At 66.5% G+C, this 203,082-nt stretch carries 220 protein-coding genes; 126 read left to right on the forward strand and 94 right to left on the reverse strand.

Annotated features, from left to right (window positions below):
- The coding region (locus Q0Q48_RS17880; protein WP_295140333.1) for a tripartite tricarboxylate transporter substrate-binding protein at positions 1-436 on the forward strand (436 nt) is incomplete at its 5' end.
- 114 nt (positions 437-550) lie between these two features.
- Entirely contained in the window at positions 551-1,054 is a 504-nt protein-coding gene (locus tag Q0Q48_RS17885) for a YbhB/YbcL family Raf kinase inhibitor-like protein (protein WP_295140336.1), read from the forward strand.
- A gap of 35 nt (positions 1,055-1,089) precedes the next feature.
- Here the strand turns inward: Q0Q48_RS17885 and Q0Q48_RS17890 are convergent, their stop codons facing one another.
- The 3 genes from Q0Q48_RS17890 to Q0Q48_RS17900 form a co-directional block, all read right to left on the reverse strand.
- Positions 1,090-2,847, reverse strand: coding sequence for a CocE/NonD family hydrolase (locus Q0Q48_RS17890; RefSeq protein WP_295140338.1), 1,758 nt, complete (start codon positions 2,845-2,847; stop codon positions 1,090-1,092).
- A gap of 11 nt (positions 2,848-2,858) precedes the next feature.
- On the reverse strand, positions 2,859-3,422 hold the full coding sequence (locus Q0Q48_RS17895; RefSeq protein ID WP_295140340.1) for a TetR/AcrR family transcriptional regulator: 564 nt from the start codon (positions 3,420-3,422) through the stop codon (positions 2,859-2,861).
- Positions 3,423-3,550: 128 nt separating this feature from the next.
- Entirely contained in the window at positions 3,551-5,332 is a 1,782-nt protein-coding gene (locus Q0Q48_RS17900; protein WP_295140343.1) for a sulfatase-like hydrolase/transferase, read from the reverse strand.
- Positions 5,333-5,454: 122 nt separating this feature from the next.
- On the opposite strand from Q0Q48_RS17900, the gene Q0Q48_RS17905 reads away from it, so the two are divergent.
- Entirely contained in the window at positions 5,455-6,471 is a 1,017-nt protein-coding gene (locus Q0Q48_RS17905) for an amidohydrolase family protein (RefSeq protein WP_295140346.1), read from the forward strand.
- On the opposite strand, the gene Q0Q48_RS17910 is transcribed toward Q0Q48_RS17905, so the two are convergent.
- Positions 6,465-7,862 carry an OprD family outer membrane porin gene (locus Q0Q48_RS17910; RefSeq protein ID WP_295140349.1) on the reverse strand — a complete coding sequence of 466 codons (1,398 nt, stop codon included), beginning with the start codon at positions 7,860-7,862 and terminating at the stop codon, positions 6,465-6,467. The two genes, Q0Q48_RS17905 and Q0Q48_RS17910, sit on opposite strands and share 7 nt — an antisense overlap.
- A 233-nt stretch (positions 7,863-8,095) precedes the next feature.
- Here Q0Q48_RS17910 and Q0Q48_RS17915 point away from each other — a divergent pair, with 233 nt between their 5' ends.
- Both Q0Q48_RS17915 and Q0Q48_RS17920 read left to right on the forward strand, forming a co-directional pair.
- On the forward strand, positions 8,096-8,863 hold the full coding sequence (locus tag Q0Q48_RS17915; RefSeq protein WP_295140351.1) for a hypothetical protein: 768 nt from the start codon (positions 8,096-8,098) through the stop codon (positions 8,861-8,863).
- Positions 8,864-8,903: 40 nt separating this feature from the next.
- Positions 8,904-9,884, forward strand: coding sequence for an SGNH/GDSL hydrolase family protein (locus tag Q0Q48_RS17920; RefSeq protein ID WP_295140354.1), 981 nt, complete (start codon positions 8,904-8,906; stop codon positions 9,882-9,884).
- A 70-nt stretch (positions 9,885-9,954) separates the two neighbouring features.
- Here the strand turns inward: Q0Q48_RS17920 and Q0Q48_RS17925 are convergent, their stop codons facing one another.
- The gene (locus Q0Q48_RS17925; RefSeq protein WP_295140357.1) at positions 9,955-10,689 is read right to left on the reverse strand and encodes an SDR family oxidoreductase; all 735 of its coding nucleotides are present in this window, start codon (positions 10,687-10,689) and stop codon (positions 9,955-9,957) included.
- An 85-nt stretch (positions 10,690-10,774) separates the two neighbouring features.
- Here Q0Q48_RS17925 and Q0Q48_RS17930 point away from each other — a divergent pair, with 85 nt between their 5' ends.
- A complete protein-coding gene (locus Q0Q48_RS17930; protein ID WP_295140359.1) occupies positions 10,775-11,194 on the forward strand; it encodes a helix-turn-helix domain-containing protein in 420 nt (139 codons plus the stop codon).
- Positions 11,191-12,273, forward strand: a complete 1,083-nt coding sequence (locus tag Q0Q48_RS17935) for a GDSL-type esterase/lipase family protein (protein WP_295140362.1) — start codon at positions 11,191-11,193, stop codon at positions 12,271-12,273. Before Q0Q48_RS17930 ends, Q0Q48_RS17935 begins: the two co-directional genes overlap by 4 nt.
- Before the next feature lie 6 nt (positions 12,274-12,279).
- Here the strand turns inward: Q0Q48_RS17935 and Q0Q48_RS17940 are convergent, their stop codons facing one another.
- On the reverse strand, positions 12,280-13,716 hold the full coding sequence (locus Q0Q48_RS17940) for a DUF1254 domain-containing protein (RefSeq protein WP_295140364.1): 1,437 nt from the start codon (positions 13,714-13,716) through the stop codon (positions 12,280-12,282).
- A 17-nt stretch (positions 13,717-13,733) separates the two neighbouring features.
- Entirely contained in the window at positions 13,734-14,627 is an 894-nt protein-coding gene (locus tag Q0Q48_RS17945) for a hypothetical protein (protein WP_295140366.1), read from the reverse strand.
- 110 nt (positions 14,628-14,737) lie between these two features.
- Between Q0Q48_RS17945 and Q0Q48_RS17950 the strand changes: the two genes are divergently transcribed.
- Positions 14,738-15,784 (forward strand): AraC family transcriptional regulator, encoded by a 1,047-nt coding sequence (locus tag Q0Q48_RS17950; RefSeq protein WP_295140368.1) that lies wholly within the window; start codon positions 14,738-14,740, stop codon positions 15,782-15,784.
- On the opposite strand, the gene Q0Q48_RS17955 is transcribed toward Q0Q48_RS17950, so the two are convergent.
- Both Q0Q48_RS17955 and Q0Q48_RS17960 read right to left on the reverse strand, forming a co-directional pair.
- On the reverse strand, positions 15,781-16,746 hold the full coding sequence (locus tag Q0Q48_RS17955) for a tripartite tricarboxylate transporter substrate binding protein (RefSeq protein ID WP_295140371.1): 966 nt from the start codon (positions 16,744-16,746) through the stop codon (positions 15,781-15,783). The two genes, Q0Q48_RS17950 and Q0Q48_RS17955, sit on opposite strands and share 4 nt — an antisense overlap.
- Positions 16,747-16,748: 2 nt before the next feature.
- A complete protein-coding gene (locus Q0Q48_RS17960) occupies positions 16,749-17,585 on the reverse strand; it encodes a TauD/TfdA family dioxygenase (RefSeq protein WP_295140373.1) in 837 nt (278 codons plus the stop codon).
- 133 nt (positions 17,586-17,718) lie between these two features.
- Between Q0Q48_RS17960 and Q0Q48_RS17965 the strand changes: the two genes are divergently transcribed.
- From Q0Q48_RS17965 to Q0Q48_RS17980, 4 genes are all read left to right on the forward strand, one after another.
- A complete protein-coding gene (locus Q0Q48_RS17965; RefSeq protein WP_295140376.1) occupies positions 17,719-18,744 on the forward strand; it encodes an AraC family transcriptional regulator in 1,026 nt (341 codons plus the stop codon).
- 86 nt (positions 18,745-18,830) lie between these two features.
- Positions 18,831-19,178 carry a hypothetical protein gene (locus Q0Q48_RS17970; protein WP_295140379.1) on the forward strand — a complete coding sequence of 116 codons (348 nt, stop codon included), beginning with the start codon at positions 18,831-18,833 and terminating at the stop codon, positions 19,176-19,178.
- A 267-nt stretch (positions 19,179-19,445) separates the two neighbouring features.
- Positions 19,446-19,583 carry a hypothetical protein gene (locus tag Q0Q48_RS17975; RefSeq protein ID WP_295140383.1) on the forward strand — a complete coding sequence of 46 codons (138 nt, stop codon included), beginning with the start codon at positions 19,446-19,448 and terminating at the stop codon, positions 19,581-19,583.
- 172 nt (positions 19,584-19,755) lie between these two features.
- On the forward strand, positions 19,756-20,721 hold the full coding sequence (locus Q0Q48_RS17980; RefSeq protein ID WP_295140385.1) for a hydroxyacid dehydrogenase: 966 nt from the start codon (positions 19,756-19,758) through the stop codon (positions 20,719-20,721).
- Positions 20,722-20,832: 111 nt separating this feature from the next.
- Here the strand turns inward: Q0Q48_RS17980 and paoC are convergent, their stop codons facing one another.
- Genes paoC through paoA form a run of 3 tightly spaced genes read right to left on the reverse strand, consistent with a single transcriptional unit; the run spans position 20,833 to position 24,656 of the window.
- On the reverse strand, positions 20,833-23,037 hold the full coding sequence (gene paoC / locus Q0Q48_RS17985) for an aldehyde oxidoreductase molybdenum-binding subunit PaoC (RefSeq protein WP_295140388.1): 2,205 nt from the start codon (positions 23,035-23,037) through the stop codon (positions 20,833-20,835).
- Positions 23,038-23,040: 3 nt separating this feature from the next.
- Positions 23,041-24,003, reverse strand: a complete 963-nt coding sequence (locus tag Q0Q48_RS17990; RefSeq protein ID WP_295140391.1) for a xanthine dehydrogenase family protein subunit M — start codon at positions 24,001-24,003, stop codon at positions 23,041-23,043.
- A complete protein-coding gene (paoA, locus tag Q0Q48_RS17995; protein ID WP_295140395.1) occupies positions 24,000-24,656 on the reverse strand; it encodes an aldehyde dehydrogenase iron-sulfur subunit PaoA in 657 nt (218 codons plus the stop codon). The genes Q0Q48_RS17990 and paoA overlap by 4 nt, the downstream gene beginning before the upstream one ends.
- A gap of 293 nt (positions 24,657-24,949) precedes the next feature.
- On the opposite strand from paoA, the gene Q0Q48_RS18000 reads away from it, so the two are divergent.
- A complete protein-coding gene (locus tag Q0Q48_RS18000) occupies positions 24,950-25,399 on the forward strand; it encodes a hypothetical protein (RefSeq protein ID WP_295140398.1) in 450 nt (149 codons plus the stop codon).
- A 156-nt stretch (positions 25,400-25,555) separates the two neighbouring features.
- Complete coding sequence (locus Q0Q48_RS18005) at positions 25,556-25,861, forward strand: cytochrome c (protein WP_295140401.1); 306 nt, start codon at positions 25,556-25,558, stop codon at positions 25,859-25,861.
- On the opposite strand, the gene Q0Q48_RS18010 is transcribed toward Q0Q48_RS18005, so the two are convergent.
- The 9 genes from Q0Q48_RS18010 to Q0Q48_RS18050 form a co-directional block, all read right to left on the reverse strand.
- Complete coding sequence (locus tag Q0Q48_RS18010; RefSeq protein ID WP_295140406.1) at positions 25,827-26,771, reverse strand: SAM-dependent methyltransferase; 945 nt, start codon at positions 26,769-26,771, stop codon at positions 25,827-25,829. The two genes, Q0Q48_RS18005 and Q0Q48_RS18010, sit on opposite strands and share 35 nt — an antisense overlap.
- A gap of 53 nt (positions 26,772-26,824) precedes the next feature.
- On the reverse strand, positions 26,825-27,256 hold the full coding sequence (locus tag Q0Q48_RS18015; RefSeq protein ID WP_295140408.1) for a hypothetical protein: 432 nt from the start codon (positions 27,254-27,256) through the stop codon (positions 26,825-26,827).
- Between the two features lie 10 nt (positions 27,257-27,266).
- A complete protein-coding gene (locus Q0Q48_RS18020; protein WP_295140411.1) occupies positions 27,267-27,902 on the reverse strand; it encodes a hypothetical protein in 636 nt (211 codons plus the stop codon).
- Between the two features lie 8 nt (positions 27,903-27,910).
- Positions 27,911-28,144, reverse strand: a complete 234-nt coding sequence (locus Q0Q48_RS18025; protein WP_295140415.1) for a hypothetical protein — start codon at positions 28,142-28,144, stop codon at positions 27,911-27,913.
- Positions 28,145-28,302: 158 nt separating this feature from the next.
- Positions 28,303-28,641: a hypothetical protein gene (locus Q0Q48_RS18030; RefSeq protein WP_295140418.1), complete on the reverse strand. Its 339-nt coding sequence runs from the start codon at positions 28,639-28,641 to the stop codon at positions 28,303-28,305.
- A gap of 33 nt (positions 28,642-28,674) precedes the next feature.
- A complete protein-coding gene (locus Q0Q48_RS18035) occupies positions 28,675-28,902 on the reverse strand; it encodes a hypothetical protein (protein ID WP_295140421.1) in 228 nt (75 codons plus the stop codon).
- Positions 28,903-28,945: 43 nt separating this feature from the next.
- Entirely contained in the window at positions 28,946-29,617 is a 672-nt protein-coding gene (locus tag Q0Q48_RS18040) for a hypothetical protein (RefSeq protein ID WP_295140424.1), read from the reverse strand.
- Positions 29,614-30,048, reverse strand: coding sequence for a hypothetical protein (locus Q0Q48_RS18045; RefSeq protein ID WP_295140428.1), 435 nt, complete (start codon positions 30,046-30,048; stop codon positions 29,614-29,616). The genes Q0Q48_RS18040 and Q0Q48_RS18045 overlap by 4 nt, the downstream gene beginning before the upstream one ends.
- 167 nt (positions 30,049-30,215) lie before the next feature.
- A complete protein-coding gene (locus tag Q0Q48_RS18050) occupies positions 30,216-31,115 on the reverse strand; it encodes a hypothetical protein (protein WP_295140431.1) in 900 nt (299 codons plus the stop codon).
- 175 nt (positions 31,116-31,290) lie between these two features.
- On the opposite strand from Q0Q48_RS18050, the gene Q0Q48_RS18055 reads away from it, so the two are divergent.
- The 3 genes from Q0Q48_RS18055 (at position 31,291) to Q0Q48_RS18065 (ending at position 34,160) form a co-directional block, all read left to right on the forward strand.
- Positions 31,291-32,694: a YcjX family protein gene (locus Q0Q48_RS18055; protein ID WP_295140435.1), complete on the forward strand. Its 1,404-nt coding sequence runs from the start codon at positions 31,291-31,293 to the stop codon at positions 32,692-32,694.
- Positions 32,695-32,702: 8 nt separating this feature from the next.
- A complete protein-coding gene (locus Q0Q48_RS18060) occupies positions 32,703-33,617 on the forward strand; it encodes a YcjF family protein (protein ID WP_295140439.1) in 915 nt (304 codons plus the stop codon).
- A 189-nt stretch (positions 33,618-33,806) separates the two neighbouring features.
- Positions 33,807-34,160, forward strand: a complete 354-nt coding sequence (locus Q0Q48_RS18065; RefSeq protein WP_295140442.1) for a helix-turn-helix transcriptional regulator — start codon at positions 33,807-33,809, stop codon at positions 34,158-34,160.
- Positions 34,161-34,171: 11 nt separating this feature from the next.
- Here Q0Q48_RS18065 and Q0Q48_RS18070 read toward each other — a convergent pair whose 3' ends face one another.
- From Q0Q48_RS18070 to Q0Q48_RS18085, 4 genes are all read right to left on the reverse strand, one after another.
- Complete coding sequence (locus Q0Q48_RS18070; protein ID WP_295140445.1) at positions 34,172-34,675, reverse strand: SRPBCC family protein; 504 nt, start codon at positions 34,673-34,675, stop codon at positions 34,172-34,174.
- A 3-nt stretch (positions 34,676-34,678) separates the two neighbouring features.
- Positions 34,679-35,014, reverse strand: a complete 336-nt coding sequence (locus Q0Q48_RS18075) for a metalloregulator ArsR/SmtB family transcription factor (protein ID WP_295140448.1) — start codon at positions 35,012-35,014, stop codon at positions 34,679-34,681.
- Between the two features lie 180 nt (positions 35,015-35,194).
- Positions 35,195-35,668, reverse strand: a complete 474-nt coding sequence (locus Q0Q48_RS18080; RefSeq protein ID WP_295140451.1) for a hypothetical protein — start codon at positions 35,666-35,668, stop codon at positions 35,195-35,197.
- A 126-nt stretch (positions 35,669-35,794) separates the two neighbouring features.
- Positions 35,795-36,550, reverse strand: coding sequence for a hypothetical protein (locus Q0Q48_RS18085; RefSeq protein ID WP_295140453.1), 756 nt, complete (start codon positions 36,548-36,550; stop codon positions 35,795-35,797).
- A 94-nt stretch (positions 36,551-36,644) separates the two neighbouring features.
- Between Q0Q48_RS18085 and Q0Q48_RS18090 the strand changes: the two genes are divergently transcribed.
- Complete coding sequence (locus Q0Q48_RS18090) at positions 36,645-36,866, forward strand: hypothetical protein (protein ID WP_295140457.1); 222 nt, start codon at positions 36,645-36,647, stop codon at positions 36,864-36,866.
- Positions 36,867-36,907: 41 nt separating this feature from the next.
- On the opposite strand, the gene Q0Q48_RS18095 is transcribed toward Q0Q48_RS18090, so the two are convergent.
- Positions 36,908-37,486 carry a thermonuclease family protein gene (locus Q0Q48_RS18095; RefSeq protein WP_295140461.1) on the reverse strand — a complete coding sequence of 193 codons (579 nt, stop codon included), beginning with the start codon at positions 37,484-37,486 and terminating at the stop codon, positions 36,908-36,910.
- A gap of 102 nt (positions 37,487-37,588) precedes the next feature.
- Here Q0Q48_RS18095 and Q0Q48_RS18100 point away from each other — a divergent pair, with 102 nt between their 5' ends.
- Positions 37,589-37,837, forward strand: a complete 249-nt coding sequence (locus tag Q0Q48_RS18100) for a hypothetical protein (protein WP_295140464.1) — start codon at positions 37,589-37,591, stop codon at positions 37,835-37,837.
- Positions 37,837-38,244 (forward strand): hypothetical protein, encoded by a 408-nt coding sequence (locus tag Q0Q48_RS18105; protein WP_295140467.1) that lies wholly within the window; start codon positions 37,837-37,839, stop codon positions 38,242-38,244. Before Q0Q48_RS18100 ends, Q0Q48_RS18105 begins: the two co-directional genes overlap by 1 nt.
- 74 nt (positions 38,245-38,318) lie before the next feature.
- Here the strand turns inward: Q0Q48_RS18105 and Q0Q48_RS18110 are convergent, their stop codons facing one another.
- The 3 genes from Q0Q48_RS18110 to Q0Q48_RS18120 all read right to left on the reverse strand — a co-directional run bounded on the left by Q0Q48_RS18110 (position 38,319) and on the right by Q0Q48_RS18120 (position 42,177).
- Positions 38,319-39,017 (reverse strand): hypothetical protein, encoded by a 699-nt coding sequence (locus tag Q0Q48_RS18110; protein WP_295140469.1) that lies wholly within the window; start codon positions 39,015-39,017, stop codon positions 38,319-38,321.
- A gap of 151 nt (positions 39,018-39,168) precedes the next feature.
- The gene (locus Q0Q48_RS18115; RefSeq protein ID WP_295140471.1) at positions 39,169-39,621 is read right to left on the reverse strand and encodes a helix-turn-helix domain-containing protein; all 453 of its coding nucleotides are present in this window, start codon (positions 39,619-39,621) and stop codon (positions 39,169-39,171) included.
- A gap of 171 nt (positions 39,622-39,792) precedes the next feature.
- Positions 39,793-42,177, reverse strand: coding sequence for a protein kinase (locus Q0Q48_RS18120; RefSeq protein ID WP_295140473.1), 2,385 nt, complete (start codon positions 42,175-42,177; stop codon positions 39,793-39,795).
- 170 nt (positions 42,178-42,347) lie between these two features.
- Here Q0Q48_RS18120 and Q0Q48_RS18125 point away from each other — a divergent pair, with 170 nt between their 5' ends.
- The 4 genes from Q0Q48_RS18125 (at position 42,348) to Q0Q48_RS18140 (ending at position 44,529) form a co-directional block, all read left to right on the forward strand.
- The gene (locus tag Q0Q48_RS18125; protein WP_295140475.1) at positions 42,348-42,941 is read left to right on the forward strand and encodes a hypothetical protein; all 594 of its coding nucleotides are present in this window, start codon (positions 42,348-42,350) and stop codon (positions 42,939-42,941) included.
- A gap of 31 nt (positions 42,942-42,972) precedes the next feature.
- A complete protein-coding gene (locus Q0Q48_RS18130) occupies positions 42,973-43,224 on the forward strand; it encodes an acyl carrier protein (RefSeq protein WP_295140477.1) in 252 nt (83 codons plus the stop codon).
- Positions 43,218-44,246 (forward strand): hypothetical protein, encoded by a 1,029-nt coding sequence (locus tag Q0Q48_RS18135; protein ID WP_295140480.1) that lies wholly within the window; start codon positions 43,218-43,220, stop codon positions 44,244-44,246. Before Q0Q48_RS18130 ends, Q0Q48_RS18135 begins: the two co-directional genes overlap by 7 nt.
- A gap of 82 nt (positions 44,247-44,328) precedes the next feature.
- Complete coding sequence (locus Q0Q48_RS18140; protein ID WP_295140483.1) at positions 44,329-44,529, forward strand: hypothetical protein; 201 nt, start codon at positions 44,329-44,331, stop codon at positions 44,527-44,529.
- 11 nt (positions 44,530-44,540) lie between these two features.
- Here Q0Q48_RS18140 and Q0Q48_RS18145 read toward each other — a convergent pair whose 3' ends face one another.
- Both Q0Q48_RS18145 and Q0Q48_RS18150 read right to left on the reverse strand, forming a co-directional pair.
- On the reverse strand, positions 44,541-45,314 hold the full coding sequence (locus Q0Q48_RS18145; RefSeq protein ID WP_295140486.1) for a hypothetical protein: 774 nt from the start codon (positions 45,312-45,314) through the stop codon (positions 44,541-44,543).
- Between the two features lie 19 nt (positions 45,315-45,333).
- Positions 45,334-45,828, reverse strand: coding sequence for a hypothetical protein (locus Q0Q48_RS18150; protein WP_295140488.1), 495 nt, complete (start codon positions 45,826-45,828; stop codon positions 45,334-45,336).
- A 171-nt stretch (positions 45,829-45,999) separates the two neighbouring features.
- On the opposite strand from Q0Q48_RS18150, the gene nhaA reads away from it, so the two are divergent.
- Positions 46,000-47,199, forward strand: a complete 1,200-nt coding sequence (nhaA, locus tag Q0Q48_RS18155; protein WP_295140491.1) for a Na+/H+ antiporter NhaA — start codon at positions 46,000-46,002, stop codon at positions 47,197-47,199.
- A gap of 67 nt (positions 47,200-47,266) precedes the next feature.
- Positions 47,267-47,662: a hypothetical protein gene (locus Q0Q48_RS18160; protein WP_295140493.1), complete on the forward strand. Its 396-nt coding sequence runs from the start codon at positions 47,267-47,269 to the stop codon at positions 47,660-47,662.
- On the opposite strand, the gene Q0Q48_RS18165 is transcribed toward Q0Q48_RS18160, so the two are convergent.
- Positions 47,640-47,942 (reverse strand): DUF1971 domain-containing protein, encoded by a 303-nt coding sequence (locus tag Q0Q48_RS18165; RefSeq protein ID WP_295140495.1) that lies wholly within the window; start codon positions 47,940-47,942, stop codon positions 47,640-47,642. The genes Q0Q48_RS18160 and Q0Q48_RS18165 overlap by 23 nt on opposite strands.
- A complete protein-coding gene (locus Q0Q48_RS18170) occupies positions 47,943-48,338 on the reverse strand; it encodes a group III truncated hemoglobin (RefSeq protein WP_295140498.1) in 396 nt (131 codons plus the stop codon).
- Between the two features lie 116 nt (positions 48,339-48,454).
- On the opposite strand from Q0Q48_RS18170, the gene Q0Q48_RS18175 reads away from it, so the two are divergent.
- Together Q0Q48_RS18175 and Q0Q48_RS18180 are read left to right on the forward strand one after the other, a co-directional pair.
- Positions 48,455-48,874, forward strand: coding sequence for an Rrf2 family transcriptional regulator (locus tag Q0Q48_RS18175; protein ID WP_295140501.1), 420 nt, complete (start codon positions 48,455-48,457; stop codon positions 48,872-48,874).
- Between the two features lie 201 nt (positions 48,875-49,075).
- Positions 49,076-49,267 carry a hypothetical protein gene (locus tag Q0Q48_RS18180; RefSeq protein WP_295140503.1) on the forward strand — a complete coding sequence of 64 codons (192 nt, stop codon included), beginning with the start codon at positions 49,076-49,078 and terminating at the stop codon, positions 49,265-49,267.
- A 13-nt stretch (positions 49,268-49,280) separates the two neighbouring features.
- On the opposite strand, the gene Q0Q48_RS18185 is transcribed toward Q0Q48_RS18180, so the two are convergent.
- From Q0Q48_RS18185 to Q0Q48_RS18195, 3 genes are all read right to left on the reverse strand, one after another.
- Positions 49,281-49,736 (reverse strand): YccF domain-containing protein, encoded by a 456-nt coding sequence (locus Q0Q48_RS18185; protein ID WP_295140505.1) that lies wholly within the window; start codon positions 49,734-49,736, stop codon positions 49,281-49,283.
- Between the two features lie 94 nt (positions 49,737-49,830).
- The gene (locus Q0Q48_RS18190; RefSeq protein WP_295140508.1) at positions 49,831-51,303 is read right to left on the reverse strand and encodes a hypothetical protein; all 1,473 of its coding nucleotides are present in this window, start codon (positions 51,301-51,303) and stop codon (positions 49,831-49,833) included.
- 79 nt (positions 51,304-51,382) lie between these two features.
- Positions 51,383-51,508, reverse strand: a complete 126-nt coding sequence (locus Q0Q48_RS18195; protein ID WP_295140511.1) for a hypothetical protein — start codon at positions 51,506-51,508, stop codon at positions 51,383-51,385.
- A gap of 20 nt (positions 51,509-51,528) precedes the next feature.
- On the opposite strand from Q0Q48_RS18195, the gene Q0Q48_RS18200 reads away from it, so the two are divergent.
- The 4 genes from Q0Q48_RS18200 (at position 51,529) to Q0Q48_RS18215 (ending at position 57,243) form a co-directional block, all read left to right on the forward strand.
- Positions 51,529-52,044: an RNA polymerase sigma factor gene (locus Q0Q48_RS18200; protein ID WP_295140514.1), complete on the forward strand. Its 516-nt coding sequence runs from the start codon at positions 51,529-51,531 to the stop codon at positions 52,042-52,044.
- Positions 52,045-52,146: 102 nt separating this feature from the next.
- On the forward strand, positions 52,147-53,121 hold the full coding sequence (locus tag Q0Q48_RS18205; RefSeq protein ID WP_295140517.1) for a FecR domain-containing protein: 975 nt from the start codon (positions 52,147-52,149) through the stop codon (positions 53,119-53,121).
- Between the two features lie 136 nt (positions 53,122-53,257).
- Positions 53,258-55,705, forward strand: a complete 2,448-nt coding sequence (locus Q0Q48_RS18210; RefSeq protein WP_295140519.1) for a TonB-dependent receptor — start codon at positions 53,258-53,260, stop codon at positions 55,703-55,705.
- A 26-nt stretch (positions 55,706-55,731) separates the two neighbouring features.
- A complete protein-coding gene (locus tag Q0Q48_RS18215; RefSeq protein ID WP_295140522.1) occupies positions 55,732-57,243 on the forward strand; it encodes a PepSY-associated TM helix domain-containing protein in 1,512 nt (503 codons plus the stop codon).
- Between the two features lie 16 nt (positions 57,244-57,259).
- Here the strand turns inward: Q0Q48_RS18215 and Q0Q48_RS18220 are convergent, their stop codons facing one another.
- Genes Q0Q48_RS18220 through nthA form a run of 4 tightly spaced genes read right to left on the reverse strand, consistent with a single transcriptional unit; the run spans position 57,260 to position 59,365 of the window.
- On the reverse strand, positions 57,260-57,682 hold the full coding sequence (locus Q0Q48_RS18220) for a GFA family protein (protein WP_295140525.1): 423 nt from the start codon (positions 57,680-57,682) through the stop codon (positions 57,260-57,262).
- The gene (locus tag Q0Q48_RS18225; protein WP_295140528.1) at positions 57,679-58,062 is read right to left on the reverse strand and encodes a nitrile hydratase accessory protein; all 384 of its coding nucleotides are present in this window, start codon (positions 58,060-58,062) and stop codon (positions 57,679-57,681) included. The genes Q0Q48_RS18220 and Q0Q48_RS18225 overlap by 4 nt, the downstream gene beginning before the upstream one ends.
- On the reverse strand, positions 58,062-58,721 hold the full coding sequence (nthB, locus tag Q0Q48_RS18230) for a nitrile hydratase subunit beta (RefSeq protein ID WP_295140531.1): 660 nt from the start codon (positions 58,719-58,721) through the stop codon (positions 58,062-58,064). Before nthB ends, Q0Q48_RS18225 begins: the two co-directional genes overlap by 1 nt.
- Entirely contained in the window at positions 58,718-59,365 is a 648-nt protein-coding gene (nthA, locus tag Q0Q48_RS18235) for a nitrile hydratase subunit alpha (RefSeq protein WP_295140534.1), read from the reverse strand. Before nthA ends, nthB begins: the two co-directional genes overlap by 4 nt.
- Before the next feature lie 283 nt (positions 59,366-59,648).
- On the opposite strand from nthA, the gene Q0Q48_RS18240 reads away from it, so the two are divergent.
- The 4 genes from Q0Q48_RS18240 to Q0Q48_RS18255 all read left to right on the forward strand — a co-directional run bounded on the left by Q0Q48_RS18240 (position 59,649) and on the right by Q0Q48_RS18255 (position 62,090).
- Positions 59,649-60,479 carry a FecR family protein gene (locus Q0Q48_RS18240; RefSeq protein WP_295140537.1) on the forward strand — a complete coding sequence of 277 codons (831 nt, stop codon included), beginning with the start codon at positions 59,649-59,651 and terminating at the stop codon, positions 60,477-60,479.
- A 164-nt stretch (positions 60,480-60,643) separates the two neighbouring features.
- Entirely contained in the window at positions 60,644-61,087 is a 444-nt protein-coding gene (locus Q0Q48_RS18245) for an Hsp20 family protein (protein ID WP_295140540.1), read from the forward strand.
- Positions 61,088-61,178: 91 nt separating this feature from the next.
- Complete coding sequence (locus Q0Q48_RS18250; RefSeq protein WP_295140542.1) at positions 61,179-61,697, forward strand: hypothetical protein; 519 nt, start codon at positions 61,179-61,181, stop codon at positions 61,695-61,697.
- Positions 61,698-61,841: 144 nt separating this feature from the next.
- Complete coding sequence (locus Q0Q48_RS18255) at positions 61,842-62,090, forward strand: hypothetical protein (protein WP_295140545.1); 249 nt, start codon at positions 61,842-61,844, stop codon at positions 62,088-62,090.
- Positions 62,091-62,096: 6 nt separating this feature from the next.
- Here the strand turns inward: Q0Q48_RS18255 and Q0Q48_RS18260 are convergent, their stop codons facing one another.
- Complete coding sequence (locus tag Q0Q48_RS18260; protein WP_295140548.1) at positions 62,097-62,906, reverse strand: M48 family metalloprotease; 810 nt, start codon at positions 62,904-62,906, stop codon at positions 62,097-62,099.
- A gap of 326 nt (positions 62,907-63,232) precedes the next feature.
- Here Q0Q48_RS18260 and Q0Q48_RS18265 point away from each other — a divergent pair, with 326 nt between their 5' ends.
- On the forward strand, positions 63,233-63,598 hold the full coding sequence (locus tag Q0Q48_RS18265; RefSeq protein WP_295140551.1) for a hypothetical protein: 366 nt from the start codon (positions 63,233-63,235) through the stop codon (positions 63,596-63,598).
- 123 nt (positions 63,599-63,721) lie between these two features.
- Positions 63,722-64,396, forward strand: a complete 675-nt coding sequence (locus Q0Q48_RS18270; protein ID WP_295140554.1) for a nitroreductase — start codon at positions 63,722-63,724, stop codon at positions 64,394-64,396.
- 24 nt (positions 64,397-64,420) lie between these two features.
- On the opposite strand, the gene Q0Q48_RS18275 is transcribed toward Q0Q48_RS18270, so the two are convergent.
- The 3 genes from Q0Q48_RS18275 to Q0Q48_RS18285 all read right to left on the reverse strand — a co-directional run bounded on the left by Q0Q48_RS18275 (position 64,421) and on the right by Q0Q48_RS18285 (position 68,129).
- Positions 64,421-65,281, reverse strand: coding sequence for a DJ-1/PfpI family protein (locus Q0Q48_RS18275; RefSeq protein ID WP_295140557.1), 861 nt, complete (start codon positions 65,279-65,281; stop codon positions 64,421-64,423).
- A gap of 13 nt (positions 65,282-65,294) precedes the next feature.
- Positions 65,295-67,421: a TonB-dependent siderophore receptor gene (locus Q0Q48_RS18280; protein WP_295140560.1), complete on the reverse strand. Its 2,127-nt coding sequence runs from the start codon at positions 67,419-67,421 to the stop codon at positions 65,295-65,297.
- 315 nt (positions 67,422-67,736) lie between these two features.
- A complete protein-coding gene (locus tag Q0Q48_RS18285) occupies positions 67,737-68,129 on the reverse strand; it encodes a DUF2946 family protein (RefSeq protein ID WP_295140563.1) in 393 nt (130 codons plus the stop codon).
- 157 nt (positions 68,130-68,286) lie between these two features.
- On the opposite strand from Q0Q48_RS18285, the gene Q0Q48_RS18290 reads away from it, so the two are divergent.
- Positions 68,287-69,003 carry a sulfite exporter TauE/SafE family protein gene (locus tag Q0Q48_RS18290; RefSeq protein ID WP_295140566.1) on the forward strand — a complete coding sequence of 239 codons (717 nt, stop codon included), beginning with the start codon at positions 68,287-68,289 and terminating at the stop codon, positions 69,001-69,003.
- A 15-nt stretch (positions 69,004-69,018) separates the two neighbouring features.
- Here the strand turns inward: Q0Q48_RS18290 and Q0Q48_RS18295 are convergent, their stop codons facing one another.
- The 3 genes from Q0Q48_RS18295 to Q0Q48_RS18305 all read right to left on the reverse strand — a co-directional run bounded on the left by Q0Q48_RS18295 (position 69,019) and on the right by Q0Q48_RS18305 (position 71,200).
- A complete protein-coding gene (locus Q0Q48_RS18295; RefSeq protein WP_295140569.1) occupies positions 69,019-69,597 on the reverse strand; it encodes a peroxidase-related enzyme in 579 nt (192 codons plus the stop codon).
- Between the two features lie 80 nt (positions 69,598-69,677).
- Complete coding sequence (locus Q0Q48_RS18300; protein ID WP_295140571.1) at positions 69,678-70,649, reverse strand: hypothetical protein; 972 nt, start codon at positions 70,647-70,649, stop codon at positions 69,678-69,680.
- A gap of 104 nt (positions 70,650-70,753) precedes the next feature.
- Positions 70,754-71,200 (reverse strand): thioesterase family protein, encoded by a 447-nt coding sequence (locus tag Q0Q48_RS18305; protein ID WP_295140573.1) that lies wholly within the window; start codon positions 71,198-71,200, stop codon positions 70,754-70,756.
- 283 nt (positions 71,201-71,483) lie between these two features.
- Between Q0Q48_RS18305 and Q0Q48_RS18310 the strand changes: the two genes are divergently transcribed.
- Positions 71,484-72,251, forward strand: coding sequence for an aldolase/citrate lyase family protein (locus Q0Q48_RS18310; RefSeq protein ID WP_295140575.1), 768 nt, complete (start codon positions 71,484-71,486; stop codon positions 72,249-72,251).
- A 270-nt stretch (positions 72,252-72,521) separates the two neighbouring features.
- Positions 72,522-72,791, forward strand: a complete 270-nt coding sequence (locus Q0Q48_RS18315) for a hypothetical protein (RefSeq protein WP_295140578.1) — start codon at positions 72,522-72,524, stop codon at positions 72,789-72,791.
- A gap of 16 nt (positions 72,792-72,807) precedes the next feature.
- Here the strand turns inward: Q0Q48_RS18315 and Q0Q48_RS18320 are convergent, their stop codons facing one another.
- Positions 72,808-72,984: a hypothetical protein gene (locus Q0Q48_RS18320; RefSeq protein ID WP_295140581.1), complete on the reverse strand. Its 177-nt coding sequence runs from the start codon at positions 72,982-72,984 to the stop codon at positions 72,808-72,810.
- 246 nt (positions 72,985-73,230) lie between these two features.
- Here Q0Q48_RS18320 and Q0Q48_RS18325 point away from each other — a divergent pair, with 246 nt between their 5' ends.
- From Q0Q48_RS18325 to Q0Q48_RS18360, 8 genes are all read left to right on the forward strand, one after another.
- Complete coding sequence (locus Q0Q48_RS18325; protein ID WP_295140584.1) at positions 73,231-73,563, forward strand: hypothetical protein; 333 nt, start codon at positions 73,231-73,233, stop codon at positions 73,561-73,563.
- 470 nt (positions 73,564-74,033) lie between these two features.
- The gene (locus tag Q0Q48_RS18330) at positions 74,034-74,489 is read left to right on the forward strand and encodes a hypothetical protein (protein ID WP_295140587.1); all 456 of its coding nucleotides are present in this window, start codon (positions 74,034-74,036) and stop codon (positions 74,487-74,489) included.
- A gap of 7 nt (positions 74,490-74,496) precedes the next feature.
- Complete coding sequence (locus Q0Q48_RS18335; protein ID WP_295140589.1) at positions 74,497-75,099, forward strand: cysteine hydrolase; 603 nt, start codon at positions 74,497-74,499, stop codon at positions 75,097-75,099.
- 336 nt (positions 75,100-75,435) lie between these two features.
- Positions 75,436-77,610 (forward strand): catalase, encoded by a 2,175-nt coding sequence (locus tag Q0Q48_RS18340; RefSeq protein ID WP_295140592.1) that lies wholly within the window; start codon positions 75,436-75,438, stop codon positions 77,608-77,610.
- Positions 77,611-77,666: 56 nt separating this feature from the next.
- The gene (locus Q0Q48_RS18345) at positions 77,667-78,203 is read left to right on the forward strand and encodes a hemerythrin domain-containing protein (RefSeq protein WP_295140594.1); all 537 of its coding nucleotides are present in this window, start codon (positions 77,667-77,669) and stop codon (positions 78,201-78,203) included.
- 77 nt (positions 78,204-78,280) lie between these two features.
- Positions 78,281-78,421, forward strand: coding sequence for a hypothetical protein (locus tag Q0Q48_RS18350; protein ID WP_295140597.1), 141 nt, complete (start codon positions 78,281-78,283; stop codon positions 78,419-78,421).
- Positions 78,422-78,511: 90 nt separating this feature from the next.
- Positions 78,512-78,661: a hypothetical protein gene (locus tag Q0Q48_RS18355; protein WP_295140600.1), complete on the forward strand. Its 150-nt coding sequence runs from the start codon at positions 78,512-78,514 to the stop codon at positions 78,659-78,661.
- Positions 78,662-79,104: 443 nt separating this feature from the next.
- Positions 79,105-79,893: an FkbM family methyltransferase gene (locus tag Q0Q48_RS18360; protein WP_295140603.1), complete on the forward strand. Its 789-nt coding sequence runs from the start codon at positions 79,105-79,107 to the stop codon at positions 79,891-79,893.
- 3 nt (positions 79,894-79,896) lie between these two features.
- Here Q0Q48_RS18360 and Q0Q48_RS18365 read toward each other — a convergent pair whose 3' ends face one another.
- A complete protein-coding gene (locus Q0Q48_RS18365) occupies positions 79,897-80,229 on the reverse strand; it encodes a hypothetical protein (protein ID WP_295140605.1) in 333 nt (110 codons plus the stop codon).
- Positions 80,230-80,390: 161 nt separating this feature from the next.
- Here Q0Q48_RS18365 and Q0Q48_RS18370 point away from each other — a divergent pair, with 161 nt between their 5' ends.
- The 3 genes from Q0Q48_RS18370 (at position 80,391) to Q0Q48_RS18380 (ending at position 81,865) form a co-directional block, all read left to right on the forward strand.
- Complete coding sequence (locus Q0Q48_RS18370; RefSeq protein WP_295140608.1) at positions 80,391-80,849, forward strand: hypothetical protein; 459 nt, start codon at positions 80,391-80,393, stop codon at positions 80,847-80,849.
- Positions 80,850-80,868: 19 nt separating this feature from the next.
- Positions 80,869-81,456, forward strand: a complete 588-nt coding sequence (locus Q0Q48_RS18375) for a hypothetical protein (RefSeq protein ID WP_295140612.1) — start codon at positions 80,869-80,871, stop codon at positions 81,454-81,456.
- 139 nt (positions 81,457-81,595) lie between these two features.
- Entirely contained in the window at positions 81,596-81,865 is a 270-nt protein-coding gene (locus tag Q0Q48_RS18380; RefSeq protein ID WP_295140615.1) for a hypothetical protein, read from the forward strand.
- 6 nt (positions 81,866-81,871) lie between these two features.
- Here Q0Q48_RS18380 and leuC read toward each other — a convergent pair whose 3' ends face one another.
- Positions 81,872-83,284 (reverse strand): 3-isopropylmalate dehydratase large subunit, encoded by a 1,413-nt coding sequence (gene leuC / locus Q0Q48_RS18385; protein ID WP_295140618.1) that lies wholly within the window; start codon positions 83,282-83,284, stop codon positions 81,872-81,874.
- 80 nt (positions 83,285-83,364) lie between these two features.
- Here leuC and Q0Q48_RS18390 point away from each other — a divergent pair, with 80 nt between their 5' ends.
- On the forward strand, positions 83,365-84,906 hold the full coding sequence (locus Q0Q48_RS18390; RefSeq protein WP_295140621.1) for a terminase: 1,542 nt from the start codon (positions 83,365-83,367) through the stop codon (positions 84,904-84,906).
- 278 nt (positions 84,907-85,184) lie between these two features.
- Here Q0Q48_RS18390 and Q0Q48_RS18395 read toward each other — a convergent pair whose 3' ends face one another.
- Positions 85,185-85,370 (reverse strand): hypothetical protein, encoded by a 186-nt coding sequence (locus Q0Q48_RS18395; protein ID WP_295140625.1) that lies wholly within the window; start codon positions 85,368-85,370, stop codon positions 85,185-85,187.
- A gap of 75 nt (positions 85,371-85,445) precedes the next feature.
- Between Q0Q48_RS18395 and Q0Q48_RS18400 the strand changes: the two genes are divergently transcribed.
- From Q0Q48_RS18400 to Q0Q48_RS18480, 17 genes are all read left to right on the forward strand, one after another.
- Positions 85,446-85,646, forward strand: a complete 201-nt coding sequence (locus Q0Q48_RS18400) for a hypothetical protein (RefSeq protein WP_295140628.1) — start codon at positions 85,446-85,448, stop codon at positions 85,644-85,646.
- A 3-nt stretch (positions 85,647-85,649) separates the two neighbouring features.
- Entirely contained in the window at positions 85,650-87,323 is a 1,674-nt protein-coding gene (locus Q0Q48_RS18405; protein ID WP_295140631.1) for a portal protein, read from the forward strand.
- Positions 87,324-87,325: 2 nt separating this feature from the next.
- A complete protein-coding gene (locus Q0Q48_RS18410; protein WP_295140634.1) occupies positions 87,326-87,682 on the forward strand; it encodes a hypothetical protein in 357 nt (118 codons plus the stop codon).
- Complete coding sequence (locus tag Q0Q48_RS18415; protein ID WP_295140636.1) at positions 87,675-88,283, forward strand: hypothetical protein; 609 nt, start codon at positions 87,675-87,677, stop codon at positions 88,281-88,283. Before Q0Q48_RS18410 ends, Q0Q48_RS18415 begins: the two co-directional genes overlap by 8 nt.
- A gap of 12 nt (positions 88,284-88,295) precedes the next feature.
- A complete protein-coding gene (locus tag Q0Q48_RS18420) occupies positions 88,296-89,315 on the forward strand; it encodes a major capsid protein (RefSeq protein WP_295140639.1) in 1,020 nt (339 codons plus the stop codon).
- Between the two features lie 29 nt (positions 89,316-89,344).
- Complete coding sequence (locus tag Q0Q48_RS18425) at positions 89,345-89,773, forward strand: Bbp16 family capsid cement protein (protein WP_295140642.1); 429 nt, start codon at positions 89,345-89,347, stop codon at positions 89,771-89,773.
- 14 nt (positions 89,774-89,787) lie between these two features.
- On the forward strand, positions 89,788-90,048 hold the full coding sequence (locus Q0Q48_RS18430) for a hypothetical protein (RefSeq protein ID WP_295140645.1): 261 nt from the start codon (positions 89,788-89,790) through the stop codon (positions 90,046-90,048).
- Between the two features lie 81 nt (positions 90,049-90,129).
- Positions 90,130-90,495, forward strand: coding sequence for a hypothetical protein (locus Q0Q48_RS18435; RefSeq protein ID WP_295140648.1), 366 nt, complete (start codon positions 90,130-90,132; stop codon positions 90,493-90,495).
- A 2-nt stretch (positions 90,496-90,497) separates the two neighbouring features.
- Positions 90,498-91,319 (forward strand): hypothetical protein, encoded by an 822-nt coding sequence (locus Q0Q48_RS18440; protein WP_295140651.1) that lies wholly within the window; start codon positions 90,498-90,500, stop codon positions 91,317-91,319.
- A gap of 5 nt (positions 91,320-91,324) precedes the next feature.
- Positions 91,325-91,555: a hypothetical protein gene (locus Q0Q48_RS18445; protein WP_295140654.1), complete on the forward strand. Its 231-nt coding sequence runs from the start codon at positions 91,325-91,327 to the stop codon at positions 91,553-91,555.
- On the forward strand, positions 91,552-91,878 hold the full coding sequence (locus tag Q0Q48_RS18450; RefSeq protein WP_295140656.1) for a hypothetical protein: 327 nt from the start codon (positions 91,552-91,554) through the stop codon (positions 91,876-91,878). Before Q0Q48_RS18445 ends, Q0Q48_RS18450 begins: the two co-directional genes overlap by 4 nt.
- A complete protein-coding gene (locus tag Q0Q48_RS18455; RefSeq protein WP_295140659.1) occupies positions 91,875-92,348 on the forward strand; it encodes a lysozyme in 474 nt (157 codons plus the stop codon). The genes Q0Q48_RS18450 and Q0Q48_RS18455 overlap by 4 nt, the downstream gene beginning before the upstream one ends.
- Positions 92,349-92,891 (forward strand): hypothetical protein, encoded by a 543-nt coding sequence (locus Q0Q48_RS18460; protein ID WP_295140662.1) that lies wholly within the window; start codon positions 92,349-92,351, stop codon positions 92,889-92,891.
- Complete coding sequence (locus Q0Q48_RS18465) at positions 92,892-93,512, forward strand: hypothetical protein (protein ID WP_295140665.1); 621 nt, start codon at positions 92,892-92,894, stop codon at positions 93,510-93,512.
- Positions 93,509-95,812 (forward strand): ubiquitin-activating E1 FCCH domain-containing protein, encoded by a 2,304-nt coding sequence (locus tag Q0Q48_RS18470; RefSeq protein ID WP_295140667.1) that lies wholly within the window; start codon positions 93,509-93,511, stop codon positions 95,810-95,812. The genes Q0Q48_RS18465 and Q0Q48_RS18470 overlap by 4 nt, the downstream gene beginning before the upstream one ends.
- Positions 95,809-96,258, forward strand: a complete 450-nt coding sequence (locus Q0Q48_RS18475) for a hypothetical protein (RefSeq protein WP_295140670.1) — start codon at positions 95,809-95,811, stop codon at positions 96,256-96,258. The genes Q0Q48_RS18470 and Q0Q48_RS18475 overlap by 4 nt, the downstream gene beginning before the upstream one ends.
- The gene (locus Q0Q48_RS18480) at positions 96,255-96,851 is read left to right on the forward strand and encodes a hypothetical protein (RefSeq protein WP_295140674.1); all 597 of its coding nucleotides are present in this window, start codon (positions 96,255-96,257) and stop codon (positions 96,849-96,851) included. The genes Q0Q48_RS18475 and Q0Q48_RS18480 overlap by 4 nt, the downstream gene beginning before the upstream one ends.
- Positions 96,852-96,884: 33 nt before the next feature.
- Here Q0Q48_RS18480 and Q0Q48_RS18485 read toward each other — a convergent pair whose 3' ends face one another.
- Positions 96,885-97,145 carry a hypothetical protein gene (locus tag Q0Q48_RS18485; RefSeq protein WP_295140677.1) on the reverse strand — a complete coding sequence of 87 codons (261 nt, stop codon included), beginning with the start codon at positions 97,143-97,145 and terminating at the stop codon, positions 96,885-96,887.
- A gap of 106 nt (positions 97,146-97,251) precedes the next feature.
- On the opposite strand from Q0Q48_RS18485, the gene Q0Q48_RS18490 reads away from it, so the two are divergent.
- Positions 97,252-98,346 carry an FkbM family methyltransferase gene (locus Q0Q48_RS18490; protein WP_295140680.1) on the forward strand — a complete coding sequence of 365 codons (1,095 nt, stop codon included), beginning with the start codon at positions 97,252-97,254 and terminating at the stop codon, positions 98,344-98,346.
- 328 nt (positions 98,347-98,674) lie between these two features.
- Here Q0Q48_RS18490 and Q0Q48_RS18495 read toward each other — a convergent pair whose 3' ends face one another.
- Genes Q0Q48_RS18495 through Q0Q48_RS18505 form a run of 3 tightly spaced genes read right to left on the reverse strand, consistent with a single transcriptional unit; the run spans position 98,675 to position 103,709 of the window.
- Positions 98,675-101,146, reverse strand: coding sequence for an FAD-dependent oxidoreductase (locus tag Q0Q48_RS18495; RefSeq protein ID WP_295140682.1), 2,472 nt, complete (start codon positions 101,144-101,146; stop codon positions 98,675-98,677).
- Positions 101,143-102,084 (reverse strand): GTP-binding protein, encoded by a 942-nt coding sequence (locus Q0Q48_RS18500; protein ID WP_295140685.1) that lies wholly within the window; start codon positions 102,082-102,084, stop codon positions 101,143-101,145. Before Q0Q48_RS18500 ends, Q0Q48_RS18495 begins: the two co-directional genes overlap by 4 nt.
- Positions 102,081-103,709 (reverse strand): amidohydrolase, encoded by a 1,629-nt coding sequence (locus tag Q0Q48_RS18505; protein ID WP_295140688.1) that lies wholly within the window; start codon positions 103,707-103,709, stop codon positions 102,081-102,083. The genes Q0Q48_RS18500 and Q0Q48_RS18505 overlap by 4 nt, the downstream gene beginning before the upstream one ends.
- A gap of 128 nt (positions 103,710-103,837) precedes the next feature.
- Here Q0Q48_RS18505 and Q0Q48_RS18510 point away from each other — a divergent pair, with 128 nt between their 5' ends.
- The 11 genes from Q0Q48_RS18510 to Q0Q48_RS18560 all read left to right on the forward strand — a co-directional run bounded on the left by Q0Q48_RS18510 (position 103,838) and on the right by Q0Q48_RS18560 (position 114,280).
- A complete protein-coding gene (locus tag Q0Q48_RS18510) occupies positions 103,838-104,818 on the forward strand; it encodes a GlxA family transcriptional regulator (protein WP_295140691.1) in 981 nt (326 codons plus the stop codon).
- A gap of 101 nt (positions 104,819-104,919) precedes the next feature.
- Positions 104,920-106,503, forward strand: a complete 1,584-nt coding sequence (locus tag Q0Q48_RS18515; RefSeq protein WP_295140693.1) for an ABC transporter substrate-binding protein — start codon at positions 104,920-104,922, stop codon at positions 106,501-106,503.
- A 7-nt stretch (positions 106,504-106,510) separates the two neighbouring features.
- Positions 106,511-107,485 carry an ABC transporter permease gene (locus tag Q0Q48_RS18520; protein WP_295140695.1) on the forward strand — a complete coding sequence of 325 codons (975 nt, stop codon included), beginning with the start codon at positions 106,511-106,513 and terminating at the stop codon, positions 107,483-107,485.
- Positions 107,482-108,351, forward strand: a complete 870-nt coding sequence (locus tag Q0Q48_RS18525; RefSeq protein ID WP_295140697.1) for an ABC transporter permease — start codon at positions 107,482-107,484, stop codon at positions 108,349-108,351. Before Q0Q48_RS18520 ends, Q0Q48_RS18525 begins: the two co-directional genes overlap by 4 nt.
- Complete coding sequence (locus Q0Q48_RS18530) at positions 108,351-109,349, forward strand: ABC transporter ATP-binding protein (protein WP_295140699.1); 999 nt, start codon at positions 108,351-108,353, stop codon at positions 109,347-109,349. Before Q0Q48_RS18525 ends, Q0Q48_RS18530 begins: the two co-directional genes overlap by 1 nt.
- Positions 109,346-110,353, forward strand: a complete 1,008-nt coding sequence (locus tag Q0Q48_RS18535) for an oligopeptide/dipeptide ABC transporter ATP-binding protein (protein WP_295140702.1) — start codon at positions 109,346-109,348, stop codon at positions 110,351-110,353. The genes Q0Q48_RS18530 and Q0Q48_RS18535 overlap by 4 nt, the downstream gene beginning before the upstream one ends.
- 79 nt (positions 110,354-110,432) lie before the next feature.
- The gene (locus Q0Q48_RS18540; RefSeq protein WP_295140704.1) at positions 110,433-111,806 is read left to right on the forward strand and encodes an aminotransferase; all 1,374 of its coding nucleotides are present in this window, start codon (positions 110,433-110,435) and stop codon (positions 111,804-111,806) included.
- Between the two features lie 247 nt (positions 111,807-112,053).
- Positions 112,054-112,485, forward strand: coding sequence for a peptide-methionine (R)-S-oxide reductase MsrB (gene msrB / locus Q0Q48_RS18545; protein ID WP_295140934.1), 432 nt, complete (start codon positions 112,054-112,056; stop codon positions 112,483-112,485).
- A 29-nt stretch (positions 112,486-112,514) separates the two neighbouring features.
- Positions 112,515-113,252, forward strand: a complete 738-nt coding sequence (gene msrA / locus Q0Q48_RS18550; RefSeq protein ID WP_295140707.1) for a peptide-methionine (S)-S-oxide reductase MsrA — start codon at positions 112,515-112,517, stop codon at positions 113,250-113,252.
- Between the two features lie 77 nt (positions 113,253-113,329).
- Complete coding sequence (locus Q0Q48_RS18555; protein ID WP_295140709.1) at positions 113,330-113,860, forward strand: cupin domain-containing protein; 531 nt, start codon at positions 113,330-113,332, stop codon at positions 113,858-113,860.
- A gap of 141 nt (positions 113,861-114,001) precedes the next feature.
- Positions 114,002-114,280 carry a hypothetical protein gene (locus Q0Q48_RS18560; RefSeq protein ID WP_295140712.1) on the forward strand — a complete coding sequence of 93 codons (279 nt, stop codon included), beginning with the start codon at positions 114,002-114,004 and terminating at the stop codon, positions 114,278-114,280.
- 11 nt (positions 114,281-114,291) lie between these two features.
- Here the strand turns inward: Q0Q48_RS18560 and Q0Q48_RS18565 are convergent, their stop codons facing one another.
- Positions 114,292-115,200, reverse strand: coding sequence for a LysR family transcriptional regulator (locus Q0Q48_RS18565; protein ID WP_295140714.1), 909 nt, complete (start codon positions 115,198-115,200; stop codon positions 114,292-114,294).
- Positions 115,201-115,459: 259 nt separating this feature from the next.
- Here Q0Q48_RS18565 and Q0Q48_RS18570 point away from each other — a divergent pair, with 259 nt between their 5' ends.
- Complete coding sequence (locus Q0Q48_RS18570; RefSeq protein WP_295140717.1) at positions 115,460-115,912, forward strand: helix-turn-helix transcriptional regulator; 453 nt, start codon at positions 115,460-115,462, stop codon at positions 115,910-115,912.
- A gap of 48 nt (positions 115,913-115,960) precedes the next feature.
- On the opposite strand, the gene Q0Q48_RS18575 is transcribed toward Q0Q48_RS18570, so the two are convergent.
- Together Q0Q48_RS18575 and Q0Q48_RS18580 are read right to left on the reverse strand one after the other, a co-directional pair.
- Positions 115,961-116,995, reverse strand: a complete 1,035-nt coding sequence (locus Q0Q48_RS18575; protein WP_295140720.1) for an aspartate-semialdehyde dehydrogenase — start codon at positions 116,993-116,995, stop codon at positions 115,961-115,963.
- Between the two features lie 236 nt (positions 116,996-117,231).
- Positions 117,232-118,071 (reverse strand): TauD/TfdA family dioxygenase, encoded by an 840-nt coding sequence (locus Q0Q48_RS18580; RefSeq protein WP_295140723.1) that lies wholly within the window; start codon positions 118,069-118,071, stop codon positions 117,232-117,234.
- Between the two features lie 117 nt (positions 118,072-118,188).
- Between Q0Q48_RS18580 and Q0Q48_RS18585 the strand changes: the two genes are divergently transcribed.
- Positions 118,189-119,226: a J domain-containing protein gene (locus Q0Q48_RS18585; protein ID WP_295140726.1), complete on the forward strand. Its 1,038-nt coding sequence runs from the start codon at positions 118,189-118,191 to the stop codon at positions 119,224-119,226.
- On the opposite strand, the gene Q0Q48_RS18590 is transcribed toward Q0Q48_RS18585, so the two are convergent.
- Both Q0Q48_RS18590 and Q0Q48_RS18595 read right to left on the reverse strand, forming a co-directional pair.
- A complete protein-coding gene (locus tag Q0Q48_RS18590; RefSeq protein WP_295140729.1) occupies positions 119,227-120,033 on the reverse strand; it encodes an enoyl-CoA hydratase-related protein in 807 nt (268 codons plus the stop codon).
- A 34-nt stretch (positions 120,034-120,067) separates the two neighbouring features.
- Positions 120,068-121,309, reverse strand: coding sequence for a CinA family nicotinamide mononucleotide deamidase-related protein (locus Q0Q48_RS18595; RefSeq protein ID WP_295140732.1), 1,242 nt, complete (start codon positions 121,307-121,309; stop codon positions 120,068-120,070).
- Between the two features lie 52 nt (positions 121,310-121,361).
- Here Q0Q48_RS18595 and Q0Q48_RS18600 point away from each other — a divergent pair, with 52 nt between their 5' ends.
- Positions 121,362-122,078 (forward strand): ribonuclease activity regulator RraA, encoded by a 717-nt coding sequence (locus Q0Q48_RS18600; RefSeq protein WP_295140734.1) that lies wholly within the window; start codon positions 121,362-121,364, stop codon positions 122,076-122,078.
- A gap of 16 nt (positions 122,079-122,094) precedes the next feature.
- Here the strand turns inward: Q0Q48_RS18600 and Q0Q48_RS18605 are convergent, their stop codons facing one another.
- The 3 genes from Q0Q48_RS18605 to selD are packed head-to-tail and all read right to left on the reverse strand — an operon-like array spanning position 122,095 to position 124,994.
- Complete coding sequence (locus Q0Q48_RS18605; protein ID WP_295140737.1) at positions 122,095-122,505, reverse strand: OsmC family protein; 411 nt, start codon at positions 122,503-122,505, stop codon at positions 122,095-122,097.
- A gap of 56 nt (positions 122,506-122,561) precedes the next feature.
- On the reverse strand, positions 122,562-122,711 hold the full coding sequence (locus tag Q0Q48_RS18610) for a hypothetical protein (protein ID WP_295140739.1): 150 nt from the start codon (positions 122,709-122,711) through the stop codon (positions 122,562-122,564).
- A gap of 57 nt (positions 122,712-122,768) precedes the next feature.
- Complete coding sequence (selD, locus tag Q0Q48_RS18615; protein WP_295140741.1) at positions 122,769-124,994, reverse strand: selenide, water dikinase SelD; 2,226 nt, start codon at positions 124,992-124,994, stop codon at positions 122,769-122,771.
- Between the two features lie 263 nt (positions 124,995-125,257).
- Between selD and Q0Q48_RS18620 the strand changes: the two genes are divergently transcribed.
- Entirely contained in the window at positions 125,258-126,790 is a 1,533-nt protein-coding gene (locus Q0Q48_RS18620; protein WP_295140743.1) for a hypothetical protein, read from the forward strand.
- Between the two features lie 37 nt (positions 126,791-126,827).
- On the opposite strand, the gene Q0Q48_RS18625 is transcribed toward Q0Q48_RS18620, so the two are convergent.
- On the reverse strand, positions 126,828-127,553 hold the full coding sequence (locus Q0Q48_RS18625; protein WP_295140746.1) for a hypothetical protein: 726 nt from the start codon (positions 127,551-127,553) through the stop codon (positions 126,828-126,830).
- 54 nt (positions 127,554-127,607) lie between these two features.
- On the opposite strand from Q0Q48_RS18625, the gene Q0Q48_RS18630 reads away from it, so the two are divergent.
- Positions 127,608-128,882 carry an MFS transporter gene (locus Q0Q48_RS18630; RefSeq protein ID WP_295140749.1) on the forward strand — a complete coding sequence of 425 codons (1,275 nt, stop codon included), beginning with the start codon at positions 127,608-127,610 and terminating at the stop codon, positions 128,880-128,882.
- 139 nt (positions 128,883-129,021) lie between these two features.
- Positions 129,022-129,585, forward strand: a complete 564-nt coding sequence (locus Q0Q48_RS18635) for an HNH endonuclease (protein WP_295140752.1) — start codon at positions 129,022-129,024, stop codon at positions 129,583-129,585.
- Between the two features lie 196 nt (positions 129,586-129,781).
- Here Q0Q48_RS18635 and Q0Q48_RS18640 read toward each other — a convergent pair whose 3' ends face one another.
- The 3 genes from Q0Q48_RS18640 to Q0Q48_RS18650 are packed head-to-tail and all read right to left on the reverse strand — an operon-like array spanning position 129,782 to position 131,436.
- On the reverse strand, positions 129,782-130,345 hold the full coding sequence (locus Q0Q48_RS18640; protein WP_295140757.1) for a demethoxyubiquinone hydroxylase family protein: 564 nt from the start codon (positions 130,343-130,345) through the stop codon (positions 129,782-129,784).
- Complete coding sequence (locus Q0Q48_RS18645; RefSeq protein WP_295140758.1) at positions 130,342-130,845, reverse strand: disulfide bond formation protein B; 504 nt, start codon at positions 130,843-130,845, stop codon at positions 130,342-130,344. Before Q0Q48_RS18645 ends, Q0Q48_RS18640 begins: the two co-directional genes overlap by 4 nt.
- A 9-nt stretch (positions 130,846-130,854) precedes the next feature.
- Positions 130,855-131,436 carry a YqaA family protein gene (locus tag Q0Q48_RS18650; protein WP_295140760.1) on the reverse strand — a complete coding sequence of 194 codons (582 nt, stop codon included), beginning with the start codon at positions 131,434-131,436 and terminating at the stop codon, positions 130,855-130,857.
- 242 nt (positions 131,437-131,678) lie between these two features.
- Here Q0Q48_RS18650 and Q0Q48_RS18655 point away from each other — a divergent pair, with 242 nt between their 5' ends.
- On the forward strand, positions 131,679-132,380 hold the full coding sequence (locus Q0Q48_RS18655; RefSeq protein ID WP_295140762.1) for a VIT family protein: 702 nt from the start codon (positions 131,679-131,681) through the stop codon (positions 132,378-132,380).
- Between the two features lie 59 nt (positions 132,381-132,439).
- On the opposite strand, the gene Q0Q48_RS18660 is transcribed toward Q0Q48_RS18655, so the two are convergent.
- Together Q0Q48_RS18660 and arsB are read right to left on the reverse strand one after the other, a co-directional pair.
- Positions 132,440-133,969 carry a serine protease gene (locus Q0Q48_RS18660; RefSeq protein ID WP_295140763.1) on the reverse strand — a complete coding sequence of 510 codons (1,530 nt, stop codon included), beginning with the start codon at positions 133,967-133,969 and terminating at the stop codon, positions 132,440-132,442.
- A gap of 64 nt (positions 133,970-134,033) precedes the next feature.
- The gene (gene arsB / locus Q0Q48_RS18665; RefSeq protein WP_295140767.1) at positions 134,034-135,089 is read right to left on the reverse strand and encodes an ACR3 family arsenite efflux transporter; all 1,056 of its coding nucleotides are present in this window, start codon (positions 135,087-135,089) and stop codon (positions 134,034-134,036) included.
- A 96-nt stretch (positions 135,090-135,185) separates the two neighbouring features.
- Here arsB and Q0Q48_RS18670 point away from each other — a divergent pair, with 96 nt between their 5' ends.
- The 8 genes from Q0Q48_RS18670 to Q0Q48_RS18705 all read left to right on the forward strand — a co-directional run bounded on the left by Q0Q48_RS18670 (position 135,186) and on the right by Q0Q48_RS18705 (position 144,388).
- Entirely contained in the window at positions 135,186-136,034 is an 849-nt protein-coding gene (locus tag Q0Q48_RS18670) for a metalloregulator ArsR/SmtB family transcription factor (RefSeq protein WP_295140769.1), read from the forward strand.
- Between the two features lie 16 nt (positions 136,035-136,050).
- Complete coding sequence (locus Q0Q48_RS18675; protein WP_295140772.1) at positions 136,051-137,094, forward strand: ArsJ-associated glyceraldehyde-3-phosphate dehydrogenase; 1,044 nt, start codon at positions 136,051-136,053, stop codon at positions 137,092-137,094.
- Positions 137,094-138,332, forward strand: a complete 1,239-nt coding sequence (arsJ, locus tag Q0Q48_RS18680; protein ID WP_295140773.1) for an organoarsenical effux MFS transporter ArsJ — start codon at positions 137,094-137,096, stop codon at positions 138,330-138,332. The genes Q0Q48_RS18675 and arsJ overlap by 1 nt, the downstream gene beginning before the upstream one ends.
- Positions 138,333-138,419: 87 nt before the next feature.
- Positions 138,420-140,189 carry an arsenical pump-driving ATPase gene (gene arsA / locus Q0Q48_RS18685; protein WP_295140776.1) on the forward strand — a complete coding sequence of 590 codons (1,770 nt, stop codon included), beginning with the start codon at positions 138,420-138,422 and terminating at the stop codon, positions 140,187-140,189.
- Between the two features lie 71 nt (positions 140,190-140,260).
- The gene (locus Q0Q48_RS18690) at positions 140,261-140,581 is read left to right on the forward strand and encodes a metalloregulator ArsR/SmtB family transcription factor (RefSeq protein WP_295140778.1); all 321 of its coding nucleotides are present in this window, start codon (positions 140,261-140,263) and stop codon (positions 140,579-140,581) included.
- 57 nt (positions 140,582-140,638) lie between these two features.
- A complete protein-coding gene (locus Q0Q48_RS18695) occupies positions 140,639-141,994 on the forward strand; it encodes an FAD-dependent oxidoreductase (protein WP_295140781.1) in 1,356 nt (451 codons plus the stop codon).
- A complete protein-coding gene (locus tag Q0Q48_RS18700) occupies positions 141,994-143,163 on the forward strand; it encodes an MFS transporter (protein WP_295140784.1) in 1,170 nt (389 codons plus the stop codon). Before Q0Q48_RS18695 ends, Q0Q48_RS18700 begins: the two co-directional genes overlap by 1 nt.
- Positions 143,153-144,388, forward strand: a complete 1,236-nt coding sequence (locus Q0Q48_RS18705; RefSeq protein WP_295140787.1) for an MFS transporter — start codon at positions 143,153-143,155, stop codon at positions 144,386-144,388. Before Q0Q48_RS18700 ends, Q0Q48_RS18705 begins: the two co-directional genes overlap by 11 nt.
- Positions 144,389-144,411: 23 nt before the next feature.
- Here the strand turns inward: Q0Q48_RS18705 and Q0Q48_RS18710 are convergent, their stop codons facing one another.
- From Q0Q48_RS18710 to Q0Q48_RS18730, 5 genes are all read right to left on the reverse strand, one after another.
- The gene (locus Q0Q48_RS18710) at positions 144,412-144,663 is read right to left on the reverse strand and encodes a hypothetical protein (RefSeq protein WP_295140790.1); all 252 of its coding nucleotides are present in this window, start codon (positions 144,661-144,663) and stop codon (positions 144,412-144,414) included.
- 25 nt (positions 144,664-144,688) lie between these two features.
- Positions 144,689-145,690 carry a nitronate monooxygenase family protein gene (locus tag Q0Q48_RS18715; protein ID WP_295140793.1) on the reverse strand — a complete coding sequence of 334 codons (1,002 nt, stop codon included), beginning with the start codon at positions 145,688-145,690 and terminating at the stop codon, positions 144,689-144,691.
- A 69-nt stretch (positions 145,691-145,759) separates the two neighbouring features.
- Positions 145,760-146,425 (reverse strand): glutathione S-transferase, encoded by a 666-nt coding sequence (locus Q0Q48_RS18720; protein ID WP_295140797.1) that lies wholly within the window; start codon positions 146,423-146,425, stop codon positions 145,760-145,762.
- Between the two features lie 2 nt (positions 146,426-146,427).
- Positions 146,428-147,861, reverse strand: coding sequence for a carotenoid oxygenase family protein (locus Q0Q48_RS18725; protein WP_295140800.1), 1,434 nt, complete (start codon positions 147,859-147,861; stop codon positions 146,428-146,430).
- 157 nt (positions 147,862-148,018) lie between these two features.
- On the reverse strand, positions 148,019-148,792 hold the full coding sequence (locus Q0Q48_RS18730) for a hypothetical protein (RefSeq protein WP_295140803.1): 774 nt from the start codon (positions 148,790-148,792) through the stop codon (positions 148,019-148,021).
- Positions 148,793-148,990: 198 nt separating this feature from the next.
- On the opposite strand from Q0Q48_RS18730, the gene Q0Q48_RS18735 reads away from it, so the two are divergent.
- A complete protein-coding gene (locus Q0Q48_RS18735; RefSeq protein ID WP_295140806.1) occupies positions 148,991-149,602 on the forward strand; it encodes a GNAT family N-acetyltransferase in 612 nt (203 codons plus the stop codon).
- On the opposite strand, the gene Q0Q48_RS18740 is transcribed toward Q0Q48_RS18735, so the two are convergent.
- The 4 genes from Q0Q48_RS18740 to Q0Q48_RS18755 are packed head-to-tail and all read right to left on the reverse strand — an operon-like array spanning position 149,576 to position 153,477.
- Positions 149,576-150,880, reverse strand: coding sequence for an MFS transporter (locus tag Q0Q48_RS18740; RefSeq protein ID WP_295140809.1), 1,305 nt, complete (start codon positions 150,878-150,880; stop codon positions 149,576-149,578). The genes Q0Q48_RS18735 and Q0Q48_RS18740 overlap by 27 nt on opposite strands.
- Positions 150,881-150,914: 34 nt before the next feature.
- Entirely contained in the window at positions 150,915-152,135 is a 1,221-nt protein-coding gene (locus Q0Q48_RS18745) for a serine hydrolase domain-containing protein (RefSeq protein WP_295140812.1), read from the reverse strand.
- 8 nt (positions 152,136-152,143) lie between these two features.
- Positions 152,144-152,815 (reverse strand): dienelactone hydrolase family protein, encoded by a 672-nt coding sequence (locus tag Q0Q48_RS18750; RefSeq protein WP_295140813.1) that lies wholly within the window; start codon positions 152,813-152,815, stop codon positions 152,144-152,146.
- On the reverse strand, positions 152,812-153,477 hold the full coding sequence (locus Q0Q48_RS18755; RefSeq protein ID WP_295140815.1) for a DNA-3-methyladenine glycosylase 2 family protein: 666 nt from the start codon (positions 153,475-153,477) through the stop codon (positions 152,812-152,814). Before Q0Q48_RS18755 ends, Q0Q48_RS18750 begins: the two co-directional genes overlap by 4 nt.
- A 48-nt stretch (positions 153,478-153,525) precedes the next feature.
- On the opposite strand from Q0Q48_RS18755, the gene gluQRS reads away from it, so the two are divergent.
- From gluQRS to Q0Q48_RS18770, 3 genes are read left to right on the forward strand one after another with little or no spacing between them, the layout of a single operon-like run.
- The gene (gene gluQRS / locus Q0Q48_RS18760; protein WP_366915294.1) at positions 153,526-154,389 is read left to right on the forward strand and encodes a tRNA glutamyl-Q(34) synthetase GluQRS; all 864 of its coding nucleotides are present in this window, start codon (positions 153,526-153,528) and stop codon (positions 154,387-154,389) included.
- Positions 154,390-154,399: 10 nt separating this feature from the next.
- Complete coding sequence (locus tag Q0Q48_RS18765; protein WP_295140817.1) at positions 154,400-155,557, forward strand: SRPBCC family protein; 1,158 nt, start codon at positions 154,400-154,402, stop codon at positions 155,555-155,557.
- 6 nt (positions 155,558-155,563) lie between these two features.
- Positions 155,564-155,971, forward strand: a complete 408-nt coding sequence (locus Q0Q48_RS18770; protein WP_295140820.1) for a hypothetical protein — start codon at positions 155,564-155,566, stop codon at positions 155,969-155,971.
- Between the two features lie 3 nt (positions 155,972-155,974).
- Here the strand turns inward: Q0Q48_RS18770 and Q0Q48_RS18775 are convergent, their stop codons facing one another.
- From Q0Q48_RS18775 to Q0Q48_RS18790, 4 genes are read right to left on the reverse strand one after another with little or no spacing between them, the layout of a single operon-like run.
- Positions 155,975-156,538: a hypothetical protein gene (locus tag Q0Q48_RS18775; protein WP_295140821.1), complete on the reverse strand. Its 564-nt coding sequence runs from the start codon at positions 156,536-156,538 to the stop codon at positions 155,975-155,977.
- A 21-nt stretch (positions 156,539-156,559) separates the two neighbouring features.
- Positions 156,560-157,981 (reverse strand): amidase, encoded by a 1,422-nt coding sequence (locus Q0Q48_RS18780; protein WP_295140823.1) that lies wholly within the window; start codon positions 157,979-157,981, stop codon positions 156,560-156,562.
- Positions 157,982-159,391 carry an amidase gene (locus tag Q0Q48_RS18785; RefSeq protein ID WP_295140825.1) on the reverse strand — a complete coding sequence of 470 codons (1,410 nt, stop codon included), beginning with the start codon at positions 159,389-159,391 and terminating at the stop codon, positions 157,982-157,984.
- A complete protein-coding gene (locus Q0Q48_RS18790; protein ID WP_295140828.1) occupies positions 159,388-160,815 on the reverse strand; it encodes a tetratricopeptide repeat protein in 1,428 nt (475 codons plus the stop codon). Before Q0Q48_RS18790 ends, Q0Q48_RS18785 begins: the two co-directional genes overlap by 4 nt.
- Positions 160,816-160,926: 111 nt before the next feature.
- Between Q0Q48_RS18790 and Q0Q48_RS18795 the strand changes: the two genes are divergently transcribed.
- Positions 160,927-161,910 carry a tripartite tricarboxylate transporter substrate binding protein gene (locus tag Q0Q48_RS18795; protein WP_295140831.1) on the forward strand — a complete coding sequence of 328 codons (984 nt, stop codon included), beginning with the start codon at positions 160,927-160,929 and terminating at the stop codon, positions 161,908-161,910.
- Between the two features lie 38 nt (positions 161,911-161,948).
- Here the strand turns inward: Q0Q48_RS18795 and Q0Q48_RS18800 are convergent, their stop codons facing one another.
- Both Q0Q48_RS18800 and Q0Q48_RS18805 read right to left on the reverse strand, forming a co-directional pair.
- Positions 161,949-162,326 carry a hypothetical protein gene (locus Q0Q48_RS18800; RefSeq protein ID WP_295140834.1) on the reverse strand — a complete coding sequence of 126 codons (378 nt, stop codon included), beginning with the start codon at positions 162,324-162,326 and terminating at the stop codon, positions 161,949-161,951.
- Between the two features lie 64 nt (positions 162,327-162,390).
- Complete coding sequence (locus Q0Q48_RS18805) at positions 162,391-163,266, reverse strand: DUF4743 domain-containing protein (RefSeq protein ID WP_295140836.1); 876 nt, start codon at positions 163,264-163,266, stop codon at positions 162,391-162,393.
- 30 nt (positions 163,267-163,296) lie between these two features.
- On the opposite strand from Q0Q48_RS18805, the gene Q0Q48_RS18810 reads away from it, so the two are divergent.
- The 5 genes from Q0Q48_RS18810 (at position 163,297) to Q0Q48_RS18830 (ending at position 167,471) form a co-directional block, all read left to right on the forward strand.
- Positions 163,297-163,683, forward strand: coding sequence for a hypothetical protein (locus Q0Q48_RS18810; protein ID WP_295140838.1), 387 nt, complete (start codon positions 163,297-163,299; stop codon positions 163,681-163,683).
- A gap of 1 nt (position 163,684) precedes the next feature.
- The gene (gene nikR, locus Q0Q48_RS18815) at positions 163,685-164,155 is read left to right on the forward strand and encodes a nickel-responsive transcriptional regulator NikR (protein ID WP_295140841.1); all 471 of its coding nucleotides are present in this window, start codon (positions 163,685-163,687) and stop codon (positions 164,153-164,155) included.
- A 69-nt stretch (positions 164,156-164,224) separates the two neighbouring features.
- Positions 164,225-165,769 (forward strand): ABC transporter substrate-binding protein, encoded by a 1,545-nt coding sequence (locus Q0Q48_RS18820; RefSeq protein ID WP_295140844.1) that lies wholly within the window; start codon positions 164,225-164,227, stop codon positions 165,767-165,769.
- A complete protein-coding gene (locus tag Q0Q48_RS18825) occupies positions 165,769-166,707 on the forward strand; it encodes an ABC transporter permease (protein WP_295140847.1) in 939 nt (312 codons plus the stop codon). Before Q0Q48_RS18820 ends, Q0Q48_RS18825 begins: the two co-directional genes overlap by 1 nt.
- Positions 166,708-166,802: 95 nt before the next feature.
- Positions 166,803-167,471, forward strand: coding sequence for an ABC transporter permease (locus tag Q0Q48_RS18830; RefSeq protein WP_295140849.1), 669 nt, complete (start codon positions 166,803-166,805; stop codon positions 167,469-167,471).
- Positions 167,472-167,477: 6 nt separating this feature from the next.
- Here the strand turns inward: Q0Q48_RS18830 and Q0Q48_RS18835 are convergent, their stop codons facing one another.
- On the reverse strand, positions 167,478-169,457 hold the full coding sequence (locus Q0Q48_RS18835) for a protein meaA (protein WP_295140852.1): 1,980 nt from the start codon (positions 169,455-169,457) through the stop codon (positions 167,478-167,480).
- A 104-nt stretch (positions 169,458-169,561) separates the two neighbouring features.
- Here Q0Q48_RS18835 and Q0Q48_RS18840 point away from each other — a divergent pair, with 104 nt between their 5' ends.
- From Q0Q48_RS18840 to Q0Q48_RS18860, 5 genes are all read left to right on the forward strand, one after another.
- Positions 169,562-170,776 carry a DUF898 family protein gene (locus Q0Q48_RS18840; protein WP_295140855.1) on the forward strand — a complete coding sequence of 405 codons (1,215 nt, stop codon included), beginning with the start codon at positions 169,562-169,564 and terminating at the stop codon, positions 170,774-170,776.
- Positions 170,777-170,778: 2 nt separating this feature from the next.
- A complete protein-coding gene (locus Q0Q48_RS18845) occupies positions 170,779-171,840 on the forward strand; it encodes a M48 family metallopeptidase (protein ID WP_295140858.1) in 1,062 nt (353 codons plus the stop codon).
- A 14-nt stretch (positions 171,841-171,854) separates the two neighbouring features.
- Positions 171,855-172,712 carry a hypothetical protein gene (locus Q0Q48_RS18850; RefSeq protein WP_295140860.1) on the forward strand — a complete coding sequence of 286 codons (858 nt, stop codon included), beginning with the start codon at positions 171,855-171,857 and terminating at the stop codon, positions 172,710-172,712.
- A 269-nt stretch (positions 172,713-172,981) separates the two neighbouring features.
- A complete protein-coding gene (locus tag Q0Q48_RS18855; RefSeq protein ID WP_295140862.1) occupies positions 172,982-174,352 on the forward strand; it encodes a peptidoglycan DD-metalloendopeptidase family protein in 1,371 nt (456 codons plus the stop codon).
- A 9-nt stretch (positions 174,353-174,361) separates the two neighbouring features.
- Positions 174,362-174,856 carry a hypothetical protein gene (locus Q0Q48_RS18860; RefSeq protein ID WP_295140864.1) on the forward strand — a complete coding sequence of 165 codons (495 nt, stop codon included), beginning with the start codon at positions 174,362-174,364 and terminating at the stop codon, positions 174,854-174,856.
- A gap of 15 nt (positions 174,857-174,871) precedes the next feature.
- Here the strand turns inward: Q0Q48_RS18860 and Q0Q48_RS18865 are convergent, their stop codons facing one another.
- The 5 genes from Q0Q48_RS18865 to Q0Q48_RS18885 form a co-directional block, all read right to left on the reverse strand.
- Complete coding sequence (locus Q0Q48_RS18865) at positions 174,872-176,179, reverse strand: TRAP transporter large permease subunit (RefSeq protein ID WP_295140866.1); 1,308 nt, start codon at positions 176,177-176,179, stop codon at positions 174,872-174,874.
- Positions 176,176-176,721, reverse strand: coding sequence for a TRAP transporter small permease (locus Q0Q48_RS18870; protein ID WP_295140868.1), 546 nt, complete (start codon positions 176,719-176,721; stop codon positions 176,176-176,178). The genes Q0Q48_RS18865 and Q0Q48_RS18870 overlap by 4 nt, the downstream gene beginning before the upstream one ends.
- A 90-nt stretch (positions 176,722-176,811) precedes the next feature.
- The gene (locus Q0Q48_RS18875) at positions 176,812-177,819 is read right to left on the reverse strand and encodes a TRAP transporter substrate-binding protein (RefSeq protein ID WP_295140871.1); all 1,008 of its coding nucleotides are present in this window, start codon (positions 177,817-177,819) and stop codon (positions 176,812-176,814) included.
- Positions 177,820-177,887: 68 nt separating this feature from the next.
- Entirely contained in the window at positions 177,888-179,489 is a 1,602-nt protein-coding gene (locus Q0Q48_RS18880) for an ABC-F family ATP-binding cassette domain-containing protein (protein ID WP_295140874.1), read from the reverse strand.
- Positions 179,490-179,622: 133 nt separating this feature from the next.
- On the reverse strand, positions 179,623-180,741 hold the full coding sequence (locus tag Q0Q48_RS18885; RefSeq protein ID WP_295140877.1) for a mandelate racemase/muconate lactonizing enzyme family protein: 1,119 nt from the start codon (positions 180,739-180,741) through the stop codon (positions 179,623-179,625).
- A 44-nt stretch (positions 180,742-180,785) separates the two neighbouring features.
- Between Q0Q48_RS18885 and cimA the strand changes: the two genes are divergently transcribed.
- The 12 genes from cimA (at position 180,786) to Q0Q48_RS18945 (ending at position 196,167) form a co-directional block, all read left to right on the forward strand.
- Positions 180,786-182,393 (forward strand): citramalate synthase, encoded by a 1,608-nt coding sequence (cimA, locus tag Q0Q48_RS18890; RefSeq protein ID WP_295140880.1) that lies wholly within the window; start codon positions 180,786-180,788, stop codon positions 182,391-182,393.
- Between the two features lie 181 nt (positions 182,394-182,574).
- Positions 182,575-183,633: an HlyD family secretion protein gene (locus tag Q0Q48_RS18895; protein WP_295140883.1), complete on the forward strand. Its 1,059-nt coding sequence runs from the start codon at positions 182,575-182,577 to the stop codon at positions 183,631-183,633.
- A gap of 4 nt (positions 183,634-183,637) precedes the next feature.
- The gene (locus tag Q0Q48_RS18900; RefSeq protein WP_295140885.1) at positions 183,638-185,146 is read left to right on the forward strand and encodes a DHA2 family efflux MFS transporter permease subunit; all 1,509 of its coding nucleotides are present in this window, start codon (positions 183,638-183,640) and stop codon (positions 185,144-185,146) included.
- Positions 185,147-185,164: 18 nt separating this feature from the next.
- The gene (locus tag Q0Q48_RS18905; RefSeq protein ID WP_295140888.1) at positions 185,165-185,929 is read left to right on the forward strand and encodes an RNA methyltransferase; all 765 of its coding nucleotides are present in this window, start codon (positions 185,165-185,167) and stop codon (positions 185,927-185,929) included.
- A 2-nt stretch (positions 185,930-185,931) separates the two neighbouring features.
- On the forward strand, positions 185,932-186,354 hold the full coding sequence (locus tag Q0Q48_RS18910; protein ID WP_295140891.1) for an OsmC family protein: 423 nt from the start codon (positions 185,932-185,934) through the stop codon (positions 186,352-186,354).
- A 211-nt stretch (positions 186,355-186,565) separates the two neighbouring features.
- The gene (rpsD, locus tag Q0Q48_RS18915; protein ID WP_295140894.1) at positions 186,566-187,180 is read left to right on the forward strand and encodes a 30S ribosomal protein S4; all 615 of its coding nucleotides are present in this window, start codon (positions 186,566-186,568) and stop codon (positions 187,178-187,180) included.
- A 146-nt stretch (positions 187,181-187,326) separates the two neighbouring features.
- Positions 187,327-188,568 (forward strand): efflux RND transporter periplasmic adaptor subunit, encoded by a 1,242-nt coding sequence (locus tag Q0Q48_RS18920; protein ID WP_295140897.1) that lies wholly within the window; start codon positions 187,327-187,329, stop codon positions 188,566-188,568.
- A gap of 22 nt (positions 188,569-188,590) precedes the next feature.
- Positions 188,591-191,716, forward strand: a complete 3,126-nt coding sequence (locus Q0Q48_RS18925; protein WP_295140900.1) for an efflux RND transporter permease subunit — start codon at positions 188,591-188,593, stop codon at positions 191,714-191,716.
- Between the two features lie 24 nt (positions 191,717-191,740).
- The gene (locus Q0Q48_RS18930; protein WP_295140903.1) at positions 191,741-192,922 is read left to right on the forward strand and encodes an amidase; all 1,182 of its coding nucleotides are present in this window, start codon (positions 191,741-191,743) and stop codon (positions 192,920-192,922) included.
- Positions 192,923-192,976: 54 nt separating this feature from the next.
- Positions 192,977-193,381, forward strand: coding sequence for an AtzH-like domain-containing protein (locus tag Q0Q48_RS18935; RefSeq protein ID WP_295140906.1), 405 nt, complete (start codon positions 192,977-192,979; stop codon positions 193,379-193,381).
- 23 nt (positions 193,382-193,404) lie between these two features.
- Entirely contained in the window at positions 193,405-194,445 is a 1,041-nt protein-coding gene (locus tag Q0Q48_RS18940; RefSeq protein ID WP_295140909.1) for an amidohydrolase family protein, read from the forward strand.
- Between the two features lie 156 nt (positions 194,446-194,601).
- Entirely contained in the window at positions 194,602-196,167 is a 1,566-nt protein-coding gene (locus Q0Q48_RS18945; protein WP_295140912.1) for an ABC transporter substrate-binding protein, read from the forward strand.
- Positions 196,168-196,290: 123 nt separating this feature from the next.
- On the opposite strand, the gene Q0Q48_RS18950 is transcribed toward Q0Q48_RS18945, so the two are convergent.
- The gene (locus Q0Q48_RS18950) at positions 196,291-196,713 is read right to left on the reverse strand and encodes a helix-turn-helix domain-containing protein (RefSeq protein ID WP_295140915.1); all 423 of its coding nucleotides are present in this window, start codon (positions 196,711-196,713) and stop codon (positions 196,291-196,293) included.
- A 146-nt stretch (positions 196,714-196,859) separates the two neighbouring features.
- Between Q0Q48_RS18950 and Q0Q48_RS18955 the strand changes: the two genes are divergently transcribed.
- Positions 196,860-197,444: an NAD(P)H-dependent oxidoreductase gene (locus Q0Q48_RS18955; RefSeq protein WP_295140919.1), complete on the forward strand. Its 585-nt coding sequence runs from the start codon at positions 196,860-196,862 to the stop codon at positions 197,442-197,444.
- A gap of 24 nt (positions 197,445-197,468) precedes the next feature.
- On the opposite strand, the gene Q0Q48_RS18960 is transcribed toward Q0Q48_RS18955, so the two are convergent.
- Both Q0Q48_RS18960 and Q0Q48_RS18965 read right to left on the reverse strand, forming a co-directional pair.
- Positions 197,469-198,452: a tripartite tricarboxylate transporter substrate binding protein gene (locus Q0Q48_RS18960; RefSeq protein ID WP_295140922.1), complete on the reverse strand. Its 984-nt coding sequence runs from the start codon at positions 198,450-198,452 to the stop codon at positions 197,469-197,471.
- A 29-nt stretch (positions 198,453-198,481) separates the two neighbouring features.
- Entirely contained in the window at positions 198,482-200,140 is a 1,659-nt protein-coding gene (locus tag Q0Q48_RS18965; RefSeq protein ID WP_295140925.1) for a rhodanese-like domain-containing protein, read from the reverse strand.
- Between the two features lie 99 nt (positions 200,141-200,239).
- Between Q0Q48_RS18965 and Q0Q48_RS18970 the strand changes: the two genes are divergently transcribed.
- Positions 200,240-201,157, forward strand: a complete 918-nt coding sequence (locus Q0Q48_RS18970; RefSeq protein WP_295140928.1) for a LysR family transcriptional regulator — start codon at positions 200,240-200,242, stop codon at positions 201,155-201,157.
- A 107-nt stretch (positions 201,158-201,264) separates the two neighbouring features.
- On the opposite strand, the gene Q0Q48_RS18975 is transcribed toward Q0Q48_RS18970, so the two are convergent.
- Positions 201,265-202,839: an ABC transporter substrate-binding protein gene (locus Q0Q48_RS18975; RefSeq protein WP_295140931.1), complete on the reverse strand. Its 1,575-nt coding sequence runs from the start codon at positions 202,837-202,839 to the stop codon at positions 201,265-201,267.
- Positions 202,840-203,082: the final 243 nt, after the last annotated feature.

The raw sequence follows: 203,082 nt of genomic DNA on the forward strand, positions 1-203,082 counted from the left end.
CGAGGTCGTGCAGTATCGCGGCGAGGCGGCGATGTTCGCCGACGTGGCGGCCCAGCAGCTCGACGGCGCGGCGGGCAGTCCCGCCGGTGCGGCGGCGGTGATCGCCTCCGGCAAGGGACGGGCCATCGCAATGATGGGCGACCGTCTGCCGGCCTTCCCCGGCGTCGCGACGATGGTCGAGCAGGGCGCCGTCGGCGGCTTCTACGAGACCCGCGCCTTCGCCGTCTTCGCCGTCCCGGCGGCGACGCCCAAGGACATCGTGAAGAAGCTGTCCGACACGCTGTTCGAAGCCGGCACCGACGAGAAGGTGAAGGCGCTGATGGCCAACTACCTGATCGTCGGGCCTCTCGATTTCGAAGCGACCAACAAGGTCTTCAAGCGCGACACCGAGATCATGCTGAAGGTGATGAAGGAGATCGGTATCAAGGCCGAGTGACGCGCGAGCTGCGCTCGCGCTTCACTCGGCCCATGAGCGTCAGGAGCTTGCCCACGGCAAGCTCCGGGAGCGACGCTCGCTGTTGCAACGATTCAACGTAAGGAAATCACGACCATGTCCTTCACCGTAACCAGCGACAGCTTCAAGGAAGGCGCGTCCCTCGGCATGGAGCACATCCTGTCGGCCGAGTATGGCTTCGGCTGCGGCGGCGGCAACAAGTCGCCGCACCTGCGCTGGTCCGGCGCGCCCGAGGGCACCAAGAGCTTCGCCGTGCACTGCTTCGATCCCGATGCGCCCACCGGCTCGGGTTTCTGGCACTGGGTGGTGGTCAACATCCCCGCCGGCACGACGGAACTCGCACTCGACGCCGGCAACCCTAAGGCCGGCCTTCTGCCGAAAGGCGCGCTGCAGACGCGCACCGACTTCGGCGCCCCGGGCTATGGCGGCCCGTGCCCGCCGCCGGGCCACGGCCCGCATCGCTACGTGTTCACGGTGTTCGCGGTGAAGGAAGAGACCCTGCCGGTGAATGCCGACACGTCGGCCGCGATCGTGGGCTTTCAGCTGCATTTCAATACGCTGGCGAAAGCCACGCTCACGGGCACCTTCGAAAGAAAGTAGCCAGCGCCGCGTTTACTGCCCGCGGCCCGTGGGGGTCACTGGAGGACGGTGAGTTCCAGGGCGGTCCTGGCACCGTGCAACAGGGTGTTGCGCGCAATGTATTGTGGCAGGCCATAGTTCTCGTAGCTGAGGAATCCCTCGCGGACTGAAGCGGCGAGAAGCGCCGGGCGACTGGCGACGGCAAGCTCCAGCGTGTCACGGGCATGCAGCACCGCGGCGGTCGGGGTCAGGTTGACCATGAGATCGACGGGCTCGCCCGGAACGAGCGGGGCCTTGATCCTGTCATCGATCGCCTGTTCGGCCCTGGTCGAGAATTCCGGCATGACCTGTCGCGTCGCGGCGCGCTGGTTTCCCATCGACAGGCATTGCCGCCTGCCCGCGCGATCGATGCGGTCGAGACGTACCGTTACGTGCGTGTCGATCTCGGTGCTGGCGAGGCCCAGGCGAAAACGAGCCGGCCCGACCAGTTCCATATCGGCCGGCACCTTCCAGGCGAAGCGCAGGACGTGAGGCATGACGCTGTCGGTGCCCGGCACGAGGCCTGGAACCTGGGGTGCGGCCAGCCAATGGCTCGCGGCCTCGGCGACCGGTTCGACCTCGAGGGTGCCTGTGGCGGCGGGATGGAGCGCCAGCGTGCGGGAGGCCGGAGGCGGGAAGTCCGCCGCTGTCCCCCAGGCGCTTTCGCCGTCGCCCGCGCCGTCACGCCACCAGCGCACGGCCGGCTGGCGATCGTAGCCGTTGTCGATACCCTTCACGACATGGTCGAAGAAGGCCAGTGCCTCGAGTTGCCAGGAGTAGGCGGGAAGTTCGTACTCGGCCGGCCCGATGATCAGCCATTTGCGGTCGGCCGGCGTACCGGCATTCTCGAAGAGGTCGTAGGCGCCGAACTGGTGCAGCGAGATGTTGCCGCGATTCTGCACGACGACGAAGGGCACGTCGATCTGCGACAGGCGGCGAAAGGAGCCTTCGTCGGACCGGTTGTTCGGATCGGTATCCGTATCGGCGAAGAAGGTGACCAGGTTTTCCAGCGCACGGGGGATCGGCCGGTTCTTCTTGAACCCCTGCATGATGGCATCGATGCGGGGACGCACCAGATTCCAGAGGTACGGTCGGTTGACGACGTGGCTCAGGAGGGCGCGCACCACCGGTGGAACGTAGAGCTTCACGCCCTTGGCCGTGAAATTGGCGCCAGTCCACAGGCCGAAGAATTCGATGTTCGGATAGCCGGCATAGCGGAAGACGTGGCGGCGATAGTCGGTGCAGATTTCGTTGCAGAAAAACGCCTTGAGCGCCGGCGGCCGATGGGCGGCGATCGTCGGCTGGTTCATGCCGTAGTAGGACGTGCCGAACAGGCAGACATCGCCGCTCGACCAGGGTTGCTCGCCCGCCCAGGCGACGCAGGCAAGATGATCCTGCACTTCGGATTCGGCGTGCCAGCGCCGCAACTCGCCTTCGGAGCGGCCGACGCCGCGCGCCGTCACGACGACCTGGGCATAGCCCCGGGCGGTGATGACCGGAGGCGACCCGATTTCGTTGGTGCCCTTGGGCACACCGATCGAATGCAGGTCCCGATTATAGGCCGAGAACTGCACGATCGCGGGATACCGGCCCGGCGCGCGCGGCAGATACACGTCGGCCGACAGCTTCGTTCCGTCCTTCATCGGGATCATGACATCGGCAAGCAACCGGCAGCCGAGATCCTCCGCGGCGACCTTGCCCGGCTTCCAGCCGGCGAGCTGCAGGTGGTTGAGACGGCCCTTGAGGGGAATCAGATTGTCCAGCCAGGCTGTCATGCGCTTGTCCGTCAGTTGCTGGAGTTGCTTTCCTCGGCGAGAAGCTTGAACAGCTTTGCCATTCCCGCAGCCGCTTTCGGTCGCAGCGGCGATCCGCCGAGCGCGAGATTGAGCACCGACAGGCCCACCCCGAGGGCGTGGACCAGCGCCACGGTGTTCGCGTCCGCCGGGATACCGATGCGATCGGCAGCTGTCGCAACCTCGCCGCGTATGCCGCGCGTCAGCCGCTCGAAGATCGCCCTGGCATCGGCGTCCTGACTGGCCGCCAGTGCAAATGAAATGAGAACGCGGCTGTTCTCCGCCTTCTCGAAGGCGGTGCCCATGGCATCCGCCAGCTTCCTGGGACTTGTGGATGCGGCACGCATCGCAAGCTCCACCCCCGCCAGCTGATCGGCCGCGGTGCGCTCCAGGACGGCGGCCAGCAGCGCCTGTCGCGTGGGAAAGTAATAGGTCAGATGGCTTTGGGAGATGCCGGCAGCCTTTGCCACGCGCGGCTGGGTCAGGCCGGCAAGCCCATGTTCGCGGATCAGCCCGACGGCCGCCACCAGCAGGCGCTCACGAACGGCAATCTCCACGGGTGACAAATCGGCGATCCCTGGTTGGTATACCTACCAATGTAGGGCGCGAGTGGTCTGGAACGCAAGTGCCCGGGCGCAAGCGGGGCCGGCGAAGCGGCTACGCTCGGAACTGGACTCCTGGCGGCCTACCGTTCATCCAGGGGCGGGAACTTCCACTTGCCGTTCCGGATCGGGAGGAATGAGCCGTCGTCGACGCCGACCTCCTCGGCGATGCGCCCGTTCATCACCTGGTTGAGCGCCAGGATCAGCTCGCCGTTCTTCTTCGGGTCGAGCGCCAGGTTCGCCATTTCGTCGGGATCGGCCTGCAGGTCGTAGACTTCGAGGTCGTTCTTCGCGAGCAGCTCTTCCAGCGTCTTCGGCGTGTTGAACAGGACAGGCGAGAAATAGCGCGAGAATCGGTAGCGGCCGTCGAAGATGCTGCGGATCGAGGTGCGGTTCGCGAAGTCCGGCGGATGGCCGGCCAGGATCGACTGCTGCTGCTCCGGCGGCTTGCTGCGGAAGGCGCGCATGTCGATCGTCATCGCCGCCCACTTGGGGTCCGAGTAGGACAGCATGTCGAAGTTGAACAGCGAGGCCGGTCGCACGGTCTTCGGCGCGGCGGCTTCCGGGTTGCGCAGCAGCGCGGAGAAATCCTTGCCGCGCAGTCCCTCGCTTGCCCGCGCGACGGCGGCGGCGTCCTTGCCCGTGAGCGCGAGGAGGGTGGGCGTGAGGTCTAGCTGCGAGGTGATCGCCTGGCATTCCTTGCCGCCCGGGAGAGCGGGATGGACGATCATCAGCGGCAGGTGATTCTGTTGGCGGTAGGCGTTGGTGCCTTTGCCGCGCATCTGGTGGCTGCCGCCCAGCTCGCCATGGTCGGCGGTGAAGACGACGATCGTGTTCCGGGCCATGCCGTTGTGCTCGAGCGCCGCCATCAGGCGCTCGACCTTGGCGTCGCAGTCGCGGATGGCGTTGAAGTAGTAGTTGCGCAGGTCGCGCCAGCGCCGGTCCTCGTCCGGCCAGGCGCCGACCAACAGGTCGATGGACTGCTGATAGTAGAGCTGCGCCTTCGGCCGGCCCGGCGTATCGAAGGGCTGGTGCCGGTTGGGCGGCAGGGGGACGTTGTCCCAGGTCGCGCGATAGAGCTCGTCGTCGGGCGCGCGGGCAATGGGGAGCGCATGCCGCTTGCCCTGGATGTTCTCGGTCCCGATATCGGAGTCGAAATACATCGTGTCGTGCGGGTTCACGAGATTCACGGCGAGGTACCAGGGCTGGCCCTTCGTGTGCAGCGTCTGGGCTTCGGTGCGTAGCCACGTGACCGCGGTCGCCAGCGTGCCGTCGTCGTACTTGTAGCCGCCCAGCGTGCCGTCGATCAGGTCGCCGACGCCGAAGAAATCCTGGAAGCCGTAGGACTGCATGGTCTTGCGATAGTCGAGCAGCGGTGCGTCGACCGGCCTGTCGTTGAGGTCCATCGTGGCCGACAGGTGCCACTTGCCCTGATAGGCGGCGTGGTAGCCCAGCTCGGTGAGCCGGTGGCCGATCGTCTTGATCTTCGTCGAGAGATCGCGCTGCCAGATGTAGTTGAGATTGTCGGCGATGCCGGTGTGCTGGATGTGCTGGCCGGTATAGACGACCGACCGCGCCGAGGAGCAGACGCAGGAGGCGGCCTGGTGGTTGAGGAAGGTTATGGCCTTCTTCTTGATCGCCTCGCGGGCCGGCACGGGAAACGGCCACTGCGGGAAGAAATGCTCCTGGTCGACCAGCACGAACAGGATGTTGTAGCCGGACGGCATCGTGGCTGTGGAAGGAGCGGCCTGCGCCTGGGCTTGGGAGATCCCGCCGGCCAGCAGGGTCGTGCCCAGCAGGGCGGCGCCGGAGGCCATCGCCGTGCGGCGGGAGGGGAGGGACGAATCGTCTTCGGGCGTCGTCATCCGGTGCTCCTGTGTAAGGCACCCCATGCTACGCGGAAGCGGAGTTCCATTGCATGCGAAATGAACTCGGCGTTTCGCGCGCGCTCGCGTAGGCTCGGCGCAACGGAGCAGGGAGCCAGGATATGACAATTCGGCGTATCGCGGTCGAGGAAGCCTTCGTGACGCCGGAAATCATGGCCGAGTGGCACAAGGTGCTGGCCGGACGGGATGTCGAGCCGGGCTTCGCGAAGATGGGCGAGTCGATTCTCGCGCAGACGCCGGCCAACAAGCCGCTGGACGATCGGCTGCTCGACATCGGCGCGGCGCGCATCGCCCACATGGATGCGATCGGCATCGACATGCAGGTCCTGTCGCTCACCTCACCGGGCGTGCAGGTGTTCGATGCCGCGCTGGCGACGCGCCTCGCAGCAGGCTCCAACGACGCGCTGGCCGCCGCCGTGCGCGCCCATCCGACACGGTTCGCGGGCCTCGCTGCCATCGCGCCGCAGGATCCCGCGGCGGCGGCGAAGGAGATCGATCGGGCCGCCGACACGCTGAAGCTCAACGGCCTGATCGTGAACTCCCACACCAGGGGCGAGTATCTCGACGCGCCGAAGTTCCGCCCGATCCTCGAGGCGGCCGAGGCGCACGACATGCCGATCTATCTCCATCCGCGCGAGCCCGCGGCCTCCTGGGTGGCGCCCTATCTCGACTATGCGCTGTGGTTTGCCGGCTGGGGCTTCGCCGCCGAGACCGGCCTGCATGCGATGCGCCTCATCATGTCGGGGACGTTCGATCGTTTCCCCAGGCTCAGGATCGTGCTCGGCCACATGGGGGAGGGCATTCCGTTCTGGCTGCAGCGCATCGACAACCGCTACCGGCTCGAAACGAAGATCGGGGCCTGTGAGAAGCTCGCGCGCCTGCCCAGCGAATACTTCCTCGACAACTTCGTCATCACGACCTCGGGCGTGACTTCGATGCCGGCGCTCCGCCTCTCGCTCGACGAGCTGGGCGTGGACCGCATCCTCTTCGCTGCCGACTTCCCCTACGAGGACGACGCCGAAGCGGTGCGCTTCATGGACGGCGCCGCCGTCACCGAGGAGGAGCGAAAGAAGATCTACGAGACGAATGCCTGCCGGGTTTTCGGGTTCTCTCAGTAGAGCTTGAGGTCGTAGTTCAGCACCACGCGCAGTTCTTCGGAGTCGGTGACCGTGCCGCCCTGCCACACGGTCGAGCGTCCATACTGCACGCGGAACCAGAGGCCCTCCAGGGGCTTGTGCTCGGGGCGCCAGTCGACGTGGAAGTCCCATTCGGTCTCGACCAGCGGCGCGCCCGCGGCGGGAGCGCTGGTCCAGCCGTTGAAGAAGTGCGCGGCCAGCGCGATGCCCGGCAGGCCGACCGGCGTCAGCGTATGCGACAGGCCGATCATCACCGCCTGTTCGCCGGCCCGCTGGAACCCCTGGATCAGCGCGTCGGTGTAGAAGGGGTTGGCGCTCCACGGCGTCAGGATGCCGAGGCCGGGATTGGCGACGGAATAGCCCAGGGTCAGGATGCCGGTCTGGTAGCCGAGATCGACCTTCATGCCGAGCTGGTTGGTGGCGAAGGCATTGCCGCCGTTGATCATCGTCTGGCCGGTGCTGTTCTGGGCGACGAACTGCGCCGCGGCGAGCACGGTGAAGCCGCCGCCGAAATCGTGGCCGAGCTTGCCCTCGGTATAGAAGATGTTGAGCAGGTCCTGGCTGTAATAGTTGATCGCACCGATCGAGGCCGGGCCCCAATTCATCAGGCCGCCGACCAGGCCGACGCCGGCATTCGAGGTGGGAGCCCCGGCGGCGCTGGCCATCGACTGGAAGGCGATCGCATCGCGCGGCTTCATGGCGTCGACATAGGCGGCACCATAGCGAAAGCTCGGCGCGCCCGCGTCGCCCTCGAATGTTCCGACCAGCCTGTAACCGGAGAAGGTGTTCGGCGTCATGCGATTGTCGTGCGCGCCGAGGAAGGGCGTGTTGTAGAGATGCCGGCCGAGCGTGATCTCGTACGCGTCGCCGAGATGGACCTGGGCATAGAGCTGGCCGAACACCGCATAGCCCTGCTGGTCCGGCAGCAGCAGCCCGGTGTTTCCGTATTGCGGTGGCGCGACGATCGGGAAGGAGGTGTAAAGCACCGCGCCCAGCGAGACGAGGTCGAACAGCTTGCCGGTCTCGGCCGAGATCGAGCCGCCGCCCGCCCAGGCTTCCTGGATGGTCGTGCTGCCCGGCGGGCGCACCGCGTCGCGATAGTAGCTGCGGGCGTCGATACTCACCTTGGAATCGCGCAGGAAGGCCGGCGTGTCCTGCCATCGCTCGCGCAACTCCGGGAATGCGGTGAGCGGCGGCGGCTTCGGCGGCCTGAAGATCCGCTCGATCGCGGTCAGATCCTCCGATGGAGTGCGCGGGATCGGATACTCCTGCTTGCTGGCCTGCGCGAGCGCGGTGCCGCCTGCCCCGAGAGAAGCAAATCCCACGGCCGCCGCCAGGGCCAGGGACCGGGTGCGCTTTCGGTCAGGGTTCATGTCTACGAACCGCGGTCGCATCGACAAATGTGAGGAAAGCCCCATTGCTGGAATTCTTGCATCTTCTCTCCGAGCCTTCACGTCCTGCATGAGGGACCATCCTGTGGCGGTACCTCCAGGGGCCGGGCGTGGTCCGGCCCTCAATTCCCCCCTTTCGTTCGGACCGGTCGCCCGCCATAAGACGGGGCGGGGGAAGGTCGATCGACGGCCTTCGGAGAGGACAGGAAACTGAGATGGCGGGGCTGTTGGGGGATCGCGGGACACAGGTCTTCAGGCTCGTCGTCGCAGGGGCGGCCGGCGCACTGCTCTCGGCCTGCGCCAGCGACAGCACCTCCTACCAGGAGCAGGCGCTGCGGGCGTCGGAGGGCGGCGACCTCAAGGCGGCGACCAGCCTGGCGCAGAAGGAGGTCGAGAAATACTCGGCCACCGACCAGTGCTCCTCCACCACCAACTACAATTGCGGAACCCTGGCGCTCGCCCTGAGCAGCCTGGCCGAATACCAGATCCTGAGCGGAAACCTGGCCGCCGGCGAGCGCAGCTTCGACCGCGCCAAGGGCGCCCTCCAGATGGTACCGAAGGACAACAAGCCCAGCGCCACCGGCATGGTCTATCGCGACGTGTCCGAAGCCTTCTGGAAGGCGGGCGACAAGAAGCGCGCCATCGCCGTTTTCAAGGAGGGCACGACCCGCGGCGCCGACGAGTGGCTCTACACCACCTCCGCCGCCAAGGCGGTCGCCCAGCAGGAGGGCCGGCCGGCAGCCCCGGCTGCCGCGACGGCGGTTCCTGGGGCGCCCACGGCCCTCGGGGCTCCGGTCCCGCTGGCACCCGGCGCCACGCCGGTGTCGGCGACCGAGTCCGACACCATGGTGAAGCCCAGCATGGTCAACGATCCGGCTATCAACGATCCGATGCGCGGACAGCCGCCCAGCTCGGCCGGCCCGGCGCCCGCACCGCTGGCGCCGAGTCCCCTTACGCCGACCCCGCTGCAGAGGTCGCGCTGAGGCAAGGGCGGGCTGCCATGGGAATGCGAGGGAACGAGCCATGAAGGACTGGCTGTGGGCGGGGGCGATCAGTCTCGTGGCGGCGATCGCAGCCGCCCTTGCCTACGGGGCGTGGAAGAACAGCGATTTCGTCGATGGCCAGAGTGACCGGCTGACGATGGAAGGTACGTTCACCAAGGGCTTCTACGACCAGGGCATGGACAAGGACGGCCAGAACAAGGGCATCCAGGATGTCGGCTTCATGGCGTTGCCCAACAAGCACGTAACGGCCGTGCGAAAGCTGGACCAGCGCGTGATCTTCGATGCGTCCTACACGACGGGGCCCGACGGTTTCCGGGTTGTTCCCAAGGTCGAGAATGCACAGCGCTGCGTTCTCCTGTTCGGCGATTCGTTCACCTTCGGCGAGGGCGTGAACGACGACGAGACCACGGCGGCCCAGATCGTCGCGAAAAGCAAGGGGCAGGTCGAGGTCAAGAGCCTCGGGATCGGCGGCTGGGGTCCGCACCAGTTCCTGGCGGGCCTGCAGTCCGGCCGCTTCCAGCGCGCGATAAGCTGCAAGCCGACCGATGCCGTCTATCTGATGATCGCGGCCCATACCGCCCGAGCGGCGGGACGGGGCAAGTGGGACCGCTTTGGTCCGCGCTTCGTCGTCGACGGCAACGGGCAGGCGGTGCGGGCGGGCAACTTCAACACCGTCGGCAAGAGCTGGCGTGAGCTGGTCGGGTTCAATCGCCTGACCGAGGACGAGGAAGAGGAACTGTCGGCGTCGATCCTCACCGCGGCCTCGCGCGAGCTGGCGCGCCTGTATCCCGGCATCCGCTTCCACGTCTTCCTCTGGGACGGAGTCCCCGCCGGCGTGGCGCGGCGCCTGGCCGGGAAAGGCGTGAGCGTACATACGATTCGCCAGATCATTCCCGACTACACCGACGAGGCCTATCTGATCGCCCCGCCTTTCGAATATCACCCCAAGCCGGTCGCCTACGGGAAGGTGGCGGACTACGTGCTGGGCCTGCTGAAGTAGGGGAACGCCGTAGCGCGCCCACCCTCGTCCTGGGAAGGCAGGGGCCAGGCATCGCCTGGCCCCCGTTGATTCAAACTTGGGCGAGCCCGCCGTCGACGAAGACCTCGCCGCCGGTCATGAAGCTCGAGTCGGAGGAGGCGAGGAACGCCGCCACCGCACCGGTTTCCGACGGCTCGCCGATGCGGCCGAGCGGCGTCGAGGCGCCGATCGCTTCGAAGGCTTCCTTGCCCACCACCTCGAGTGCCAGGTCGGTCCGGGTCGGTCCCGGCGAGAGGACGTTCACGCGAATGCCGGTGCCCTTCAGGTCCAGCGCCCAGCTGCGCGCCAGGTTGCGCACGGCCGCCTTGGTGGCGCTGTAGATGCTGAACTGCGCCGTGCCCATCTCGCCGGTGGTCGAGCCGGTGAGGATGATCGAGCCGCCGGCCTTCATCAGCGGCAGGCCCTTCTGCACGGTGAAGATCAGCCCCTTCACGTTGACGTCGAAGGTCTGTTCGTACTGCTCGAGCGTGATCTGGCCCAGCGGGGCGAAGGCGCCGGTACCGGCATTGGCGAACAGGATGTCGAGCCCGCCGCGCTCCGCCTTCACCGTCTCGTACAGCCGGTCGAGGTCGGCCGGTTCGGTGACCGAGCCGCGCACGGCCCGGGCCGAATTGCCGAGCTGCGCCAGGGCAGCGTCGAGTGGTTCCTGCCGTCGTCCGAAGAGATAGACGAAGGCGCCTTCGTCGACGAAGCGTTGCGCCGCGCCCAGCCCGATGCCGGTGCCGCCGCCCGTGATCACCGCTGTCTTGCCCTTGAGTCTGCTCATGATGTGCTCCTGCCTTTGAGGTTGCACAGAGCTGGAGGCGTACCCACCTAGAGACAAGTATGCACCTTTTGGTAAGTGCCTAAAAATGTCTGACACCTGCACCCCGACCCTGCCGGGCTTCACCTGCGGCCTCGACGCGACGCTGCGGGTGATTGCCGGCAAATGGAAGCCGCTGATCCTCTACTTCCTGGCCCAGGGCGGCGCGACCCGTTACGGCGAGCTGCGCCGGGCCATGCGCGACGTGAGCGACAAGATGCTGATCCAGCAGCTGAAGGAACTGACGGCCGACGGGCTCGTGCGCCGCACCGACTACAAGGAAGTCCCGCCGCGGGTCGACTATGCCCTGACCCCGCTGGGCGAGAGCCTCGCCCAGGCCCTGGTGCCACTCTGCGCCTGGGGCACCGAGAACCTGGCCGAAGTCACCCGTGTGTTCGCGCGGCGCGAAATGGCGAATGGCACCAGCCGGTCCCACGGGAAGGCGGATCTTCCGAGGACTCCCCCGTGACCGGTCCTGTTCCCCGGCGGACTCCCTCGCTGTGGAGCGGCGTGGTTCTCGGCGTCGCGACGGTAGTGGTCTGCCTCCTTGCGAGTGAAATTGCCTCCCGCCTTTGGGATCCGGCCGCCTCTCTGTGGCACTGGCCCAACTCCCTGGCCGAGGCGCCGGAGCCGGCACCGGGGGCGGCGCAATTTGCGTACGATCCAACGCTGGGGTGGGCGCCGGTCGCCGGTACTTCGGGAACGATGCTCGGCAAGCCTCTCTCGTTCACCGCCCAGGGCACGCGCGCGCATAATCGCGAGGCGCCCGCGGTGACCGGTCCGCTGATCCTGGCGTTCGGCGATTCCATGACCGAGGGCTATGCCGTCGGCGACGACGAGACCTGGCCGGCCGCGCTCGAGCGCCTCACCGGCCGCCCGGTGCTCAATGCCGGCGTGCGCGGTTACGGTCTCGACCAGATGGTGCTGCGGGCCGAGCGCCTGATTCCCGAACTCAGGCCGACGACGGTCGTCCTGGCCTTCATCGCCGACGATATTTCGCGCACCGCCCTCTCGGTCCGCGACTTCCGGGGCAAGCCCTACTTCGTGCCCGACGGGGAAGGGGGACTGGCGCTGCACAACGTACCGGTGCAGGGAGCGAGCCTGCCGTCCTGGATCGTGTCGGCGCGGGAGATGATGGGTCGTTCGCACCTGTTCGGTCGGATCGTGACGCGCCTCGGACAACGACCCTACTGGACGGGTCGCGAGATCGGCACGGAGGTCGATCCCTTCATCGTCTCCTGCCGGCTGATGGACCGGTTCGCGGCCCTGGCGAAGCGCGAGGGCGCCGCTGCCCTCGTGGTGGCATTGCCGGAGCAGGGCGTGTTCTTCGATGCCAAGGCCGCCGCGGGGCAGCGCGAAGCGCTGACGCGGGTGCTCGGCTGCGCGGCGCGAGCCGGCCTCGCCACGCTCGACACGAGTCCGGCCTTCGTGAAGGCGGACGTCGGCCGCGACATCGACGCCTACTACACGATGATGCACTTCACCGGCCGGGGCGCCGACCTCGCCGCGCGCGAGATCGCTGGGGCGCTTCGCGGCGGCGCGGAGTAGCGGGCTCTACCCCGCCTTCTTCGCCGGCGGCGGGGACCAGGTGCCGTTGATGATCGAGGGCGGTGTTTCGCTGGGCCAGTAGAGGCGCAGCATCAGCTGGAACTTGCCCTTGGGGGCGGGCAGCCAGTTCGACTCCTTGTCGGCGCCGGGCGACTCGTTCTGGATGTAGAGGTCGGTCGAACCGTCGGCGTTCGCCTTCAGCTTCTGCCGCGCGCTGATCGAGTAGCGGTTGATCGGATTGGCGACGAAGAAGAAGTCGGCATCGTACATGGTGAGCGACCAGAAGCCCTTGACCGGCGGCAGCTGGCCCTTGGGAAAGCGCATCACGTACTTGTTCTTGCCGTCATAGTCGCTGCCGTTGGCGTCCTTCATCGACATCGGATAGATCGCGTCCTGCGGCCGGTTGGCGCCCAGCCCGATCGCCGTGACCAGCGCGCGGTTCAGGTAATCGGTGCCGTAGAGGCCGGTGACGGTGTCGTAGAGCCAGCCGTTCACGTTCTTCACCGACTTGCCGACCTTGAGCTGCAGCATGATGCGGTCGAAGGCGATGTGCGGGATGCGCGCCACGAAGTCGGCGTTGAGCTTGCTCTTGTCGAAATCCTGGCCCGGCACGAGCCCGATGCGGGCGAAGCGCGCGACGGCAGCGGCATCGGCGGCGACCGGCGGGTTGGTCTTCATCAGCTCGGCCAGCAGGGTAAAGTAGGAGACGGCGTCGAGCGCGTTCACCTGCTCGCGCACCGCCGTCTTCATGTCGACCTTGGGATCGACCGTGGCGGCGGGCGGCGTGTAGTCCTTGCCCCAGGCGCTGAGCGGCACCAGCTTGCACTGGTCCTGGAGCGCATGGACGGCGGCGTAGTCCTCCGGCGTGCCGGTGCAGTAGATGCGGCCCAGCATCCACACGAGGCTGGTCGGCGACTTGTATTCCTTCACGCCGGCGGGAAGCGTTCCCTTCCAGCCGGGGCCGGTGATGGCGTAGGTCTGCGCGCCCGTCCCGGTGGTGCGCGCGCCGGGCACCTGGAAGACACTCGTCCAGCCGTCGAGCATCGGGAACAGGTAGTAGCGGCCCTTCATGTCGGGCAGGCTGAGCACCCACGGTTCCTTGCCGACATCGGCCCAGGCGATCGTGTAGAGCGTGTCGGCGTTGGGCGCGGTGACGTCGCGGAAAGCGGCGCTGGGATATTCGCGAATGCGCGCGAACTGGCCCATCGGCGCGCGCGTGCCGGCCGGGGCCGCGACGTTGGTCATGATCCGCCGCGTCATCTCCATGGTGACCAGCGGATAGCCGTAGATGTAGGCGTCGGTCGCCAGCCAGAACTCCTCCAGCCCGCCGAGGATCGGCACGCCTTCCTGGGCGTGCGCGCCCGTGGAGGGAAGGAGGCCGCCCAGGGCCGAGAGCGTGCCGGCGAGGCCGCCCAGGGTGGCGTTGCGACGGTTGATGGCCATGATCGAACCTCTCTCTTTCAGAACCGGAAACTCGCGCCCAGGACCGGGCCGTAGAAGACCTCGTTGAGGCCGAAGGCGGTGGCGCCGCTGCCACTGTTGTAGTTGACGCCCAGTGCGCGGAAGCCCGCCAGCGCGGCGATCTGGTAGCCGCTCATCTGCCAGTCGTAGGAATAGACGGCGATCGCCTGCCAGCTCAGCGAGTTCTGCAGGTTGAAGCCGCCGATGTCGCCGCGCACCGTGATCGTCTGGTTGGGCGCGAGCTGATGGCGCAGGCGCAGTCCCACCAGCGGATCGACCCAGGCCGTGGTGCCGCTGTCGGCAAGCGCGAAGCCGCCGCTTCGGCTCAGGTTGAAGCGCGTCATGTCGGCGGTGAGCAGCGCGTCGAAGGTGCCCACGAGATTGACGTTCCAGTAGCGGAGCCCGCCCACCGCCTCGAGCCTCGTCGAGCCGCTGCCGTCACCGCCCCAGTGCGCGAGTTCGTAGACGCCGCCCAGTTCGACGATGAACATCTGCATCGTGAGCGCCGCATTGGCCGTGCCGCTCAGCTTCAGGCCGGGAAGGGGATTGCGATAGGCGGCCTGGCTGGTGGTGAAGCCCATCTTCGTGAACACGAAGTCGGCATAGACGCCGACCGGTCCCTTGTCGGCCTCGAGATACCCCATGTAGCCGATCAGCGAATCGCTCTTCTGCAAGAGGTCGATGAAGCTCGCGTTGGTGTCGACCGTCTGGCCGTGCGAGGTGGTGCTGCCGCTCACGCTGATCAGCCAGCCGTAGGTCGCGGCCTGGAAGCGCCAGGCGTCGGGATCGACTGTCACGGCGGTGTTGGCGGCCGCCGGCTCGGCCATCGCCACGCCCGTGCAGGCGAGGACACCCCCGACGACGAGCACAGCAGCCGCCAACTTCCGATTCACGAGGGCTTCTCCGGCCATTTCGAGGGGGACTATTTCTCTCCGGCGGTGTGCCAAAGCGCCTTGCCGGAGGCCATGACAGTTTGCGCCAAAAGTGCAATCGTCTACGCAACGTGACCGTCCTCGCGACCTCCGATGAACTCGGCTCGCCCGCCCGCCGCAGCGACCCTGCAGCGCGCACCATGCGTGTAGGGCCGATGTTCGGTCTGGAAGCGCTGCTGGGGCGGTTCGGGGTCCCGCTGGCACCGCTGATCGCCGAGGCCGGCCTGCCGCCCGACTGCTTCAGTGCCCCCGACAATCGTTGGCCCGTCGACCGGCTGCTCGATCTCGTGGCGCGTTGCGGAGAGGCCGCGAACTGTCCGTGTCTCGGGCTGCTGCTCGCGGAGCCGGTGGGACCCGCCGCGCTCGGCGCTCCGCTCGCCCGCCTGCTGGGCGGCGCCCTCACGATCGAGCGGGCGCTGCGCGGCCTCACGATGAACCTGCACCTGAACGGCGAGGCGCTGGTACCGGCCCTCTCGGTGGGTGCAGGCGACGCCTGCTTCAGCATCACGCCCTACGACTATCACCGGCGTGGGACGGAGCATCTCGAAGACTTCTCGCTGGCCGCGCTGGTCAACATCCTGCGCTTCCTCGGCGGTCCGAAATGGACACCGCTGCACGTAACCTTCGCCCATCGCGCGCCGGCCAACCGCCGGCCCTACGACTCCTTCTTCAGGGCACCGCTTTCCTTCGGTGCGGCGCAGAGCGCCGTGCACTTCGATGCGTCCTGGTTGCCGCGGCGGCCCGAACCCACGCCGCCGGGACTGGCCGCACCACCGCCGCCGCCCGTGGCCGGCGAGGAGCTCGACATCGCGGTTCTCGCCCGCCGGGCGATCATCCGCGGGATGGCGCAGGGCGTGGTCGGCGTCGATGTCGTCGCCTCCGTCCTGGGACTGAGCCGGCGCACGCTGAACCGCCGCCTCGCCGAACGCGGCACCTCGATCCGCGATCTGATCGCCGAGGTCCGTCTCCAGGTCGCACAGCAGTTGTTGCGCGATACCGATCTCACCATCGCCGACATCGCCGTCACCACCTGCTATTCCGACGTTGCCGCCTTCTCGCGCGCCTTCAGTGCGAGAACGGGCGTCTCGCCGGCGGCATGGCGGAGCGCCCAGGCCTAGACCCCGTCGGCCGTGATGCCGAGCTGGCGGATGAGCTTGCCGAGGCGCACATGCTCGCGGCGCATTGCCTCGTCGAGTTCTCCGGGCGTCATCGGCATCGGCTCGATGCTGGCATTGGCCAGGCGGGCGCGGACCTCGGGATCGGCCAGGGCCCGGTTCACCGCCCTGTTCAGCCGGTCGACGATCGCATCGGGCAGGCCCTTCTGCCCCAGGATCGGGATCGACGACTGGACCTGCAGGTCGCCCTCGCCTTGCTCCTCCATGGTCGCGACGCCCGGCAGATCCGGGGCGCGCTTCAGCCCCACGACTCCGATCGCCTTGAGCCGGCCCGCCTTGACGTGCGGCCCCGCCAGCGTGGTGCTGACGATCGCGAGATCGAGACGGTTGCCCAGGAGGTCCTGAACGCCGGGCGGCAGGCCCTTGTAGGAGATCGACGTGATGTCGATGCCGTACTTCATCCGGAGCTGCTCGGGGATGAGGTGCGAGGAGGTGCCGTTGCCCGGGTTGAGATAGTTGAGCTTGCCTGGATTGGCCCGCGCCAACGCGACGAACTCCGCGATCGTGTTGGCGGGCGAGGCGGGCGGCACGCAGATCAGGGCGCTGCTCACGCCGACCATGGCGATCGGCCTGAAGTCGGTCATGGCATCGAACGGCGCCCGCATCAGCAGGTTCAGCACGACGTGGCCCGACACGGTGAGATAGAGCGTGTAGCCGTCGGCCGGGGCGCCGAGCACCAGTTGCGCCGCCAGGATGCCGTTGGCGCCGGGCCGCGGATCGATCAGCCAGGTCTGGCCGAGCTCGCGCTGCATGGCCTCCGACAGGGAGCGCGCGGCGACGTCGAGCAGGCCGCCGGGCGGCCCCGGCAGCACCACGCGGATGGTCTTCGACGGATAGGCCTCGGCATGGACCGCGGTCGCGGGAACCATCGCGGCCGCGGCGGCGAGGAACAGGCGGCGCTTCATGGTCAGGCCCGGTGGAACGGTTTGTCGCCGCAGATGGTGACCCGGTGGCCGTAGCGGCGATTCGGGAAGTAGTCGAACAGCGCATGGTGCTGGGTGCAGCGATTGTCCCAGAAGGCCACCGAGTTCGCCCGCCAGTCGAAGCGGCACTGCAGTTCAGGCGTCTCGATGTGGCGATAGAGCATCTCGAGCACCGCGTCGCTCTCATGCTTCTTCAGCTGCGGGATGCGGACCGTGAAGCCGCGGCTGACATAGAGCGCCTGCCGGCCGGTCTCGGGATGGGTGCGCACGATCGGATGCTCGCTGGCGGGAAATGCCATGTCGGCGCGGTCGTTCGCCTTGTTGCGGAAACTGTGCGCCTTGGCGCTGTCATGGATGGCGGTGAGGCCGTCCAGCATCTTCCGCACCGGCGCCGACAGCGTCTCGTAGGCGCGGTACATGTTGGCGAACAGCGTGGCGCCGCCGCCATCGGGCGGCACCTCCGTCAGGTACAGGATCGAGCCCATCGGCGGCTCGGCATCGCAGGACACGTCGCTGTGCCATTCCTCGCCGGCGACGCGCTTGGAGTTCTCGTCCGCTTTGATCACCAGGATCTCGCGATGCTCGGGCACGCCGATCGGCGCGTTGGGATGGACATGCAGGCGGCCGAAGCGCTGGCCGAATGCCTTGTGGCTCTCGATGTTCATCTTCTGGTCGCGGAAGAAGATCACGAGATTGTCCATCAGCGCCCGGTGGACCTCGTCGAACTGCTGGTTGCCCAGCGGCTTCGAGAGATCGACGCCGGATATCTCGGCGCCGATCGTGGGGGTGAGTTTCCTGACCTCGATCGATTGATAGCCCATGGTTTCCTCCTGAAATTTTCCCGAGGGTAAATCACGGTCGGTCCGGGCATTTGACATTCTGGGACATGGATTTGACAGTTCGGGCGAGACGCCTGACCCCGCCTGCCGCGCCCCGAGCCGTGACCACCGAGCCGTGACCGACTTCATCCGCAGCGCCTGCCTCACCTCCTATCCGGAACTCGCCCGGTCGCTGGGGCTCGACCCGCTGCGCCTGCTGAAGGAGGCCGGCATCGACCGGCGCTGTCTCGACGATCCCGACGTGAAGGTGCCGGCCGGCGGGCTGCGCCGGTTGCTGGAGAACTCGGCGCGCGCCGCGGCCGCCGAGGATTTCGGCCTGCGTCTCGCCGAGACGCGCTCGCTGTCGATCCTGGGGCCGATCGGGCTTCTGGTGCGCGAGGAGCCGACGGTACGTGACGCGCTCCTGTCGCTGATGCGCTACATCCCGCTGCACAACGAATCGCTCGATCTGCGTCTGGAGGAGAGCGGTGGGCTCGCGCTGGCGATCGTCGAGATCCGCGTGCCGCGGCCGGTGCCGCTGCGCCAGGGCACGGAACTGGCGGTCGGCGTCCTGCATCGCGTGCTGCAGTCGCTGATCGGTCCGCAGTGGCGGCCGTCCCTTGCCTTCATCCACGAGGCACCGGCCCGCCGCGACACGCACCGTCGGCTGTTCGGCGGCCGGGTCGAGTTCGGGCGCGACTTCAACGGCATCGTCTGCGAGAGCCGCGACTTCGACCGCCGCATCCCCGCCGCCGACCCGGCGCTCGCGCGCTATGCGCGGCAGCATCTCGAGGCGCTGCTGGCGCGGCCCAACTCGCTTCTCTCCGACAAGACCCGCGAGTTGGTCTCGCTGCAACTCGCGACCGGGCGCTGCACCGCCGACCTCGTGGCGGGGCAGTTGAACATGAACCGCCGCCTGCTGCACCGGCGACTGGCGGAGGAGGGGCTGACCTTCACCGGGATCCTGGAGGACGTGCGCAGCGGGATCGTCACCCGCGCCTTGTCGAACACCGACCGGCCGCTGAGCGCGCTGGCCGACATGGCGGGCTTCTCCTCGCTCAGCGCCTTCTCCCGCTGGTTCCGCGACCGTTTCGGCGCCGCGCCGTCGGCCTGGCGCAGCAACGCACGGGCGCAACTCCAGGACAGCGTCGGGCGTTATTAGTCGCAGGAATTGGCCAATTCCGCCTTGGTTTGGCCCGCAGCGCTGCCGATGATGATCGTGTGCCCGTGTGGGCTGGAGGGAGAGAAATGCTGACGACCTTTGCGAGGCTTGTGCTTGTTGCGGGCATCGGCATGGCCGCCGCAGCGTGTCAGGGCGATGGCTACGGTCCGCCGACCGGCTATCAGCCCGCATACAACAACGGCTATTACGCGCCGCCGCCGCCGCGCTACGCCTATTCGCAGCCCGCGCCGGCCTACTACGGCAACCCGGGCTACGGCTACAACAACGGCTACTACAATCAGGGTCCCCGAATGACGACCGTGACCGTCACGAACCGCGGCCAGAACGGCTACGCGGACCAAGTCGTGCAGCAGCAGGTCGCCTGCGGCAGCCAGTATTACGACGGCTACCGCCAACGCTATGCGCGCTGCTGACCGGCTCGCTCAAGGCTGCAGCGAGGCGAGCAATCCCTTGAAGGCGAACGACGCTTCGCTACGACGTCGATCTGGTGCTTCGTGATCCTGCGGGCCTGCTGATCGCTATCGCCCGGTGGCGCATGTGATCCGTGAACGGATCGTGCCATTGCATTCATTGCCGCGTGGGCGTTCTTCTTCTCGCGGGTGTCCACTCTCGATCGCGTACCGCCCGACTCCATCGACAAGGGTATGTATTGCCTCCACGCCTTGGGCCAGACTGTGACCATGGTGATGTTCAGAAGCCTGTTCCCTGGGCTGGTCGCCGCGCAGATCGTCGGCATCATGCTGATCGCGCTACGCGTTGTGCCGATCGTATGGTTACCCTTCGCGCTGGTCCCTGCCCGTAGGAACAGCTGCGGCTGAGAAGCGAACATCAGGGTTACTTGCCGGGAGCAGACAATCCATATCATTTGGATGGCATGGCAGATGAACGGCTGGCGTTGGCGACGGAAGCGACACGCCCAACCACTCGCCCCGATCACTCAATCCCGCTAAACACCACTCCCTGTCCTTTGCGCCGGGAGGGGGTGCCTCAATGAAAAACAGCCCACGAATCATCATCAACTCCGACGTGCTCGCCCCAGCGGCGCTGGCGTTGCTCGAGGAGCGGGGGGCGGAGGTGCGGATGTTGCCGACGCGGGCCACCGAGGCCGAGATGATCGCGGCGGTGGCGGAGGCGCCGACGCATGCGATCATGGTGCGTACCACGAAGATCACGCCGGCCGTCTATGACGCCGCGCCGGACTTGCGGGTCGTGTCCAAGCACGGGGTCGGCTACGACAATATCGATGTCGAGGCGGCCAGCGCGCGGGGCATCGCAGTGCTGCGAACGCACGGCGCCAATGCCCGCTCGGTGGCCGAGCTGGCGCTGGGCATGATGATCTCCGTGCTGCGCTACATGGTGCCGTTCGACACGGCGCTGAAGCAGGGCACCTGGCCGCAATCCGCTTTCATGGGCCGCGAACTGTCGGGCTCGAAGCTCGGCATCGTCGGCTGCGGCGCCGTCGGCTCCTCGCTGGTCGCGCTGTGCCGGCCGTTCGATCTCGAGATCCGGATCTACGATCCATACATCGCGCCCGACGCGGTGCCGGAGGGCGTTGGGCGTGTCCATGTCCTCGACGAGCTCCTGGAATGGGCGGACATCGTCAGCCTGCATTGTCCGCTGACCGAGGAAACCGACCGCATGATCGATGCGGCGGCGCTCGCCCGCATGCGCAAGGGCACGTTCCTGGTGAATGCCGGCCGCGGCCCGCTGGTCGACGACGTCGCCCTCGTGGCGGCGCTGGAGAGCGGCCATCTCGCCGGCGCCGCGCTCGACACCTTCGTCGTCGAGCCGCCCGATCCGAACCATCCGCTGTGGAAGCAGAAGAACGTGGTCTTCACGCCGCATGTCGGCGGCTCGACGAGGCAATCGCTGGAGCGGGTCGCCGTGCAGGCGATCGAGAACATCTTCTACGTGCTCGACGACGTGCCCCCGCCGGCGAAGTGCGTGGTGGGGTGATACAGTAAAGGTCCCTCGCTGGCGCTCGGGATGACGATTGGGGTGATTGTAGCGCAGTGCGTCACCACGAAAATCCTGTCATCCGGAGCGCCAGCGAGGGACCCTTGAAGGTCACCCCACATCCGGCATCTTCTCCAAAAGCTTGTCGAGGGTGATCGGATAGTCACGGACGCGGATGCCGGTGGCGTTGTAGATCGCGTTGGCGACGGCGGCGGCGACGCCGCAGATGCCGAGTTCGCCGACACCCTTGGCCTTCATCGGCGAGGACATCGGATCGGTCTCATCGAGGAAGATCACCTCCTGGTGTGGGATGTCGGCATGCACCGGCACCTCGTAGCCCGCGAGATCGTGGTTGACGAAGAAGCCTTGGCGCTTGTCGACCACCAGATCCTCCATCAGCGCCGCGCCCGCGCCCATGGTCATGGCGCCGATCACCTGGCTGCGCGCCGATTTCGGATTGAGGATGCGGCCCGAGGCGCAGACTGCCAGCATGCGCCGGATGCGCACTTCGGCAGTGGCGGCATCGACGGCGACCTCGACGAAATGCCCGCCGAAGGTCGACAGCTGCGCCTTCTTGTTGAGGCCGCCGAACTCGATCTCGTCCTCGGCCACCAGCTCAGCCCCCTTGGCCGCCTCGGCCAGCGCGATGGCGCGGTCGCCCGAGCGGACCTGGCCGTCGGCGAACTCGGCCGCGGCGGCGTTGAGGCCGAGCTTCGCCGTGACCGCCTCGCGCAGCTTCACACAGGCGGCGTAGACGCCGGCGGTCGAGGAGTTGCCGCCGAACTGTCCGCCCGAGCCCGACGATACCGGGAAGGCCGAATCGCCCAGCCGCACCACGACCCTGTCCAGCGGTACGCCCATCATCTCGGCCGCGGTCTGGGCGATGATCGTGTAGCTGCCGGTGCCGATGTCGGTCATGTCGGTCTCGACGGTGACGATGCCCTTCCCATCGAGCCGCACGCGCGCGCCCGACTTGATGACCGGCGATCCGCGATAGGCGGCCGCCATGCCGAGCCCGACCAGCCAGCGCCCGTCGCGCACTTGCCGGGGCTCGGGCTTGCGCCGGGCCCAGCCGAAGCGCTCGGCGCCGGTGCGCAGGCATTCGGTGAGCTGGCGCTGGGAGAACCTGCGCTTCGGCTGTTCGGGATCGACCTGGGTGTCGTTGCGGATGCGAAACTCCACCGGATCGAGGCCGAGCTTTTCGGCCATCTCGTCCATGGCGATCTCGAGCGCCATCATGCCGGGTGCTTCGCCGGGCGCGCGCATCGAATTGCCTTCCGGCAGATCGAGTTCGGCCAGGCGCTGGCGCGTCAGCCGGTTGGCGCCGGCATAGAGCAGCCGCGTCTGCATGATTGCCGTCTCCGGCTTGCCGCCGGGCAGGTCGCCCGACCAGCTGTCATGGCCGATCGCGGTCAGCCTGCCGTCCTTGCCGGCGCCGAGGCGAATGCGCTGGATCGTGGCCGGCCGGTGCGTGGTATTGTTGATCATCAGCGGCCGCTGCAGCGCCACCTTGACCGGCCGCTTCGCCGCGCGCGCGCCCAGCGCCGCCAGCAGCGCGTCGGCACGCACCCACAGCTTGCCGCCGAAGCCGCCGCCGATATAGGGCGACATCAGGTGGACCTTCTCCTTCGGGATGCCCAGTGTCTTCGCCACGTCGCCGACGCTCCAGGCGATCATCTGGTTCGAGGTCCAGAGCGAAAGCCGGTCGCCCTCCCAGGCGGCGATGCTGGCGTGCGGCTCCATCATCGCGTGCGACTGGTCGGGCGTGGTGTAGGTGGCGTCGAGCTGGACGGGGGCGGCGGCGAAGGCTGAGTCGAAATTTCCAACCCGGCTGTCGGCCGGTTCCTCGTCCTTGCCCGAGGGCTTGGCGGAGTCGCGGGCCGCCGCAAGGTCGTAGGCACCCTTGGCCGGCGCATACTCGACCTCGATCATTTCGGCGGCGTCGCGAGCCTGCTCGAAGGTCTCGGCGACAACCAGCGCGACGGCCTGGTGGTAGTGCTCGATCTCGGGGCCGCCCAGCAGCTTCGCGGTATTGTACTCGCCCTTGCCGAGCTTGCCGGCGTTCTCCGCCGTGACGATCGCCAGCACGCCGGGGGCGGCCTTTGCAGCGGCGAGATCCATCGACGCGATGTGGCCCTTGGCGATGGCCGAACCCAGCACATGGCCATAGGCCGCGTCGGGCGCCACGTCGTGGCGTTCGTAGGCATAGGGCGCGGTGCCCGTGGTCTTCAACGGCCCGTCGATGCGGTCGGTCGGACGGCCGACGATCTTCAGCCGGTCGATGGGATTGGTGGTGGCGGGCGTGTCGAATTTCATGGCTCAGCCCTTCGCTTCGGCCAGCACGGCGGCGAGCGCGCGCTCGGCCAGCGGCAGTTTGAACTTGTTCTCTTCGGTGGGCTTCGCGCCGGCGAGCAGCTTCGCCATCACAGGCTTGGCGCCGCGCGACATCTCCGCCTCCGCGTCCTCGCGCCGCCATGGCTTGGGCGCGACGCCGCCCAACGCCACGCGGCCGCTGCCGTCCGGCTGGACGATGGCGGCGACCGAGACCAGGGCGAAGGCATAGGAGGCGCGGTCGCGCACCTTGAGATAGTGATGCGTGCCGCCGGCCGGCTTCGGCAAGGTCACCGCGGTGATCAGCTCGCCGGGCTCGAGCACCGTCTCGATCTCGGGCGTGTCGCCCGGCAGGCGGTGGAAGTCGGCGATCGGGATGGTGCGCCTCGCACCCTCAGGTTTCACGGTGGGCTTCACGGTTTCCACCGTGGCGTCGAGGACGCGCATCGCCACCGCCATGTCGGAGGGATGTGTGGCGATGCAGGCCTCGCTGCCGCCCACCACCGCGAGCTGTCGGCTGTAACCGCCCAGCGCCGAGCAGCCACTGCCGGGGCGGCGTTTGTTGCAGGCCATGTTGGTATCGTAGAAATAGGGGCAGCGCGTGCGCTGGAGGAGATTGCCCGCCGTCGTTGCACGATTGCGCAGCTGGCCGGAGGCGCCGGCCAGCAGCGCGCGCGACAGGACCGCATGGTCGCGCCGCACCCGCGCATCGGCCGCAAGATCGGTGTTGCGCACCAGGGCGCCGATGCGCAGGCCGCCGTCCGGTGTCTCTTCGATCCTGTCGAGGCCGAGGCCGTTCACGTCGATCAGATGGTCCGGCGTCTCGATCTGCAGCTTCATGAGGTCGAGCAGGTTGGTGCCGCCGGCGATGAAGCGGGCGTCCGGCCGGTCCGCGGCCGCGCGGGCGGCTTCGGCGGGTGAGGCGGCGCGCTCGTAGGTGAAGGGCTTCATGCCTTCCTCCCGGCGACTTCGCCGATCGCCTCGACGATGTTGGAATAGGCGCCGCAGCGGCAGATGTTGCCGCTCATGCGCTCGCGCAGTTCGGCATCGTCGAGCGGGGGCTTCCCATTGAGGTCGGCGGTGACGTGGCTCGGGATGCCGGCCTCGATTTCCGCGAGCACCGCGACCGCCGAGCAGATCTGCCCCGGTGTGCAGTAGCCGCACTGATAGCCGTCATGCTTCACGAAGGCGGCCTGCATCGGATGCAGCTTGTCCGGCGTGCCCAGCCCCTCGATGGTGGTGATCTTGCTACCCTCGTGCATGACCGCGAGGGTGAGGCAGGAATTGATGCGGCGACCGTCGAGGATCACCGTGCAGGCGCCACACTGGCCGTGATCGCAGCCCTTCTTGGTGCCGCCGAGATGCAGCCCCTCGCGCAGCGCGTCGAGCAGTGTGGTGCGCGTATCGAGCGCGAGATCGCGTGCCTTGCCATTTACGATGAAGGATACTTTCGTGGTCGGCGCCGCGGCATTGGAGGATGCCGGTGGGCCAGCCGCGGGCACCTGAGCCCCGGCTCGCGAGGCCACGGCCCCGACTGCGGCCGTGGCGACGGTTGCCGCCATCAGGGTGCGTCTTTTCACATCGATTTCGCGGGGAGTGGCCATGGCGGGCTCCTGCTCGGGCTGGGGGCGGGCTCGGTGGCGAACAACGCCCCCTTTACCGCCTCGTTGCCCTGCCAAATTCCGCCCCACGTCAGCCGAGAAGAAGAACTGCCTACAGTGACTCTGAAAATTGCGCTTATGCAGAAATAATAAATTTATAGAGAATATTGATATTCAGAGCCGATTTTTTGCCAATACGCGAAACATGATGACTATTCGTGCCAACTAATTGCAGTATGTCGCCGGGGAGAGGGTTCAACCGACTACAGGGGCATCTCAGTCAAGGAGTAAGCGTCATGGGTAAGTTGGGTTGGACGATCGATAGGGAGGAAGGGTTGGTCACCGTGCGCGGCGCGGGCGTTTACGATCTGGCTTTCGCGACTTCCTTGCGGCTGGCCATGTGGGCGGAAGGCACTGTCGGCTATCGCAAGCTGCTGGATCTGAGCAGAGCCGACATCCGGCTCACCAGCGAAGACCTCGAGACCATGGTCGCCAGTACGCGTTCGGCCGGCGCAACGATCGCGGGACCCATCGCGATCGTGCTGGGACAGGATCCTGACCCGCTGTTGCTCGACATGGCGGTTCTGCTCAAGAGCCGTATCGGCAACCGCCGCCGTTTGCGGGTTTTCACAGAAGAGGCGGCGGCCCGACACTGGCTTTCCTCCGAGGCCGGAATTGCCGAGTTATCGGGCGCGCTTTCCCGCCGCCCGCACCTCGGCGTCGCGAACTTCGCCAGGGTGCGCTGACCCTGTCTGTCGGCCGCAGGTGAGTCTCCATACTCACCCGGTATGATTCGCCGGCCTGATCTGGATCAAGGAAACATCCGGTCGCGGACATGCAGGATGCGGCGTGTGAAAATGCTTCTCGGCGTACGATCGATGCAGCCGAGCGGGTGGGAAGCCATGAAAAGAGCCCTCGTCCTGGCGTCGCTGCTGATACCGCTCCCGGCGGCTGCCCAGACTGTCCAGACCGGGGGCGCGCTCGCTGTTCGGTGGTGCACCGCCTGTCACGTCGTGGAGGCCAGCCAGCGCCTGGCCTCCGACAGTGCGCCGAGCTTCCGCACCATTGTCGCGCGGACGGACACGACGGCAGCGACGCTCGACCGTTACCTCTCCACCGGGCACACGCTCATGCCCGATTTCTCGCTGAGCACCCAGGAGCGGGATGCGCTGGTCAGCTATATCCTGAGCCTTCGCCAGAAGCCGTGACGCGCGGCGACGCGCTGAGCGCGCCCGCGGCACGCGAGTCCATCACATCGAGCAGGCCCGGCCGCACGCCGAGCTGCTCGACGAACTGGTCGAGCTTGCGGCGGGCGAGCGGGTTGGACTGCTGGTGGCGGGTCGCGAGGATCAGCTCGTTCTTCAGCGTGTGTTCAAGGCCGGTGAACTCGGTCACCCGCACCTTGTAGCCCCGGGCTTCGAGCACCAGGCCACGCAGCACGTTGGTGGCGTGTGCGCCGAACTCGCGGCGATGCAGCGGGTGGCGCCACAGCTGGTCGATCGGCCCGGGCTTCGCATGCTCGAGCAGCGCCGCGACCTCGGCCTGGCAGCACGGGATCAGCGCGATGACCTTCGCCTCGTGGCGCAGCGCGAAGCGGATCGCATCGTCGGTGGCGGTGTCGCAGGCATGCAGCGCCGTCACCATGTCGGCGCGGCCGTTCGGCAGCACGGTGTCGGCGATGCCGCCGGCGACGAACGACATGCGATCGAAGCCGCAGTCTTTCGCAAGCTGCTGCGAACGCTCGACCAGTTCGGCGCGCACGTCGACACCGACGATCGATCCGCGGCCGGCCGGGCCCACGACGAGGTCATAGAGGATGAAGCCGAGATAGGATTTGCCGGCGCCGAGATCGGCGATCACCGGATCGTTTTCGTCAGCCAGCAGCGCGTCGAGCGAGGGCCGCAGCAGCTGCACCAGATGCAGCACCTGCTTCAGCTTGCGCCGCGTGTCGAGGTTCAGCCCGCCGTCGCGCGTCAGCACGTGCAGCGCCTTCAGCAGGGTGACGGAACTCTCGCGCGCCGGCCCCGGCCACATCTCCGCCAGCACTTTGCGCGCCGCGATCACGTCGGGCCGTTCGCGGGAGGAGGGCGGGGGCTTGCGGGATGGTTGCCGGCTCATGGGGGGAGCTTGTGGGCGAGACCGCAGGCCGCCGCAAGCTCCCCGCCTGGTTTCTAGTGCCGCGCCGGCAGCGGCAGGATCACGGGCGCGGGGGGCGGCGGGATCAGGGGCAGGCCGAGCGTGTGGTTGAGTTCGGCCACGTCGTCGATCCAGGGCGAAAGGCCACCCGAGGCCCGGAGCGAGGGGAACGGCTCGTGCGTCATGAGCTGCGTGACCGTGACGGAGTCCGGCCGCTGCGGGCGTGCGACATGGACGAGGTGGAAGCGGCGGCCATCCGTGAGGCTGGCGACGCAGTCCAGCGACGCGGCGTCGGCCGCACACTGCGTGCGATAGGCCTCGACATGTTCCAGGTCATCGAAGGTGAACCCGTAAGGCTGACGGGCCGCGAGCTCGAAAGCGCGCCGGATCAGGCCGGCTTCCCGGTCGAGCGGATCCCGTGCCCCGGAATCCATGGCATTGGGCAGGCAATCGAAGACGGTGGACATGGGCACTCCCTTACAGATGGTGCAGGCCGCGGCAGCAACGCCAGAACCACGACCGATGTTCCCGCTCCGCCCATTCGATCATCACCCCGGCGTAATGGCAGGGATCCGTGACGGTGGGATGAGCCTTTTCGATCAGCCGCGCGGCGGCGAGATGCGCGGGCCAGGACCAGGCGCCGACATGCCGTTCGGCGCGATAGTGCGCGACCACCTGGCGGGTCATGCCGGTCAGGCGGCCCCAGGCGAGGATCTCCTCGCGCTCGGCGGCCCGGCGCTCCCATTCCAGCGCCACCTCCTCGCGCGTGGCGCCGTGGGTGCTGTTGGCCTTGAGGCGATGCAGCCGCTTGTCGAAGGCATATTCGGCGAAGGCGGCGGCGTGCTCGGGCTGGGTGAAGCGGAAGGTGCCGATGCCATTGAAGCAACCGCTGCGATGCTCGCCGAGCCCGCCCAGCATCGCATTCATCTCGGCCTGCTCGTAGACCATCCAGAGGCCGCGCCGGATGACCTGCGTGGCATGGGGGAAGGCCCGCTCGACCTCTTCCGAGGTGTCGTAGCGCGGCGGGCTGCGATAGGGGATTCGCGCCGGCCCGGGCGGACGACGGGTCGAGGGGGTGGCGTCGGCGGCAGGGGCGGAAGAGGTGTCGGTCATGGCGTGCCTCACCGCGCCCGCACGAAGGAGCGCAGCTCGGCCTGCGACAGGAACCGGGTGACGCCGAAGACGCGCGAGCCGCACCGGCTGCAGACCAGGCCCGCCTCCTGGAGCGTGCACCGGTCGCCCGGCTGGGCCTTCAGCGCGGACGCGGTGACGACGACGCGCCGGATGCAGCGTTCGCATTCGATGCCGATGGGATGCGGGGCCGTGGCGACGTCGTGAAGCGTTAAACCGAACATCCAGCACCTCCTCTGCTGGACGGACTCGTATTCGAACAAAACAGGAACAACAAGCCCCTTAATACAGGGGCTCGCGTCCCGAAAAACCCGCTAGATATGGGCTGAAAGCGGTGCTGGCAGCGTCTTTCCGGAGAGTCCCGTCGCGACGTTGGCGGGGGTCAGTAGACCTCTTCCAGCGGAATCCACGCGAACCTGTCCTCGTCGCGGGGCATCGAGCCGCAGCTGCCGCGCCAAGTCGAACCGCGCGAGACCCCGACCTTCACGTTCTGGCCGGGCGACAGCATCATGATGATGTCGCGGTCCGTCGTGTTGCCGCCGGCGCGCAGGGCGATGAAACGAGTCTGGCCGTTACAGTTGGTGTTGCTGAAGTGCAGCACGCCGTTGTCGGTCTGGGTCGTGCGCTTCTGGTTCTGCGCATCGGCCTCCGCCGCGAAGCCGATGCACAGGGCGATGGCGGCGACACCGGCGCGGGTGCCGAAGGATCGGGAACGGTTCACGTGGGTCTCCGGTAGGGACGGGCGATCGACGCGTTACTGCTTCGGCAGCTTGCGCGGGCAGGATTGCGGCATGCCCTCGACGGTGTAGCCCCAGGCATAGTCGCCGCTGGTGCCCTTGACGACCTTGCCGACCGGGAAGCCGGGCTGCGCTTCATCGGCGCCGGTATAGTCGCCCTGGGGATTGTACCAGCAGGTGATGGCGGCCATTGCCGAAGACGTGCCGAGGCCCAACAGGGCGGCGGCGATCAACAGGGTTTTCATGGTCAGTCTCCACTCCAGGGTTGGGAACAGGAAAGATCGGGGATCACGGCGACATCCACGGATCCCACGAGCGCCGTCCGCTGACGGCTGGTGTGGACGCGGTCGCGGGCTTCGCCGCCGCCAGCTTGTCGCCACCCATGCGCCGGTCCGCGGCGGCGCCCGCCGCATCGCCGCGGGCCTCACGCACGGCGGCACGGTTCTCGTATGGGTTGTAGAGCGGGTGGACATAGGATGGCGCCAGCCGGATGGCCTCGTCGAGGTCGCGCATCGCCTCGTCGAGCCGGCGCTCGGCCAGCAACAGCTCGCCGCGTCGCGCATAGGCCACGGCGAATTGCGGATCGAGCCGGATCGCCATGCCGAAGTCGGCGAGGGCTCCCGCCGTGTCGCCCGCAGCGGCACGCAGTGTGCCGCGCGTGTTGTAGAGCCGGGCGGTATCGGGCAGCAGGACGATGGCCCGGTCAAGATCGCGCAGCGCCTGATCCGGCGCGGTGCCGCGGAAGCCGAGCTCGGCGCCGCGATTGTTCAGGGCGGCGGCGCGCTCGGCCGGCGTTGCGCGATCGGACTCGATCACCACCGTGCAATCGGCCACGACGTCGGTGGCCTTGGCCGGGCTGCGCAGGCAGGAGGTCCAGGCCACGGCGTTCGACTGCGCACTGGCCGGCGCCGGCATCGCGGCGGCCACCGCGAGCAGCAGAAGAGTGCCGGAATGCCTCATTTCAGGGGCTCCCAGACGTACCGGCATTCCATGTTGTTGCTGGTCACGTAGAGCAGGCGCGGGCCATCGCCGCGGGCGAAGTCGAAGGACCAGAGCACACCGTCGGGGCGCGTGAGTTGAACCCGGCCCGAGCCGTCGGCCTTCAGTCTCGAGAGATCGAAGGAGAGCGGGCCGAGCCACGGGCCGCCGTCGGGTGTGGCGGTGAACCGGCGGTCGCGGATCTCGATGCGATAGCGGGGCAAGTCGGTTGTCCGGCAGCGCGCGCCCGGCGTGCCGTCGACCGCGACGGTGCTGATCCAGCTCGCATCCGCGGCCAGCGCGCTTGCGGCACACAGGCCGACGCCAGCCACGATGCTAGCGATGCCGCCGGCGATCTTCTGCAGGCACGCCGGCACCGAATGCCATCCGTGCATTGTCCTGGACATTGTCACGCAAGTCCCTCTCCCCGCGGCGATGCTAGGCGGCTGCGCAAGCGGACGCCATCGGGAAAATTGCAGGGACCGCGGTGACGAAACATCGCGCATGAGTTGCGCATCGAATGAAGTAGACATTCGATGTGAAGTGATGAAGGCGATCCCCGCAGGGCGACCTCATTCGGTCATTCGTCCGTCACGCCGATGTAGGGAATGATCTGCCGGTCGGGCTGGTCGAAGTCGATCAGGATGCGGCCGGGAATCGTCGCGATCTCGAGGTTCTTCGTGAAGAAGGCGCGGCTGCCGAAACGCGGCAGCAACTCGGCCCGCGCCGTCGACCAGTCGGCGAAGGCGCAGTATTGCGCGGCCGGCAGGGTGCAGGGATCGCGGGCCGGCTCGATCTGGGAAAAGCCCAGCGGGTGCCAGTCGTGATAGAGGCTGCCGATGAAGCGGCTGGCCGGATAGGGGGCCGGGCCGCAATTGAACCGGCGCGCCAGCTCGCAATAGCGCGGATACAGGTCGCGGAAATCGCCCACGCGATACGAGGCGTCGTCGGTCGATTGCAGCTTCTTCACCTCGGCCCCGGTGAGCGCGTTCGCGCCGTCGAGGAACCGCTCGCGGATCGCCGCGCCCTTCTCCTGCTCCACCGCACGGATGATCTGCAGCAGGCCGCGGGCATTGGCGGGATAAAGCTCGGTGCGCCGCGGGAAGATGATGGCCGACACGTGCTGGCCCTCGCGCAGGCTGAGGCCGTTCTTCTCCAGCGCCTGCTTCGCCGTGTAGCCGGCCATCTCCTCGTAGCTTGCGACGAACGAATAGAGCTGGTCCGGCGGCCCGAGCCGCTCCAGCCGGTCGATCGCCAGTCCCGGTTCCGTCTGCGGATCGTAGGCGACCATGCGGATGAGATGGCCGGCCGGGCGGTTGCTCTCCAGATCGGCCCAGGCCTGCGCGGTGCTCCTGCGCTCGAAAGACGATGGGGCGGAACGAGGCGGGGCGAGGCCGACCGCGACGGCGGCGAGGATCGCGCCGGCCGCCAGGCTCGCGAACAGGGCGCTGCGGAGGAGCCGCTTCGGATGGAACTTCATTCAGCCTTCTCTCTGAGCCAAAGGTCCCTCACTGCGTTCGGGATGACAGCTTTTTTTGCAGAGGCGCACAGCGCAACGATCAACAAAATTGTCATCCCGAGCGGAGCGAGGGACCGTTCTCATTCTCTCTCCGCCTTGCCATCTTTCGGACGTGGTGACACCCCACATCAAAGATATGCCTTTCTCCCGTCTCAGAACCGCGGCCGGCTCCACGCTCGAGGGGCTGGCGGCGGCGTTCGATGCCTCGCCGCTCTCGCAGCGGCGGCATCGCATCGCCGTGACCGGGCTGCAGCGCTCGGGCAAGACCGTGTTCATCACCGCCTTCGCCCATGCGCTGCGCACGGCCGCGCAGGCGCCGATGGCGTCCTTCCCGTTCTTTCCCTGGCGCGAGCATGTGCGCGACGTCGAGCTGCTGCCGATCCCCGGCGTGCCGCGCTTTCCCTTCGAGGAGCGCCTCGATCAGCTGCTCGCCGAGCCGCCGGCCTGGCCGGCGCCGACCACCGGCTTGAGCGGCCTGCGCGTGCGCATCCGGCATGGCGATGTCGGGCTGCTGCGCTCCGTCGTCTCGTCCGAGGCCACGACCGATCTCGATCTCATCGACTATCCCGGCGAATGGCTTTTGGACCTGCCGATGCTGACCCAGTCGTTCCGCGACTGGTCGCGGCAGATGGAGGAGCTGGCCAACAGCGCCGGCCGGAACGATCTCGCGGCGCCCTGGCTCGATGCCGTGCGCGCGCTTGATCCCGCCGCGCCGGAGAACCCGGCGGAGCTGGCCCGGATCGGGCTGCTCTACCGCGACTATCTCCTGCGCTGCCGCGAGGAGCGCAGCCTGTGCTTCGTGCAGCCCGGCCGCTTTGCGCTCAGCGATCAAGCCGCCGATCCCGCCGCGCTGTTCTTCCCGCTCTCCTCTGTACGCTCCGGCGTGCGCGCGCCCCGCAGCGGCACGATGGGCGCCGCCCTGCTGCAACGCCACGCCGCCTACCTCAGGCAGGTGCGCCAGTTCTACGGCGAGGTCTTCGGCCGCATGGGCAAGCAGGTGCTGCTGGTCGATCTGCTCTCGGCGCTGCAGCAGGGGCGCGACGCCTTCACCGATCTCGGCCTCGCCATCCGCAGCATCAGCGACGCCTTCGACGATCTGCGCAATCCGCTGCTGCGCCTGCTGCCGCTGGCGAGGGTCGACCGGCTGGCGCTGGCCGCCACCAAGGCCGACCATGTCACCGCCGACCAGCATGCCAACCTGGTCAACCTGCTGCGCGACCTGATCGGCGAGCCGTTCCTGCAGGCGACGGCGCGGCAGTCGGGCCTGCTGGCCGTCTCCTCGGTGCGCGCGACGACCGACCTCAAGCTCAAGGTGAACGGGCTCGCCACGCCCTTCCTGCGCGGCATTCCTGCGGGCCGAGCTGAGGTGCTGGACATCCAGCCCGGCGTGATCCCCGGCACCATCCCCGCCGCCGACCAGTGGGCAGAGCAGGGTTTCAACATCCGCCGCTTCGAGCCGCCACGGCTGGGGCCCGCCTTCAGGGAACGGCCGCTGCCGCACGTCAATCTCGACAAGGTCCTCCAGTTCCTTCTCGCGTGAGCATCCTCATGAGCACCACCAACGCCGAGACACCCCGCCGCCTGGTCGACATGGAGTTCCGGCCGGGCGACCTGCCACCGGCCGACGCGCCCCCGCTCGACGAGTCGCTGCCGGTGACGACGCGCCCGCCGGCGATCCGCTGGCCCGCCAAGCTGGCGCTGGGCTCGGCCGGCCTGCTGCTGGTGCTGTTCGTCGTCGACGGCGCCGTCTCGCTGCTGCAGCGCGCGATCGAACGCGGCAGCCTGCTCGACCTCGCGCAGTTCGGCTTGCTGGTGGCGCTGCTGGTCTCGACCCTGTGGCTGGTCGCTGGCCAGGCCCGGGCCTATGCGCGGCTGAAGTCGGCCGAGCGGGCGAGGGAACTCGCCGAGCATCTGGTGCGGCTGGGCGGTGTCGGCAGCGGCAGCCGTCTGGTCGGCGTGCTCGATGCGCTCTACGCCGGCAACCCCGAGGTGCGCGGCAAGCTCGGCGCCGTCTCGGCCGCGCTGCAGCCGCAGCACACCGACGCCGACGTGATCGATCTCCTGAACCGCGAGATCTTCGTGCCGATGGATCGCGCGGCCGACGAGCGCATCCAGCGCGCCGCGCTGCGCGCCAGCCTGGGCGTCGCCGCCTGTCCGCACCCCGCGCTCGACGCGCTGGTCGTGCTGGGCATCGGCGTCGCGCTGGTCAAGGACCTGATGCAGATCTACGGCCTGCGCCACAGCGCCCGGGCCGTGTGGCGCATAATCTCGCACGTGTTCTTCTCGGCCTCCTCGACCGCCGTCATGAGCAGCGTCGTGGAGTTCGCGATGAAGGCCACCCACGACCGCATCGCCGCCGCCGTCGTCGGCACCGCCGGCGAAGCCCTCGTCGTCGCCCGCCGCATCTTCGCGCTCGGCATGCTGGCCAAGGAGGAGATTCGGCCGCTGCCGGCGCCGCGGTGAGGTGGTGTTAGTCTCTTCAAGTATGTGACTGAGTAAGTGATAGATATAGGCAAGGACTGGGAACGCTATCGGGCTAGCTGATTGCTGCTTGTCGGCCATCAAAATGGCCAGCTCAATTGCCTGAAGGCTTTGGCGTTGTCGCCCTACATCCGCTCTCTCGTCGGCGACATCTATAAGTAGGAGGCGAGCATGCAGATCATCACCACCCCGAATGGCGAGCGCCTCGTCATCCTGCCGCTCGCCGATTACGAACGCCTCGTCGACGAGGCCGACATCGCCCGGGCGAACAAGGTCAAGCGCGACATCGCGGCGGGTGACGACGAGGTCGTGCCGGCTGACATCGTGCGCAGTCTCATCGCCGGCGAGAACAAGGTCAGGGTCTGGCGCAGCCATCGCGGACTGTCGGGGCGTGAGCTCGCGGCGGCTGCCGGAGTCAGCGCGCCTTTCATCTCCGAGATCGAAAGCGGCAAGAAGGACGGAAGCGTGTCGGTCATGAAGAAGATCGCCGACGTGCTGAAGGTCGATCTCGACGACCTCGTGTGATCCGGTGGCGCTCAGGCGCCGCGGATCCTCGCTACGTGGCGCGCCAGCTTGGCGAGCGTCTGGCCGCCATATTCGACGGCGCCGAAGCCGATCGCGCCCTCGCGCTGCGCCTTCGTGGGATGCATCTGGCGCAGGGTGAGCACGGTCTTGCCGTCGCTCTGCTCGTCGAAGGTGACGAGCATGCGGAAGCGGCCGGGATCGTCGTCGCGGTCCGACCCGTGCTCGACCTCGATCAGCGACGGCGCCTCGAGCCGCAGGAAGCGCATGCGGTTGTCGTAGCGCGTGCCGTCGGGCGCCACCATGTCGAAGCGCCACAGTCCGCCCGGCCGCAGGTCGATCTCGTGGCTCCTGACCTCGAAGCCCTCGGGCCCGAACCAGACCTGGATCTGCTCCGGGTCGGTCCAGGCGGCATAGACGAGGGCGCGCGGCGCATCGATCACGCGGGTCAGCACGATCTCGCGATCGAGGGGCCAGTCCTGCCACGCGGACGGCGGCGGTGTGTAGGTCTCGCTCATTTCCTAGTGCTTCCTCTTCATGCGTTGAACGTGGGTCTCCAGCCGGTCGAGGCGCTGCTCCCAGGCGGCGACGTGCCGGTGGATCCAGGCCTCGGTCTCCCGCAGCGCGCGCCGCTCGATCCGGCAGGTCCGCACACGCCCGGTCTTCTCCGAACTGATCAACCCGCTCTCCTCGAGCACCCGCACATGCTTCAGCAGCGACGGCAGGGCGATCTCGAACGGCGCCGACAGCTCGCTGACCGACTTCGGCCCCTCGCACAACCGGGTGACGATCGCCCGCCGGATCGGATCGGAGAGTGCGGCGAAGGTTCGGTCGAGGTCGGTCGAATGGTTAGCCATGTCGGAAACTATTGTCCGGTACGAAGACGCGGTCAAGGGAAAGTTTCACGAATGGCTAAGTGTTGGATCCTACCCACGCCCTCATCCTGAGGAGCGCCGCGAAGCGGCGCGTCTCGAAGGATGGGCAGCGGGCGAGGTGCGCGTACTCACCTTTCGAGACGCACTCCTGCGGAGTGCTCCTCAAGGTGAGGTGTTGGTGGGAGTGCCGATATGGACCTGGACCTTTCGAGCCGCGTGATACCGCTCGACCTGTCTCATGAAGCCGCTCCACAATGCGCGGCGCTTGGCGAACCAGGCCGTGCGCTCGTCTTCACCCCAGGATCTGAACGGAACACCGCTCCACGGTGTGCGCTTCTGGCTCTCGTGGGTCTGCAGGTGGGAGAGCCAGAGGAGGGCGGTGGCGGCGTGGGCTTCGTGGGGGAACTGGCCGAGCTGTTCGCAGCCAGGTTCGAGCCAGCGGTCGAAGGCGAGGCCGAGGATGCGCTCCACCCGCTGGAAGTCGCGGCTGCGGTGGGCGACCTCGGCGCTGCAGATCGCGACGGCGCGGGCGCGGAAGTTCTCGATGTCGATGACGGGCGTGGGGAGCGGGCGGCGGTTGCGGCGGATCAGGTCGGCGACGGTCTCTTTCGGGCGAAGGGAGAGACTGTCGGGCATGGAGACAGTATCGGATCAGGGTCCGGAATTTTCAAGCGAGAATCCGGATAATAATCCTGATATGAATCTGTCGTCCTGAGCAGAGCGAAGGACCTGACGCTCCTCCGTTAGCCGAGCTTCGCTCGGCTAACGACCGCCTTTCATGAGCTCGTCCCACTCCAGCACGCGATAGACGCGGAACACCGTCCTGCGGTCGACGTCGAATTCCTTGGCCGGTCGGTACTGCGCGAGCTTCAGCGTCTTCGCGGAGATGCCGACCAGCAGCTTCACCACGGTCTGGCGCACGCTGGAGCCGGCGATCGGCCTGAACTCGACCACGACATGGTCGTTGACGCTGGGGGCGCGATCGCGCTCGACGTAGATCAGGCTGTTGGGCTTGCGCCACGGCCACATCGAATCGCCCACCACGTTCAGCGCGAACACGTCGCCGCGGCCCAGGATGCCCGGCGGGCGCGCGACATGGTCGATCACCGTGCCGTTCATCTCGAACTCGCCGTTGCCGTCGCCGCCCATCGCCGTGCCATAGAGCGGCACGTCGTTGGCCATGTGGCCGAGCATCGGGCGGCCGGGCGCGTCGAAGGCGGGCGTGACGTTGCCGGCGAGATCGGTCGCGAAGGCGCCCATACCGTCGACCGTCGCCGCGGGCAGCTCGCCCTGCAGCTCGGCGACGCCGACCGGACGGCCGGTCTTCTTCGCCGCGCCGGCCGCCAGGCGCGCATAGGTCTTGTCGGTCAGCGTCTTGGCGCCGGTCGGGTCGTCCAGGAACTTGCGCAGCGTGCCGTCTCCCAGTCCGGAGAGGCTTTCCCACTGGGCGACGTTGAGGCCGGCCCCGGCCATGAAGGCGCGGAGGGCCTGGCGGCGCTGGTTGGCGTCGAAGGCCATGCCGTCAGTCTGGCATTTTCCGGAATGAATTCCGAGAGGAGAATGTTCCGGAATCTGTCTTGAAGTCGGATAATAATCCGGATATCTTTCCGGGATGGCCGCCTCTTCCAGACCTTCCCCGCCCGTTCCCCACCCCTGGCTGGTCGAGGACGCCGCCGACTGTCTCGGCTTCGAACGGGACGGCGGCTACTCGGCCCGCGCCGCCCGCCTCGCGACCCGCGACATGCTGGCCGACCGCGCCCGCGCACTGGGCTATCCCGAGCGCGAGATAGAGCGCGTGGTCGATGCGGCGCTGGCGGCGGCGGCGCTGCAATGAGCCGCTTCCGCCGTCGCGATGGTGAGGAGCAGGGCGGGGCGCTACTTCTCGCCCAGCCAGTGCGGCCAGGTGCCCTTGCGTGCCTTGCGGGCCTCGTACTCGGCGTCGGCGTAGCGCTGGGCGGCGCGCGGTTCCCACGACAGCGGCTCGTCGAGCTCATGGCCATAGACGACGCCCGACGCCAGCATCGCGCCGCCGAGGTCGATCGGCTGCGCCTCGTCGAGCGCGCATTGCGCGACCAGCCGGCATTCCGAATCGTAGCGCGCGATCCGGCACTTCACCTTGTGGTCGGCACGCGACAGCAGATCCTCGAGCGTCGCCCGCGCGAGCATGCCGGGCACGGTCTCCACACGCGAGGCGTCCCGCAGGGCCGGTGCCTGTACACCCCAGATGCGCAGCGGCGTCTTGAGGCCGCTGCCGCCCAGCGTCTCGCCGTCGAGGGCGAAGGCCTGGCCGGACCAGTTCTGCGGCAGGGCGCCGTGGCTGGCGGTGCAGCCCGAAGGCTTTGCCGGAGCGGTGGCCGGGGCCGCGGGGGCGGCGCCCGACGGCTTGGCGTTCTGCGCGAGAGCGGCGGGCGCCAGCAGCGCAACTGAGAGGGCGGCGAGGGCAAGTCTCTTCATGCGCCGACCGTGACTTCCGTTTGAGGCGAGGTAAAGGCCGATGGCACGTAACAGAACGATCATGCGTGGACGAACGCCCTCCAGCCACGAAGGAGAGACGCCATGAGCCGCGGCCGTCCCTGGAGCGCCGACGACGCGGCGCAGCTGCGCCGGCTGGTCGCCGCCGGCGAGACCGATGCGCGCATCGGCGAGGCGATGGGCCGGCATCCCGACATGATCCGCAAGCGCCGCCGCGCCGAGAACCTGGCGCCCGGTCAGTCGCGCGCCGCGACGGTCATGCTGATGCGCGTGAACCGGCGACGGCTGGGCAAGAAGGTCGCCGGCAAGTACGAGAAGGAGGGGCCGCAATGATGACCGAGCGTCCCACGCTCTTCAGCGAGGCGCTGGCCGCCGAGATCTGCCGTCGCCTCGCCGACGGCGAGCTGCTGGGCGACATCTGCGGCCCGGCCCGCATGCCCAGCCGCGATACCGTGCGCCGCTGGCAAAGCGAGAACGGCCCGTTCCGCGAGCGCTACGCCATCGCCCGCGACCAGCAGGCCGACGCGCTGGCCGAAGAAGCGATCCACATCGCCCGCAACGCCGAAGCCGACAGCGTGACCGTGTGCCGGCTCCAGATCGACACGATCAAATGGCTCATCGCCAAGATCGCCCCGAGGCGCTACGGCGACAAGGTGGTGCCCGCCGCGGCCGTGAACGTCTCGATCGGCGACGCGATCGAGAAGGGGCGGGAGCGGGTGGCGCGGTTGCGGGAAGGGTGAGGGGGCGATTGGAGCCGTTGTTTGCAAATGGCCAGCAGGCTCGCGCTTCGTTCCTGCGCATTGGGGGGCGACGATCATTGTGCGCACTTCGTCTGATCCACCAACATCTCCAGAACGTCCAGGAAGCCGGGATCGTAAGTTTCCTCGACGTGATTGTTGTTCCAGAGGCCCGAGTCGCGAACCCGAGGTCGGTTACAGTGATGGCCGAGCCAACTCGAGGAGGGGGCGTCGAGCGGTTCCTTTCCCAAATTGCTCAAGAGCGCAATCGAATTGCGCTCGATGAGACCGCGTAAGCTGGTCGGCCCTGCTTCGTCGTCAATTTCGAGCCAGAGGAATGGCATCAAGCCAATCACGCGGCTCACCTCGCACTCCAATGGAGTTTCGCTCACGCGAGTATCCTTCGGAGGATTGCTGCCCACGCCCCACGTCGGATGCTCGTATCCGTGGCGCGCGATGAGAGATTGGCCGACGATCAATCGAAAGATCGAACCGCGATGATTCCCGCTCCCGCTTCCGGATTGGCCTCGATGTTGGGAAAGGCGATTCCAAAGGCTGGTCTTGCTACGATCCTTCAATGCATGCGTGCCGATACGCACCACTCGCAGACCGTTGCCGCTGTCACTGCGTTCTTCGCCGGGCTCGCTAAAAAAATAGACGCCACGTCGAGGCCACTTCATTCGCCCCGAACACAATCCAAGCGTCCGTGGCCCACCTGACTTGTGCTGCAACGTCGAAAGCGCCGCGTAAAACCTTCGCAAATCTTCAGCGCGCATGTTGTTTACAAAGCGCCATATCTTGGACCCAGACCTATGTGCGAATGCGTCGCGCGCCGCCCTGAATGGCGGCCGCCCATAACGTGACCGTCATCCTGTTCGGCAAATCGAGCGGGGCACAGCCGTGAAGCGACCCAAGACACGCCTTCCTTCAGTCATCGCTCTCCTGCGTCAGCCGGGCGAGCCGGGTCCGCGCGGCGGTGCGCGTTCTGTCGCGACGATGCTTGTAGGCGAGCAGGTCTTCCGCCCGGATGCGGCGATGGGTGCCGATCTTGTGGTGCGGGATGGCCTTGGTCTCGAGCAGCTTCACGAGAAAGGGCCGCGAGACCTCGAGCATGTCGGCGGCCTGCTGGGTGGAGAGATCCGCGCCGGACGCCACGAGCGTGACCGCGTCGCCCTTGCCGATGGCTTCCAGGAGATCGAGCATCAGACGGGCGACCGCCGGCGGAAGGTTCACGTCGGCGCTTTTGGCGCCCTTCCTGACGTGAAGCGTCAGGCCGCCGCGCCTGTCCCTGTGGCTCGCCAGGACCGTGCCGGCCTTCGCGGCTTTCTCGGCTTCGGCGGGCGTCGGGAGGCGTTGGGAAAGCGAGTCATCGGGGGGCATTCGGGGGCTCCATCGGGGTGGGACGGACACCATAAACGAAATATGTGAAATAGTCGAAACATTCGAAATGAATGTCGCAGGGAGGGCAGGAGGCCAAAATCGGCGTCCCGGCCGCGAGATTGCGGTTGACAGGCAAAGGCCGGGAATGGGCGCGTCCGCGGCGCGGTGATCCTAGCCCGCTCGGTCCAGCTCTACGGTACAGGCAGAGACATTCGGTCCCATCGGGCTCGCGAAGTCGGCCCGAACTGTCGTCTGAGTCCTGATTTGAGAGCCCGACAGGGCACCCGAGAACGAACCCACCAGGACTTTCGGGTTTCCGCTCCGGAGGCGCGCGTTTATCGAGCCGGAATAGCTGTTCCCGGAAATGTTGACCGTCACCGTCGTGCCGGTGGCGCGGCCGATGCCGGTGCCTGACCCTTTGCCGCCCGTCACCGTGACCGATACCGGAATGGGGCCGGGCCAGAAGTCGCACATTGCTTTGCCAGTCCACTGCACCGTCCCGGCAGGTGCCGCAGGCGGTGCGATCGCGGCGGCGGGCGCCGATGCGGCCGCTGGCGGCAAGGGGACGGCCGGGCCGGCAGCCGCTGCTGCCTTCGCCTTTGCGTCCTCGTCGGCCTTCTTCTTTTCGTCCTCGATCTTCTTCTGATCGTCGTTGAACCGGGCAATCGCCGGTGCCGCCTCGCGCAGCAGGGCCTGCTGCTGGGGACCGGTGAGGAAACCCGTCGCCGGCAGGTCGCGCGCCTTCTGCCAGTTGGCGATCATGTCGCGCGAGCGCGGTCCCAGGGCACCGTCGCTGCCACGGGTATCGAAGCCCAGCGACGTCAGCGCGACCTGGATCCGCTGGCGGTCGGACGGCGTCAGTCGCAAGGCCTGCTCGGCGGCTTCGGCCGCCTTCCTGTCATTGGCGGCTGCTGCTGCGGCCGCGGCTTCGGCATCGGCCTTCTGCTTGGCGTCAGCCTCGGCCTTCTGGCGGTCCGCCTGGGCCTTGGCCAGAGCCTCGTCGGCCAGGCGCTTGGCATCGGCGTCGGCTGCGGCCTTCTTCTGCGCATCGGCTTCGGCCTGACGCAGGGCCGCCATCTCGGCCTCGGCCTTGCGTTGAGCCGCCTCGGCTTCGGCCCGCATGGCGGCCGTCTGCTCTTCCTGGCGCCGCGCCTCGATTTCGGCCTTCAGCTTCGCCAGTTCCTCTTCTGCGTTCCGGCGCAGCTGCTGGGCCTTTTCGAGTTCCGCATCGGCCGTCTGTTTCGCGGCTTCCTCGTCCGCCGCCTTCTTCTGGGCCGCTTCTTCCTGGCGTTTCTTGTCGGCGGCCGCCGCATCGGCCGCGCGGCGCTCCGCCAGGGCGCGCTCGAGGTCCTCCACTTTCAGATCCTGGACGGCCACGGTCGCGGGCGCGAGGGCGCCTTGCGATGGCGGCTTCGGGGCGAGCATCAAGTAGCCGCCGCCCGCCAGGATCAGGGCGGCGACCGCGGTCCCGGCATAGAGCGCCCTGCGGCTCTTCGGGTTTGCTGCCGGCAGGGCAGCGCCGGAAACCACCGGTTCGACGCTGGCGGACACTGGCGGCTGCGCCGCAGCGGCTCTCGGGGCCGGCGCCACGATGGTCGCGGCCGGATCGGGGCGGCCCCGCGCCGCGACCGTCAACGCATCGTCGGGGGACGCGGTCATCGACAGGATCGGACGCCAGCCTGCAATCGACTGCGGTCGGTCGGCGGCGCGGACCACGAGGCCTGCATCGATGCCGGCCAGCAGGCCGGCGGCAAAGCCCGGCGGCGCCGTTGCTGCGATGGGCTCGTAGGCATCGTCGAGCATGCGATCGAAGGCCGACGGCGGCGCGTGCCCGGTGATGGCATGATAGAGCGTGGCCGAGACGCCGTAGATGTCGGTCCAGGGGCCCTGCTTGGCGGAGGTGAATTGCTCGGGAGCCGCATATCCGGGAGTGAATATCGCCGTCATCGCCACGGTCCGGCCGACCATGGCGGCGCGCGAGGCGCCGAAGTCGATCAGGGTCGGGTTGCCGGCGGCATCGAGCAGGATGTTGGCGGGCTTGATGTCGCGATGCAGGAAGCCCGCATCGTGGACCTGCTCGAGACCGTCGAGCAGCGGCCACAGGATGCGGTCGATCGCCGATGCATCCAGCCGGCCGTGCTTCTTTATGTGGCCTTCGAGCGTATCGCCGTGGAGCATCTCCATGACGATGTAGGCGGTGCCGTTGATCTCGAGGAAGTCGTAGACGCGGACGATGCCCGGCGCGCGATGCAGCGTCGCCATGACCCGGCCCTCGGCGACGAACCGGTCGCGGCCCCACGTGAAGTCCTCCGCCGCCTTGGTCGAGCGCGGCATCACGGTGACGCCGTTCTGGCGTACCGCCAGTGCGGTCGGCAGATACTCCTTGATGGCGACTTCGCGACCGAGCTGGACGTCGCGCGCCCGATAGGTGATGCCGAAGCCGCCCTGGCCCAGCACGGACAGGACTTCATAGCGCCCGATCGGCGTGCCCGGCGGCAAGGCGACGAAATCGACCTCCGGATCAGTCACCGTCGTTTCCGAATTCATGTCGACCATGAAGGCCGCTCCCCCGCGGATCCATGCCGGCCCAGGCATTCACGCATATCACAAGAACCCAATACTCTTCTCAACCCCGGCAACTCAACTTTACTATCGGGGGCTTTACGGGAGATCGAACCCCAGCGTGCGTACTTCCTTGCAGCACATCGTCGCGACCTAGGCATCGCATGGCGTTCCGTTCCTTCATCCTCGCGCCGCCGTTCACGGGCGACCGGACCTATCTCCACGGGGCCGACATCTTCGACGGTATCGTCCGTCACATCGGCGGGGCGGCGGCCGACGTGAGGCTCACCCTGACCGTGGCCAGCGACTGCGCCATCGAAGTCTCCGAGGACGAGGTGGCGCCCCGCGTGCCCGCGGAGAGTTGCGGATCCGTCAGCTATCTCGACGGGGGCATTCGCCGGCAGCTTCGGCTGCGGCAGCGCCGCGACCTGCCGATATGCCAGCGGATCCCGCTCGAAGAGGGCTCGTTGATCGAGGGGGCGGTCTTCGACCGCGACAGCGCCGCAATACCGGCAGGCGACGCACCGCTGATGCGGCGCGTGACCGCCGCCAGCCTGCATCTCCTGAAGACCCTCAGTCCCGGCAGCTACTGGTCGATCGCGGAGATCGCCTGCAGCCGTATTCCGCCCTGCCGGTCTGCCGCTTCGGTGACGCTCCGGCGACTGCTGGGCGGACGCTGTTGGAAGGCGATTGCCTTGGCGCCGGACGGTATCGCCGGTGGCACGATACTTCTTGCACGGGGCCAGCCGCGTCGTTGAGAATGATTATCTCACCCAGGGAGATCAGTGAGTGCCTGTGAAATTGACCGAACAGGGTGTGCGGGACGTCATTTCGAGCGTCGTCGAGCGCGTCATGGCGGACGATCTGGGCACCTCCGAGGATTTCTACGACTTCGGATTCGACTCGCTCGATCATGTGCAGATCCTGATGGGCATCGAAGAGGCCTTCGGCCTGCCGATCGGCGAGGACGATGTCGACGCGTGCCGCTCGATCCAGGCGATCCTCGACCATGCGGCGAGGCCGGTCGAGCCGGCATGCTGACCTACCAGAACCGCATCCTCTTCAGGCGCTGGGCCGCCGGCGACCGCGAGGCGGTCGAGGCTGAGGTGAGGGGGCAGGCGGGGCTGGGCGAAAAGTCCCTGATCCTCGAAACCCTGGACTTCCTGCGCAGCTTCGAGCGCGGCGAGACCGCGAAGCCGGCGGCGATCACGTACCGGCACCGGATCGTGCTGTGGACCATCCTCGAATGCGGTTCGCTCGCGGCGGCGAGGCACTATGTCTCGACCGTTCTCGGCGATTCCTCTGTGCGCATCGGCAGCCTGCCGGCCCTCGTGCTCGCGGCGCCGCCGACGCCGCCCGGTCAGCATGAGACGGAGTTCGCCGACGATCCGGCGGCCGACGTCCAGGTCGTGCCGCGCGCCGGATCGCGCACCGTGCTGTTCGTCTTCACCGGCGGGGCCAGGCGCTTCTGCGGTCCGCTGGTGCTGATGCATCAGTGGTTCCGCCGGCTCGACGCCAGCATCGTCTACCTGCGCGATCACAGCTCGATGTTCTACGCCGGCGGCATCGCTTCGCTGGGGAAGGGCTACGACGAGTCGGTCGGGCGCCTGTGGGACATCGCGTGGTCGCTGGGGGCGGAGCGCGTCCTCTGCACCGGAAGTTCCGCCGGAACGTTCGGCGCCCTTCGCTACGGGCTCGACCTGTCGGCGGAGAAGGTGCTCGGCCTGTCGGGCCCCTCCCGCCTGGACGACAGCGCGCAACGGGTCCTCGAGCGGCTGCAGCGGCGCCGGCCGTCGGCCACCCCCTTCGATCCCGGGCACCTCGACATGGCCGCGCTCTATGGCCGGACGCCGCGGCGGCCCGCGGTTCGCCTGACCTTCGGACAGCAGAACGCGATCGACCGGGCCGAAGCGGAGAACATGCAGCCGATCGGCGGCGTCGAACTCGACCCGGTGCCGGGTGTGGAGGAGCACGACATCGTGTCGGCCCTCGGAAGTCGGGGCTTCGAGGCGCGGCTGCGCTGGCTCACCGCCCCGTCGCCGTTACGGCCTTCGTACCATTGATACAAAAGGGCCGCACCGTCGCCCCGCCGGCGCCACGGTGCCTCGTGATATGCTGCATCCGGCGGTTTTTGCGAGGGTACCGGTGCGCAGGGACGACAGGAAGCTTGCCGAGCTCGAAACCAATCTCAATCGGCTTCGCGACGATCTCAACGATCTGTCGAAGGCGCTGAACGTCAATCCGCGCAACACCAGCCTGGTGATCCGCAGGGTCAACCTCATGGGCCGGATCGTGGCGGCCCAGTCGACCGTCGAGCAGTTGCGCGGCACCCTGCGCCACGCCTGAGGCAGGGCGGATCAGCCGCCCAGGCCGCGCTTACTGCGGCAGTCTTCGAGCTGGCGGATCGCCGCGCCGACGTCGGCCAGCGGGAATTCGTAATCCTGCGTCTCCACGCCCACCAGGCCCTCGCGTCCGCCCTTCTTGAGTCCATCGACCTCGGCCTGGCCCAGCCAGGCGATGCTCCAGCCGCCCACACCGACGCCGCTCATCTGGTTGCCGCCGCCATTGCCGAAGCCCTTGCCGTCGACCTGGAAGGAGCCCTGCCAGTCCTTCGGCCCCTTCATCGGCACCGCGACCTGCCACTGCCGCGAATCGCCCGGCTGCACGAGGTCGACGCCGATGCGGACCCGGCGGCCGCCGGCATTCGAATCGGCCACGCAGTACATGAAGGTCCGGCCGCTGCGTGCCGCGCGGATCTTCCAGGGACCGGCCTCGCCCCAGGGCTTCTCGAACTTGTCGTTGGCGACGATGTCGTAGCCGCCATAGCCGTTGGGGGCCGCCAACGCGCCATTGGTGCAGCGGCTGGCGAGCCTGCGGATGTGGGTCGAGGCGCCCTCGACCTCGGTACGGTCGGTCTTCAGGCACCAGTCGACATGCGCCTTGGCGACGGCATGCACGCCCTTGCTGAAATCCTGGCAGGCCGGATTGATTGCGATGGCGTCCTTCGCCGCGGTCGCCGCTGCCGCCGCATATTGCTGGCAGAAGGCGGCATCGCCCGGCTCGGCCCGCGCGGCGGCGGGAAGGGCGAGGGCGAGCATCGTCGCCGCGGAAAGAAGGTCTTTGCGCATCATCGGTCGGTTCCGTCGTCGCTTACTGTTGGGAGGTCATGCAGCCGTCGATCCGCGCGCTCATCGCGTCGGGATCGCCGAGGTCGAAGCTGCGCGTCACGTTGCGCGCGGGAAGCTGAACTTCCATGCGCTTCGATTCGAAGAACACGTCGGTGAAGCTGTTCTCGAGCGCCGGGCTCCACAGCCGGTCGGGCGATCGTTGGGCCATCGGGAAGGTGAATCGCTTGCCGCTGGGCCTGAACACGATCACGGCCTCGTCCTTGGCGGAGGCCGTGCCGGGACCCGGCAGGATGAACTGCCGTCGACCATCGTCGCCGAAGCTCATCCGCAATCCCTCATTGTCCGGACCCTTCGTATCGGCGACGCAGCGCACGAACTTGCCCTTGTCGTACACCATGCTGATTTCCCAGCCACCGAAGATGCCGAGCTTCTTCGTCTGCGCCGTCGCGGACGCCGCCAGCCCGAATGCCGCCGCCATCGATCCCAGGACCAGAAAGCCCCACCAACGCCCGATCATCGCGAACTCCCCAAATGCATTCGTATTGCACGAATCTGCACGCCGCTGTAGCCGGATCCTGTTGCCCTCCCGCGTCACATCGGCCACAAGAAACGCGGGTGTCCGCACATCGGCGCGGGCAGGAAATAGCGCTGGTCGGGCCGCCAGCGGCTCTCTCCTTATGTGGCGCCCATGACCCGTAATCCTCGCGCGACTCCCAGCCTGTTTCGCCGCTTCGTCGACAGCGAAGCCTCGGGCGGCATCGTCCTCATGGTCGCCGCGGCGCTGGCGCTGATCGTCGCCAATTCGGGTCTTGCCGCAACGTACTTCGCCGCGCTCAAGGCCTATGTCGGTCCGCTGAGCGTCTCGCACTGGATCAACGATGCGCTGATGGCGGTGTTCTTCCTGCTGGTCGGGCTGGAGATCAAGCGCGAGATCGTCGACGGCCAGCTCTCGACCTGGCCGCGCCGCATCCTGCCCGGCCTCTGCGCCGCCGGCGGCATGGCGGTGCCGGCGCTGATCTTCGCCGGGCTCAACTGGAACAACGGCGAGGTGATCCGCGGCTGGGCGATTCCCACCGCGACCGACATCGCCTTTGCGCTCGGCGTGCTGTCGCTGTTCGGCAACCGGGTGCCGGCCTCGATGAAGGTGTTCCTGACGGCGCTCGCCATCATCGACGATCTCGGCGCGGTGCTGATCATCGCCGTCTTCTACACCGGCAATCTCGACCTCGCGGCGCTGGGCGGCGCGGCCGCCGTGCTGGTCGCTCTGCTCGCGCTCAACCGGCTAGGGGTGAAGGCGCTTTGGCCCTATCTCGTCCTGGGCGCGATCCTGTGGCTGCTGGTGCTGCTGTCAGGTGTCCACGCGACGGTCGCGGGCGTGGCGCTCGCCTTCACCATCCCGCTCACGCGCGCCTTGGGAGGCGCTCACGAGCGCGGGGTCGATTCCCCGCTGCACCGGCTGGAGCACGCGCTGGCCAAGGTCGTGCCGTTCGTCATCATTCCCATTTTCGGCTTCGCCAACGCGGGCGTTTCGCTGGCCGGCTTCGGCGCGAGCGCGCTGGTCGATCCGCTGACGCTGGGCGTCGCAGGCGGGCTCGTGCTGGGAAAGGTGATCGGCGTCTACGGCACCGCGCGTGCGACCGTGAAGCTCGGCTGGGCCGCCGCACCGGTCGGCGCCGCGCCCCTGCACGTGCTGGGCGTGGCGCTGCTCTGCGGCGTCGGCTTCACCATGAGCCTGTTCATCGGCTTGCTGGCCTTCCCCGACAATGCGGCGCTGCAGGATGGCGTGAAGATCGGCATCCTGCTCGGCTCGCTCGTCTCGGCGGTCCTGGGCGCGATGGTGCTCCTGCTCAGCCCGAAGCCGGGCGGCGCCGAGGCGAGCACCTTCTGAAGATCCGTTGCGCGCTCCGCAGGGTGGGCGCTAAGAGTTCTTGTCTCCCGACCGGATCCTCGAAAACATGGCGCTCCACTGGACGATCGACTCGCGGGCGAAGCTCCTGGTGGCCCTCGCGGAGGGCCCGATCCAGCCCGCCGACCTCGATAAACTGCTGGACGTCGTTACCGGTTCGAACATCCTGGGCTATCGCAAGCTGTTCGACGGCTGCCTGGGGGAGACGCAAATGAGTCCGGCGGATCTGCTCGCAGTCGGCGTTCGTCTTCGATCGCTTCATGCCGCTGCCGGCCCCGCACTCGGCCCGCTCGCCTTCGTCGTGCGCGACGAGAATTACTGGCAGGTGGCGCGGGTCCTGGGCATCCTCGCTGTCCCCAAACGCCCGATGCGTGTGTTCAGGCAGGTGGACAAGGCCCGCACTTGGCTCGACTCGCCTGCCGTCATGGCGAGCGTGCCGGGCTGAAGCCATCCGGCGCATGGTCGTGGAAATCGACTTGCATCCGCATCCGGCCGAGCGGCTCGACATGGTGCGTCTGCTGCGGTCGGATGAGACCGGGACGGCCGGGAGTCAGGATCGTCCCGTCGCCGCCGGCGCCCGGGCCATCGACGAGGATGAGCCGCAACTCGCCCTCCAGGACGCGGATCACGCCCCACACGCCATCCTTCGTGCGGTGCTCGCGCCGCAGCGCGTCGGGCAGCGTCGTCTCGTCGAACACCGGCGTGGATTTGTAGGGGGCGCCCATCTAGATGCCTGCGGGCAGCCGGGCGAGGGCCAGCTTGAAGTTCTCCGCGATGCGCTCGGCCTTGGCCTGCATCGAGCGGGCGGCGGCGGGCGGCATCTCTGCCTCGGTGGCCGCGCGCCACAGGACGAGCCAGCGGTCGAACATCGCGGGCGTGATCCGCGCGCGGTGCTTGAAATGGGCTGCCATCGGCGTGCCCTTGTAGCGGCCGGTGGTTAGCATCAGGGAGGACCAGAAGGCGGTGAGCTTGTCGAGGTGGTAGGGCCAGTCGTCGATCGCGTCGTTGAAGACCGGGCCGATCAGCGCGTCGGCGCGGACGGCGGCATAGAAGCGATCCACCAGCCGGGCCAGGCTGTCCTCGTCGACACCTTCGGTCTCACCAAACGCCAGGCCGTTCATCGCCCTGCTCCAATCGAGTATCTACGATACATGTATGGCGGCGAGCTAAACATGTAAAGAAGACACATGTATTGTGAACGCCCGCTCGCCACCGTGTCGCAGGGACCCCCGACCAGATGCGCCTGACCCGTTATACCGACTACGCGCTGCGCGTGCTCACCTATCTTGGCACCCGGCCCGACAGGGTCTGCTCGATCGCCGAGATCGCGCGCGGCTACGGAATCTCGCAGAACCACCTGATGAAGGTGGCGCACGACCTGGGCAAGGCGGGCTACGTCGAGGGCGTGCGCGGCCGCACCGGCGGCATCCGCCTCGCGCGGCCGCCCGAGAAGATCAACGTCGGCGCGGTGGTGCGCCGGATGGAGGAAGGCTTCGACCTGGTCGATTGCGACACCTGCGCCATCGCCCCGGCCTGCGAACTCACCCGCATCCTCGACGAGGCGCTGGCCGCCTTCATGAAGGTCCTCGACCGCTACACGCTGGCGGACCTGCTGAAGCGGCAGACGAAGTTGTTGCGGTTGCTGGGGGTGGGATAGGTCGAGGCCAACCACCTCTCAAACCGTCGGGATCGTTCCGCCGCCGATGACGCACTCAGCGCCAGTACTGCTCGTGGCCCAGTCGGACGCGGACGTGTACCCGGTCCTTGCAGGCCTGCATATCTGGCTGTCTTGGCTGGGAGTTGAAATGCAGTCGATACGAGTGTCCTATGGCGATGGCAATGCAGCGCGGAGGGGCGCATGGCAATGCAGGATTTCATTCGCCGCAAGAACATTGAAAACCTGACGAAGCAGCTGGCCGGAGGCCGGCTCGACGAGGCGCAGCGCGCCTTTGCCGAGGCGCGTCTTGCCGAGGAGCTGGCCGACCAGAAGGCCGAGGAGCGGACGAACGGGCGGGCGCAGGAGCCCCTGCCGGATTCCGCTTCCCGCTGAACGCGACGACGGCTCAGCCGCGCCGCCGGTCGATCTCGGCGCGGGCGTTGCGGCGCGCCATCTCTTCGGCGACCGCCGACGGAACGCAGACCTTGTTCACGGGGTTGAGCACGGTGCCCAGCGACTTGGCGATCACCAGAGCGACCGGGATGCCGACGATCGACAGGCACAGCGCGAACACCTGGATCGCGTTCAGGATCACGAACACCACGCCGAACGGCAGGTAGAGGATCATCACCAAGGTCGAGTAGGCGCGCCACACCGGGTTCTGCGGCATGTCGAGGTCGGACTTGCTCACCATCTCGTTGCCGAACGGCGCCAGCAGGAACTTGCCGAACTCCATCAGCCCGAGCCCGAGCGGTGCGGTGACGACCAGCAGGGTGAGCAGCAGGCCGAGCAGCCAGTAGAAGGCCGCGGTGAGGAACCCGAGGAACGGGATGTGCCACACAATGTTGCCCAAGGTCGTCACGTGTCTCTCCCCATCGCCGCTCGTAGTGTGACGGCCACCATGCCCTTCCCGTCGGGCGCGTGGCAATCGCCGCCCGTCGCGGCCGCTGCCCACGCTACTTGCAGTTGACCTCGATGCGGCGCGGCGGCGTCTTGAACCAGGGCGGTGCCTTGTCCATCGCCGGCTGGGGCCTGGGCCAGGCGCCCGACTTCAGGCGCGCCTCGATCAGCGGGACGAGCTGTTGCAGGATCACCCAGCCCTTCATGCGCGTGCCGGGATAGGTCGTGTGGACGCCGTCGGCATAGAGGTCGGGATCGAACGGCATCCTGGCGGCGACGTCGATGAAGTCGATGCCGCGCTCCTGCGTGTACTTCTTCAGCACCTGGTTCTGGAAGTTCGCCAGCCGCTCGAGGTCGCGATAGCGCCATGGGTACATGTAGAGGTTCAGATAGTCCCAGATCATGCGGTTGCGGACCGGGTCGAGCTTCAGCCCATCCTTCACCATCCACAGGAACGAGGTAACTGCGAGTTCGGCATCGATCGGCTTCAGGTCGGCCTGGATTTTGTCGAGATCGCCCAGAATCTGGGTGAGTGATACCGGCAAGTCCTTGCGTGCGAGGTCGGGGTCGGTCTCGGAGAGATCCTTCGGCCAGGTGAGCTGGTAGTCGGGCTTCGGTGCCTCCAGCCCGGTGGAGGGCAGCTCTTCGGAGGCGCGCAGGACCTGGATGCGGCGCACGATGTCGGAGTAGCGCGCCAGCGTGTTGAGCCACGCAGGTCCCGGCGGCTCTCGCGGCTTCATCGGCTGAGGCTTCTCGCCCTGGGGCATCGACGCCACCAGGCTTTCCAGCCTGAACTGGTTGCCGCCCTCGTGATAGATCACGAGATCGGGCCGCGCCGGCACGATCTCGGTGCGGACGATCGATTCGATTCCTTCGGAGTTGATGGATTCGCGGGCCGCGCTGGCGACCTCGATCTTGAGGTCGGGCCGGTTCTTCGCGGCCCACAGGTTCAGCCAGTGCGCGATGAACTCTGGATAGGAATAGGGCATCTGGTGCGTGTCGGCCGTCGTCGAGGCGCCGGCGAACACGATACGGATGGTCTTCGGTGCGCGCGCAAAGTCCAGAGGCGCCCCACGCCAGCCCAGTTCGTTGGTCACCAGCCCGATCGGCGAGGTGGTGTCCGGGCGGAAGCGGAAGGGCGGGCTGGGCTTGCCGTCTTCGGGATCGAAGACTTCGAGCGAACCCGGCGCCTTGGAGAAGAACGGGCTCTGGCAGGGATCGCCCACCAGCACCGAGTTCCAGATCTTGAAGACCTCGGGGGATTGGAAGGAAGTGCCGGCCTTCTGAAGCGTGCGATCGAGTTCCATCGCCTCGGTCGGCACCGGTTTGCGGTTGGGCAGGGGCGGCGGATCGCTGAAGAACCAGGCGCGTTCGACCGAGGCTGCGCGCGGTACGTCGTCGAGGCGCTCGGCCGTCGTGTCGTTGCCGATGTTCACCAGACGGGCGGGGAGTTCGAGCTGGGTGAGGGGCAGTCCTGCCAGGACGCGCGCAGCGCCTTCGGCGAAGATCAACCCAATCAGAATGGTCACGGACACCATGATGGCATTCGTCAACGTTCGACCGTTCAAGGGCTTGTCCTCTGCTGCTGATGCTCCCCGGGAAGCCGTTCTAGGGGGGCCGGCGGGCGAGGAAAAGGGCGACGTTGTCGCCCGCATCCGTGGCCGGCGGCGGTGTCGACGCGATGCGGAGCATTTGATTTCGGACGACGATCTGCGTATAGATGTTGCGAATCATTCGCATTTTTGGATCGGCCTTTGGCACCGTCGTCCACGTCCCTGTCCGTCTACATCGAGCATCGCGACGACCTGTTGAACTATGCCAACAAGTTCCTGGGCGACCGGGCGGTCGCCGAGGATGTCGTGCAGGAAGCCTGGCTGCGCCTCTCCTCGAGGGACGCCAAGGGACAGGAGATCGGCCATCCGCTGAGCTACCTTTATTCCATCGTCCGGAACCTGGCGCTCGATTGGTCGAAACGGCGAGTGAGGGAAGTGCCGCAGCCGCCGGAGAGCGTGACCTGGCAGGTGCTGCCCGCGGCAAGCCCGACGGCCGAGGATGTCGTGTTGCAGCGCGACGAGTTCCGGGCGCTGCTCGACGCGATCCAGGAACTGCCCGAACGGACCCAACTCGCCTTTCGCCTGTACAAGCTGGAGGAACGGCCGCTTCAGGAAGTGGCGGACCGTCTAAGACTCTCGGTCCCGCGCACGCACCAGATCGTGGCCGAGGCGCTGGTGCATGCCATGCAGCGCCTGCTCGGCGACGAGGACCGGTAGCGCAACAATTTTTACCGGCCGTTCTTAAGTCGGCGCCGCGAAAACCGTCTAATTGTCGGAGAGGAGGGGCAGCTTCCGCTGCCTCGCACCGGGGAAACCTTCGTGAGCGGAACCAACGGCAAGAACGACCCGGTCCGGCTTCAGGCGGCGCATTGGCTCCTGCGGCTCGAAGCGTCCCCCGGTGACGGCGCGTTGCGGCAGGAGTTCGAGAGCTGGTTGCAGCAGAACGAAGCCCATCGTGCCGCATTCCGTTCGGCCGAGCACACATGGGCGCGCCTGGGCAAGCTCCCGCCGGAATTGATCGCGGCGCCGGCCGCGGCCGCCAACATCCTGCCGCTGAAGTCGCGCAGGCGACCGCGCGTCTTCTGGGCGAGCGCCGGCGCGCTGCTGGCCGTCGCCTGCCTGTTGCTGGTCGCGGTGCCCGTAATCCAGCGTCATCTCGAGGCCGATCACGTCACGGGCGTTGCCGAGTTGCGCGACGTCGTCCTTCCCGACGGCAGCCTGGCAAGCCTCGATGCCGACAGCGCGATCGCCGTCGACTATTCCGGAGCCGAGCGGAAAGTGAGGCTTCTCGCCGGGCAGGCCTTCTTCCAGGTCCATCCCAATCCGGATCGACCTTTCCGGGTGAACGCAGCCGACGTATCGGTGCGCGTCACCGGCACCGCGTTCAGCGTCGACAAGCTGGCGAGCACGGTGACGGTCGCCGTCCAGTCCGGCACGGTCGAGGTGGCGTCTCCGGGGCTGGCCGATGTCAGTCGCCTCGGTATGGGCGACCGTCTCGTCTTCGACCGTCAGGCGAGGTCCGCGCGACAGGAACAGGTCGTGCCGTCCACGGTTGCTTCGTGGCGCTCGCGCCGCCTGGTGGTGCACGACGCCACCGTGGGCGACATGGTGGAGATCCTCGGGCGCTATCTGCCGGGCATGATCGTCGTGCGCGACGGTTCGATGAACGGCCGGTCGATCTCGGGCGTCATCGATCTCACCCAGCCACGCGAAGCATTGAACGCTCTGGCCGAATCCCAGCACGGCAAGCTCAGCCAGGTCACGCCCTACCTGTCGGTCATTTCGAAGCGTTAGGTCGCGGCGTGAACTTTTTTGCGATTTCCGCTTAAGTCGAACCGCCCCCATCCGTCTTGTTCCGCAAGTGCGGGCGTGTTGCCCGCGGCGTCGAGTTCCGTGACCCGCCGGCAACGGACTTTCGGGGGAGAAGTCTGTGTTTGCGAGGATCACGGTTGCCGCCGTAGCGGCAGGTTCCTTGATGGCCGGCGAGGTGTTCGCTCAGGGCATCGCGGGTGGCGAAGCGCAACAGGCGCAGGCCGTCCGCCTGGCGACCTTCAATGTGCCGTCACAGCCACTGGCGCAGGCCCTGACCGCCTTCGGCCAGCAGGCAGGCGTGCAGATCGTCGTCAACAACTCAGCCGTCGCCGGCAAGACGAGCACCTCAATCGGCGGCAGCATGACGGCCGAGCATGCCCTGCAACTGCTGCTGGCGGGAACCGGCGTGACCTTCCGCTTCACCTCGGCCAACACGGTAACGATCTCCGGTGCGCCGGACGCCGGCGGCGCCCTGCAGCTCGATCCCGTGCAGGTACAAGGGGCCTTCCTCGTGCCGCCGCAGGCGATGATCGACAACGCGCCCCCGGTCTATGCGGGCGGGCAGGTCGCCACCGGCGGCCAGCTCGGCCTGCTCGGAAATCGTGCCGTGATGGACACGCCGTTCAACCAGTCGAACTACACGGCGAAGAAGGCACAGGACCAGCAGGCCAAGACGGTCCGCGACGTGCTGATCGACGACCCGTCGGTCCGGATCACCCGGGGCGACAACAGTCCTGGCACCGATCAGGTCAAGATCCGCGGCTTCCCCGTCGACAATTCGGACACCTCGTATGGCGGCCTCTATGGAATGCTGCCCAACTCGTCGGTCATGGCGGAGATGGCCGAGCGGGTGGAGGTACTGAAGGGACCGAGCGCGCTGCTGAACGGCATCCCGCCCTTCGGGTCGATCGGCGGCAACATCAACGTCGTTCCGAAGCGGGCGCCCAACGAGGATTTGACCCAGGCGACGGCGAGCTACATCTCCGGCAGCCAGTTTGGCGGGCACATCGATTTCGGACGCCGCTTCGGCGAGGACAAGGAATTCGGTGTGCGCTTCAACGGCGTGTTCCGGGGGGGCCAGACCGACATCCAGTACAATGCCGACCAGAGGGCGCTGGCAGTCCTCGGCTTCGATGTCCGCGGAGAGCGCGTGCGACTCTCGGCCGATCTGGGATACCAGAACCAGTACATCTCCGGCATCACACCCTACCTGACCCTGGCGCCGGGCGTGCAGCTCCCGTATGCGCCGAGTGCTCGCAGTAATCCCACCGCGCAGCCCTGGGGTTTCCAGGGCCGCAAGGACGCGTTCGGTGTCCTGCGGTTGGAGATGGACATCACCGACAATGTCACGCTCTACGCCTCGGCGGGCGCGCACGACTACCGGATGGGCGGTCTCTATTCGGCGGCCACGACGATCACGAACTTCAATGGTGCGGGCACGGCACTGGCGCCGCTCAATTTCAGCCAGTACACGACGAGCCTGACCGCCCAGGGTGGTCTGCGCGCCCTGTTCAGCACGGCGGATGTCAACCACGAGCTCGCACTCACGGCGTCGACGCTCCAGCAGGACAACGGCCAGGTCAACGTCTCGCAGCCGGGCGGCGCCTTCGCGACCAACATCTACAATTCGACGTTGATCGCACGGCCGAACATCCCGACGCCGGCGGCGAACAAGACGTCGTCGTCGGGCTTCAACAGCATCGGCGTCGCCGACACGATCTCCTCGCTGAACAACCGGGTCCAGCTCACGGCCGGCCTGCGCGCCCAGAACGTCCAGTCCGCCAACTTCAACGCTGTGACCGGCGTCCTTACATCGAGCTACGACCAGACCGTTGTCAGCCCCGCCGTGGCACTGATCGTGAAGCCACTGGAGAACGTCTCGCTCTACGGCAACTACATCCAGGGACTGCAGCAGGGCACCGTGGTGCAGGCGCCGTTCGCCAATGCCGGCACGATCCTGCCGCCTTTCGTCTCCAACCAGATCGAAGTGGGCGTCAAGGTCGACTGGGGCACCTTCACGACCACCGCAGCGCTGTTCCAGATCACGCAGCCCAGTGTCATCACGAACACTACGACCAATACCCAGGGCGTGAACGGGCAGCAGGTCAATCAGGGTCTGGAGCTGAACGTCTTCGGCGAACCGATGAAGGGTATCCGCCTTCTCGGCGGGGCCATGTTTCTGAACCCGGTGCTCGCCAAGACGCAGGGCGGGCTGACCGACGGCTGGATTGCGCCCTTCACGCCGCAGTTCACGCTGAATCTGTCGGGCGAGGTCGACCTCCCATTCGTGCCGGGCCTTACTCTCACGAGTCGTGCCATCTACACCGGCCCACAATACATCGACGCGACCTATCCGCGGCGCATGATGCCGCAATGGACCCGCTTCGATCTAGGCGCACGCTACACATTTGAAAATCCGGGGGCGAAGGGGAAGATGCTGGTGGCCCGTTTCGACGTCGACAACGTCCTCGATGCCAACTACTGGGCGGGCAGCAACCAGACGGCGACGTTCATGTTCCTCGGCGCGCCGCGCACCTTCCGCCTGTCGCTGACGGCGGATTTCTAGGCAGCGCCCGGGCGCGCGGGCTCGACATGGAGCGGACGTTCCGCGCCTCCATGAACTGGCTGCACACGTGGGCGGGCGTGGGTGTTGGCGCGGTGCTGTTCGCGGTCTTCTGGATGGGCACCCTGTCGGTGTTCGACCGCGAGATCGATCGCTGGATGATGCCTGCGACCCGGCTGAAGCCGGCCGTGCTGAAATCGGTCGATGCGCTCGCCCGCGAACTGCAGCCCGTGATCGGTGCCTCGCCGCAATGGCTCGTTCTCTTTCCAGACGATCGTGAACCCGTCGCCCGGGTTGGCTACCTGGAAGGCGCGGGCCGGCTGCGGTACCGCCACGCCGATCCCTCGACATCGGCCCTTCTTCCGGACGCCGGCACGTGGGGGGGATCGGGATTCATCTATCCGTTCCACGTCAATCTGCATATCAAAGCCTGGTCTTTGGGCCTCTGGATCGTCGGCTTTGCAGGCATGGCAATGCTGGCGCTCTGTGTGTCCGGCGTGGTCATCCATCGCAAGATCTTCGCCGACTTCTTCACCTTCCGGTCCGATCGGAAGCCGCGGCGGGTCGTGCTGGACCTGCACAACGTCACGGGCGTGCTCGGGCTGCCGTTCCACTTCTTCATCACCCTGTCGGGCCTCGTCATCTTCTTCACGGTGTACTTCTCGGGTGCCTGGGAGATGTCCTATCGTGGCGACCGGGCGGCCTTCGTGCGGGAGTCCTACGGTATCTACGGGCGGCCGCGGCTCAACCGCCCGGGGCTGCCCCCGGCATCGCTGGATGCCATGGTCGCGGAGGCATCCCGCCAGTGGGCAAGGGGGACGCCGCAATTGTTCCGCGTGTTCCATCCCGGCGACGCCAATGCCTATGTCGAGATCCGCCGCTCGTTTGTCGACGATCGCGTGACGATGCCGGTCGACGCGCTCTATTTCGACTTGGGCACCAGCGCCGTCCTGTCGAGCAATGCGGCGAAGCCTGTGATGAACGTCCACCGCTTCATCACCGGCTTTCACTTCATCCAGTTCGATCACTGGAGCCTGCGCTGGCTCTACTTCGTGCTGGGGCTTACCGGCTGCGTCCTGATCGCCACGGGATTCCTCTTCTGGCTGGACTCGCGCCGCAAGCGCCATGCCCAGCTCGGTCTGCGCGGCGTGCGTATCGTCGAAGGTCTGACGATCGGCTCGGTCAGCGGGATCGTTGCCGCCACGCTCGCCTTCTTCGTCGCCAACAGGCTGTTGCCGCACGGCGCCTCAGCCTGGGGCCTCGAACGCCGCGAGCTAGAGATCTGGGCCTTCTACCTGGTCTGGCTGCTGACGTTCGTTCACGCCTGGGTTCGTCCGCGCATGGCTTGGCGGGAACAGTGCATCGCCCTCGCGGTGCTGGCGACCGCAGCCGTGCTTCTCAACGGACTCACGACGGACGATCCCCTGTGGCGCAGCCTCTCGCAGCGCCACCTCTGGCCCGTCGCCGGCATGGATCTGCTGCTTCTGGCGGGCGCGGTCGTCGCGGGATGGGCCGCCGTCAGATTGCGCAGGGCTCAATGAGTCGTGCTTCCGACAATCAGCCGGACGGAACGAATCGTAGCGTGCCAGCCCGTCGCGTGGGCTGGCCGGTGTCGTTGGTGTGGTTGACGCCGTCCATGACGGGCACCTCGTGGAAGTCGAACGGACTCACTCCGTCGAGACAGGCCACGTTGACGGCATAGAGACTGGTGTCGGACCGCCGCTGGTGATGCGTGTAGATTCCGCAGCGAGAACAGAAGAAGTGCTGTGCCGTCCCGGTATGGAAGCGGTAGCTGGTCAGTGCCTCCTCGCCCTGAAGGAGTTTGATCCCGCCCATCTCCGCCATGGTCACGACGGCACCGCGCATGCGGCAGAAGGAACAAGTGCAGCGGCGGATCGAGTTGAAGCCGTCGCTGAGCCTCACCTCGAAACGCACCGCACCGCAATGGCATCCGCCGGTCCGGACCTTTGCGTCGTTCATCGAAAGTCGTCAGCCCGGAGCTCGATCGTCTGACCGTGGGGCGTGCGGTCCGCCGCATGATCCCAGGCGTTGTAATAGCGGTCGAGCGTCTCTGCCGACGCAATGCCCTTGCGCGCGACGAGGCGCTCCAGCGTCGCGAGCCAGTGGCGGTAGTAGGTCGTGCCGTCGTCGGGATCGCCGCCCGCGATGGCGGCCTTGATCTGGGCGCCAAGTTCGTCGGCCCATTCGTTCCACGAGAACACGCCGCGTTGCTGCAGGGTCAGCGCCATGGCGAAAGCCTGGGCCTGCCACGGCTCCGCGAAGACCGGCGCCTCGCCTTCGCATGGGATGCCGGGCACGGTCTCCAGCGCCGTGCGGACCGAAGCGGGATCCGACGTCATCACGCTGGCTCCAGATAGGGCTCGAACGCCTCGATGGAAACCGTGGCGCCGTCTTCCGCATCGGGCCCCCACAGTTCCCGTCCGTCGAACACTACGGTGTAGAGCCATTCACCCTGCTCGATGCCCTTCCCGACCATCGCGTCGGGAAAGGTGTGGCAACCCTGGATGCGCTCGATGGTGCCGAAGTGGCCGCGGGCAAAGCGCGGCAGGCGCGTGTGGGAGCGGGGATGGATGTTGCGGGCACGCACCTTCTGGCCGACCTCGAAGGCGGCGGGGGCGCGGGGCGGCTGGTCGTGGTTGGCCCTGGTCAGGCCAACGCCGGCCTGCGGGCCCGACAGAGGCTTGCGCTTCAGCGGCCGGCCCGGTCCGCTCGAGTGGCCGCTCGCCAGCTCGGCCTCCGACACGAGTCCGCGGTCGAGGCAGAGCCGCTCGAGGCGCAGGAACCATTTCTTGTAGTAGGAAGAGGAGAGATAGACCGCCGGCGGCAGGGTCTCGATCCAGTAGCGGCCGACGTCGATGTTCCATTCGCCGGCCGAGCCCATGATCCTGTTGAGGGCGAAGGAGTGCGCCTGCCACTCGTCATGGAAGGAGACTTCGTGCGGATCGGGCGCGACCTTGCCGAAGCCGTCCATGCCGCCCATGTCGTGCACACCGTTCATGCCTGCACCTCGTTCGCTGCCTTCGGCAAGCCGGTGCCGATCATCGAATCGCGAGTGACCAGTTCGGCGAGCTTCTCCTCCGACCAGCCTTCGGTCGCGGCAGGGCGCATCGGCAGTACGATGAACCGTGTCTCGGCCGTGGAGTCCCACACGCGGACCTTTGTCTCGTCAGGCAGTGTCACGCCGAAATCGGCGAGCACCTTGCGCGGCTCCTTGACGGTGCGGGCGCGGTAGGGCGCCGACTTGTACCAGGCCGGTGGCAGGCCCAGCAGGTCCCACGGGTAGCAGGAGCACAGGGTGCAGACGATCATGTTGTGCGTGGTGGGTGTGTTCTCCACGGCGACCAGGTGATCGCCGACCTTCTGCTGCAGGCCGAGTTGCGCGATCGCCTTGCTCGCGTCGGCGAGCAGCGCCTCGCGGAACCCGGAATCGGCCCAGGCTCGCGCCACCACCTGCGCGCCGATATGCGGCCCGACCTTCGTTTCGTAGGTTTCGATGATCGAGTCGAGCGCCGCGGGATCCACGTAGCCTTTCTCGGTCAGGATGGTTTCGAGCGCCCGCACCCGGAGCTGCATCTCCGACAGTTCGGACCCGTGCTCGTGGTCGTGATTGTGGCCATGATCGTGGTCGTGATTGCTCGACATCGCATCCCCTGGTCCTCGTAGGGCAAGACTAGTGCATTCCGCCGCGTCGAAACAGGCTGCGATGGAATCTCCATCCATGCAGGAATGCGCGGTCCGCCGGGGTGAGCGCCGCAGGAGACGGCACGAAGGTGTGACGGCCGGCCGCACTGCTGGCATGGGACGCGAACAGGGAGAAGTGCAGGCGTCGACCGGCGCCTGATCGTGGCATAAGGTAAGAGAGGGAACGTTGCCCGGCGGTCGTCCATGGTGGGACATGGCCCGATATCGATGCCGGCGTGGATGAATGAAGATGACGACAGATACGCCGGACAGGGACCTCATTCGGCAAGCGAAGGTGCGGAAGCGCCTGTCGCACGATCCGTCGCGACCTGCCCGCCGATGGCGCTGGATGTTGGTGGGCGTATCGCTGCTCGCGGTGCTGGCGCTTTCCTTCTATGCGCCTGCACTCGTGAAGAATCTGGGCGTGGATCATGTCACGACGACCGCCGAGCATCGCAACGTCGACCTGCCGGACGGATCGCTGGTGGAGCTGGGAGCCGCCAGCGCCCTCGACGTGAAATTCAGCGAGACGAGCCGGCTGGTGAAGCTTCGCTCGGGAGAAGCGTTCTTCAACGTGAAGTCCGGTGACGCACGCCCTTTCACGGTGAAGGCCGGCGGCGTGTCGGTCGTCGTCACGGGCACGGCGTTCAACGTCCGGCTCGCCGACGAGGCCGTCACCGTTGCGGTCGAGAGCGGCTCGGTCGAGGTCAAGATGCCCCCCCTGGAAACGGAACAGGCCGTCATGGAACCCGTGCTGCGGCGGTTGCAGGCCGGCGAGCAGCTCGTGGCCCGGGCTGACGGAACGATCGAACAGGGCCCGGTCGCCCCTGACGAGGCGGGAGCCTGGCGGCGCCACAGGCTGAACGCCAGTGGGACGACGGTGGGCGAGGCGATCGACCAGCTGCGCCGCTACCATGGCGGCTGGATCGTTGTGACCGACGGCAATCTGCTGCGTCAGCGCTTCGCCGGCTTCTACGACCTGCGCGATCCGGTGGCGTCGCTGCGCGCGGTGGTAGGGCCGTTCGGTGCGCAGGTGCACCCCGTCTCCGGATTCATCGTCGTCTCGGCACCCTGATCGCCGGTCTTTCCACTCCGCCCGGCGGGAGTGCAGGCGAGCCCGCCCCGCAAAAAAATCTGCGGGCGACGGCTTGAAGGCTGTCGGGCCGAACCTAGATCGTCTGCCGGTCGCCCCTCGGGGGACCGCTTCGCAAACCCATCGCTCAGGAGTGGAGGATGAACATGCGTACGACTTTCGATTTTTCGCCGTTCTATCGTGATACGGTTGGCTTCGACCGGGTGTTCCATATGCTCGACACCGCGGTCAGCCAAGGCTCTCAGGGTTATCCCCCGTACAACATCGAGAAGGCCGGCGACGATACCTACCGTATCGTCATGGCGGTGGCGGGATTCTCCGAGGCCGAGCTCAGCATCACCCAGAAGGAGGAGGAGCTCCTCGTGACTGGAAAGGCACAGCCGGGTGCAGAGGAGAAGGAGTATCTCTATCGCGGTATCGCCGCGCGGGAGTTCGAGCGCCGCTTCCAGCTCGCGGACCACGTGAAGGTGGTCGGGGCCGGCCTGGCGAACGGCCTTCTGACGATCGAGCTGAAGCGCGAGATTCCGGAAGAGAAGAAGGCCCGCGCCATCCGGATTGAGTCGGGCATACCACGCCTTTCGAAGCAGTAAGGGCGGCGTCCGACAGGGGGAGAGGAGCGTTCGCCGACCTCGCGGCGGGCGCTTCCCTTCCGTCAATTCCACAACATTTAGGAGGTTCGTCATGATCGCAAGGTCGGCAGCCTACCGGCCTGAATGGTCTTCAGATCCGGACGCCCTACCGGGCACGCCTGAAGTTTTGCCCCCTCACGGATATGCCGGAACGATCGACCGGCCCCCACGTGGCCGCATCCTGATCGTTGAGGACCAGCCTTTGTTGGCGCTCGAAATGCAGGGGCACTTGATGGATGCCGGTTACCGGATCGTCGGCCCGGCCGGAAGCCAGAGCGAAGTGGAGCGTCTCGTAAAGAGCGGGCGCCTCGATGCGGCGGTGATCGACGTCGACTCGCGGCGCAGCGCTCCCTTCGCGGTCGCCGACTGGCTGGCCGCGGAGCAGGTGCCATTCGCCGTCATCGCCGACGACGCGACCCGCCTGCCGCACGAACTGGCTCTGCGCCCGGTGATCACCAAGCCGGTATCGCCGGCCGCCCTGGTGGAGACGGTTGATCAGATGGTCAACGGAAGCCAGGGGGCCATCGTGATTCCGTACACGCGCGGGCCGCGGCTTTTCCCGCAGCTCTAGCGTCGACCCGCCGCGACGGAGAAGCGGCAGACTCCCCCGTGGCCTCGTCCCGCTCGCCCTCAGCGGCTTGCGGCCGTTCGATGTGACGGGTGGATGGCAACTTCGCCGGCCGGCCGCCGTTGACGCGGGCGGCGGGAGGAACTCATGAGTAGTCTGGAAGATGCCATCAGGGTGTCTGCCGCCCTGCGCGGACAAAAGAAGTACGCTGAGGCCATCGACCTCATCCAGCGGGCCCTGGCTGCCGCAGCGCCGGAAGATTTCGCACGCCTCGACGCCAACCGCGAGGGATTGCGGGCCGCCGAGGAGGCCGGGCTTCCCGCCGTCGCGAAGCGCTTCGCCGACGCGATTGCGATTCGGGGCGCCGGGAGTGATGAAGACGAGGAAAACGCCTGAGGCCTGCTATGCCCGCGCCGGCAAGGCACCCTTCGACGCGCGTATCTCTGCAACGGCGCGGTCCCAGCTCGCGAGGCGGTCGGGGCCGGCGGGATGGGTGTCGAGCATGCCGGTGTCACGGCGTCCCGTCGAGCGGGCGAGGGTGACCAGCATGCCGCGTGCCTTGTCGAGGTCGACGTCAGAGCGAAACAGGATCACCGCGGCGAGGTAGTCGGCTTCGCGTTCCTGCTCCTTGGAGAAGGAGATGCGGCCGACCGCGCCGCCGAGGTTGGCGCCGGTATCCATCGCCGAGCGCGTTATCTGGCCAGCGTAGGGGCTGCGATAGGACGCAGCCGCGCCGGCCGCGCCCAGCAGGATCGCGCCGATCAGCGCACCCGTCATCTGGTTGCGCTGGCTGGTGGCGATGTGATTTGCCGCCTGGTGGCCGATCTCGTGTGCAAACACGAGGCAGACTTCCTCCTCGTTCGAGGCGTATTCGACCACGCCGCGATTGACGAAAATCAGGCCGTTGGCGCCCGCACCGGCGTTCATCGAGCGGTTCGCCGACCCCATGATGCGCCAGTCGCATACGCCGACGTTCATCTCGCGGCACATCCGGTCGGCCGGTGGCCGGATGCGGGCGAGGGCGGAGCGCATGATTTCGTCCACCTGTTCGTCCGTCAGCACCCGACGCTGGGGCGGGCCGCCGGCGCCCTGCACTTCGCTCTGAGCGAGGCTGAGATGGCTGTCACTGACCTGCGGTAGCTGATGCACCGCGCCCGCGCAGCCGCACAGCGCGCAGGCGCCCCCAAACGCCAGAAACGATCGCCTTTTCATTCGCTTCCCCCAACGCTGCTAGAGGTTGCAGCCCCGATAAGGACGCTACCCACGGGTATGTGCACGAGTCAACGGGCCATGAATTCATTCGAGCGGGATTCGCGTTGCCGTTCCGCGCGGAGCCGGAGTGGACGCGGGCAAAAGACATCGCGGCGGGGGCAAGCGTCTCGATGGCGCTGAAGGCGGCCGGAAGAGGCGTCCCTGGCGGAAAAGTTCGTCCAGCGTCAAGTTGTGGGAGGACATGGCACCCGTGCGGCATTCTTCTGCCATCATCGACGGCGAGTCGTCGCACTTCACAGACGCGCTCGAATGAGTATAACCCGTCGATGTCCGATATCGAATCGCTCCGCAAATCGCTCGCCCTCTCGTCTGAGGGCCTGTCTTCCGAAGACAAGAAGAAGATGGCTGTTTCGGCCATCACCACGATTCTCGCCGCACTGGGTCGTGGCGTTGGCACGTTCGGCGAATGGGAACAGCGCTGCCTCGCGGCGTCGATCATCGCCCTGCGTGCCAGCAAGTACGACGATTCCCGCTCGCTGGCGCGGCGCGCCCTGTGGCCCGAGGAAAACCGCCGCAATTCCGGCGTCGCCCGCCTGCTGCTGCGGCCGGGAATGCTGACGATTCCCGAACTCACCCGCGAGCTGAAGATCGCCCAGGCCATGCCGTCCCGCCGCTTACAGGCCGCCGCCTAGCTCAAATTCCGCTCGAACCCGCCTATTCGTGCAGGCACCCGGCATACGGAACCCGCGGCGCAGCCTGGGTTCCCGGATAGGAAGCACCTGTTATCCTGTTTCCAGCACAGGGTATGGGGAAACATGGACTTCCGGGAACTGGTACATAGCCGTCGCAGCACCCGCGGCTTCGCGAAGAAGGCGATCTCGAAGTCGGTGATCGCCGAGGTCATCGAGGACGCCAAGCGTGCGCCGTCGTCGATGAACAGCCAGCCGTGGCATGTCCATGTCCTCACCGGCGCGCCGCTCGACGAAGTGCGCCGGCGCAACATGGAGGAAATGGCGGCGGGCAAGCCCTCGAAGCGGGACATCTTCACCCACGGCCCCTACGAGGGTGCCCATCGCCAGCGTCAGGTCGATATCGCCAAGCAGCTGTTCGCCGCCATGGGCATCGCGCGCGACGACAAGGCAATGCGCCAGGACTGGGTGATGCGCGGCTTCCGCCAGTTCGATGCGCCGGTCTCTCTGGTGCTCACGTACGACCGCGTGCTCGATCCCGGCGCCACCTGCCACTTCGATCTCGGGGCGCTGTGCTACGGCATCGTGCTGGCTGCGTGGGATCGCGGCATCGGCGCCGTGGTGAACGGGCAGGGCATTGCCCGGTCCGACATCGTGCGCGAGGTGGCGAACATCCCCGACGACGAGGCGATCATGACCTGCATCGCCCTGGGCTATCCCGACCAATCCTTCGCCGCCAACGCCGTCCGCTCCGAGCGGACGCCCACGGAGCAGTTCGTGCGCTATGTCGGGTTCGACTGAGATTGACCATTGGCACGGCTGCGATCACGTCCGCCCAAATTTGGCGAAGGCCGCGCGGCCGACGTTTCCGGCTTGAGTGACGAAGTCGGTGAACATGCCATCGACTAGGGTCCTCACCCCGGCCGGCGCCTGCGCCGGCGAACCCGCCGAGTAGGGAGGCTTGGGGTCGTATTCGGCAATGAGCTGAACGCTTTCCGCATACAGGCGGTCCCGGAGGCGACCGACGAGGGCCAGGCCGAAATCGATTCCCGCCGTCACGCCGCCCCCCGTGATCCTGTTGCGATCGTCGACGACCCTGCCATCGACGGGCGTGGCGCCGAAGATCGGCAGCAGCGATCTCGTGGCCCAGTGAGATGTCGCCCTGTAGCCGGCGAGCAACCCCGCCGCGCCGAGAAGCAGCGAACCGGTGCATACCGACGTGACGTGCTTCGCGCGGCTGCCGCGATCCTTCAGGAAGCGCATCGTCTCATCGTCTTCCATGGCCGCGAGCGTGCCGCGCGTACCTCCGGGTACGCAGATGAGGTCGAGATCCCGGGGACACTCGTCGAGTGTCAGGGACGGCACGATCACGAGGCCGGTGTCGCTCCGCACCGGGTCCCGGGTCTTCGCCACCAGATGAACCGTCGCCCCCATCAAGCCTGTCAGCATGTGATGCGGGCCGACCATGTCGAGCGCGGTGAACTGCGGATAGATCAGGAACGCGATCTGCTCCGCTCCCATCCAATGCGCAGGCATGGAGGACATGTCATGCACCGGTACGTCCGGTGCGGCGCCGGCGGAGGGAGCCTCGCCTCCGGCCGGCTGGGCTACCGCATCCCGGGTTGAATGCGCGACGGCCGCGGCCGTGGCGGCCGCGGCGGAGAATTGACGTCGTGTAAGGGACATGGTGGCGCTCCCGTCAGAATTTGAACGCCAGCTGGCCATAGACCGACAGCGGCGCGCCCGGTGCGACCTGTCCGCCGAGCCAGCTGTACGGCACGAAGTACTGGTTGTTCGTCAGGTTCTTGGCCGAAACGACGGCCCTGATCTTCTCGGTCTCGTATCCGATCTTCGCATCGATCGTATAGTAGCCGGCGGTCTGCCAGAGATTGGTCGCATCTACATATTGGTTGGAAGCCGCGTAGATGCCGGCGCCCAGGCTGAACCCCGGCGCCACGCTCTCGTCGAACTGGTAGTTCAGCCAGAAGCGGCCAGAATGTTCGGGAACGAAGGGCAGCCGGTAGCCCGCCGGGATGCCGGCTCCGGCGGGATCGGCGAAGAAGGCACTCGTGTAGCCGTAACTCGCCAGCACGCTCCAGTTGCGATTGGGCTGGTAGAGGAAGTCGGCTTCGAAGCCGCGCGATGTCTGCTGGGTGAGAATGCCGGACACGGCGGTCAGCCGGACCGGTACGTTCGTGCGCTCGATCTGGAAGAGCGCCATGGTCCCGGTGAAGGTATCGTTGATGTTGAGTTTCACACCGGCCTCGTACTGCGTGGAAAACTCGGGCGCCGGCTGGGCGAATGTCTGCGAGAACGGCACCCACTTCATTCCCTGGGAGTAGCTGCCGTACAGCGACAACCCCTTGATCAGATCGACGACGACGCCGGCGCGGGGAAGCAGCCGGGTCGCTTGGGTCACGCGCGTCACCATCGCGCCGGTGGCGAACTCATTGTAGGTGATGTCGATCGACGCCACGCGGGCCCCGGCGAGCACATGGAAGCGCTCGTTGATCGTCGACTGCAGCTGCGTATAGAAGCCCGTCGTCAGGTACGTGTTGTTGAAGTTGAAGAACGAAACACCTTCCCCGCGTCCCGGCACAGGGAAGGTATAGGGTGTCGTGAACGACGGATTCTGCAGGTTCACGAGGGAGGGCGTGCAGCCGAACCCGATGAGAAAACAGAAGTTGCCGTTGGTGTCGACGTTCATGAAACCCCAGTCGGTGACGCGGCTGAAATCGCCACCGATCAGCAGCGTATTCTTGGTCGACTCCGTCGAGAACTTCGCCTGCACCGTCGGGTTGATACTGAACTCCTGCTGCTGGTCGTACACCTCGATGTTGTTGACGTCGAATGTCGATGGCGGAAACAGCGGCGTGCCCCCGGTGCCTGTGGCATCGAGGAAGGCGCTTTGGGAGTTCTGCTGCATCTCCGACCGGCTCCACCGCGCCTTGACGTTGACCGACCAGACATCGTCGATGCGATGGTCCAGCGTTCCGGTCACGCCATACACCTTCGAGTAGCTCGGCATGATGTTGGGATCGCCGAAGTACAGGCTTCGGTCGACGGTATAGGCGCCGGTGACCGTGCCGCTGACCGGCAGGCCGGGATATGCCTGTTGGTAGGCCTGCGACACAAAACCCTGGAGCGTCAGGGTCGTGTCAACGCGGTTGGTTAGTGTGAGCGTCGGATTGACGCTGAAGCGGCGGGAATTCAAGACGTCGATGAAACTGGCGGCCCCGGTGTACTCGGAGGTGAGGCGAAAGAGCACCGTCTTCTCCTCGTTCAGGGGCTGGTTCACGTCGATGTAGGGATTGGCGTACCAGTAGCTGCCGAAGGTCGTGCCGAACTGATACTTCGCCGTGTCGGTCGGCATCTTCGAGACGACGTTGAGCACGCCGCCGACCGGCGCGCCGGCGCCGCCGCCATAGACGACCGCGCTGGGACCCTTCAGGACCTCGACCCGCTCGACATTCACCAGACCGTCGCGGTCGCCCGCGATGAACAGGTTGCCGGCAAAGCCGTCGGTCCAGAGTTCCGCGCCGAACCCCCTGATCTTCACCGGTGTCTGCTCGACGTTGCCGATCATCCGTGTGTCGACGGGCTGCACGTTGCTGGCGTTCCTGACTGCATCGCTGAGTGTTATCGAGAGCTGGCTGTCGATCAGGGAACGTGTGATGACGTTGATGTTCTGGGGCAGCTGCTCGATGGGCGTGGAGGTCCTGGTGGAAGACTTCGCCGTGAGCGCCCGGAATCCCTGGACCGGACCGGCTGTCGTATTCTCCACCGGCACGCCTGTTCCCTGGACGACAACCGGAGGGAATTCCACGGAAGCAGGAGAGGGCTGGCCGGTGGTCTGACCGAACGCCGGCATGGTCAGAAGTGCCAGGCCAGAACCGAGTAGAAGCCTGGCGGCGCCGGACTTCACGCAAAAGTCCGCTGTGATGTGCTTAAAGTGCATGAGTGCCTCCGGCCCCGTTGGAGAGGACAGCAGAGGCTGGAGGTAGAGCGAGTGCAGGCACGAAAGACAGGCCCGCAAAGGCGACGGAAGTCGCCCAGGGAATCGAGAACATTTATTGCTTCCTTGATTGGCTGACGCAGGGCATCGCGCGCGTCACGGACGCGCGCGTTGCACGATGAATTGTCAGTCGTTCGGAAGCGGCGGGGCGCGAGGCTGTTGTGGACCGTCGCGGATGGCGCCGGTCGTCGGGTCATGAAGTCGAGACGGGACTGGATCCGAAGCCGGAACCTGATCGACGAGGACGGCTGCAACCGACGGGCTCAGCAGTATCGGCGCATGGGCGAGGCCGAAGCAGCAGTCGTGGACCTTCGCAGAGGACGGGCCCGATCCCTGATCCGCCTCGCTGTCCGATGTGGATTGGCAAAGCGCACCCCATAGGGCTGCCACCGCGTCCGGTCCGCCCGTACGGAGCATGACCGCGTGCGCCAGCGGCTGCAGGATTGCCAACGTCACGGCAAACAGCGCCGTCACCAGCACGAAGGCGCGCATCTGGGACGGGAGCAGCCGAGCAGACATTGGCATAATTATGACGATGCAACCGATCCTTACAATGGACATTTTGATACACGCTGCGAAGGGCACGGCCAGGACGCGGAGCATTTTCGCCGCGGGCATCCCCACCGCCGGTCGCTACGAGCGGACAAGGCAGCGGACTGGTCATAGACTACGGACCATGCTCGTTGCGCTGGCTCTGTTCGTCATTTCGGTCGTCTACGCCACGGTCGGCCAGGCTGGCGGGACGGGCTTCCTTGCGGTCATGGCCGTGGCTGGAGTGCCGGTCGACCAGCTTCGACCGACGGCGCTCGCCATGAACGTCGTTGCCGCGTCCTATTCGAGCTGGCGGCTCCAGGCGGCCGGGCTGATCGACTGGCGCATGTTGATGCCCTTGGCCGTCCCTGCACTTGCCGCCGCGTTCGTCGGCGGCGTGATCGCCCTGCCGTCGGGACTTTATGCGTCCGTCACCGGCGCTCTGCTGCTCGCGGCGGCTTCGCTGATGGTCGCGAGGCCTGCCACCGCTCTCCTGCCGGGCATCGCCGCCTCGCGGGCGGGCCTGGTAGCCATCGGGACGGCGGCCGGCTTTCTCTCCGGACTCTCCGGCATCGGCGGCGGCGTCTTCATCGCGCCCGCACTGATCGTGCTCGGCTGGGCCCGGCCCAAGCAAGCCGCCGGCCTGTCGGCGCCGTTCATCCTCGGCAATTCGTTGACGGGGCTGGCGGGCACTCTGCTGGCCGGCCAGCAGTTCGCACCCGGCCTTCCGCTCTTCGCCTGTGTCGCCCTCCTGGGCGCAGCCGTAGGCAGTGCCGCGATCCTCCACGTCTCGGAGCGCATGGTGCGTTTCGTTCTGGCGGCCGTCATCGCCGTTGCCGGCCTGCGGCTCGCGGCGAGGTGAGGGCGGGCTTCGCCCTCAGCCGCGCCCCATCGCATAGAACTCGGGGTTCGGGCGCATGCTGGTGACGTTGGCCATACGGTTCGAAAGGCCGAAGAAGGCGGCGATGGCGGCGATGTCCCAGACATCTTCCTCGTCGAAACCGTGCTCCTTCAGCGTCTGCATGTCGTCGTCGCCCACGAGATGCGCGGATTGGCTTACCTTCACGGCGAAGTCGAGCATGGCCTTCTGGCGTGGCGAGATGTCGGCCTTGCGGTAGTTGATGGCGATCTGGTCGGCGATCAGCGGATCCTTGGCGCGAATGCGCAGGATCGCACCGTGCGCGATGACGCAATACTGGCACTGGTTGAGATTCGAGGTCGCCACGACGATCATTTCTCGCTCGGCCTTGCTGAGGTTGCCGGGCTTGTCCATCAGCGCATCGTGATAAGCGAAGAAGGCGCGGAATTCCTCCGGCCGATGGGCGAGGACGAGGAACACATTGGGGATGAAGCCGGACTTTTCCTGCACCTTCTCGATGCGCTCGCGGATGTCGGCGGGCATATCGGCCAGGGCGGGGACGGGGAAGCGGCTGACGGTAAGATTCTTGGTGGACATGGGCGTGTTCTCCCGAAGACTGTGAAGGGCGATATGGTGATCTCTCGACGCGCGAGTGCGCCGTGGCACGTTCGTCCGAATCACCGCACGGAATAGACGAAGTTGGCACCTCCCGAAGACTTGCCGCTCCCCGAACCGCCGGCCGGCACGGCCATGGCTTCGTAGACGAACAGCACGAAATCGCTGAAGGCCTTGCGCCCGTCGAATGGCTCCTGTTGGGGAACACGCCTGCAATCGCTCTTTCGGGAGGCGCAGACATAGAATGAAGTGAAGTTGTGCTCGCCGACCTTGACCATGTCGGCCGTCTTGTCCTTGTCGCTGTGGATGAACCGGTACTTCAGGTGGGGATTGACATAGAGGCGAGGGAACTTCGACTTCAGGTCGTCCACGCAGATCACGCAGTTGGGGCCCTGTGTGAAGGTCGGGTCGGCATACATCAACCGTGAACGCGGGCCGTGCCCATTTTCCGGGCAACCTTCGAGGCGATACGCGATGTTATCGCCGGGAGGCGATGACGGTACTGCCAATGCCTGCAAGGGATACTCGCAGAGGAAAAATTTCTCCGCCTCGTCCTCGCTGATCTCTCGGCCCGGCTCGTGATGCGCGAAGGAACCGGTCGCATATTGATAGAGCGCGCGGAGACGCCTGAGCTGATTGGATCCATTGGCAGGAACCATGGTCCAGCTCTGGTTCCACGAATCGACGAGTTGAATGCCGAGCGCGGGGGCGGCCGTCGTGAGCGTTCCCGTAAACTGATTGCCCGCGTTCCTTCCCCCTTCGGTGATTCTGGCTGCAGTGGCATAACTCGAGCCCAGGGGAAGGCTGAGGTTCGGATTGACCGCGTTGGCTGTCTGGGCGGTACCAATCGAAATTGTCACCTGAGAGGGTACGAAATCCGGGTCATCGAGGGACTGCGCCAGGTTGTAAAATATCTGCCGCTTCTGCAGCGAACCGAGGGACGAGGCGAGATCTGCGGTGTTGTAGTTGAGTTGGGCGCTCGCGCAGCCCGTCAGGACTGCTCCCAATCCCAGACAAACCAGAAGCCAACGCATGCATCCCCCAAGTTTCGCGGCAGCAGGCTAGGCGATGTCCACCTGACAATTCAACGCATTTGCACGTGTCGCCTTCATTTGTCAGGTGTCTCCCCGGCCGGACTTTACGCCGCCAGCAGGTCCGCTACTGCGGCCTTCTGCGACTCGGCGAGCGATACGCTCCTGCGGGTGGCGGCGTCGACATAGACATGGACGAAATGGCCGACGGCCGCAGGCGTCTCGCTGGCCGGGATGAAGATCGCGAGTTCGTAGCGTAGAGAGCTGTTGCCGATGCGGCCGAGGCGGATCCCGACGTCCACCGTCGCGGGAAAGTCGACCGGCGCAAGGAATTCGCAGCCGCTGGCAATGCACAGTCCGATCGAGGTCTGGCCCGGCGCCCGCAGGATGCCCCGCTCGATGGCGAGCGTGGTGAGCGCCGTGTCGAACCAATTATAGTAGACGGCATTGTTGACGTGGCCGTAGGCATCGCAGTCTGACCACCGGCTCGCCACCGGCATCCACCACTTGTAATCCCTGCGCCGCTCGTCCTTCGCCGCCTTCGCGCTCGTCATCACGATCTCCCCGCCCAATGACGGGCGTCATCTACAGGCGACCTCACGCTCGTTGCAACGAAGGAAAATGTGCCCCCGGTGGTGCGGAGATAACGCGCGATCCACGCCGGGCTGTTGTGCATTCGCAGCATGCACCGCTCACCGACTTCCCGGCAGCGGGACCCTACGCGGATCGCGATTACGGCGGTGATCGCGCAGCGATTTTCGACCCTTGATGCAGCGCACCGGATCGTGCCCAATTCCGCCTCTCTCGAGACTCTTTGGACGAATGAAAGGTCCGGCCATGCGAAAGAACAAGATCAAGGAGATTTGGGCAGCGGGGAAGTGCGCGACACTGGGCTGGCTCTCGGTGCCAAACACCTTCACTGCTGAGGTCATGGCCCGGCAGGGCTTCGACGCGCTGTGCGTCGACCTGCAGCACGGCCTGTCGGAGATGAAGGACGTGGCGCCGATGCTTCAGGCGATCTCCCAGACCGACACCGTTCCCGTCGTGCGCGTCGCCTGGAACGAGCCGGCCGCCATCATGAAGGCGCTCGATCTCGGCGCCTACGGCATCATCGTGCCGCTGGTGAACAACGCCGAGGAGGCGGCCAAGGCGGTGGCTGCCTGCCGCTATCCGCCGGTGGGCATGCGCTCGTCCGGTCCGGTGCGCGCCGTACACTATGGTGGTGCCGACTACGTCGCCAATGCCAATGACGAAATCATCGTCATGGCGATGATCGAGACCAAGGAAGGCATCGCTAACCTTGAAGCCATCTGCGCGACGCCGGGCCTCGATGCCGTCTATATCGGTCCGGCCGATCTTTCGTTTGCGCTCGGCCTGCCGCCACGTGGCGACAATCCCGATCCGCTCCACATCGCGACCTGCGACAAGATCCGTGATGCGGCGCACAAGGCCGGCATAAAGTGCGTGATGCATTGCGCCGCGGCCCCCTTCGCGGCGGGCGCCGTGAAGCGTGGCTTCGACATGGTGATGCTCACCGCCGATCTCTCCTGCATGATCGCGGGTGCGCGCCAGCAGCTCGAGGAACTGAAGGCCAAGTCAGCCTGACGCAAACGCAGGCGTGACTGTAGCAGCCGATGATGGTGCCACAGTCACGCTAAAGCTCTGCCCTTGCTCAATTGTGGCGAGGGACAGAATTCGTGACGGATGCGCCATCTACGATGCAATTATATAGGATTTCGCGGGAATAAACACAGATTATTCGCCAAAAAGTGGTGCCTGCTCAGGATAGGGGGTGGCGAGAGCAATCGCCGTTGTCTACGGTAACGCCAGCCGGTCGAGATAGCGTAAGTTTCGATATGGGGCAGAGGGGTGGAAATGGCAGATGAGCGCACACGAAGCTTGCAGCTTTCCAAATATTACTGCACCGAGAGAACTCTCGAAATAAAGGCCGAACTCGAGCGTCTCGCGGGGGAAAGCGCAGAACTCAAGGCCGAGCTCGACGCCACGGTCGAGCCCGGGCGGCAAGGCGTGATCCGTCGCCGCCGTGCCTACCTCAATCGTCGCAACGACGAACTGAAGACAGAGCGAGCCGCTCTCGCGGCAGAGTTGCGTGTCGCGTCGGATGGTCTCAAGTCACTGTCGTAGTCGGTCCGCATTCAAGTCAATCGAGTGCATCGAGTGCTTGACGAATCTGTCTTTCTGCTGCGGGCCAGCGTTCGATCGCTTGGCCTGGCTTCAGCACCTCTGTCTGCAGATCCGATTTCGTATAGACCAGTTCGCCATCGTCATTGACCCGAAGCGACCCTTCGATGCCGGTGATTGCGATTTCCCTGGCCATGGCTTCCCTCCGGACCTGTCACCTGACGAACTACGCGCGTCAGCATGTTCCGTTGCATCGAGCCCAAGACAGCCAGCACCGCCGAAAGTCGAATGCAATTTCCAACGGGAATGTGGGCATTCGTGAACAAATATCCGTGAGGAATTTGCATAGTTCCAGCGTCCCGTTCAGAATTTGCTGCCTCGCATATCTTCGCGCTGAATCGAATGCTTGGATGCTCATCAATGTTGCGATAGTGGTGAGGTCATGACGGATTTGGCGGACGCGACACGTCACTTACTTTGCCAGCGTATCCATCGGTTCGTGCTCGTGCTGGAACGTTTCAGGCGTAATCCGAACCGTCGAGAGGCTTATCATATCCTCTCGGCCATAGAGTCGGTTCGTGAGGGTCGGTATGAGGCGGGTTTGGAGGCTGTCCGCGCCGCCGAACACGTGGATCCGATCCCCGATGGCCTTGCCTTACTACCGGGACTCCACGACGACATGACCGCGGCCGAATTGCGCCAGGCCTTGCGTGCGGTCGTGCGGCCTGCCTCCGGCGGCGCACCCGCCGATACGGCACCCGAGTTAGGCAAGTAGGCGTGCCGCCGGCCGCAGGGGCGGCATAGTCCTATTGGATGGTAGGCTTGGGCGAGACCTGACGCGGCCGCGACCGAGACGCGCAGCGGGCAGCTTGTATAGAAGCTCCCTCCAGCTTCGGGCCGTTCTTCCCAAGGGCAAGCACGCTTGTCCCGATGCGAATTACAAAGCGCTTGCAACCACCGTGAAGGAGGCCCGTTGGCATGGCGGCCCGAAGGTCCGGCCGCGGGCCACAAGCGTGAGGAACAGAGGATGCCACTCGACGCCACCGATACGGGACTGGGATTCAAACTTGCTCCACCCCGTGGCTTGCGTGAAGGCCGCCACCGCTCGCTAGCAGGCTGGATGCTGCGCGAGCAGCGGTGGGTCATATCGACCGAGTACGACGCGCAGGTGGCGCGGAGAATTCTGCCAACTCCTCGATTCCAACGTTGCAACCCGACTCCTAGACGATGCGGGGAAGATCTCTGATGCCACGCATCGCATGGGCCGACTTGGCCGGTTCTCCTGATACCGCCTTTCTCCTGACAGGCGAAATCGCGCCTTGTTTTGCCGGGGGCCAGCGCGACGATGATCCCTTCGATAGCGCGCGGCTGCGGTTTGCCGCCAATCTGATCGTACGTACCTGCAGCCACCTCAAATTGGAGGGGCCGTTCGCGGTTCAGCCCTCCCGCGATGCGAGCCCGCTGATCCTTTGCGCAGTCACCGAGCCGGTTGATTTCGCGCGTCTGAGCGAGGTCACAGGTGGCGTCGATATCGACGCATTGCCGTGGCGCGCTCGCCTCCATTTCCAGCTCGATGAGGCCCGTCACGAGGCGTTGCTGGCTGTTGCGGGCCCGCCCGATGGACGCGGTGCCGGGCGCCGTGCCCGGGCAGTTGCCCGCGAGGCGGAAGAACACGCGCGCTATCGCTGGGGGCAGGACTGAGGAACGCATGGTGAGGAACGGGGGCTTCCGACTGGAGGCCGACACCATGCTCCACCTCTGCGTTGACATGCAGCGTCTCTTTGCCGAGGAGACGGCGTGGCAGGTGCCGTGGCTGACGCGGGTATTGCCGGCCGTCGTCGAGATCGCGAGCCGGCACACACGGCGCAGCGTGTTCAGCCTGTTCGCGCCGCCTGCAACGGCCGATGCGGCGGAGGGTGCATGGCGTGCCTATTATGAGCGCTGGCCGCAGATGACGCGCGAGGCCCTCGATCCCCGCCTGCTCGAGCTCGTCGAGCCGCTCGCTCGCCTGGTGCCGCCCGCCCGGACCATCGACAAGCCGGCCAATTCCGTGTTCAGCCGCGCCGGTTTTGCAGCGGCCCTCAAGCGGCGTGGCATCACCACCCTGGTCGTGACCGGCGGGGAGACGGACGTCTGTGTACTCGCGACGGTGATGCAGGCGATCGACCTCGGCTTCCGGGTAGTGCTGCCCATCGACGCGCTGTGTAGCACCAGCGACGGCGCACACGATGCGCTGATCGACCTGTTCCGAACGCGCTTCGCCACGCAGGTGGAGTCGACGACGACCGGGGAACTCCTGAACCGCTGGTAGGCCCGCAGCCGCCGCGGGAAGGGTTCTGGGCGGCTGAGTTGCGGCGTCATTCCGTCGGCCGCTGCCGAGAAAGACACCGAGGGCTGGGCGAGTCGTCGTGCCTTCGCACTCTGTTCGACGGTGCGTGAATGCCTCGTGGCTGTGGGCAGGGAGACAGACCATCGCGACGCGGGTCGCCGTCGCCGAGAGCGCGGGCGCGCCGGCCTCGCGCGCAGAGCTTGCGTTGGGATGACGCGTAGTGTCGCGATCCGACCCACATAATGGAGAGAAGGGGCAACCGCCTTGAGGGCAGGCCGTTGGCAGCGTTCCTCACGCACAACTGAACGGATTCTATCCATGGCCAAGAAGCCCGCACCGCCGACGATGGCTCCTCCTCCGCCCCGCACGGCAGGGCAGGATACGCCCCTCGACAAGGACATTGTTGCGCGGCAGGAAACGGCCAAGACGACCGAGCTTCGATCGGTTACGGCTCCGCCGGGCAACGTGTTGACGACCAACCAGGGTGTCGGCGTCAGCGACGACCAGAATTCCTTGAAGGCCGGGGTGCGCGGGCCGACGCTGCTCGAAGATATATTGATGCGCGAGAAGATCACGCACTTCGACCATGAGCGCATCCCCGAGCGCGTGGTTCATGCGCGGGGCGCTGCTGCGCACGGCGTGTTCCAGGTCTACGAAGACCTGTCCGACCTCACTTGCGCGCAGCTCTTCCGGGACCCCAAGGTCCAGACTCCGGTCTTCGTCCGCTTCTCGACGGTCGCTGGCTCGCGCGGTTCGGCGGATACGCCGCGCGACGTTCGTGGCTTTGCGGTGAAATTCTACACCCAGGAAGGAGTGTGGGATCTTGTCGGCAATAATATGCCAGTCTTCTTCATCCAGGACGCCAACAAATTTCCCGACTTGATCCACGCGGTGAAGCCCGAGCCTCACAACGAGATTCCGCAGGCCCAGTCGGCCCACGACACTTTCTGGGATTTCGTTTCGTTGACGCCGGAGAGCGCCCACATGCTGATGTGGGCCATGAGCGACCGCGCGCTCCCGCGCAGCTATGCGACGATGGAAGGTTTCGGCGTTCATACCTTTCGCCTGGTCGATGCCGAAGGCGGCTGGCGGTTTGTGAAATTTCACTGGAAGCCGCTCAAGGGCGTGTGCTCACTGGTGTGGGACGAGGCCAACCTTCTGATGGGCCGTGATCCGGACTTCAATCGCCGCGATCTCTGGGAAGCCATCGAGCGCGGCGACTTCCCTGAATGGGAGCTCGGCCTGCAGATCGTCGAACCGGCCGATGAGCACAAGTTCGACTTCGACCTGCTCGATGCGACCAAGATCGTCCCGGAGGAGTTGGTCCCCGTCCGGAAGGTCGGCAAGCTTACTCTGAATCGCAATCCGGACAATTTCTTCGCGGAGACGGAGCAGGTCGCTTTTCACACCGGTCACGTCGTGCCGGGCATCGACTTCACCAACGACCCGCTGCTGCAGGGGCGGCTCTTCTCCTACATCGACACCCAGCTGCGTCGCGTGGGGCCCAATTTTCACGAGCTGCCGATCAATCGCTCGCTGCGGCCCGTCGACAACAACCAGCGCGACGGCTTCGGCCGCCATACCATCAACCCTGGCAAAGTCTCCTATTTCCCCAACAGCCTGGGCGGCGGCTGCCCGATGCATTCGCCCGCGGCCGCGGCGGCCTTCCGCTCGGTGGCGTTCCAGGAGGCCGGCGCGAAACTGCGCCAGCGCAGTGACAGTTTCAGTGACCATTTCAGCCAGGCGAGCATGTTCTGGAACAGCATGAGCGACTGGGAGAAGGACCATATTGCGGCGGCCTTCGCCTTTGAGTTGAACATGGTCGTCGACGAGGGCGTGCGAAACCGCGTGATGAACGAGTTGTTGTGCAATATCTCGCCGCAACTCGCCCAAATGGTTTCGGGCCAGACCGGCATCGAAGTGGCGCCAGCCGGCTCGCCGCAGGCGCCAACCCCGTCCGCTCCGAGTCCGTCGGGGCCCCTCAATCTCAACGCCGGGGAGCTGCGCTCGCCCGCGCTCTCGATGGACAGGCCGCCGCCAATGGTACGGGGCCGCAAGATCGCGGTCCTCGTGGGCAACGGTGTGGATGCTGGCGTCGTCAGGTCCATGGCAGGCGATATCGCGAAGGCGGGTCAACTGACGGAGCTGATCGGTCCCAATGCTGGCGCCGTGATCGACGCCACTGGCAAGCCGCTGCCCGTGAACCGAGCGGCGCCCAACGCACCGTCTGTGATCTATGACGCCGTGCTCGTTCCGCCCGGCGTAGCGGAGGGCCTGGCCACCATGCCGATCGCCCAGCGCTTCATCGACGAGGCCTTTCGTCACGGCAAGCCGATTGCGGCGGCATCGGATGCGCGTGGACTGCTCGAGCGACTCGGTCTCGCAGACGCAGAAGGGGTTGTGATTGACGACGGCAAGGTGGTGGCGCTGCTGCTCGACAATCTCGCGCAGCATCGCTTCCCTCGCCGCGTGTCGAACCTTGCTTCCAATTGATTGCAACTTGCCGGCGAAAAGCCCGTTTCGCGGATGATATAATTCAAGGAGGTTTTATGGCTACGAATGAGAACGCGGTCGCTTTGCTGAAGGCGGACCATCGTAAGGTTGAGGAGCTCTTTGAATCCTTCGAGAAGGCCCGTTCGGAAGAGCGGAAGGTCGCATTGGTGAAAGAGATCTGCACTGAGTTGATGGTGCACGCCACGATCGAGGAGGAAATCTTCTATCCGGCCTGCAAGGGGAAGATCGAGGACGGAGAACTGCTCGACGAAGCCTATGTCGAACATGACGGCGCCAAGGTGCTGATTGCCGAATTGCTGCAGGGCTCACCGTCGGATGAGTTCTACGACGCCAAGGTCAAGGTCCTTTCCGAGATGATCAAGCATCACGTGAAGGAAGAGGAAATGCGCTCCGAAGGTCTTTTCGCCGAGGCACGCGACGCCGGCATGGACCTGAACGATCTCGGGGACCGGTTGAAGGCCCGCAAGGCACAGCTGCTTGCCAAGTTCAAGGAGGCAGGACTGCCACCACCCCAGACTCGCTCCTTCACGGGCCACAAGCTCGCCCAGAGCGAGCCGGTGCATATGCGGTAGCCTGTAGACACCATGGATGACCGGCGGGACCATCGCGACAGCCTCGAAGACGAAGCACCCACGCGACGGAGGCCCGCGTGATCCTGCCCGGCATCCAGGCGATCATGGGCATTCAGCTTATCGCTGTAATCAATTGGAGCTTCGAGACGCTGACTCCCGGCCACCAGCGGATTCACCCGGTGGCCTTTTCCTGGTCCTGCTTGCCATTGGCCGGCTGATGGCGCCCGCCGCGAACCATCGCCAATGTGAGCGTGGCCGCCTCACTTGACGCTTCGTGGATCACGCTTCAAGTCTCATGACCATTGGCAATGGTGTCTCTGTTGATCGGACTCGCCTATGACGCCTTTATCTTCGTCTTCATGGTGATGGCCGACACGGCGACCGCCGTCGCCGGCGGATTGGTAGTCGTATTGGTGCTGACGTCGTTGCAGTTTGCCCTACCGCGTCTCGTGAAGTAGCCGCCGATTGCATCCCGGCCGCAGGCGACCGGGGCAACGACGTGACGTCGGGAGGCACGCCGTCGAGCAGTCCAGCAGTTCGCGACGGGACTGATGCCCATTCTCGAGAAGCACCCCAATCACGCCCGGAAGTTCAAGGCTTGACCGGCCCCGCCAGGGTGGGCGGTGGTGTCAGGCCCCCTGGGCATCGACAGTATGGTGAGGGGCCGAGGCCGCGCCTTTGCCCTAGCCGTGGTTGATGTTATTCAGTCGGGGAGGGAGCGGAACGGCGGTTGATCAATTCCATAGCAAGAACCGTCCATGGCTGGCTGGTGAGGGGGCCGCGCCCTCTCGCTTTTGCCTATGTTTCATTCTGGTCTTGGGTCAGTCGCGGGCTTCTGCCCGTGTCGCTGCAGCGCAGGGTCCGCAACTCGATATGTAGTCGCGGCCATGAATGGCCCGACATGGATTTTGCTGCTCGAAGGGTGCGGCTGGGCGTCCAGACAGAGGTATCCCTGATCCCGCACTGGAAGGAGTTCGACCAGGAAGCTCTGTTCCTCAATGCCCTTGAGTATGAAGCGCCGGTCTTCCGTTGGCTGGAGGACAACGTTGCAGAGAACTACGACCTGATTCTGGAGATCGGTGCCAACGCCGGTCTTTACTCCATATTCTTTGATGCCCTCTTCAGGAAAGCACCGGGTGGTGGCAAACGGCGCATAGTGTCCTTCGAACCGGCTCCCGAAGCCTATCGGCGTTTGATCGCGAACCTCACTGTCAACGAGGCCGAGAGTGTGGTCGCCTATCAGGCGGCCATCGGCGAGGCGTCGGGCTTGCAGGTGTTCTACGAGCCGGTCGGACACCTTACAAATGGATCGCTGCTGCGAGATTTTTCCTCAATCTTTACGCCGCAGGTCGACGAATCGGTTGTAGTGGTTGTTGCCGCGCCCGAACTCGAGCGGTGGCTGGCAACGGCCGACCATGCATTGATCAAGATCGATGTGGAAGGGTTCGAGCCGGAGCTGCTGGCTGCTCTTGGTCCGCTGCTGCAGCGCTACCGTCCGGATTTGCTGATCGAGGTCCTTCCATTCGCACTCGAGAAGCTGAATGCCGATCCGGTGCTGATGGCGTACGAGAAATTTCTCGTGCTACCCGACGGCCTCGAGAAGGCTGACACTTTCCGCACGTCCGAACAGCACAGAGATTGGCTGCTCAGACGAGTTTCACCCGCCGGTTCGATTTTCTCCGGCGTGTAGGTCTCAGCGCTTCCCCACCTTCACCGCCGTAAGCGACTCGTCGCCGGGCTGTACGGGGGTCGCTTCGATGAACGATACGGGATCGGAACCCGGGAAGCTGTCTTTGAGTGCGGCGTCGAGTTTCTTGTCCATTTTCTCGCTTAGCGAAGTCGGCTTTGTGCCAGCGGTATCCGCCGTCTTTTCGCGCCCAATGCGTTGTTCCAGCGCCAGCAACTCCTGCTCCATCATCTTGAGATCCGACACTTCGCGTTGCGATGTCCCACTGACCTTGCTTGCACTTGCGATCTTTGCCTTGAGGTCGTCGCGCTCCTGCATGAGCTGTTCGGTCTTTGTCATGGAATTCTCCGGGCTGATGTTTCGGTCCTGAGCCCAACGCGCTGCGTCCGGTCGAAGTTCCAATCGAAGCCGAACGTTCGCTGGCGCACCGGAACCATTTGCGTACGGCCCGTTGAAGCGCCGGCTGGCTTGATCAGCTCCCAATCAAAGGAACTAGGAAAATGAAGAAGATGTTTGCCCTCGCGGCAATCGCCGTTTGTGTTGCCGGCACTCCTGCCTTCGCCGCCACGGACGCTGAGTGCCAGGACATGTGGAAGAAGGCGGATGCCAACAGCGACGGCAACGTTTCCGGCGGTGAGGCCATCCGCTACATGTCGTTCATGCGGGTCGCCGGCATGACGGTCGCAACGGAAGGTACGATCACACGGGCCGAGTTCATGAATGCCTGCAAGGCGGACGCCTACAAAGCGAAGAAGGCTGATGTCGGTGCGCCCCTGAAGGGCTCCAATTCCTTCACAGAAGCCCAAGCCAAAGATCGCATCATCGCACAGGGCATGGACGGCGTGAGCGAGCTCAAGAAGGACGACGACGGGATTTGGCGGGGCACGGCCCAGCACGGTGGCAAGCCGGTCCAGGTCGCCGTGGACTACAAGGGCAATGTCGTCACGGCCAACCAGTAACCGCAAGGAGAACAGGAACATGAAGACCGTGAGCCGAGCCTACGACAGCTACGCCCAGGCCCGTGCGGCCGTCGACGCCGTGGAGCGTGCGGGCGTGCCCAGCAGCGACGTCAGCATCGTCGCCAACAAGTATGTCAGCGCCGAATACGCCGATGTGGACGACGTGAACAAGACCGCGGCCGGAGCCGGCATCGGCGGCGCGGTCGGAGCGGGCGCCGGATTGCTGGCGGGTCTCGGCCTTTTGGCGATTCCGGGACTCGGCCCGGTGGTGGCAGCGGGATGGCTTGCGTCGACGGCCGCCGTTGCCGCGGGCGGTGCGGCTGCGGGTGGAATCGTGGGAGCGCTCGCCGATGCCGGTACCGACCGCGAGCATGCGGAGGTCTATTCGGAAGCCGTGCGGCGTGGCGGAACACTCGTCACCGCGCGTGTGCCTGACAAGGATGCGGCGCATATCGAGGCAATCCTTGCCGCATCGAGGCCCATCGATCCGGTGGCGCGCGGCGCGGAGTATCGCGCTGCGGGCTGGAAGAGCTTCGATCCCAAGGCCCCTCCATATCGTCCGAGCCAGGCTGAGATCGACCGCATGCGTGCGAACTGGCCGGGCTGAGCCGGCGCCAAAGCCTGAAGAAGAAAGGGGCCCCTCATAGGGCCCCTTTTTCTGTTACATTTTTGCCACCGGTAGGGTGCGGTCACGCAACAACCACAGCTCCCGGGAGTTGACTCTCCAAGAGGAAGGAGAGTGAAGCATGGAAACGGCACGCACACTTCTCGACGATCTCACCAAGTATTTCGTGGGCCCGACAGATCCACGCGAACGTCTGGATGTTCTGGACCGCGACCGGCTGGGCGCCGAAGCCGAGATTCGCGCGGTTCTGGATAAGCTTGCGGCCAAGTACGCCGTCGCCGACGACGATGTCGATGACGCGATGGTCAGCGTCGGTCTCGCCATCGGTGATATGACTTACGAGCGCGAGATCGAATATCTCGAGGAGATCGACGTCACGCCGCCGGTCTAGACATGTTCACGCCAGCTCCCGCACATCAACCAAGGCGCCCATTACCGCAGCGGCCGACGCCATGGCGGGAGAGACGAGGTGGGTACGGGCCGCCGCTCCTTGGCGTCCCTCGAAGTTTCGGTTCGCCGTGCTGGCGCAGCGTTGTCCTGGCAACAGCCGGTCCGGGTTCATGGCAAGGCACATCGAGCAGCCAGGCTCGCGCCATTCAAAGCCCGCTTCGATGAGCACGCGGTCGAGCCCCTCTTCTTCCGCCTGCCGTTTCACGAGCCCGGATCCAGGAACGACAAGCGCCCGCACGCCGGGCGCCACCTTGCGGCCGCGTAGCACGCTGGCGGCGGCGCGGATGTCCTCCAGGCGGCCGTTGCTGCAGGAGCCGATGAAGACGGCATCGACCTTCAAGCCGGCGAGCTTCTGCCCCGATATCAGTCCCATGCAGTCGAGCATGTGCCGGCGTTGGGCCCGGCGCTGGAGATCGGGCTCGTCGTTCGGATTGGGCACGACGCCGGTGATCGCCAGCGCTGTCTCGGGGTTGGTCCCCCAAGTCACCATCGGGGCGATTTGTGTCGCGTCGATCATCGTTACCCGGTCCCACGATACGCCGGCATCGGAGGGCAGCGTACGCCACCATTGGATGGCCTGGTCGAGCGCGTCCCCTTCGGGCGCCCGCTCGCGGCCCCGCACATAGGCGAAGGTCGCTTCGTCGGGCGCGATCAGGCTCGCGCGAGCCCCCATCTCGACCGCCATGTTGCTCACCGTCATACGGCCGGCCATGTCGAGCGACGCAATCGTGTCTCCGCAGAATTCGATCGTGTGGCCGTTACCGCCTGCCGCGCCGACCTGTCCGACGATCGCGAGCGCCAGGTCCTTGGCCGAGGTGCCGAAGGGAAGGCCGCCCGTCGCCTCGACCTTCATGTTGCGCGCCTTCTCTTGCACGAGCGTCTGCGTAGCCAGTACCTGTTCGACCTCCGATGCGCCAACGCCGAAGGCGAGCGCGCCCAAGGCCCCGTGCGTGGAGGCATGAGAATCGCCACTCACGATGGTCTGTCCCGGCAATGAGAAGCCGAGCTCGGGCCCGATCACGTGGACGATGCCCTGGCGTTCGTCGAGCAACGGTATGTAGGGCACGCCGAACGACGCGACATTGGCTTCCAGCGCGGCGACCTGCGCCCGCGAGTTCGGCTCCGTGATACCGTTGCGTCGGCCTTCGGTGGGGACATTGTGATCGACGACGGCAAGCGTCGCGGCGGGCCGCCGCACCGGACGCCCGGCGCGCCGCAACCCGTCGAAGGCCTGCGGGCTGTGCACCTCGTCGAGCAGGTGTCGGTCTACATAGAGCACGCATGTCCGCCCGCCCAGCCGCTCGACGACATGTGCGTCCCAAATCTTGTCGTAGAGGGTGCGTGGATACGGCGCCGTCATGATCTGTCCTGCGATGGGGGAACTTGGAGGATGTGCTTTCTCCTTGCAAACGCAGAGTCCGGTCCATCAGGACCCAAATCGTGGCCAACGTTCCGGACTCCCCATCCTTCTCGCAGGCCACCGCCCTCGATCCCCTGGCTGTCGAGATCGGGACCTATGCGCACGATCCGCTTGGTTTCGTGCTGTTCGCCTTCCCGTGGGGCGAGGCGGGGACGGTGCTGGCGAAGGACGCGGGCCCCGAGCTGTGGCAGCGCGAGGTGCTTCAGGAGATCGGGCGGTCCCTCGATAGCGCCTCCGCCGCGATCCGCGTCGCCGTGGCCTCGGGCCATGGCGTCGGCAAGTCGGCACTGGTCGCGTGGATCATCGTCTGGGCGCTCGCAACCTTCCGTGACACGCGTGGGGTCGTGACGGCCAATACGGCGACGCAGCTCAAGACCAAGACCTGGCCCGAACTCACCAAGTGGCTGCGGCTCGCCGTTTGCGCTGACTGGTTCGAGATCGCGGCCACATCCATCGCCAGCGTCGAGCCGGCGCACGAGCGGACCTGGCGCATCGACGCGGTGCCCTGGAGCCTGCGCAGCACTGAGGCCTTCGCCGGCCTGCACAATCAGGGCCGGCGCCTGTTCGTCGCCTTCGACGAGGCCTCGGCCATTCCCGATCCGGTCTGGGAAACGATAGAGGGGGCGCTGACCGACCGTGGCACCGAGATCCTGTGGCTGGCAACCGGCAATCCGACGCGCAACACCGGGCGTTTCCGTGAATGTTTCGGCCGCTTCCGGCATCGCTGGCAGCGCCATCAGGTCGACGGCCGTAGGGTATCGCTCACCGACAAGAACGAGATCGCCCGCTGGGCCGCCGATTATGGGGATGACAGCGACTTCTTTCGCGTCCGCGTGAAGGGCGAGTTCCCGAGGGGAGGGGCCATGCAGTTCATCGACGGCGAGACGGTGGAGGAGGCGGTCCGCCGCCCGGCCGAGAGCCATCTACGCCAGCCGCTGGTGATGGGCGTCGATTGCGCTCGGGGCGGCGACGACCAGAGCACGATCTGGTTCCGTCGTGGCCACGACGCGCGCTCGGTACCCGCGATCAAGCTGCGCGTGGGAGACCTAATGGTCCTGTCGGGCAAGGTGGCGGAGCTGGCGCTGCGGTATCGCGCGGCCGCCGTGTTCATAGACGAGGGCGGTATCGGCGCCGGTGTCGTCGACCGCGTGCGCCAGATGCTGGCGGGCCATCTCGTCGTCGGCGTCAATTTCGGTGGTCGCGCCGATCGCTATACCCTGGGCGACGGCATGCCACTCACTGCCAACAAGGCCGCCGAAATGTGGGCGTCGATGCGGGCGTGGCTGAAGACCGGTGCCATCCCCGACGATCCCGAACTGCTGGCCGAACTCACGGGGCGCGAATATGGCTTCAACCTGCACAACGCGATCCGGCTCGAGAAGAAGGAAGACATGAAAAAGCGCGGCCTGGCCTCGCCCGACAATGCCGACGGCCTGGCGCTCACCTTCGCCTATCCAGTCGCCGACCTGCCGGGAGAGACGAAATTCGAGTCGGGCGGGGCGCTGCCGGCACTTCGCGCCGTGTCGGTCGAATCCGACTACGATCCGCTTGTGGGGGCTTGAGTGCTGGACTCAGCGTCACTGCATTGTCATGGTCGCTGCAATCGCCCGCAGAGGCGATCTGGGAGGCATCCTGGGTGACGGCTGACCAGCCGGCTCGATGTCTGGAGGCCCGCCCTCTCCCGTTCCGGGGAGAGGGTGGGCCTTTTCACATGGGCGAGCCGCAGGCGTCGGCGATGGCCGGGGCGATCATCGTCGCGAAGGTCTGGGATACGCGGGCCACGGGGCGCAGGCGATGCCGAGCGCCAGCAGCGCGCCGATGTGGCGGGCGAGCCAGGCTTTCATGCGGTGCGGAGGATGGAGGCGCCGGGCTCTTCCGGCACGCTGCCGCCGCCGGTGCGTGCCCACGTACGCCACTGGGGCTGCGACGAGCGCGTACGGCCGTCGCCCGAAGCCGCTTCGTCTGACGCTCCTTCAAGAAGCAGCCAGCCGAAAATTGCCGCTTGCATCTTGGAAATCCGGTTCATCAGTAACTCAAGGGCTCGCTCACAGGAGAGATGCCCTTGGGAATTTTTGCTGGCGGACAGGCCGCTTATCCTCCGATGTCGCCGCCGGCCCTGCCGCCGGCACCGGATCCCGTCCCGTCGCTGGCCGATCCGTCGGTGCGCGAGGCGCGGGAGGCGCAGAAGAAGCGTGCGGCCGCCATGGCGGGCTACGCCTCCACGATCACCACCGGCGGGCTCGGTCTCACCGGTGCCGCGTCGACCACCGCCTCGCGCGGCAAGACGATACTGGGGGCCTGAGCGATGGCCCACGATCCTGCCCTTCGCCGCCATCTCGACGCCCGCCTCAGCGTCCTGAAGCGCCAGCGCCAGTCCTGGGAGCCGGGCTGGCGCGAGCTATCGCGTTTCGTCAATCCGCGGCGTGGCCAGTTCTTCACGTCGCCCAACCAGGGCGGCCGCGGCGCGCAGGCCAATGCCGCCATCCTCGATCCCACGGCGCTCTTTGCGTTGCGCACCCTGGTGGCCGGGCTGATGTCGGGCGTCACCTCGCCGGCGCGCCCGTGGTTCCGCCTCTCGATTCCCGACCGTCGTGTGGCGTCACTCGCCCCGGTGAAGGTGTGGCTCGACGAGTGCGCCGAGCGCATGCGCATGGTGTTCAACGCCGGCAATCTCTATTCGGCCTTGCCGTCGATGTACGAGGAGCTTGGCCAGTTCGGTACCGGCTGTGCGATCGTCGAGTTCGACCGCGAGGACGTGATCCGCCTCTACACGCTGTCGACAGGCGAATACTGGCTGGGCCTCGACTGGCGCGGCCGGGTCGACACGCTGGCGCGCCGCTTCATGTACTCGTATCGCCAGATCGAGGAGCGCTGGCCTGGCCACGGCATTGCCGAGATCGCCGAGCGGGCGCGCGGCGACGAAGCCGATACCGAAATCGCGATCCTGCACATGATCGAGCCCAACACCGGCTTCGAGAAGGGCCGGCTCGACTCCGCGGGCAAGAAGTTCCGCTCGGTCTACTGGCGAGAGGGCGGTGGCCAGGCTGAAGGCGAGTTCATCCATTGCGGAGGCTATTCGCAATTCCCGGCGCTGACGCCCCGCTGGTCGCCGATCGGCAACGACGCCTACTCGAAGGGGCCTGGCCACGACGCGCTGCCCGACGTGAAGTCGCTGCAGATCCTGAAGAAGCGCGAGCACAACGCCGTCGACAAGCACGTGAACCCGCCGATGGGCGCGCATGTCAGCCTGCGCGGCTCGGCCTCGTCGGTGCTGCCCGGCGCCATCAACTACTTCACCACCCAGGAGAGGGGAGCGGGGATGTGGCCGCTCTACCAGACGGCTCCCGGCGCCATCGCCGAGGTCGAGCGTCTCGTTGCGCGGACCCAGGCCACAATCAAGTCGGCCTTCTTCGCGGACCTCTTCCTGATGCTCTCGGACATGGAAGGCGTGCAGCCGCGCAACCAGCTTGAGATCAGCGCGCGCCGCGAGGAGAAGATGCAGATGCTCGGGCCAGTGCTGGAGAACCTGCACGACGACCTGCTGCAGCCGCTGGTCCAGCGCACCTTCACGATCATGGCCGAAAACGGTCTCTTCACGAAGCCGCCGTCGGAGCTGCACGGCTATCCGCTCGATGTCGAGCTGATCTCGATCCTGGCGCAGGCGCAGAAGGCGGCTGACCTCGGCACGGTCGAGCGGCTCTGGGCCTTCGCCGGCAGTATCGCCGCCACCCGGCCCGAGGTGCTCGACAAGCTGAACGCCGACGAGAGCATCGACGTCTACGCCGACAAGCTCGGCGCGCCGGCCGCCATCACCCTGGCCGACGACGTGGTGGCAGAGGGTCGGGCCGCGCGAGCGCTGCAGGCCCAGGCGGCGCAGGCGTTGCAGATGGCAGGCGCCGTCGCCAAGGGCGCCAAGACCTTGAGTGAGACCGAGGTCGGCGGTGGCCGCAATGCCCTTCAAACCGTACTGGGAGTCTAGCGATGCACGATCCAAACGATGCGCGACAGGTCCGCGAAGCCGAGCGCCGGGATAAGCAGGCGCAGGAGCGCGTCGCCGACGATCTCTGCGCGGTCATGGCGACCGAGTTCGGCCGCCGCTTCGTGCACGGGCTGCTTGGCCTCTGTGACATCCGCAGCGACGGCTACGTGCCGGGCGGTCTCGAGGCCCAGCGTCACCAGGACTACCGGGCCGGGCGCCGCAGCATCGGCATCGAGCTGCTGGGCGAGCTCGAACGGCACGCGCCGGACATGACCGAGCTGATGAGTGCGGAAGCCCGCTTCAACGAGATCGAAACCGAATGGGCGGCCTGGGCCGCGGAGGAGCAGAACGATGGCTGACGCATTCGACCCGACGTCCCCAAAGCATGTCGTCGACGCGGAGGGATCTGGTCCCGCAAACTGGGCGGAGGCGCCGAGGACCGGGCCCGACAGCGTGCCGGCGGCGCCCGAAGACGGGGCGGAAGCGGCTGCCGACGCGCCGGCCGACTATTCCGGCCTTCGCCTTCCCGAAGGCTACCGCGCCGACGATCCGGTTTTCGGCGAAGCGATGAAGTTGTTCGGCGGTGAGAAGATCGCGCCGGAGACGGCGCAGAAGCTGATCGACTTCACCGTCGAGCGCGACAGGGAGATCGCGCGGGCGGTCAACGACCATGCCGCGTCTTCGTGGACGAAGCAGACGACCGAATGGCGCGCGACGTCCGAGAAGGAGTTCTCGCCCGAGGCGCTGGGCAATGCCCGCACCGCACTCGCCAAGGTCTTCGACCGCCAGACCATCGCCTACCTCGAAGGGCTGGGCTTCACCAACCATCCGGGGCTCATCCGCGGGATGGTGAAGGTTTCCCAGGCGATCAAGGACGACTCGTTCGTGGGCGGCAATGCCGGCCGCGGGACCGGCGCGATGGATCCCAAGGCTCTCTATCCCAACTCCCAGCACAACTAGGAACCAAGCTCTATGGCAACGCTCTCCGTGACCAATCCGACCCTGGCCGACTGGTCCAAGGTCATCGATCCCGACGGCAGCATCGCGCAGGTCATCCAGCTCCTGTCGCAGATGAACGAGATCACCGACGACATGGTGTGGAACGAAGGCAACCTGCCCACCGGCCATCGCACCAGCGTGCAGACCTCGCTGCCGAGCGGCACCTGGCGCCGTTTCAACGAGGGCATCGTGCCAACCAAGAGTACGAGCACGCAGATAACCGACTCCTGCGGCATGCTCGAGACCTATTCGGAGATCGACAAGGCGCTGGCCGACCTCAACGGCAACACGGCGGCCTATCGGCTGAGCGAGGATCGCGCTTTCCTCGAGGGCCTGACGCAGCAGCTCGCCGGCGTGCTGTTCTACGGCAACACGGCGACCAATCCCGAGCGCTTCATGGGGCTCGCGCCGCGCTACAACACGACCTCTACCTCGACGTCGCAGACGGCCAATAACTTCATTTCCGGCGGCGGCTCGGGCTCCGACAACACGTCGATCTGGCTGGTCGGCTGGGGCGACCTCACGGTGCACGGCATCTTCCCCAAGGGCAGCAAGGCCGGCCTGTCGATGAAGGATCTGGGCGAGCAGACGCTGCTCGATGCCGCCGGCAATCGCTACCAGGGCTATCGCACGCACTACAAGTGGGATGCAGGCCTGACCGTGCGCGATTGGCGCTACGTCGTGCGCATCGGCAACATCGACGTGTCGGACCTTGCGGGCTCGACCCCGGCTGACCTGGTCAAGCTGATGATGCGGGCGATGAACAAGATCCCCAACATCAAGATGTGCCGGCCGGCCTGGTACATGAACCGCACCACGAAGCAGTGGCTGGACATCCAGCGCAACCTCGGCGCCTCGGTCGCGGCCACCACCAACAACACTAATATCCGCCGCACGCTCGACGAGAGCGACGGCCGAATCTTCGACAGCTTCGGCGGCATCCCGATCCGCAAGTGCGATCAGATCACGCTGGCCGAAGCGACCGTGTCGTAAGCGGCGCTCAAGAAAAGGAACCCGTCATCATGATGTACGACAAGCTCAATACCTTCGGGACCGATCAGGCGGTCACTACAACGGCCGCCTCGACCGACATCATCGATCTCGGCGCGGCACGCGACATGGGCAACGGCGAGCCGCTCGAGTTGGTGGTCCTGGTCACGCAGAGCGTGACGGCAGCCGGCGCTGCGACGGTCACGTTCACGCTGGAGACCGACGACAATGCGGGCTTCTCCTCGCCTGTCGTGCTCGCGAGTTCAGGCACGATCGGCAAGGCCGCGCTCGCGGCCGGCACCGAGGTGCTGCGCGTGAAGCTGCCGCTCGATGCCGAACGCTACCTGCGCATCAACTACACGGTGGCGACCGGTCCGCTGACCGCGGGCACGTTCACCGCCTTCCTCGCCCACGACCGTCAGGCCAGCAGGGCCTACGCGTCGGGCTTCACCGTGAGCTGAACGGAGGCATCGTCATGGCCAAGAGTGAAAAGAGCGACAAGTCCGCCGAGTACGTCGTCGTCGACAATCCCTTCTACGACGGCGTCCAGCTCCATCCGATCGGCGCGCGCATCCTGTGGTCCGGCGCGCCGGGCCTCTCGCTGGTGCCGGTCGACGCCCCGCGCCGGCGCAGCGCGGGCGAGGCGCCGATCTTCGGCGATCCGCTGGCCGGTCGTGGCGACGGCACGCCGGTCAAAGCCGCCAAGCCGGGCGACCAGGTCGTCCTCGTCCAATGATCGTCGAGCGGTGATCGACGGGCAGTAAGCACGAAGGGGCCGGTCTCCCGGGCCGGCCCCGGCACCGCGAGGAGAAGTGTCATGGCACAAGATATCGCCTATCAGTCCGCCGCCCAGCGCGGCGCCGTCCCGGTCTCGGAGGCACGACCGCTCCCTGTCGTGCTGACCACCCTCACGGGGGCGGCACTCACCAGGTCGAGCGTCACAATGACCGGTGCCTCGGCGGAGCTGGTGCCGGCCGACGCCGCACGGCGCGTCGTCATCGTGAGTAGCGCGAAGGCCAACGGGGATGCCGCGTTCGATCCGACCGGCGGCACCTGCGCGCTCGACGCCGGCATTCCTCTTTCAGGCGGCGACACAGTGCAGATCACGGGCAAGGAGGCGCAAAGCGCCATGACCCAGATCGGCACCAACGGCCAGAAGCTCACCGTCTACGTCGGGACCTGAACATGACCATCGCCTTTCTCAACAGGGCGCGCGGCGGCAGCGCGAGAGCCTTCGATGCCGACGTGCTGGCGTGGCGCGACAAGGTCGTGACGAACGGTGGCTCCGTCTCCCTCGCGCGCCTGATCGTCGTCGACCAGTTCGTCTTCAGCGAGAAGACCGCGGGCCTCTGGGGGCTGACCGACGATTACCTGGGCTTCTGGGCGGAGAACGCGCTTCAGGCGCTAACGAGCCTGAAACAGCGTCGGCTGGCGACGGCGGTGAACTCCCCGTCCTTCACCGTGGACCGCGATTATACCTTCAACGGATCGACCAGCTATGCTGACACGGGCTTCGTGCCGGGCACCCATGCGCTGGCCATGAATACCAGCTCCGTGCATGCCGAGGTCTACGAACGCACGAACGTCAGTTCCGTGGCGTCCTCCCTTGGCGTCAACTCGGGATCCAACCAGGCGATCAGCGTCTTCCCGAGGAATGCCAGCTCCGTCCAGGTGGCGGCCAACGGCGTTGGCGCGATTTACACACTGAGCCCCCTGACGAGTGCGGGACTGACCCAGTTCGGCCGCAACGGCGGAACGGTGAACGACGTGTATGGCGCCAAGAACGGTGTCGACCTCGTGCAGACGTCTCCGCATACGGCGCTCGGTGCGTCCCTCCCGTCGCACAGTTTCTTCGTGGGTGGCGCCAACGCTTCCGGCGTCCTGTCGCAGCCCCGCGCTGCCTCTGTCGGATACGTCGCCTGGGGCGCGGCGCTCACCAGCGGCCAGCGACTCGTGCGCTACAACAACGTCCTGGCCTGGGCCACTTCCATAGGAGCGCAGGTCTGATGCCCATGTTCATTCTGCTCGGGCAGGAGGATCGCGACGCCGTCGCCGGTCCTTCCAGCCTCACGCCAGGCAGGGCCCTCGTGCCGGTCGAGCGCATGGCGGGCGTGTTCATCCTCGGCGCCGAGGTGTTAGACGATCCGGCGCACGCGCCGCATCGGACGTACCTCTCCATTTTGCCGCAGGTCGATGGCGAGGATCCGTCGTTTCCCGCGGCGATACCGCCGGTCGACGCATGAGCGGTACCGAGCACCCGAATGGCAATGATGCCAACGGCAAGAGCGGCCTTGGCGTCCAGGCCTATCGCTGGATCGTGGCGGGCGGTATGGCGCTGCTCGTCCTGCTCTCGCAGCGCACGCTTGCCACGCTCGACGACACGACCGCTGCCGTTCGCAGCCTGCAGGCCCAGGTCGCCGCCATGCAGGGCGCGACCGAGAGCCGGCTCAACGCCCATAGCCAGCGGCTCGACACGGCGGACCGTCGCAACGACGCGCAGGACGTGAAGATCGACGGCCTGTGGCAGCGGCTGTGGTCGCCCATTCCCACGACGAGGACGCCATGAGCCACGCTGCCAATTCCCTGCTGGTCACCTCGGAAAAGGGCCTCGACCTGATCAAGGTCTCGGAAGGGCTCGAAGCCGAGGCCTATCCCGACCCGGGCAACCGCGTGACCGGCGAGCCCTGGACGATCGGCTACGGCCACACGCGCGACGTCCGCCGCGGCGACACCTGCACCGAAGCGCAGGCCACCGACTGGCTGCGCGAGGATCTGCGGGCGGCCGAGCGCGCGGTGCGCCATCTTGTCGATGTTCCGCTGACGCAGATGCAGTTCGATGCGCTGGCGAGCTTCGTCTTCAACGTCGGGCCGGCGGCATTCGGCAACTCGACCTTGCTTCGGCTCATCAACGCCGGTGACGCGGCCGGCGCGGCCGGGCAGTTCAAGCGCTGGAACCGCGGCGCCGACGGCGTCCTGCCGGGCCTCGTCACCCGCCGCGCGGCCGAGCGAGATCTGTTCCTTTCACAGGAGGCCTAGATGCCCTTTCTTCCTCTGCTGCTCGGTCTGGCGCCGACCGTCGCCTCGTGGATCATGGGGGACAAGACCGGCGCCGCCGTCTCGAAGGTGACAGGCATCGCGCAGGAGATCCTGGGGACGTCCGACGCCGGCAGCATCGAGCGCGCGATTGCCGCCGATCCCAATCTGGCGCTGCAGTTCAGGATGGCGGTGATCCAGGCCGAGGCGGATGCCCGCCGGCAGGCGTTCGACACGCTGCAGGCCGAGCTTGCCGATGTGGCGAGCGCGCGCAGCCAGACGGTCGAACTCGCGAAGGCGGGCTCCGCCATCGCCTGGGGCGCCGTCGCCGTCAGCATGCTGGTGACCGCGGCGTTCATGGCCGCGCTGTGGTTCGTCGTCCGCCAGGAGATTCCGGCCGCCTCGCGCGAAATCGCCTACATCCTGCTGGGTACCCTGGGCGCCAAGTTCGGTGACATCGTCGCCTACTGGGTCGGCTCGAGCTCGGGCTCGGCGCAGAAGTCCGCGGCGCTCGAAAAAGCCGTCGTAGCGGGGGGAGGGCGCTAGATGCCGGGCGACACCGATATCGCCAACATGGCGCTGAGCCGGCTCGGCACGCGTGCCACCATCGCCGACCTTGCCGAGAGCAGCACCGAGGCCCGGCAAATCAATCTGTGGTACGCGACCGTGCGCGACGAGCTCCAGTCGCTGGTCGACTGGAATTTCAACCGTGTCTCGCAGGCGCTTGCCGCCTCGGGTACGCCGCCGGCGCGCTGGACGTCGAGCTACGCCTATCCGTCCGACTGCCTCAGGATGCGGCGGCTCGATTTCGGCGGTGCGAGCTGGGTCGCCGGCACGCCGGCGGCCGGCTTCGAGATCGCCTCCAGCGGCAGCGGGACCTTCCTCTACTGCAATGAGGACCAGGTATCGGCGGTCTATGCCCAGAGGGTGACCGACCCGGCGCGCTTCACGCCGGGCTTCATCCTGGCCTTCGTCGACTGCCTCGCGGCGTCGGTTGCGCACGCCATCACGCAGAAGGCGGATCTCGCCGAGCGACTCGCGCGCCGGGCGCAGGAACGCATCGAGCGTGCCATGGCCGACAGCGCCAACGAAGGCCTGGCGCCGGACGAGTTGGGGGCGTTGCCGCAAAGCCTCGTGGTACGCGGACTCGACGGGAACACGCCATGACCGCGCCGCTCGTCCTTCCGAGCTTCGCCGCCGGAGAGCTTTCGCCGGCGCTGCACGGTCGCGTCGATCTGGCGAAATACCAGGTCGGCCTCGCGACGTGCCTCAACTGGGCCATCCACCCGTTCGGCGGGGCCAGCACGCGGGCGGGCACGGCCTTCGTCGGGGCCGTCGTGGACGCGGCCAGCCGGTCGCGGCTCATCCCCTTCGCCTTCAACACCGAACAGACCTACGTGCTGGAGTTCGGCGACCAAAAGATGAGGGTCGTCAAGGAGGGTGGCTACGTCCTGGAAGGGGCGGTGATGATCACCGGCATCAGCCTGGCCAATCCGGGCGTCGTCACGACCTCCGGCGCGCATGGATACTCGACCGGCGACCGGGTGTTCCTCGACGGCATCGCCGGCAGGACGGCGCTCAACCGCCGCACCGTGACCGTGACCGCGATCGGCGCCAGTACCTTCTCGATCGGGATCGACACGTCGGGCTACGGCGCCTGGACCTCGGGAGGGACTGCGGCGCGGCTCTACACGCTGGCCACGCCCTATGCGACGGCAGACCTGCCGCAGCTGAAGTTTGTGCAGAGCGCCGACACGATGACGCTCACGCATCCGTCCCACGCCCCACGCAACCTGACCCGCACCGGCCATGCGGCGTGGTCGCTGACGACGATCACCTATGCGCCGACCCAGCAGCCGCCGACGGCGCTGGCCTCCACCTCGGCCGGGGCGGGCTTCGATTATGTCGTGACGGCGGTGTCGGAGGAGACCGGCGAGGAGAGTGTGGCGTCGGCCTCGGTGAGCGCCACGACGCAGACCTCGAAGATCACCTGGACCGATGCCGCCGGCGCCAACTCCTACAACGTCTACAAGGGCAAGAACGGCGTCTATGGCTTCATCGGCCGCTCGGGCGACGGTACGACGGGTTTCACCGACACGACGGTGGCGCCCGATACATCCGACACGCCGCCCGAGGACAAGAACCCGTTCGACGCGACGGACAAGTATCCCGGCTGCTCGACCTATCACGAGGGGCGGCAATGGTACGCCCGCACCAACCAGAAGCCGCAGACCCTGTGGTCGTCGGCCTCGGCTGCCTTCAACAACATGAACACCAGCTCGCCGTCCAAGGACAGCGACGCCATCACCCGTACCATCGCCAGCCGCGAGGTGAACGAGATCCGGCATCTGCTCAGCCTCAACGTGCTGCTGGTCTGGACCTCGGGCGCGGTGTGGAAGGCCTGGGCCGGCGCGCAGGCCGATGTGATGACGCCGGCCAATTGCGCGGTGAAGCCGCAGAGCTATGAGGGCGTGTCCGACGTGCCGCCGATCGGCACCGAGAGCAGCGCACTCTATGTGACGGCCTCGGGCAAGAAGGTGCGGGACGTGGCCTATGAGTTCACGTCCGACAGCTTCCAGGGGCGCAACCTCTCGATCCTGGCCGGGCACCTGTTCGAGGGGCTGACGATCGAGGAATGGGCCTATGCGCGCGATCCCGACGGCATCGTGTGGTGCGTCCGCTCCGACGGCGTCCTGCTGGGCTTCACCTACCTGAAGGAGCATGACGTCTACGCATGGTCCCGCCACGTGACCGATGGCTTCGTCGAGAGCGTTGCCACCGTGCAGGAGGGCAATGAGAGCATCCTGTACCTGTCGGTGCGGCGGACGGTGGGCGGGCAGACGGTGCGCTATGTCGAGCGCATGGCCAGCCGGGCCGCGGCGACGCCGAACTTCCTCTACGTCACGATCGCCAATGGCCTCATGACGACCGGCAGCACGCTCCTTGCGCCGGTCTACCAATGGGGCGGCACGCCCGGCGTCACCGCCGGCCAGTTTACCTTCAACATCGGCGAGATGCGTGGCTACCTCGGCAACGGCACGACCGCGCCGCAGATCAACCTGGTGATGGTGGGCGAGGCCGCAACCGACGGGACGGGCGTCATCAGCACGGTCGCGTATGCCTACAACGGCAAGTTTGCATCGGCCTTCACGGCGACGCTCCCTTCGACCGCAACATTCACCTCTGCCAGCCACAACATCGGGGTGAAGCCGAGGGTGGCGAAGTTCGTCATCGAGAACACGACAGCGCAGTATGGTTACGCGGTCGGCGATCAGATCACGGAAGGACATGTGTCGGTCTATTCGACGTCCTACGTGCCAGTGCCTGTTACCGCGACCACCAAGACGATTGGCATTCAGACCGGCGTCACCGCCGCATTCGCTATCATCGAGAGGACGAGTGGCAATATGCAGACGCTGACGAATTCCAGTTGGAAGTCCGCCTTCATCGCGGAGCGCGGCTGGTGATTGCCATGGTTGCCGCCACAGAGGTCGATGCGCGCGAGTTGGCGCCCTTGTTGCGAGAGGAGGACCGGCTGGAGGTGCTGGCCCTCGGGCTCGATCCGTTCCAAGGTCTGCTTCAGAGTCTTGCCGGCGCGCGGGAGGCCTGGACCTATCGTGCTGACGGGCAATTGGTCTGTATGGCCGGAATTTCGCCCCGTAGCCTGATTGGCCGGGCCGGCGTGCCTTGGCTGCTGGGTTCCGAGCTCGTGGTCCGGCATCGTCGGTTTTTCATGGTCGAGACACGCCGGGTGGTCGCCCATTGGCTGACTCAGTTCGACTCCCTGACCAACATCGTGGATGCCCGTTACGAGGCGGCAGTCCGCTGGCTCGGATGGCTTGGCTTCGAGGTCGGTGAGCCGTTCCCGCTGGCCAATGGCACGTTCCGTATCGTTCACAAGGAGGCAGCATGAAAGGCTTCTATCACCGCAACAGCTTCGCGGCCCTGAAGGTTCCGCAGCCCGTATGGGGCCCCGCGGCACTCGCCCTAACCGCGCTCAGCACGATCATGGGGGTGGTCGGCCAAGTCGGACAGCAGAATGCGCAGGCGCAGGCCGCCAGCGTCAACGCCGCGCAGGCCCGCTATCAAGCGCAGGTCACTGCCCAGAACCAGGCGCTGATGGAGCGGCAGGCGGCTGATGCGATGCAGCGCGGGTGGATCGCGGAAGAGAACCGGCGACGCCTGACGACCCACCAGATCGGCCAGCAGCAGGCCGGGCTCGCGGCGCAAGGCACCGACCTCGCAGGTAGTCCGACCGATATCCTGGGCGACACCGCCGCGGCCGGTGAGGTGGAGGCCCGGGCCGTGCGCTCGCAGGCGGAGCGGCAGGCCTACGAACATCAGATCGCCGGTGTTGGCTACGGCAATTCGGGTATCCTCTTAAGCAGCCGTGCGCTCAACTCAACGTACCAGCCAAACTATCTGGGCGCTGGCGCGTCTCTTCTGTCGGGCGCGTCGACCCTCGCCGAGAAGTGGCGGAACTTTCAGTTGAACAGCAGTCCGTAACGATCGTCGCCGGAACCGCCGGTCGAGGGCAAATCAAAGAATGCGCTCCGGGGATCGCCGCCCAGTCCCTTGGCATAGGGGAATGGCAAGAATATTGACCGGTATGGGCTGCGGTTGCTCGGGGTCGAATACGTAGTTCTGACAAACGAGGGGATCGCGGCCTGAGTTGTGAAGATAGGGGCGTTGGCTTTCGTGCAGTTCTTCGGAATCATTTTTGTCAAGCGCTCTGCGTGCGATTTCATCCATTTTGCATTCTAATAAGAGCGCCGGCGCGGACGCCTGAATATCCAGCATGGGCGAACAGTTTGGAAAAACTTAGCGAAGGCCATATCGTTCACTTCGGTTTAGACAAGGCCTGAAGCCTCTATCAACGCTTTGGCCGCACTGCTAGTTTCGCGCTATGTCTGGTCTTCACATCAACTACTCGCCAAGAATGACAGCAGCCCTCGTCGAGGCTGGCGCATTCAAGGAGCAGCCGTTTACGGTCGTGGATGTCGGCGCGCGTGGAGGGGTCGCCTCGTACTGGTCAGTCTTCGGGGATCGTTTACGCATCATAGGTTTCGATCTGGACCCTGAGGAATGCACGCGTCTCAATGCGATAGATCCCCGGACGCAGTACCTCCCCTACGCACTTGATCGACAGAGTGGTCGCCGAACCGTTTATGTCGCCAACTATGCTGCTTCGAGTTCCTTTTACCGCACCAATGCCACCTATTTCGATCGCTATACGGCAGGTCAGAATGCGGCCGTGTTGTCCGAGCCGACGCTGGAGACGACTACGCTTTCTGGAGCGCTGACATCCATCGGGCTTCACTCTGCGGACTTCATAAAGGTTGACGCCGAAGGTGCCGAACTCGAGATCCTGCAGGGGGCGCAAGATCTGCTGCCGAGTTTGCAGGGCATCCTATCCGAAGTGCGCTTTACAAAGAGATTTTGCGGCTGCCCTGAATTCTGGGAGGTCGAGAAGTATCTGCGGGACCAGTCATTTGAGCTCTACGATCTGGACGTCTATCGGCTGAGTAAGAAGGCCCTACCGTATCCATATCTGTACTCCAACTACTTCGATGACGGTCGCCCTGCTGCCGGTCCGTCAACGCAGGGACAAGTGCTTTGGGCCGATGCGCTCTACATGAGAGACCTGCTGGGCACGAAGCCGAACGGGCGGAGCCTGATCGTCGCTGCGTGTCTCTTTGAGATATTCGGGTTGAGCGATTGTGCCGCCGAATTAATCCTCGCGCATCGCGATACTTTCGCAGCATTGGTGTCGCCGGACGAACTGCTCGATCTCCTGGTGCCGGAGGTCAAGGGGCAACGCCTAACCTATAAACAATACATGGACCGCGATCTGGTGGGTGATCCCTTGCTGCGGCCTGCCGATGGCAGGCGTTTCCCAGAATCGGTGATTCCGCAATTTGATGGCGAGTTTCTCGCGCCCTGGGAGCCGCGGCCGCAGTCCATCTGGCAGCGCATACTTTCAGGATTCCGCAAGGGATAGCTGCTCTCGAGAACGGCGATGCCGTGGCCTGGCAGACCGTTGAAGAAGTCAGAGACAGGGCGGATAAACGAAACAAACGAAATAAACGAATGGAATGAAACGAATGTCTCACCCCCCCTGAATTCCGGGGCGTGGTGGCCGTTGGCGCACTAATATTGCTCGGTGGCGCTTCCGAAAGACCTATTCGAACCGCCTGCTGCGACTGCTTACTCTGGTTTGCCTAACCGTCATCCTGTGGATGACAGCATTGGTCAACTCGACATCGGGCGAACCAAGGTGCTGCTGCACTTGGAAAACCTCGGCATCGAGAAACAGTTCTACGCTGCCATCACTGCCGGATGCGCGTGCTCGCTGGATCGTAGAGCGGCTTCAGGCTGGCGGTCGCCGGTATCCTCTGGCCCGCAACCTCGATCTCGTAGCGCGAGGCCAGGAGATCGGCGTCCGTCGCCCCGGGCGCACGGGGCACGTATCCCAGGCCGATGGCAGCGCCGAGATGATGGCCGTAGCCGCCGGACGCCAGATAGCCCACGACCTCGCCGTCCTTCAGGATGGGCTCGGCATGATAGAGCAGGGGCTGCGGATCCAGGAGCTGAAACTGCAGCAGCCTGCGGCTGAGGCCTGCCTGCCGTTTCTGTATGACGGCGGTGCGGCCGAGGAAGTCGCCGAACCGGCCGGGCCGTTTGTCGACCTTCACCGCAAACCCCAGGCCCGCCTCCAGCACGTGGTCCTCGTCGCTGATGTCGTGGCCGAAGTCGCGATAGGCCTTCTCCAGCCGCAGCGAGTTCATGGCGTGCACGCCGGCCAGGCGGAGCCCGTAAGTCTCGCCGGCTCCGGCCAGGAGATCGAAGATCTGCCGCGCGAACTCGGTGGGCATGTAGAGCTCCCAGCCGAGCTCACCCACGTAGGTGATGCGGTGCGCGCGCACCAGCGCCATGCCGAGCTCGATCGTGCGGGCGGTCCCGAAGGGGAAGGCCGCATTCGACAGGTCCGTCGTCGTCAGCGATTGCAGGAACTCGCGCGAGCGCGGCCCCATCACGGCGAGGCAAGCCTCGCCGCTCGTGACGTCCAGGGCGGTACAGTGAGCGTCCGCCGGGATGTGCCGCCTGAGCCATGCGAGGTCGCGGGTCACTGCCGCTGCAGCTGTGATCACGAGGAACGAGTGCTCGCCCAGGCGCGTGACGGTGAGGTCGGCTTCGATCCCGCCACGCTCGTTCAGCCACTGCGTGTAGACGATGCGCCCCGGCTCGACGGCGACGTCATTGGCCGAGACGCGCTGCAGCACGGACTCGGCGTCGCGGCCCTCGACGCGGAACTTGCCGAAGGCGCTCATGTCCAGCATGCCGAGGCCGGTGCGGACGGCGCGATGTTCCTCGGCCGAATATTCGAACCAGTTCTGCCGCTGCCAGGAATAGCGATAGGCTGGGGCCACGCCGGGCTCGCGCCGGTCGGCCGGCTGGAACCAATGCGCGCGCTCCCAGCCCGCCGTCTCGCCGAAGCAGGCGCCGCGTTCCTTCAGGCGCTCGTAGAAGGGCGTGTGGCGCACGCCGCGTGCCGAGGTGAACTGCCGGTACGGAAAATGGTCAGCATAAAGCAGCCCCAGCGTCTCCGTCACCCGCGCTTCGATGAAGGATTTCGTGGACTGGTAGGGGAAGGTCCGCCGCACGTCGACGTCCCACAGGTCGAAGGGCGGGGCGCCGCCCACGATCCATTCGGCCAAGGCCTTGCCGGCGCCGCCGGCCGACTGGATGCCGACGGAATTGAAGCCGCAGGCGACGAAGAAGTTGCGGACGTCCGGAGCTTCGCCCAGCAGGTAACGGTCGTCGTGGGTGAAGCTCTCCGGCCCATTGAAGAAGGTATGGATGCCGGTCTTCTCCAGGATGGGCATGCGCCGGGTCGCCGTCTCCAGGATCGGCGCGAAGTGGTCGAAGTCTTCCGGCAGCTGGTCGAAGCAGAAGTCTTCGGGAATGCCGTTCGTCGCCCAGGGCTTCGCGACCGGTTCGAAGGCGCCCAGCAGGATCTTGCCGGCATCTTCCTTGTAGTAGGCGCATTCGTCCGGCACGCGTAGCACCGGCAGGGTACGCGACAGGCCAGGAACCTGCTCCGTGACGATGTAGAAATGCTCGCAGGCCTGGAGCGGCAGCGGAACGCCCGCCATCCTGCCCACGGCGCTGCCCCACATGCCGGCGCAGTTGACGACGAACTCCGCCTCGATCGAGCCCTTGTCCGTGGCGACCCCGGTCACGCGGTCTCGGTCCTTCGTGATACCGGTGACCCGCGTGTGCTCGAAAATCTTAACACCAAGCTGGCGCGCGCCCTTGGCGAGGGCGAGCGCGATGTTGGTCGGATCGCCCTGGCCGTCCTTCGGCAAGGTCACTGCGCCGACCACGCCCTCGACGTTTAGGAGGGGGTGGAGCGCGGCGGCCTCCGCGGCCGAGATGGTTTCGATCTCGACGCCGAAGGAACGCGCCATGGAGGCGCCGCGCTTGAGCTCCTCCAGGCGCTCGTCGGTGAGGGCGACGGTGAGTGAGCCGTTGCGCTTGAAGCCGGTCGCCAGGCCGGTTTCCTCTTCCAGCCGGCCGTAGAGTTCCTGGCTGTACTTGGCGAGCTTCGTCATGTTGGCGGTCGCGCGAAGCTGCGCAATCAGTCCCGCCGCGTGCCAGGTCGTGCCCGAGGTGAGCTGCTTGCGTTCCAGCAGGACGATGTCGGTCCAGCCGAGCTTCGCGAGATGATAGGCGACCGAACATCCGATGACGCCGCCACCGATGATGACGACGCGGGCATGGCTTGGCAGTGCGTTCACGAATCTGTCCTGATCTTGAGGAGGCATGCGCCGAAGGCGCCGTCGAGTTGGGCTTCGTCGAGGCTGCCCAATCGTCCGATCACGACGATTTCGGCGCCCATCGTATCCGGCGCACCGTCCAGTGGATCGATGCCGACGACCTCGCCGGCGCGGTGCAGTGCGACCCGGCGGCCGGCACCCGTGGCGACGATGCCCTTCACGCGCACGACGCTGTCGGGCAGGCCGGCGACGACGATGCGCAAGGCCTCGATGTCGACCGGCGCGTCGGTCCGCCAGACATGGCTTGCGAAGAGGGAAGTGGCGGCGTCGACACCGGCCGATGCGCAGGCGGGCAGGCGTCCGCGCCGAGGCGTGCCGTGGGCGAACAGATCCGCGGCGTCCACGCGCCCTTGCAGGACTTCGATCATGCGCGCGCCCGGGGCCTGTGCCGTCGCGAGCGAGCGGGCGTCTTTCACGCCCGCCGGGCCGGCGAGATCGATCTTCGTCAGGACGACGAGGTCCGCCGCGGCGAGCTGCCGGCGGACCAGGCTGCCCACGAACTTGTCGCGGGCGCGGGCGCGGACCGTGGCGGCGTCTGCGACCACGACGATGGCGCCAGGGGACAGGCCGGGCGATTTCGCCAGCGCCGCGATACGGGCCGGCTCGGCGACACCGCTCGCCTCGATCACGATCTGCTCGTATCGGTCGGCGCGGCCGGCGAAGCGATCCAGCGCCATCGCGAGATCGCCGGCGACCGAACAACAGGCGCAACCGTTCGCCAGGGTCACCACGTCATCGTCGCGCGAGACGATCAGCTGCTCGTCGATCGAGGTTGCACCGAAATCGTTGACCAGCACGCCGATCCTGAGCCCGTGGTCGCCCGCCAGCAGGCCGTTCACGACGGTCGTCTTGCCGGCGCCGAGATAGCCGCCGATCGTGGTGACGGGAACAGGGGTCATCTCTTGCCCAGCGGATAGGGCTGTCCCTCGAACACCGTGCCCCAGATGGGAATGTCGCGCAGCGCCAGCGGTGCCACCTCGTAGGGATCGGCCTCCAGCACGGTGAAGTCGGCCTTCTTGCCGCTGCTGATGCTGCCGATCTCGTGTTCGAGGCCCATCACGTAGGCGGCATTGATGGTGATTGCCCGCAGCGCTTCGTCCAGCGAGACCCGTTCCTGCGGGCACAGAACGTCGCCGGCGGCATTCACGCGGTTGAGGGCGATCCAGGCATTCTGCAGCGGCCGGGCGGGCGCCATTGTAAAATCAGAATGGAGTGCGAACGGCACCCGGTTGCGCGACAGCGATCCCAGCCGGACCATCTGGCTCGTCCGTTCATGGCCCACGCCGCGGCGCGCGTAGATGTCGCTCAGCTCGTACACATAGTAGGGATTGGCCGAGACGAGGGCGCCGAGATCGGCGATGCGCCTCGCCTGGGCGGAAGTCGAAATGCCGAAATGCTCGATCGTGAAGCGATGGTTGATGCGCGGGCGTTCCCATTGCAGCTTCTCCAGCACGTCGAGCGCCAGTTCGACGCCGAGATCGCCCGTGCAATGGACGTGGATGACGTAGCCGTCGTTCCACAGCGCGCGGGCCGCCTTTTCGAAGGCCTCCGGCGCCATCAGCCATTCGCCGTCATGGCCGTCGATGTAGCCGGGACCGCCGAGCTGCATGAGTTGCGAGAAGAAGGCGCCGTCGGTGAACAGCTTGACGTGCTTGCCGAAGCGCAGCCGGCGCCTGTTGCGTTCCGGAAGCGCGGCGAGTTGTTCCAGCCGCAGGCCTGTGCCCGCGAAGGCCACGTGCGGAACGAACTCGACCCGGAAGGGCGTGTCGTCGTTGTCGAAGGCCGCGACCGAGCCGGCCCACTCGGCCTCGGGGTCGAAGATGCCGAACGCCATGTCGCCGACCGTCGTATGACCGCCCAGATGGATGACCTCGGCGGTGCGCTTCATCGCCGGGCCCCGGCGCTGCGCGGAAAGGAGGTAGGCGGAGAGCTTCGCGCGCACGAAGCGGTTGCCGGCCTCGTAGAAATGGCCACGGGCGATATCGACCTGGTGGGCGCCCCGCAGCTTTTCCCGGTCGAGCTCGAAATAGTCGAGGGCGGCGCCGTTCATGTTCGTCTCGTGGAACGACCGGTGGACGACGATCAGGGGACGCGTCCTCGAGATGGCGTCGAGGTCCTGGAGCCAGATCTCGCCGTGCCAGTCGCGATGATAGCCCCAGGTGAAGAGCGGCTCCCTGGGATCAGGATTGGCCTCATGCAGCTCCTTCAGGCGCGCGAGGAACGCATCGCGCGTGCGTACCGGCGCGACCGTCCGGTCGGGCAGCTGCCACTCCATCGCCGTGACGAACTCGCACTGGAGCAGATAGGCCGCCATCGATGGATGGAGGTGCGGGTCGATGAGGCCCGGCATCAGCACGTGCTTCTCGAAGGTCCGATCGATCGTGTGGGGATGGGCCTCGAGCCACGGCCGCAGTGTTTCGAGCGTGCCGACCTCGACGATCGAGCCGTCGCGCACGGCGACGGCCGTGGCCTCAGGCAGCGACGGCTCCATGGTCCGGATCTTGCGGGCAACAAAGACGGTCATTCTCGACATGAGCTGCACCCCCAGCGGGCGGCCAAGCCGGCCTCCGCGAAGATAGTCTAGGGCAGCGTCGATCCGGCTATGTATACTTTTGGGTCAAATCCGTGTCTGATTTGGCCGGAGCCTTCTCGATGACCTCCCTCCCTCCCAAGCGTACCACCACACAAGCCGCCGAGTTGCTGCCGAGCCCGATCGCGGTCCTGCTGATCCCGCAGTTCACCTCGATCGCGCTGTCGTCGATCATCGAGCCGCTGCGCATTGCCAACCGCTACATCGCGCGGCCCTATCGCTGGGCGCTGGTATCGGCCGACGGTGAGCCGGTGCCCGATCGCAACGGGGTGAAGGTGGCGGTCGACAGTGCTTTGGGCGATGTCGGCAACATCGGCACCCTGCTGGTGGTAGCCGATGCCCAGCCAACGCGGCGCCTGGAGCGGGCGATCCTGCCGACCCTGCGAAGGCTGGCCCGGGCCGGTGCGACGGTCGGCGGCGTCGATACGGGGCCGCTCGTCCTGGCGCGCGGCGGGCTGCTCGACGGTCTCTCGGCGACGGCCCATTGGGAGGTGCTGCAGACCTTTCGCGAGCAGTTCCCGCGGGTGAACGTGACGGAGCGTCTGTTCGAGGTCGGCAGCCGGCGCTGCACCTGCGCCGGCGGTTCGGCGGCACTCGATCTCGTCCTCAAGGAGATCGAGGTCCGGTTCGGCAGCCAGCTCGCCTTGAGAGTGTCGGAGCATTGCATGCATGGGCTGCCGCGACCGGCCGGAGCGGCGCAACGCGATCTGCCCGGTGCGGTCGGAGCCCGGCAGGGGCGCAAGCTGGCGCGCGCCATGCAGATGCTGGAGGAGGACGGCACGAGGCTCACGCGCATGGACACGGTCGCGCAAGTGATCGGGGTTTCGCGGCGCCAGCTCCAGCGCATCTTCGCTGACAAACTCGCGACCAGCCCGGCGCGCTTCCGCCGCAAGGTCAGGCTCGACCGGGCGCACCAGATGCTCGCCAATGCGGAGGCCTCGGTAACCGAAGTCGCGATGGCGACCGGCTTCAAGTCGCGATCCTACTTCTGGCGCTGCTATCGAAAGGAGTTCGGCCGCCCGCCCAGCAGCGACAAGCGCTGACAAGTTTTGGCGCAAAAGGAGACATTCCAGGCCGAGACGTGCACGTTTGCGGGAGGTGTGAAGCTATCGTTTCAGCCTGGGTACAGGATGGGGGATCGGCCATGCGGCGAGCGATAGCGGCTTTCATCACGACACTCGCCATCGCGTCGGCGGTCGCAGTGCCGTCTACGGCGCAGGAACCTCGGCGCGGCGGCACCCTTGTCATGGGGCAGTCGACCGGCACCACCAGCTTCAACAACGCCGTCGGGTCGGGAACCGGCATCATGGTACCGGGCGCGCAGATCTTCGCCAGCCCGGTCATGCACGACGACAAGTGGAACCCCAAGCCGTACCTCGCCGAGTCGTGGGAACTCTCGGCCGATTCCCTCTCGATGACGCTGCACCTGCGCAAGGACGCCTTGTTCCACGACGGCAAGCCGGTGACTTCAGAGGACGTCGCCTTCTCGATCCTGACGATCCGCGACAACCATCCCTTCAACACGATGTTGGCGCCGGTCGACCGCGTCGACACGCCCGATGCCGCCACCGCCATCATCCGCCTCAAGCATCCGCATCCCGCGCTGCTCTATGCGATGGGCCCGCCGCTGATGCCGATCCTGCCCAAGCACATCTACGGCGACGGCCGGCCGATCAAGACCCATCCGAACAACAGCAAGGATGTCGTGGGCTCCGGCCCGTTCAAGCTGGTGGAATTCAAGCCGGGCGACCAGATCGTCCTGGAGCGTTTCGACAGGTTCTTCATCAAGGACCGGCCCTATCTCGACCGCATCATCCTGAAGACCTATCCCGATTCGCAGACCTCGATCCTCGAACTCGAGGCGGGCCGGCTGCTGCTGCAACCCTTCTTCAATCGCGTGCTCGAACTCGACCGCGCCAAGGCCAATCCGCAGCTCGTCATCACCAACGAGGGCTACGCGGCGGTGGGCGGCATCAACTGGCTGCTCTTCAACAACAAGCGCAAGCCGTTCGACGACGTGCGGGTGCGCCAGGCCTTCGCCTATGCCATCGACCGCGACTTCATCGTCAAGGCGCTGCACAAGGGCCTGTCGAAGGTGGCGACCGGTCCGATCCACAGCGGCTTCCCGCAGTACTCGCCGGATGTCACCAAATACAGCCTCAATCTCAAGAAGGCCGAGGAACTGCTCGATGCCGCGGGCCTCAAGAAGGGACCGGACGGCATCCGTCTCAAGGTGACGTGCGACTACTATCCGGGCGACGAGGACGGCCAGAAGCGACTCGCCGAGTACATGAGGCCGGCGCTCAAGAAGATCGGCATCGAAGTCGAAGTGCGTGCGCCTGCCGACTTCGCGGCCTGGGCCAAGCGCATGGCGACCAAGGACTTCGACATCAGCATGGATGCAGCCTTCGCCTGGGGCGATCCGGTGATCGGTGTCAACCGCACCTATCTCTCGAGCAACATCCGGCCGCTGGTCTTCACCAACAACGCCCAGTACGAGAACCCCAAGGTCGACGAGCTGCTCGATGCCGCCGGCCGCGAGCCCGACGCCGCCAAGCGCAAGGCCCTCTATGGTGAGTTCCAGAAGATCGTCACGGCCGATCTTCCGCTCTTCTGGCTGACCGAGTTGCCCTACCACACGATCTACAACAAGCGGGTCCACAGTCCGCCGACGACCATCTGGGGAACGGCGTCGCCGATGCTGGACGTCTGGCTCTCCGAGAAGTAGGCACGGCGTGGCGCTGATCCTCTTCGTGGCGCGGCGCCTGTTCTATGCAGCGATCCTCGTGATCGGAGTGCTGGTCCTGAGCTTCCTGCTGATCCGGCTGGCGCCGGGCGATCCCGTCGACACGCTGGCGGGCCAGATGGGGGGGATGACGGAGGAAATCCGGGCCGGCCTGCGCAGCGAATACGGGCTGGACAAACCCACGCTCGTCCAGCTCGGCATCTATCTCGAGCGCTTCGCGTCGGGAAACCTCGGCTACTCGTATTTCTTCAACCTGCCGGTCCTGTCGCTGATCCTTCAGCGGCTGCCCGCGACCCTGCTTCTGGTGCTGACGGCGCTGGTGGTGGCGGTCCTCAGTGGTACGACACTCGGCGTGCTGGCCTCGCGGCGGCCCAACGGTCTTCTTTCGCAGTTCATCACCGTCGTCTCGGTGATCGGCTACTCCGCGCCGGTCTTCTGGACCGGCATGCTGCTGATCATCCTGTTCGCGTCAGTCCTTCCCATCCTGCCGGTCTCGGGCATGAACGCCGCGGCGGTCAGTAGTGGGTGGCTGCTCGATTCGGTCGACGTCGCGCACCATCTCGTGCTGCCGGCCGTATCGCTGGCGGTGGTCTATCTCGCCCAGTACAGCCGGCTCACCCGGGCGAGCATGCTCGATGTGCTGGGCTCGGACTATGTCCGTACGGCGCGGGCCAAGGGCCTGGAGGAGCGGAAGGTCTTCTTCAAGCATGCCTTCCGCAACGCCGTATTGCCGATCATCACCATCGTCGGTCTCCAGTTCGGAAATCTGCTGGCGGGGGCCATCGTGGTCGAGACCGTGTTCAACTGGCCGGGACTGGGCCGCCTCGCCTTCGATTCGGTGCTGCGCCGCGATTATCCCACCTTGCTCGGCCTGCTGTTCTTCTCCTCGCTTCTGGTGATCGTGGCCAACCAGCTCGTCGACGTCTGCTATCGCCTCGCTGACCCGCGGATCAAGGCGTCATGAGCATCGCCGGCGTTCCGAGGACGGAGCATCCGTCGCTGGAGGCGATGCGAATGTTTGCCCGCAGCCCGGTCGCCGTGGGCGGCCTGGTGTTGCTGATGTCCATCCTGCTGGTGAGCCTGGTCGGTCCGCTGGTCTATGTCGCCGATCCCTTCGACATCGTGGCCGCGCCGCTGTCGCCGCCATTCAGCGAGGGCGCCTTGCTGGGCTCGGACCAGCAGGGCAGGGACGTGCTGACTGGCCTGATCTACGGCGGGCGGGCGACCCTCACGGTGGGCGCCGCCGCCGCGCTGATCTCCGTCGTGATCGGCATCACGATCGGCGCGGCTGCGGGCTATTTCGGCGGTACGATCGACGAGGCGCTGATGCGCTTCACCGAGTTCTTCCAGGTCCTGCCGTCGCTGCTCTTCGCGATGGTCCTGGTGACGCTCTTTTCGCCGACCCTGACGACCGTCGTGGTGGCGATCGGCGTGGTGAGCTGGCCCGGTACGGCCCGCCTCACCCGCGCGGAATTCCTCAAGATCAAGCAGTACGATTTCGTCGCCGCCGAACTGGCGATCGGGGCGCGGCGAGGACGCATCATGTGGAAGGTGATCCTGCCCAACGCCCTGCCGCCGCTGGTCGTGTCAGCCACCCTGGCCGTCGGCGCGGCGATCCTGTTCGAAGCCAGCCTGTCGTTCCTGGGGCTCGGCGATCCCAACCGGATGAGCTGGGGGCTGATGATCGGATCGAGCCGGTCCTACATGCTGTCGAGCTGGTGGGCCGTGACTTTTCCCGGCCTGATGATCTTCCTCACCGTGCTGGCCGTCAGCCTGATCGGCGACGGGCTGAACGACGCGCTCAATCCGAAGCTTCGGGAGCGCCGCTGATGGCGGGGGATGCGACGAGCCTTCTCGACATCTCGGGCCTGTCCGTCGAGTTCCGCGGTGGCGGCCGCACGGCGCGCGTGCTGAACGATGTGGCGCTCACGCTCGCGGCCAACGAGACCCTGGGCATCGTAGGTGAATCGGGTTGCGGCAAGAGCATGACCGCGCTCGCCATCCTGCGGCTCGTGCCATCGCCGCCGGGCCGCATCACCGGCGGCCGGATCGTGTTCGAGGGCGAGGATCTCCTGCAGGCCTCCGGGCAGCGCCTGCGCGACGTTCGGGGCCATCGCATCGGCATGATCTTCCAGGAGCCGATGACTTCGCTCAACCCCGTGCTGACGATCGGCGACCAGCTCTCCGAGACCCTGGTCAAGCACCTGAAGCTCGATGCCCGCGCGGCGCGCGCCCGGTCGATCGAGCTCCTGAAGGCGGTCGGCATTCCCGCGCCCGAGCGCCGGGTCGACGAATATCCGCACCAGCTCTCGGGCGGCATGCGTCAGCGGGTCATGATCGCCATGGCGATCGGCTGCGAGCCGCGGCTCCTGATCGCCGACGAGCCCACCACCGCGCTCGACGTCACGGTCCAGGCGCAGATATTCGAGCTGCTGCGCGAATTGCGTGCCCGCAGCGGCATGGGATTGATCCTCATCACCCACGACATGGGGGTGATCGCGGAGATGACCGATCGCGTGGCCGTCATGTATGGCGGCCGGGTCGTCGAGGAGGCTCCGACCGCGGATATCCTGTCGGCACCGGCCCATCCCTATACGCGCGGCCTGATCGCCTGCGTGCCCGACCTCGATGCCGAGGATGCACCGGGGGCCGACCTGCTGGAGATCGCCGGCATGGTGCCGTCGGTCTGGGACCTGCCGAAGGGCTGTCCCTTCGCCGACCGTTGCGCCGAGGCCATGCCGCGCTGCCTCGCCGAGATGCCGCCCACGACCGTCCTGGCCGCCGGGCACAAAGTGGCCTGCTGGCTGCACGCGGGAGCGGCGTCGTGAGCGCGCCCCTGGTGTCCGTTCGCGATCTAAAAGTCCACTTCGCGCGGCCGAATTTCAATCCGCTGAAACCTCGTGAGACCGTGCGCGCCGTGGACGGCGTCTCGTTCGATGTCGAGAGGGGCACGACCCTGGGCATCGTCGGCGAATCGGGCTCGGGGAAGACGACGGTGGCGCGTGGCCTCCTGCGCCTGGTGCCGATCACGTCGGGCCACATCACTATTGGCGGAACCGATGTCACGGCGCTGGGCGGCGAGGAGATGCGCCGCATGCGCCGGCACATGCAATACGTCTTCCAGGACCCGTACTCTTCCCTCAATCCGCGGGTAAGGGCCGGCGCCATCGTGCGCTCGCCGCTCGACGTGCTGGGGATCGGCACGCCCGCCGAGCGCGAGGCGCGGGTGACCGAGCTGTTCGCGGCGGTGGGCCTGCGGCCCGAGAGCCAGGAGCTCTTCCCGCACCAGTTCTCCGGCGGCCAGCGCCAGCGCATCAACATCGCCCGCGCCCTTGCGCCGGCGCCGGACCTGCTGGTCTGCGACGAGCCGGTATCGGCCCTCGACGTGGCGATCCGCGCGCAGATCCTCAACCTGCTGCAGCAGCTCAAGCGCCGGCTCGGCATCACATACATCTTCATTTCCCACGACATGGCCGTGGTGAAGCATGTCGCCGACGAGGTCGCGGTCATGTATCTCGGGCAGATCGTCGAACGCGCCCCGCGCACGGCGTTCTTCGCGCGGCCGCTCCATCCCTACAGCGTGGCACTGATGTCGGCGGTGCCGACCGTGCGCGGCGGCCGCCAGCGCGCGGCCAGGCGCATCCGCCTGACCGGCGATCCGCCCAGTCCCATCGATCCGCCACCCGGCTGTCGCTTCGCGGCGCGATGTCCGGCGGCGGAACCGGCTTGCCGGCAGATTATGCCCAAGCTGCGCGAGGTGGCACCCGCGCAATGGGTGCGCTGCCATCGGGTCGAGGCGGTGGGGGAGGCGATCCGGCAGCCCCTCGAATGAGGCCGGGACTGGTGGAATAGTATTTGCTGATGGCTGCGCGAGCTACCGCGCAATCAATTTACATCGAGAGAGGATGATCATGGACGGACTGCACGCCAACTCGCTCCATGCGCGGGACCAGCGCTACCTGGTGCACCAGCAGACGGAGCTGAAGACCTATCGCGAGCAGGGCGGCACGCTCATGGCTCGCGGCAACGGCATTCATGTGATCGACGAGTCGGGCAAGGAGTATATCGAGGCGATGGCGGGCCTTTGGTGCGCCTCGCTGGGTTTCAGCGAGAAGCGGCTGGCCGAGGCCGGCTACAAGCAGCTGCTCGATCTGCCCTATTACCATACGTTCTTCGACAAGGGGCATCTGGCCAGCGTCGACCTCGCCGAGAAGCTGCTGTCGATCGCGCCCAAGCCCATGAGCCGCGTGCTCTTCCAGTGCTCGGGCTCGGAGGCCAACGACGCGGCCATCAAGCTCGTCTGGTACTATCACAACGCCATCGGCAAGCCGGAGAAGAAGAAGATCATCGGCCGCGAGCGCGGCTATCACGGCAATACGGTGGCCTCGGTCAGCGTCTCGGGCCAGCCGCACATGCGGGCGGGCTTCGACATCCCGCTGCCGATGTTCAAGCACACCGACAATCCGCACTACTACCGCTTCCACAATGAGGGCGAGACCGAGGAGCAGTTCGCCGACCGCATGGCCGCCAACCTCGAGGCGCTGATCCTCGCGGAGGGGCCCGACACTGTCGCGGCCTTCTTCGGCGAGCCGGTGCAGGGCGGCGGCGGCGCCATCACCCCGCCGCGCACCTACTGGGAGAAGATCCAGAAGGTGCTCCGCAAGTACGACGTGCTGCTGATCGCCGACGAGGTGATCGCGGGCTTCGGCCGCACCGGCAACATGTGGGGTTGCGAGACCTACGGCATCCAGCCCGACATGATCTCGTGCGCCAAGGCGCTGTCGGCGGCCTACCAGCCGATCTCGGCGCTGATGATCTCCGACAAAGTCTACGATGCCGTCGAGAGCCTCAGCGCCACCAACGGCACGTTCGGCCACGGCTTCACCTATGGCGCCCATCCGGTCGCCTGCGCGGTTGCGCTGGAGACGCTCAAGATCTACGAGGAGCGCGACATCGTGGGCCAGGTCCGCAAGGTGGGACCGGTCATGCAGGCGGGGCTGGAGAAGTTTCGGGACCATCCGCTGGTGGGCGATGTGCGGGGCGTGGGCCTGTTCACCGGTGTCGAGCTGATGAAGGACGCTCTCGCGCGCACGCCGTGGGCGCCCGAGCAGAAGGTGGGCACGATGGTGATGGACCATGCGCTGCGTCATGGGCTGATCGTCCGTGCCATCGGCGACCGCATCGCCTTCACGCCACCCCTCATCATCACCGAGGAGCAGATCGGCGAGATGTGCAAGCGCTTCAGGCTGGCGCTCGACGACGCGAAGAAGGACCTCGGGCTGTAGGGGCAATCCCAAGACCGCCCGGCGGATGTAACGTTTTCGGACATCCGCACGAATACAAGGGCGAGGGACGGTCACGCCGGCCTCTCGATATCTTTAGTTGGATATGGAGATGGCCGGGCCCACATGTCGGCAGACCCTCACGGTTTGAGAGGAGGTCGTCATGTCGGATTCCGTCCTGCCGAACAGAAGGAACGTCCTGACGCTGGGGGCCGGCGTCGGACTTGCCGCCGCGGTACTATTCGGGGCCATGCCGTGGCGCGCGCGGCCCGCCGCTGCCGAAGCTTCCTTCAAGGTGACCCGCCCCGACGCCGAATGGAGGAAGCTCCTGGCGGCGCCGCAATACGCAGTACTGAGGGGCAATGGCACCGAGCGGCCCTATTCGAGCCCGCTGAACGACGAGCACCGCAGGGGCACTTTTTCCTGCGCCGGATGCCAGCTCGCTCTGTTTTCGTCGGCCACCAAGTTCGACAGCCGAACCGGCTGGCCGAGTTTCTGGGCACCACTCGACGGGGCGGTTGGCACCGAAACCGACACCACGTTCTTCATGAAGCGCACTTCGGTGCATTGCGCCCAGTGCGGCGGTCATCTCGGGCATGTCTTCGACGACGGGCCGAAGCCGACCGGCCTGCGCTACTGCATGAACGGCGTGGCCATGACCTTCGCCGTCGCGGCCACCTAGCGTCACGTCTGCAACATCAAGAGGAATCCATGGCCGGTATCCGCTTCGATAGAGGCCGCCGCGCGGCACTCCGCCTTTCGGGATTGGCGCTCGCGGGCGCGACGCTTTACGGCATCTGGCCCGCCGGGGCGCAGGAGGCGATGGTCGTGGTGCCCGCGCCAGCGCTCGACGAGCGCAAGCCCGGGGCCACGACGGAGACCGCGGTGCTGGCGGGCGGCTGCTTCTGGGGCGTGCAGGCCGTGTACCAGCATGTGAAGGGCGTAAGCCGCGCCGTTTCTGGTTACGCCGGCGGCCCCAAGGACAAGGCGTTCTACGATATGGTCACGTCAGGCCGCACCGGACATGCCGAGGCCGTCGAAGTGACGTTCGATCCGAGCATCGTCAGCTACGGCCAAATCCTGCAGATCTTCTTCTCGGTGGCCCACGACCCGACGCAGCTCAATCGCCAGGGTCCCGATGTCGGCACGCAATACCGCTCGGCCCTGTTCTTCGCCGATCCGGCGCAGCGCCGGATAGCCGAGGCCTACATCGCCCAGCTCGACCAGGCCCGCGTCTTCCCGAAGAAGATCGTGACGCAGCTCAACGACGCCATGCCCTTCTTCGCCGCCGAAACCTACCACCAGGACTACGCCACGCTGAATCCGAACAGCCCCTACATCCGTCGCTTCGACCTGCCCAAGATCGAAGGGCTGAAGCGCCTGTTTCCGGCGGCATGGCGCGCCGATCCAGTGCTGCTGCGCGTGGCCGGCGGCAAGGTCAGCCAGTGAATCCGGCCTGCGACGCGCCGCGGTGAAAGCCGCCGCCCGGTGAGGCATAGTGCGTCGAAATCTCAGGGAGACGACGCATGGTCAAGCCGGTTCGCAGGATCGTGACAGGCCACGACGAGGCGGGGCGCTCGGTGTTTCTCGAGGATGGGGCGGCGCCGCATCCTTTCTCGCCGTCGCACTCGCCCAATGTCGGGTTGACCAATCTCTGGCTGCTCGACGCGATCCCTGCGTCGAACGGGGAAGGGGAGCCGGATCCGACAGCCCGGCCCTTCAAGCTGGAGCCGCCGCCTGCCGGCAATGTCGTGCGCGTCGTTGAATTCCCGCCCGACAGGGAGCGCAACTACGGCAACCAGGCTGAGGTCTTCCGCCAGTACGGCGCGGTGCAGGCGCATGACAAGGCCGCTCGCCATCCCGGCTTCCACAAGACCCACAGCGTCGACTACGCCATCGTGATCGAGGGGGAGATCTGGGCGCTGATGGATGTCGGCGAGACCCTGATGAGAGTTGGCGACGTGCTGATCCAGCGCGGGACCAACCACGCCTGGGCCAACCGCACCGACCGCATCGCCCGCGTCCTGTTCGTTCTGAACGGTGCCGCGCCGACCTGATCAGCCGCCCGGCGTCCTCGCGTCGGCCGCTGCGACCGCGAAGCCCCTGATCGGATCTCCGCATGTCAGCCCCTCGCCCGTGCCGGCGGGAACCTGTGCCACTCAATTGCATTGTCTCTGAAATGCCACCCGGAGGTTCATATGCGCTCGGTCATCGCTCCCGCCGTTCTTCTCGTCGCGGCCGGGCTCGCTTTCCCGGCACTCGGTAAGGACCGGCCTGTCACGGATCAGGAACGGGTGACGCTCCAGGCGGCCGTGAAAGCCGCGGGCTGCACGGGCGGCGAGATGGAGTTCGACGACGACAAGGCGACGGCGCATCCCGCCGGCAAGTTCGAGGTCGACGACGCGATGTGCGGCAACCAGAAGCACGATCTCGTCTTCGATACCGACTTCAAGATGCTATCCAAAAAACCCGACTGACCACGCGGACCTCAGCCCGGCAACTCCTGTGGCTGCCAGCTGGACGCGGCCTCTCGCGCGATGCGGGTGAAGTTGCGCAGCAGAACCGACGAATTTCCGGTGCGCCATACGGCAACGACCGGCAGCGGTGCAGGCTTGTCTGCGACCGCCAGGCAGCGGAGCCCCGGCATACTGAAGCTGGTCACCGTGGATGGCGAAAGGGCGACGCCCAGGCCTGCCCCGACGAAGCTCGCGACGGTATGAATCTGGTCGGCGTACTGAGCGATGCGGGGCTCAAATCCCGCGCGCCGGCACATCTCCATCACCCGGGCGTGAATCAGCGGCGAACCGGCGCGGGAGTACATGACGAAAGGCTCGGCGGCGAGTTGCCGGATGGTGGTCGTTCGGCGCGCCGCGAGGGCGTGATCAGCCGGGACGAGAGCAAGGAATGGCTCGCGTATCAACGTCACCATCTGCAACGCCCGACTGCTGATCGGTGGACGCAGCAGGCCGACATCGATGATGCCGTTCTCGAGGCATTTCACCTGGTCGGGATTGCGCATTTCGCGCAGCTCGAGTTCGACGTCGGGAAAGGCAGCGCGAAACCGGACGACGATGCCCGGGAGGATCGTGAAAGGGGTCGAGCGCACGAAGCCGATGACGAGGCGGCCGGTCTCTCCGGTTCCGAGTCGACGTACGTCGGCTTCGGCCTGTTCGGCGCCGTCCAGAAGGCGCCGCGCGCGCTCGTAGAGCAGCAGTCCCGCCTCGGTAACTTCAAATTTCTTCTGGCCCCTGTGGAGCAACACGACGCCCAGTTCGCGTTCCAGCTTCTGGATCTGACGGGTGAGGGGAGGTTGGGCGATGCCCAGCGAAACGGCGGCTCGCCCGAAGTGGCCCTCGCGCACCACGGCGCTGAAATAACGAAGTGTTCTCAAGTCCATCGATTGATACCATAATGGTATCGGCGCGAGCCGCCAACGATATTGGACGTACTGTCCGAAAGGGGGCAACGTCGAGTTGCAGGGTGCCTGTGTCTGGGGAGGCTGGCCCGATCCATCGAGGAAGGGCCGGAGTCCGACGGGCCGGTCGCGTCGGCGTGGTCCGGAAAGCGTTTCCAAGCGTACGAACTATCTCGGCGGGAGTTCGTCGAAGGCACACCGACCCGCCTCGCGGGCTCAAGACTATTGTGAAGAGAGATAAATGGCTAAATCACATCCTGTCGACGCGCATGTCGGTATCCGCATGCGTCAGAGGCGCACCCTGCTCGGCATGAGTCAGACCAAGCTGGGCGACGCCGTCGGCCTCACCTTCCAGCAGGTCCAGAAGTACGAGCGCGGCTCGAACCGTGTCGGCTCGAGCCGGCTCTACGAGTTCGCCAAGGCGCTCGACGTGCCGGTTTCCTATTTCTTCGACGAGATGCCGGGCAACGTGCTGTCCGGCCGGCCGATGGCGGCGAAGGTGAAGAAAGGAAGCGGCTTCGGTGAAGCCGGAACGCCCTTCGCCTCGGAAAAGGACCCGCTGATCAAGCGCGAGACGCTGCAGCTCGTACGCGCCTACTACAAGATCCGTGAAGGCGCGGTGCGCAAGCGCATCTACGAGCTGGTCAAGACCATGGGCGCGGCCAGCAACATCGAGCGCGCAAAGAAGAAATAGATGTTCATGTTCCCCTCCCCCTATCGGAGGAGAGGAACATGAGGGGAATCACGCCGCCAGCAGATGCTCCGCGATCTGCACGGCGTTGAGGGCGGCGCCCTTCAGCAACTGATCCCCTGCGACGAACAGCGAGATCGAATGGCCGCTCGGGTCGCCAAGGTCCTGGCGGATGCGGCCGACCAGGATGTCGTCCTGCTGGCTGGCGTCGCGCGGCATTGGGAAGATGTTGCGCTCGCGGTCGTCGACGACCCGCACGCCGGGCGCGTCGGCGAGCAGCGCACGGACGCGGGCCTCGTCGATCGGGTTCTCGCACTCGAAGGCGACGGCGGCGGCGTGGGCGCGCAGCACCGGCACGCGCACGCAGGTCGCAGACAGCCGCAATTCCTCGTCGCCATAGATCTTGCGGGTCTCGCGCATGACCTTGGTCTCTTCGTCGTTGTAGCCGGTCGCGGGATCGATCGCGGTATTGTGGCTGAACAGGTTGAAGGCATAGGGGTGTGGCAGAACCCTTGGCTGGAAGCTGCGGCCGTCGAGGTAGGCGCGCGTTGAATCGGCCAGCTCATCCATCGCCGCGGCGCCGGCGCCCGAGGCCGCCTGGTATGTCGCGATGGTCATGCGCCGGATGCGGTTGTGCCGGTGGATCGGCCACAGTGGCGTGATCGCGATGATGGCTGCGCAATTGGGATTGGCGACGATACCCTTGTGGTCCGCGATGGCGTTCGCATTGATCTCGGGAATCACCAGCGGCACCTGGGGGTCCATCCGGAAGGCCGAGGAATTGTCGACCACGATGGCGCCGGCTGCGACGGCGACGGGGGCGTAGCGCTTCGAGATGCTGCCGCCGGCCGAGAACAGGGCAATGTCGACGCCCTCGAAGCTCTTCTCGGTCAGCTCCTGGACCACCAGGGCCTTTCCGTCGAACGACAGCTCGCGGCCAGCCGAGCGGGCGGAAGCCAGCAGGCGCAGCTCCTTCACCGGGAAGCGACGCTGGGCCAGGCAGCGCAGGAACTCGACACCGACGGCGCCGGTCGCGCCGACGATTGCCACCGTGAGGGGTGCCACTGTGAGAGGTCTCGAAGCCATGTCTGTCTCCTTCGTTGAAGCCGGGGAGACGGACACCTGGAAAGACAAAGGCCCCGTCCGAAACCGGCGGGGCCTGTGAGGTTGTCCTATGTCACGTTCGACTTTACGCGCACATCCTCGCCGGCCCACCGAAGGTGGTCGTTTTGGCGGTCGTGGTCGCTTTGGTCGCGAAACGCATCATGGTGCCGAGGATATAGGGCAGGGACCGGCCGGGTGTAAAGGCCCGGCCGTACCACCTAGCCTGCGCGCAGGAACGGCTTGTCGCCGCAAATGGTGATGCGGTGGCCGTACCGACGGTGCGGGAAGTAGTCGAACATGGCGTGGTGCTGGACGCAGCGATTGTCCCAGAAGGCCACCGAGTTGGGCTGCCACTTGAAGCGGCACTGGAACTCGGGCGTCTCGATGTGGCGGTAGAGCATCTCCAGCAGCGCATCGCTCTCGTGGCGCTTGAGCTGCGGGATGCGCAGGGTGAAGCCGCGGTTGACGTAGAGGCTCTGCTTGCCGGTCACCGGATGGGTGCGCACGATCGGATGCTCGGCGTTGGGGAACTTGATGTCGTCGCGGTCCGTCGCCTTCACGCGGTAGTAGTGCGCCTTGGAACTGTCGTGCAGCGCGGTCAGCCCCTGCAGCATTTGCTTCATCGGCTCGGAGAGCGTTTCGTAGGCGCGGTACATGTTGGCGAACAGCGTGTCGCCGCCGCCCTCGGGCGGGACTTCGGTGAGGTAGAGGATCGATCCCATCGGCGGTTCGAGGTCGCACGACACGTCGGAATGCCATTCCTCGCCCGCGACATGCTTCGAGTGCTCGTCGGCCTTGATCACCAGGATCTCGGGATGCTCGGGGAAGGTGATGGGGGCATTGGGATGGACGTGCAGTTGCCCGAAGCGCCGGCCGAATTCCTTGTGCTGGTCGATCGACATCTTCTGATCGCGGAAGAAGATCACCAGATTCTCCATCAGCGCGTCGTGCACTTCCTGGAACTGCTGGTTGCCGAGCGGCGTGCCGAGGTCCACTCCGAATACCTCCGCCCCGATGGAGGGGGTCAGCTTGCGCACTTCGATCGACTGATAGGCCATTGGTGTTTCCTCCTTTTCCGGGAGGATAGGCTGGGGGACGTTGCCCGTCCCCCGCAAAAACATTCGATGCGGGAAATCCGGGCCGCCGGCGGCGGAATCCGCTAAACTGTGCCGGCGATGAGGATCGACGTCGACCATTACCTCGTGCTGGGCGTGTCGCGGACGGCGGATGCGGCGATGATCCGTGCCGCCTATGTGGCATTGGCCAAGCGCTATCATCCCGATGTGGCGGCTGGGAATCCGGAGCTTGCGGCGTTCAATTTCCGCCAGATTACCGACGCCTACCAGACGCTCTCCGATCCGGACGCGCGTGCACACTACGATGCAAGGGTTCGAGCGGCGCTCGATGCCGAGCGGATCCGGCGCGAGCAGGTGGCGCAGGCCGCTGCGGCGGCGTGGGCGGAGAAATCGGCGGCGAAAGGGACAATCGCAGAGAGACTGTTCGGCGGTTCCGCGTTCAAGGCGGCCACGAAACCTGCCGTCAAATCGGTGGCCGAGCGGCCAGCCGGCTCGTTGCTTCAGCTCAGGCCCACGCCGGCGCCGGCCGATCTGCCGCACGCCGATGCGATGGCGCGGCGTCGTTCGATCCTGGTCGTCGCCGTCGTGCTGCTGACCTTCATCGGGGTCGGCGGCTATCTTGCGACGCGCGCGGTGAAGGGGCCGGGACTGCAGGTCATGGCGGCCGAAACCGCGCGGCCGGCCGAGACGGGGCCAGCGGTCGAGCCGATGCCGCAAGCCAAGCCGAAGCCCAAGCCGGTCCCGCCGGTCAACCAGCCGAGCCAGCTCGCGCCCTGGGGCTTGCCGCCCTCGGCACCGCTGCCCGGCCCTATGGCAGGCCGTTCGGCAGTGCTGGCGCCCGTGCCGCCCCTGAACGTCGATGGCCAGTCGGTCTGTGTCGCCGACGACGGCGCAAAGTTCGCCATCGTCAATCGAGGCGGCGAGCCGACCGTTATCTACAATGGCGCGCCACCGGTGCGCGCCTCGGTCCAGCTGGCAGACCGCTATCTCGTCGTGCTGAACAACATCGTGCCGAGCGATACGATCATCATCGGCATCAAGCGCGGGCTGGAGACCGGGACCTACATCTATTACGCCGATACAAGAGGTGCGATCATCCAGACCGTCACCGCCCGATGCGTCGGGCAGGCGTACTAGCTACTTCTTTTTCATACTCTCGAGAGTCGGCAGCCGGTACCGATCTTCCGGATCGTTCCAGCCCTTGTAGTTGGGTTTGCGCTTCTCCGCGAAGGCGGCGCGGGATTCCATCAGATCGCTCTTGGCGCCATGCTCGTGCAGCGCGGCGGCCAGTTGCTGCATGTCGGGGCCGGGAGCGGGGCGCATCTGGCGCATCATATGCACGGTGTTGACGCGAGACGCTGGTGGCAGGGTCAGCAGGTGCTCGGCCATCGACATCGCCGTCGGCATCAGTTCGGTGGCGTCGACCAGGCGGTTGAGGAAGCCGATCTCGTAGAAGCGTTGCGCGGTGAAGCGGAAGCCCAGTGCCATCTCCATCGCCACCGGATAGGGCAGGTTGGCGATGTGGCCGTGATTATAGCCGCCCAGCAGCCAGCGCTTGGCCTCGGAGACCTCGAACACCGCCTCGCGCACGGCGACGCGCAGGTCGGTGCGCTCGACCAGCATGAAGCCGCCGCCCATGGCGAAGCCGTTGATCGCAGCGATCACCGGCTTCTCGAGCTTGCCGGACATGAACGGGTCCTCGATCTCGGGCCGGCGTCCGCCCGGCGTGCCGTCCTTGAGCGACTCCTTCATGTCCTCGCCGGCGCAGAAGCCGCGACCGGCGCCGGTGAAGATCGCGACTTCCAGCTCCCTGGACGTGCGGAACGCGTTCCACGCTGCCGACAGCTCCGTCCGCATCTCGTGATTGAGCGCATTCAGCCGGTCCGGCCGGTTCATGCGCACGACGAAAATCTGCCCGTGCTTCTCGGTTTCGACGACAGCCATCTGTTGCTCCTATCCGTCCAGTGAGGCGGCTCGTTCAACGTCGCTCGAAGTCGATCCGTTCGTCGACCGGCAGGCCCAGCAGGTGGCGGCGCAGGCAGTCGAGGCTGAGCTCGGTCGCGCCGATGCGCACCCAGTCACGGCCGCCGACCAGGCGAGCCTGGCGCGTGACGGCGCCGCTGGCGTCGGCGAGCCCGATGCAGATCGTGCCGCCCATGTCCGGTCGGTCGGCGCCCTCGTCGAGTTCGAGCAGGACGACCAGCGCATGGCTGGCGCCGCTCGAAGTGCGCAATGCCTTGGCGATGCTTGCCGCCTGATCGGGGGTGACCGACGTGGCGCCGAGTTCCGACAGATCGCGCGCGATGGTGCCACGACGGAAGGCGCGTTCGGCGCCGGCCAGCGGCGCGAGTCGCGCGGCGAGATGGCCGCCGGTAACCGTTTCGGCGATGGCGAGCGTAAACCCGCTCTCCAGCAGCTTGCCCAGGATCACGCCTTCGATCGTCTGTTCGTCCTCGGCGACGATAAAGTTGCCCAGCCGTTTGCGCACCTCGGCCTCGACCGGGGCGAGCAGGGCGGCGAGGGCCGCCGCGTTGTCGGCGCGGAGCGCGAGCTTGGTCTCGAGCTGCGGGTAATGCGCCTGGAAACCGAGCTTGATGCCGCCTTCTTCCTTCAAGGCCTCGATATCGCCCAGCATCTGGTCGGCACGCGATTCGCCGATGCCGAAGGTGTGGAAACGCTTCAGCCTCGTGACGCCCTGCAGGCCACTCATCGCCAGGATGCGCGGCAGCACCTGCTCGTCGATCATGCGCCGCATCTCGCGCGGCACGCCGGGAGTAAAGAAGAAGCGCGCCTTGCCGATGGTGACGGCGAAGCCGCAGGCCGTACCGATCGGATTGTCGATGAACTCGGCATTGGCCGGCAGCATCGCCTGCTTCACGTTGTTGGGGGGCATGACCCGGCCGCGCCGCGCATAGGATTCCTCCATGCGCTTCATCCAGTTGTCGCTCAGCACCAGATCAACGCCGCAGGCCTGGGCCGCGATCTCCTGCGAGAGATCGTCGACCGTCGGTCCCAATCCGCCGTTCACGATTACCGCGTCGGCCCGTTCGCCGGCCTGGTGGAAGGCTTTCAGCAGGCTCTCCCGGTCGTCGCCGACGGTGGTGCCCCAGTGCACACCCAGCCCGACCTCGACGAGGCGGCGGGCGATGTGGCTATAGTTGGTGTTGATGGTCTTGCCGGTGAGGATCTCGTCGCCGGTACAGAGGATTTCCACGCGCATGCGCGGGAGTATCGGCTAAGGTCTTGCCAAAATCGAGAGGGAGAGAAATGCCATGACCATCCTGACATCCGATCTGCGGGAGGCGCTCGCCAAGGTCGGCACCTCGACCTTGACCGGCGTGCTGAACAAGCGCGGTCTGCGCAGCATGACCTTGTACGACGTGTGGCCGATCCGGCCGGAGCAGCCGCGCATGGTGGGCCTCGCCTTCACGATGCGATTCATCCCGTCGCGCGAGGACAAGGACGGACCGACCTCGACCAACCGCTCGATGGTGCAGCCGCAGGCGATGGAGGAGTGCCCACCAGGTCACGTGCTGATGATCGACTCGCGCGGTGATTCGCGGGCGGCGTCGGCGGGCGATCTCTATGTCGGGCGGCTGAAGGCGCGCGGCGCCTCCGGCATCGTCACCGACGGCGGCTTCCGGGACACCGACGGCGTGCACAAGACGGGCCTGCCGGCCTATCACCGCCGCCCTTCCTCGCCGCCCAGCCCGATCGCGCACCGTCCGGTGGACCTCAACTTGCCGATCGCCTGTGGCGGCGTCGCCGTATATCCCGGCGACGTCATCGTCGGCGACCGTGACGCGGTGCTCGTGATCCCGCCCGACATCGTCGAGGCCGTGGCCCAGGAAGCCCTCGACACCTATCAATACGAGGAATTTGCCGAAGCCGAGGTGGCGCGCGGCCGGTCGCTCAAGGGCCTGTTCCCCGTGGCGGGCGAAGAGGCGAAGCGCGACTTCGAGGCGTGGAAGGCGCGGGCGAAGACGTAACGCTCAGCCGCTTTTGCTAAGATGAGGACGACGGGGCTAGCGAGGTCCTGATTTCGAGGCCGTTCTTCAGGGTGAGCGTCACCGGTGTGCGCTCCGCGATGTCGGCCATGCGCTTCTTCTGCTCATCGTCCACGGCGCCCTCGATGGTGAGGATGCGGTCGATGCGCTGCTTGTCGCCGTCGCGACTGAAATGGATGTCGGCATGAACCGCCGTCACCGGCCACTGCTTGCGCTCGGCATACATGCGGAGCGTGATAACCGTGCAGGCGCCCAGCGCCGATGTGAGGAGATCGTAGGGAGCGGGACCGGCATCCGTGCCGCCCAGCTCCAGGCCTTCATCGGCTGTGAGCCTGTGATGTCCACCATGGCCTGTCGCGATGGCCGTCACGTAGTTGGTCGTGCCGATGCTTGCCTTTGCGTGTGCCATTGTGCCGTCGTCGCCTCCCGATGCTGGAGGGCCCGTTGCCGGGCCCTCGCATCAGTCTAACGGCGCTTGCGACGCGAAGCTGCCTTCTTCGCGACCTTCTTCACAGCCTTCTTGGCGGCGGTCTTGGTCTTGGTCACGGCGGGCTTCGCCTTCGCAACGGCCTTCTTCACCGCCTTCTTCTTCGCAACCTTCTTCTTCGCAGCCATCTCAATCTCCCTGTCTAAGTCAAGGAGCGGCACGGGGCGCACCGCTCCTGATTGCATCTAGATCACGATTCTTATCTCTGTCACGCATTCTTCGCGTGATTTTATCGTGCCGATGTGAGTCATGTGGTCGCTGAGCGACGCTTCGGCGGGCAGTGACGCAAGCAATCCACCCGCGGTTTGCGGATCGAACAGCAGTGGAATCTTCGCATGACCGGACGCGCGGTCCATACCGTCGATGAGATGACGCGTGCGTAGATTCGCAGGCTGCAACGAACTCGCGAAGCCCTGTGCGAACAGTTCGATCGCACCAGGCAGCACCGGCAGTGCATCGAGATGCAGGTCGACCATCACGTTGCCGCTGGCGCGTATCATCTCGATGAGATGGCCAGCCAGGCCGAAGCCTGTCACGTCGGTGCAGGCATGTGCGCCCGCCGCCACCAATGCACGTGCAGCGTCGCCCGAGGGCGTCCGCATCGAGGCGAGCGCGCTTTCGATCCAGCGCGCCTTCGCCATGCCGCGCATTGCAGCAGCGAAGATCACGCCAGTGCCGAGTGGCTTGGTCAGCACCAGCCTGTCGCCCGGCTTCAGTCCGCCCTTGCGCAAGGCCTGGGAGGCGACGACGAGACCGTTCACCGAGAAGCCCAGCGCCGCCTCCGGGCCCTCGCCGGAATGGCCGCCGATCAGTGCACAGCCGGCATTGTCGAGGATTCGCCGCGCGCCAGACAGCATCTGGAATAGGTCTTCCTCCATCAGCCGCTCCGCCGCCGCCGGCACGACCGCCAATGCGAGCGCGCTGTGCGGCTTTGCTCCCATCGCCCAGACGTCGCCCAGCGCATGAACGGCGGCGATCTCGCCGAAGGCAAAGGGATCGCCGATGAAGGTACGGAAGAAGTCGACCGATTGCACCAGAGCCTGGCCCGGCGGCACCTCGATCATCGCCGCGTCGTCGAGGGCGTCGAGGCCGATCGTGACGTTGGCGGCGGGCGAGGGGCCGAGGCGCGCCAGCACGCGATCGAGCACACCGGCACCGACTTTGGCGCCGCAACCGCCGCAACGCATACCGATGTCGGCCAGCAGGCGTCTCGCCTCGGCATCGGCCAGCGCCGGATCAGGCGGCGCGGCCCGTGCGGCCGTGTCCATCGGCGTCGCCGGGGGATCGCGATACATGCGCATCCACTTGCGATCGATATGGTCCTTCCAACGCCAAACCCAGCCGCCTTCAAGGGCCCACGCGCCGCGCGTCGCTACCGCATTGCCGTCGCCGGTACCGAGAATCGAGAGATAGCGGCGCTGCGGCGCAAAGGGCTGCGGCGGCTGGCCCAGCAAGGCACGGCGCAGGTTGGCGGCGAGCGGTGGGCCGTGGCGCACCGCGAAGACGCCGGCCTTGGGACGCGGATGTTCGGTCACGCTCGCGCAGTCGCCGGCGGCGAATACCAGTGGATCGCCGCTCGAGGCCAGGGTCGGTTCGACCGCGAAGAAGCCGCGCCGGTCGAGCGGCAGGCCGGTCCCGCCGAACCAAGCGGCGGCGCTGGCCTGCGTCACCACGAACACATCGTCGACCGGCAGGCACTCGCCGGTCTCGAGATGGACGGCGTCGGCATCGATGCGTGTCGCGGCCGTGTTCTCCAGAAGTCGCACGCCGCGGCGCGCGAAGTTGGCACGCATGCGCTGCCGCGCCGCCGCTGCCTGGCCCGACAGGATCTCGCCCTTGGTGACGAGCGTGACGGAGACCTCGGCGTTGCGGGCAACGGCGCGCAGCCGATGATCCATGGCCAGTGCCAGTTCGACACCGCCCGCGCCACCGCCGATCACGGCGATGCGCAGTGCGCCCTGCCAGTCCTTCGCCCGTTCGAGGAAGCCCAGCCAGCGGCGGCCGAACTCGGCGATGGGCTTCACCGGCGTCGCATGCTCGGCCGCGCCGGGGATCGCCTCCATGCTGGGCGAGGAGCCGACGTCGAGCGACGCGAGATCGTAGGAGATGGGCGGCCGGTCCTTCAGCAGAACCTGCCGGTTCGCGCGATCGAGACCGATCGCTTCGGCATGGATCAGGCGCGCGCCGGTCCAGGCGCAGAGCCGCGCGAGGTCGATGTGGCACTCGTCGAAGGAATAGGCGCCGGCCACGAAGCCCGGGATCATGCCGGAATAGGGCGTCTCGATGTCCCGTCCGATCACGGTGAGCCGCACACCCGGCATCGGCTTCATGCCGAAGCTCATGGCGACATGGACATGCGAATGGCCGCCGCCCACGAGCACGAGATCCTTGAGGAGGGGCGCGGGTTGCATCGTCTCTTTCCCTTGGCAGGCTGTTGAAACAGGCCTTTCAGAAGTACCGGCGAGCAACATTATTGCGCCGGCGGTCACCACTACACAGAATTCGGGGGCTGTGACACTCGTTTCATTTGTTTCGTTTATTTCATTTGTTGCGTTTATTCGCCGTGAGTCCGACTTTTCCCGCGCTGCAATCTATTAGTGGTACTCGAATAAATTGTAATGTATATCAATTGATTAGGGGAGTTCCTTCCCCTGATTTCGGAGCTACCCCCTGCATGGCCGTCACTTCCGGCCTCACGGTTTCCCCTGATGTTCCCGAGGACGAGTCCGCGCGCGCCGCACAACCGCGTTCGGCTTGGTCGCTGTCCTGGCCGCTGGTGCTGGGACTGCTCCTCTTCATCTGTCTCGCCAACGGCAGCGGCCTGCCGCTCCTGGCCGATCCCGACACGCACTGGCACATCGCGGTCGGAAACTGGATGCTGGCCAAGGGCGCGGTGCCGACGGTCGATCCGTTCTCCTTTTCCTTCGCGGGCCAGCCGTGGATTGCCAAGGAGTGGCTGTCGCAGCTCCTGATGGCGGTCGCATTCAAGCTCGGCGGTTGGGGCGGCGTCACCGTGCTGGCCGCGGGCGCGCTCGCCGTCTCGTTCGCGATGATGCTGCGGTTCCTGTTGCGGGATCTGCGACCCTTGCCGGCCGCGGTGTTCGTGCTGGCCGCCATTGCGATGACCCTGCCGCACTTCCTCGCGCGCCCGGCCGTGCTCGCCTTTCCGTTCATGCTGCTCTGGATGGCGGGCCTCGTACGCGCCGTCGAGGAGCGCCGGGCGCCTGCGCCGGCGCTGCTGCTCGTCATGCTGCTCTGGGTCAACCTGCACGGCAGCTTCATCATGGGCCTGCTGCTGGGCGTCGCCTTCGCGGTCGAGGCGGTAACCGGGGCGCGCGACACCGCGGAGCGCAAGGCCCTGTTGTCCGGCTGGGCAAAGTTCGGCGCGGCCTCGTTCCTCGCGGCCTGCATCACGCCCTACGGACCCGAATCGATCTGGGTGACGCTGCGCATCTTCGCCCTCGACGACACGCTGGCCTTCATCGCGGAGTGGAAGTCGCCCGACTTCCAGAAGGCGCCGCTGCAGGAGCTGGTGCTCCTGATCGCCCTCTATGCCGCCCTGTCGCGCGGGCTGAAGCTGCCGTTGCTGCGCCTGCTGATCGTGCTCGGCCTGCTGCACCTCTATCTGCGCTACGCCTTCAATGCCGAGCTGCTGGCCATGCTGGCACCGCTGGCGCTGGCACCACTCCTGACACGTCAGTGGCCGGCGCTGCGGCCCGATCCTGCTGCCGGCCGCGACGGCTCGCTCCCCGGCCAGGCCGCCGCGCTGGCGCTGCCGGCCGGCCGCGCCGCCGCCGTCGTGAGCGTCGGCTGCTGCGCGCTGATCGCGCTCGGCCTCGTGCGCTACGCCGGCATCGTGCCGCCGCTCTCGACCATGCCCTCGACCGCGATGGCCTATGTGAAGCAGGCCGGGATCGGCGGCCGCGTGCTCAACCACTATGTCTTCGGCGGCTATCTCATCCATGCTGGCGTGCCGACCTTCATCGACGGCCGTGGCGAGCTCTACGGCCGCGATTTCATCCGGCGCTATGCCGACACGATCGGCCTGCGCGGCGGCGAACCGCTGGAACAACTGCTCGAGCGCAACCGCATCGACTGGACCTTCATGCCGCCCGACCAGCCAGCCAACCGCCTGCTCGCCCGCCTGCCGGGCTGGCGCCAGGCCTATGCCGACGAGGCGGCGGTGATCTTCGTGCGGGAGCGCTGATCGCGCCTATAGACTGACGAGCCGCGAGCCGCCGTCGCTACACCTTCAGCACGATCCAGGTGCAATGCCCGATCGCGCACAGGCGGCCCGACTCGGTGTAGAGCGCGGTGCCTGAGTAGAGCTTCCGACCCTCGGCGCCGATGCGCCAGCCGACGACGGCGCAGCGTTCGCCGACCTTCGGGCGGTCGAGCACTTTCGCGGTCATGCGGCCGGTGAGGGCGGGGCGCATGTCGTCGGGATCCTGGACGGCCCAGGCGCCCGGGCAGTCGAGCGTTCCCCAGAGGAATTCCGGCCTGATGCGACCATCGTCGTCGGCATGGTTGGCGTGCGGCACGTAGCAGGAGAGGGAGGTGCCGTTCCCCGAGTGGCTGCCGAACACGCGCAGGCCGTCGCCGGCGCCGCGACTGCGACCGCAGACGAGGCACCACTGGAAGTCGCTGCCCTCGCCGCAGCCGCCGGCCGCGTCCTGGCGCATCACCTCGTTCCAGTCCGAGGGCGGCTTCGGCGGATCGAGGTGGTCGACCTTTCCGGTACGCGCCTCGCAGATCAGCGTGTCGCCGTCGCGCATCGTCATTGCCGCGTCCTCGCGCACGAGGTTCATCGGCGTCTCGATGGGAATCGGCGCGCGCAGGGTGATCTCGACGGTGCCATCACCGCCGAAGGCCCTGGTGTAGCGCTCGGCCAGCAGGCCGGAGACATAGCCGCCATTGCCCGAGAGGCGCGGGCCGTTGAAGCCGGCCTTGATGATGAGTGTGTCGTCCACCGTGGTCTCGCGATGTGAAAGCCGGGCGCCGAAGCTGCCGCGCGCATGCGGAGAATGCAAGCCTGCCGGGCCGTCTATCGGCTTGCATCGGATGCCGTGCTCGTCGAGGTTGAGGCGATGGGATCGGCTTTGCCGTGGGCGCTCGTGGCGCTGTGTTTTGCGCTCGGCGTGGCCAGTCGCTCGATCAGCGACACCTTCCTCGTCTTCGTGCCGGCGCTCCAGCACGCCTTCGACGCCAATCGCGGCTCGGTCACGCTGATCTACAGTTTCGCGCTACTGGTCGGCGGCACCGCGGCGCCGATCACCGGCTGGATCCTCGACCGTTTCGGCCTGCGCGCCCTCACCGTGACAGGCGTGATCGCGGCCGCTGCCAGTACGGCCGTCGCCTCGCAGGCCAGCCATCTCTGGCATCTCTATCTCTCGCTGGGACTCATGATGGGATTCGGGGCGGCCTCCCTGTCGGGCATCCTGTCCTCGTCGCTGATCGGCCGCTGGTTCCCCGCCAATCGGCTCGGTGTGCCGCTCGCCGTTTCCTGGTCGGCCTCGGGCGTCGGTGCGATGGCGACATTTCCGGCGGCGCAGTATCTCATCGCGACCGACGGCTGGCGCCATGCCTATCTCGTCTTCTCCGGCGTGAGCGCGGTGTTCATCCCGCTGCTGCTGGTCCTGCCGTGGAAGACGATCGAGCGCGGGGCGCCGGGCCTCGCGCGCTTGCGTGAGACGGCGGCGCCCGGTGTCACGGTGCGCGAGGCGCTGCGCGACTGGCCGTTCTGGGCGCTCACCTCGTCGTTCGCGCTGACCTCGATCGGTATCTTCGCGCTGATGCCGCAGACGATGGTCTATCTGCTGGAGCGCGGCATGGAGGGACCCTATGCGGCACGAGCCATGGCGGTCGCGGGTTTCCTGACGCCGCTCGGCATGATCGGCTTCTCGTGGCTGGCCGACCGCGGTGGCCGCCGGCTGGCGGCGATCCTGGCCTATGCCTGCTCGATCGCCGGCGTCGGCGCGCTCGCCATGGTGCGCGGGCCAGCCGACGATTTCTGGCTGTGGACCTTCGTGCTGCTGTTCGGCGGCAGCATGGGCTCGCGCGGGCCGATGATCTCGACCCTCGCGACCTTGCGCTATCGCGGCGCCCATTTCGGCCGCATCTACGGGCTGATCGCCATCGGCATGGGGCTGGGCGGCTTTCTCGGCGCCTGGATCGGCGGCGTGCTGCATGATCTCACGGGAGGCTATGCCGCAGTCATGGTGCTGTCGGTGGCGGCGCTGGCGACCGCCGCTGCCACCTTGGGGACCGAAGCCGGCGCCCGGGAGCGTCTCAGCCGATAGGATGCCGTGCCCCATGACATGTCGGTGACGGTCGCTCCCGCATATTGTGTTTTGTGGGGAGTCCAGCCACTATGACCGGCATGTTGGACCGCATCGATTTTCCGAGTAGTCCCATCCTGCGGCGGCGGCGGGCCTAGCCGTGACGCCCGGCCTTGAGTCCTGCCACGCGCTGGTGCTCAACGCCGATTTTCGGCCCCTGTCGTATTTCCCCCTGTCCGTCTGGTCCTGGCAGGATGCCGTCAAGGCGGTGTTCCTCGACCGCGTCAGTGTCGTCTCCCAGTACGAGCGCACGATCCACAGCCCGACCTTCGAGATGCGGCTGCCCAGCGTGATCGCGCTCAAGGAATACGTCCCGGCGGCGCGCCGGCCGGCCTTCACACGCTTCAACGTCTTCCTGCGCGACCGCTTCTGCTGCCAGTACTGCAATGGCGATTTCGCGACCAACGAACTCACCTTCGACCATGTGGTCCCCAAGTCGCGGGGCGGGCGCACGAGCTGGCAGAACGTCGTCACCGCCTGCAGCCCCTGCAACCTGCAGAAGGGCAATATGCTGCTGCGGGAGAGCGGACTGGTCCTGCGCTGCACACCCGTCGAGCCGTCGACGCAGATGCTCCAGGAACATGGACGCGCCTTCCCGCCGGGCTACCTGCACGAGAGCTGGCGCGACTTTCTGTATTGGGATTCGGAGCTGGATCAGGGCTAGGGCTTTCGCGCGCGAAAGCTTAGCCCTGATCCAGCTAAGGCGGGCGGCAGCGCCTTCCGAGACGCGGGAGCCTGCACGGTTCAGAAAAGATCGTGGTGTTGTACCCTTCCCCGCCTTCCCGTCGTCCTGCGCGAGGATAAGAGATCTCTCCACTCCGCCTCGCTACGCGAGGCTCCGGTCGAGATGACGGTGCGTGCTAGATCCGCGTCGACAGCCAGATCGCGAGACGCGAACCGGTCTTGATCACGGCCGACAACGCCTCGTAGCCCACCGCCTGTTCGGCGCCGGCTGCCACCGCGGTGTCGCGATGCTCGATCTCCTCGGCGCGGAACTTCTCGACCGTCGTACGCAGCCCCGCCTCGTCGTCGCCGAGCCTGGCGGCCTGGTTCGCGTAATGCTCCTCGATCGTCTCCTCGACGGCCACGGTGCAGGCCATTGCCGCCTTGTCGCCCATTAGGGCCGTGGCGGCGCCCAGCGCGAAACCCGCGACGTTCCAGAGCGGCGAAAGAACCGTCGGCCGCACGCGGCGCTCCACCAGCAGGCGGTCGAACACCTTGTTGTGCTCGCGTTCCTGGGCGGCCATGTGCTGGATGCGGCGGCCCGTCTCACTATTGGAGCGGCCGGTCCAGCGCAGCGCCGCCAGTTGGCCCTCGTAGATGCGCACGGCGCCGAACTCGCCGGCCTGGTCGACGCGGATCGTGCGCTCGACCACCTCGCGGGCGTCGGGATCGCCGGGGTTGCGGTTGTCGCCGGTCTTCATCGCTTTGCCATCCGGGAGAGGGACGAGGCGAGGCCGCCCGCCAGGATCGCCGACAGGATCGCGTTCCAGCCGGCCATCGAGATGCCGAACAGTGACCATACGATCGCGTCGCAGCGAACCATCTTGGCGCCGAACAGGTATTTCTTCAGCTCTTCCGGCGAGAGGCCGGTCGGCACGGTGCCGGTGCAGGATTGCGGGCCCGCCCACCAGCGATACTCGACACCGGCATGGAAGATCCCGATCGCCGAGGTGACGGCGATGGCGGCGATGGCGATGACCACGAACGTCGTGGCGAGACGGGGCCGGCTCGACGAGGCGAAGGCAGCGAGTCCCGCGACCATGGCCACGATATGCGGCCAGCGCTGCCAGTGGCACATCTCGCAGGGTGGGAAGCCCATCGCATACTGGAAGAAGAGGGCGCCGCCGATCATGACGCCGCTGCCGAGCAGGGCGATGAGGCCGAGTTGGCTGGGGAGAGGGAGGCGCTGCGAGGCAGCCATGGAGCGATCCTAGAAGAGATAGCGGACGACGACGAAGCCGCCGATCAGGGCGAACAGGAAGATCCAGGTGAGCAGGGTCAGGCGCTTCTCGATGAAGGCCCGGATCGGCTCGCCAAACTTCCAGAGCAAGGCTGCCACGAGGAAGAAGCGCACGCCACGCGTCAAGATGGACGCCCACACGAATGTGAAGAGGTCGAAATGCGCGGCGCCTGAAGCGATCGTCACCAGCTTGTAGGGGATCGGCGTCAGGCCCTTGATCAGGATGATCCAGGTCCCGTACTGCTCGAAGCCGGCCCGGAAGGCCGCGAGGCCGGCCTGCAGCCCGTAGGTCTTCACCACCCAGGCGCCCAGCGTCTCGAAAAAGTAGTAGCCGATGGCGTAGCCGAGCAGGCCGCCCAGCACCGAGCAGACGGTGCAGACCAGCGCGATCCTGAAAGCCTTGTCCCGATTGGCCAGCACCATCGGCACCAGCATCACGTCCGGCGGGATAGGGAAGAATGAGCTCTCCATGAAGGAGATCACACCCAAGGCGGGGATGGCGTTCCTGTGTTGGGCGAGGCGGATCACCCAGTCGTAGAGGCGGCGGATCATGTGGCACGCTCTTAGCGTGTTGCGACTCGCGAAGCGAGGGAGCTTTCCCGTGGCTGTCGGCAGCCTTGGTCGGAGCAACCTCCACTGCCTCGAGCTGTTCCATTGCCGTCTGGTTCCTGGCCCCGGGATGCTCCGAGGCGATGCCGCTTCTGGATCATACGGACCGTCGTCATGGTGCTGACGGATCATCGTCATGGTGCTGACGTTGACGGGAGGTCTGTGTGCAGTGGACAGTCCGGCGCATGACCAGACTGCGACTGCACCGGGAAAACCACCTCGTCGAGCGGATCGGCTGGCTGCGGGCCGCCGTGCTGGGCGCAAACGACGGCATCGTCTCGACGGCGAGCCTGATCGTGGGCGTGGCGGCCGCTTCGACCGCGCCTGGCGACGTGCTGATTGCGGGTGTGGCGGGCCTCGTGGCCGGCGCCATGTCGATGGCGGCCGGGGAATATGTTTCGGTGAGTTCGCAAGCCGATACGGAGAAGGCCGACCTGGCGCGCGAGCGCGCCGAACTCGCGGCCAGTCCCGAGTTCGAACGCGACGAGTTGACCGAGATCTACGTCGGGCGCGGCGTCGAGCCGGAACTGGCCCGCCGGGTGGCCGAGCAGTTGATGGCCAAGGGTGCCCTGGCGGCCCATGCGCGCGACGAACTCGGAATATCCGACACAACCACGGCCCGCCCGCTGCAGGCAGCTTTGACCTCGGCCGCGACGTTCGCGGTCGGTGCGGCCATGCCGCTGCTCATGGTCGTGGTGGCGCCGGCGGAGTGGCTGGTGGTCGCGGTCAGCGTCGCCTCGCTGGTCTTCCTTGCCCTTCTGGGCGCCATCGGCGCGCGCGCCGGCGGCGCCGGCATCTGGCGCGCCACGGTTCGCGTCACTTTCTGGGGCGCGTTCGCCATGGCGCTGACCGCCGGCATCGGCCGACTGTTCGGCACGGTTGTCTGACTTAGACTGCGCACGCGGAGATGAGTCCGGCCTTTTCAAAGGCCTGCTGGAGGTATCGCCTATCTGGCGAATTCCTCGGCCGCGATGGCGAAGTTCAGGTTCTGGGCATCCTTGCGCATCCAGGTCGTGACCCCCATGAGCTGGCCCTGCGCATCGAACAGGCCGCCGCCGGAGGATCCATGCGAGATAGGGGCGGACGTCTGCAGCAGGCGTTCGCCGTCAATCACACGCTTGGCCGAGACGATGCCTTCGGCAATGGTCAGCTCCAGCCCCTGAGGCGCGCCGATGGAGAAGGCTCTCTCGCCGACCTTGATGTCGGCAAAGGGACGAACCCGGACCCACTTGGGAAGGGTAGCTTCGCTGGTGAGGATGCAGCGATCCGCCTTCGGGTTCGCCGACGTCAGGGTCGCGTTCTGCTTTCGGCCGTCCCGTTCCAGGGTCGCGCGCAGGTTCGAGTCCAGCACGTGACAGTTCGTCACCACCTCGCGGTCGCTGATCGCCACGGCCGAGCCCTGTTTCTGCCCGGTGCGCACGATGTACACCGTCCCGGAAGCGCGCTCGAAGACTTCGCGGGGCTTCAGTTCGGTGCCGTCGAAGTTCGTCACTCGGATCGAGGCCGTCTTGCCGGTCTGATCGTGCGCAACGGTTGGTGGGCGCGTCGGTGCCGGCTCAGGCTCGGGGACTTGCGGCGTCAAAGGCGGCGGGGGGAACGGCTGTGGCGACGATGCGGCGTAGCCGGGAGGAGGCGGCGGGAAGACGATCCGGGGGGATGGCTGTGCCTGCCCATTGAGGTTCGGCTTCAGGGAAAGACTGTTGGCAACGGCCACGAACATGAACCCGAGCGCCTCGGCTTGCGAGGCATGCACACTCATAATGACCCTGACGATCGCCTGATCGCGGCACTGGGCCCGGGTGTAGAAGCGGTGCTCGCCGCGTCGGCCGGCGATCACGAACCAGTCGTCCTTGCGCGCCTTGTAGGTGACCTCCCGATCGGGGGCCGAGACGGAAAGCAGGGCATTGAACATCTCGTCCATCGACGCGCAGGCCGCCTTGCGGGGGATGACCGTCACGGTGTGGCCGAAGGTACCTGACGCCTCGTACCACCAATCGCCCTGGGATTTGGTGGGCGGCCGCGGCGTGGAGGACTTCGTCGGGATGCCGACCGAGAAGCCGACGGCGTCGTCGACCAGCAAGGCCCAGCCATGGGAATCCCGAGCTTTGAGGCCTTCGGTGACCAGGTCCATCGTCTGTGAGGCGGTCAGTGTTCCCGTGGCCTGAAAGCCCTTTGATGTCTGCCATTCCGAGATGGCCCGCCGAAGGTGCGGACCAGCATCGCCACCTACCGCGGCACCGTAGTGGCGGGTCCAGACGAGGGCGTTCTGAACATCCGTCGTCGTGATGGCATCCGGGGGAATGGGGCCGGACCATTTGTACGGGAAGACGCCGCCCTGCGTCTGCGCGTTCTGAGCCTGGGCGGGCGGAAGACCCGGCAGCAACAGGGCGATCACAAGAATCGCGGGATAGAAGCACCTAAGAAGAAAAGAAACCACGAAGCATGCCAGCGAATGAATTCCATCCACGATTGTCATGGACAGAACCACGCCTTTGCCACCACGGGAAGAGGCAAAGTCGGTCAGGAGCTCAAGGGGTGTGTCAGAGGCGCGAGCTGCCGCGACGGGAGACGGCACGGTCCTTCTCGTACCAGCCCTTGCTGGCATTCACGATCTTCACCACCGACAGCATGACCGGTACTTCGATGAGGACACCGACCACGGTGGCCAGCGCTGCGCCCGATGAAAAGCCGAAAATGCTGATGGCCGCCGCGACCGCCAGCTCGAAGAAGTTGCTGGCGCCGATCAGCGCCGAAGGGGCGGCCACGCAATGCTGCTCGCCGGCCGCCCGGTTCAGCAGATAAGCGAGGCCCGAGTTGAAGTAGACCTGGATCAGGATCGGCACGGCGAGCAGGGCGATGATCAGCGGCTGTGCGATGATCTGCTCGCCCTGGAAGCCGAACAGCAGGACGAGCGTCGCCAGCAGGGCGACGAGCGACAGTGGTTGCAGGCGTGCCAGAAGGCCGGCGAGAGCTTGCGGGCCGCCGCGTGCGATCGCCGCGCGGCGCACGAGTTGCGCCAGCACGACCGGCACGAGGATGTAGAGCGCGACCGAGAGCAGCAGCGTTTGCCACGGCACGGTGATCGCCGAGAGGCCGAGCAGCAGCCCGACGATGGGGGCGAAGGCGACGAGCATGATCGTGTCGTTCAACGCCACCTGCGTGAGCGTGAAGTCGGGATCGCCGTCCGACAGGTTGCTCCAAACGAACACCATTGCCGTGCAGGGCGCGGCGGCCAGCAGGATGAGGCCGGCGATGTAGCTGTCGATCTGGTCGGCCGGCAGCCACGGCCTGAACAGCCAGCCGATGAACAGCCAGCCGAGGACGGCCATGGAGAAGGGCTTCACCGCCCAGTTGATGAACAGCGTCACCCCGATGCCGCGCCAGTGCCGCCGTACCTCGGCAATGGCGGCGAAGTCGACCTTGATCAGCATCGGGATGATCATCAGCCAGATCAGCGCGGCGACCGGCAGGTTGACATGTGCCACTTCCGCCGACCCGACGGCGTGGAAGACGAGCGGGAACAGGTGCCCGAGCGCGATCCCGACGACGATGCAGGCTGCGACCCAGAGGGTCAGGTAACGCTCGAAAAGGGACACTTCGCCATCTCCCGCTCACGTTCTTCCGAATTGCCCATCGACACCGCCGGCCTGCTGCGTAATACCTGTGTCATATAATTGGACTATTCGAGAATTATGGAATCGTCGGACGTAGCTGCCGGATTTTCTGCCCTTTCGCAAGAGACACGCCTCAACTTGATGCGGCTTCTGGCGACAAAGGGCGCCTCCGGCATGGCGGCCGGCGAACTCGCCAGCTTGCTGGGGCAGGTCCCCTCTACGCTGTCATTCCATCTGGCCGCCCTGGAGCAGGCCGGTCTCGTCCAGTCCACCCGGCAGGGCCGCCACATCATCTATGCGGTCCGCTTCGCGGGTTTGCGCGCTCTCTTCAGCTATCTGACGGAAACGTGCTGCGGCGGACGACCGGACCTCTGTGGCGACCTGGCGCGACTCCTCCCCGAGGATCAACCCGAGGTTCACATGACTCCCGCCTTCAACGTCCTGTTCCTGTGCACGCACAACTCCGCCCGATCGCTCATGGCCGAGGCGATCCTCGGGCAGGTGGGGAAGGGCAGGTTCAACGCCTACTCTGCGGGCTCCGAACCGGCGGCCCAACCGATGCCGGAGGTGCTCGCCAAGCTTCGGGCTCTCGGTCACGACGTCGAGGGATTGCGCTGCAAGTCGTGGGACGAGTTCACCGGACCGAACGCTCCGCGCATGGATTTCGTCATCACGCTCTGCGACGTGCTGCAGGGCCAGCAGTGCCCGGACTTCGGCGAGCGGCCCGTCACGGGTGCCTGGCCGCTGCCCGATCCCGCCAAGTTCATGGGATCGGACGTGGAACGCGCCACGATGATCAACGAGCTGTACGGCATGATCCGCCGGCGCCTCGAGATCTTCGTCAACCTTCCCTATGCATCGCTCGATCGGATGGCGCTGAAGAAGCGTCTCGACGAGATCGGCGACTCCGCCAAAGCACCGGCTTGAGCGGACAGGACAGGTCATGAAAGTCGGAATCAACGGCATGGGGCGCATGGGCCGCCTCGCCCTGCGCGCCGCGTTCGGCGGCGTGCAGCGTCCACTGGACGATCCGCGGCGCGACAACCGCCTCGAGGTCATCCACGTCAACGAGATCAAGGGCGGGGCGGCAGCCACCGCGCATCTCCTCGAATTCGACAGCATGCACGGCCGCTGGCACACCTCCTTTGAGGTCGACGGCGAGCGCGGCCTGGCGGTCGGCGGCACCTATCTGGGCTTCAGCGCCGCCGCCGCCCCTGGAGACGTCCCCTGGGGCGACCTCGGCTGCGAGATGGTGCTCGAATGCACCGGCAAGTTCCTCAAGCCGGAGCAACTGCAGGCCTACTTCGATCGCGGCGTGAAGAAGGTCGTCGTCGCGGCGCCGGTCAAGGACGAGCGGGCGTTGAACCTCGTGCTGGGCGTCAACGACCATCTCTACGAGCCGGCCCGTCATCACCTGTTGACGGCCGCCTCCTGCACCACCAACTGCCTTGCGCCCGTGGTCAAGGTCGTGCACGAGTCCATCGGCATCCGGCATGGCCAGATCACGACGATCCATGCCCCGACCAACACCAACGTCGTCGTCGATGCGCCGCACAAGGATCTGCGCCGCGCGCGCTCGGCCATGCTGTCCCTGCAGCCGACGACCACCGGCAGCGCGACCGCGATCACGGTCATCTATCCCGAACTCAAGGGAAAGCTGAACGGCCACGCCGTCCGCGCGCCGGTCCTGAATGCGAGCCTCACCGACTGCGTGTTCGAACTGAAGCGCACGACCACGGAAGCCGAAGTCAACGCGCTGTTCCACGAGGCAGCCAAAGGGTCGCTGGCCGGTATCCTGGGCTACGAGACGCGGCCTCTCGTGTCGGCGGACTATTGCAACGACACGCGCAGCTCGATCGTCGACGCGCCCAGCACCATGGTGACCGACGGCACGCTGCTCAAGGTCTATGCCTGGTACGACAACGAGGTCGGCTACGTCTGTCGTATGATCGACCTCGCCCGGATGGTGATCGAAAGGGCGGCGTGATGAGCACGCAGACGCGCGACTATCTGATCGTCACCGCGTCGTACTGGGGATTCACCCTGGTCGACGGCGCGCTGCGCATGCTCGTGCTGCTGCACTTCTTCCAACTCGGCTACTCGCCGTTCACGCTGGCCTTCCTGTTCCTGCTCTACGAGTTCGCCGGCATCGTCGCCAATCTCGCCGGTGGCTGGCTGGCCACGCGCTTCGGCATCCCGCGCATGATGATGACGGGCCAGCTCCTGCAGATCGCGAGCCTGTTCTTGCTGTCGGCGCTCGATCCGGCGTGGAGCCCCGTCCTCTCCGTCGCCTGGGTCGTCGTGGTGCAGGGGCTGGCCGGGCTCGCCAAGGACTTCACCAAGACCGCCTCCAAGTCGGCCATCAAGGCGACGGCGGGCGAAGGGGCCGGCCGTCTCTTCAGGTGGGTGGCGTGGTTCACCGGCTCGAAGAACGCCATGAAGGGCCTGGGCTTCTTCGTGGGCGGCCTGCTGCTCGAGGCGGCCGGCTTTCGCGCGGCGCTCTGGCTGATGGCGGGGGCGCTGCTCCTCGTCCTCTTGGCCGGATTGCTGCTGCTGCCGCGCGACCTCGGCAAGGCGAAGGCGTCGAAGACCATGCGGGAGCTGTTCGCCAAGTCGGCGGGCGTCAACCTGCTGGCGGCCGCGCGTGTCGTCATGTTCGGGGCGCGCGACGTGTGGTTCGTCGTCGGCCTGCCGGTGTTCCTCTACGCCTCGGGTTGGCGGTTCGTGGAGGTGGGCGCATTCCTCGCCGCCTGGACGATCGCCTATGGCGGGATGCAGGCCATCGCCCCGGCCCTGGTGCCGCGCAGCGCCGACGGGCTGAGCCGCGAAGTGCCGGGCGCGCGCGTCTGGGCGGGACTCCTGCTCGCGGTTCCGGTGGCGATCGCTCTCGTCCTGAACAGTCCGCTCGACCTGCGTCCCGATCTCGTCGTGGCGGTTGGACTGGCACTGTTCGCCCTGCCGTTCGCCGTCAATTCCTCGCTGCATTCGTACCTGATCCTGGCCTATGCCGGGTCGGAGAAGGCCGCCGAGGACGTTGGCTTCTATTACGCGGCCAACGCCTGCGGGCGCCTCGCCGGGACACTCCTATCCGGACTGTTCTATCAATGGGGCGGGATCGGCTTCTGCCTCGGCGGCTCGGCGGCGATGCTGCTCGCCTGCTGGATCATCACCTTCCTGCTGCCGTCCCACCGGGGCGAGATCCGCACCGTCGGGCGCGCGGCCTGAGCCGGCACCTGCCTTGCGCTGGCTCAAGGCGCGACGGTTGGCATCGTGCCTCCTTCACGACCGCACGCCCACCCTCGGAGTGAAGACATGCCTTCCACGATTCCGCTCGGACTCCTCAGAGCGCCCACGCGCCACCTGTTCTTCACCGGCAAGGGCGGCGTCGGGAAGACGACACTCGCCTGCGCGACGGCCCTGGCGCTGGCAGATCGCGGCAGATCGGTTCTCCTGATCAGCACCGACCCGGCGTCGAACCTCGACGAGATGTTCGCCACGACGCTGTCGAATGCGCCGCAACCGGTACCTGGTGCGCCCGGCCTGTCGGCGATGAACATCGATCCGGAAGCCGCGGCGGAAGCCTATCGGCAGCGCGTCCTGGAGCAACTCGGCCCGGATGCCACCGACGCCGAGCGGGCCGCGGTACGCGAACAGCTCTCCGGGGCCTGCACGACGGAGATTGCCGCCTTCGACGAGTTCGTCGGTTTGCTGGCCACCCGCGCCGAGGCGTTCGATCATGTCATATTCGACACCGCGCCCACCGGGCACACGCTGCGCCTGCTCAGCCTGCCCCGGGCATGGACCGGATTCCTGAAGGGAAACGACCGCGGTACCTCGTGCCTCGGCCCGCATTCCGGTCTCAAGATGCAGGAGGAACGATTCCGGGCGGCGCTGGCCACCCTTGGCGACGTGGAAAGCACGACCATCGTCCTGGTCAGTCGCCCCGATCGTGGCGCCATGCGCGAGGCCGCGCGAACCAGCGGCGAGCTTAGGTCGCTGGGGCTCGCCAACCAGTACCTCGCGATCAATGGAGTCTTTGCGGCAACCGATTCCGGCGATGCGGTGGCGCGATCGATCGAGGCGCTCGGACGCCAGGTCCTCGACGACCTGCCGGAGGCCCTGCGAGCGCTGCCGCAGGACCGGATCCCGCTGCGCTCCTTCGACATGGTCGGACTGGACGCGCTGCGACAGGTGCTGGGCAGGGAACCTGAACGCGCGATCGATCCCGTCGCGGGCGATTCACCGGCGACGCCCGCGATTCCCGGCTTGGGCCGGCTGGTCGACGAACTCGCGTCGGCCGGCCGCGGGCTGATCATGGTCATGGGCAAGGGCGGCGTCGGAAAGACGACCATCGCCGCCGCGCTGGCGGTGGGGCTGGTGAAGCGGGGACACGGCGTTCACCTCAGCACCACCGATCCGGCGGCCCATGTCGCCTCGACGCTCGGCGCGACGATGGACGGCCTGCGGGTCGACCGGATCGATCCCCGCGAGGAAACGCAGCGCTACATTGCCAAGGTCATGGCTTCCCGCGCCGCGGATCTCGACGAGGCGGGCCTCGCATTGCTGCGCGAAGACCTCGCCTCGCCCTGTACGGAGGAAGTCGCGGTCTTCCATGCCTTCTCGCGTATCGTGATGGAAGCACGAAGCGCCTTCGTCGTGCTCGATACCGCGCCGACCGGCCACACGCTGCTGCTGATGGACGCCGCCGGCGCCTACCATCGCGAAATGACACGGAACATCGGGCCCCACGCCCAGGGCCGGGTCGTGACGCCGCTCATGCGGCTGCAGGATCCGGGTTATTCGCGCATCATCCTGGTATCGCTCCCGGAGACCACGCCGGTGTCTGAGGCCGCCGCGCTGCAGGAGGATTTGCGTCGCGCGCACATCGAGCCCTACGCCTGGGTCATCAATCGAAGTCTGGTGGGAAGCGGCACGCGTGATCCGCTGCTCGTCAGGCGTCTGCGCGGCGAGCGCGCACAGATCGCGAGGGTCCAGCAGGGTCTCGCCAGGCGAGTCTACATGCTTCCGTGGCAGGCAAGCCCGCCAGAGGGCCTCGCGGCATTGGCAAGCCTCGTGCCGTAGGAACCAACGCGGCAATTCTATATTTCTAGAAATACAGTTGACTCTGGCGAGCCGGCACCTATGTTTGCTTCATGAAACTCGACGATGCCGCTGCCCGTCTGGAAGCGCTGGGTAATCCGACCCGGTTGAAGATCTACCGGACGCTGGTACGTGCCGGCGCCGAGGGCATGCCGGTGGGCCGCCTGCAGGCCAAGCTCGACGCGGCGGCCTCGACGCTCTCCCATCATATCAAGGCGCTCGTGATCGTCGGCCTCGTCACACAGGTGCGGGAAGGGGCGACCCTGGTCTGCCACGCCAACTACGAGCTGATGCACGAGCTTCTTGCCTATCTCGCCGAGGAATGCTGCGCCGACGGCGTTCGTCCGGCCGCAGGCAGGACATGCGTCGCCTAGATGACGTTTTTGTTGCGCTTGGTCTTTCCAATATTCTAGAAGGATAGGAGAGTTAACATGCCTGATTCGATTGCCACTCCGAAGAAGAAGATCGCCGTGATCGGTGCCGGTCCCGTGGGCCTCGCCGCCGCGGCGCATCTGCTTGAGCGCGGGCTGGAGCCTGTCGTGATCGAGGCCGGCCCGACGGTCGGCCATGCGGTGCGCCAGTGGAGCCACGTCCGCATGTTCTCGCCCTGGGAATACAATATCGACAAGGCCGCCGAGCGGCTGCTGACGGAAGCGGGGTGGAACCGGCCGCAGCCCGACCACTACCCGACCGGCGCCGAGCTGGCGGAGCAGTATCTCGAGCCGCTGGCCACGCGCACGCCACTCAGGGACCACATCCGGACCCAGAGCCGGGTGACGGCGATCGGCCGCGTGGGCTTCGACAAGGTGAAGACGAAGGGCCGCGACGCCGCGCCCTTCGAGATCCGTTACCAGAACGGCAAGGGACCGGAAGTGCTGCGTGCCGACGCCGTCATCGACGCCACCGGCACCTGGTTCTCACCCAATCCGGCCGGCGCCAACGGCCTGCCGGCGATCGGCGAGCGCGAGGCGCATGACCGCATCGCCTATGGCATGCCCGACGTGCTGGGCCGGGATCGGCCGCGCTACGCCGGCCGCCGCGTGGCCGTGCTCGGTGCCGGCCATTCCGCCGTCGGCACCCTGCTCGACCTCGCGAAGCTGAAGGAGCAGGAGCCTGCCACGCAGATCGTCTGGCTGCTGCGCGGCGACGCGCCGGAGAAGTCGTTCGGCGGTGGCGCGGCCGACCAGCTTGCGGCGCGCGGCGCGCTTGGTACCGCCTTCGCCGCCCTGGTGGCGAGCGGCGGCCTCACCATCGAGAGCGGCTTCCGGGTCAATCGCATCGCGCGCGAGGGCGACGGGCTCGTCGTCGCGGGCGCGGGCTGCCCCGGCCGCCATGTCGCGGTCGACGAACTGGTCGTCTCGACCGGCTTCCGGCCCGACCTCGATTTCCTGCGCGAGATCCGGCTGTCGCTCGACCCTGCGCTGGAATGCCCGCCGGCGCTGGCGCCGCTGATCGATCCCAACGAGCACAGTTGCGGCTCGGTGCGCCCGCATGGCGCGCGCGAGCTGGCGCAGCCCGAGGCGGGCTTCTACGTTGCCGGCATGAAGTCCTACGGACGCGCGCCGACCTTCCTGATGATGACGGGCTACGAGCAGGTCCGCTCGATTGCCGCCGAACTGGCGGGCGACCATGACGCCGCCCGCCGGGTCGAACTGGTGCTGCCCGAAACCGGTGTCTGCAACGGCGCGCCCGCGCAGGCATCGCCGGTGGCAGCGGCGGGATGCTGTGCGCCCGCGAAGCCGGCGCCCGTCGCCACCGGCTGCTGCGCCGGGCCCAAAGCCTCCTGATGGATCGCCGCCGCCTTTCGACGATCTTCGTCCTGGGGACGGCGCAGACGCTGGCCTGGGGCTCGACCTACTATCTGCCGGCGGTGCTGGCGGACGAGATGGGCCGGGACATCGGCATCACGACCGATCTGTTCTTCGGCACCTTCTCGGCGGCCCTGATCATCTCCGCGATGATCGGGCCGAAGGTGGGTCGGATGATCGACCGGACCGGCGGCAACGGCGTGCTGTCGGCCTCGAGCCTCCTGTTCGCGGCGGCGCTGGTGCTGCTGTCGCAGGCGCATTCTTTCCTGCCCTTCGCCGCCGCCTGGACCCTGCTGGGCATCGGCATGGGCCTTGGCCTGTACGACGCCGCTTTTGGCGCGCTGGGCCGGCTCTACGGCAAGGATGCGCGCGGCGCGATCACCGGCATCACCCTGCTGGCGGGCTTCGCCAGCACCGTCGCCTGGCCGCTCACCGCCTGGGGAGCCGCCGCCATCGGCTGGCGCGAGACCTGCCTGTTGTGGGCCGCCGCGCATGTCATGATCGGCCTTCCCTGCAATTCCCTGCTGCTGCCGCGTCCGACCGATCTCGCCGCCACCTTGAAGGCGGTCGACGAGCCGGTGCCGTTCGACCGCACCATGGTGCTGCTGGCCATCGCCTTCTCGGGCGCGTGGATCGTCTCGTCAGGGATGGCGGCGCACTTCCCGCGCATCATGGAAGCGGCGGGCGCCACGCCCACGCAGGCGATCGCCGCCGGTGCACTGATCGGACCGGCCCAGGTGGCGGCGCGGATGCTGGAGGCCGGGCCGCTGCGGCACCTGCATCCGCTGACCTCGGGCCGTCTCGCGACCACGACGCATCCGATGGGCAGTGCGATCCTGCTCGGGCTGGGCGGTGGCGTCGCGGCCAGCGTCTTCGCGGTGCTGCATGGCATGGGCAACGGCGTCATCACCATCGCCCGCGGGACGGTGCCCCTCGCGCTCTATGGGCCGAAGAGCTACGGCTACCGGCTGGGGCTGCTCGGCGCCCCCTCGCGCTTCCTGTCGGCCGGGGCGCCTTTCGCCTTCGCGCTGCTGATCGACCGGCTGGGTGCGGGGGTCCTGATCATCTCCTCCGCCCTCTGCCTCACGGCGTTCGCGGCGCTCTGGATGATCCCGGTGCCACAACCCGGGGCGAGCCATGCCGACTGACGGACCGAGCGGCGCGCGCCTGGTCGTCGTCGTCTGTGCGGCCCAGATCTTCGTCCAGATCGGCGCCGGCTTCTGGCCCGCGCTGCTGCCGCAGATGATGCAGCGGTGGAGCCTCACCAATAGCGAAGCGGGATGGATCACGGCGATCTTCTTCGGCGCCTACATGGTCTCCGTGCCGGTGCTCGTGACGCTGACCGACCGGGTCGACGCCAAGCGGGTCTATCTGTTCGGCGTGGCCTGCACCGTGGCAGGGCATCTGCTGTTCGGGCTGACGGCGGAGGGTTTCTGGTCGGCCTTTGCCACCCGCGCGCTGGCGGGGCTCGGGTGGGCCGGCACCTACATGACCGGCCTCAAGCTGCTGGCCGACCAGGTGAGTCCCAAGCTGATGTCGCGCGCCGTCACGGGGCACGCGGCGAGCATCGGGATTTCGGGCGCCGTCTCGTTCCTTCTCGGCGACATCCTCGCGGACTGGCTCGGCTGGCAGTCGGCGTTCGTGTTCTCGGCCGGGACGGCGGCCATCGCCTGGGCGACGGTCGCCTTCGTCGTGCCGACGCGTCGCCCTGCGCCGCGCAAGCCGTCGCAGGGGGGCGGGCTGTTCGACTTCCGGCCGGTGATCCGCAACACCTCCGCCTTCGCCTATTCGGTCGTCTACTGCGTCCATACGCTGGAGATGAGCGCGCTCAGGGGATGGGGCGTGGCCTTCCTCGCGTTCGTCGCCGCGCATACGGGACTGACCGACGAGACGCTGTCGCCGGCGCTGGTCGTCACCGTGCTGGCCCTGCTTGGCACGATGGCCAGCGTGATCGGCAACGAGGCGTCGATTCGCTTCGGACGCCGTCGTCTCGTCGCCACGGCGATGGTGTTGTCCGTCGGCTTTGCCGCCATCGTGGGCTTTGCCGGTTCGACGAACTACTGGCTCGCCGTGGTGTTGCTGATCGTCTACGGCATGGTCGTCTGGCTCGACTCCTCGTCGGTGACGGCGGGCGCGGCCGGCAATGCCGATCCCGCGCGCCGCGGCGCCACGCTCGCGGTGCACTCGACCTTGGGCTATGCGGGCGGCTTCGTGGGCCCGCTGGTCGTCGGCTGGACGCTCGACCTCGCCGGCGGCATGTCGCCCATGGCCTGGGGCCTCGCCTTCCTCATCGTCGGCGTACTGATGCTGGCGGCGTTGGGAGCCTTCCTCCTGCTGAGACCGGCCGATCTAACGGGCGATCGCAGGGACTGACGGAAGCGCAAGGGGCAGCGCTTTCAGCGCTTCGATCGGCCCGTCTTCGGAGTGGGTTTCGTCGGGCCTTTTTCCAGCCGCTCGATGCGCTGCTCGAAGCTCTGCTGCATCTTCTCCATGCGCTGCTGGAGCTGCTGGTCCTGGACCTTGAGCTGCTCGATCTGCTGCGAGAGGCCCGCAATGGAGCGTTGCAGATCGTTCAGGCGGGCGTCCACGCTCTGGGCCGCGGCGGCGCCGGGCACCAGGAGCAGGGCCAGAACGGCGAGGCGGAGCATTCGTGCTCTATCGGCCGGGGGCCGCCTACTCGGCGGCCTGCTTGAGACGCGTCGGCACGGTCTCGCCGGCGAACAGGGCAGCGCGGGCGGCGTCGTACTCGGCCTTCAGGCGGGCCACGATCTCGGCGGCGGGCGGGGCGTCATGGATCTGGCCCACGCCCTGGCCGGCACCCCAGATGTCGCGCCACGCCTTGACCTTCATGTTGCCGCCCGAGCCGAAGTTCATCTTGCTCTTGTCGGCTTCCGGCAGCGCGTCGGGATCGAGGCCGGCGGCCGCGATGCTGCGCTTCATGTAGTTGCCGTGCACGCCGGTGAACAGGTTGGTGTAGACGATCTCCTCGCCGGTCGAATCGATGATGCACTGCTTGTTGGCTTCAGTGGCGTTGCCTTCCTTGCTCGCGGTGAAGCGCGTGCCGAGGTAGGCAAGGTCGGCGCCCAGCGCCTGCGCCGCCAGAACCGAGGCGCCGTTGGAGATCGAGCCCGAGAGCAGGATCGTGCCGTCGTAGAACTGGCGCACTTCCGGCACCAGTGCGAAGGGCGAGAGGCGGCCGGCATGGCCGCCGGCGCCGGCGCAGACAAGAATGAGACCGTCGACGCCGGCCTTCAGCGCGCGCTTGGCATGGGCGACGTTGGTCACGTCATGGAACACCAGGCAGCCGTAGCGGTGGGCCGAGACGACGACGTCGTCGGGCGCGCGCAGCGAGGTGATCTGGATCGGCACCTTGTACTTCTCGCACATCTCGACGTCGTGCTGCAGGCGGTCGTTCGACGAGTGCACGATCTGGTTGACGGCGAAGGGCGCCACCTTCTTCTCGGGATGCTTGGCCTTGTACTCGGCCAGTTCGCCGGTGATGCGCTTCAGCCACTCCTCGAGCATCTCCTTCGGTCGCGCATTCAGGGCCGGAAAGGAGCCGACCACGCCTGCCTTGCACTGCTCAATGACGAGATCGGGATTGGACACGATGAACAGCGGCGCGCCAACCACGGGGATCGAGAGGTTGTCGCGCAGCAGGGCGGGAAGGGACATCGTTTCGCTCCTTGGATTCGTCTGTTCGTTGTGTCGGCTATGGGCCTAGCACAGGGCCGGCCTTTTTCGCTACTTCGCCAGCTCGTAGGCGCCACCCTTTTCCAGGGCCCGTTTGTAGGCCGGACGGGCGTGGATGCGGTCGAGGAAGCCCTTCAGCTTCGGCATCTTGTTCACCATGGGCGAGCGCGCCGTGGCGGCCTCCAGCGGGAAGCTCATCTGGATGTCGGCGGCGGTGAACTCCGGGCCGGCAAACCACTCGCGGCGCATCAGCTCGCCCTCCAGGAACATGAAGTGGTTGCCGATCTGCGGCATCAGCAGCGACTTGTCAGCGCCGTTCGAGATGGCCCGCGCCACCGGCCGCATGAAGAAGGGCACGCGTGAGGGGATGCGGTTGAACACCAGCTTCATGAACAGGAGCGGCATCAGCGAGCCCTCCGCGTAATGCATGAAATAGGTGTAGTTCAGCCGCTCCGGTGTGCCGGGGGCCGGGGTGAAGCGGCCGCCGCCATAGGTCTCGGACAGGTATTCGAGGATCGCCCCAGACTCGGCCAACACCTTATCGCCGTCGGTGATGACCGGTGACTTTCCCAGCGGATGCACGTTGCGCAGCTCGTCGGGCGCCTGCATCGAGGGTTTGCGCTGGTAGCGCTTCACCTCGTAGGGCAGCCCGAGCTCCTCGAGCATCCAGAGGATGCGCTGCGAGCGGGAATTGTTCAGGTGATGGACGGTGATCATCCTCACAGCGTACCGGGGCGCCAGTTTCCGTGGAAGCCTGCCGGCACCCGGCTGCTGAGATGGGCGAGCGCCACAGGCCCCTTGGCGATGTCGGTCGCCTCGAACACCGCGAGGTCGCTGCGGCCCTCCCCGGAGCGATAGATCACCGAGAGTACCCAGCCATCGCCTTCCGCCGCCTTCTCGTGGCGCGGCACGAACACCGGCTCGCCGAACCGGTCGTCCTCGCCCGCCGTCCAGGTGGCGTTGGTGCCCTTCTTCAGGTCGTAGTGGGTGATGCCCTCGCCGCGGCGGACGCCGGCATGGGCGATGTTGCCCGACACGATCCAGCCATGGCGGTAGTCGCTCATGCAGAAGCGCTCGTCGAAGCGCGGGAACTCGCCGGCGCGATCGTCGAGCTGCTCCTCGCGGAAGGTGTTGCCCTGGCCGCCGAGGTCGAAGGTCCAGCGGAACAGGCGCGCGGCCGGCGGCTCCTTGGTCGAGGGCGAACCGTCGGGCAGCGGGAAGAGGGGCGCCACGTCGTACTTCATGACGTCGATCACGACCTTGCCGTCCGCCGTCTCGAAGTGGTTCATCGGGTGGAAGACGTAGGAGGGCGGTGCCGTCACCCACTTCACGTCGGCCACCGTGCCGTTGCGCGGGATGAAGGCGATGTGCGTGCCCTTGTCCGGCTCCCAGGCAAAGGGCGGCAGCCCGCCCATCGCGCGCTCCATCGACGAGGTGAGCGGGAAGACCGGCATGACGATCCAGTTCTTCGTCACCGCGAAGTCGTGGATCATCGAGGGGTAGGGCCCGTCGAGAATCTCGGCGCGCGTGACGGCGCCGGCCTCGGTCACGGTCTGGATGCTGATTTCCTTGGTGAAGCGGCCCGTCGCCGAATAGCCGAAGAAGATCATCTCCCCTGTCTCGGGATCGAACTTGGGATGCGCGGTGAATGGCCCACAGAGCTTGTCGCCGAACGTCTCGTAGCCGCCGTCCTTGGGGCCGACCGGCATCAGGCTCTTGGGGTCGAGCGAGAAGGGCGCGTGCGCCTCCTCCAGCGCCAGCAGCTTCCCGCCGTGCCAGACGATGTTGGTGTTGGCGATGGTTGAGTTCAGCGCAAACACGCGCGGGTCGGTGTAGCGCGGATTGCCGAACGTGCCGGAGAGACCTTCGCCCTCCTCGTTCTCGATCTTCCACTTCGGCGTCCGCACCCACCGGTTCTTGTACGAGACGTTGCCGTTCTCGATGTGGAAGGCGTGGATCATGCCGTCGCCGCCGAACCAGTGATAGGGCCCGCGCGGCGCGAACTGCGGGTTCGGACCGTTGCGGTAGAGCGTGCCCAAAAGCTCCTTCGGCATCTCGCCGCTGATCTGGAGATGCCCGGCATCGGCCTCGGTGTTGACGGGCGCAAAGTAGCCTTTGAGGAACGGATTGTCGGTCGGGAATGCCTTTGCCACGGGGACTCTCCTTCTGGGTAACGCCGTGTATCTATCGGAGGTTATCGATACACGGTGTTTCCCGCAAGGGCGGATTTGAGCTGAATCCCGGTATCAGGGCGCAAACGCCACAGAGGGTAATTCCCCCTCGGAGAGAGGGCAAATGAGTGCCCTTGCGCTAGTCCTCGTATTCGTAATCGGGGTCATCAACGGCGGTAAATCGCTCGTCTGTGATCTGCTCTTGACGACAGAAACCGGTCGTCCAATGGCTGCTAGAATTCTCGTTGGCGTATTCAAGGACTCCATAGACATGGAGCGCCAGCCCGGCCGCCAGCCTCTCAGCAAGGCCCAGCATGGGCTTGATGACCTTTATCTCGATTTCCCGAGAGTGGCCGCGCGGCAGGTCTGTGGGGGTGGCTACGAGTTTAAAGGGAACGTCGATGTAAGGGGGCAGCGTGGCGCTACGGTCAAAGTATTGTGGACTGGCCCTGCATGTGAGCCCCTTTGCGACCGTGTCGCCGACATTGACGGCGGAGAACCGGACAAAGGCAAGGTCATCGTTCACGCTGATAATTTTGAATTGGCGGACGCGAATACGGGGCCGATGGGAAGCCAGGAATTCACTCTTGGCGGTTAAGGCGGCATCTTCGGCCAGAGCGACGGTCGCTTGATACAGTCGATAGGTGAAGACAGCCAAAGCCCCGGTGACGGCACACAGGACGATGGTAAAGACGCCCGTGGCATCGTGCGTAAGCCATTTCCAGAGGCGGAGGTGCCATGGTGGTTCCACGCCATCTACTTTGGCCTGTGTAATGGGGCCGCTATGGTAGGGGATGGCATCGCGTGGCTGCTCTGCAACTCGCATGCCAGCGTAGGACGCAAAGAACGCGAGTCCGATTAACGCAAAGATGAATGCTGATTGCAGCATTCGATACTGATGCCGTTTTCTCATGCGATCTCCCCCGAGACGGGAGATAGCTTACAGTTCTTCTAGAATTACGCCCTCAAATTCCATGGCCGCGATTACACGCCAGCATGAACGTGGCGGAGAAGCTGCCGCGCTTTTTTTATTCTGTCATGGCGGTTTGGACATACCTTCTGCGATTGTCGGCTCCCCAGAATGATGGGGATCGGCTAATCAGACGCCAGCATGACCCCAACCAATCCCTTCCTTCCTTCCGGCTATTCGGCTGTTCCTCCCGGACATGTCGCGGCAGTCGTGACGAGTCTCGAAATGTTGAGCCGTCCATCTCTGCGGCCGGCGCAGCCGTTTCCGGAGGGCGTCACGCTGGAGCCGCTGGAGCGGTCGATCGCGGCCTATCGCAGGCTCTATCGCGCAGTGGGGACGGAGTGGCTGTGGTTCTCGCGGCTGGTGATGGCGGACGAGAAGTTACAGGCGATCCTCGACAATCCGCAGGTGGCGTTCTTCGCGCTGCGCCGGGACGGACAGGATGTCGGGATACTGGAGCTGGACTTCAGCCAGCCGGGGGAATGCGAGCTGGCGTTCTTCGGGGTGGCGCCGGGCCTGGTCGGGACGGGTGTCGGCCGCGCGCTGATGAACGAAGCGATCGCGCGGGCCTGGGCGCGACCCATCAAGCGGTTCTGGGTGCATACCTGCACGCTCGATCATCCGGCGGCGCTCGATTTCTATCGTCGATCCGGCTTCGTGCCGTTTGCCTTCCAGGTCGAGGTGTTCCCCGACCCGCGCCTCACCGGCGCCCTGCCGCGCGACTGCTCACGGCACGTGCCGTTGCTCGACTGACGCCGCGGCGCCGGCGGCCTCCCGGTCCTCGACCCGGCGGTAGTGGAAGCAGCCGGCGACGCCGAGGGCCAGCAAGAGCAGGCCGAAATAGAACTCGGTATGGGTCGGGCCGATCAGGTCGAACAGCGGCGTTGCCGCGAGGTTGAACAGCAGCATCGAGCCCGCCATGACGGCGAGCCGCAGCCGGAAGACGCGGGCGATCTCGGCGCCGCGGAACACGGTCTGCATGCGGGTGATCATCGGGATGAAATAGAACGGTCCGCCGAAGCCCGCGACCAGGCCCGCCAGCATCATCGCCGGCAGCTTGTAGGGGTTGTCGATACCCCAGGCCGCCAGCGCGATCAGGGCGAAGCCGCTGCCCATCGCCACGTAGCCCAGGAACATGGTCGAGAGCGGACGACGGAAGCGGACGCTGCCCGCCACCAGATTGCCGACCACGTCGCCCACGCCGCAGGCGCCGACGATCATGCCGAGAGACGCGAGCCCGTGCAGGCCGAACAGGTGCGGGTCGTGCTCGACCACCATCAGCGCGATGCACAGTTGGAGCGCCACGCTCCAGGGTCCGTTGGCGAAGGCATTGACCATCAGCAGCGCGCCCATCGTGCGCTGGCGCAACATCAGCCGCGCGCCGTCGAGCAGGGCGTCCCAGGCGCCGCGCCAGCCGCCACGGCCGGGCCGCGGCTTGCTGGTGGGATCGACCAGCCGGTCGCGCACCGCCCACACCGCCACGGCCGAGAGAACGAAGCCCAGCGCGGTAATCGACAGGAAGTGGATCACCGGCAGCAGCGTGTTGAGGACCGCCGCCATCATCGGCCCGATCAGCCGGGCCAGCCGCCATGTCGCATCGAACAGGCCGTTGATCGCCTGCATGGCGTCGCGGTCGGTGACCAGCACCGGCACCGCCGACTGCAGCGCCGGCGTGAACACCATGCGCATCGCGGCGAGGCCCATGACCGACAGGATGAGGAGGGGGATCGAGATTCCCCAGATGTAGAAGCCGATCACCGGCAGTAGGGCCAGCACCGCGCTCGCATACTTGGCGCCCATCATGGCGCGGTCGGCCCGCCAGCGGTCGAAGGCCGAGGCGCCTAGCAGGCCGACCACCAGCATGGCGCCGTACTGCGTGGCGTTGACATAACCCGCGGCATTGCCGATCTGCTCGGCGGCGATCCACACGACGGCCACGCGGAACAGATCCTCGCCGATGGTCGAGGCGGCGAGGCCGGACCAGATCGTGGCGACGGCATGATCCTTGAGCGGACGGAAGACGGGGATCATGCGGCTTTTCCGCCCCCGTCGCTTTCGGAGAGGGTCACTTCACCCACACCCCGCCATCCTTGTTCCTGTAGCCGAGGCTGAGATAGGCCGCGTCGACCAGCGACTGGCCGCGGTCGTTCATCAGCAGGCCCGGGCCCATGCGGTTCATCGTGTAGCCGAAGGACATCCCGGCGACCGGATCCGCGAAGCCCAGCGAGCCGCCGGCGCCGACATGGCCGAAGGCCGCGCTGCTCAGGATCACGCTGTCGCAGTCCTCGCCCCACAGCTTGGCGGCGAGGCTGCGCTTGCGGTTGTCCATCGACTTCATGAAGCCCAGCGCGAAGCGCGTCGGGATGCGCAGCGTGGCATCGTCGTGTGTGGCCATCGAGACCTCGCCCATGCGGGCCAGCGTCGTGGTATCGACCAGGTCGCCGCCGCTATTGGCGAGTGGGGCGTACATACCCGCCAGGCCGCGCGCGTTGGTGATGCCGTTGGCCGCGCCGATCTCGGCGGCGTGACCGGCGCGCGTGTTGGCGCCGCCCGAGCGCCAGGCGCCGTTGTTGAAGTAGAACAGCGCCGCCACCGATTCCTTGTTGGTCGCGAGGTCGCGCATGAACGGCGTCACCGCGTCGGCCGCCTTGTAGACATGGGCCACGATGGGCGCGACCCGCGGCTCGATCTCCTCGGGCAGACCGATCCAGAAATCGAGTCCCAGCGGCCCCGCGATCTCCTCGCGGAAGAAGGTGCCGAGCGACTTGCCGCTGGCGCGGCGCACCATTTCGCCCACCGTCCAGCCGAAGGTGAAACCGTGATAGCCGTTGCGCGTGCCGGGCTCCCAGAAGGGCACCTCGGCCGCCAGCCGCTCGGTCATATAGGCCCAGTCGTACGGCCCGTCGTCCTTCACCTTGGCGCGCACGGCGGGCACCGCCGAGGAATGGTCGAGCATCATGCGCGTCGTCACGCGCTCCTTGCCGTGTTGCGCGAACTCCGGCCACAACCCGGTGACCGGCGCGTCGAGGTCGAGCGCGCCGCGGCTCGCCAGCACATGCGCACACAGGGCCGTCGCGCCCTTGGTGCAGGAGAAGACGATGCTCACGGTGTCGCGCGTCCACGGCGCCTGGGTCTTCGCATCGGCGAGGCCGCCCCACAGGTCGACGACGGTCTCGCCGCCCATCGTCAGGCAGACCGACGCACCGATCTCGCCCTTTTCCTTCAGGTTCTTCTCGAAGGCCTCGGCGACCCGCTCGAAGCCCGGCCGGCAGGTGCCCTGGGTCATGGTCGAACTCATTGCTTCGGCACCGGGATATTGAAAGCGTCGAGCACGAAGCGCGCGCAGTGGGACAGTCCGGTCTGGTCGATCCCGTGGCCGACGCCCCTGGCGATGTGCACGCCGACCTCGACGCCATTCTCCTGCAAGGTGTGCGCGGCGCGCTGGGTGAGCACGGCCGGCAGCATCTCGTCGCTGTCGCCATGGATCAGCAGGACGGGCGGCTTTGACCTGATCTCGTCCTTGAGCGAATCGGGGGCGGCCAGCATGCCGGAGAAGCCGACGATGCCGGCGAGCGGCCTGGCGCGACGCAGGCCGACATGCAGCGCCATCATGGTGCCCTGGCTGAAGCCGATCAGCACGGTCTTCGATTCGTCGAGTCCGTACTTCGCCATCATGGCGTCGAGGAACTGCTCGACGAAAGGCGCGGCCGAGCGCACGCCGGCCGCCGCGACCTCGGGATCGAGGCGCGAGATCCCGAACCACTGGAAGCCCATCGGATTGCCCTCGCACGGGTAGGGCGCGTTGGGCGCATGGAACACCACGTCGGGCATCAGCGGCGCCAGCACGGGGGCAAGGCCGATCAAGTCGTTGCCGTCGGCGCCGTAGCCGTGCAGCAGGATCACGAGATGGCTGGGCTTGCCGCCGGCATGGGGGCCGTGGCTCGGGCCTTCGAGCTTCTTTGTCATGTCGTCTTTTTCTCCTTTGCGCCCCAGTCCGGCATATTGCGGCGATAGTGCCAGAGCACGAGGGCCGCGGCGCTGCGCCAGGGCCGCCAGGCCTCGGCGATTTTGAGAAGCCGCTTTGCGTCGGGCCGGCTGCGCAGCTTCTTCAGGTGCTGCGCGGCCACGACGAGGCCGAGATCGAGCCCCGGCATGATGTCGGGCCGGCCGTGCGCGAACATCAGGTAGATTTCCGCCGTCCAGGGGCCGATGCCCTTGGCTTGGGTGAGCATGGCAATGGCTGCCGCGTCGTCGAGGTCGTTCAGCGCATCGAACACGATGCGGCCCTCGACGATGTCGGTGGCAAGGCTGCGGCCGTACTTCATCTTGGCAGCCGAGAGGCCGACGGCGCGCAGCTGCTCGTCGCTCATGGCCAGGAAGTCGGCCGGTTCCATCGACGGCACGGCGGCCTCGAGCCGCAGCCAGATGCTGCGGGCGGCATGGACCGAGACCTGCTGGCCCACGATCGAACGCATCAACCCCCCGAAGCCCGTCGGCATGTCGCGCAGCTCGGGGTGGCCGGCCTCGTCGAGGGCTCGCGCGATGTCGGGATCGGCGGCTGCCAGTTCACGCAGTGCCTTCTTGAGGGTCTTCTTGTCGAGGACGACCGGAGATGTCGCTTTGGCCATGTTGGTCCCGGCATAGCACGCGGCGAGGGGGCGCTGTAACGTCGGATCATGTCCGTCGTCACGCGTTTTGCTCCCAGCCCGACAGGCGAACTCCATCTCGGCAGTGCCTATTCGGCCCGCATCGCCTGGCGGCGCGCGCGCGACGTGGGCGGGACGTTCCTGGTGCGCATCGAGGACATCGACATCAGGCGCTGCCGCCGCGAATACGAAACGGCGATGCTGGCCGACCTGCAGTGGCTCGGTCTCGCCTGGGACGGGGAGGTGCGGCGCCAGTCCGACCATTTCGCTGACTACGGACGTGTGATGGACCGGCTCGATGCGCGCGGGCTGGTCTATCCCTGCTTCTGCACCCGGGCCGACATCGCAGCCTCCACCAGCGCGCCGCACCCGACGACGATGGGGCCGGATGGGCCGCTCTATCCCGGCACCTGCCGCCATCTGTCGAACGAGGAGCGCCGCCACCGCATCGCGGCCGGCGTGGAGCACTGCATGCGCTTCGACAGCGCCCGCGCGGCGGAGCAGGTGGGGCCCTATTCCTTCTTCGACGAGACGCTGGGCCGGATCGAGGGCCAGCCATTGCTGATGGGCGACTTCGTGATCGCCCGCAAAGATACCCCGACCAGTTACCATCTGTCGGTCACGGTCGACGATCACCTGCAGGGCGTGACCCTGGTGACGCGCGGCATCGACCTGTTGCCGTCGACCCATGTCCACGCCTTGCTGCAGAAGCTGCTGGGCTATGCTGCACCGCAATATGCGCATCATCCGCTGCTGACCGACGCCACCGGCCGCCGCTTCGCCAAGCGCGACCGCGACCTCACCATCCGGGCCCTGCGCGACAGCGGCAGGACGCCGGCCGAGGTGTTCCAAATGATCGATGGATGGAGTTGCGCCACACCCGTGAAGGGCTGACACTTCGCCCATGGACCGGAAAGAACAACAGGCCGTCGGGAGGCGGCTGCTCGGCCATATCGACGGCCGCACGACCGATCTCGCCGACGCGCTGTTCCGCAACCGTGTCGACGCCTATTGGAACCGCGAGCGCGCCGCCCGCGAGCGCGACGCGCTGTTCCGCAGCCAACCGCTTTTCATGGGCCTGTCGTCGCGCCTACCCAAGTCGGGCGACTACATCACCGAAGACGTGGCGGGCATGCCGGTGCTGCTTGTGCGCGGGCCCGACGGCACGGTACGTGCCTTCGCCAATATCTGCCGCCATCGCGGCGCACCCGTGGCCGAGGGGTGTGGCAACGCCCGCGCCTTCGTCTGCCCCTATCACGCCTGGACCTACGACACGCGAGGCACACTGCTCGGCGTCACCGACAAGGCGGGCTTCGCGGGCCTCGACCTCGGCGCGCACGGGCTGGTGCGGCTTCCGGCCGGCGAGAAGCACGGGATGATCTTTGTCCGCGCGACCCCGGTGCAGGAGGGGGAGAGTCCGGTCATCGACGTCGGGACGGTGCTGGGGTCCTTTGCGCCGGACTTCGCCGCATTGCAGCCCGAGACCTATCCGCTCCATTCGGTCGACCGCATCACGCCGCGCATCAACTGGAAGTTCGCCATCGATACGTTCCTCGAGGGCTATCACATCCCGCACCTGCACCGGAAAACCATCGCCCCGTACTTCATCGGCAATTGCGGGACCTTCGACCGCGCCGGTGCTCACGGCCGCATGTGCGTGCCGCGCACCTCGATCGAGGCGCTGCGCGCGCTGCCCGAAGAGGAACGAAACCTGCGCCCGCACATCATCGCGATCTACCAGCTCTTTCCGAACACCATCGTCATCTGGCAGGTCGACCATATCGAGGTCTGGCGTGCCTTCCCGCATCGCGATGACCCTGGAAGCTGCGACGTCGAGTTCTCGCTCTACCGGCCCGCCGACAGCGACCGCCCGGAGAAGCACTGGGCCAAGAACCGCGACATCGCCATCCGCACCGTGCTGGAAGAGGACTTCCCGCTGGGCGAGCGTATGCAGATCGGCTTCGAATCCGGCGCGACGGAGGAGGTCATCTATGGCCGCAACGAACCTTCGCTGGTGCATTTCCACAGCTCGATCCGCAGCGCGCTGGGTTTCGCGGCCTAGCGGCAGATGACCACCAGCAAGACCGCGCGCGTCGCGCTGATGCTGAGCGTCATCCTGTTTGCCGCCAGCCTGACCCAGGACGCGTTCTGCGTCTCCGGCATCTGCTCGGACTGGCAGGGCTGGAGCGTCCTGCTGTTCGGTGCGCTGGGGCACACGAGCTGGTTCGCCAACCCGCTGTTGCTGGCCGCCTGGATCGCCGCACTGTTCGCCCGTCGCCTCCCGGCGATGGTTCTGTCACTCGCCGCGCTCGGCCTCGCCGTCTCGTTCATGTTCGAGACGAGTGTGATCACGAACGAGGCGGGCATGGCCAATCCCGTCACCGGCCTGCGCGAAGGCTACTGGCTGTGGCTGGCGAGCATCGTCTTTGGCATGATCGCCTCCTTCTTCGCACGCAAGGTGCCGGCGAGGCTTTAGCTCTCATCGCCCTTCGAGCTGCTTGTTGATCCAGACCTGCGCGGTGTTCGATTCCAGGAACTCGTGCGCGATCCTGCGTTTCGCTGGATCGCGCGCGTCGCCGTCGATGATCGCGGTGATGACGTCGCATTTGTAGGGCACGGCGACGGCCTCGCCGTAACGCAGGGACTTGTTGTTGCGGCGATGGACGTAGACGCGGGTCCAGCCAACGAGGTCGGTGATGCGAAGGCGCTCACCGGGACCGACCGGCTCGAAGCGCGGATCGAGCAGTCGAATGTCGACGGCGCGTTCCAAGGCGTCGTCGCTTGCGATGCCCTCCGGGCAGTCACCGCTGGCGCCGATGTCATTCAGGGTCAGCCAGACGAAGACATCGTGATCCTCGCCGCTGTAGGCGTGGCCTGCCGGAACCCGTTCGGTCGAGAGCGGCCACGTGAAGGGCCGCCAGCCCAGCCTGTCGGTCGGCCCCAGCGCCACCTGCCGTTCGGCGAACCACGCCAGGACAGCCAGCGCCGCGACCTGAGCCACGCCGAGCGCGATGTAGAGGCGCGTCTGGCGGCTGAGGGCCATCAGACGCGGGCTCTCATTCCGTCAGATCTGATGCGCCATCGGCGGCGCCGGGATCGGACGGACCTTTTCGTAGGCGGCAGCGGCACGCAGGACGAGGGCGTCCCTGGCATGGCCGCTCACGATCTGCAGGCCGATCGGCATGCCCTCGCGGTCGAGGCCGCAGGGGATGGTGGCTGCCGGTTGGCGCGTCAGGTTGAAGGTGAGGGTGAAGGGCGTCCAGCCGATGTCGACGCCGTCGCCGCCCCACGCCGCGTTCTCGTTCACCGCAAAGGCGGTCATCGGCATGGTGGGGGTCAGCAGCAGGTCGTACTTGGCCATGAACTGGTTCATGATCGCCGAGATCGCCTGGCGCTGGTGGATCGCGGTGACGACCGCCTCCTGGCCGAGCGTGGCGCCGTATTCGGCGGCCTTCAGCAGCCCGGGATCCATCAGCTCGCGCTTCTCCGGGCTGAAGTTGTTGAGCAGCAGGGCGACGTTCGACTGCCAGTGGGCGTTCAGCACCTTGCGCGGATCCATGCCCATGAAGTCGGGCGAATCCTCGACGATCTTGGCGCCTAGCGTCTTGAACACCTTCACGGCCTGCTCGACCGCCACCGCCACGTCGCGGTCGATCTTCTCGCGCTCGATGAAGCCCAGGTGGGGCGAGTAGGCAATGCGCAGGCCCTTCACGCCCTTGTCGAAGCCCTTGAGATAATCCTCGGCATCGTCGGGACGGCCATAGGGGTCTCGCGGATCGGGGCGGGCGATCACGTTCATCATCATCGCCGCGTCGCGCACGGTGCGCGTCATCGGGCCGATGTGCGACAGCGTGCCCTGCGCGGAGACGGGCCACAGCGGCACGCGCGCCTGCGTGGGCTTCAGGCCGAAGATGCCGGAGAAGGAGCAGGGGATGCGGACGGAGCCTGCGCCGTCGGTCCCGATCGCGAGGTTGCCCATGCCGACCGCCTCGGCCGCCGTGCCCCCGCCCGAAGAACCGCCGGGCGTGCGGCCGATCTTCCACGGATTGTGCGTGGCGCCGAACAGCTTGGAATCGGTGACGCCCTTCCAGCCATATTCCGGCGAGGTCGTCTTGCCGAGCAGCACGGTGCCGGCTTCGCGCAGGCGCTGCGCCACCGGCGCGTCGACGTTGAAGGGCCCGTCGGGATCGGTGGCCAGGCTGCCCATGCGCGTGGGCATGCCCTTGGTCTGCACCATGTCCTTGATCGTGATCGGCACGCCATCGATGTCGGAGAGCCGCTTGCCGCCCTTCTTCCAGCGCTTCTCCGAGGCACGCGCCTGGCGCATCGCCGCGTCGGGATCGAGATGCTGGAAGGCGTTGAGCTGGCCGTTGAAGGCATCGATGCGGGCGAGTGCTGCCTTCGCAGCCTCGACCGGTGAGGCCTTGCGGGCCTTGAAGAGTTTCACCAGCTCGTGGGCCGGCATCATCGCAAGGTCGGCAGTCATCTACTTGGTCTCCGGAAGGACAGGGAATTTCAGGGGATGGGCATCGGCGTAGGCGGCGGCGGCGCGCAGGACCAGCGCGTCGTTGTAGTGGGCAGACACGATCTGCAACCCGACGGGGAGGCCGTGCCGCGACAGGCCACAGGGCACCGTTGCCGCGGGATGGCGCGTCAGGTTGAACTGCGGCGTGTAGGGCGACCACATCATGTTGCCCTTGCCGTCGGGGCCGGGCGGCAGGTTCTTGCCCGCCTCGAAAGGCTGCACGGCGACGGTGGGCGTGAGCAGCAGGTCGTACCTGGTGAAAAACAGGTTCCAGGCGAGGGTGAGGTCGCGCCGCGTCACCTGTGCGTTCACCACGTCCTGCAGGGTGTAGCGCAGGCCCGCCTTTGCGCCGGCCAGCAGGCTGGGATCGAACTCGCCGTGGCGTGCCTCGGGAAAGACCTGGAGCAGGCGCTGCAGCGCTGAAAGCCAGTGGATCACGAAGGCGCGGCTCGCCTCGCCGAAGGAGAAGGGCGGCTCGACCTCCTCGACCGTGCAGCCCAGCGCCTCGAATTCGCGGGCGGCTTTCGTCACCATCGCGGCGACCTCGATGTCGAGCGGGTGGTCGCCCAAACGCAGCGTGAAGCCGATCTTGAGCTTCTTCGGCAGCTTCGTGAGATTCTTGGTGTAGTCGGTGTCGTCCGCAGGCAGGGCGTAGCCATCGCGCGGGTCGGGCCGGGCGATGACGTTCATCATCAGCGCGGCGTCGAGCGCGGTCCTCGCCATCGGGCCGGTGTTCGACAGGTCGCCGGTCATCGACGGCGGCCAGGCCGGCACGCGGCCGAACGTGGCCTTGAGGCCGATCAGCCCGGTGAAGCTCGCGGGGATGCGCACCGAGCCGCCGCCATCGGTGCCGATCGCGATCGGCCCCAGGCCGGCCGCGACCGCCGCGCCGGCGCCGCCCGAGGAGCCGCCCGGCGTCATGCCGGTGTTCCAGGGATTGCGCGTGACGCCGTGCAGGGGCGAATCGGTCACACCCTTGTGGCCATATTCCGAACTGGTGCTCTGCGCGAAGACGATCGCGCCGGCCTCGCGCAGCCGGGCGACTGCCGGCGCATCGGCATCGACGGGTGTCTTGTCGGTCAGCTTGCTGCCCATCGAAGCAGGCCAGCCCCTGACCCGCACCAGCTCCTTGACCGAGACCGGCACGCCGTCGATCGGCGAAAGCGGTTCGCCTTTCTTCCAGCGCTTCTCCGAGGCGCGTGCCGCGGCCAGCGCCGCCTTCGTGTCGAGGTGGCAGAATGCGTTGATCGTCGCCGCGAGCCGGTCGGCACGTGCCAGCACGGCCTTCATGGTTTCGACCGGGGAGGCCTTGCCCTTGCGGAAGAGCCGTCCGAGCTGGGCGGCGCTCGCCTGGGTGAGATCCGTCGTCATGCCGCTTCTCCCGTCCGGGTCGCCGCTTCGCGATAGTGCCGCGCGAGCTGTTCGGCCTGGTACTCGGCCGCCAGCGCCTGTTCGGTGCGGCCGACCTTGCGATAGAGGTCGGCCAGCGCGCGCTTGGTCGCGGCAACGGCGGGACGCTCGCGCTCGTCGGCCTGTAGCATCGCCAACGCCGCATCGTTCCAGCCGGCGCGGGTGAGGGCGTCGAGATGGATTGCGCCGAACAAGGCGCGCTGCGCGATCGATCCGCCGAGGCTGCGCAGGCGCGACATCGCCTGCCCCATGAGGCGCGCCGCCGCCGGCATGTCGCCCGCGGCATGGGCGGCCAGGCCATGCGCCAGCGGCACCACGCAATCGGCCCAGAGCTCGCGCTCGAAGGGTTTGGCGCGCCCGGCGCGATCCTCCAGGCTGGCCAGCATCTCGGTGACGGTGCTGCGCTCGCCGGCCCGCGCCAGCCCGTAGAGATAGTGGACGTCGTGGAAGGCGGAGAGATGCTCGTGCAGGCGCGGCCTGAGATACGGGGCAAGATCAGCCCAGCGAGCGCCGACATCGACGCCGCGCAGCTCGAGGCGCGCCAGCAGCGAGATGGCATTGGCCTGGTCCTCGCAGAACTCCTTCCACACGCCCCACACACGGGTATCGTGGAGCGCCAGCGCCTCGTCGGTGCGGTCGAGGTCGATCAGGAACAGCGCGAGGTGCCACCAGTTGTGCGTCTGCATGAAGGAGTTGCAGTCGCTCCACGTGTCGGACACGGAACTGAGGAAAGCGACGCCCTCCAGCATGCGGCCGCGCGCTTCGAGGCAATGGGCGATGGCGTGATGCGCCCACGGGTCGTTGCGGTCGAGCGCCAGCCCCTTGCGTGCCGCGGCCTCGGCCTCGTCGAGGCGATTGCACTCTTCGAGGCCGAACGCATACATCCCCCAGACGAAACGGTTGTCCGGGTTGGCGGCGAGCAGCTGCTCGCCGATCTCGAGCAGCGTCTCGGCTTCGCCCCGATTGAAAGCCAGGAGCTGCGCCAGCTTGCCGGCCAGCAGGTCGCGCGGCCACTCGGCCACGATCCTGCGGAACTGCTGCAGGCTGCGGTCGGTGTCGCCCGCGACCCAGAATTCGATGGCGCCGAGCCATGCGAACTCGCGAGAACTCGCGCCCGCCGTCATGTTCTGAGCCCGCGCGAGGTGGCGCACGGCGGCGGCCTGGCCTTCGGGCGAATACATCGAGAGGAACAGGCTCGCGGCGACCAGGGGCAGCATCGGGCACTTTTCTTCCGCCTCGGCGGCGGCGATGAAGTCGGCGAACCGCTTTCCGAAGCCCAGCCATTCCTGCCTGACGAAATCGAGCGCGGCGACCGCACCCTCGTCGGCATTGCCCAGCTCCAACCCTTGTCCGTCCTTGGCCACCCGGTCCTCGCGAATTTGCACGGCGCCAGCTTCGCATGACGTACCTCGACTGGTCGAGGGGCTAGCTCTTCTCAAGTCTGTCGCCGATACTCCGCGTCAAAGAAGACGAGAAGACATCCAGGGAGGAACATAATGAAGCGTCGCCACCTGCTGGGCTCTGCCGCAGCCATCACCTTTGCCTCGGGCTTCGCACCGTCGATCGCTCGGGCAGAAACCTTTCCCGACAAGCCGATCCGGTTCGTCGTGCCCTACGCGCCGGGTGGGGCGACCGACACCTCCGCACGCATCGCCGCGGAATATCTGACGAACAAGTTCGGCCAGCAGGTGCTGGTCGAAAACAAGCCGGGTGGCGGCACGATCATCGCCACCGAGATCGTCGCCAAGGCCAAGCCCGACGGATACACGCTCCTGCTGGCGGCCGCTCCCGTTGCCACCAACACGTCGTTCGGCCTCAAGCTGCCCTACAATCCGGTGAAGGATCTGGCGCCGGTCTGCAGCTATGTCGACATGCCGCTGCTGCTCGCCTGCAATCCCAATGCGCCCTACAAGACGATGGCCGAGTTCCTCGCCTGGGCGAAGTCACAGTCCTCGCCGATCCCCTACGCCTCGGCCGGCAATGCCAGCATGCCGCATCTGTGGGGTGAGCAGCTCAAGATCGCAACCGGCATCAAACTCGACCATGTCGGCTACAAGGGCAGCGCCGACGCCCTCAAGGACGTGCTGGGCGGCCACGTGATGCTGTTCTCCGATACGCTGCTGCCGAGCGGGCTTGCGGTGAAGGACGGAAGGCTGCGCGGCTTGGTCGTCGCGGCCGCCAAGCGCGTGCCCATGCTTCCCGATGTCCCCACGGTGGCTGAAGCCGGTCTGCCGGCAGACCTGACGGGTGCCGTGTTCTTCGGCGTCATGGCGACGGGCGGTACTCCCGAGCCGGTCATCGCTAAGCTGAATGCCGCCTTCAGGGAGCTGCTTGCCGATCCGGCCACTTCGAAGAGGCTGGTGGACCTCGGCTTCGTGCTGGTCGGGGGCAGTGCCGCCGACTACGGCAAGCGCCTTGCCGCGGAGACGGTGAAGTGGCGCAAGGTCATCCAGGAAGCGAAGATCACGCCGCCAGCGTGAGTGACGGTGCGCAATTCGAACACCTCGCCCAAGTCGTTTCACGACTTGGGCGAACCTCCAAGGAAGCAGAAGATGCTGCCGGTCTTGTTGGCGCAGATATGGCTGCGCCCGTCCGGGGCGAGTTCCTTCAGGACGACCTTCGGCGGCACCGGGACCCAGCGGCCGTCGAGCAGCGCGTACCAGTTGCCGTTGTCCTTCTGGTATGCCCGCGTCGGGCGGCAATCGCCCTCGACTCCGTTGATCGTGCCGTTGCAGCACGAAGCGTCGGAGCCTGGCTGCTTCAGTTTCTCGTACCAGTCGTGGTTTTCGGAATGGCCCTGGCCGTGATGGCCGTCCTGCGCCATCGTGGAAGTGGAGGGCAGGGCACTGACAACGAACGCCGCCGCCAATGCGGCGATCAGCAAACGTCGTGGCATGAGGGCCGCCACCTTTCGCTGTGTCGGCCGAGCCGGCAACGTATTCGAGGCGACGTGCCGTCGCTCAGCCTGAACCGTTGCGCGGAGTGTACATCATCCTGAGGCCGGCGACGATGGGGATGAACTCCGGATCGTCGGCTGACAGCAATCCGTGACGGACGAAGAAGTCGATCAATACGAGATTGCAGTTGTATTTGAACTCGGTGGTATCACGCACGGTTTCGAACACGCGTTGCACCGGCCACAGCTCGAACGAATGGACCTCGCCGTCGTTCGCGCGCGGTGTGAAATCCGCGGGCAGCTCGAGATCGAAGCAGGTCATCACATCGGGCTTGAGCTGCTGGCCTGACTGGTTCCAGTAACCGACGACGCTTACCGCTTTCGCCTGCTGTGCAAGGTCGGGCGGGATCGAGGCTTCCTCGCCGCATTCCTTGACCAGGTTCTCGTGCAGGCCCAGCCCCGCGGGCTGGCCACCGGCGACCGTGTTGTCGAGCTGGCCCGGGAAGGTCGGCTTCTCGTAGGAGCGACGCGGCACCCAGATGTGCAGCCCGTCGGCGCGGCGCACATAGCCCGTCATGTGCGGGCCGCCGGCGCGCACGCCGAACCACGGCACCGCCGAGCGCTCCATCGCCATCAGGAACGGCGCGCCTTCCTGCGGCGCCACGGCGTATTCCTCCTCACGCCACAGGCCATTGAAATAGCCACGTTCGCGCAAGGAGAGCAGAAACGCGCGCAGCTCCGCCGTGCGCTTCTCCGGCGTGTCGAGGCGGGGATCGAGATGCCATGCGCCGTCGCGGTGTTCGAACAGGCCGGAGCCCTGGACGGCATCGGCCGCGAAGTCGCGATGCACGAACCCGGCGCGATGCGGGCCTACGAACCACGGCTCGAACTGGGCGAGGTCGGCGTTGTTGCAGCGGCGGATATGGTCGAGGAAGGACATGGGGCGGGGAGATAGCATAGAGTGCGCCCGATGACCGAAGACGAACTCCAGGCGCGGCTCGAAGCCGTGCTGCCTGCCGCCGACCTGCATGACGTGTTCGTCGAGGAGTGCCAGGACCAGGACGTGCGGCTGCGCTTTTCACCACCCGCCGGCACCGGCTGGACCACGGCGGCCCTGCTGTCGCTGGTCGATACCTCGCTGCGCGCCGCCTCAGGGTTGGACGCGCGCGTGTCGCATCTCAACGTGACGGTGCTGCGCCCCGCGCAGGCCACCGACGTGATCTCGCTTTCGCGCGTCATTCGTTGCGACGGCGACCAGGTCCATGCCGAGACCTGGCTGTTCAGCCACGCCGTCGTCGAGCCGATGCTGCACGCGACGGCGACTCTCGAAGCGTCGTTTGCAAGGGGAGGAATCTGAGATGCAGCGTGTCACCCTGTCGGTCGACGACGATCTCCTGGCGGCGCTCGATCGCCATATGGCCAAGCACCGGTACGCCAGCCGCTCCGAGGCGCTGCGCGACATACTCCGCGAGGTGGCGGCGCGCGAGGCGCTGGCGGCGAAGTCCGGGGCCGAGGAAGGGGGCTTCTGCATCGCCACGCTCGCCTATGTCTACGACCACGAGACGCGCGATCTCGGTCGGCGGCTCACCCAGGCGCAGCACAGGCACCACGATCTGCAGGTGGCGACCCTGCATGTCCATCTCGACCACGAGTCTTGTCTGGAAGTGTCGGTGCTGCGCGGTCCGGTCAAGGATGTGCGCGCCATGGCCGGCGACACGGTCAGCCAGCGCGGCGTGCGACATGGACAGCTCCATCTCGTGCCGGCCGAACTCGACCATAGGCGCCACGGCCACGGGGGGCGCGGCGATCACGATCATATTCACGCCTGACATCCGTCGTCCGCGGCGCGGGAATGGGGGCGGCGTTGTCGCGCGTGCAGAAGCGTCGTAAGAACAATCATGAAAATCCGCTTAACTCTCGCCATTATCCTGGCGGGAGCCGTTCTTTCGACTCTGTCCGCGCGGGCCCAGGTCGCCGTGGTGGCCGTCGCCGGCGATCCCGGTCACCTCAATCCCGCGATCTCGACGGCGGGGCCGCTGCATGCCGTCGCCGATTCGATCTTCAACGGGCTGGTCTCGCTGGATCGCGACGGCACTGTGCAACCCGACCTCGCCACGTCGTGGACAGTCTCGCCGGACGGTCGTGAAGTCCGCTTCGCCTTGTCTTCCGGGGTGAAGTGGCACGACGGCAAGCCCTTCTCCGCTGAGGACGTGAAGTTCACCTTCGAGGAGGTTCTGTTCCGCTTCCACGCCCGCACGCGGGCCGGGCTGGCACCGGCGGTCGCCTCCGTCGAGGCACCGGACGCCGACACGGTCGTGTTCCGGCTGAAGCGCCCGCATCCCGCGCTGCTGCGACAGTTGAACGTGACCGAGGCGCCGATCCTGCCGCGTCATCTCTACGCCGGGACCGACCCGAACCGGAACGAAGCGAACTCGCGGCCGGTCGGCACCGGCGCCTTCCGATTCGAGAGCTACAAGCGCGACGACAGTGTCGTGCTGGTGCGCAACGAGAACTACTTCAAGCCCGGCCTCCCCAAGCTCGAGCGCCTGGTCTTCCGCGTCATTCCCGAGGCCAATACCCAGGTCGCGGCGCTGGCCAACCGCGAAGTCGACTATCTCGGCCGGGTGGTCCCGTCCGACGTGGCCCGCCTCAACGGCAAGGCGACCCTGCTCGACACCACGTCGGGCCCCGGCGGCGCCAACTGCGTCATGACGCTGGCCTTCAACCTGCAGCGGCCTGTGCTGGCGGCGCTGCCCGTCCGGCAGGCCTTCGCCCATGCGCTGAACCGCCGGCAAATGCTGGAGCTCGTGCAGTTCGGTCAGGGCCGCGTCGCTGAGGCGCCGATTCATTCCGCCATCGGCTGGGCCACGCTTCGCGGCGCGCTGCGGGCCTACGATCTCGATCCGGCCAAGGCCAATGCTCTGCTCGACCAGGCCGGCCTGCCGCGGAGCGCAAACGGCGAGCGGGCCACACTCGACTTGCTGATGTTCCCGGCTTTTGCCCGCTATGCCGAGCTGATGCGGCAGCAGCTTGCGGCCGTCGGCATCGCCCTGCGCCTGAAGCCGCTCGATCCGGCGGCCTTCGCGACCTCCGTGTTCACTAAGCGCGATTTCGATCTGGCGCTGATCTCCTATTGCAACGGCGTCGATCCCGAGATCGGCGTGCGCCGCATGTATCACTCGACGGCGATCGGCAACGTGCCCTTCTCGAATGCGGCCGCCTATCGCAATGCCGACGTCGACCGGCTGTTCGACCAGGCCGGCTCCTCGACCGACACGGCGGCGCGTGGCGAGGCCTATCGGGAGATCGAACGCATCGTCGCCCGCGATCTTCCCTACTGGTGGCTGGTCGAGACCGATTTCACCTCGGCCTGGCGCGGCGATTTCGCCGACTTCGCACCCTGGAGCGGGCAGTTCGCCGAACGGGCGTTCCAGAAGCATTGATGCTTCTGTCGCGTCTGGCCTGGGCGATAGGAACGGTCTGGCTGGCAGCTAGTCTCGCCTTCCTGCTGATCCATCTGGCCCCCGGCGGACCGGCCATCGCGCTGGGCGGCGATTCGGGCGCTCCTGGCTATCTGGAGGAGGTCGCGCGTCTCTACGGTCTCGACCGTCCGCTGCCCGAGATCTATCTGGACTGGCTGATGCGCGTGGCCACCGGGGATCTCGGCCATTCGTATCGCAGCGGCCAGTCCGTGCTGAGCCTCATCCTGGAGCGGCTGCCGGTCACGCTGGCCCTGGTGGCGCCGGCCGTCCTGCTCTCGGCGATCGTCGGCACGCTCCTGGGGCTCCTGCGTACGCCACGTGGCTTCGCCGCGTCGATGGCCGCGCTGCATGCGGTGCCGGGCTACCTGGTCGGACAGGCTCTGGTCATGGCTTTCGCGCTCGGCCTGGGCGTCCTGCCGGTCCAGGGTCTCGTCGATGGGCGCGGCCCGGGCGGTGGCGGCATCGCACGCCTGCTCGACATGGCGCGCCATCTGATCCTGCCCGTCCTGGCACTTGCCCTGCACAACCTCACCTTCGTGGCCCTGCTGACGCGCACGCGCGTAATGGCCGAGATGGAGCGGCCCTATGCCGTGACGGCCGCGGCGAAGGGCGTCGCGCCGCGTCTCGTCCGCCGCCGTCACGCCCTGCCGAATGCGATGCTGGGTCTCGTCTCGCTGTTCGGATCGCGGCTGGGAGGTTTCGTGACGGGCGCGGTGACCATCGAAGTCCTGTTCGCGCTGCCCGGCCTCGGCCGCCTGGCAGTGACATCGGCCATCGCGCGCGACCATCCGGTGGTGATCGGGCTCGTCCTGTTCACGACCGCCTTTGTGGTGACGGCCAACCTCGTGGTGGATTTCGCTTTCCGCAGGCTCGATCCGCGGCTCGAGGAAACCGCTTGAGCCGGCACGCAAGAACCATCGCCGGTGCGATCGTCGGGTTGCTGTACTTCGGCTGCCTGTTCCTCGAGCCGGCGGGCACCCTTCAATCGCTACCGATGAGCGCTCCCTTTCTGCCGCCGTCGCTCGTTCATCCTCTGGGCACGGACGATCTCGGCCGCGACATGCTGGCGGCGCTTACCCAGGGCGGACGCACCTCTCTGATGGTCGCGACCGTGACGGCCTTGCTGGCCGTTGGCCTTGGCATGGTGATCGGCATGGCGGCCGGACTGGGAGCGCACTGGCTCGACGATCTGCTGATGCGAACGGCCGACATGGTTCTCAGCCTGCCCGCGCTGCTGGTCGCCATCCTCGTGGCCTCGCTGTTCGGCGGCTCCTCGCTCAATCTCGCGCTGGTGCTGGGCCTGACCCGATGGCCGACGATCGCCAGGATCGTGCGGGCGGAAACCCTGTCGTTGCGGCGCAGCGACTTCGTGCGCTCGTCCGTCGCCGTCGGCTCGCGTCCCGTCGCCATCGCGTTCCGGCACATCCTGCCGCATGTGAGCCCGACGGCGCTCTCCGCCACCGGCATCGTGTTCGGCGGCGCCATCCTCGCGGAGGCCGCCCTGGCCTTCGTCGGTCTCGGCGATCCCGCTCTGACCAGCTGGGGGCAGCTTATCGCGGCCGGCTACGCCTTCTTCGATCGCGCGTGGTGGATGTGGGCTTTTCCCGCACTCGCGCTCTGCTGCACGTCGGCGCTGGTCGCCGTGGCGGCCAATCGCGAGTGAAGTGCTTTAAGCCGCTTCCTTCCAGGCCTTGTCGACCACGGCCACCACGTCGCGCATGATCTGCGTGAGGTCGAAGTCCTTGGGCGTGTAGACGCGGGACACCCCGGCGGCGATCAGCGCTTCGGCGTCGGCCGGCGGGATGATGCCGCCGACCACCACCGGCACGTCGCCGATGCCGGCCTCGCGCATCCCCTTCAGCACGTCACCGACAAGGGAGACATGGCCGCCCGACAGGATCGACAGGCCGACGACATGCACGCTCTCCTCGAGCGCTGCATTGACGATGCGCTCGGGCGTCAGGCGGATGCCCTCGTAGACAACTTCCATGCCGCAGTCGCGGGCGCGCACCGCGATCTGCTCGGCGCCGTTGGAATGACCGTCGAGGCCGGGCTTGCCGACCAGCATCTTGATACGCCGGCCGAGCCGGCGGGAGACCGCATCCACTTCGCGGCGCGTCGCTTCGAGGCGGCCGTCGGTGACGCCCGCGGCCCGCGCCACGCCCGTGGGCGCGCGGTATTCGCCGAACACGCTGCGCAGCGCGTCGGTCCATTCGCCGGTCGTGACGCCCGCCTTGGCGCATTCGATCGACGCCGGCATGACGTTGCGGTCCTCCTTGGTCGCGGCCACGAGTTCGGCCAGGGCGGCCTTCACCGCCGCCTGGTCGCGCGTCGCCCGCCAGGCGTTCAGCCGCTCGATTTGGCCGCGTTCCACCGAATCGTCGACCGTCAGGATCGATTCCTGGCCGCCGCCGAGCGGCGAGGGCGCGCCCTCGGTGTAGGCGTTGACGCCGACCACGGTCTGCTCGCCGGACTCGATGGCGGCGAGCCGCTTCAGGTTCGATTCCACCAGCCGCTGCTTCATGTAGGCCGCCTCGATGGCCGCCACCGCCCCGCCCATGTCGGCGATGCGGCCCATTTCGGCCTGCGCCTCCTGCTTCAGCGCCTCGACCCGGGCCGCGATCTCCTTGCTGCCGTCGAAGATGTCGCCGTATTCGAGCAGGTCGGTCTCGAAGGCCACGATCTGCTGCAGGCGGAGCGACCATTGCTGGTCCCACGGCCGCGGCAGCCCGAGTGCCTCGTTCCACGCGGGCAGTTGCACCGAACGCGCGCGGGCGTTCTTGCTCATCACCACGGCCAGCATCTCGAGCAGGATGCGGTAGACGTTGTTCTCGGGCTGCTGCTCGGTGAGACCGAGCGAGTTCACCTGCACGCCGTAGCGGAACAGGCGCTGCTTGGGGTCGGCGACCCCGTAACGGTTCAGCGTGATGTCTTCCCACATCTCCGCGAACGCCCGCATCTTGCACATCTCGGTAATGAAGCGGATGCCGGCATTCACGAAGAAGGAGATGCGGCCCACCACCTTGGGGAAGTCGGCGTCGGGCACCTGGCCGCGTGCCTTCACCGCGTCGAGCACGGCGATGGCGTTCACCAGGGCGAAGGCGAGTTCCTGCACCGGCGTCGCGCCGGCTTCCTGCAGGTGATAGCTGCACACGTTCATCGGGTTCCACCTGGGAACCTCGCGATAGGTGAAGCCGATCGTGTCGGCCGTCAGCTTCAGCGACGGCTCCGGCGGGAAGATGTAGGTCCCGCGCGAGAGATACTCCTTGATGATGTCGTTCTGTGTGGTGCCCTGCAGCTTCGACCGGTCGACGCCCTGCGCCTCGGCGGTCGCGATGTAGAGCGAGAGCAGCCAAGCCGCCGGCGCGTTGATGGTCATCGACGTGTTCATCCGGTCGAGCGGGATGCCGTCGAACAGGGTGCGCATGTCGCCGAGATGCGAAATCGGCACGCCCACCTTTCCGACCTCACCCTTGGCCAGAACATGGTCGCTGTCGTATCCGGTCTGCGTCGGCAGATCGAAGGCGACGCTGAGGCCGGTCTGGCCGCGCGCGAGGTTGGTACGGTAGAGCTCGTTCGACTTCTCGGCGGTCGAGTGACCGGCATAGGTGCGAATGAGCCAGGGCTTGTCGCGGTTCGGGATTGTCATTTGTGGCGGTTCGCAGTGCTGTTGACGTAAACTTGGGTACACCAGATCATGCTGCGTCGCAGCATCCAAGATTTTGCATTGCGGCGGAAGGGAAAACAGGGGTTTTGAGCGACGCTTCTTCCCCCTGGGTGCAGGCAACCAGCCAGGCGCCGACAGGAACTTTCAGCCCGACAGCCGCTCCCGGCACCCCCTGGGCTTCCGACCTGACCCCGAGCCGGCCGGTCTATGACGGGCGGCTGGGCGAATTGTATGCCATCTACCTGCGCCATCTCGCGATGATGCTGGTGACGCTCGGCTGGTCGCGCTTCTGGGGCCGAACCCGCATCCGGCGCTATGTCTGGAACCATCTGTCGGTCCTGGGCGACCGGTTCGAATATCGCGGCCACGGCCGCGAGCTGATGATCGGCTTCCTGCTGGCGCTGCTGGTGGTCGCGGCCTGGTCCGGCCTCATGTACCTGGTGTGGCTCTACGTCTTCCACGAGAAGCCGTTCGCCACCTTCGGCCTGTTCGACCTGTTCTCGCTGTCGGTCGTGCTGATCGGCTTTCCGCTGGCCTATGTCGGCCACTATGCCGGCCTGCGCTACAAGCTGTCGCGCACGCGCTGGCGTGGCATCCGCTGCGGCATGGCGGGCTCGGCCTGGGGCTACGGCGCCACCGCGACCTTCCTGCACTTCGCCAATGCGATGACCGGCTATCTGCTGACGCCGGTCGTGTCGGTGAACCTCGCGCGCCCGCGCATCGTCAATGCGAGGGTCGGCACGCAGGGCTTCACCTTCGCGGGCCGTGCGGGCGACATCTATGGCCGCTATCTCGGCTACTATTTCCTGAACATCGCGGCCTGGGTCGCCGCGGCCGTCGTCACCTTCATGGCGATCGGCGGCACCATCGAGACGCTGGGCATCTCTTCCGACGAATTCCTGAAGCTGTTCGCCCATCCCAGCCTGCATACCGTCGCCGTGGTGCTGCTCATCGCGTTCGGCGCCTATGTCCTGTTCGGGCTGCTCATCCTGCCGTTGCGCTGCTGGTGGCAGGCCTATCTCATGCGCTACCTCGTCACCCACAGCCGCGCCGGCAACGTGCTGTTCGCCACCGCCATCTCGACCTGGCAGATGTGGGGCTTCCTGGTCCTGAACTACCTGATCGTCCTGCTGACGCTCGGCATCGGCTGGCCCTGGGTGATGCACCGCACGATGAAGCTGATCGCCGGCCAGCTCTGGATCTACGGCGCGCCCCAGGGCAGCGAGATCCGTCAGCCGGCCGATCTCGGCCCGGGCTATGGCGAGGGCCTGCTCGACATGTTCGACGTGAGCGGGGTCTGACGATGGCCGCCCGATACTACGATGGCGTGACCGCCGACGTTCAGGAAGTGATGCTGAAGATCACGGCCCAGGAGCTGCTGATTTGCCGGCCAGCCGATTCCGCCGTCGTGGCGCGCTGGCCGGTCGCGGATATGTTGGTGCTGGGCGATTCGCATCACGAGGCCGTGCCGCCCCTGGCGCTCAGCGGCAGCGATGCGCGGCTGATCGTCGAGGATCCGGCCTGGCGGGCCCAGCTCGTCTCGCTGGTGCCGGCGCTGAAACCGCTGGCGCTGGAACCGGTGAGGGTCGCGCCACGCCTCGGCGCCTATTCGCTGGCGATCGTCGCTTTGGTCGGTCTCTTCTGGAGCGCGGTGGAATTCGGCACCGAATATGCCGTGCCGCTGTTGCCCTACGCTCTGCAGGCCAGGCTGGGTGAGACCGTGCTCGACGAGTTGCTGGCCGACAAGGAGATCTGCGATGGCAGGGCGGGCCTTGCCGCGATCAACCGTCTGGCCAACGATCTCGCCCGCGAGGCCAGCTACAAGCATGAGGTCACGGTACACATCGTCAAGGGTGGGCCGGTCAATGCCTTCACCCTGCCGGGCTCGATCCTCATCTTCTATTCGGACCTGATCGAGCAGGCGAAGGACAGTTCGCAGGTCGCGGGCGTGCTGGCGCACGAGATCGGCCATGTCGTGCACGATCATCCGATCAAGGGCGTGGTGCGCGCCTATGGCATCGAACTCCTGTTCAAGGTCCTGACCGGCGGCTACTCCGACATTCTGAGCACGTTCGGCTCCGGCGGCGGCGCGCTGCTGGCGATGCGCAACGGCCGGGCCTTCGAGCGCGAGGCCGACGCCACCGGTGTGCGCCTGCTCGAACAGGGCGGCCTGCGCGCCGACGGCGTCTCGACCTTCTTCGAGCAGATGCTCGAGAAGGAACCCGCGGACGCCGCCACCGCCGCCGGCATCTGGTCGAGTCATCCGCCCACGCGGGAACGCATCGAGGCAACCAAGCGCCCGTCGTCCGGTCGGCCGGCTTTCAGTGCCTCCGAGTGGCAGGCGCTGCGGAACGTGTGCAAATAGAGATCAATCCACGCATGACCTTCCGTGTCGTTCTCGCCACGTCCGCCGACGATCCCGCGATCACCGCGTCGGACCGGCTCTATGCCGAGGCGCTGGAGCGGCGCGGGTGCCGCGTCACGGGCGCGCCTTGGGACGGGCCGCGCGAGGCGTTCGCCGGCGCCGATGCAGTCGTGCTGCGCTCGACTTGGGGCTACTACCGCGCACTCGAAGATTTCAAGGCCTGGACCGAGGCGATGGCCGCGTCGACGCGGCTGTTCAACTCCCGCGATCTGGTGCGCTGGAACCTGCGCAAGGACTATGTGGAGAAGCTCGCGGCGGCGGGCGTGCGAGTGCCGCGCAGCTTCGTCGTTCCGTGCGAGGCGTCCGCGATCGGCCATGTCTTCGACGAGACCGGCTGGGCGCAGGCCGTCGTCAAGCCGGCCAGCGGCGCGTCGGGCCATTCGGTCGAGCTCCTGCGGCGGGCGACGCTCACCGCACAGATTGCCGGGCTTGCCGACGAGGCGCGCTTGTCGGGAGTCGTCGTGCAGGAGTTCCTGCCGGAAATCGCCGAGGGCGAGCTGTCGCTGGTCTATTTCGACGGCGTCTTCAGTCACGCGATCCGAAAGCGTCCGCCGCCCGGCGAGTTCCGCTCCAACTCGCGCTACAACCCGACGCGCACCGCCGAAACGCCGCCGCCGGCCGTCACGCGACAGGGCGCCGCCTGCCTCGCGGCCCTTCCCGAGATGCCGCTCTATGCCCGTGTCGACGGCGTCGTGCGCGACAGTGTGCTGATCGTGATCGAGGTCGAGCTGCTCGAGCCGGCTTTGTTCATGGAGTTCGCCCCGCCCTCGGCCGAGCTCTTCGCCGAGGCGACGATGAAGCGCCTCGGCTGAACGAGACCCTAACCGCACGCAGCGGGCGTCATGATCGTTGTGTCGGGTATCGCACCGCGCCGCGTCGCGACGACGCGGAACCACATTGCTGCCAACTTTCCGTCCAATTCTCCCAGCGCGCCGACGCAGTCTTGGCGTCTCGTTTCTCCCCACCCTTTGTCTTCGAGGACTCCCCAGGAATGCCCCATCCCCAGGCTTTCATGGCACGGCCCCCCTTTGAACGGATTCGCCCCGCGGCTTCGTCGGGGCGCCACTGGAAGAACGTCGGAATGTGCTTCGGCAGTCTGGTGGTCCTGGCGATGGTCAGCCTGATGGCGCTGCCGGCAAAGAGAGAGACTCGGAGTGTCGCCGGCGAACTCGACCATCAACCCGAATCGGCAACGCCAGTAAGTCTGACGGCGATACCGGAGACGTCGGAAATGCCACGAGAACTGGCGATGACCGACATCGCGACCGTCCTTCCCGACCCCGAACTGGCGGACCCGGCACCGCCGGACTTCGGACCACCGCATGTCGAAGCGGCGATCGAATTGCAGAAGGGCGATACGGTCGCCCGCGTCCTCGACCGGCTCGGCATCGAGGCCGCCGACATTGCCGAGATCGTGGAAGCCCTCGCCGGTCGCGTGCGTCTTGATCGCCTGCCGATCGGCCAGGCCCTGATCGTCAAGCTGCAGCGCCTGCACGAGGAGGAGAAGCCGACGGTTCTCGTCGGCCTGTCGATCCGCCCCGAGCCGCAGCGTGCATTCAACGTCGAGCGCGACGATGACGGCGGCTACAGCGTGGAGGAGGAGGTCTTCGAGGTTGTGCCGAAGGTGATGCGTGCCTCCGGCGAGGTCGACGGCTCGGTGATCGCGAGCGCCGAAGCGGCCGGCGTGCCACACGGCCCACTCGCGGAAATGCTACGCGCCTTCTCGTGGGACGTGAACTTCCAGCACGACATCAAGCCCGGCGACCGGTTCGACGTGCTGGTGGAGCGCTCATGGACCAGCGATGGCAGGCCGGCTGACGACGGCCGCGTGCTGTGGGCCGAGATCACCACGGGCGGCGGCTCCGAGACCTACAGCATCTACCGCTTCAAGCCGCGCGACGGAGAGGAGTTCTTCTACAGCCCCGAGGGCGAAAGCGTGGTCAAGGCGCTGCTGCGTACGCCGCTGAACATGAGCCGCATTTCCTCGCGCTTCGGCCTGCGTCACCATCCGGTCCTCAAGTTCACGCGCCTGCATTCGGGTGTCGACTTCGCGGCGCCGCCAGGTACACCGATCCTTGCCGCGGGCGCGGGACACGTGATCGAGGCCGGGCGGTTCGGCGGCTACGGCAACTGGGTCAAGATCGCCCACGACGGAAGCCTCGCCACAGGATACGCCCATCTGTCCCGTATCGCGCCCGGCGTGAAGCGCAGCGCGCGCGTGCGGCAGGGCCAGGTGATCGGTTATGTCGGCAGCACCGGCCTTTCCACGGGCCCGCACCTCCATTTCGAACTGCACCGCGGGGGGCGCCCGATCGATCCGCTCACCATGGCCCGAACCGCGCAGCGCACGCGTCTTGCCGGCAAGGATCTCGAACGCTTCAAGGCCCAGGTCGCCGAAACGGATCGCGTCCGCGAGACGGCCGCCACTCTTCGTGGCGAAGAGAGCAACTGAAGGCAGCGCATGGCCAGGACCGCGGCCCTCTGCCTCTTTCTGATCGCCGTATCGGCGGGAGTGCAGAAGGGCGGGGCGGCGCGTGCATCGGACTGCGAGACCGGTGTCCTAGATGGCGGCGAGGGCGGCATGAACGTGCTCGTCTATCAACTCTGCGCCGACCGCCTGACCGTCGGCTTCCGCGACAGCGAGGTGGTCGAGGAGATCACCTGCGGGCCGGCCGGAAGCGTGCATCTCTGGATGTCGACCGATCACGAGATCTGCGGCTCGCCGCCCACTCCGAATGCGCCCCGGGTCTACGACCTGCTGGAGCCGCTGCGTGGTGTCGGCGGGGCGGTGTCGGCGCCGGTCGCGAAGCGCGTGACCTGCGGTGGTACGTCGGGGCGCGCCACCGCGGTCGTGCCGGACGCCCGCGCCGCCCTGCTGGCGACAAGAACCGGCGACACGCTCTACGAGCAGGTGAGCCGGCGGTTCATCGCCTCCTGCATCGGGCCGACGGCATAGGAGCCGTCCGCATCTCTACCCGTTCGTCATTTGCCGCGGGAGGATCGTCACAATGTCGGGGAAGAGCGTGATGAGCAGCACGCCGACGCAGAGTAGGACGAAGAACGGCGCCGTGGACTTGGTGACGGTCCAGATGTCGCGCCCCGTCAGGCTCTGGAGGACATAGAGATTGAAGCCGACGGGCGGCGTGATCTGCGCCATCTCGACGACCAGGACGATGTAGATGCCGAACCATAGCGGATCGATCTGCTGCGCGGTGACCATCGGCAGCACCACAGGCGCCGTCAGGACGATCATCGAAACGCCGTCGAGGAAGCAGCCCAGCACGATGTAGAGCAGGGTGAGCAGCAGGATGAGCCCGTAGGGCGTGAGGCCAAGCCCGTTGACCCAGTTCGCCATCGTCGCCGGCAGCCCGGTGAACGCCATCGCCATGGTGACAAAGGCGGCGCCGACTAGGATCAGGCCGATCATGCAGCTCGTTCGAACCGCGCCCAGGAGGCTGTCCCTGAACGTTTCCCACGAGAGCGAGCCGGTGACCGCGGCGAGCACGAGGGCACCGACCACTCCCATGACGGCCGCCTCGGTGGGCGTCGCGACGCCGCCATAAATCGAGCCCAGAACGGTAACGATCAACAGGATCACGGGGATCAGGCGGCGCGCGTTCCAGATCTTCTCGCCGAAGGTCATCCGCATGTCGGCGGGCGGTACCTTGGTTGGGTTGAGAAGCGCCCAGCCGGCGGTGTAGGCCATGAACAGACCGATCATCATGAAGCCGGGCAGGAAGCCGGCGATGAACAGCCTGCCGATCGAAACCTGAGCGGTGATTCCGTACACGATCATCATGATCGAGGGCGGAATGAGCAGTCCGAGCGTGCCGGATCCGGCCAGCGTTCCGATTGCCATGCCTTCGTGGTAGCCGCGCTTGCGCAGCTCCGGCATGCTCATTCGACCGATCGTGGCGCAGGTGACGGACGACGAGCCCGAGACCGCCGCCATGACGCCGCACCCCAGGATGTTGACGTGCAGCAGACGGCCCGGAAGCCAGCCGAGCCAGGGGGCCAGTCCCTTGAACATGTCTTCCGACAGGCGTGACCGGAACAGGATCTCGCCCATCCAGATAAAGAGCGGCAGGGCGGTGAGTGCCCAACCCCAGCTCGAGTCCCAGATCGTGCTGGCGAGAAGCGATCCCGTGGGAGCCGGCGTGAAGAAGAATAGCGCGACGAAACCGACGACGACGAGCGTCACGCCGACCCAGACACCGCTCGCGAGCAGCAGGAAGAGAGTGCCGAGAACCGTCGTCGCAAGGATGACCTCTCCGCTCATCGGATCGCCGCCTTTCCAGTTCCGACGGCATCGCCGGCCATGCTCAGGGAAGCCGCTTCGAGTTCCTCGTCGATCGCCTGTGCTTCCGCGTCGGCGAAGTCCGGAATCCGGCCGCCAATGGTTTGAAAGAGCTCGTCGAGGAACCCGATCGTCATGATCGAAGCGCCGAGAGCCATGCCGATTTGCGGAATCCAGAACGGTACCGCCATGAGCCCGGGGCTGGTGTCGCCGAAGAGGAAGGAATCGTAGGCCATCAGCCAGGCATTCGCCGACACATAGGCGAAGGCGGCCGCTCCCAGGCCACAGCACCAGGTCTCGACGCGACGCTTGTTCTCGGCCGAGAGTTTGCCGACCATCAGGGTCACCCGGATGTGGGCGTTGGCCCGCAACGTGTAGGCGAGACCCAGAAACGTCGACGCGGCCATGCAGAAGCCCGAGACTTCCGTGGCGTCGAAAGCGAAATTCAGGAACCGGCCCGCGATCTGCAGGAGGATCGTCACGCCGATCATCACCAGGAAGAAAGCGGAGAGCAGACCGCTCACGCTGTAGAGAGTATCGAGAGCACGCCGCATCACATCACCACCAGCGAGACGGACGCCCGGCCGTCGTGGACGGCCGGGCGTCGCTTGACCTCAGTTCGTCTTCTGACCGGACATGTAGGCATTGAGGACCGCAACGGCGGCGGGGCTGGCCGTCGCCTTCCACTCGTCGGCCATCTGGATACCGACCTTCTTCATGGCGGCGAGCACGGCCGGCGGTCCACCCGTCACCGTCATGCCGTTCTTCTTGAGCACGGCCGCCTTCTCGTCACCGGCCGCCTTGCTCATCTCCCAGGACCGCTTCGTGTAAGCGGCCGCAGCGTCCATCACCACCTTCTGATCGGCGGGCGACAGGGCGGAGAAGGCGCGCTTGCTGAAGATCAGGGCGTTCTTCGACAGGATCGCACCCACGTCCGTGAAGTACTTGGTGTTGTCCCAGGCCTGGATGTCGACCCCGGTCTGGGCGCTCGTGAACAGGGCCTCGATCAGGCCGGTGGAGAAGGCCTGCGGAATTTCGGCAAAGGGCAGGATCGTCGCGTTGAAGCCCAGCAGGGTCGCCATCTTCTGGGTCGCCGTCGAATAGATGCGGATCTTCTTGCCCTTGAAGTCCTCGACCGAGTTGACCGGCGTCTTGGTGTAGAAGCCCTGGCTCGGCCACACCTGATAACCCGCGATCACCATGCCGGCCTTGTCGAACAGGCCTTTGAAGTACGGGTCCTGCAGCTCCATCAGCTTCCACGCTTCCTCGTAGGTCGAGGCGACGAAGGGCACGCCGTCGAGGATGTACATCGGATCCTCGTTGCCGTAGACGCCGAGCCGGATTTCGCCGGCCTGTACCTGGCCGCGCTGGACCGCCGACTTGATGCTGTCGAGCTTGATCAGGCTGTCGTTGGTGTGGAGCGTGATCTTGAGCTTGCCACCGGTGCCCTTCTCGACGTCCTCGACCCATTTGCGCAGGTTCTGGGTCAGGAAGTTGTTCTCCGGATAACCGCTGGCCATCATCCACTGTGTCTGCGCGCTGGCGGTCGCTGCAAACGCGAAGCTTGCGCCGACGGCAGCGGCGGCCAGCCTCAGGGCCGAAATCCTCGATATCAAGCTCATCCCTGTCCCCTGTCCCCGGGTGATAACTGCCACATCGGCTGCAACATCCATGCCATCGGGGTGAATGTTCATCGTCGCCGGGCGACCTCGCTGGGGGGCAATTCGAGACGACGCGTTGCGTCGATCGCCTCCAGGAAGGCCTCGTCGTGGCTCACGACCAGCAACGCGCCGTCATAGGCCCGCAGGCCGGCTTCCATCGCTTCGATCGACTCGATGTCGAGATGGTTGGTCGGCTCGTCAAGGATCAGGAGTGGTGGCGGCCTGGTGCCGCCCAGCACGCAGGCAAGCCCCGCCCGCAGCATCTGGCCGCCGCTCAAGGTCGACACGATCTGCAACGCCGCTTCGGCGCGGAACATGTAGCGGGCGAGGGCGGCACGGCAGGCATTCTCGTCGGCGCCGGGATTTATGCGCAGGAAGTTGTCGCGGATCGAGCGGGACGGTTGGAGCAAGCTGACCTGCTGGTCGAGCAGCGCGAAGTCCGTGTAGACCCGCACGCTGCCCGACCGTGGCGCGAGCCGGCCGGTGACGAGGGCGAGCAAGGTGGTCTTGCCCGACCCGTTCGGTCCTGAAATCGCCATGCGCTCACGTCCCGTGAGGGTGAAGGAGAGGCCGTCGATGATCGCCGGAGCCGTTCCGTAGCCCGTGCACACGGAATCGAGACGCAGCACGGTCCGGCCGGCCGGCAGCCCGGTCGACGGCAACTGCATCGACAGCGGCTGCAGGACTTCGATGCGCTGTCGCGCGGCAGCGGCCTCCTCGACGGCCTGCGTCCGTCGCCGCTCAGCGATCCGCGCATCGTCGCCCGAAGTGGCTTGCGCGCGATCCTGCCGCGCACCGGCCAGGATACGCGGCATATCGCCCTTCGCCCGCTTGCGCTGGCCGGCGCCGTCGCTGCGCGCTTTGCGCTCGGCCTTCAGCTGCGTCGCGCGTGTCACCTCCGCGATGCGGCGTTCGGCGTCGGCAAGGTCGTGCCGGGCGGCGGCCAGCTCCAGCGCCTTGCGCTTGCGATAGTGGCTCCAGTTGCCGCCGTAGCGGGTGACCCCGAGCGATGTCATCTCGACGGTGGCATCCATCGTCTCCAGCAATTCGCGATCGTGGCTGACGACGATCGCGCCCGTCCGCCACGTCGACAGGAGCTCGATCACGGACGCGCGTCCCTCGCGGTCAAGGTTGTTGGTCGGCTCGTCCAGCAGGATGAAATCTGGTTCGGTGAGGACCAGCGCGCACAGAGCGGCGCGCGTGCGCTGTCCACCCGAAAGGGCCGACAGCAGGGTCGACGGTCCGGCATCGAGGCCGACGCGCCCGAGCGCCGTGGCGATGCGCGCTTCGAGCGTCCACTCGGCCGATGCCAGCTCGTCAGCCGTGGCGTGGCCCTCGTCGGCGCGGCGCAGCAGGTCGAGTGCTTCGGTCACGCCCATCAGGTCCGCCAGCGTCTCCTGCGCCGACACCTGCACGCTCTGTCTGAGCATACCGATGGTGCCGGTGCTCGACACCGTTCCCGCCTGCGGCCGGCGTATGCCGGCGATGATCTCGAGCAGGGTCGTCTTGCCGACGCCGTTGCGGCCGACCAGGGCGGTGCGGCCGCCGTCGAAGCTCAGGTCCAGATTCTGGAGGAGGGCGCGGCCGTCAGGTGTGGTCGCGGTGAGGCCGGAAAGCGTGATGGAAGGCATGGAAATGGAGTCCCCTGTTGGCAAGGCGGGTGGGCATTGCGGTCAGGTGGAAATCCATTTCGGTGCGATCCATTTCTGTTGGCGACGGCTGCTAGATAGGCGCGGCCGTCGCCCCAATCAAGGAAGGGCAGCCTCACCCCGTGAGACGCTGCCCGCCGATGCGGTGATCCTTCAGGACTTCCGGGCGGAAGACGACGCCGTGACCGGGTCGCTCGGGCGGCGACATGGTGCCGTCGGCGGCGGGCAGCACCGGCTCGATCCAGAGATCGTCGTTCCAGTCCATGTATTCGAGGTAGCTGGCATTGGGGATCGAGGCCAGCACATGGACCATCTGCTCGTGGAACAGGTGCGGCGCGAGCCGGATGCCGTAGGGCTCGGCCATCGACGCGATCTTGCGGAGCTCCGAGTAGCCGCCGCGCATCGGGTCGGGCTGCAGGATCGGCGTGCCCGGATGCTCGAAGAAGGGCCTGAGGTCGTTCCGCATGAAGTGACTCTCGCCACCGACCACGCGCGTCTTCAGCGCCGCGGCGATGCGGCGATAGCCCGCGAAGTCTTCCGCGACGACCGGTTCCTCCAGCCAGTAGGGATCGAATTCGTCGATGCGATGGCCGGCCTGGATGGCGGTGTCGGCGTCCCAGCCCATGTTGACGTCGATCATGATCTCGATGCCGTCGCCCATCGCCTCGCGCATCGCCTTCACGTTGGCCACGTCCTCGCGCCACGGCCTGATATGCGCCACCTGCATCTTGATGGCCTTGAGTCCCTGGGCGGTGAATTCCTTGGCGCGCCGGATCATCCCGTCGCGGCCCAGGCCCCGGAAACAGCCCGAGCCGTAGGCGGGGATCTTCGTCCGGGCCGCGCCCCACAGGCGGAACAGCGGCAGGCCGGCACGCTTGCCCACGATGTCCCACAGCGCCATGTCGACCGCGCTCTGGGCGAACAGGGTGACGCCCATGCGGCCCAGCCAGAAATTGTTCTTGTAGAGGGTCTGCCAGATGTCCTCGATCTCGGTGGCGTCGCGGCCGATCACATAGGGCGCTATCAGCTCCTTCATGCAGGCGTCCAGCGTGTGCAGACCGCCATGCAACGGCATCAGGTAGCTCATCCCGACCAGCCCGCCCTGCGTCTCGATCTCCAGCGCGAAGATCTCGCGCGGCCCCGGCGCCAGGATCCCCGCGGCCGGCGGCGAGGACCGCCACGGCACCTGCAGCAGTGTCGTACGAAGCTCGACGATGGTGGTCGGAGTGGTCATAAGGCGTATCTCCCGAGGTTTCCCGACACTATGATGCGCGCGCCATGAGCCAGTCCAACCGAGTCTATCTCTTCGACACCACCCTGCGAGACGGGGCCCAGACGCAGGGCGTCGATTTCACCGTGGCCGACAAGGCCGCGATTGCGCGCGAGCTCGACCGGTTGGGCATTGATTACATTGAAGGCGGCTGGCCGGGGGCGAATCCGACCGACGACCGGTTCTTCGCCGATCCGCCGGAATTCCAGAACGCCAAGTTCGTGGCCTTCGGCATGACCCGTCGCGCCGGGCGCAGCGCCGCCAACGATCCGGGCCTCGCGTCGATCCTGCAGACCAAGGCGCGCAACGTCTGCATGGTCGGCAAGACCTGGGACTTCCATGTCGACGTGGCCCTAGAGGTCGACCGGAGCGAGTATCTCGAGATGATCTCCGACTCGCTCTCCTATGCGAAGAGCCGCATGGACGAGACGATGTTCGACGCCGAGCATTTCTTCGACGGCTACAAGGCCAACCCCGACTACGCCATGGCCTGCCTTGCCGCCGCCGAGAAAGCGGGCGCGCGCTGGATGGTGCTTTGCGACACCAACGGCGGAACCCTGCCGCACGAGGTCGAGCGCATCGTGGGCGAGGTGGTGAAGAAGATCCCGGGCGACCGGCTCGGTATCCATACGCACAACGACACCGAGAATGCCGTTGCCAACACCCTCGCCGCCGTGCGCGCCGGCGTGCGCCAGGTCCAGGGTACGATCAACGGGCTGGGCGAACGCTGCGGCAATGCCAACATGATCGCGTTGATCCCCAACCTCGTGCTGAAGATGGGCTTCGACACCGGGCTGAAGGACGGGGCGATGCAGCGGCTGACGCATCTATCGCGCCTGCTCGACGACCGGCTGAACATGCCGACCAACCGCAGCGCGGCCTATGTCGGCACGCGCGCCTTCGCCCACAAGGGTGGCCTGCACGTCTCGGCGGTCGAGAAGGATCCGCGGACCTACGAGCATGTCGACCCGGAAGTGGTCGGCAACCAGCGCATCATCGTCGTCAGCGACCAAGCCGGCCGTTCCAACATCATGGCGCGCTTCCGCCAGATCGGCCTCGAGGTCGATCCGAAGCATCCCGGCGTCGCGCGTCTGCTGGAGATCGTGAAGGACCGCGAATCCGAGGGGTATGCCTACGACGGCGCAGATGCGAGCTTCGAACTCCTGGCGCGGCACGAGCTGCACACCGTGCCCAGCTACTTCGCCCTGCAGAGCTTCCGCGTGCTGGCGGAGCGGCGGGTCAATGCCCGCGGCCAGACCGTGGCGCTGTCGGAAGCCACCGTGAAGCTCGACATTGCCGGCCGCCGCGCAATGGAGGTGGGCGAGGGCAACGGCCCGGTGAATGCGCTCGATGCTGCGCTGCGAAAGGCGCTCGTGCCGGTCTATCCCGAGCTGGAGGACATGCGGCTGGTCGACTTCAAGGTCCGCATTCTCGACTCGGCAGGCGGAACGGCGGCGACGACCCGCGTCATGATCGAGAGTGCGGATGCGAAGGGACGGCGCTGGAGCACGATCGGCGTGTCACCCAACATTGTCGATGCCTCCTACAACGCGCTCCACGACGCCATCACCTATAAGCTCTTCCGCGACGGCGCCCGCCCGGCCCAGCCTGCCTAGCAGCACCTCCGGCGCGGCCGGCGTAGCAGCCATGCCGCACCCGGCGGTTGACCTCCGGTAGAGCGGGGCAGACCATGGAAGGGTGCGAGACGGAGAGCAGCTGGAGAACCAGGCACCGCCCATCGCGGCGGCGGCTACCCGTCGTCCGCGGCTTGGAGGGCGCGTCCTCGCGCGTGCCTTCATGTGGGCCCTCCCGGCGATCGTGCTGGCCGCCACGCTCTTCATCTGGCTGTCCTCGGGCGGTTCGGTCACGACCGACAACGCGTATGTGAAGGGCGACCGCGCCCAGATCGCAACCCAGCTTTCCGGCCTGATCGTCGAGGTCCCGGTGCAGGAGAACGAGAAGGTCTCGCGCGGCCAGCTCCTGTTCCGGCTGGACGACCAGTCCTATCGCCACGCGCTCAGCCGCATCGAGGCCGAGACCGAGACGGTGCGTGCCGAGATACGTGGCCTGCGTGCCCAATGGCGAACCAAGCGCGAGGAGATCAAGGCGGCGCTCAGCCAGCAGACCTTCGCGCAGGCCGAATTCGACCGGCAGTCGGAACTGGCCGAGAAGAAAGTCGCTTCCACCGCCAAGCTCGAGGAGGCCCGCATGGGCCTCGAGGTCGCGCGCCAGCGCATTTCGGCCGCGCAGGAGGATCTGCAGCGCATCGAGGCGGCGCTGGCCGGCAACCCCAAGATCCGCGCCGACGACCATCCCCGTGTGCGCCAGATGATGGCGATGCGCGAGGAAGCGCTGCTGCAGCTCCGTCGTACCACCATCGAATCGCCCCTCGACGGCATCGTTACCAAGCGCCCGGTGCCGGGCAGCTACGCCACCGCCGGCGTGCCCGTGATGGTGGTGGTGGCCGACAGCGATCTCTGGATCGAGGCCAACTTCAAGGAGACCGAGCTCACGCGCGTGCGGCCGGGCCAGAAGGTGCTGATCCACGTCGACACCTATCCGGAGTCCGAATGCCGGGGCACGGTGTCGAGCATCGCGCAATCGACGGGTGCGGAGTTCGCCGTGCTGCCGCCGCAGAATGCCAGCGGCAACTGGGTGAAAGTCGTGCAGCGCATTCCAGTGCGCTTGTCGGTGGCCTGCCGCCAGGGCGACCCGCCGCTCCGGGTGGGCATGAGCACGACCGTCGAGGTCGAGACCGGCCACACCCGCTCGCTCAGCAGCCTGTGGGCCGGATGGTCCAAGTCGCTCGGCCTCTCGGGTGCATCGGCAGGCGCCTCCGCGACACCCAGGCCCTGAGCCGGTGGCGCCGGCCACCGATCCGGCGGTCCTGCGCCGCCGCAAGCTGATCACCCTGTCGGTGATGGCCGCCACCATCATGCATGCACTCGACGGCACGATCGCCAACGTGGCGCTGCCGTCGATCCAGGGCTCGCTGTCGGCGACACAGGAGCAGGTCTCCTGGGTCGTCACCTCCTATATCGTGGCCTCGGCCATCATGACGCCGCTCGCCGGCTTCTGCGCCATGCGCTTCGGCCTGCGCCGGACGCTCTCTACCTGCGTGATCTGCTTCACCATCGTGTCGATGATGTGCGGCGCGGCCCAGTCGCTGGAGCAGCTCGTGCTGTTCCGCGCCCTGCAGGGTGGCTTCGGCGCGGCTCTCGTCCCCGTGTCACAGGCCATCATGATGGACACCTACCCGCGCGAGGAGCAGGGCAAGGCGATGGCCATGTGGGGTGTCGGCACCATGGTCGGGCCCATTGCCGGACCGTCACTGGGTGGCTGGCTGACCGACGAATTCACCTGGCGATGGGTATTCTACGTCAACCTGCCGGTCGGCATCCTTTGCGCCGTCGGCATCCTGACGCTGGTGCGCGACAACGTGCATGGCGCGCCGCGGCGCTTTGACCTGCTGGGCTTCACCCTGCTGGCCGTTGCGATCGGCTCGTTCCAGCTCATGCTCGACCGCGGGCACCTGCTCGACTGGTTCGATTCGGTCGAGATCATCGGCGAGACGCTGGTGGCGGGCGTGGCCTTCGCCATGTTCCTGATCCACATGATGACCGACCGCCAGCCGTTCCTGTCGCGTGAGCTGTTCCGCGACCGCAACCTGAAGGTCGGGCTCTGTTTCACCGCCCTGGCCGGTCTCGTGCTGATCGTGACGGCGACCCTGATGCCGCCGTTCCTGCAGCAGCTCATGGGCTATCCGGTATTCACCACCGGCATTGTGCTGGCGCCGCGCGGCGCGGGCATGATGGTGTCGATGATGCTGGTCGCTCGCCTGATAGGCCGCGTGGACGCCCGGATGTTGATCGGCCTGGGATTCGCGCTGGCCGCCCTCTCGCTCTACGACATGACGCTATTCAACCTGAATGTCAGCGAGGCGCACATCGTCTGGAACGGCGTGCTGCTGGGCTTCGGGCTCGGTCTGGTCTTCCCGCCGCTCACCGTTCTCACCTTCGCCACCCTGCCGCCGCGCCTGCGTACCGAGGGCGCCGCGGTGAACGCGCTGCTGCGCAACCTGGGCGCCAGCATCGGCATCGCGTTGCTGGTCTCGATGCTGGCCAGCAACACCCAGCAGAACCGCGCCGACATGGTCGAGAAGTTCACGCCCTATCATCCTGGCTGGCCGATGAATCCCGCGGGCGTCAGTCTCGACCCGACGCAGCTTGCGATCTGGGACGGCGAGATCACGCGCCAGGCCGCGCTGATCGGCTACCTGAACGATTTCCGCATCATGATGATCTGCTCGCTGGCGCTGATCCCGCTGCTCTTCCTGATGCGGCGGCCGCCCCTTATCGCCGGCCGCTGATCACGTTATTAGGGCGGCATGGGACGCGCATCGAAGGGCCGCGACGTCGCCGCCGTCACACCGGTGGTCATCCTCGTGCGCCCGCAACTCGGCGAGAACATCGGCATGGCTGCGCGCGCCATGCTGAATTGCGGCCTGTCGACCCTGCGCCTGGTGGCGCCGCGTGACGGCTGGCCCAACGAAAGGGCGCAGCGCGCCGCCTCGGGCGCCGACATCGTGCTGGAGAAGGCCGAGGTGTTCGGGACCGTCGCCGAGGCGGTCGCCGACCTCGAGCGGGTGGTCGCCACCACGGCGCGCAACCGCGAACTGGTGCAGCGCATCCTGACACCGCGCCAGGCCGCGACCGAGATGCGCGGCTGGATCGGGCGGGGCGAGGGCGTCGGCATCCTGTTCGGGCCCGAGCGCACCGGTCTCGAGAACGACGACATGGTCCATGCCGACACCGCGCTCTCGATCCCGCTCAATCCGCAATTCTCCTCGTTGAACATGGCGCAGGCGGTGCTGCTGGTGGCCTACGAATGGACCACCGCCGGCGACACGACGCCGCCCGTGCGGCTGGCCGACCATGCGGCGCGGCCGGCGACCAAGGAGGAGATGCAGAGCCTGTTCGACCATCTCGAGCGCGCGCTCGACCAGTCGGGCTTCCTGCGCAACAAGGAGATGCGACCCTCGATGGTGCTCAATCTCAGGGCGCTGCTGCAGCGCGCCGAGATGACCGAGCAGGAGGCGCGAACCTTTCACGGCGTCATCAAGTTCCTGTCCAAGGGCAACCACGAGGAATAGCCATGTCCACCACCGCCAAGATCACCTGGGTCGACGGCGCGCTGCTGGTCGCCGAGGGCGGCAGCGGCCACACCATCACCATGGACGGTGCGCCCGACATCGGCGGCCGCAACCTCGCGTCCCGGCCGATGGAGGTCCTGCTGATGGGCATGGGCGGCTGCACCGCCATCGACGTCGTCTCGATGCTGAAGAAGCAGCGTCAGGACATCGAGGGGGTCGAGGTCTCGCTGGTTGCCGAGCGGGCCGAGGACCATCCCAAGGTCTACACTTCGGTGAAGCTGGTTTACACGGTGCGCGGCCGGAAACTGAACAAGGCGCTGGTCGAGCGCGCGGTCAGCCTGTCGGACGAAAAGTACTGCTCGGCCACCGCAATGGTGAAGAAATCGGCCGCGGTGACCCACGAAATCGTGCTGGTCGAGATCTAAGTCGTTGATCTACAAGGATTAACGCCTGCTTGACTGGCCGGAAACGGCCAGTATGTTCCGCGCTTCTTCCGGAGAACGTGGTGGAGGGCCGTTGGGGCTCGCCTCCCGCCCCAGCAGGAGGTGCCTGTAAGACAGGCGCGGGCTGGAATCAGGCTTATCCGGACAACAGAGCGGATCCGCAAAGCGGGCCGCAAAACCGACGGAGTGCTGCGTGAGCAAGCGCGAGAATTCGAAGTACAAGATTGATCGCCGCCTCAGGGTGAACCTGTGGGGCCGTCCCAAGAGCCCGCTGAACAAGCGTGAATATGGCCCCGGCCAGCATGGTCAGGGTCGCACCAAGCCGACCGACTACCGCCTGCAGCTCATGGCAAAGCAGCGCCTCAAGGGCTACTACGGCTCGGTCAGCGAGCGTCAGCTCCGCCGCTATTATGCCGAAGCCGTGCGCCGCAAGGGTGACACTGGCGAGAACCTGGTCGAGCTGCTGGAGCGCCGTCTGGACGCGGTGATCTACCGCATGAAGTTCGCCATCACCGTCTTCGCCTCGCGCCAGCTGGTCAGCCACGGCCACGTGAAGGTCAACGGCCGCCGCGTGAACATCGCTTCGTACCAGGTGAAGGACAACGACGTCATCGAGCTGACCTCCAAGGCCAGCCAGATGGAGCGGGTCCTCGAAGCAACGCAGACCGCCGAGCGCGACGTCCCGGAGTACGTGACGGTCGATCACAAGGATATGAAGGGCACTTACGTGCGTGGCCCGAAGCTCGCGGACGTGCCGTACCCCGTCCAGATGGAGCCCTCGCTGGTCGTCGAGTATTACAGCCGCTGATCGGCAGACCCAGGAACTGACGAAAAACCCGCCCGCTTGTGGCGGGTTTTTTGCATCAAGTTTCCGGTAGGTACGGTGTTTCCGGCTATCGCCGGGCGGTGGGGGGGCTATAATCCCGCCGGGGCTTGGGGACTGGAGTCTTGGGAATGGGATTCGTCCGTGCGGCGGTCTTCGTCTCGATCGTTGCGATCGGCGGAGCGGCCTACGTTTACCGCGATGATGTGATCAGGGAAGTCGGCCCCCGTATCGGTATGGGGACGGCGGCCAGGACGGCCGAGGCCCAGTCGAGCCCGGCTGCGGGCGCGCAGCCGCAGGGCCGCCGCGGCCGCCTCAATCCCGGCGGAGCGGTGCCGGTCGTCGTCATGCCGGTCACGCGCGAGGCCATGCCCGTCGTGGTGGACGCCGTCGGTACGGTGCAGTCCATCGCCTCCGTCCAGATCAAGCCCCGGATGGACAGCCAGATCATGAAGGTGAACGTCGAGGAGGGCGCCCTCGTGAAGGAGGGCGACATCCTCTTCGAACTCGACGCACGCACCCTGAGGGCGCAGCTCGGCCAGATCGAGGCGCAGATCCGCAAGGATCAGGCGCAGGTCATGCAAGCCCGACGCGACCTGCAGCGCAACGAGGAACTCCTGTCGAAGAACGCCGGCACCCAGGTGCAGCGCGACAATGCCAATACGGCCCTGAAGGCCGCCGAAGCGCAGCTCGATGCGGATGAGGCGTCGAAGGCCAGCGTCCAGACCCTGCTCACCTACACGGAGATCAGGGCCCCGGTCTCGGGCCGCATCGGCTCGATCTCCAACAAGGCCGGGGCGGTCGTGCGTACCGGCGACAATTCGGCGACCAGCACGCTGGCCACGATCAACCAGATCGACCCGATCTATGTAAGCTTCGCAATCCCGCAGATCATCCTGCCGGACCTGCGGGCCGCGATGGCCAAGGGCTCGGTCAAGGTCACGGCCGTTATCGACGACTCCAAGAAGCAGTCCGGCGAGATGGCCTTCATCGAGAACACCGTCGACCCGAATACCGGAACGGTGACCGCCAAGGCGCGTATCGGAAACGCCAACGAGCTGTTGTGGCCCGGCCAGTTCGTCAAGGTGGAGATCGTGCTCGGCATCGAATCCGACGCCCTCTCGGTCCCGGCGAGCGCCGTACAGCTCGGTTCCCAGGGACCGTTCGTGTTCGTCATCAAGGAGGGCGTGGCTGATCTCAGGCAGGTCGTCGTCAAGCGCACGCAGGACGGCCGGGCTGTGATCGGCAAGGGCGTCGAAAGCGGTGAGCAGGTGGTGGTCGACGGCCAGCTCCGGCTGGTCCAGGGGGCATCGGTGACGATCCGGCCGCCGACGGTGGATCCGAACCGGCCTGCATCGCCACCGCGCGGGTAACCGATCCTAGCGGAGGCGGGACGTGAACATTTCTGAACTTTGCATCCGCCGTCCGGTGATGACCATCCTGCTGATGGCGTCGTTCGTCCTCGGCGGGATATTCGCCTACAAGCAGCTTCCGGTCGCCGCCGTCCCGCGGGTCGAGTTCCCGACCATTCAGATCACCGCGCAGCTTCCCGGCGCCAGCCCCGAAACGATGGCGGCCTCGGTTGCCTCGATCCTCGAGCGTCAGTTCTCGACGATTGCCGGCGTGACCACGATGACCTCGACGTCGTCGCTCGGGAACACTTCGATCGTCCTCCAGTTCGACCTGAACCGGAACATCGACGGCGCGGCCCTCGACGTTCAGTCGGCGATCTCCTCGGCCATGCGCCGGCTGCCGCCGGAGATGACAACCCCACCCAGCTTCCGCAAGGTCAACCCGGCGGACTGGGCGGTGATGTTCCTCGCGCTCAAGTCGAACCAGGCCCGGCTCTCGGACGTCGACGCCTTCGTCAATCGGGCGATAATGCCGCGCGTGTCGACCCTTCCGGGCGTGGCGCAGGTCCTGATCTTCGGTTCGCAGAAATTCGCCGTCCGCGTCCGCGCCGACCTCGACCAGCTCGCGGTTCGCGGGCTGACCCTGCAGGAGTTGCAGAACGCCGTCGTAAACGCCAACTCGAGCAAGCCGGTCGGTTCCATCGCGGACCAGAAGCAGAACGCCATTCTCGAAGCCACGGGCCCGATCAGCAAGGCCGCCGACTACATGCCGGTGATCGTCACCTGGCAGAACGGCGCGCCGGTCCGCATTTCCGACGTGGCGACGGCCATCGACAGCGTCGAGAACGACAAGGTCGCGAGCTGGCTCGACGGCACTCGCGCCATTGTGATGGGAGTCTATCGCCAGCCCGATGCCAACACGGTCGAGGTGGTCGATCGGGTGAAGGCGATCATCCCGCAGATCCAGGCCGAGCTGCCGGCGGGGGTCGAGATCCACCTGCTCGCCGACAGGTCGAAGCCGATCCGCGAGGCCATCGACGACGTCGAGTTCACCCTGGCGCTGGCCGCGATCCTGGTCATCATCGCGATCTATTTCTTCCTGCGCAGTTTTCGCGCGACCATGATCCCGGCGGTTGCGCTGCCGATTTCGGTCATCGGCACCTTCGCTGGCATGTATCTATGCGGCCACTCGATCGACAACATATCCCTGCTGGCGCTGACCTTGGCCGTCGGCTTCGTGGTCGACGACGCCATCGTCATGCTGGAGAACATCGTCCGTCACATCGAGGCGGGCGAGAAGCCCATGGAGGCCGCGCTCAAGGGCTCCCGGGAGGTCGGCTTCACGATCATCTCCATGACCCTGTCACTGGTCGCCGTCTTTATCCCCGTGCTGTTCATGGGCGGCGTCGTCGGGCGCATGTTCAACGAATTCGGGCTGGTCATTGCCTTTGCCATCCTGATCTCGGGCGTCGTGTCGCTCACCCTGACGCCTATGCTCTGTTCGCGCTGGCTGAAGCCCGTCGACCATCACGAGAAGCACAACGCGCTCCTGCGCAGTTTCGAGTGGGGCTTCACGAAGCTCACCAGTGGCTATGGCTGGGCACTGCGGCGCACGGTCCGCTATCCCCGGCTGGTGCTCGCGATCACCGTCGGCACCTTCGTCGCCACGGCGATGCTCTTCCAGGCGATCCCGAAGGGCTTCTTCCCGTCGGAGGACATCGGCCAGATCCAGGGCTCCACGATCGGGCCGGACGATGCCTCCTTCGATGCGATGGTGGCCCGCCAGTCGGCGTTGGCAGAGGTCATCCGCCGGGATCCCGACGTGGCTTCGGTCATGTCGACCGTCGGCGGCGGCAACGCGGCAGCCACGGTGAATTCCGGGCGAATCTTCATCATGCTGCGCGACAAGCCTGAGCGCACGGACAGCGCCCAGCAGGTCATCGCCCGACTGCGCCGGGCGACGGCGGCCGTGCCAGGCATCAACGTGTATTTCCAGGCTGCCCAGTCGATCAACATTTCCACGACGCAGAGCCGTGCCCAGTATCAGTTCGGCATGCGGTCGAGCGATCTCAACCTGCTGCGCGAATACGGCCCCCTGATGGAAGCGAGGATGCGCCGCATTCCCTCGATCCTCGATGTGAACTCCGATCTGCAGGTGCGGGCCCGCTCGGCAATGATCGACATCGACCGCGACACTGCCTCGCGGCTCGGCGTGTCGGTCGACCAGATCCGGCTTCTCCTCTACTCGGCTTTCGGCACGCGTCAGGTGTCGACCATCTACGCATCGGACGACACCTACCAGGTCATCCTCGAGGCGGATCCGAAGTACGGCGACGCCGGCGACATCCTGCGTCGGTTGCAGGTCCGCACGCCGAACGGCGGCCTCGTGCCTCTGGACACGCTGGCCAAGCGCATCGACAAGCCGACATCCCTGACCGTCAACCACATCGCCCAGCTTCCGTCGGTCATGATCTCCTTCAATCTCGCGCCGGGGGTGGCGCTGGGCGAGGCGGTGCGCGACATCCAGGCGGCGGCGACGGAGATCGGCCTGCCGGCCACCATCACCACGAGCTTCGAGGGCAGCGCCCAGGTCTTCCAGCAGGCGGTCGCCAATCAGGGATTGCTGCTGTTTGCGGCGGTGCTGGTGATCTACATCATCCTGGGAATCCTCTATGAGAGCTTCATCCATCCGCTGACGATCCTGTCGGGTCTGCCGTCGGCCGGCATCGGCGCGCTGGCCACCCTGATGCTGTTCGGCATGGACCTGTCGGTCATCGCCCTGATCGGCGTGGTGATGCTGATCGGCATCGTGAAGAAGAACGCCATCATGATGGTCGACTTCGCGATCGAGCGGCGCGGACAGGGAGCCAACGCGGAGACGGCGATCGTCGAGGCCGCGTTGCTTCGCTTCCGTCCGATCATGATGACCACCGTCTGCGCCCTGCTCGGCGCCTTGCCGATCGCGGTGGGCCATGGCGCCGGCGCCGAACTGCGTCAGCCACTGGGCATCACCGTGGTCGGCGGCCTGATGGTGTCGCAGCTCCTGACGCTGTTCATTACGCCCGTCGTCTACATGTGGTTCGACAGGCTGACCGGCATGAAGTTCAGCCCCGGCTGGGCGAGGCGCTGGCGCACCAAGGGCCAGACGCCGCCGGCGCCGGCCGAATAGAATTCCCTTTGCGAGTAGCGTTCCATGACTGACGAAATCGGCGCCTTCGTTCCCGGCCCGCGTGTGCGCATCGAGGGCAAGCCGGGCGGTCCGCTGGCGGGCCTCACCTTCGCAGCCAAGGATCTCTTCGCGGTGGCCGGTGTGCCCACCGGTGGTGGGAATCATGACTGGCCCACGGGGCGTCCCATCCCCGACAGGCATGCCTGGGCGGTTCAGACGCTGCTCGATGCGGGTGCCACCCTGATCGGCAAGACCATCACCGACGAGGTCTCGCTCGGCATCCTTGGCGAGAACGCCTTCGATGGTACACCGAAGAACGTACGCGCGCCCGGTCGCGTGCCGGGCGGCTCGTCCTCGGGCTCGGCCGCAGCGGTGGCGGCCGGTATGTGCGACACGGCGCTCGGCACCGACACCGGCGGCTCGGTGCGCGTCCCGTCGAGCTTCTGCGGCCTCTACGGCATCCGCCCGACCCATGGCAGGATCGACGTCACGGGCATGCTGCCCCAGGCGCCGACCTCCGACACGACCGGCTGGTTCGCGCGTGACGCCGAGACCTTCGCGAAGGTCTGTGCCGTGATGCTGGGCGAGGAGATCCCGGCGACCCTTCCCTCGAAACTCGTCGTCGCGGTCGATGCCTTCGGCTTTGCCGACGCTGACACCTCGGCCGCGCTGCAGCCAATGGTGAAGAAGCTCGCCAAGCTCATCGGTTCGAGCCGCGAGGAGATCATGGCGCCACAAGGCCTGTCGGTATGGGCGCGCGCGCAGCGCAGTCTGCAGCCGGTCGAGGCCTATGCGACCTTCAAGAGCTGGCTCGACGAGCGCAATCCGCGATTTGCCTTCTCGGTTGCCAAGGCGCTGGTCACCGGCTCGATGATCCCGGAGAGCGACCGGGTCTGGGCCAACCTGATGCGCCAGGAAGTGCGCGGGCGTTTGAGATATCTACTGCCCGAAGGCACGATCCTCTGCCTCCCAACCACGCCGTTTCCGGCGCCGAAGGTCGGCTTGCCGCTCTCGGTTCTGGACCCGCTGCGCGATCGCATCACCTGTCTCTGCGCGCAGGGTGGGCTGGCGGGCTTTCCGCAGGTCAATCTGCCAGGCGCTACGACGGTTGACGGTCTGCCGGTCGGGCTGTCCATCATCGGTCCGCGCGGCAGCGATGCGACCCTCGTGGCCGTCGCGCGCGCGATGGAGAAGGCGACGGGCTGATCGCGGTGGCGATCCGGATACCGTCGTGGGCAATCCAGCAGGAGCGAGTCGAGCGTGACGGATCTGACGCCGAACATTCCCGAAGTCGTCGAAGAGGTGCGCGAGCGGTTCGAGCGCTACGAGCAGGCGCTGATCGACAAGAACGTCGAGGTGCTCGATGCCACCTTCTGGAACAGCCCGCACACGATCCGCCTCGCCAATCACGAGCACGGCTACGGATTCGACCGAATCCACGCCTTTCGCGTCGCCCGCCCGCCCGGGCCCGGCACGAAGGAGAAGCGGCTGCGACTCGACATCGTCACCCTGGGTCGCGATATCGCGACGGTTTCACTGGTCTACAAGGTGCGCGGCAGGGAGATGACCGGCCGGCAGACCCAGACCTGGGTGCGCTTGCCCGAGGTCGGCTGGAAGGTCGTCCATGCCCACGTCTCGATGATTGCCGAAGAGCCGATCCACTAAGAATGTCGACGATGGAGGAAGCGATGGCCCAACCCGCCGAAAGCCTTGGCAATGTGATGAATCCCGATCCCGCCTGGGTCGCCAAGGTGAGCGAACCCGCGCTCGAACCTGACCTGCCGATCGTCGATCCGCACCATCATCTCTGGCAGCGCACCGGCAACGACTATCTGTTCCACGACCTGCTGGCCGATACGCAGACGGGCCACAACATCGTCGGCACGGTGTTCGTCGACTGCCATTCGATGTACCGCAAGGACGGCCCGGCCGAGCTGCGCTGCATCGGCGAGACCGAGTTCGCCAACGGCGTGGCAGCGATGAGCGCGTCGGGTCTTTATGGGAACCTGCGCGCCTGCGCCGGCATCGTCAGCCATGTCGACCTGCGTCTCGGTGAAAAGGCGGGCGACGTGTTCGACGCGCAGATCGCCGCCGGCAACGGCCGCTTCAAGGGTATCCGTCACCAGACCGGCTGGGATGCGGATCCGGGTATCCGCAACTCGCGCAACGATCCGCCGCCCGAGCAGACCCGCGACGTGACCTGGCGCGAGGGCTTCCGGGAGCTGGCGAAGCGCGACCTGACCTTCGATGCCTGGCTTTACCATCCGCAGCTTCCCGAGATCGCAGAACTGGCCGATGCCTTCCCGGGAACGCATATCGTCCTCGACCATGTCGGTGGACCGCTCGGCTATGCCGGCTATGCCGGTCGCCACGACGAGGTGCGTGCGGCCTGGAAGAAGTCGATGGCCGAGCTGGCCAGGCGGCAGAACATCGTGGTGAAGCTGGGCGGCCTCGGCATGGCGATGGGCTTCTTCGATTTCTACCGGCGCCCGATGCCGCCGGGCTCGCCGGAACTCGCGGAGGCGTTCAGGCCGTGGATCGAGACCTGCATCGAGTTGTTCGGCGTCGATCGCTGCATGTACGAGAGCAACTTTCCGGTCGACAAGATCACCTCGGGCTACGGCGTGCTGTGGAATGCCTTCAAGCGGATTTCGGCAGGGGCGTCGGCGGCGGAAAAGCAGGCCTTGTTCTCGGGCACGGCGACGCGGATCTACAATCTCGCGCTCTGACTTGCGCGCGGCGCTCTTGCAAGAACCGTGTCGTGAATCGCCTGGCGCGTTTCGCCGGATGCAGTTTCTTTTTCACTGAACCGGCCCTCCGGCGCTGACAGAGGCCCTGAACCCGCCTTAGACTTTTCGCCCTCGCGTTGTCCATGGGGGCCATTCATGCGTCGTTTCCTGCTATCCGCCGTCGCGGCACTTGCGACCGTGTCCGCCGTGCCCCTCGCCTCGGCACAGACCCTGAAGGCGGTGATGCATTCCGACGTGAAGGTGCTCGATCCGATCTGGAGCGGCGCCTACATCACGCGCAATCACGGCTACATGCTCTACGACGTGCTTTTCGCCATGGACGAGAAGTTCCAGGTGAAACCGCAGATGGTCGACACATGGACTACGAGCGACGACGGGCTCGTCTGGACCTTCAAGTTGCGCGACGGACTGGAATGGCATGACGGCCAGCCGGTGACCGCCGAAGACTGCATCGCCTCGCTGAAGCGCTGGTCGGCGCGCGATGCGATGGGCCAGAAGATGGCGCAGGCGCTGAAGGAATATAAGGTCGTCGATCCGAAGACCTTCCAGATCGTGCTGAAGGAGAAGTTCGGGGCGGTGATCGAGTCGCTGGGCAAGCCGTCGGTGGTCGTTCCCTTCATGATGCCCAAGCGCATCGCCGAGACCGATCCGTTCAAGCAGATCGAGGAGTACATCGGCTCCGGTCCCTTCGTGTTCAAGAAGGATGAGTGGAAGCCCGGCGAGAAGCTCGTCTACACCAAGTTCGCCAAGTACAAGCCGCGCTCCGAGCCGATGTCGGGCCTCTCCGGCGGGAAGGTCGTGAACGTCGACCGGGTCGAGTGGGTCTCGATGCCGGACGCCGAGACCCAGGTCAATGCGCTGCTGAACGGCGAGATCGACTATCTCGAAGGCGTTTCATCCGACCATCTGCCGCTTATCGAGAAGGACAAGGGCGTCCGCGTCATCAAGGGACGCGTCTCCAACCAGTACGCTTTCCGGCCGAACTGGCTCTTGCCGCCCTTCAACAATGAGAAGGTCCGTCAGGCTGCCGCGCTGGCTCTCAGCCAGGAGGACTTCCTGCAGGCCAATATCGGCGACAAACGATTCTGGCAGACCTGCAAGGCGATGTTCACCTGCGGTTCGCCGTTGGCGACCGATGCCGGCATGGCCGGACTGGTCGAGGGCAATGCCGCCAAGGCAAAGGCGCTGCTGGCCGAGGCCGGTTACGACGGCACGCCCGTGACCCTGCTGGCACCGACGGACCTCGGCTCCATCAAGCAACTCGGCCCGGTGGCCAAGGCGCTGCTCGAGCGGGCGGGTTTCAAGGTCGACATGATTTCGATGGATTGGCAGAGCATGATCGTGCGTCTGGCCAAGAAGGGACCGGTCTCGGAGGGCGGCTGGAACGCCTTCTCGACGAGCTGGTCCCAGGTCGACATCCTCGATCCGCTGATGACCCCGTTCCTGATCGCGAGCTGCGACAAGGCCCGCTCCGGCTGGCCCTGCGACGAGGAGCTGGAGAAGCTGCGCGACAAGTACGTGCAGGCGACCACGGAAGCCGAGAAGAAGGCCGCCGCCACGGCCGTTCAGGAGCGTGCCGTCAAGGTCGTGACACACGTGCCGCTCGGCGAGTGGTTCGGCGTCAGCGCCGTGCGCTCGAACATCGGCACGCTCAACCCGCCGCCGCCCGTGACGGTCTTCTGGGGTATCACCAAAAAGTAGGAGAGGCGCCAGCTTGGCGCAGAGAGCTCAAAGTCTGGATGAGCTGATGGGCGGGCCGATCGCAAGCTCGCCCATTACTTCAAGAAAGGGCGCCTTTCCTGAAGTATTACATTAAGTCGGCATTTACTCCGCTGCCTGAAGTTCGGCGGCGTTCTCCGGCGCCTTCAGCTCGATGGCTCGCCCGCTGCGTCTGGCGGCGTCCTCGGCCTCCCAGCGGATGGCGATCGCCGCCAGCCGGTCCATTACGTCGTCCAGCTCCCCGCCGCGCTTGGTGAGGGAGTAGGTGACCTTCGGCGGGATGGTCGCCTCGTAGTCGCGTTTCACCAGGGCCGCGCCCTCCAGGGTACGCAGCCGCTCCGTGAGCATTTTTGCCGAGATGCCTGACACCCGGCGCTTCAGCTCTCCGAAGCGCTGCGGTCCGTGGGTGCGCAGATTGTAGAGAATGTACGTCGTCCATGGCCCCATCAGCATGCGCAGGATGAAGTCCATGGGGCAGGAGACGCTCTCCTTGGCCTGGGAGGTGGTGGCCGGGGTCGGGGGACTCATGGAAGAATCTCTCAGGTTACTATTGGGTACCTACTGGCGAATATATAGCGGGCATCCCAGATGTTTCCAGTTACTTTGTGAAAGCAACTGATTTGGGGAAACAGAAATATGCTTTCTCCAGTCAAATCAAAGGATTGGAAGCCATCATGAGTAAAGTCGCCATCGTCTATCATTCGGGCTACGGCCACACCCAAGCCCTCGCCGAGGCCGTCGCCGCGGGCGCGCGGACCGTTCCGGGCGCGACAGTCAGTCTGATCCCGGTCGCCGAGGTGGAGGCGCGCGCAACCGAACTCGACACCGCCGACGCCATAGTCTTCGGCAGCCCGACCTACATGGGCGGCGTGTCAGCCGACTTCGCGAGGTTCAAGGACTGGACTTCGAGCCGCTGGATGGAGGGCAAGTGGCGCAACAAGCTCGCCGCCGGCTTCACTGGCTCCGCTTCCTGGAACGGCGACAAGCACAACACGCTCTATCAGTTGCTCACCCTCGCGGTTCAGCACGGCATGGTGTGGGTTGGCCTCGGCCTGCCGCCGGGCAACAACAACTCGAAGGGCTCGAGTGCGGACCTCAACCGGGTCGGCGCGTCGATCGGCGCGATGGCACAGGCCAACGCCGATCAGGGCGTCGAGGGAATCGGCGCCAGCGACTTCAAGACCTTCGAGGCGCTCGGCCGGCGCGTCGCCGAATCCACCCGGCGGTGGCAGGAAGAGCCGCTCGCCGAGGCGGCCTGACGCGCGGCTGCGCGGGAGGACCTCTCACTCCATTCGGACGCCGGCCGACTTGACGATCGATCCCCAGGAACCGAGTTCCTGGTGGAACAGCGCCGTAAGCTGCTGCGGGGTGCTCGTTTCGACGGTCGCACCCTGCGCGATGAAGTCGGCGAGCACTTCTGGCATGGCCATTACGGTGCGTATCGCGGCGTTGAGGCGGTACACGATGGCGGCTGGCGTCTCGGGCGGCGCCAGCAGGAAAATGCTGGCGGCAGCGTTGAATCCCGGCAGGGTCTCGCTGATTGCGGGAACGTCGGGCGCGACCGGCGATCGCTTGGCCGAGGTCACGGCGAGAAGGCGGAGCTTGCCGCTGCGCGCCAGGGCGAGTGCCGGCGGCAGGCTGACGAAGCAGATCGGGACCTGACCGCTGACCAGGTCTGCGAGCGCCGGCGTCCCGCCCTTGTAGGGCACGTGGACGATCTGGACGCCGGCCGCCTTCTGGAACATTTCGGCGCTCAGGTGCGCGATGTTGCCGACGCCCGGGGAGGCATAGCTGTACTTGCCGGGGCTGGCCTTCAACACATCGATGAGTTCGCGGACGTTGGTGGCGGGAAAGGCCGGGTTGACCACCAGCGAGTAGGGCAGGTTGCCGAGCGCGCCTATCGGCGTCAGCGTGAGCGGATCGTAACCGACCTTGTCGTAGATCGTGGTGCCCACCAGGATTCCCGACTCCGCGAAGAATAGCGTGTAGCCGTCGGGCGGGGCGCTCGCGAGGGCGGCGGCGGCGATGGTGGAGCCGGCTCCCGGCCGGTTCTCGACGACCACCGGCTGGCCGAGCAGTGGGCTGAGCTTGTTGGCGAAGATGCGGGCCAGGATGTCGGCGCCGCCGCCCGGCGGATAGCCGACGAGCAGCTTGATGGCTCGCGACGGATAAGTGCCCGCCTGGGCAAACGCGCGTGGTACGGCGAGCCCAAACCCAAGGACGGTGAGGGCGAGGCGGCGTCCCAGCTTCATGTCATTCATGCTCATGTGATGTAACCTCGTGGCGACGCATCTTCTCAGGCGGCATCCGGCGGGAAGTAGCGGAACTGCAGGCTGCGATCCTTTTCGAGCTGCTGGATGAGGTCGATTTCCCAGGTGAGATAGGCGGTCATCGACTTGCGCAGATCGTCGTAGTCGTAGGGGCTGTACCAGACGTCGTCGGTTGCGGAGGTCATGTTCTCGAGTCCGCTGGCGAGCGGCAGACCCGCCATAGCCCAGGCGGCCGTGCCGCCGTCGAGGAGCGAGACCGGAAGCGGTGTCGCAGCCACGGCATCCGCGGTGGCGAGGGCGGCGAAGGTGCCGTCGTCGGACGTGAGCACGATCCGGCGAGCCCGCGGCGTACCGGCCGCGACCTGCGCCAGCCCATCCTCCAGCCGCGACCGCACGGCGAACCACGCACCGGGAATGTGGCGTGAGCGGAAGCGGAGACTGTTCGCCAGGTCGACCACCACCGCTTCGCCGGTCGCGAGCAGGCGATGGAGTTCGAGGACATTGATCCGCTCCACGCTGGTGGCGGACTCCGTCGGCAGGACATCGACCGGCTCGGAACCCTTCTCGAGCGCGCCGCCACAGGCACTGAGGCCGCCGGCCAGCACGAACACCTCCGTCCAGCCGAGCTGGATCAGCCAGGACGCCGTCATCTGCGCGCGCACGCCATTGTCGTCACACAGGACGATGCGGGCGCCCCGCGTGCCCACATAGTGATCGGTCGACTGGATCAGCTGGCCGCCGGGCGCGCTGCGACAGCCGGGAATGTGCCCTGCCTCGTATTCCTCGGGACTGCGGACGTCGAAGAAATAGAGCGAGCGTGCCGCATCGGCGCGAAGGTCGCGCAGACCCGCAGCGTCGATCTCCCGCACACCGAAGCGCTTCGACACGCGCATCGCCGCCTCGATGGCGGCGGCGAGGCCCCGGGTCGAGGGAGGAGGGGCGACCGTCCTGCTGCCGCGGGCCATGGTCTCGCCGCTCAGGTGCCAGCCCGCCGTGCCGTTGCGCACGCAGACGATAGGGTTCCTGATCCCGGCATTGATCAGGGACTGCGCGCCGATGATGCCGCGCGTGCGGCCAGCGCAGTTCACCACGATGGTGGTCTCCTCGCGCTCCACGAGGTCGAACACGCGATGCACCAGCTCGGCGCCCGGGCAATCGATGCCGCCGGGCAGGCTGTAATTGTGGAACTCCGAGTAGGGCCGGCTGTCCAGGATCACCATGTCCTTGCCCTGGTCGATCCAGCGGCGCAGTTCCGAGGCGTCGATGGCCGGCGTGCCGTAACGGTGCTCGACAAACTCGCCGAAGGCCTTGCTCGGCACGTAGATGCCGGCGAACACTTCGAGCCCGGCTCCGCGCCAGCCTTCAAGCCCGTCCTTCAGGATCGAGATGTCGGTGTATCCCCAACCGGCAAGGCGCCGGGCGGCTCGCTCGGCCAGCCCATCGTCCTGCTGGTCCATCAGGACGATGCGGGTGGCTCGACGCGGCACGAGGGCTGCGATCCGCGTTTCCAGATGGCTGAACGGCATCGAGACGATCGTCAGAGGATGGCCGGTGTTGAACAGACCCTCCTCGCGCACGTCGAGGAACGCGAGTTCGGTGCCCTGGGCCAGGAGGGCGTGGAGGCGCATGGCATCGACTCGCGGCCAGGACGAAGCGGTCTCGGGGGTGGCTTTGACGCTGTTCATCGGATCTTCGGCATTCGTTGAGCAAGGACGACACAAATCCTGCTCGCGGCCGCGCAATAAGAAAAATATAAATATCATATGGATTGATTGGGGATCGGTATGAATATCACCGTCCGGCAATTGCGCGCTTTCGCGCTCGGCGCCGAGCTCGCTTCCTTCTCCGAGGCTGCGGGGAGGCTGGGCATGACCCAACCCGGCTACTCGCTCCTGATCCGCCAGCTCGAGGAAGAGATCGGCATGTCGCTGTTCCGGCGCACCACGCGCCGGGTCGAACTCACCGAGGCGGGGCGCGAGATTCTGCAGAGCGCCCGTTACACGCTGCAGCAGCTCGACGAAACCTGCCGCCGTGCCGCGGACTTTCGTGACGCGCGCCAGGGCACGCTCAACCTCGCCTTCGTGCCCTCCGTGGGCTGCAGTGTCCTGCCCCCGATCCTGTCGCGATTCACGGAAGCTCATCTCGGCATCAAGCTGGTGTTCCAGGAAGCGCAGGCCACCGGCTTTGCCGAGCGTGTGCGCAGCGGCCAGGCCGAAATCGGCCTCGGGCTGCTGCTGCAGGCAGACAGCCTGTTCTCCTTTGAGCCGCTGATGCGCGATTGCCTCGTTGCCCTGCTGCAGACGCAGCATCCGCTGGCGGCACGTCCCTCCGTGACCTGGAAGGCTCTGGCACGCTTCAATTCCATCCTGGTGACCAATCAGTCGAGCGTGCGGGTCCACGCCGATCGCGCGGCCGCCGCGGCCGGCGTCGAGATCGAGCCGACCTACGTCCTCGATTCGCTCACGACGGCCGTTGGGATGGTACGCGCCGGCCTGGGGTACGCGGTATTGCCGAGCTTGGCCCTGCGCAGCCTGGAGTTGGGCGGCATGGTGGCCCGCGTGGTGGAGCAACCGCGCGCGTGGCGCGACATCGGCCTGCTCACACGATCGCGCTTCACCCTGTCGCCGGCAGCCGCCGCGTTCGCTGCCATCGCGCGCGACGTCGCGACGGACTATTCGGAGGAGAGCCCGCCCGACCGCTGACCACTTTCCTCACACGGAAACGGGGGACCATCGCCTTCCGGCAAGGTCCCCCGTTCGATAAGGACGGGGCCGGCGGCTCCGCGAGAGCCGCCGGCGCGTTTCGCGCGCTACTTCTTGGTGATGTTCCACATCACCGGCACGGGGCCGGGCAGCCAGCCGGTGATGCGGTCCTTGCGGTAGGCGCCGAACGCCTTGTACTGGCCGAGCACGATGTAGGTGGCCTGGTCCATCACCCGGTCGGAGACGGCCATGGCGATCTCCTTCCGCTTGGCCGGGTCGACTTCCTTGGCGTAGGACGAGCGAAGCTTCTCCATCTCGGGATCGCACGGCCAGCCGAACCACGCCTTCTCGCAGGCGCCGCTGGTGAAGGAATTGCCGGCCGGGCTCTCGGCACCGACCGTGACGGTCGTCGTGTAGAAGATGTTCCAGCCACCCTGCGCCGGCGGATCCTTCTTGGCGCGGCGGGTCACGACCGTCTGCCAGTCCATCGACTGCAGGTCGACCTTGAAGCCGACCTTCTCGAGCGCCTGCTTGCCGACCGGCGGAAGCTGGTTGGCGGAGAGCAGGTCGGTCGCGTGCATCATGACGATCGGCGTGCCGTCATAGCCGCTCTCCTTGAGGAGCTGGCGCGCCTTCTCGAGGTCGGGCTTGATCAGCAGGTTGCCGTAGCTCTTCTCGTAGGGCGAGCCGCAGACCAGCGGCGCATTGCAGACCCGGTAGATTTCCGGGTCGCCGATCTGGGCGCGCAGGAAATCCTCCTGGGCGATGGCATACATCGCCGCCTGCCGGGCCTTCAGGTTGTTGAACGGCGGGTGGAGGTGGTTGAAGCGCATGATGATCTGGCTGCCCTGCGCGTTCCAGCCGTAGAGCTCGATGTTCTTGTCGGCCTTCAGCAGCGGGAAGAGATCGGGCACCGGAATCTCGATCAGGTCGATCTCGCCCTGGACCAGGGCATTGACCGCGGTACTCGGGTCGGAGATCGCCAGCCATTCGAGGCGATCGATCTTCACCACCTTGCCGCCGGCCAGCATCGAAGGCGGCTCGGCGCGCGGCTTGTACTTGGTGTTCTTGAGGTAGACGACCTTCTCGCCGGGCTTCCATTCATCCTTCTTGAAGATGAACGGGCCGGAGCCGGTGTAGTCGTCGATCTGCTTGAACGGGTCGGTCTCGGCGACCCTCTTGGGCATCATGAAAGGCACGGTGGAGGACGGCTTGCCCAGCGCGTCGAGGACGAGGCCAAAAGGCTCCTTGAGCACGATCTGGAAGGTCTTGGCATCGATGGCCTTCATCGTGCCGACCGCCTTCATCATCTCCTGGCCGAGAGCGTCGCGGGCGCCCCAGCGCTTGATCGAGGCGACGCAGTCCTCGGCGGTGACGGGCTGGCCATCGTGCCATGCCAGGCCGTCACGGAGCGTGAAGGTCCAGGTCAGCTTGTCGGCCGAGGCCTCATACTTGTCGACCATCTGCGGCTGGATGCGCGCTTCGGCATCCTGGGCGAACAGCGTGTCGTAGATCATGTAGCCGTGGTTTCGGGTGATGAAGGCGGTCGTCCAGATCGGGTCCAGGACCTTCAGATCGGAATGGGCGACCATCTTCAGGGTCTGCGCCGAGGCCGGGGCCACGACCGCCGCCGCGCCCGTCGACAAGGCAAGACAGGCCGCGACCTGTCGCAATCTCCGCATAACGTGCATGATTTGTTCTTTCCCTTCTCCAGCACCCAAACTTCACACAAGCTGCCACGAGCCCGACGAGGAATAAAGCAGTGTCGAGGCCAACGGAGTCGCGACCTGAACCCCTTCCGCACAAAAGGGAAGGGGACCTTGGCCTGTCCGGCGAAGGTCCCCCGATCGACTGTTGTTGGCTGAGATGCCGCTACTTCTTGGTGATGTTCCACATCACCGGCACGGGGCCGGGCAGCCAGCCGG

The sequence above is a fragment of the uncultured Reyranella sp. genome (genome assembly GCF_945957355.1).
Taxonomy (GTDB): Bacteria; Pseudomonadota; Alphaproteobacteria; order Reyranellales; family Reyranellaceae; genus Reyranella.

Coding starts and splice junctions, on each gene's coding strand:
- Q0Q48_RS18855 (WP_295140862.1), top strand. CDS start 172,982: ATGTGCTTCGGCAGTCTGGTGGTCCTGGCGATGGTCAGCCTGATGGCG.
- Q0Q48_RS18605 (WP_295140737.1), bottom strand. CDS start 122,505: ATGGCACACGCAAAGGCAAGCATCGGCACGACCAACTACGTGACGGCC.
- Q0Q48_RS18800 (WP_295140834.1), bottom strand. CDS start 162,326: ATGCCACGACGTTTGCTGATCGCCGCATTGGCGGCGGCGTTCGTTGTC.
- Q0Q48_RS18250 (WP_295140542.1), top strand. CDS start 61,179: ATGATCGCAAGGTCGGCAGCCTACCGGCCTGAATGGTCTTCAGATCCG.
- Q0Q48_RS18305 (WP_295140573.1), bottom strand. CDS start 71,200: ATGACGAGCGCGAAGGCGGCGAAGGACGAGCGGCGCAGGGATTACAAG.
- Q0Q48_RS18380 (WP_295140615.1), top strand. CDS start 81,596: ATGGAAACGGCACGCACACTTCTCGACGATCTCACCAAGTATTTCGTG.
- Q0Q48_RS18555 (WP_295140709.1), top strand. CDS start 113,330: ATGGTCAAGCCGGTTCGCAGGATCGTGACAGGCCACGACGAGGCGGGG.
- Q0Q48_RS18310 (WP_295140575.1), top strand. CDS start 71,484: ATGCGAAAGAACAAGATCAAGGAGATTTGGGCAGCGGGGAAGTGCGCG.
- Q0Q48_RS18260 (WP_295140548.1), bottom strand. CDS start 62,906: ATGAAAAGGCGATCGTTTCTGGCGTTTGGGGGCGCCTGCGCGCTGTGC.
- nikR (WP_295140841.1), top strand. CDS start 163,685: ATGCAGCGTGTCACCCTGTCGGTCGACGACGATCTCCTGGCGGCGCTC.
- Q0Q48_RS18645 (WP_295140758.1), bottom strand. CDS start 130,845: ATGGCTGCCTCGCAGCGCCTCCCTCTCCCCAGCCAACTCGGCCTCATC.
- Q0Q48_RS18835 (WP_295140852.1), bottom strand. CDS start 169,457: ATGACAATCCCGAACCGCGACAAGCCCTGGCTCATTCGCACCTATGCC.
- Q0Q48_RS18975 (WP_295140931.1), bottom strand. CDS start 202,839: ATGCGGAGATTGCGACAGGTCGCGGCCTGTCTTGCCTTGTCGACGGGC.
- Q0Q48_RS18020 (WP_295140411.1), bottom strand. CDS start 27,902: ATGACCGACACCTCTTCCGCCCCTGCCGCCGACGCCACCCCCTCGACC.
- paoC (WP_295140388.1), bottom strand. CDS start 23,037: ATGAAATTCGACACGCCCGCCACCACCAATCCCATCGACCGGCTGAAG.
- Q0Q48_RS18275 (WP_295140557.1), bottom strand. CDS start 65,281: ATGTCCCTTACACGACGTCAATTCTCCGCCGCGGCCGCCACGGCCGCG.
- Q0Q48_RS18750 (WP_295140813.1), bottom strand. CDS start 152,815: ATGACAAAGAAGCTCGAAGGCCCGAGCCACGGCCCCCATGCCGGCGGC.
- Q0Q48_RS17980 (WP_295140385.1), top strand. CDS start 19,756: ATGAAAAACAGCCCACGAATCATCATCAACTCCGACGTGCTCGCCCCA.
- nhaA (WP_295140491.1), top strand. CDS start 46,000: ATGACCCGTAATCCTCGCGCGACTCCCAGCCTGTTTCGCCGCTTCGTC.
- Q0Q48_RS18780 (WP_295140823.1), bottom strand. CDS start 157,981: ATGACTGCCGACCTTGCGATGATGCCGGCCCACGAGCTGGTGAAACTC.
- Q0Q48_RS18660 (WP_295140763.1), bottom strand. CDS start 133,969: ATGACAATCGTGGATGGAATTCATTCGCTGGCATGCTTCGTGGTTTCT.
- Q0Q48_RS18500 (WP_295140685.1), bottom strand. CDS start 102,084: ATGACCCCTGTTCCCGTCACCACGATCGGCGGCTATCTCGGCGCCGGC.
- Q0Q48_RS18920 (WP_295140897.1), top strand. CDS start 187,327: ATGGGATTCGTCCGTGCGGCGGTCTTCGTCTCGATCGTTGCGATCGGC.
- Q0Q48_RS18650 (WP_295140760.1), bottom strand. CDS start 131,436: ATGATCCGCCGCCTCTACGACTGGGTGATCCGCCTCGCCCAACACAGG.
- Q0Q48_RS18540 (WP_295140704.1), top strand. CDS start 110,433: ATGGACGGACTGCACGCCAACTCGCTCCATGCGCGGGACCAGCGCTAC.
- Q0Q48_RS18420 (WP_295140639.1), top strand. CDS start 88,296: ATGGCAACGCTCTCCGTGACCAATCCGACCCTGGCCGACTGGTCCAAG.
- Q0Q48_RS18005 (WP_295140401.1), top strand. CDS start 25,556: ATGAAAAGAGCCCTCGTCCTGGCGTCGCTGCTGATACCGCTCCCGGCG.
- Q0Q48_RS18410 (WP_295140634.1), top strand. CDS start 87,326: ATGCACGATCCAAACGATGCGCGACAGGTCCGCGAAGCCGAGCGCCGG.
- Q0Q48_RS18470 (WP_295140667.1), top strand. CDS start 93,509: ATGACCGCGCCGCTCGTCCTTCCGAGCTTCGCCGCCGGAGAGCTTTCG.
- Q0Q48_RS18150 (WP_295140488.1), bottom strand. CDS start 45,828: ATGATCGGGCGTTGGTGGGGCTTTCTGGTCCTGGGATCGATGGCGGCG.
- Q0Q48_RS18300 (WP_295140571.1), bottom strand. CDS start 70,649: ATGCGTTGGCTTCTGGTTTGTCTGGGATTGGGAGCAGTCCTGACGGGC.
- Q0Q48_RS18585 (WP_295140726.1), top strand. CDS start 118,189: ATGAGGATCGACGTCGACCATTACCTCGTGCTGGGCGTGTCGCGGACG.
- Q0Q48_RS18050 (WP_295140431.1), bottom strand. CDS start 31,115: ATGAAGTTCCATCCGAAGCGGCTCCTCCGCAGCGCCCTGTTCGCGAGC.
- Q0Q48_RS18905 (WP_295140888.1), top strand. CDS start 185,165: ATGGGACGCGCATCGAAGGGCCGCGACGTCGCCGCCGTCACACCGGTG.
- Q0Q48_RS17910 (WP_295140349.1), bottom strand. CDS start 7,862: ATGAACCCTGACCGAAAGCGCACCCGGTCCCTGGCCCTGGCGGCGGCC.
- Q0Q48_RS18215 (WP_295140522.1), top strand. CDS start 55,732: ATGGAGCGGACGTTCCGCGCCTCCATGAACTGGCTGCACACGTGGGCG.
- Q0Q48_RS18970 (WP_295140928.1), top strand. CDS start 200,240: ATGAATATCACCGTCCGGCAATTGCGCGCTTTCGCGCTCGGCGCCGAG.
- Q0Q48_RS18565 (WP_295140714.1), bottom strand. CDS start 115,200: ATGGACTTGAGAACACTTCGTTATTTCAGCGCCGTGGTGCGCGAGGGC.
- msrB (WP_295140934.1), top strand. CDS start 112,054: ATGCCGTGGCGCGCGCGGCCCGCCGCTGCCGAAGCTTCCTTCAAGGTG.
- Q0Q48_RS18160 (WP_295140493.1), top strand. CDS start 47,267: ATGGCGCTCCACTGGACGATCGACTCGCGGGCGAAGCTCCTGGTGGCC.
- Q0Q48_RS18285 (WP_295140563.1), bottom strand. CDS start 68,129: ATGTCTGCTCGGCTGCTCCCGTCCCAGATGCGCGCCTTCGTGCTGGTG.
- Q0Q48_RS18450 (WP_295140656.1), top strand. CDS start 91,552: ATGAGCGGTACCGAGCACCCGAATGGCAATGATGCCAACGGCAAGAGC.
- Q0Q48_RS18690 (WP_295140778.1), top strand. CDS start 140,261: ATGAAACTCGACGATGCCGCTGCCCGTCTGGAAGCGCTGGGTAATCCG.
- Q0Q48_RS18135 (WP_295140480.1), top strand. CDS start 43,218: ATGCTGACCTACCAGAACCGCATCCTCTTCAGGCGCTGGGCCGCCGGC.
- Q0Q48_RS17990 (WP_295140391.1), bottom strand. CDS start 24,003: ATGAAGCCCTTCACCTACGAGCGCGCCGCCTCACCCGCCGAAGCCGCC.
- Q0Q48_RS18055 (WP_295140435.1), top strand. CDS start 31,291: ATGCCTTTCTCCCGTCTCAGAACCGCGGCCGGCTCCACGCTCGAGGGG.
- Q0Q48_RS18795 (WP_295140831.1), top strand. CDS start 160,927: ATGAAGCGTCGCCACCTGCTGGGCTCTGCCGCAGCCATCACCTTTGCC.
- Q0Q48_RS18320 (WP_295140581.1), bottom strand. CDS start 72,984: ATGGCCAGGGAAATCGCAATCACCGGCATCGAAGGGTCGCTTCGGGTC.
- Q0Q48_RS18165 (WP_295140495.1), bottom strand. CDS start 47,942: ATGGGCGCCCCCTACAAATCCACGCCGGTGTTCGACGAGACGACGCTG.
- Q0Q48_RS17920 (WP_295140354.1), top strand. CDS start 8,904: ATGAAGGACTGGCTGTGGGCGGGGGCGATCAGTCTCGTGGCGGCGATC.
- Q0Q48_RS18110 (WP_295140469.1), bottom strand. CDS start 39,017: ATGCGCGCTGAAGATTTGCGAAGGTTTTACGCGGCGCTTTCGACGTTG.
- Q0Q48_RS18435 (WP_295140648.1), top strand. CDS start 90,130: ATGGCACAAGATATCGCCTATCAGTCCGCCGCCCAGCGCGGCGCCGTC.
- Q0Q48_RS18575 (WP_295140720.1), bottom strand. CDS start 116,995: ATGGCTTCGAGACCTCTCACAGTGGCACCCCTCACGGTGGCAATCGTC.
- Q0Q48_RS18355 (WP_295140600.1), top strand. CDS start 78,512: ATGGTGTCTCTGTTGATCGGACTCGCCTATGACGCCTTTATCTTCGTC.
- msrA (WP_295140707.1), top strand. CDS start 112,515: ATGGCCGGTATCCGCTTCGATAGAGGCCGCCGCGCGGCACTCCGCCTT.
- Q0Q48_RS18530 (WP_295140699.1), top strand. CDS start 108,351: ATGGCGGGGGATGCGACGAGCCTTCTCGACATCTCGGGCCTGTCCGTC.
- Q0Q48_RS18580 (WP_295140723.1), bottom strand. CDS start 118,071: ATGGCCTATCAGTCGATCGAAGTGCGCAAGCTGACCCCCTCCATCGGG.
- Q0Q48_RS18805 (WP_295140836.1), bottom strand. CDS start 163,266: ATGTCCTTCCTCGACCATATCCGCCGCTGCAACAACGCCGACCTCGCC.
- Q0Q48_RS18960 (WP_295140922.1), bottom strand. CDS start 198,452: ATGAGCATGAATGACATGAAGCTGGGACGCCGCCTCGCCCTCACCGTC.
- selD (WP_295140741.1), bottom strand. CDS start 124,994: ATGCAACCCGCGCCCCTCCTCAAGGATCTCGTGCTCGTGGGCGGCGGC.
- Q0Q48_RS18060 (WP_295140439.1), top strand. CDS start 32,703: ATGAGCACCACCAACGCCGAGACACCCCGCCGCCTGGTCGACATGGAG.
- Q0Q48_RS18010 (WP_295140406.1), bottom strand. CDS start 26,771: ATGAGCCGGCAACCATCCCGCAAGCCCCCGCCCTCCTCCCGCGAACGG.
- Q0Q48_RS18860 (WP_295140864.1), top strand. CDS start 174,362: ATGGCCAGGACCGCGGCCCTCTGCCTCTTTCTGATCGCCGTATCGGCG.
- Q0Q48_RS18510 (WP_295140691.1), top strand. CDS start 103,838: ATGACCTCCCTCCCTCCCAAGCGTACCACCACACAAGCCGCCGAGTTG.
- Q0Q48_RS17960 (WP_295140373.1), bottom strand. CDS start 17,585: ATGGGCTATCAATCGATCGAGGTCAGGAAACTCACCCCCACGATCGGC.
- Q0Q48_RS18035 (WP_295140421.1), bottom strand. CDS start 28,902: ATGAAAACCCTGTTGATCGCCGCCGCCCTGTTGGGCCTCGGCACGTCT.
- Q0Q48_RS18225 (WP_295140528.1), bottom strand. CDS start 58,062: ATGACGTCGGATCCCGCTTCGGTCCGCACGGCGCTGGAGACCGTGCCC.
- Q0Q48_RS18755 (WP_295140815.1), bottom strand. CDS start 153,477: ATGGCCAAAGCGACATCTCCGGTCGTCCTCGACAAGAAGACCCTCAAG.
- Q0Q48_RS18445 (WP_295140654.1), top strand. CDS start 91,325: ATGTTCATTCTGCTCGGGCAGGAGGATCGCGACGCCGTCGCCGGTCCT.
- Q0Q48_RS18065 (WP_295140442.1), top strand. CDS start 33,807: ATGCAGATCATCACCACCCCGAATGGCGAGCGCCTCGTCATCCTGCCG.
- Q0Q48_RS18100 (WP_295140464.1), top strand. CDS start 37,589: ATGAGCCGCGGCCGTCCCTGGAGCGCCGACGACGCGGCGCAGCTGCGC.
- Q0Q48_RS18820 (WP_295140844.1), top strand. CDS start 164,225: ATGAAAATCCGCTTAACTCTCGCCATTATCCTGGCGGGAGCCGTTCTT.
- Q0Q48_RS18630 (WP_295140749.1), top strand. CDS start 127,608: ATGCAAGCCTGCCGGGCCGTCTATCGGCTTGCATCGGATGCCGTGCTC.
- Q0Q48_RS17890 (WP_295140338.1), bottom strand. CDS start 2,847: ATGACAGCCTGGCTGGACAATCTGATTCCCCTCAAGGGCCGTCTCAAC.
- Q0Q48_RS18740 (WP_295140809.1), bottom strand. CDS start 150,880: ATGATCCCCGTCTTCCGTCCGCTCAAGGATCATGCCGTCGCCACGATC.
- Q0Q48_RS18730 (WP_295140803.1), bottom strand. CDS start 148,792: ATGAGAAAACGGCATCAGTATCGAATGCTGCAATCAGCATTCATCTTT.
- Q0Q48_RS18335 (WP_295140589.1), top strand. CDS start 74,497: ATGGTGAGGAACGGGGGCTTCCGACTGGAGGCCGACACCATGCTCCAC.
- Q0Q48_RS17915 (WP_295140351.1), top strand. CDS start 8,096: ATGGCGGGGCTGTTGGGGGATCGCGGGACACAGGTCTTCAGGCTCGTC.
- Q0Q48_RS18395 (WP_295140625.1), bottom strand. CDS start 85,370: ATGAACCGGATTTCCAAGATGCAAGCGGCAATTTTCGGCTGGCTGCTT.
- Q0Q48_RS18240 (WP_295140537.1), top strand. CDS start 59,649: ATGAAGATGACGACAGATACGCCGGACAGGGACCTCATTCGGCAAGCG.
- Q0Q48_RS18770 (WP_295140820.1), top strand. CDS start 155,564: ATGACCACCAGCAAGACCGCGCGCGTCGCGCTGATGCTGAGCGTCATC.
- Q0Q48_RS18675 (WP_295140772.1), top strand. CDS start 136,051: ATGAAAGTCGGAATCAACGGCATGGGGCGCATGGGCCGCCTCGCCCTG.
- Q0Q48_RS18505 (WP_295140688.1), bottom strand. CDS start 103,709: ATGACCGTCTTTGTTGCCCGCAAGATCCGGACCATGGAGCCGTCGCTG.
- Q0Q48_RS18455 (WP_295140659.1), top strand. CDS start 91,875: ATGAGCCACGCTGCCAATTCCCTGCTGGTCACCTCGGAAAAGGGCCTC.
- arsA (WP_295140776.1), top strand. CDS start 138,420: ATGCCTTCCACGATTCCGCTCGGACTCCTCAGAGCGCCCACGCGCCAC.
- Q0Q48_RS18865 (WP_295140866.1), bottom strand. CDS start 176,179: ATGAGCGGAGAGGTCATCCTTGCGACGACGGTTCTCGGCACTCTCTTC.
- Q0Q48_RS18440 (WP_295140651.1), top strand. CDS start 90,498: ATGACCATCGCCTTTCTCAACAGGGCGCGCGGCGGCAGCGCGAGAGCC.
- leuC (WP_295140618.1), bottom strand. CDS start 83,284: ATGACGGCGCCGTATCCACGCACCCTCTACGACAAGATTTGGGACGCA.
- Q0Q48_RS18670 (WP_295140769.1), top strand. CDS start 135,186: ATGGAATCGTCGGACGTAGCTGCCGGATTTTCTGCCCTTTCGCAAGAG.
- Q0Q48_RS18095 (WP_295140461.1), bottom strand. CDS start 37,486: ATGAAGAGACTTGCCCTCGCCGCCCTCTCAGTTGCGCTGCTGGCGCCC.
- Q0Q48_RS18000 (WP_295140398.1), top strand. CDS start 24,950: ATGGGTAAGTTGGGTTGGACGATCGATAGGGAGGAAGGGTTGGTCACC.
- Q0Q48_RS18595 (WP_295140732.1), bottom strand. CDS start 121,309: ATGCGCGTGGAAATCCTCTGTACCGGCGACGAGATCCTCACCGGCAAG.
- Q0Q48_RS18785 (WP_295140825.1), bottom strand. CDS start 159,391: ATGACGACGGATCTCACCCAGGCGAGCGCCGCCCAGCTCGGACGGCTC.
- Q0Q48_RS18370 (WP_295140608.1), top strand. CDS start 80,391: ATGAAGAAGATGTTTGCCCTCGCGGCAATCGCCGTTTGTGTTGCCGGC.
- Q0Q48_RS18465 (WP_295140665.1), top strand. CDS start 92,892: ATGCCGGGCGACACCGATATCGCCAACATGGCGCTGAGCCGGCTCGGC.
- Q0Q48_RS18940 (WP_295140909.1), top strand. CDS start 193,405: ATGGCCCAACCCGCCGAAAGCCTTGGCAATGTGATGAATCCCGATCCC.
- Q0Q48_RS18955 (WP_295140919.1), top strand. CDS start 196,860: ATGAGTAAAGTCGCCATCGTCTATCATTCGGGCTACGGCCACACCCAA.
- Q0Q48_RS17940 (WP_295140364.1), bottom strand. CDS start 13,716: ATGGCCATCAACCGTCGCAACGCCACCCTGGGCGGCCTCGCCGGCACG.
- Q0Q48_RS18265 (WP_295140551.1), top strand. CDS start 63,233: ATGTCCGATATCGAATCGCTCCGCAAATCGCTCGCCCTCTCGTCTGAG.
- Q0Q48_RS18330 (WP_295140587.1), top strand. CDS start 74,034: ATGCCACGCATCGCATGGGCCGACTTGGCCGGTTCTCCTGATACCGCC.
- Q0Q48_RS18255 (WP_295140545.1), top strand. CDS start 61,842: ATGAGTAGTCTGGAAGATGCCATCAGGGTGTCTGCCGCCCTGCGCGGA.
- Q0Q48_RS18620 (WP_295140743.1), top strand. CDS start 125,258: ATGGCCGTCACTTCCGGCCTCACGGTTTCCCCTGATGTTCCCGAGGAC.
- Q0Q48_RS18640 (WP_295140757.1), bottom strand. CDS start 130,345: ATGAAGACCGGCGACAACCGCAACCCCGGCGATCCCGACGCCCGCGAG.
- Q0Q48_RS18810 (WP_295140838.1), top strand. CDS start 163,297: ATGACCGAAGACGAACTCCAGGCGCGGCTCGAAGCCGTGCTGCCTGCC.
- Q0Q48_RS18710 (WP_295140790.1), bottom strand. CDS start 144,663: ATGCTCCGCCTCGCCGTTCTGGCCCTGCTCCTGGTGCCCGGCGCCGCC.
- Q0Q48_RS18430 (WP_295140645.1), top strand. CDS start 89,788: ATGGCCAAGAGTGAAAAGAGCGACAAGTCCGCCGAGTACGTCGTCGTC.
- Q0Q48_RS18085 (WP_295140453.1), bottom strand. CDS start 36,550: ATGGCCTTCGACGCCAACCAGCGCCGCCAGGCCCTCCGCGCCTTCATG.
- gluQRS (WP_366915294.1), top strand. CDS start 153,526: ATGTCCGTCGTCACGCGTTTTGCTCCCAGCCCGACAGGCGAACTCCAT.
- Q0Q48_RS18695 (WP_295140781.1), top strand. CDS start 140,639: ATGCCTGATTCGATTGCCACTCCGAAGAAGAAGATCGCCGTGATCGGT.
- Q0Q48_RS18405 (WP_295140631.1), top strand. CDS start 85,650: ATGGCCCACGATCCTGCCCTTCGCCGCCATCTCGACGCCCGCCTCAGC.
- Q0Q48_RS18315 (WP_295140578.1), top strand. CDS start 72,522: ATGGCAGATGAGCGCACACGAAGCTTGCAGCTTTCCAAATATTACTGC.
- Q0Q48_RS18700 (WP_295140784.1), top strand. CDS start 141,994: ATGGATCGCCGCCGCCTTTCGACGATCTTCGTCCTGGGGACGGCGCAG.
- Q0Q48_RS18705 (WP_295140787.1), top strand. CDS start 143,153: ATGCCGACTGACGGACCGAGCGGCGCGCGCCTGGTCGTCGTCGTCTGT.
- Q0Q48_RS18270 (WP_295140554.1), top strand. CDS start 63,722: ATGGACTTCCGGGAACTGGTACATAGCCGTCGCAGCACCCGCGGCTTC.
- Q0Q48_RS18105 (WP_295140467.1), top strand. CDS start 37,837: ATGACCGAGCGTCCCACGCTCTTCAGCGAGGCGCTGGCCGCCGAGATC.
- Q0Q48_RS17930 (WP_295140359.1), top strand. CDS start 10,775: ATGTCTGACACCTGCACCCCGACCCTGCCGGGCTTCACCTGCGGCCTC.
- Q0Q48_RS18875 (WP_295140871.1), bottom strand. CDS start 177,819: ATGAGCTTGATATCGAGGATTTCGGCCCTGAGGCTGGCCGCCGCTGCC.
- Q0Q48_RS18845 (WP_295140858.1), top strand. CDS start 170,779: ATGGCCGCCCGATACTACGATGGCGTGACCGCCGACGTTCAGGAAGTG.
- Q0Q48_RS18525 (WP_295140697.1), top strand. CDS start 107,482: ATGAGCATCGCCGGCGTTCCGAGGACGGAGCATCCGTCGCTGGAGGCG.
- Q0Q48_RS18115 (WP_295140471.1), bottom strand. CDS start 39,621: ATGCCCCCCGATGACTCGCTTTCCCAACGCCTCCCGACGCCCGCCGAA.
- cimA (WP_295140880.1), top strand. CDS start 180,786: ATGAGCCAGTCCAACCGAGTCTATCTCTTCGACACCACCCTGCGAGAC.
- Q0Q48_RS18175 (WP_295140501.1), top strand. CDS start 48,455: ATGCGCCTGACCCGTTATACCGACTACGCGCTGCGCGTGCTCACCTAT.
- Q0Q48_RS18070 (WP_295140445.1), bottom strand. CDS start 34,675: ATGAGCGAGACCTACACACCGCCGCCGTCCGCGTGGCAGGACTGGCCC.
- Q0Q48_RS18560 (WP_295140712.1), top strand. CDS start 114,002: ATGCGCTCGGTCATCGCTCCCGCCGTTCTTCTCGTCGCGGCCGGGCTC.
- Q0Q48_RS18220 (WP_295140525.1), bottom strand. CDS start 57,682: ATGAACGACGCAAAGGTCCGGACCGGCGGATGCCATTGCGGTGCGGTG.
- nthB (WP_295140531.1), bottom strand. CDS start 58,721: ATGAACGGTGTGCACGACATGGGCGGCATGGACGGCTTCGGCAAGGTC.
- Q0Q48_RS18610 (WP_295140739.1), bottom strand. CDS start 122,711: ATGGCTGCGAAGAAGAAGGTTGCGAAGAAGAAGGCGGTGAAGAAGGCC.
- Q0Q48_RS18295 (WP_295140569.1), bottom strand. CDS start 69,597: ATGTCCACCAAGAATCTTACCGTCAGCCGCTTCCCCGTCCCCGCCCTG.
- Q0Q48_RS18895 (WP_295140883.1), top strand. CDS start 182,575: ATGTGGGCCCTCCCGGCGATCGTGCTGGCCGCCACGCTCTTCATCTGG.
- Q0Q48_RS18180 (WP_295140503.1), top strand. CDS start 49,076: ATGGCAATGCAGGATTTCATTCGCCGCAAGAACATTGAAAACCTGACG.
- Q0Q48_RS17885 (WP_295140336.1), top strand. CDS start 551: ATGTCCTTCACCGTAACCAGCGACAGCTTCAAGGAAGGCGCGTCCCTC.
- Q0Q48_RS18950 (WP_295140915.1), bottom strand. CDS start 196,713: ATGAGTCCCCCGACCCCGGCCACCACCTCCCAGGCCAAGGAGAGCGTC.
- Q0Q48_RS18120 (WP_295140473.1), bottom strand. CDS start 42,177: ATGGTCGACATGAATTCGGAAACGACGGTGACTGATCCGGAGGTCGAT.
- Q0Q48_RS17925 (WP_295140357.1), bottom strand. CDS start 10,689: ATGAGCAGACTCAAGGGCAAGACAGCGGTGATCACGGGCGGCGGCACC.
- Q0Q48_RS18850 (WP_295140860.1), top strand. CDS start 171,855: ATGACCTTCCGTGTCGTTCTCGCCACGTCCGCCGACGATCCCGCGATC.
- Q0Q48_RS18340 (WP_295140592.1), top strand. CDS start 75,436: ATGGCCAAGAAGCCCGCACCGCCGACGATGGCTCCTCCTCCGCCCCGC.
- Q0Q48_RS18485 (WP_295140677.1), bottom strand. CDS start 97,145: ATGCTGGATATTCAGGCGTCCGCGCCGGCGCTCTTATTAGAATGCAAA.
- Q0Q48_RS18480 (WP_295140674.1), top strand. CDS start 96,255: ATGAAAGGCTTCTATCACCGCAACAGCTTCGCGGCCCTGAAGGTTCCG.
- Q0Q48_RS18655 (WP_295140762.1), top strand. CDS start 131,679: ATGACCAGACTGCGACTGCACCGGGAAAACCACCTCGTCGAGCGGATC.
- Q0Q48_RS17970 (WP_295140379.1), top strand. CDS start 18,831: ATGCTGACGACCTTTGCGAGGCTTGTGCTTGTTGCGGGCATCGGCATG.
- Q0Q48_RS18735 (WP_295140806.1), top strand. CDS start 148,991: ATGACCCCAACCAATCCCTTCCTTCCTTCCGGCTATTCGGCTGTTCCT.
- Q0Q48_RS18345 (WP_295140594.1), top strand. CDS start 77,667: ATGGCTACGAATGAGAACGCGGTCGCTTTGCTGAAGGCGGACCATCGT.
- Q0Q48_RS18930 (WP_295140903.1), top strand. CDS start 191,741: ATGACTGACGAAATCGGCGCCTTCGTTCCCGGCCCGCGTGTGCGCATC.
- arsJ (WP_295140773.1), top strand. CDS start 137,094: ATGAGCACGCAGACGCGCGACTATCTGATCGTCACCGCGTCGTACTGG.
- Q0Q48_RS18425 (WP_295140642.1), top strand. CDS start 89,345: ATGATGTACGACAAGCTCAATACCTTCGGGACCGATCAGGCGGTCACT.
- Q0Q48_RS18040 (WP_295140424.1), bottom strand. CDS start 29,617: ATGAGGCATTCCGGCACTCTTCTGCTGCTCGCGGTGGCCGCCGCGATG.
- Q0Q48_RS18195 (WP_295140511.1), bottom strand. CDS start 51,508: ATGATTCGCAACATCTATACGCAGATCGTCGTCCGAAATCAAATGCTC.
- Q0Q48_RS18025 (WP_295140415.1), bottom strand. CDS start 28,144: ATGTTCGGTTTAACGCTTCACGACGTCGCCACGGCCCCGCATCCCATC.
- Q0Q48_RS18245 (WP_295140540.1), top strand. CDS start 60,644: ATGCGTACGACTTTCGATTTTTCGCCGTTCTATCGTGATACGGTTGGC.
- Q0Q48_RS18825 (WP_295140847.1), top strand. CDS start 165,769: ATGCTTCTGTCGCGTCTGGCCTGGGCGATAGGAACGGTCTGGCTGGCA.
- Q0Q48_RS18090 (WP_295140457.1), top strand. CDS start 36,645: ATGGCCGCCTCTTCCAGACCTTCCCCGCCCGTTCCCCACCCCTGGCTG.
- Q0Q48_RS18125 (WP_295140475.1), top strand. CDS start 42,348: ATGGCGTTCCGTTCCTTCATCCTCGCGCCGCCGTTCACGGGCGACCGG.
- Q0Q48_RS17955 (WP_295140371.1), bottom strand. CDS start 16,746: ATGAAGCGCCGCCTGTTCCTCGCCGCCGCGGCCGCGATGGTTCCCGCG.
- Q0Q48_RS18080 (WP_295140451.1), bottom strand. CDS start 35,668: ATGCCCGACAGTCTCTCCCTTCGCCCGAAAGAGACCGTCGCCGACCTG.
- Q0Q48_RS18765 (WP_295140817.1), top strand. CDS start 154,400: ATGGACCGGAAAGAACAACAGGCCGTCGGGAGGCGGCTGCTCGGCCAT.
- Q0Q48_RS18775 (WP_295140821.1), bottom strand. CDS start 156,538: ATGGCCCTCAGCCGCCAGACGCGCCTCTACATCGCGCTCGGCGTGGCT.
- Q0Q48_RS18400 (WP_295140628.1), top strand. CDS start 85,446: ATGTCGCCGCCGGCCCTGCCGCCGGCACCGGATCCCGTCCCGTCGCTG.
- Q0Q48_RS18460 (WP_295140662.1), top strand. CDS start 92,349: ATGCCCTTTCTTCCTCTGCTGCTCGGTCTGGCGCCGACCGTCGCCTCG.
- Q0Q48_RS17900 (WP_295140343.1), bottom strand. CDS start 5,332: ATGACGACGCCCGAAGACGATTCGTCCCTCCCCTCCCGCCGCACGGCG.
- nthA (WP_295140534.1), bottom strand. CDS start 59,365: ATGTCGAGCAATCACGACCACGATCATGGCCACAATCACGACCACGAG.
- Q0Q48_RS18885 (WP_295140877.1), bottom strand. CDS start 180,741: ATGACCACTCCGACCACCATCGTCGAGCTTCGTACGACACTGCTGCAG.
- Q0Q48_RS18720 (WP_295140797.1), bottom strand. CDS start 146,425: ATGATCACCGTCCATCACCTGAACAATTCCCGCTCGCAGCGCATCCTC.
- Q0Q48_RS18600 (WP_295140734.1), top strand. CDS start 121,362: ATGACCATCCTGACATCCGATCTGCGGGAGGCGCTCGCCAAGGTCGGC.
- Q0Q48_RS18830 (WP_295140849.1), top strand. CDS start 166,803: ATGAGCGCTCCCTTTCTGCCGCCGTCGCTCGTTCATCCTCTGGGCACG.
- Q0Q48_RS18490 (WP_295140680.1), top strand. CDS start 97,252: ATGTCTGGTCTTCACATCAACTACTCGCCAAGAATGACAGCAGCCCTC.
- Q0Q48_RS18415 (WP_295140636.1), top strand. CDS start 87,675: ATGGCTGACGCATTCGACCCGACGTCCCCAAAGCATGTCGTCGACGCG.
- Q0Q48_RS18075 (WP_295140448.1), bottom strand. CDS start 35,014: ATGGCTAACCATTCGACCGACCTCGACCGAACCTTCGCCGCACTCTCC.
- paoA (WP_295140395.1), bottom strand. CDS start 24,656: ATGGCCACTCCCCGCGAAATCGATGTGAAAAGACGCACCCTGATGGCG.
- Q0Q48_RS18945 (WP_295140912.1), top strand. CDS start 194,602: ATGCGTCGTTTCCTGCTATCCGCCGTCGCGGCACTTGCGACCGTGTCC.
- Q0Q48_RS18515 (WP_295140693.1), top strand. CDS start 104,920: ATGCGGCGAGCGATAGCGGCTTTCATCACGACACTCGCCATCGCGTCG.
- Q0Q48_RS18965 (WP_295140925.1), bottom strand. CDS start 200,140: ATGAACAGCGTCAAAGCCACCCCCGAGACCGCTTCGTCCTGGCCGCGA.
- Q0Q48_RS18745 (WP_295140812.1), bottom strand. CDS start 152,135: ATGACCCAGGGCACCTGCCGGCCGGGCTTCGAGCGGGTCGCCGAGGCC.
- Q0Q48_RS18570 (WP_295140717.1), top strand. CDS start 115,460: ATGGCTAAATCACATCCTGTCGACGCGCATGTCGGTATCCGCATGCGT.
- Q0Q48_RS18880 (WP_295140874.1), bottom strand. CDS start 179,489: ATGCCTTCCATCACGCTTTCCGGCCTCACCGCGACCACACCTGACGGC.
- Q0Q48_RS18360 (WP_295140603.1), top strand. CDS start 79,105: ATGGATTTTGCTGCTCGAAGGGTGCGGCTGGGCGTCCAGACAGAGGTA.
- Q0Q48_RS18015 (WP_295140408.1), bottom strand. CDS start 27,256: ATGTCCACCGTCTTCGATTGCCTGCCCAATGCCATGGATTCCGGGGCA.
- Q0Q48_RS18590 (WP_295140729.1), bottom strand. CDS start 120,033: ATGGCTGTCGTCGAAACCGAGAAGCACGGGCAGATTTTCGTCGTGCGC.
- Q0Q48_RS17975 (WP_295140383.1), top strand. CDS start 19,446: ATGGTGATGTTCAGAAGCCTGTTCCCTGGGCTGGTCGCCGCGCAGATC.
- Q0Q48_RS18145 (WP_295140486.1), bottom strand. CDS start 45,314: ATGATGCGCAAAGACCTTCTTTCCGCGGCGACGATGCTCGCCCTCGCC.
- Q0Q48_RS18365 (WP_295140605.1), bottom strand. CDS start 80,229: ATGACAAAGACCGAACAGCTCATGCAGGAGCGCGACGACCTCAAGGCA.
- Q0Q48_RS18325 (WP_295140584.1), top strand. CDS start 73,231: ATGACGGATTTGGCGGACGCGACACGTCACTTACTTTGCCAGCGTATC.
- Q0Q48_RS18375 (WP_295140612.1), top strand. CDS start 80,869: ATGAAGACCGTGAGCCGAGCCTACGACAGCTACGCCCAGGCCCGTGCG.
- Q0Q48_RS18290 (WP_295140566.1), top strand. CDS start 68,287: ATGCTCGTTGCGCTGGCTCTGTTCGTCATTTCGGTCGTCTACGCCACG.
- Q0Q48_RS18715 (WP_295140793.1), bottom strand. CDS start 145,690: ATGTCCCTTCCCGCCCTGCTGCGCGACAACCTCTCGATCCCCGTGGTT.
- Q0Q48_RS18170 (WP_295140498.1), bottom strand. CDS start 48,338: ATGAACGGCCTGGCGTTTGGTGAGACCGAAGGTGTCGACGAGGACAGC.
- Q0Q48_RS18910 (WP_295140891.1), top strand. CDS start 185,932: ATGTCCACCACCGCCAAGATCACCTGGGTCGACGGCGCGCTGCTGGTC.
- Q0Q48_RS17905 (WP_295140346.1), top strand. CDS start 5,455: ATGACAATTCGGCGTATCGCGGTCGAGGAAGCCTTCGTGACGCCGGAA.